The organism is Paenibacillus algorifonticola (assembly GCF_000971975.1).
Taxonomy (GTDB): domain Bacteria; phylum Bacillota; class Bacilli; order Paenibacillales; family Paenibacillaceae; genus Pristimantibacillus; species Pristimantibacillus algorifonticola.
In genome coordinates this window covers 1-226,736 of the sequence record NZ_LAQO01000011.1, presented here as the reverse complement: position 1 = coordinate 226,736, position 226,736 = coordinate 1, and the positions used below count along the sequence as shown (strand labels likewise).

At 48.9% G+C, this 226,736-nt stretch carries 244 protein-coding genes, 5 pseudogenes and 1 riboswitch; of the genes and pseudogenes, 33 read left to right on the top strand and 216 right to left on the bottom strand.

Annotation, left to right across the window (positions count from 1 at the left end; translation table 11 throughout):
* Positions 1-103 precede the first annotated feature (103 nt).
* The 27 genes from WH37_RS18560 to WH37_RS18430 all read right to left on the bottom strand — a co-directional run bounded on the left by WH37_RS18560 (position 104) and on the right by WH37_RS18430 (position 25,587).
* Complete coding sequence (locus WH37_RS18560) at positions 104-529, bottom strand: FtsX-like permease family protein (RefSeq protein ID WP_046232095.1); 426 nt, start codon at positions 527-529, stop codon at positions 104-106.
* Positions 510-1,642, bottom strand: a protein-coding gene (locus WH37_RS18555) for an IS3 family transposase (protein ID WP_197091382.1) whose coding sequence is annotated in 2 segments (ribosomal slippage) — positions 510-1,396 and positions 1,396-1,642 — 1,134 coding nt in all. Because the reading frame shifts where the segments join, the coding sequence is not laid out codon by codon here. The genes WH37_RS18560 and WH37_RS18555 overlap by 20 nt, the downstream gene beginning before the upstream one ends.
* Before the next feature lie 16 nt (positions 1,643-1,658).
* Positions 1,659-2,033 (bottom strand): IS200/IS605 family transposase, encoded by a 375-nt coding sequence (gene tnpA / locus WH37_RS34820; protein ID WP_231594276.1) that lies wholly within the window; start codon positions 2,031-2,033, stop codon positions 1,659-1,661.
* Between the two features lie 176 nt (positions 2,034-2,209).
* Positions 2,210-2,440 (bottom strand): hypothetical protein, encoded by a 231-nt coding sequence (locus WH37_RS18545; RefSeq protein ID WP_046232092.1) that lies wholly within the window; start codon positions 2,438-2,440, stop codon positions 2,210-2,212.
* A gap of 69 nt (positions 2,441-2,509) precedes the next feature.
* On the bottom strand, positions 2,510-3,919 hold the full coding sequence (locus WH37_RS18540; protein WP_052737057.1) for a hypothetical protein: 1,410 nt from the start codon (positions 3,917-3,919) through the stop codon (positions 2,510-2,512).
* 266 nt (positions 3,920-4,185) lie between these two features.
* Positions 4,186-5,061: a sugar phosphate isomerase/epimerase family protein gene (locus WH37_RS18535; RefSeq protein WP_046232090.1), complete on the bottom strand. Its 876-nt coding sequence runs from the start codon at positions 5,059-5,061 to the stop codon at positions 4,186-4,188.
* Between the two features lie 295 nt (positions 5,062-5,356).
* Positions 5,357-6,046, bottom strand: coding sequence for a DnaD domain-containing protein (locus WH37_RS18530; protein ID WP_082110881.1), 690 nt, complete (start codon positions 6,044-6,046; stop codon positions 5,357-5,359).
* 30 nt (positions 6,047-6,076) lie between these two features.
* Positions 6,077-7,300 carry an acetate/propionate family kinase gene (locus WH37_RS18525; RefSeq protein ID WP_046232089.1) on the bottom strand — a complete coding sequence of 408 codons (1,224 nt, stop codon included), beginning with the start codon at positions 7,298-7,300 and terminating at the stop codon, positions 6,077-6,079.
* On the bottom strand, positions 7,300-8,172 hold the full coding sequence (locus WH37_RS18520; RefSeq protein WP_046232088.1) for a 3-hydroxyacyl-CoA dehydrogenase family protein: 873 nt from the start codon (positions 8,170-8,172) through the stop codon (positions 7,300-7,302). Before WH37_RS18520 ends, WH37_RS18525 begins: the two co-directional genes overlap by 1 nt.
* 158 nt (positions 8,173-8,330) lie before the next feature.
* On the bottom strand, positions 8,331-9,827 hold the full coding sequence (locus WH37_RS18515; RefSeq protein ID WP_046232087.1) for an AAA family ATPase: 1,497 nt from the start codon (positions 9,825-9,827) through the stop codon (positions 8,331-8,333).
* Complete coding sequence (locus WH37_RS18510) at positions 9,820-10,362, bottom strand: hypothetical protein (RefSeq protein WP_046232086.1); 543 nt, start codon at positions 10,360-10,362, stop codon at positions 9,820-9,822. The genes WH37_RS18515 and WH37_RS18510 overlap by 8 nt, the downstream gene beginning before the upstream one ends.
* 146 nt (positions 10,363-10,508) lie before the next feature.
* On the bottom strand, positions 10,509-11,036 hold the full coding sequence (locus WH37_RS18505; RefSeq protein WP_046232085.1) for a hypothetical protein: 528 nt from the start codon (positions 11,034-11,036) through the stop codon (positions 10,509-10,511).
* Positions 11,036-12,337 carry an amidohydrolase gene (locus WH37_RS18500; protein ID WP_414811930.1) on the bottom strand — a complete coding sequence of 434 codons (1,302 nt, stop codon included), beginning with the start codon at positions 12,335-12,337 and terminating at the stop codon, positions 11,036-11,038. Before WH37_RS18500 ends, WH37_RS18505 begins: the two co-directional genes overlap by 1 nt.
* Positions 12,318-12,974, bottom strand: coding sequence for a redox-sensing transcriptional repressor Rex (locus WH37_RS18495; protein ID WP_046232083.1), 657 nt, complete (start codon positions 12,972-12,974; stop codon positions 12,318-12,320). The genes WH37_RS18500 and WH37_RS18495 overlap by 20 nt, the downstream gene beginning before the upstream one ends.
* The gene (gene dinG / locus WH37_RS18490) at positions 12,971-15,835 is read right to left on the bottom strand and encodes an ATP-dependent DNA helicase DinG (protein ID WP_046232082.1); all 2,865 of its coding nucleotides are present in this window, start codon (positions 15,833-15,835) and stop codon (positions 12,971-12,973) included. The genes WH37_RS18495 and dinG overlap by 4 nt, the downstream gene beginning before the upstream one ends.
* 18 nt (positions 15,836-15,853) lie before the next feature.
* Entirely contained in the window at positions 15,854-16,591 is a 738-nt protein-coding gene (locus tag WH37_RS18485; protein WP_052737056.1) for a tetratricopeptide repeat protein, read from the bottom strand.
* Positions 16,592-16,704: 113 nt separating this feature from the next.
* Positions 16,705-17,088, bottom strand: coding sequence for an aspartate 1-decarboxylase (gene panD / locus WH37_RS18480; protein ID WP_046232081.1), 384 nt, complete (start codon positions 17,086-17,088; stop codon positions 16,705-16,707).
* On the bottom strand, positions 17,081-17,971 hold the full coding sequence (gene panC, locus WH37_RS18475; RefSeq protein WP_046232080.1) for a pantoate--beta-alanine ligase: 891 nt from the start codon (positions 17,969-17,971) through the stop codon (positions 17,081-17,083). Before panC ends, panD begins: the two co-directional genes overlap by 8 nt.
* Positions 17,946-18,890 (bottom strand): 3-methyl-2-oxobutanoate hydroxymethyltransferase, encoded by a 945-nt coding sequence (gene panB, locus WH37_RS18470; protein ID WP_046232079.1) that lies wholly within the window; start codon positions 18,888-18,890, stop codon positions 17,946-17,948. The genes panC and panB overlap by 26 nt, the downstream gene beginning before the upstream one ends.
* 275 nt (positions 18,891-19,165) lie before the next feature.
* Positions 19,166-20,146, bottom strand: coding sequence for a biotin--[acetyl-CoA-carboxylase] ligase (locus WH37_RS18465; protein ID WP_046232078.1), 981 nt, complete (start codon positions 20,144-20,146; stop codon positions 19,166-19,168).
* Positions 20,136-21,419, bottom strand: coding sequence for a CCA tRNA nucleotidyltransferase (locus WH37_RS18460; protein WP_046232077.1), 1,284 nt, complete (start codon positions 21,417-21,419; stop codon positions 20,136-20,138). The genes WH37_RS18465 and WH37_RS18460 overlap by 11 nt, the downstream gene beginning before the upstream one ends.
* A gap of 19 nt (positions 21,420-21,438) precedes the next feature.
* Positions 21,439-22,599 carry an N-acetyl-alpha-D-glucosaminyl L-malate synthase BshA gene (gene bshA, locus WH37_RS18455; RefSeq protein WP_046232076.1) on the bottom strand — a complete coding sequence of 387 codons (1,161 nt, stop codon included), beginning with the start codon at positions 22,597-22,599 and terminating at the stop codon, positions 21,439-21,441.
* Positions 22,600-22,686: 87 nt separating this feature from the next.
* On the bottom strand, positions 22,687-23,385 hold the full coding sequence (gene bshB1, locus WH37_RS18450; protein WP_046232075.1) for a bacillithiol biosynthesis deacetylase BshB1: 699 nt from the start codon (positions 23,383-23,385) through the stop codon (positions 22,687-22,689).
* Entirely contained in the window at positions 23,382-23,801 is a 420-nt protein-coding gene (mgsA, locus tag WH37_RS18445) for a methylglyoxal synthase (RefSeq protein WP_046232074.1), read from the bottom strand. The genes bshB1 and mgsA overlap by 4 nt, the downstream gene beginning before the upstream one ends.
* A gap of 40 nt (positions 23,802-23,841) precedes the next feature.
* Positions 23,842-24,600 (bottom strand): 4-hydroxy-tetrahydrodipicolinate reductase, encoded by a 759-nt coding sequence (dapB, locus tag WH37_RS18440; protein WP_046232125.1) that lies wholly within the window; start codon positions 24,598-24,600, stop codon positions 23,842-23,844.
* A 49-nt stretch (positions 24,601-24,649) separates the two neighbouring features.
* Entirely contained in the window at positions 24,650-25,195 is a 546-nt protein-coding gene (locus tag WH37_RS18435) for a tetratricopeptide repeat protein (RefSeq protein ID WP_046232073.1), read from the bottom strand.
* Between the two features lie 56 nt (positions 25,196-25,251).
* Entirely contained in the window at positions 25,252-25,587 is a 336-nt protein-coding gene (locus WH37_RS18430; protein WP_046232072.1) for a nucleotide pyrophosphohydrolase, read from the bottom strand.
* A gap of 387 nt (positions 25,588-25,974) precedes the next feature.
* Here WH37_RS18430 and WH37_RS18425 point away from each other — a divergent pair, with 387 nt between their 5' ends.
* Entirely contained in the window at positions 25,975-26,844 is an 870-nt protein-coding gene (locus WH37_RS18425; RefSeq protein ID WP_046232071.1) for a YitT family protein, read from the top strand.
* 12 nt (positions 26,845-26,856) lie between these two features.
* On the opposite strand, the gene WH37_RS18420 is transcribed toward WH37_RS18425, so the two are convergent.
* From WH37_RS18420 to WH37_RS18365, 12 genes are all read right to left on the bottom strand, one after another.
* The gene (locus WH37_RS18420; RefSeq protein WP_046232070.1) at positions 26,857-27,729 is read right to left on the bottom strand and encodes a sporulation protein YpjB; all 873 of its coding nucleotides are present in this window, start codon (positions 27,727-27,729) and stop codon (positions 26,857-26,859) included.
* Positions 27,730-27,780: 51 nt separating this feature from the next.
* Positions 27,781-28,416 (bottom strand): DUF1405 domain-containing protein, encoded by a 636-nt coding sequence (locus WH37_RS18415; RefSeq protein WP_046232069.1) that lies wholly within the window; start codon positions 28,414-28,416, stop codon positions 27,781-27,783.
* 110 nt (positions 28,417-28,526) lie between these two features.
* Positions 28,527-29,405 carry a menaquinol-cytochrome c reductase cytochrome b/c subunit gene (locus WH37_RS18410; RefSeq protein ID WP_046232068.1) on the bottom strand — a complete coding sequence of 293 codons (879 nt, stop codon included), beginning with the start codon at positions 29,403-29,405 and terminating at the stop codon, positions 28,527-28,529.
* A 19-nt stretch (positions 29,406-29,424) separates the two neighbouring features.
* Entirely contained in the window at positions 29,425-30,096 is a 672-nt protein-coding gene (qcrB, locus tag WH37_RS18405) for a menaquinol-cytochrome c reductase cytochrome b subunit (protein WP_046232067.1), read from the bottom strand.
* A 16-nt stretch (positions 30,097-30,112) separates the two neighbouring features.
* Positions 30,113-30,646, bottom strand: a complete 534-nt coding sequence (locus WH37_RS18400; protein WP_046232066.1) for a Rieske (2Fe-2S) protein — start codon at positions 30,644-30,646, stop codon at positions 30,113-30,115.
* Positions 30,647-30,880: 234 nt separating this feature from the next.
* On the bottom strand, positions 30,881-31,303 hold the full coding sequence (locus tag WH37_RS18395) for a DUF2487 family protein (protein ID WP_046232065.1): 423 nt from the start codon (positions 31,301-31,303) through the stop codon (positions 30,881-30,883).
* Between the two features lie 259 nt (positions 31,304-31,562).
* Positions 31,563-31,742 carry an IDEAL domain-containing protein gene (locus WH37_RS18390; RefSeq protein ID WP_046232064.1) on the bottom strand — a complete coding sequence of 60 codons (180 nt, stop codon included), beginning with the start codon at positions 31,740-31,742 and terminating at the stop codon, positions 31,563-31,565.
* A gap of 22 nt (positions 31,743-31,764) precedes the next feature.
* A complete protein-coding gene (locus WH37_RS18385; RefSeq protein ID WP_046232063.1) occupies positions 31,765-32,271 on the bottom strand; it encodes a gamma carbonic anhydrase family protein in 507 nt (168 codons plus the stop codon).
* Positions 32,272-32,377: 106 nt separating this feature from the next.
* Entirely contained in the window at positions 32,378-33,613 is a 1,236-nt protein-coding gene (locus WH37_RS18380) for a hypothetical protein (protein WP_046232062.1), read from the bottom strand.
* Positions 33,614-33,886: 273 nt separating this feature from the next.
* Positions 33,887-34,483, bottom strand: a complete 597-nt coding sequence (locus tag WH37_RS18375; RefSeq protein ID WP_046232061.1) for a histidine phosphatase family protein — start codon at positions 34,481-34,483, stop codon at positions 33,887-33,889.
* Between the two features lie 82 nt (positions 34,484-34,565).
* The gene (locus WH37_RS18370) at positions 34,566-35,168 is read right to left on the bottom strand and encodes an anti-sigma factor (RefSeq protein ID WP_046232060.1); all 603 of its coding nucleotides are present in this window, start codon (positions 35,166-35,168) and stop codon (positions 34,566-34,568) included.
* Positions 35,165-35,761: an RNA polymerase sigma factor gene (locus tag WH37_RS18365; RefSeq protein WP_046232059.1), complete on the bottom strand. Its 597-nt coding sequence runs from the start codon at positions 35,759-35,761 to the stop codon at positions 35,165-35,167. Before WH37_RS18365 ends, WH37_RS18370 begins: the two co-directional genes overlap by 4 nt.
* A 551-nt stretch (positions 35,762-36,312) precedes the next feature.
* Here WH37_RS18365 and WH37_RS37100 point away from each other — a divergent pair.
* Entirely contained in the window at positions 36,313-37,149 is an 837-nt protein-coding gene (locus WH37_RS37100; protein ID WP_177218000.1) for a collagen-like protein, read from the top strand.
* A gap of 398 nt (positions 37,150-37,547) precedes the next feature.
* Here WH37_RS37100 and WH37_RS18345 read toward each other — a convergent pair whose 3' ends face one another.
* The 55 genes and pseudogenes from WH37_RS18345 to WH37_RS18080 all read right to left on the bottom strand — a co-directional run bounded on the left by WH37_RS18345 (position 37,548) and on the right by WH37_RS18080 (position 86,238).
* Positions 37,548-38,642, bottom strand: coding sequence for a prephenate dehydrogenase (locus WH37_RS18345; RefSeq protein WP_046232056.1), 1,095 nt, complete (start codon positions 38,640-38,642; stop codon positions 37,548-37,550).
* A gap of 4 nt (positions 38,643-38,646) precedes the next feature.
* The gene (gene hisC, locus WH37_RS18340) at positions 38,647-39,744 is read right to left on the bottom strand and encodes a histidinol-phosphate transaminase (protein ID WP_046232055.1); all 1,098 of its coding nucleotides are present in this window, start codon (positions 39,742-39,744) and stop codon (positions 38,647-38,649) included.
* 139 nt (positions 39,745-39,883) lie between these two features.
* Complete coding sequence (locus WH37_RS18335) at positions 39,884-40,645, bottom strand: ABC transporter ATP-binding protein (RefSeq protein WP_046232054.1); 762 nt, start codon at positions 40,643-40,645, stop codon at positions 39,884-39,886.
* A gap of 22 nt (positions 40,646-40,667) precedes the next feature.
* Positions 40,668-43,007, bottom strand: a complete 2,340-nt coding sequence (locus tag WH37_RS18330; RefSeq protein ID WP_046232053.1) for an ABC transporter permease — start codon at positions 43,005-43,007, stop codon at positions 40,668-40,670.
* Complete coding sequence (locus tag WH37_RS18325) at positions 42,967-44,271, bottom strand: MFS transporter (RefSeq protein WP_046232052.1); 1,305 nt, start codon at positions 44,269-44,271, stop codon at positions 42,967-42,969. Before WH37_RS18325 ends, WH37_RS18330 begins: the two co-directional genes overlap by 41 nt.
* Positions 44,272-44,452: 181 nt before the next feature.
* Entirely contained in the window at positions 44,453-45,088 is a 636-nt protein-coding gene (locus tag WH37_RS18320; RefSeq protein WP_046232051.1) for a TetR/AcrR family transcriptional regulator, read from the bottom strand.
* Positions 45,089-45,315: 227 nt separating this feature from the next.
* On the bottom strand, positions 45,316-46,122 hold the full coding sequence (gene trpA / locus WH37_RS18315) for a tryptophan synthase subunit alpha (RefSeq protein ID WP_046232050.1): 807 nt from the start codon (positions 46,120-46,122) through the stop codon (positions 45,316-45,318).
* Complete coding sequence (trpB, locus tag WH37_RS18310) at positions 46,109-47,314, bottom strand: tryptophan synthase subunit beta (protein WP_046232049.1); 1,206 nt, start codon at positions 47,312-47,314, stop codon at positions 46,109-46,111. The genes trpA and trpB overlap by 14 nt, the downstream gene beginning before the upstream one ends.
* Positions 47,311-48,045: a phosphoribosylanthranilate isomerase gene (locus WH37_RS18305; RefSeq protein ID WP_046232048.1), complete on the bottom strand. Its 735-nt coding sequence runs from the start codon at positions 48,043-48,045 to the stop codon at positions 47,311-47,313. The genes trpB and WH37_RS18305 overlap by 4 nt, the downstream gene beginning before the upstream one ends.
* A complete protein-coding gene (gene trpC, locus WH37_RS18300) occupies positions 48,045-48,839 on the bottom strand; it encodes an indole-3-glycerol phosphate synthase TrpC (RefSeq protein ID WP_046232047.1) in 795 nt (264 codons plus the stop codon). Before trpC ends, WH37_RS18305 begins: the two co-directional genes overlap by 1 nt.
* On the bottom strand, positions 48,826-49,881 hold the full coding sequence (gene trpD, locus WH37_RS18295; protein WP_046232046.1) for an anthranilate phosphoribosyltransferase: 1,056 nt from the start codon (positions 49,879-49,881) through the stop codon (positions 48,826-48,828). The genes trpC and trpD overlap by 14 nt, the downstream gene beginning before the upstream one ends.
* Positions 49,878-51,470, bottom strand: a complete 1,593-nt coding sequence (trpE, locus tag WH37_RS18290; protein ID WP_046232045.1) for an anthranilate synthase component I — start codon at positions 51,468-51,470, stop codon at positions 49,878-49,880. The genes trpD and trpE overlap by 4 nt, the downstream gene beginning before the upstream one ends.
* 405 nt (positions 51,471-51,875) lie before the next feature.
* Entirely contained in the window at positions 51,876-52,244 is a 369-nt protein-coding gene (aroH, locus tag WH37_RS18285; protein ID WP_046232044.1) for a chorismate mutase, read from the bottom strand.
* Position 52,245: 1 nt separating this feature from the next.
* Complete coding sequence (aroB, locus tag WH37_RS18280) at positions 52,246-53,343, bottom strand: 3-dehydroquinate synthase (protein WP_046232043.1); 1,098 nt, start codon at positions 53,341-53,343, stop codon at positions 52,246-52,248.
* Positions 53,344-53,346: 3 nt separating this feature from the next.
* Positions 53,347-54,516 (bottom strand): chorismate synthase, encoded by a 1,170-nt coding sequence (gene aroC / locus WH37_RS18275; RefSeq protein ID WP_046232042.1) that lies wholly within the window; start codon positions 54,514-54,516, stop codon positions 53,347-53,349.
* A 365-nt stretch (positions 54,517-54,881) separates the two neighbouring features.
* Complete coding sequence (locus tag WH37_RS35635; RefSeq protein WP_074904843.1) at positions 54,882-55,049, bottom strand: hypothetical protein; 168 nt, start codon at positions 55,047-55,049, stop codon at positions 54,882-54,884.
* Positions 55,050-55,115: 66 nt separating this feature from the next.
* Entirely contained in the window at positions 55,116-55,901 is a 786-nt protein-coding gene (locus tag WH37_RS18265; RefSeq protein WP_046232040.1) for a CheR family methyltransferase, read from the bottom strand.
* A 33-nt stretch (positions 55,902-55,934) separates the two neighbouring features.
* Entirely contained in the window at positions 55,935-56,378 is a 444-nt protein-coding gene (gene ndk / locus WH37_RS18260) for a nucleoside-diphosphate kinase (protein ID WP_046232039.1), read from the bottom strand.
* A gap of 27 nt (positions 56,379-56,405) precedes the next feature.
* Positions 56,406-57,380, bottom strand: a complete 975-nt coding sequence (hepT, locus tag WH37_RS18255; protein WP_046232038.1) for a heptaprenyl diphosphate synthase component II — start codon at positions 57,378-57,380, stop codon at positions 56,406-56,408.
* Positions 57,381-57,388: 8 nt separating this feature from the next.
* Positions 57,389-58,243, bottom strand: coding sequence for a menaquinone biosynthesis protein (locus WH37_RS18250; RefSeq protein WP_046232037.1), 855 nt, complete (start codon positions 58,241-58,243; stop codon positions 57,389-57,391).
* Positions 58,233-58,868, bottom strand: a complete 636-nt coding sequence (locus WH37_RS18245; RefSeq protein WP_046232036.1) for a UbiX family flavin prenyltransferase — start codon at positions 58,866-58,868, stop codon at positions 58,233-58,235. The genes WH37_RS18250 and WH37_RS18245 overlap by 11 nt, the downstream gene beginning before the upstream one ends.
* A complete protein-coding gene (locus tag WH37_RS18240; protein WP_046232035.1) occupies positions 58,862-59,737 on the bottom strand; it encodes a UbiA-like polyprenyltransferase in 876 nt (291 codons plus the stop codon). The genes WH37_RS18245 and WH37_RS18240 overlap by 7 nt, the downstream gene beginning before the upstream one ends.
* The gene (locus tag WH37_RS18235; protein WP_046232034.1) at positions 59,734-60,450 is read right to left on the bottom strand and encodes a demethylmenaquinone methyltransferase; all 717 of its coding nucleotides are present in this window, start codon (positions 60,448-60,450) and stop codon (positions 59,734-59,736) included. The genes WH37_RS18240 and WH37_RS18235 overlap by 4 nt, the downstream gene beginning before the upstream one ends.
* A 10-nt stretch (positions 60,451-60,460) precedes the next feature.
* Positions 60,461-61,330 carry a heptaprenyl diphosphate synthase component 1 gene (locus WH37_RS18230; protein WP_046232033.1) on the bottom strand — a complete coding sequence of 290 codons (870 nt, stop codon included), beginning with the start codon at positions 61,328-61,330 and terminating at the stop codon, positions 60,461-60,463.
* 142 nt (positions 61,331-61,472) lie between these two features.
* Entirely contained in the window at positions 61,473-62,096 is a 624-nt protein-coding gene (locus WH37_RS18225; protein ID WP_046232032.1) for a hypothetical protein, read from the bottom strand.
* A 301-nt stretch (positions 62,097-62,397) separates the two neighbouring features.
* Entirely contained in the window at positions 62,398-62,619 is a 222-nt protein-coding gene (mtrB, locus tag WH37_RS18220; RefSeq protein WP_046232031.1) for a trp RNA-binding attenuation protein MtrB, read from the bottom strand.
* Positions 62,620-62,746: 127 nt separating this feature from the next.
* Positions 62,747-63,058 (bottom strand): HU family DNA-binding protein, encoded by a 312-nt coding sequence (locus WH37_RS18215; RefSeq protein WP_074904845.1) that lies wholly within the window; start codon positions 63,056-63,058, stop codon positions 62,747-62,749.
* 147 nt (positions 63,059-63,205) lie between these two features.
* Positions 63,206-64,192 (bottom strand): ABC transporter permease, encoded by a 987-nt coding sequence (locus tag WH37_RS18210; protein WP_046232029.1) that lies wholly within the window; start codon positions 64,190-64,192, stop codon positions 63,206-63,208.
* Complete coding sequence (locus WH37_RS18205; protein WP_046232028.1) at positions 64,192-65,706, bottom strand: sugar ABC transporter ATP-binding protein; 1,515 nt, start codon at positions 65,704-65,706, stop codon at positions 64,192-64,194. Before WH37_RS18205 ends, WH37_RS18210 begins: the two co-directional genes overlap by 1 nt.
* 49 nt (positions 65,707-65,755) lie before the next feature.
* Entirely contained in the window at positions 65,756-66,880 is a 1,125-nt protein-coding gene (locus WH37_RS18200) for a sugar ABC transporter substrate-binding protein (RefSeq protein WP_046232027.1), read from the bottom strand.
* Positions 66,881-67,162: 282 nt separating this feature from the next.
* Positions 67,163-68,641, bottom strand: a complete 1,479-nt coding sequence (gene spoIVA, locus WH37_RS18195; protein ID WP_046232026.1) for a stage IV sporulation protein A — start codon at positions 68,639-68,641, stop codon at positions 67,163-67,165.
* 305 nt (positions 68,642-68,946) lie between these two features.
* The gene (locus tag WH37_RS18190) at positions 68,947-69,705 is read right to left on the bottom strand and encodes a hypothetical protein (protein ID WP_046232025.1); all 759 of its coding nucleotides are present in this window, start codon (positions 69,703-69,705) and stop codon (positions 68,947-68,949) included.
* A 28-nt stretch (positions 69,706-69,733) separates the two neighbouring features.
* Positions 69,734-70,078 carry a 2Fe-2S iron-sulfur cluster-binding protein gene (locus tag WH37_RS18185; protein ID WP_046232024.1) on the bottom strand — a complete coding sequence of 115 codons (345 nt, stop codon included), beginning with the start codon at positions 70,076-70,078 and terminating at the stop codon, positions 69,734-69,736.
* A complete protein-coding gene (locus tag WH37_RS18180; protein ID WP_052737055.1) occupies positions 70,075-70,692 on the bottom strand; it encodes a nucleotidyltransferase family protein in 618 nt (205 codons plus the stop codon). Before WH37_RS18180 ends, WH37_RS18185 begins: the two co-directional genes overlap by 4 nt.
* A 92-nt stretch (positions 70,693-70,784) precedes the next feature.
* Positions 70,785-71,081, bottom strand: coding sequence for a 2Fe-2S iron-sulfur cluster-binding protein (locus tag WH37_RS18175; protein WP_046232022.1), 297 nt, complete (start codon positions 71,079-71,081; stop codon positions 70,785-70,787).
* A 54-nt stretch (positions 71,082-71,135) separates the two neighbouring features.
* The gene (locus WH37_RS18170; protein WP_046232021.1) at positions 71,136-71,315 is read right to left on the bottom strand and encodes a DUF2768 family protein; all 180 of its coding nucleotides are present in this window, start codon (positions 71,313-71,315) and stop codon (positions 71,136-71,138) included.
* 236 nt (positions 71,316-71,551) lie between these two features.
* Positions 71,552-71,827, bottom strand: a complete 276-nt coding sequence (locus WH37_RS18165) for a stage VI sporulation protein F (RefSeq protein WP_046232020.1) — start codon at positions 71,825-71,827, stop codon at positions 71,552-71,554.
* 102 nt (positions 71,828-71,929) lie between these two features.
* A complete protein-coding gene (locus WH37_RS18160; protein ID WP_046232123.1) occupies positions 71,930-72,964 on the bottom strand; it encodes an NAD(P)H-dependent glycerol-3-phosphate dehydrogenase in 1,035 nt (344 codons plus the stop codon).
* Positions 72,965-72,971: 7 nt separating this feature from the next.
* A complete protein-coding gene (plsY, locus tag WH37_RS18155; protein ID WP_046232019.1) occupies positions 72,972-73,580 on the bottom strand; it encodes a glycerol-3-phosphate 1-O-acyltransferase PlsY in 609 nt (202 codons plus the stop codon).
* Positions 73,581-73,592: 12 nt separating this feature from the next.
* The gene (gene der / locus WH37_RS18150; RefSeq protein ID WP_046232018.1) at positions 73,593-74,915 is read right to left on the bottom strand and encodes a ribosome biogenesis GTPase Der; all 1,323 of its coding nucleotides are present in this window, start codon (positions 74,913-74,915) and stop codon (positions 73,593-73,595) included.
* A gap of 78 nt (positions 74,916-74,993) precedes the next feature.
* Positions 74,994-75,173: a capping complex subunit for YIEGIA gene (locus tag WH37_RS18145; RefSeq protein WP_046232017.1), complete on the bottom strand. Its 180-nt coding sequence runs from the start codon at positions 75,171-75,173 to the stop codon at positions 74,994-74,996.
* 2 nt (positions 75,174-75,175) lie between these two features.
* A complete protein-coding gene (locus WH37_RS18140) occupies positions 75,176-76,081 on the bottom strand; it encodes a YIEGIA family protein (protein WP_046232016.1) in 906 nt (301 codons plus the stop codon).
* Entirely contained in the window at positions 76,078-76,710 is a 633-nt protein-coding gene (locus WH37_RS18135; protein WP_074904847.1) for a YphA family membrane protein, read from the bottom strand. Before WH37_RS18135 ends, WH37_RS18140 begins: the two co-directional genes overlap by 4 nt.
* A 104-nt stretch (positions 76,711-76,814) precedes the next feature.
* Positions 76,815-78,179 carry an SMI1/KNR4 family protein gene (locus tag WH37_RS18130; protein WP_046232014.1) on the bottom strand — a complete coding sequence of 455 codons (1,365 nt, stop codon included), beginning with the start codon at positions 78,177-78,179 and terminating at the stop codon, positions 76,815-76,817.
* A 135-nt stretch (positions 78,180-78,314) separates the two neighbouring features.
* Complete coding sequence (gene rpsA, locus WH37_RS18125; RefSeq protein ID WP_046232013.1) at positions 78,315-79,544, bottom strand: 30S ribosomal protein S1; 1,230 nt, start codon at positions 79,542-79,544, stop codon at positions 78,315-78,317.
* 106 nt (positions 79,545-79,650) lie between these two features.
* A complete protein-coding gene (locus WH37_RS18120; RefSeq protein WP_046232012.1) occupies positions 79,651-80,229 on the bottom strand; it encodes a lysophospholipid acyltransferase family protein in 579 nt (192 codons plus the stop codon).
* A gap of 3 nt (positions 80,230-80,232) precedes the next feature.
* Positions 80,233-80,928: a (d)CMP kinase gene (gene cmk / locus WH37_RS18115; RefSeq protein ID WP_046232122.1), complete on the bottom strand. Its 696-nt coding sequence runs from the start codon at positions 80,926-80,928 to the stop codon at positions 80,233-80,235.
* A gap of 173 nt (positions 80,929-81,101) precedes the next feature.
* Complete coding sequence (locus WH37_RS18110) at positions 81,102-81,332, bottom strand: hypothetical protein (RefSeq protein ID WP_046232011.1); 231 nt, start codon at positions 81,330-81,332, stop codon at positions 81,102-81,104.
* Positions 81,333-81,391: 59 nt separating this feature from the next.
* On the bottom strand, positions 81,392-82,045 hold the full coding sequence (locus WH37_RS18105; RefSeq protein WP_046232010.1) for a flagellar brake protein: 654 nt from the start codon (positions 82,043-82,045) through the stop codon (positions 81,392-81,394).
* Positions 82,046-82,104: 59 nt separating this feature from the next.
* Positions 82,105-83,472 carry a germination protein YpeB gene (ypeB, locus tag WH37_RS18100; protein ID WP_046232009.1) on the bottom strand — a complete coding sequence of 456 codons (1,368 nt, stop codon included), beginning with the start codon at positions 83,470-83,472 and terminating at the stop codon, positions 82,105-82,107.
* Between the two features lie 74 nt (positions 83,473-83,546).
* Positions 83,547-83,705 (bottom strand): hypothetical protein, encoded by a 159-nt coding sequence (locus tag WH37_RS36055; protein WP_177218001.1) that lies wholly within the window; start codon positions 83,703-83,705, stop codon positions 83,547-83,549.
* Between the two features lie 55 nt (positions 83,706-83,760).
* A complete protein-coding gene (prsW, locus tag WH37_RS18095; protein WP_046232008.1) occupies positions 83,761-84,459 on the bottom strand; it encodes a glutamic-type intramembrane protease PrsW in 699 nt (232 codons plus the stop codon).
* 30 nt (positions 84,460-84,489) lie between these two features.
* A pseudogene (locus WH37_RS34815) lies at positions 84,490-84,992 on the bottom strand (Glu/Leu/Phe/Val dehydrogenase); the annotation flags it as partial.
* A 112-nt stretch (positions 84,993-85,104) separates the two neighbouring features.
* Positions 85,105-85,719 carry a genetic competence negative regulator gene (locus WH37_RS18085; RefSeq protein ID WP_046232007.1) on the bottom strand — a complete coding sequence of 205 codons (615 nt, stop codon included), beginning with the start codon at positions 85,717-85,719 and terminating at the stop codon, positions 85,105-85,107.
* A gap of 198 nt (positions 85,720-85,917) precedes the next feature.
* Positions 85,918-86,238, bottom strand: coding sequence for a hypothetical protein (locus WH37_RS18080; RefSeq protein ID WP_046232006.1), 321 nt, complete (start codon positions 86,236-86,238; stop codon positions 85,918-85,920).
* A gap of 194 nt (positions 86,239-86,432) precedes the next feature.
* Here WH37_RS18080 and WH37_RS18075 point away from each other — a divergent pair, with 194 nt between their 5' ends.
* Entirely contained in the window at positions 86,433-87,314 is an 882-nt protein-coding gene (locus WH37_RS18075; protein WP_046232005.1) for a polysaccharide deacetylase family protein, read from the top strand.
* 30 nt (positions 87,315-87,344) lie between these two features.
* On the opposite strand, the gene WH37_RS18070 is transcribed toward WH37_RS18075, so the two are convergent.
* Entirely contained in the window at positions 87,345-87,572 is a 228-nt protein-coding gene (locus WH37_RS18070) for a hypothetical protein (protein ID WP_046232004.1), read from the bottom strand.
* Positions 87,569-88,174, bottom strand: coding sequence for a CPBP family intramembrane glutamic endopeptidase (locus WH37_RS18065; RefSeq protein WP_046232003.1), 606 nt, complete (start codon positions 88,172-88,174; stop codon positions 87,569-87,571). The genes WH37_RS18070 and WH37_RS18065 overlap by 4 nt, the downstream gene beginning before the upstream one ends.
* A gap of 107 nt (positions 88,175-88,281) precedes the next feature.
* Between WH37_RS18065 and WH37_RS18060 the strand changes: the two genes are divergently transcribed.
* A complete protein-coding gene (locus tag WH37_RS18060; protein ID WP_046232002.1) occupies positions 88,282-89,199 on the top strand; it encodes a hypothetical protein in 918 nt (305 codons plus the stop codon).
* Between the two features lie 14 nt (positions 89,200-89,213).
* On the opposite strand, the gene WH37_RS18055 is transcribed toward WH37_RS18060, so the two are convergent.
* Positions 89,214-89,540: a rhodanese-like domain-containing protein gene (locus WH37_RS18055; protein WP_046232001.1), complete on the bottom strand. Its 327-nt coding sequence runs from the start codon at positions 89,538-89,540 to the stop codon at positions 89,214-89,216.
* 285 nt (positions 89,541-89,825) lie between these two features.
* On the opposite strand from WH37_RS18055, the gene serA reads away from it, so the two are divergent.
* The gene (gene serA, locus WH37_RS18050) at positions 89,826-91,415 is read left to right on the top strand and encodes a phosphoglycerate dehydrogenase (protein WP_046232000.1); all 1,590 of its coding nucleotides are present in this window, start codon (positions 89,826-89,828) and stop codon (positions 91,413-91,415) included.
* 95 nt (positions 91,416-91,510) lie between these two features.
* On the opposite strand, the gene WH37_RS18045 is transcribed toward serA, so the two are convergent.
* The 34 genes and pseudogenes from WH37_RS18045 to ald all read right to left on the bottom strand — a co-directional run bounded on the left by WH37_RS18045 (position 91,511) and on the right by ald (position 122,246).
* Positions 91,511-91,765: a hypothetical protein gene (locus WH37_RS18045; protein WP_046231999.1), complete on the bottom strand. Its 255-nt coding sequence runs from the start codon at positions 91,763-91,765 to the stop codon at positions 91,511-91,513.
* Between the two features lie 160 nt (positions 91,766-91,925).
* A pseudogene (locus tag WH37_RS35630) lies at positions 91,926-92,085 on the bottom strand (TetR/AcrR family transcriptional regulator); the annotation flags it as partial.
* 125 nt (positions 92,086-92,210) lie between these two features.
* A complete protein-coding gene (locus tag WH37_RS18040; RefSeq protein WP_046231998.1) occupies positions 92,211-93,677 on the bottom strand; it encodes an ATP-binding protein in 1,467 nt (488 codons plus the stop codon).
* Complete coding sequence (locus tag WH37_RS18035) at positions 93,677-94,393, bottom strand: response regulator transcription factor (protein ID WP_046231997.1); 717 nt, start codon at positions 94,391-94,393, stop codon at positions 93,677-93,679. Before WH37_RS18035 ends, WH37_RS18040 begins: the two co-directional genes overlap by 1 nt.
* Before the next feature lie 27 nt (positions 94,394-94,420).
* Positions 94,421-95,683, bottom strand: a complete 1,263-nt coding sequence (gene ccsA / locus WH37_RS18030) for a cytochrome c biogenesis protein CcsA (RefSeq protein ID WP_046231996.1) — start codon at positions 95,681-95,683, stop codon at positions 94,421-94,423.
* Positions 95,680-97,341: a cytochrome c biogenesis protein ResB gene (resB, locus tag WH37_RS18025; protein WP_231594275.1), complete on the bottom strand. Its 1,662-nt coding sequence runs from the start codon at positions 97,339-97,341 to the stop codon at positions 95,680-95,682. Before resB ends, ccsA begins: the two co-directional genes overlap by 4 nt.
* A gap of 12 nt (positions 97,342-97,353) precedes the next feature.
* A complete protein-coding gene (locus tag WH37_RS18020) occupies positions 97,354-97,887 on the bottom strand; it encodes a redoxin domain-containing protein (protein ID WP_046231995.1) in 534 nt (177 codons plus the stop codon).
* A 90-nt stretch (positions 97,888-97,977) separates the two neighbouring features.
* Entirely contained in the window at positions 97,978-98,721 is a 744-nt protein-coding gene (locus WH37_RS18015; RefSeq protein ID WP_046231994.1) for a pseudouridine synthase, read from the bottom strand.
* Between the two features lie 54 nt (positions 98,722-98,775).
* Entirely contained in the window at positions 98,776-99,309 is a 534-nt protein-coding gene (locus tag WH37_RS18010) for a spore maturation protein (RefSeq protein WP_046231993.1), read from the bottom strand.
* Entirely contained in the window at positions 99,302-99,970 is a 669-nt protein-coding gene (locus WH37_RS18005; RefSeq protein WP_046231992.1) for a nucleoside recognition domain-containing protein, read from the bottom strand. The genes WH37_RS18010 and WH37_RS18005 overlap by 8 nt, the downstream gene beginning before the upstream one ends.
* Before the next feature lie 100 nt (positions 99,971-100,070).
* The gene (locus tag WH37_RS18000) at positions 100,071-101,252 is read right to left on the bottom strand and encodes a D-alanyl-D-alanine carboxypeptidase family protein (RefSeq protein WP_046231991.1); all 1,182 of its coding nucleotides are present in this window, start codon (positions 101,250-101,252) and stop codon (positions 100,071-100,073) included.
* Positions 101,253-101,512: 260 nt separating this feature from the next.
* Positions 101,513-102,001, bottom strand: a complete 489-nt coding sequence (gene ytfJ, locus WH37_RS17995) for a GerW family sporulation protein (protein WP_046231990.1) — start codon at positions 101,999-102,001, stop codon at positions 101,513-101,515.
* Between the two features lie 192 nt (positions 102,002-102,193).
* Positions 102,194-102,880, bottom strand: a complete 687-nt coding sequence (locus tag WH37_RS17990) for a DUF2953 domain-containing protein (protein WP_046231989.1) — start codon at positions 102,878-102,880, stop codon at positions 102,194-102,196.
* A gap of 77 nt (positions 102,881-102,957) precedes the next feature.
* Positions 102,958-103,563: an SMC-Scp complex subunit ScpB gene (gene scpB, locus WH37_RS17985; RefSeq protein ID WP_046231988.1), complete on the bottom strand. Its 606-nt coding sequence runs from the start codon at positions 103,561-103,563 to the stop codon at positions 102,958-102,960.
* Complete coding sequence (locus WH37_RS17980) at positions 103,532-104,311, bottom strand: segregation and condensation protein A (protein WP_046231987.1); 780 nt, start codon at positions 104,309-104,311, stop codon at positions 103,532-103,534. The genes scpB and WH37_RS17980 overlap by 32 nt, the downstream gene beginning before the upstream one ends.
* 202 nt (positions 104,312-104,513) lie before the next feature.
* On the bottom strand, positions 104,514-104,984 hold the full coding sequence (gene ribH, locus WH37_RS17975; protein WP_046231986.1) for a 6,7-dimethyl-8-ribityllumazine synthase: 471 nt from the start codon (positions 104,982-104,984) through the stop codon (positions 104,514-104,516).
* A gap of 29 nt (positions 104,985-105,013) precedes the next feature.
* Positions 105,014-106,264, bottom strand: coding sequence for a bifunctional 3,4-dihydroxy-2-butanone-4-phosphate synthase/GTP cyclohydrolase II (locus WH37_RS17970; protein WP_143088543.1), 1,251 nt, complete (start codon positions 106,262-106,264; stop codon positions 105,014-105,016).
* 51 nt (positions 106,265-106,315) lie between these two features.
* Positions 106,316-107,005, bottom strand: a complete 690-nt coding sequence (ribE, locus tag WH37_RS17965; protein ID WP_046231985.1) for a riboflavin synthase — start codon at positions 107,003-107,005, stop codon at positions 106,316-106,318.
* A 15-nt stretch (positions 107,006-107,020) separates the two neighbouring features.
* Complete coding sequence (ribD, locus tag WH37_RS17960) at positions 107,021-108,127, bottom strand: bifunctional diaminohydroxyphosphoribosylaminopyrimidine deaminase/5-amino-6-(5-phosphoribosylamino)uracil reductase RibD (RefSeq protein ID WP_046231984.1); 1,107 nt, start codon at positions 108,125-108,127, stop codon at positions 107,021-107,023.
* Between the two features lie 154 nt (positions 108,128-108,281).
* Positions 108,282-108,491: riboswitch (FMN riboswitch) on the bottom strand.
* Between the two features lie 291 nt (positions 108,492-108,782).
* Positions 108,783-109,214, bottom strand: a complete 432-nt coding sequence (locus WH37_RS17955) for a peptidylprolyl isomerase (RefSeq protein ID WP_046231983.1) — start codon at positions 109,212-109,214, stop codon at positions 108,783-108,785.
* Positions 109,215-109,269: 55 nt separating this feature from the next.
* A complete protein-coding gene (lysA, locus tag WH37_RS17950; RefSeq protein ID WP_046231982.1) occupies positions 109,270-110,601 on the bottom strand; it encodes a diaminopimelate decarboxylase in 1,332 nt (443 codons plus the stop codon).
* Positions 110,602-110,717: 116 nt separating this feature from the next.
* Positions 110,718-112,616, bottom strand: coding sequence for a spore germination protein (locus WH37_RS17945; protein ID WP_231594274.1), 1,899 nt, complete (start codon positions 112,614-112,616; stop codon positions 110,718-110,720).
* Positions 112,617-112,660: 44 nt separating this feature from the next.
* Positions 112,661-113,089, bottom strand: coding sequence for a stage V sporulation protein AB (locus WH37_RS17940; protein WP_046231981.1), 429 nt, complete (start codon positions 113,087-113,089; stop codon positions 112,661-112,663).
* Positions 113,082-113,732 carry a stage V sporulation protein AA gene (locus WH37_RS17935; protein ID WP_099519897.1) on the bottom strand — a complete coding sequence of 217 codons (651 nt, stop codon included), beginning with the start codon at positions 113,730-113,732 and terminating at the stop codon, positions 113,082-113,084. Before WH37_RS17935 ends, WH37_RS17940 begins: the two co-directional genes overlap by 8 nt.
* Before the next feature lie 116 nt (positions 113,733-113,848).
* Entirely contained in the window at positions 113,849-114,604 is a 756-nt protein-coding gene (sigF, locus tag WH37_RS17930) for an RNA polymerase sporulation sigma factor SigF (protein ID WP_046231980.1), read from the bottom strand.
* Between the two features lie 19 nt (positions 114,605-114,623).
* Complete coding sequence (gene spoIIAB / locus WH37_RS17925) at positions 114,624-115,052, bottom strand: anti-sigma F factor (RefSeq protein ID WP_046232117.1); 429 nt, start codon at positions 115,050-115,052, stop codon at positions 114,624-114,626.
* A 14-nt stretch (positions 115,053-115,066) separates the two neighbouring features.
* Positions 115,067-115,420 carry an anti-sigma F factor antagonist gene (gene spoIIAA / locus WH37_RS17920; protein WP_046231979.1) on the bottom strand — a complete coding sequence of 118 codons (354 nt, stop codon included), beginning with the start codon at positions 115,418-115,420 and terminating at the stop codon, positions 115,067-115,069.
* A 170-nt stretch (positions 115,421-115,590) separates the two neighbouring features.
* Positions 115,591-116,805 carry a D-alanyl-D-alanine carboxypeptidase family protein gene (locus WH37_RS17915; protein ID WP_082110878.1) on the bottom strand — a complete coding sequence of 405 codons (1,215 nt, stop codon included), beginning with the start codon at positions 116,803-116,805 and terminating at the stop codon, positions 115,591-115,593.
* Between the two features lie 416 nt (positions 116,806-117,221).
* Complete coding sequence (locus WH37_RS34805; RefSeq protein WP_177218002.1) at positions 117,222-117,392, bottom strand: aspartyl-phosphate phosphatase Spo0E family protein; 171 nt, start codon at positions 117,390-117,392, stop codon at positions 117,222-117,224.
* Positions 117,393-117,557: 165 nt separating this feature from the next.
* Positions 117,558-118,382 (bottom strand): purine-nucleoside phosphorylase, encoded by an 825-nt coding sequence (locus WH37_RS17910; protein ID WP_046231978.1) that lies wholly within the window; start codon positions 118,380-118,382, stop codon positions 117,558-117,560.
* A gap of 40 nt (positions 118,383-118,422) precedes the next feature.
* Complete coding sequence (gene deoB / locus WH37_RS17905; protein WP_046231977.1) at positions 118,423-119,607, bottom strand: phosphopentomutase; 1,185 nt, start codon at positions 119,605-119,607, stop codon at positions 118,423-118,425.
* A gap of 134 nt (positions 119,608-119,741) precedes the next feature.
* The gene (gene xerD, locus WH37_RS17900) at positions 119,742-120,632 is read right to left on the bottom strand and encodes a site-specific tyrosine recombinase XerD (RefSeq protein WP_046232115.1); all 891 of its coding nucleotides are present in this window, start codon (positions 120,630-120,632) and stop codon (positions 119,742-119,744) included.
* Between the two features lie 106 nt (positions 120,633-120,738).
* Positions 120,739-120,972, bottom strand: coding sequence for a DUF4227 family protein (locus WH37_RS17895; protein ID WP_046231976.1), 234 nt, complete (start codon positions 120,970-120,972; stop codon positions 120,739-120,741).
* A 158-nt stretch (positions 120,973-121,130) separates the two neighbouring features.
* Positions 121,131-122,246: an alanine dehydrogenase gene (gene ald, locus WH37_RS17890; RefSeq protein ID WP_046231975.1), complete on the bottom strand. Its 1,116-nt coding sequence runs from the start codon at positions 122,244-122,246 to the stop codon at positions 121,131-121,133.
* Between the two features lie 192 nt (positions 122,247-122,438).
* On the opposite strand from ald, the gene WH37_RS17885 reads away from it, so the two are divergent.
* A complete protein-coding gene (locus WH37_RS17885) occupies positions 122,439-123,599 on the top strand; it encodes a S8 family peptidase (protein ID WP_046231974.1) in 1,161 nt (386 codons plus the stop codon).
* A gap of 97 nt (positions 123,600-123,696) precedes the next feature.
* On the opposite strand, the gene fur is transcribed toward WH37_RS17885, so the two are convergent.
* The 3 genes from fur to WH37_RS17870 form a co-directional block, all read right to left on the bottom strand.
* Complete coding sequence (gene fur, locus WH37_RS17880) at positions 123,697-124,164, bottom strand: ferric iron uptake transcriptional regulator (protein WP_046231973.1); 468 nt, start codon at positions 124,162-124,164, stop codon at positions 123,697-123,699.
* Between the two features lie 105 nt (positions 124,165-124,269).
* A complete protein-coding gene (gene spoIIM / locus WH37_RS17875) occupies positions 124,270-124,914 on the bottom strand; it encodes a stage II sporulation protein M (RefSeq protein WP_046231972.1) in 645 nt (214 codons plus the stop codon).
* A 90-nt stretch (positions 124,915-125,004) separates the two neighbouring features.
* A complete protein-coding gene (locus tag WH37_RS17870) occupies positions 125,005-125,568 on the bottom strand; it encodes an NUDIX domain-containing protein (RefSeq protein ID WP_046231971.1) in 564 nt (187 codons plus the stop codon).
* A 112-nt stretch (positions 125,569-125,680) separates the two neighbouring features.
* On the opposite strand from WH37_RS17870, the gene mciZ reads away from it, so the two are divergent.
* Positions 125,681-125,824, top strand: coding sequence for a Z-ring formation inhibitor MciZ (gene mciZ, locus WH37_RS34800; RefSeq protein WP_082110875.1), 144 nt, complete (start codon positions 125,681-125,683; stop codon positions 125,822-125,824).
* A 107-nt stretch (positions 125,825-125,931) separates the two neighbouring features.
* Here the strand turns inward: mciZ and WH37_RS17865 are convergent, their stop codons facing one another.
* Positions 125,932-127,059 (bottom strand): M20/M25/M40 family metallo-hydrolase, encoded by a 1,128-nt coding sequence (locus tag WH37_RS17865; RefSeq protein ID WP_046231970.1) that lies wholly within the window; start codon positions 127,057-127,059, stop codon positions 125,932-125,934.
* A gap of 48 nt (positions 127,060-127,107) precedes the next feature.
* On the opposite strand from WH37_RS17865, the gene prli42 reads away from it, so the two are divergent.
* On the top strand, positions 127,108-127,233 hold the full coding sequence (gene prli42, locus WH37_RS37455; protein ID WP_156182335.1) for a stressosome-associated protein Prli42: 126 nt from the start codon (positions 127,108-127,110) through the stop codon (positions 127,231-127,233).
* Here prli42 and lipB read toward each other — a convergent pair.
* The 5 genes from lipB to lpdA all read right to left on the bottom strand — a co-directional run bounded on the left by lipB (position 127,189) and on the right by lpdA (position 133,053).
* Positions 127,189-127,935 (bottom strand): lipoyl(octanoyl) transferase LipB, encoded by a 747-nt coding sequence (gene lipB / locus WH37_RS17860; RefSeq protein WP_046231969.1) that lies wholly within the window; start codon positions 127,933-127,935, stop codon positions 127,189-127,191. The two genes, prli42 and lipB, sit on opposite strands and share 45 nt — an antisense overlap.
* A gap of 17 nt (positions 127,936-127,952) precedes the next feature.
* Positions 127,953-129,299 carry a dihydrolipoamide acetyltransferase family protein gene (locus tag WH37_RS17855; RefSeq protein WP_046231968.1) on the bottom strand — a complete coding sequence of 449 codons (1,347 nt, stop codon included), beginning with the start codon at positions 129,297-129,299 and terminating at the stop codon, positions 127,953-127,955.
* A gap of 91 nt (positions 129,300-129,390) precedes the next feature.
* Complete coding sequence (locus WH37_RS17850) at positions 129,391-130,374, bottom strand: alpha-ketoacid dehydrogenase subunit beta (protein WP_046231967.1); 984 nt, start codon at positions 130,372-130,374, stop codon at positions 129,391-129,393.
* On the bottom strand, positions 130,374-131,408 hold the full coding sequence (locus WH37_RS17845) for a thiamine pyrophosphate-dependent dehydrogenase E1 component subunit alpha (RefSeq protein ID WP_046231966.1): 1,035 nt from the start codon (positions 131,406-131,408) through the stop codon (positions 130,374-130,376). Before WH37_RS17845 ends, WH37_RS17850 begins: the two co-directional genes overlap by 1 nt.
* 217 nt (positions 131,409-131,625) lie before the next feature.
* Positions 131,626-133,053, bottom strand: a complete 1,428-nt coding sequence (lpdA, locus tag WH37_RS17840) for a dihydrolipoyl dehydrogenase (protein WP_046231965.1) — start codon at positions 133,051-133,053, stop codon at positions 131,626-131,628.
* Between the two features lie 224 nt (positions 133,054-133,277).
* Here lpdA and WH37_RS17835 point away from each other — a divergent pair, with 224 nt between their 5' ends.
* Positions 133,278-133,571 carry a DUF2627 family protein gene (locus tag WH37_RS17835; RefSeq protein WP_046231964.1) on the top strand — a complete coding sequence of 98 codons (294 nt, stop codon included), beginning with the start codon at positions 133,278-133,280 and terminating at the stop codon, positions 133,569-133,571.
* Between the two features lie 377 nt (positions 133,572-133,948).
* Positions 133,949-134,647: a hypothetical protein gene (locus WH37_RS17830; protein ID WP_046231963.1), complete on the top strand. Its 699-nt coding sequence runs from the start codon at positions 133,949-133,951 to the stop codon at positions 134,645-134,647.
* Between the two features lie 146 nt (positions 134,648-134,793).
* Here WH37_RS17830 and WH37_RS17825 read toward each other — a convergent pair whose 3' ends face one another.
* A complete protein-coding gene (locus WH37_RS17825) occupies positions 134,794-136,560 on the bottom strand; it encodes a SulP family inorganic anion transporter (RefSeq protein ID WP_046231962.1) in 1,767 nt (588 codons plus the stop codon).
* Between the two features lie 175 nt (positions 136,561-136,735).
* Positions 136,736-137,065 carry an ArsR/SmtB family transcription factor gene (locus WH37_RS17820; RefSeq protein ID WP_046231961.1) on the bottom strand — a complete coding sequence of 110 codons (330 nt, stop codon included), beginning with the start codon at positions 137,063-137,065 and terminating at the stop codon, positions 136,736-136,738.
* Positions 137,066-137,240: 175 nt separating this feature from the next.
* Between WH37_RS17820 and WH37_RS33755 the strand changes: the two genes are divergently transcribed.
* Positions 137,241-137,894, top strand: coding sequence for a hypothetical protein (locus WH37_RS33755; protein ID WP_052737053.1), 654 nt, complete (start codon positions 137,241-137,243; stop codon positions 137,892-137,894).
* Positions 137,895-138,096: 202 nt separating this feature from the next.
* Here the strand turns inward: WH37_RS33755 and WH37_RS17810 are convergent, their stop codons facing one another.
* A complete protein-coding gene (locus tag WH37_RS17810; RefSeq protein WP_046231960.1) occupies positions 138,097-138,714 on the bottom strand; it encodes an immunity protein Imm33 domain-containing protein in 618 nt (205 codons plus the stop codon).
* A gap of 484 nt (positions 138,715-139,198) precedes the next feature.
* Between WH37_RS17810 and WH37_RS17805 the strand changes: the two genes are divergently transcribed.
* A complete protein-coding gene (locus WH37_RS17805) occupies positions 139,199-139,405 on the top strand; it encodes a response regulator (protein WP_052737052.1) in 207 nt (68 codons plus the stop codon).
* A gap of 179 nt (positions 139,406-139,584) precedes the next feature.
* On the opposite strand, the gene WH37_RS17800 is transcribed toward WH37_RS17805, so the two are convergent.
* On the bottom strand, positions 139,585-140,685 hold the full coding sequence (locus tag WH37_RS17800) for a glycosyltransferase (RefSeq protein ID WP_074904849.1): 1,101 nt from the start codon (positions 140,683-140,685) through the stop codon (positions 139,585-139,587).
* Between the two features lie 47 nt (positions 140,686-140,732).
* Positions 140,733-141,389 (bottom strand): annotated as a pseudogene (locus WH37_RS36520) (YheC/YheD family protein); the annotation flags it as partial.
* Positions 141,390-141,609: 220 nt separating this feature from the next.
* Here WH37_RS36520 and WH37_RS36515 point away from each other — a divergent pair.
* Entirely contained in the window at positions 141,610-142,059 is a 450-nt protein-coding gene (locus tag WH37_RS36515; protein ID WP_052737051.1) for a M14 family metallopeptidase, read from the top strand.
* On the opposite strand, the pseudogene WH37_RS36510 reads toward WH37_RS36515, so the two are convergent.
* The 33 genes and pseudogenes from WH37_RS36510 to WH37_RS17625 form a co-directional block, all read right to left on the bottom strand.
* Positions 142,005-142,598: pseudogene (locus WH37_RS36510) on the bottom strand (IS4 family transposase); the annotation flags it as partial. The gene WH37_RS36515 and the pseudogene WH37_RS36510 sit on opposite strands and share 55 nt — an antisense overlap.
* 443 nt (positions 142,599-143,041) lie before the next feature.
* Positions 143,042-143,854 carry a sporulation transcription factor Spo0A gene (gene spo0A, locus WH37_RS17780; protein WP_046231958.1) on the bottom strand — a complete coding sequence of 271 codons (813 nt, stop codon included), beginning with the start codon at positions 143,852-143,854 and terminating at the stop codon, positions 143,042-143,044.
* A gap of 259 nt (positions 143,855-144,113) precedes the next feature.
* Positions 144,114-145,445 (bottom strand): SpoIVB peptidase, encoded by a 1,332-nt coding sequence (spoIVB, locus tag WH37_RS17775; RefSeq protein ID WP_177218003.1) that lies wholly within the window; start codon positions 145,443-145,445, stop codon positions 144,114-144,116.
* A gap of 123 nt (positions 145,446-145,568) precedes the next feature.
* Positions 145,569-147,281 (bottom strand): DNA repair protein RecN, encoded by a 1,713-nt coding sequence (recN, locus tag WH37_RS17770; protein WP_046231956.1) that lies wholly within the window; start codon positions 147,279-147,281, stop codon positions 145,569-145,571.
* A gap of 27 nt (positions 147,282-147,308) precedes the next feature.
* Positions 147,309-147,761 carry a transcriptional regulator AhrC/ArgR gene (gene ahrC, locus WH37_RS17765; protein WP_046231955.1) on the bottom strand — a complete coding sequence of 151 codons (453 nt, stop codon included), beginning with the start codon at positions 147,759-147,761 and terminating at the stop codon, positions 147,309-147,311.
* A gap of 28 nt (positions 147,762-147,789) precedes the next feature.
* A complete protein-coding gene (locus tag WH37_RS17760; RefSeq protein WP_046231954.1) occupies positions 147,790-148,242 on the bottom strand; it encodes a hypothetical protein in 453 nt (150 codons plus the stop codon).
* 191 nt (positions 148,243-148,433) lie between these two features.
* Positions 148,434-149,264, bottom strand: a complete 831-nt coding sequence (locus tag WH37_RS17755; protein ID WP_046231953.1) for a TlyA family RNA methyltransferase — start codon at positions 149,262-149,264, stop codon at positions 148,434-148,436.
* A gap of 16 nt (positions 149,265-149,280) precedes the next feature.
* A complete protein-coding gene (dxs, locus tag WH37_RS17750) occupies positions 149,281-151,179 on the bottom strand; it encodes a 1-deoxy-D-xylulose-5-phosphate synthase (RefSeq protein ID WP_046231952.1) in 1,899 nt (632 codons plus the stop codon).
* Between the two features lie 115 nt (positions 151,180-151,294).
* Positions 151,295-152,209: a polyprenyl synthetase family protein gene (locus tag WH37_RS17745; RefSeq protein ID WP_046231951.1), complete on the bottom strand. Its 915-nt coding sequence runs from the start codon at positions 152,207-152,209 to the stop codon at positions 151,295-151,297.
* A gap of 3 nt (positions 152,210-152,212) precedes the next feature.
* The gene (xseB, locus tag WH37_RS17740; protein WP_074904853.1) at positions 152,213-152,467 is read right to left on the bottom strand and encodes an exodeoxyribonuclease VII small subunit; all 255 of its coding nucleotides are present in this window, start codon (positions 152,465-152,467) and stop codon (positions 152,213-152,215) included.
* Entirely contained in the window at positions 152,439-153,821 is a 1,383-nt protein-coding gene (xseA, locus tag WH37_RS17735; protein WP_046231950.1) for an exodeoxyribonuclease VII large subunit, read from the bottom strand. Before xseA ends, xseB begins: the two co-directional genes overlap by 29 nt.
* A gap of 4 nt (positions 153,822-153,825) precedes the next feature.
* Entirely contained in the window at positions 153,826-154,686 is an 861-nt protein-coding gene (gene folD, locus WH37_RS17730; RefSeq protein ID WP_046231949.1) for a bifunctional methylenetetrahydrofolate dehydrogenase/methenyltetrahydrofolate cyclohydrolase FolD, read from the bottom strand.
* A gap of 49 nt (positions 154,687-154,735) precedes the next feature.
* Positions 154,736-155,200: a transcription antitermination factor NusB gene (gene nusB / locus WH37_RS17725; RefSeq protein ID WP_046231948.1), complete on the bottom strand. Its 465-nt coding sequence runs from the start codon at positions 155,198-155,200 to the stop codon at positions 154,736-154,738.
* A 217-nt stretch (positions 155,201-155,417) separates the two neighbouring features.
* Entirely contained in the window at positions 155,418-155,648 is a 231-nt protein-coding gene (locus tag WH37_RS17720) for a DUF2273 domain-containing protein (protein WP_046231947.1), read from the bottom strand.
* 14 nt (positions 155,649-155,662) lie between these two features.
* Positions 155,663-156,220, bottom strand: a complete 558-nt coding sequence (gene amaP / locus WH37_RS17715; RefSeq protein ID WP_046231946.1) for an alkaline shock response membrane anchor protein AmaP — start codon at positions 156,218-156,220, stop codon at positions 155,663-155,665.
* 99 nt (positions 156,221-156,319) lie between these two features.
* Positions 156,320-156,727, bottom strand: coding sequence for an Asp23/Gls24 family envelope stress response protein (locus WH37_RS17710; RefSeq protein ID WP_046231945.1), 408 nt, complete (start codon positions 156,725-156,727; stop codon positions 156,320-156,322).
* A 109-nt stretch (positions 156,728-156,836) separates the two neighbouring features.
* Positions 156,837-158,222, bottom strand: coding sequence for an acetyl-CoA carboxylase biotin carboxylase subunit (gene accC / locus WH37_RS17705; RefSeq protein WP_046231944.1), 1,386 nt, complete (start codon positions 158,220-158,222; stop codon positions 156,837-156,839).
* A gap of 48 nt (positions 158,223-158,270) precedes the next feature.
* Complete coding sequence (accB, locus tag WH37_RS17700) at positions 158,271-158,771, bottom strand: acetyl-CoA carboxylase biotin carboxyl carrier protein (protein ID WP_046231943.1); 501 nt, start codon at positions 158,769-158,771, stop codon at positions 158,271-158,273.
* A gap of 309 nt (positions 158,772-159,080) precedes the next feature.
* Positions 159,081-159,686, bottom strand: coding sequence for an acetylglutamate kinase (locus WH37_RS17695; RefSeq protein ID WP_231594273.1), 606 nt, complete (start codon positions 159,684-159,686; stop codon positions 159,081-159,083).
* A 139-nt stretch (positions 159,687-159,825) separates the two neighbouring features.
* Positions 159,826-160,434, bottom strand: coding sequence for a SpoIIIAH-like family protein (locus WH37_RS33740; protein ID WP_052737048.1), 609 nt, complete (start codon positions 160,432-160,434; stop codon positions 159,826-159,828).
* Between the two features lie 35 nt (positions 160,435-160,469).
* The gene (gene spoIIIAG, locus WH37_RS17685) at positions 160,470-161,108 is read right to left on the bottom strand and encodes a stage III sporulation protein AG (protein WP_046231942.1); all 639 of its coding nucleotides are present in this window, start codon (positions 161,106-161,108) and stop codon (positions 160,470-160,472) included.
* 23 nt (positions 161,109-161,131) lie between these two features.
* Positions 161,132-161,914 carry a stage III sporulation protein AF gene (gene spoIIIAF, locus WH37_RS33735; RefSeq protein ID WP_052737047.1) on the bottom strand — a complete coding sequence of 261 codons (783 nt, stop codon included), beginning with the start codon at positions 161,912-161,914 and terminating at the stop codon, positions 161,132-161,134.
* Between the two features lie 31 nt (positions 161,915-161,945).
* Positions 161,946-163,298 (bottom strand): stage III sporulation protein AE, encoded by a 1,353-nt coding sequence (spoIIIAE, locus tag WH37_RS17675; protein WP_231594272.1) that lies wholly within the window; start codon positions 163,296-163,298, stop codon positions 161,946-161,948.
* The gene (spoIIIAD, locus tag WH37_RS17670) at positions 163,295-163,699 is read right to left on the bottom strand and encodes a stage III sporulation protein AD (RefSeq protein ID WP_046231941.1); all 405 of its coding nucleotides are present in this window, start codon (positions 163,697-163,699) and stop codon (positions 163,295-163,297) included. The genes spoIIIAE and spoIIIAD overlap by 4 nt, the downstream gene beginning before the upstream one ends.
* A gap of 36 nt (positions 163,700-163,735) precedes the next feature.
* On the bottom strand, positions 163,736-163,939 hold the full coding sequence (spoIIIAC, locus tag WH37_RS17665) for a stage III sporulation protein AC (protein WP_046231940.1): 204 nt from the start codon (positions 163,937-163,939) through the stop codon (positions 163,736-163,738).
* 15 nt (positions 163,940-163,954) lie between these two features.
* A complete protein-coding gene (spoIIIAB, locus tag WH37_RS17660; RefSeq protein ID WP_046231939.1) occupies positions 163,955-164,473 on the bottom strand; it encodes a stage III sporulation protein SpoIIIAB in 519 nt (172 codons plus the stop codon).
* A complete protein-coding gene (spoIIIAA, locus tag WH37_RS17655; RefSeq protein WP_046231938.1) occupies positions 164,467-165,522 on the bottom strand; it encodes a stage III sporulation protein AA in 1,056 nt (351 codons plus the stop codon). Before spoIIIAA ends, spoIIIAB begins: the two co-directional genes overlap by 7 nt.
* 399 nt (positions 165,523-165,921) lie before the next feature.
* Entirely contained in the window at positions 165,922-166,722 is an 801-nt protein-coding gene (locus tag WH37_RS17650; RefSeq protein WP_046231937.1) for a Cof-type HAD-IIB family hydrolase, read from the bottom strand.
* 26 nt (positions 166,723-166,748) lie between these two features.
* The gene (locus WH37_RS17645; RefSeq protein ID WP_046231936.1) at positions 166,749-167,783 is read right to left on the bottom strand and encodes an ABC transporter ATP-binding protein; all 1,035 of its coding nucleotides are present in this window, start codon (positions 167,781-167,783) and stop codon (positions 166,749-166,751) included.
* On the bottom strand, positions 167,780-169,543 hold the full coding sequence (locus WH37_RS17640) for an ABC transporter permease (protein ID WP_046231935.1): 1,764 nt from the start codon (positions 169,541-169,543) through the stop codon (positions 167,780-167,782). The genes WH37_RS17645 and WH37_RS17640 overlap by 4 nt, the downstream gene beginning before the upstream one ends.
* A 17-nt stretch (positions 169,544-169,560) precedes the next feature.
* A complete protein-coding gene (locus tag WH37_RS17635; RefSeq protein WP_414811878.1) occupies positions 169,561-170,604 on the bottom strand; it encodes an ABC transporter substrate-binding protein in 1,044 nt (347 codons plus the stop codon).
* An 83-nt stretch (positions 170,605-170,687) separates the two neighbouring features.
* Complete coding sequence (locus WH37_RS17630) at positions 170,688-171,563, bottom strand: Cof-type HAD-IIB family hydrolase (protein WP_046231934.1); 876 nt, start codon at positions 171,561-171,563, stop codon at positions 170,688-170,690.
* Positions 171,564-171,591: 28 nt separating this feature from the next.
* Positions 171,592-172,326, bottom strand: a complete 735-nt coding sequence (locus tag WH37_RS17625; RefSeq protein ID WP_046231933.1) for an MBL fold metallo-hydrolase — start codon at positions 172,324-172,326, stop codon at positions 171,592-171,594.
* Between the two features lie 222 nt (positions 172,327-172,548).
* Between WH37_RS17625 and WH37_RS17620 the strand changes: the two genes are divergently transcribed.
* Positions 172,549-173,511 carry a sugar-binding transcriptional regulator gene (locus WH37_RS17620; RefSeq protein ID WP_046231932.1) on the top strand — a complete coding sequence of 321 codons (963 nt, stop codon included), beginning with the start codon at positions 172,549-172,551 and terminating at the stop codon, positions 173,509-173,511.
* A gap of 37 nt (positions 173,512-173,548) precedes the next feature.
* Here the strand turns inward: WH37_RS17620 and WH37_RS17615 are convergent, their stop codons facing one another.
* On the bottom strand, positions 173,549-173,815 hold the full coding sequence (locus WH37_RS17615; RefSeq protein WP_046232106.1) for a YqhV family protein: 267 nt from the start codon (positions 173,813-173,815) through the stop codon (positions 173,549-173,551).
* 160 nt (positions 173,816-173,975) lie between these two features.
* On the opposite strand from WH37_RS17615, the gene WH37_RS17610 reads away from it, so the two are divergent.
* The gene (locus tag WH37_RS17610) at positions 173,976-174,692 is read left to right on the top strand and encodes a 2-phosphosulfolactate phosphatase (protein WP_046231931.1); all 717 of its coding nucleotides are present in this window, start codon (positions 173,976-173,978) and stop codon (positions 174,690-174,692) included.
* A gap of 114 nt (positions 174,693-174,806) precedes the next feature.
* Here the strand turns inward: WH37_RS17610 and WH37_RS17605 are convergent, their stop codons facing one another.
* From WH37_RS17605 to WH37_RS17580, 6 genes are all read right to left on the bottom strand, one after another.
* Positions 174,807-176,060, bottom strand: coding sequence for an aspartate kinase (locus WH37_RS17605; RefSeq protein WP_046231930.1), 1,254 nt, complete (start codon positions 176,058-176,060; stop codon positions 174,807-174,809).
* Between the two features lie 116 nt (positions 176,061-176,176).
* Entirely contained in the window at positions 176,177-177,010 is an 834-nt protein-coding gene (locus WH37_RS17600) for an amino acid ABC transporter substrate-binding protein (RefSeq protein WP_046231929.1), read from the bottom strand.
* Between the two features lie 189 nt (positions 177,011-177,199).
* Positions 177,200-177,757 (bottom strand): elongation factor P, encoded by a 558-nt coding sequence (gene efp, locus WH37_RS17595; RefSeq protein ID WP_046231928.1) that lies wholly within the window; start codon positions 177,755-177,757, stop codon positions 177,200-177,202.
* A 69-nt stretch (positions 177,758-177,826) separates the two neighbouring features.
* A complete protein-coding gene (locus tag WH37_RS17590) occupies positions 177,827-178,900 on the bottom strand; it encodes a M24 family metallopeptidase (RefSeq protein WP_046231927.1) in 1,074 nt (357 codons plus the stop codon).
* A gap of 25 nt (positions 178,901-178,925) precedes the next feature.
* A complete protein-coding gene (gene aroQ / locus WH37_RS17585; RefSeq protein WP_046231926.1) occupies positions 178,926-179,366 on the bottom strand; it encodes a type II 3-dehydroquinate dehydratase in 441 nt (146 codons plus the stop codon).
* A gap of 93 nt (positions 179,367-179,459) precedes the next feature.
* Positions 179,460-179,987: a YqhR family membrane protein gene (locus WH37_RS17580; RefSeq protein ID WP_082110874.1), complete on the bottom strand. Its 528-nt coding sequence runs from the start codon at positions 179,985-179,987 to the stop codon at positions 179,460-179,462.
* Between the two features lie 245 nt (positions 179,988-180,232).
* Between WH37_RS17580 and WH37_RS17575 the strand changes: the two genes are divergently transcribed.
* Together WH37_RS17575 and WH37_RS17570 are read left to right on the top strand one after the other, a co-directional pair.
* Complete coding sequence (locus WH37_RS17575; RefSeq protein ID WP_177218004.1) at positions 180,233-181,204, top strand: DUF1385 domain-containing protein; 972 nt, start codon at positions 180,233-180,235, stop codon at positions 181,202-181,204.
* 13 nt (positions 181,205-181,217) lie between these two features.
* Positions 181,218-181,523, top strand: coding sequence for a hypothetical protein (locus tag WH37_RS17570; protein ID WP_046231925.1), 306 nt, complete (start codon positions 181,218-181,220; stop codon positions 181,521-181,523).
* Positions 181,524-181,642: 119 nt separating this feature from the next.
* Here WH37_RS17570 and mntR read toward each other — a convergent pair whose 3' ends face one another.
* Positions 181,643-182,065 (bottom strand): transcriptional regulator MntR, encoded by a 423-nt coding sequence (mntR, locus tag WH37_RS17565; protein WP_046231924.1) that lies wholly within the window; start codon positions 182,063-182,065, stop codon positions 181,643-181,645.
* Between the two features lie 232 nt (positions 182,066-182,297).
* Between mntR and splB the strand changes: the two genes are divergently transcribed.
* On the top strand, positions 182,298-183,368 hold the full coding sequence (gene splB, locus WH37_RS17560; protein WP_046231923.1) for a spore photoproduct lyase: 1,071 nt from the start codon (positions 182,298-182,300) through the stop codon (positions 183,366-183,368).
* A 10-nt stretch (positions 183,369-183,378) separates the two neighbouring features.
* On the opposite strand, the gene WH37_RS17555 is transcribed toward splB, so the two are convergent.
* The 10 genes from WH37_RS17555 to WH37_RS17510 form a co-directional block, all read right to left on the bottom strand.
* Positions 183,379-184,098, bottom strand: coding sequence for a cytochrome c biogenesis CcdA family protein (locus tag WH37_RS17555; RefSeq protein ID WP_046231922.1), 720 nt, complete (start codon positions 184,096-184,098; stop codon positions 183,379-183,381).
* Between the two features lie 21 nt (positions 184,099-184,119).
* Complete coding sequence (locus WH37_RS17550) at positions 184,120-184,929, bottom strand: metal ABC transporter permease (RefSeq protein ID WP_046231921.1); 810 nt, start codon at positions 184,927-184,929, stop codon at positions 184,120-184,122.
* Entirely contained in the window at positions 184,913-185,749 is an 837-nt protein-coding gene (locus WH37_RS17545) for a metal ABC transporter ATP-binding protein (RefSeq protein ID WP_414811927.1), read from the bottom strand. Before WH37_RS17545 ends, WH37_RS17550 begins: the two co-directional genes overlap by 17 nt.
* Before the next feature lie 82 nt (positions 185,750-185,831).
* A complete protein-coding gene (locus WH37_RS17540) occupies positions 185,832-186,863 on the bottom strand; it encodes a metal ABC transporter solute-binding protein, Zn/Mn family (RefSeq protein ID WP_046231920.1) in 1,032 nt (343 codons plus the stop codon).
* A 255-nt stretch (positions 186,864-187,118) separates the two neighbouring features.
* Complete coding sequence (gene metG, locus WH37_RS17535) at positions 187,119-189,134, bottom strand: methionine--tRNA ligase (RefSeq protein WP_046231919.1); 2,016 nt, start codon at positions 189,132-189,134, stop codon at positions 187,119-187,121.
* Between the two features lie 12 nt (positions 189,135-189,146).
* Entirely contained in the window at positions 189,147-189,386 is a 240-nt protein-coding gene (locus tag WH37_RS17530; RefSeq protein ID WP_046231918.1) for a hypothetical protein, read from the bottom strand.
* A gap of 145 nt (positions 189,387-189,531) precedes the next feature.
* Positions 189,532-189,801, bottom strand: coding sequence for a membrane protein insertion efficiency factor YidD (yidD, locus tag WH37_RS17525; protein WP_046231917.1), 270 nt, complete (start codon positions 189,799-189,801; stop codon positions 189,532-189,534).
* A complete protein-coding gene (locus WH37_RS17520) occupies positions 189,801-190,262 on the bottom strand; it encodes a Fur family transcriptional regulator (RefSeq protein ID WP_046231916.1) in 462 nt (153 codons plus the stop codon). The genes yidD and WH37_RS17520 overlap by 1 nt, the downstream gene beginning before the upstream one ends.
* A gap of 92 nt (positions 190,263-190,354) precedes the next feature.
* Positions 190,355-190,579 (bottom strand): hypothetical protein, encoded by a 225-nt coding sequence (locus tag WH37_RS17515; protein ID WP_046231915.1) that lies wholly within the window; start codon positions 190,577-190,579, stop codon positions 190,355-190,357.
* 34 nt (positions 190,580-190,613) lie between these two features.
* Positions 190,614-190,814: a hypothetical protein gene (locus tag WH37_RS17510; protein ID WP_046231914.1), complete on the bottom strand. Its 201-nt coding sequence runs from the start codon at positions 190,812-190,814 to the stop codon at positions 190,614-190,616.
* A 335-nt stretch (positions 190,815-191,149) separates the two neighbouring features.
* Between WH37_RS17510 and WH37_RS17505 the strand changes: the two genes are divergently transcribed.
* Positions 191,150-191,845: a response regulator transcription factor gene (locus tag WH37_RS17505; RefSeq protein WP_046231913.1), complete on the top strand. Its 696-nt coding sequence runs from the start codon at positions 191,150-191,152 to the stop codon at positions 191,843-191,845.
* A complete protein-coding gene (locus tag WH37_RS17500) occupies positions 191,835-192,902 on the top strand; it encodes a sensor histidine kinase (protein WP_231594270.1) in 1,068 nt (355 codons plus the stop codon). The genes WH37_RS17505 and WH37_RS17500 overlap by 11 nt, the downstream gene beginning before the upstream one ends.
* A gap of 43 nt (positions 192,903-192,945) precedes the next feature.
* Here the strand turns inward: WH37_RS17500 and WH37_RS17495 are convergent, their stop codons facing one another.
* Entirely contained in the window at positions 192,946-193,527 is a 582-nt protein-coding gene (locus WH37_RS17495) for a class I SAM-dependent methyltransferase (protein ID WP_046231912.1), read from the bottom strand.
* A gap of 234 nt (positions 193,528-193,761) precedes the next feature.
* Between WH37_RS17495 and WH37_RS36505 the strand changes: the two genes are divergently transcribed.
* The 4 genes from WH37_RS36505 (at position 193,762) to WH37_RS17480 (ending at position 197,235) form a co-directional block, all read left to right on the top strand.
* Positions 193,762-194,001 (top strand): nucleotidyltransferase domain-containing protein, encoded by a 240-nt coding sequence (locus tag WH37_RS36505; protein ID WP_052737046.1) that lies wholly within the window; start codon positions 193,762-193,764, stop codon positions 193,999-194,001.
* Positions 194,002-194,034: 33 nt separating this feature from the next.
* Positions 194,035-194,448, top strand: a complete 414-nt coding sequence (locus WH37_RS36500) for a DUF4111 domain-containing protein (protein ID WP_052737045.1) — start codon at positions 194,035-194,037, stop codon at positions 194,446-194,448.
* Positions 194,449-195,161: 713 nt separating this feature from the next.
* Positions 195,162-195,848 (top strand): response regulator transcription factor, encoded by a 687-nt coding sequence (locus WH37_RS17485; protein ID WP_046231911.1) that lies wholly within the window; start codon positions 195,162-195,164, stop codon positions 195,846-195,848.
* Positions 195,832-197,235 carry a sensor histidine kinase gene (locus WH37_RS17480; RefSeq protein ID WP_046231910.1) on the top strand — a complete coding sequence of 468 codons (1,404 nt, stop codon included), beginning with the start codon at positions 195,832-195,834 and terminating at the stop codon, positions 197,233-197,235. The genes WH37_RS17485 and WH37_RS17480 overlap by 17 nt, the downstream gene beginning before the upstream one ends.
* Before the next feature lie 119 nt (positions 197,236-197,354).
* On the opposite strand, the gene WH37_RS17475 is transcribed toward WH37_RS17480, so the two are convergent.
* Positions 197,355-197,693 (bottom strand): winged helix-turn-helix transcriptional regulator, encoded by a 339-nt coding sequence (locus WH37_RS17475; protein WP_046231909.1) that lies wholly within the window; start codon positions 197,691-197,693, stop codon positions 197,355-197,357.
* A gap of 105 nt (positions 197,694-197,798) precedes the next feature.
* Here WH37_RS17475 and WH37_RS17470 point away from each other — a divergent pair, with 105 nt between their 5' ends.
* Complete coding sequence (locus WH37_RS17470; protein WP_046231908.1) at positions 197,799-198,713, top strand: arginase family protein; 915 nt, start codon at positions 197,799-197,801, stop codon at positions 198,711-198,713.
* Between the two features lie 746 nt (positions 198,714-199,459).
* Complete coding sequence (locus WH37_RS33720) at positions 199,460-200,203, top strand: hypothetical protein (protein ID WP_052737044.1); 744 nt, start codon at positions 199,460-199,462, stop codon at positions 200,201-200,203.
* A 132-nt stretch (positions 200,204-200,335) separates the two neighbouring features.
* Here the strand turns inward: WH37_RS33720 and WH37_RS17460 are convergent, their stop codons facing one another.
* From WH37_RS17460 to WH37_RS17430, 7 genes are all read right to left on the bottom strand, one after another.
* The gene (locus tag WH37_RS17460) at positions 200,336-201,118 is read right to left on the bottom strand and encodes an IucA/IucC family C-terminal-domain containing protein (RefSeq protein ID WP_082110873.1); all 783 of its coding nucleotides are present in this window, start codon (positions 201,116-201,118) and stop codon (positions 200,336-200,338) included.
* A gap of 1 nt (position 201,119) precedes the next feature.
* The gene (locus WH37_RS33715) at positions 201,120-203,075 is read right to left on the bottom strand and encodes an AraC family transcriptional regulator (RefSeq protein ID WP_052737042.1); all 1,956 of its coding nucleotides are present in this window, start codon (positions 203,073-203,075) and stop codon (positions 201,120-201,122) included.
* Between the two features lie 101 nt (positions 203,076-203,176).
* The gene (locus WH37_RS17450) at positions 203,177-205,090 is read right to left on the bottom strand and encodes an FtsX-like permease family protein (RefSeq protein ID WP_046231907.1); all 1,914 of its coding nucleotides are present in this window, start codon (positions 205,088-205,090) and stop codon (positions 203,177-203,179) included.
* Positions 205,077-205,862, bottom strand: a complete 786-nt coding sequence (locus WH37_RS17445; protein WP_046231906.1) for an ABC transporter ATP-binding protein — start codon at positions 205,860-205,862, stop codon at positions 205,077-205,079. Before WH37_RS17445 ends, WH37_RS17450 begins: the two co-directional genes overlap by 14 nt.
* Before the next feature lie 157 nt (positions 205,863-206,019).
* On the bottom strand, positions 206,020-207,042 hold the full coding sequence (locus WH37_RS17440; protein WP_046231905.1) for a sensor histidine kinase: 1,023 nt from the start codon (positions 207,040-207,042) through the stop codon (positions 206,020-206,022).
* A gap of 13 nt (positions 207,043-207,055) precedes the next feature.
* A complete protein-coding gene (locus WH37_RS17435) occupies positions 207,056-207,739 on the bottom strand; it encodes a response regulator transcription factor (protein ID WP_082110872.1) in 684 nt (227 codons plus the stop codon).
* A gap of 148 nt (positions 207,740-207,887) precedes the next feature.
* Positions 207,888-209,966 carry a serine hydrolase domain-containing protein gene (locus WH37_RS17430; RefSeq protein WP_052737041.1) on the bottom strand — a complete coding sequence of 693 codons (2,079 nt, stop codon included), beginning with the start codon at positions 209,964-209,966 and terminating at the stop codon, positions 207,888-207,890.
* Positions 209,967-210,256: 290 nt separating this feature from the next.
* Here WH37_RS17430 and WH37_RS17425 point away from each other — a divergent pair.
* Positions 210,257-210,530 (top strand): annotated as a pseudogene (locus WH37_RS17425) (winged helix-turn-helix transcriptional regulator).
* Positions 210,531-210,532: 2 nt separating this feature from the next.
* Here WH37_RS17425 and WH37_RS17420 read toward each other — a convergent pair.
* A complete protein-coding gene (locus WH37_RS17420; RefSeq protein WP_046231904.1) occupies positions 210,533-211,096 on the bottom strand; it encodes an NAD(P)H-dependent oxidoreductase in 564 nt (187 codons plus the stop codon).
* A 175-nt stretch (positions 211,097-211,271) separates the two neighbouring features.
* Here WH37_RS17420 and WH37_RS17415 point away from each other — a divergent pair, with 175 nt between their 5' ends.
* From WH37_RS17415 to WH37_RS17410, 3 genes are read left to right on the top strand one after another with little or no spacing between them, the layout of a single operon-like run.
* The gene (locus tag WH37_RS17415) at positions 211,272-212,012 is read left to right on the top strand and encodes a MerR family transcriptional regulator (protein ID WP_046231903.1); all 741 of its coding nucleotides are present in this window, start codon (positions 211,272-211,274) and stop codon (positions 212,010-212,012) included.
* 32 nt (positions 212,013-212,044) lie between these two features.
* The gene (locus WH37_RS37450; protein WP_414811926.1) at positions 212,045-212,248 is read left to right on the top strand and encodes a putative immunity protein; all 204 of its coding nucleotides are present in this window, start codon (positions 212,045-212,047) and stop codon (positions 212,246-212,248) included.
* Between the two features lie 32 nt (positions 212,249-212,280).
* Positions 212,281-213,153: an RCC1 domain-containing protein gene (locus WH37_RS17410; RefSeq protein ID WP_046231902.1), complete on the top strand. Its 873-nt coding sequence runs from the start codon at positions 212,281-212,283 to the stop codon at positions 213,151-213,153.
* A 189-nt stretch (positions 213,154-213,342) separates the two neighbouring features.
* Here the strand turns inward: WH37_RS17410 and WH37_RS17405 are convergent, their stop codons facing one another.
* From WH37_RS17405 to WH37_RS17360, 10 genes are all read right to left on the bottom strand, one after another.
* Complete coding sequence (locus WH37_RS17405; RefSeq protein ID WP_046231901.1) at positions 213,343-214,683, bottom strand: FAD-dependent oxidoreductase; 1,341 nt, start codon at positions 214,681-214,683, stop codon at positions 213,343-213,345.
* Between the two features lie 26 nt (positions 214,684-214,709).
* Positions 214,710-215,480: a carbohydrate ABC transporter permease gene (locus tag WH37_RS17400; protein WP_414811924.1), complete on the bottom strand. Its 771-nt coding sequence runs from the start codon at positions 215,478-215,480 to the stop codon at positions 214,710-214,712.
* Positions 215,481-215,547: 67 nt separating this feature from the next.
* Positions 215,548-216,462, bottom strand: a complete 915-nt coding sequence (locus tag WH37_RS17395; RefSeq protein ID WP_046231899.1) for a carbohydrate ABC transporter permease — start codon at positions 216,460-216,462, stop codon at positions 215,548-215,550.
* A 17-nt stretch (positions 216,463-216,479) separates the two neighbouring features.
* On the bottom strand, positions 216,480-217,172 hold the full coding sequence (locus WH37_RS17390; RefSeq protein ID WP_046231898.1) for a hypothetical protein: 693 nt from the start codon (positions 217,170-217,172) through the stop codon (positions 216,480-216,482).
* Between the two features lie 78 nt (positions 217,173-217,250).
* Positions 217,251-218,543 (bottom strand): ABC transporter substrate-binding protein, encoded by a 1,293-nt coding sequence (locus tag WH37_RS17385; RefSeq protein ID WP_046231897.1) that lies wholly within the window; start codon positions 218,541-218,543, stop codon positions 217,251-217,253.
* Between the two features lie 129 nt (positions 218,544-218,672).
* Positions 218,673-219,446, bottom strand: coding sequence for a response regulator transcription factor (locus WH37_RS17380; protein WP_046231896.1), 774 nt, complete (start codon positions 219,444-219,446; stop codon positions 218,673-218,675).
* A 19-nt stretch (positions 219,447-219,465) separates the two neighbouring features.
* Positions 219,466-221,271, bottom strand: coding sequence for a sensor histidine kinase (locus WH37_RS17375; RefSeq protein ID WP_046231895.1), 1,806 nt, complete (start codon positions 221,269-221,271; stop codon positions 219,466-219,468).
* Positions 221,272-221,445: 174 nt separating this feature from the next.
* Positions 221,446-221,895 carry a DoxX family protein gene (locus WH37_RS17370; protein ID WP_046231894.1) on the bottom strand — a complete coding sequence of 150 codons (450 nt, stop codon included), beginning with the start codon at positions 221,893-221,895 and terminating at the stop codon, positions 221,446-221,448.
* A 59-nt stretch (positions 221,896-221,954) separates the two neighbouring features.
* Positions 221,955-222,110, bottom strand: a complete 156-nt coding sequence (locus WH37_RS35620) for a hypothetical protein (protein WP_156182331.1) — start codon at positions 222,108-222,110, stop codon at positions 221,955-221,957.
* Positions 222,111-222,362: 252 nt separating this feature from the next.
* Positions 222,363-223,199 carry an AraC family transcriptional regulator gene (locus WH37_RS17360; protein WP_046231892.1) on the bottom strand — a complete coding sequence of 279 codons (837 nt, stop codon included), beginning with the start codon at positions 223,197-223,199 and terminating at the stop codon, positions 222,363-222,365.
* A 151-nt stretch (positions 223,200-223,350) separates the two neighbouring features.
* Between WH37_RS17360 and WH37_RS17355 the strand changes: the two genes are divergently transcribed.
* The 3 genes from WH37_RS17355 (at position 223,351) to WH37_RS17345 (ending at position 226,252) form a co-directional block, all read left to right on the top strand.
* Positions 223,351-224,487, top strand: coding sequence for a glycoside hydrolase family 88/105 protein (locus WH37_RS17355; protein ID WP_046231891.1), 1,137 nt, complete (start codon positions 223,351-223,353; stop codon positions 224,485-224,487).
* Positions 224,488-224,545: 58 nt separating this feature from the next.
* The gene (pdxR, locus tag WH37_RS17350; protein ID WP_231594269.1) at positions 224,546-225,721 is read left to right on the top strand and encodes a MocR-like pyridoxine biosynthesis transcription factor PdxR; all 1,176 of its coding nucleotides are present in this window, start codon (positions 224,546-224,548) and stop codon (positions 225,719-225,721) included.
* Between the two features lie 159 nt (positions 225,722-225,880).
* A complete protein-coding gene (locus WH37_RS17345; protein ID WP_046231890.1) occupies positions 225,881-226,252 on the top strand; it encodes an iron chaperone in 372 nt (123 codons plus the stop codon).
* Positions 226,253-226,736: the final 484 nt, after the last annotated feature.

The following is a 226,736-nucleotide window of genomic DNA, read 5'->3' as shown; positions in this document are numbered from 1 at the left end:
GATACTCGAGATGCCTGTCTTGCTGGTCCAATGGCGGAAAGATAGACGCTCAGCAACCCTAATAAACCAGCTGAGAATAAAATCGGCAAGGAAATGACCATCTTCATATCATTAAAAAACCTAACTCTAAAAAGCTGATGTTGTAAAACAAGAGCTTCATAAAAATGGTTCCTGTGAAGATACCAATTGGAATACCGATCAAGCTCAAAAGCATCGCTTCTTTAAACACAATTTTGCGAATTTGAGAAGGCGTAGCTCCAATGCACCGTAGAATACCAAATTGTGAAATCCGCTCTAGCACAGAAATATGGAATATATTATAAATAACCGCTATGGTGCAAATTATAATAATCGCGATGACAGCAGCGTAAGCCAGTATGAAGCTTTTATTCACCCCTTCATACGTGCTTTGGCCATACAGCTTTAGCAACTCATTATTATACTCAATTCTCAAATTATCAATACTGTATTCCCGATTCAGTTGCTTGGCAGAATCTTGCTCAACATCACTAACACGTAATGACGACAACAGCTTTTTTAAGGGCTGTAAGGCGATATTGAATAGGTGTCAGGTATCCCAAGGTTCCGTGAATTCGATGCTTGTTAAACCAGTTGACGTAATCGTATAGTTCCAGTTCCAGATGATGAAGGCTTTGGAAGCTCATCTGGTTGATGAACTCCGTTTTCATGACTTTATAGGTGGCTTCAGCCACCGCATTGTCATAGGGGCAACCCTTCATGCTGAGCGAACGGCCGATTTCAAAGGTCTTCAGAAGCTCGTCCATTTTTTCATTTTTAAATTCACTGCCTCGATCCGTATGGAACCACTGAATGTGACGGAGATCGCCCTCTACGGTAGCAAAGGCGCGGGAAACCAGAGCCGCATCCTTGTTTGGGCCCACACTATGACCGACGATTTCTCGATTGAACAAGTCAATCAGCACGCAAATGTAATGCCACTTGTTTTGGACCTTCACATACGTCAGATCACTCACAACGAAGCGCTTGGCTTCCGTCTGCTCGAACTCACGATTCAGAACATTCGCTGTCGTCGCTTCATTACAAGACGTTTTACGGGGATTATACGGAGCGATCGTGTAGGTGGAGACCAGCCCCTGCTCTTTCATGATTCGCCCAATACGACGTCTGGAGACGGCGATTCCTTGTTCATGGAGCTTGGCTTTGATCTTGTGTGTGCCGTAAGCTTTACGATTCTTGTAGAATATTTCGACAATCGCTACGGTTAGTTCATCCGCTGTCTTTTGATCCTTGGCTTCATAGTAGAATGTACTTTTTGCGATTTGCAGGACGTTGCACATTGCTGATACCGAGTATTTATCACGGTTATTCTGGATGATAGCTACTTTCGTCCCATGATCAGCGCGGCTTGCTTTAAAATGTCGTTCTCCATTTTTAAACGTTCGTTTTCTTTTCGTAAAGCAATCAGCTCATTTTCTTCTGACGAACGGTTGTCCTTCTCCTTGAAGGAACCCGTGGTCTTGACTTGCTTGATCCAGCGATCCAAAGCCGAGGCAGTGAGGCCATATTCCTCAACCAGATCCGCTCTGGATTTTCCGTTTTCATATAATAGCACCATTTGTTTCTTAAACTCTGCTGTAAACGTACGTCGTTGTTTTGGCATTGTAGAGATCCGCTCCTTAGCATGATAGGTTTATTCTACAAGCCCTCATTTTTATTGTCCAACTAAGTGTAGCCGATCCAGTAAGCAAGCAATAAGAGCGTGACCAAAAATACTCTTTCCAAAGCGATTTTCGGATGATTGGGAATTCCTTCTTGATAAGCCTAGAGGATGCACTCTTATAAGCATTCAAAAACTTGGAAATATCCGTATTCGGATGAGTTTTCATGAGGATGTGAACATGATCTCTGTCATGTTTCCATTCCTGCAAAGAGATGTTGTAATTCGGCTGAATGTATTCGAATATCTCTTTTAGACGTTCAGATATTTCAGCAGTAATTACCTTCCTGCGATACTTGATTACTAGAATCAAGTGATAATGGGGCAAGAACACTGAATGGTTATTTTAGTCTAATTTCACTGATTTCATAACCTTTTATAAAATACGACTGAATATTCTATAATGGTATCTTAATTTATAACAGTCAATGTTGATCAGACTGTTGCCATTCATCCCCCACTTTTAGAAGATGGGGGAATTCTGACAACTAACGGTTAAAATTCGATTCCTTAGAGGAATGGATTCCTTCTTAATTCAGATACCGACATGACTCGCCCTTTATTCTCCGTTTCATTCGTCATTGATTGAGTTTCTGATGAAGTGGAGGAACGATCGTCTTCCTCCTGCAGTACAATCTTGAATGTCCCCTTACCGGGAAGTAAGACTTGGCATAAAGAATTCTCTTTGTTCATGTTTGACAACTGCTCAATTAACTCTTCTGTCTTTTGAACTTCTATCATATGAATCACCTCTCCATGTAAGATCATGACCAAGTTTTAATACCTACATTATCCGTTGTCAAAGGGGCTCTACGGATATACCCCAACTGCGAATGGGCGAGCTCCAACCGGAACGGTAGCAATCACTGTATTAGTGTCTCCATCGATCACTGAAACGGTATTATCATCCTGGTTTGACACATAAATACGACTGGTTAATGGATTGACCCCTACTCCATTTGGATTAGTTCCGACCGGAATGGTAGCAATCAATGTATTGGTTAGTCCATCAATCACAGAAACATTATCAGTATCTCGATTTGCTACGTAGATAGCATTCGTAAATGTATTAACGCCTACTTCGGCTGGAGTAGTCCCAACAGGAACAGTAGCAATCACTGTATTGGTTAATCCATTGATTACAGAGACAGTGTTACTGGTGAAATTTGAAACATAAATACGGTTAGTATCTGGATTTACCCCAATTCTGAATGGATTAACTTGCACTGGAATAGTAGTAATCAATGTATTGGTTTCTCCATCAATTACAGAAACGGTATCAAAATTAAAATTGGCTACATAAATCAGGTTAGTTGATGGATTGGCACCTATCCCAGTTGATAAATTGAGACCCGGAATAATAATGGTATCTATAACTGTATTGGTCAATCCGCTAATTACCGTAACATCTTCAGTTAAGTCCAATGAATTAAAATTTGCCGTATAAATAGCATTAGTAGCTATATTGACCCCTACATCCCCTGCTTCATCCCCAGCTGGTACAGTAGCAATCACAGTGTTACTTTCTCCATCAATAACGGATACGTTGTCGCTGGCTCTGTTTGCTACATAAATACGTCCCGTTAATCGATCGACATCAACTCCCGCTGGATTAACCCCAACTGGAATGGTAGCGATCACTGCATTGGTTGCGCCATCAATCACAGAGACATCGTTACTGTTGAAATTGGCTACATAAATGCGATTGATTGATTGCGATCCTGCTGGTCCTGCTTCTCCTTGAGGCCCTGTAGATCCTGTAGGTCCTGTAGGTCCTGTAGGCCCTGTAGGTCCTGTAGGTCCTATTGGACCCGTTTCTCCCTTTGGTCCTGCTGGTCCAGCAGCGCCAATTGCTCCCGCAAGTCCTGCAAGTCCTTCGGGTCCAAGTGCGCCAATTGCACCTACAAGTAGTTCTGCTACTCCTTGGGGTCCAATTGCACCCGCAATTCCTTGGGGTCCAATTGCCCCAATTGCTCCTGCCAGTCCTGCAAGTCCTTGGGGTCCAAGTGCTCCTACAAGTCCTTCAGGTCCAGCTTCTGCAATTGCTCCTGCCAGTCCTTGAAGTAATTGCTGTCCTTCTAGCGGGGGACACACCCGTACTGCTTTTTTTATAACTTTTTTTCTAATAACTTGAAGACGACGTTTCTTTTTTTTTTCTTTTGGATGGCACACAATTACTGTTTTCTTTTTACACCGTTTTTTTCTAACCGGACAACTCAACAACGGCACCTCCCTAATAAGATTGTTCAGTGTACGTGAGTCGTTTATTTCAGGCATGGACTAATAGCCGACTATTGGCTAGACTATAAACTATTTTTAGTATATCGGGCCTTATGGTTGGGTAGTGTTATACCACAACCCCTACTGCCCGTTAGTTCAATAAATAAGAACGCTCCTGCGAGCATGTAGTTCTTAAATAAGTTACTGAGATTTATCTAAGCACTAAGAAAATACTTTAATTGCTTTGCACACTTAATTGCAGATCGTTAGCGGTAGCATTTAATAAACTCGACAGCTTTGCTGATATCGACCTCCGGCTGAATGCCGACCTCTCGCTCAATCGTCAAATAGCCCTTATACCCGATCGCTTGAATCATCTTAAAATAAGCATCAAAATCTACGCCGCCCTCGCCAAGCGGCAGCTCCGAAAAATCCGGGCCTTTGGATGCCATTTGTGCGATTTGCCTATGGTCCATTTTTTCATAGCCTAGCGCTCCATACACTTGCCGGGGGTCCACGATTCGGTGGCGCACGCCATCCTTCACATGCGTATGCACAACATAATCCCTCAGGATGTACAGCCCATTCACAGGATCATCCCCAGTGACCATGACCATATTCGCCGGATCAAAATTAACCGAAACGCCACGCGATCCTAGCGTATCCAGGAATGCCTTCAAATGCGCCGCTGTTTCCGGGCCTGTCTCAATCGCGAAATACGCCTGTTGACTAGTTGCATAATTCGCCAGTTCCTCGCAGGCCTGCTGCATGGACGCGTATACTTCGCTGTTCGGATCGTCCGGTACAATGCCAATATGGGTCGTGACAATGTTCGTTCCCAGCTCAACCGCTAAATCCAGAATGCGTTTGGATTTTTCGATTTTTAACGGATTGGCCCGTTTATCTTGAAATCCATGTCCACCTAAATCGCCGCATAACGCCGATATTTCAAGACCAAGCTGAGCAATTTCCTCCTTGAGCTGCTTGCGCTTGGTTCCTATCAGTACAGCAGGGTCCATCTCTCCATCTACTGCATATATTTGCACGCCCTCCGCTCCAACATCCTTTGCCAAACGCAGGCCTTCGCTTACGCCGACGCCGAAGCTATCGACGATTACTCCAATTTTATTTGTAAGCTGCATGCTTTACACAACTCCTTTAATTAAGCTCCCCCTTAAATTCGCTTTCCACTGTCGTTGTTCCTACCGTTTAATAAAAAAGGATGCAGTCGCACACATCCAGCGCACCGAGGCTGCTTTTACAATCCGGATTCCACTTGAACATATCGTGCTGAAAGCCTGCTGGAACACTTATAGCAAGCAACCGAAAAACCAAAAAAACAGCCGCCACCCTTTAAAGGATGACGGCCGTTGCTATAATTAAACCGTAATACTACTCATTGACTCACTGACTAAAATAACTAGGCTCGCCCTGCACCTATCCCCTGCCGCCGCGAAAACGCTGTGCATGGGCGCGGGCTTCATCCTCGTTCGTCACACGATTGCGGCTCCACTCAATTAAGATGCGGTCAATGTAGCGGAAGCTTAGCTTCCCAGCAAATACCGCTTCCTTAAGCGCAAAGCGAATAAGCTCTTCTGCATATTTATCCTCATCCATCCACCCGCTAATGGTCTCGCATTCGATTGGCGACAGCAGTCTGCCAAACTCCTGCTCAAAAATATTAAACAAATTGACCGGATTTGCTGTGCGCTGCACCGGCTGGCGCTGCGCCTTCTCCGCTTTTTTCGACTCGCGTTTTTCCAGAGCTGCCCATTCCGCTGCCTTAAGCAGCCAGCCGCTCCAGTTATATTGCTCGGATTGGATGCCTGTATGAGAGTCCAGGTGCTCGTCAATCGCTAGGAAGCCTTCTTTCATCAGCTTTCCCAGCTGCTCGACAATGCTGCGCTCGCTTGCGTCCATACGCTCCGCCAGCTCGTCTGGCGTCGGGAAGCCATTTCCCTCCGCATCACGAAATGCCATAAGCTGCAGCAGCAGCAGCAGCTCGCTATCCGTCAGCCCAAGCTGCCGATAAGAACGCAGCAGCAGGGCGGATATATGCACACCGCCCTCCTCCATTACAGCCGCCATACCGCGCGAGTAAGCTTTCCAGATGTCATCATTGCTCACTGCTTGCCCGCCTTTCCATGAAAACCTGCTTTAAACGTTTGTTTCTCCTGCAGCCTGTGCTTGTACCAGCGTATACGTATCGCGAGCAATCAATAGCTCTTCATTCGTAGGAACAACCAGTACCTTCACACGCGAAGCTTCTGTGGAAATAACCCGCGCTTCCTTGCTGCGCTTTGCATTTTTCTCTTCATCCAGCTCTATGCCAAGGAAGGTAATGCCGTCGCATACCGCTTTGCGCAGCGCCGAAGAGTTTTCGCCAACGCCGGCCGTAAACAGCAGTACGTCAATGCCGTTCATCGCAGCCGCATAAGCACCAATATATTTACGAACGCGATACGTGTACATATCAAAAGCAAGCTTCGCATTGCGGTCGCCTTCCTCCATTGCTTCCGTTACTTCGCGCATGTCGCTGCTGATGCCAGAAATCGCCAGCATGCCGCTATGCTTATTCAGCATGGAATTAACTTCGTTAAGCGTCAGCTCTTCTTTATTCATAACAAAAGGAACGATCGCCGGGTCAAGGTCGCCGCTGCGCGTACCCATCATTAAACCTTCAAGCGGCGTCATGCCCATGCTCGTATCAAATGATTTGCCGTCCAAAATCGCCGTACAGCTCGCGCCGTTACCAATATGCGCCGTAACCATTTTAAGCGACTTCAGTGGCTTTCCAAGCAGCTCTGCGCCTTGCTGGCTCACATATTGGTGCGATGTACCGTGGAAGCCGTAGCGGCGTACCTTGTGGCGACGGTACAGCACCTGTGGGATCGGGTATAGATAAGAAGTATTCGGCATCGACTGGTGGAACGCTGTATCGAATACAACAGCCTGTGGAACGCCCGGCATATTCGCTTCAACCGCCGTAATCCCCATCATATGGGCTGGATTATGCAGCGGCGCCAGATCAAACAAGCGGCGAATTTCAAGCTTAACTTCAGGTGTAACAAGCGTGGAGCTGTTGAATACTTCTCCGCCATGTACAACGCGGTGGCCGACCGCTTGAATTTCATCCATTGTCGCGACTGCGCCATATTCGGCATGAGTCAGCATGTCAATAACCTTTTTAACTGCCGTCACATGGTCCAAAATTTCGCTCACATCGCGCACTTCCGGCTTGTCTGCCGGTTCATGCGTCACGATGGAGGAATCCATGCCGATCCGCTCAACTCGGCCGCTTGCCAGCACCGATTCATCGCGCATGTCGTAAAGCTGATATTTCAGAGAAGAGCTTCCTGCATTAATAACGAGTACTTTCATTAGATCCGATCCCCATCCTTGTCATATTTGAAAAAGCCAACGCCAGTTTTAGCACCCAGTTGACCAGCACGCACCATTTTTTTCAAGACGATGGAAGGGCGGTATTTGAGCTCGCCATATTCACGGAACATCCGGTCAAGTGCAGCAAGCACCGAATCGAGACCGAAGCGGTCTGCCATCTCGAAAGGACCGTGCTGAAAGGAATAGCCGATACGCATCGCGCTGTCGATGTCTTCCGCAGAAGCGACGCCTTCCTCCAATACATGCAGAGCTTCATTTATGAACAGGCAAATAAGGCGGGATGTTACGAATCCTGGTGATTCAAATACCATGACGCCTTTTTTATGAATAATTTCTTCAACGAAATGTTTGGTGCTCGCAAAAGTATCTTCGCTCGTTTTAAGACCACGAACAATTTCCACCAAATCGATTTTCAATACCGGATAGATGAAATGAAGCCCGATAACCCGTTCCGGATGTGCAGATGCACTAGCCAGCTCCGTTAAGCTGAGTGTGGAAGTATTGCTCGCCAAAATAACATCAGCACCGCAAATGTCGTCTATTTGGCTAATGACAGCCTTCTTGCTTTCCAAATCCTCTGTAATCGTCTCAATAACCAGCTCGCATTCAGCCAGTGCATCATAAGACACGGTCATATGAATACGATTCATAATCAATTTCTTCTCGGCCTGTGTCAAAGCCCATTTCTCGATCTGTTTGTCCAGGCTAAGCTCAATCATTTGTTGGCCATATGTCAATCTTTCTTCCGAAATCTCGATTAAATGAACGTCCAGCCCTTTCGAGGCCAACATTTCGGCAATGCCCTGGCCCATTGTTCCTGCGCCAACTACGCCAACTTTTTTGATAGACATGATTCTCTCCTTGTCGTTTCCCTACACAATGTAAATGAGAAACATTCTCTTTATAGTTATGTTCAATGTTTATTATAACGGTTTTCTGAAAAAAAAGAAGACAGACATGTCGTCCGCCTTCAAATTGTAATAAATTGAGGATTATTCATGCTGAATTATTATGCGCTATGTGACAACTTCTTAAGCAATTCACGAAATTCAACGCCGCTGAGCGTTTCTTCACGAATAAGGACATCAAGTGCGTCCAGAAAAACTTGACGCTTCGTCGACAGCATCGCTATCGTCTTGCCCATTAATTCGTCAAGGATGGAGCGATTGATTTTCGCCCATGCATCAGGCGTCATCATTTCGGGATGAATAATGCCGAGCTCCGTTAAGCCCGATTCGACAAGTGTCCGAACAATGTTCATCGCCTGGTCAAAGTCGCCGCGCGACCCTGTGCTGCGATTGCCGTAGAAGATTTCCTCAGCCGCCGCTCCACCAAGCGCAATCATAATTTGCCCATTTAGAAAATCCCTTGTGTACAAATACCGGTCCTGCTCCGGATTATGACGAACGTAGCCTAGCGCCTGACCGCGCGGGGACAAGGCAACCTGAGACACGCTGCCAGGGCGGAGCAGCTCTGCTGAAATCGCATGGCCGAGCTCATGCAGCGCCACACGCTCGCGCTCCTCCTTCGTCGCCTCGCGATCCGTCTTCTCGCCCATCATGACCTTGTCAATGGCCATAGCCAGATGCTGCTCCTCAATGACCTCGCTTTGCTCCCGCATCGCATATATCGCGCCTTCGTTCATGACACTCTCAAGCTGCGCACCTGAGAAGCCGAACGACTCGGCAGCGACCTTCTCCAGCTCCACCGTATCGGCAAGTGGCTTGTTGGCCGCATGGATATTCAATATTTGATAGCGCGCTTTCTTGTCCGGCAGCTCTACGCCAATATGGCGGTCGAACCGTCCGGGCCTAAGCAGGGCGCTGTCAAGCATTTCCTTACGGTTCGTTGCCGCAATAATGAGCAGCCGCGGCGCTGTATCAGCATGAATGCCATCCATTTCCGTGAGCAGCTGATTGAGCGTTTGATCATATTCCCGATGCTGCCCGCCATCGCGCTTGCCGCCGATTACCTCGATTTCATCGATGAAAATCACGGCGCTTTCCTTGCCTGCCTTCTTCGCTTTCGTGCGGGCTTCCTTGAACAAATCGCGAATCCGGCCCGCCCCTACTCCGACGTACATCTCAACAAACTCACTGCCGGAGGCTGCCAAATAAATCGAGTCGGTATATTGCGCTGCTGCCTTCGCCATTAGCGTCTTCCCGGTTCCCGGCGGCCCCGTCAGCAAAATCCCCTTCAAGGGACGAATACCCAGCTTGCTTAATTCTTCATGCCGGACGAGAAAATCGAGCGCCTCGATCAGCTCCTGCTTCGCCCGCTCCTGTCCGCCGATTTGCTCAAAGGAAAAAGGCATGCTGTCCGAGACCTTTCTCCGCTTCGATCCTGAAGCATGCGCGAGCTTTCCTCTGCCGGTCGCTAAATAAACGACAGCAGCTGCGATGATTGCAAGCAGCACAAAAGGCATTAAATTCACATTCACAAATAAAAGAAACACAATCAAAACCGGAATAAAGCCAATTGCTATTTCGATGCCGTATTTACGCATAACTGGACACCTCCAGCTGCGCGGCTACGCGCGGAAGCACGATATACTTCGTAGCTGTACCATCTTTCAGCGTAATATAGATATTACTGTCATCGATATCGGTAATGGCCTCCACACCTGAATGTTCATCCGCCAAAGCTTTAAGCGTCTCGGGAATAGCGGAATAGTTTTTATGCTCCATCGCTTCAGCCACTTTGAATAAAGACGATGACCATAGCTGATCCAGCTTGGCATTCGAGCCTGTATTCGCAATATCGAGCTGAATGTCGCGGCTCTGGGCGACAGATTTGCTTTGCTTGACTATCGTTTCATATACATGCTTTAAATCCGCTCCGGCTGTAAGCGTCAGCGGGAAAGTAATACGGTCCGTATCCATAATAGGTGTTTCGGATGAAGCAATGCCTTCTATTTGATCAACCGCCTTGGCAAGCGGAGCTGCGAACGCAACCTGATGATAAATAAGCCAACCTCCAAACAAAACGAGGGCGGACGCAGCAGCTGTTAGCAAAATCGGCATAATCCTGAGTTTGAACATCGTAAAAATCCCCCTCTCAAAATGACGGTGATATACCACTCGTATATCAATTCCGATACACGAAAGTATATCACATCGCCTTTTGAATAAGGGGGTGTAATAATAGCCAGCAATTCCAACTGTTACAGCTAAGGCATCCGTTACAGCTAGGACGCCTTGTCACCTACTAAACTATATTTCTTCACGAACGTTCCATCGCGGAACGAATAATAAGCATAATAATATTTTGTAATCGTGTCCTTGCGGCTATAAAAAATTTCCCATACCGGCTCGCCGTTTAGCAGACCTGGCTGTATTCTTTTAATATCCGCATCGGGCTCGCTGCTCAGTAAAGCAGATTCCGCCTGCTCTTCTGTAATATGCTCAGTGGCTTTCACCGTCAGCACAGGAGCTTCCGCTGTCGTCAGAAATACGTACACCTCTTGTTCATCAGCGGTATTTCCTTTTACGACCCAGGAAATGCCATCCCACACCTGCTTCGTCATGCCCGTAACTTCCGTCAACTGTGCAGCTTCTACAGCATGCGCCTTGATCGGCGCTTCCTCAGCCCATAAATCCTTATGGACAGCACGGTAATAAATAATCGTAACGGTCATCAATGCGATAACGAAAATAACTGAAATAAAAACAGACCGTTTTACCGTCCAAAACGGCTTTCTCGTTCTCGCCCGCATTATGCCTTCAACAGCCTCTCGAAGCTCGCCTCAGCATCATGACGAATTTTCTCTTCATCGAGCAGTGTGCATTCGCCATCCCGTACAACCTGGCGCCCGTCTACCCATACATGCTTGACGTCGCGACCGGAGCCGGAATACACCAAATGGGACACAATATCCGTCTGTGGATAAAAATGCGGCTGTTCAATATCGATGGCGATGAAGTCAGCCTTCATGCCCACACGCAGACGGCCAATGGAATCCTCCTGCCATATGGAGCGAGCGCCGTATACGGTTCCCATGCGCAAAGCTTCAATAGCTGGTACAACCGTCGGATCTCCGGAAACACCTTTATGCAGCAGAGCCGCAAATTTGATTTCCTTGAACAAATCGAGATTGTTATTGCTCGCCGCGCTGTCCGTACCTAACGATACAGTTACGCCTGCGCGAAGCAAATCTGGAACGCGTGCAATGCCGCTTGCCAGCTTGAGGTTGCTGACCGGGTTATGAGATACAGCTACTTTGCGGTCAGCCAGCAGCGCAATTTCATCGTCATTTAAATGTACCGCATGAGCCACGAGTGCCGGGCGCGAGAAGAAACCTAAATTGTCGAGATGTTGAACGGGACGAACGCCATAATCGCGAACGTTTTGCTCTACTTCGGCAATCGATTCTGACATATGCGTATGCAGCGGCAAATCATAATCATGAGCTGCCTGCACAAATTTCTCAATATAATCTGGCGGGCATGTATAAGGCGCATGCGGCGAAATCATCGTCGTAATGCGGCCATCGGCCTTGCCGTTCCAATCGCGTGCGAAAGCAATCGCTTCCGCCAGCTTCGCTTGCTGCACATCCTCTGGACACAGGCCGATGACGCCGCGCGTCAGACAGCCGCGAATGCCTGCCTGTTCCACGACTTCAGCCAGCTGGTCCATGCGGTCATACATATCCACGAAAGCTGTCGTACCGGATTTCAGCATTTCTACGACGGCAAGCGCGCTGCCCGCACGAGTATCAATATCGATGTATTTGCCTTCCATAGGCCACATTTTTTGCTCCAGCCATACTTGCAGGTTCTGATCATCGGAATAGCCGCGCAGCAAACTCATTGCTGCATGCCCGTGCGTGTTTACTAGGCCCGGCATAAAAGCAAGCTTGCTGCCGTCCAGCTTTTGCACATCGGCTTGCAGCCCAGTTGGAGCTTCAGCTCCGATATATGTAATGCGATCATCGGTTACAACCATATGCCCTTGCAGCACATGCTCGCCATCCTCCATCGTTACAAAACGTCCATTTTCAATCCAAATTTGGCTCATTTTCGTCATCCCTTTCCCTCTCCAAGTAATACGCCAGACTTAGCAGCTCTTTCGTAAAATCAGCATGATGAATGCGAATTTCCTCTGGTACCTTCAATATCGCCGGGGCAAAATTAAGCAAGCCCTCGATGCCCGCATCAATAAATTGATTAGCAACGTTTTGCGCTTCAAAACCTGGAACGGTTATAATGCCGATTCGGATATTGTTTTCCTCAACCGTTTGTTTCAGCATATCCATCGGCATAACGGTCAAATTATTAATTTGCGAGCCGATTTTAGATGGATGCACATCAAACACCGCAATGATTTTCATATTGTCTTTGGAGTATTTATTATAATTGCACAGCGCATGGCCTAAATTACCCGCACCGACAAGCGCCACATTAATTGTCTGATCAAGCTTGAGTATTTGGCGAATTTTTTCAATTAAATACGTCACATCATAGCCAATGCCCTTGCGGCCAAAATCGCCGAAATACGCCAAGTCCTTGCGGATTTGCGCCGGATTTAAATCCAGCTTGACGCCAAGCTCCTGGGACGAAACGGTTTGCACCTCCCGGTTGTTCAGCTCGTTCAGCACTTGCAGGTAAATGGGGAGGCGTCTTACGACGGCCTCCGATATTTTCGTCTGCTTCACCCGTTCTCCTCCTCCTTCTCGGCACCAAGCCATTCTTTCATTCTCGGTACAATTTGCTCGATATGCATATGCTCAATTTTCGGACCAGGCAAGGAATACAGAAAATGCTTGCCATAATACGTTTCAATAACCCGCGTATCATAAATAATGACAATGCCTTTATCCTTCGCCGTTCGCACGAGCCTGCCAAATCCCTGCTTGAAGCGAATAACCGCTTGCGGGATCGACAGCTTCATAAATGGATTTTGCTTTTGGCGCTGCAGCAATTCCGACTTGGCCTCCAGCAGCGGATGATTTGGCGGTTGGAACGGCAATCTAACGATAGCAAGGCAGGTTAATGCTTCGCCTGGGATGTCAACGCCCTCCCAAAAGCTGCTAGTACCAAGCAGAACAGACTCTGGCTGCTGCAAAAACCGCCGCGTCAGCTTCGTACGATTGCCGCTGTCGATGCCTTGGCCCAGCACTTGAATGCTGGTGGCCGCAAGCGCCGCCTTAAGCGGATCGTATACCTGCTTGAGCATTCGGTAAGAGGTAAACAGCACTAGCATTCTGCCATTGGTTTGCTGCACCGCATCTGCCAATGATGAGACAAGCATCGAAATAAATGCAGGTTCACCCGCTGAGCCTTTAAGTACAGGGAAGTTGCGCGGAATGATAACGAGCGCCTGCTCCCGGTAATTAAACGGCGATGCCAGCTGCACGGTACGCAGCCTGCCCGCTTCTTCAAAACCGCCAAGTCCAAGCTGCTCTTCAGCGAACTGGAATGATTTTTGCACGGAAAGAGTGGCCGACGTTAAAACAATGCTGTCCTTCACATCGAATAAATACTGCTGAAGCTGGCTGCTCACATCAATGGGCACCGCATAAAGATGCAGCGAACGATGCTTGTAGGTCATATTGGCTTCCAGCCAGAATACGTCCGTCGTCTGATCCACTTTCATGAAGCTACGCAGATCATCCTTGACTCTAGTCAAATCGCGCAAAGCGCCATTCAAGTCCGTTACAAGCGCCTGTACCGCCAGCTCATCGATGCGATCTTTAATCTCCTCGGACATTTTCTCTGCTGTCTTCAGCACCCGAATGAGCTCCGTATGAATATTCGTCTCCTCGGCGAGCACTTCGGACCAGCCTTCCGGGAGGCTATCGCCTCGCAAACGATAAACGGATTGATTGTTTTCACCCGTCGCATCAGGAGATGCTTGAACGAAGCTGTACAGCATCTCAAACAGCTTTTCCCAATGCTCTTTCACTTCCGTGAATGTCGGGATAATCGTATCTATCGTTTCAAGCCAGCCTTGAACCCGCTCATCGCTTTCCTGCTGAAGATGTATGCGCAGGGATGGCAGCAGGCCGGAACGGCTGTCCTTAAACATCCGCGTAATCGCATTCGTTATCGAATAGTAGCCGAGCTGCATGCCCAAATGCTTGCTTGCTACTTCCTCCACATGATGCGCTTCATCGACAATCAAATGGCTGTAAGTCGGCAGCAGCCGATGATCCGCCTGAATGTCTGTAAACAGCATGGAGTGATTCGTAATGCACACATCCGCAATATTGGCTTCATGCTTCGCACGATGGTAATAACAACGTTTAAACCAAGGACAAGCCCGGTTCAGACAGGAATCTGCATCACTGGCAACGGTAGACCAGAAATCCGTCCCCTTGTTGCTGAAATTCAGTTCCTCCTGATCGCCTGTTTCCGTCTCGCCAAGCCAAACGACCATTTGCGAGGCCGTAATCGCATCGTCAACGGGGGACATCATATCCCTCGTATTTATTTTACTTTCAAACTTGCGCAGGCACAAATAATTCCCTCTTCCCTTGAATATGGAAGCCCGGAATTCTATCGGCAAAATCTGCTTAAGCAGCGGTACATCGCGGTGCCTGAGCTGCTCTTGCAAATTAATGGTATGCGTACTGACGACTATCTTCTCATCCTGACGGATACCATAATAGAGCGCGGGAATTAAATAGCCCAGAGACTTTCCTGTACCCGTTCCCGCTTCAATGAGCAAATGGCGTTTGCTGTCAAGCGAGTCAAACACTTCATGGAACATCGTCGTCTGCGCTTCGCGTTCTTCATAATTAGGAAATTGTTCAATAAAGCGCTGCTTGATTTCATCCAAATATTGCTCAAATGACATATCCTGCAAAGGCGAGGCTCCCTCTTCGCTGCGCGCGGGCTTTTCCTCTGTCCATTCTCTTGCCTTCAATGCAAACTGGTTGAAAAAATCATAGTCTGGAACACCCATTACTATGTTCTGTTCCACTTGCTTAAGCGTCAGCGTAATGAACCAGCTTAAATCGCTGCCATTGTCTACAAGCGAAGATAACCGCTGCAAAGTCAGCAGCGGCAAGCTCCGAAGCTTTTGTACAGATTTGGCGAATATAACGGCGGTCGCCATCGCATCGCTATCAGCGCGATGATGATGCTCATGCGTAATGCCGAACAGCTCAGAAACAGCACCCAGCTGGTAAGACGTAATCGATGGAAAAAGAATGCGCAGCAGCTCAATCGTATCGAGCCTGCGTCCGGCAAACGTATGATAACCGCTGCGATCGAGCGCCTGATTCAAAAATCCAGCGTCAAAATTGACATTATGCGCCACAAGCACCGCATCATCAAGCAGCGGAATCATGTCCATCAGCACGTCAGACAGCTCCGGCGCATCCGCCACCATCGCCTCGTCAATGCCGGTAAGCTGCGTAATAAACGGCGGTATTGCAATTGTCGGCTTTACAAACGAATTATACGTATGAATAACTTCAAGATCATCATCAAGGAGGACCAGCCCCACCTGTAAAATATCATCAGAGGCGCTGTGTCCGGTCGTTTCCAAATCAAGCACTGCATATTTCATAAAATAAATCCGATCCTCTCACAAGCAGCATAGCTCCGTGCTGCCGAACAATAATGACAACTGCTGCGGACGTTCCCGGCAGCTCTGCAAATTATTCAGCGGATCCTTAAAGCTTGGGTCCAGCTCATAGGCTTTAAGGAAAAATTGCTCTGCCTGCTCCAAGTTTAAATGAACCGCTTGAATGCACCCAAGGGCATTATAGCTTAAAGCGAGCCATTTCGGATAGTCCGTAAGTCCAATTAACAGTTGAAAATGACGCTGCGCCTCACTCCAATTTTGCAGATGCATGTTCGTCATAGCCAAAAACAGCCTTGCCAAATTGCATTCCGGCAGGTGGTTTACAGCAAGCTGGAACTGCTTTGCAGCATGGGAAAACATAAATAATTGATAATAACCTTGACCTTTGGATATGAGCTCCGCTTGCTCCACAGTCATGCCGGCTATAGGCTGCTGCGAAACGAATGGCTTTTCTGCTTGCTGCGGTGGCAAAGGCTGCACAGCCGCTGTTGCTTGGCCTTCATACTCCACTGCTGCTGTAAGCAGTGAAGCACTTGATTGCTCAGCTTCAACCTCTGTAAAACCGGCAAATTTTTCTTCAAAATCAATCCACTGCTCAATTAACGAATCGCTAATCTGCTTTAAAGCGTAAAGCTGCTCGTCATAATATTGCTTCTGTTCCTCCGCCGCCAGAGGGTAGGAATCAATAATGTTGTCGAGCATTTCGTTCATCGTCGCAAACATATGCTGGAACATCATGCATCCCGCCTTCACCAAAGAATTGAGGAGTGATAACCTCATTCTTTGTTAAGCGGGTGCTTTTCATACTTGGAACCAGCCTTTACATAAAGGAGGAACTGACTACAGCCTGCTTACAAAATCGTCGCATGAATTTCTTCAATCAATTGCGACACTGGACGGTTCGCCCCATCCAAAATAACGACGCGCGGCTTGTAATTTCTAGCCTCTTCCTCGGTCATCGATGCATAAGAAATAATGATGACCGTATCTCCCGGCTGTACGAGGCGGGCAGCTGCGCCGTTCAGGCAAATAACGCCAGAGCCTCTTTCCCCTTTTATAACGTACGTTTCTAAACGGGCACCATTATTATTGTTGACAATCTGTACTTTTTCATTGGCCCAAAGATCCGCCGCATCCATTAAATCCTCATCAATGGTAATGCTGCCGACGTAATTGAGGTTTGCCTCCGTTACCGTCGCGCGGTGCAGCTTTGATTTCATCATCGTTCTAAACATTGCCATTCACCTCCACAGGTTCAAACAGCTCATTATCAATTAAACGGGTCGCTCCGAATTTTACAGCTAAAGCCAAAATATAACGCTGCTGGGTCCTATGAAACGGTGCCTCAGCTTCAGGTGTCGCAAGCGCTGGATATTCGAGCACTTCGACATAATCGATGTTAGCAAGCGGCGCTTCGCTAATCGCAGCTCGCACTTTGTTCACAAGCGCTGCTGGCGTTAACGAGGCGTCTTTCATCCATTCCCGTGCCTTCGCAAGCGACGAAGACAAGACGACGGCCTGTGCCCGCTGCTCCGCATTCAAATATACATTGCGCGAGCTTAGAGCAAGGCCATCCGGCTCCCGCACAATCGGGCACGGCACGATCGTTACCGGAAAATTCAGATCATCGGTCATTTGCTGAATGACCGCGACTTGCTGGGCATCCTTCATGCCAAAGTATGCCCGGTCTGGCTGTACCAGATGAAACAGCTTGCTGACGACCGTTCCAACGCCGTCAAAATGACCCGGACGCGATGCGCCGCATAGGCGGTCTGTTACATCACTGACGAGCACTTTCGTCAGCACCTTGCGCGGATACATTTCGCTGACTGATGGCATAAACACTAGATCAACGCCGTTTTCAGCAGCGATGGACAGATCGCGCTGCTCATTGCGCGGATACGTTTCAAAATCCTCGTTCGGCCCAAATTGCAGCGGGTTGACGAAAATCGACAGCACAGTGATATCATTTTCTGCTGCTGCCTGCCGCATTAAACTGGCATGTCCTTCATGCAAATACCCCATCGTTGGCACAAAACCGATTCTTGGCTTGCTGCCTCCGCTCCACATCTTAGTTTGCTGCTCTTTTAGCTCATCTATGGTTCGGCACAAAATCACGCTGCTCAGTCCCCTCTCCAGCCTGCCGGCTTTCACCCGCACCATTTACACCATTTGCGTGCTCGCGGGTCTCTGAGCCGCCATAGAGATTGTCTACAGCGTCCTCAGATCTTTTACCGAACACATGCTCCTCCGCTGGAAATTCTCCGGATTTGACTTCACTTACAAAAGCTCCGATGGCATCGCGTATCGTCGAACCGATGTCCGCGTACACTTTAACCATTTTTTTCTTAATGACAGGCGATGAATATTGCAAAATATCGTGATACACAAGCACCTGTCCATTACATCCGCGGCCAGCCCCGATCCCAATCGTTGGAATCGACAGCTCCCGGCTAATACGATCCGCAATCGTCTCCGTTACAAGCTCCAGTACAATGGCGTAAGCGCCGGCCTGTTCAAGTGCCTTGGCATCCTGCAGCATTTGCTCAGCTTCCGCTTCATGTTTTCCTTGTACCTTGAAACCGCCATGCGTGTGGATCGATTGCGGCTTAAGGCCAATATGGCCCATCACCGGAATGCCCGCTTTGACAAGCGCTGCCACTTCGTCTGCAATTTCGACGCCGCCCTCAAGCTTAAGCGACTGGCCGCCGCCCTCCTGCATCATTCTGGCTGCATTGCGCAGCGTTGCTTCACGCCCAATGCCGTACGTCATGAAGGGCATATCCGTCACGATGAAGGTATTCCGCGCTCCGCGTGCCACCGCTTTCGTATGATAAATCATATCGTCTAAAGTGACCGGAAGCGTCGTATCGTAACCGAGCACCACATTGCCAAGCGAATCCCCTACAAGAATAATATCGACGCCAGCCTCCTCCGAAAGCATAGCCGACGGATAATCGTAAGCGGTCATGACGGTAAGCTTATTGCTTTCCTCTTTCATTTGCTGCAAGTTCGTTATCGTTAAACGTTTCCTCATCTTGGCCTCATCCCTTCTTCAATTCTGTTTTAGGATAAACACAAAAAAACCTTTTAGCCGTCGCTAAAAAGGTCCCCAAACGAAAAAGGAAACGTATACCACTTTATTGCTTCCTTCTGTCTCGGTCCTTTCGGCTCAGAGCAGACTGCCTTTACTACCAATAAATCCTTCTTGCAAATCCATGCCAAAGCTGGCATGAGGTTTAGCACAGTGCAGCTCCTTTCAGATACCGCCCGTTAACCCCATACTAGCAAAAATATGTCGATTCGTAAATATTACTTACTCCGAGGCTCGCCCATTTCTGCAGAAAAAATAAGCGCCTGACTGCCGTCCGGCTTTTCTACGATAAGCGCTCCGCTAGCATCAAGCCCCCTCGGCGTGCCTTCAACAACACCTTGCGGCGTAATGAGTGTAGCTGGCTTGTGAAGCGAAAGCGAAAGCGACTCCCAAAGCGTCACAATCGGGGCAAAGCCTTCATTTTGATAAAGCTCATACAGCTGCTCCCACTCCAGCAAAAAATCTGCGATTATCGCTTCGCGAACTTGCTTCTCGCCGCTTGCCAAACGCAGGGAGGTCGCTTTTTCCAAAAGCTCCTCTGGATAGTCGGCCTGCTGCAAATTAACGCTGATGCCGATTCCGGCAATTACATAGCGCAGCCGCTCATCCTCTGCGGCGGATTCGAGCAAAATGCCGCTAATTTTCTTGCCATCGATAAGCAGGTCATTGGGCCATTTGATGCCGATGTCGAGCTTCGTCAGACGCTTAAGGCTGCGGCAAAGCGCTACTGCCGTGAGCAGTGTGAGCTGCGGCGCAAAATAAATCGGCACCATCGGACGCATGACCATGCTCATCCATATGCCTTTGCCAAGAGGGGATATCCAGCCCCTGCCCATGCGGCCCCGCCCGCTCAGCTGCTGCTCAGCAACAACGAGCGTACCTTCCTCCGCTCCGGCTTCAGCTAGCGATTGCGCAATATTTTGCGTCGATTCCACCGATTCTAGCACCTGCAGCTTTTGGCCAAACCTTTTGGTTTTAAGTCCTGTCAGCAAGGCGGCTAGATCGAGCTTGTCCGGCATGGAAAGCAGACGATAACCGAGCCTGCGTGAAGCTTCAAATTCATATCCTTGTGACTCCAGCTTGCGTATTTGCTTCCATATTGCCGTACGGCTCACTTTCAGCTCGCGGCTAATATGCTCGCCCGATACATATTCGCCTTCACGTTCCGCAAACAAACGCAGCAGGTTTTCATGGCTCATCCGTCTCTTCCTTCCATCTGTCAACTTGTTTCAGCAGCTGTTCCTGCGAATTAGCCAGCTCTCCAAGCGCAACAAGCAGCAGCAGCCGTTTCAGCGTCTCACCCATCCAGGGCCCCGGTTTGCGATCCCAATAGGCCGCAAGCTGATTGCCGTTTATCGCCAGCTCCTTAAGCGAGGAAATATCCATTTGCGACAGCCAATGCTTCATCCGCGGTAAATCCGCTAAAAAAGGGTGCTCCCGCCCATTTGCCTCTGCAATATGCAGCCAGCTTGCTGCTGCCTCCCGTCCATACCGCAGCACTGCTTCAATCCAGCTTGTACGCAGCTTCTCTTCGGTCAGGCTTCGGTTTGCGATCAGCTCATGATGCAGGGATATGATCGCCATAATGATGCCGCTGCGGCTTCCTGACATGCGCAGCGCCTGCAGCGTTGCCTTTGCCTCCTCTGGCATAACGCCTGGCCTCGTCAGCAATGCGGCATAACGAATGTCCACGCTATCTAGCGCGGTCAAATAGTCGAGCTGAACACGCTCCGCCTTAGCTGCTTCAGCAAGCAAGACACGAGCTGCCGGCAAAGGCTCAAGCGTATAAGCGAGCAGGCCGCTTCCTGCAAGCAGCGATGCTGCATAATGCGGAGCGGGGCCGCCGATCATTTTATCAAGCTCGGCCTGCACACGCTCCATCGCTACGTAGCGCAGCAGCTCGCGATGCTTGAGCAGCGCCCGCCAAGTCCGGTACACGATGCGAAAGCTGAACTGCGAAGCGAAGCGGAGAGCACGCAGCATGCGAAGCGCATCCTCCTGAAACCTCGCTTCCGCATCGCCTACACAGCGCACCTGCTGCAACTGTATGTCGCTCATACCGCCATAAGGATCGTAATAATCGCCGTTTATGCGCATCGCCATCGCATTAATCGTCAAATCCCGCCGCAGCAAATCCTCCTTCAGCTCCGAAATAAAAGCCACGCTCTCCGGCCTGCGATGCTTCTCATATACCGATTCCTTGCGATATGTCGTCACCTCATACCCGGTTCTATCCTGCATCACCGTTACCGTCCCATGCTGCAGGCCGGTTGGAATACAATACGCAAATAAGGCAACTACCTGCTCCGGTGTCGCCGACGTCGCAATATCTACATCTTTAAGCGCGAGGCCCATAACGGTATCCCTCACGCAGCCCCCAACGAACACGGCTTCATGACCGTGCTCGTTCAAGGTTGCGAGAATGGGCAGCGCCTCTCGCATCGCTTCCGGAATCGAGGTGCAGCGCTCCATCTTCTCACCCTCTATCCTCTTATTCGCAAACGACCGCAGGAAGCTCAGCTTCCATGCCAAGCACGCGATAATAAATTTCCTCATATTCAGCCGTAATGCGATCATTACAAAAATCATGGCAGGCGCGGAAAATGCAAGCTTCCTTAAATTGCTGATGCAGTTTTTCGTCTGTGAGCAAACGAATCGCATTGGCGGCCATGCTGTTAACATCGCCTATTGGGCTAAGGAAGCCCGTTTCTCCATGCGTCACCAGCTCAGGAATACCGCCTGCAGTAGAGCCAATCGTCGGTACGCCGCAAGCCATTGCCTCTAGCGCTACAAGGCCGAAGCTTTCTTTTTCCGAAGGAAGAAGCAGCACATCGGCAAGCGATATGATTTGTGCCACATCCTCCTGCTTGCCCAGAAATACGACGCGCTCCTCCAGTCCCATTTCACGGATTTTACACTGGATTTTCGATAATTCCGGTCCTTCTCCAACTAGCAACAGCTTCGATGGTACTGTTTTTGCAACCTGCTGAAAAATTTCAATAACGTCAGATACCCGCTTTACAGGGCGGAAATTGGAAATATGCATTAATATTTTTTCATTCGGGCTGGCATAATCCAGTCGCAGCGAAGCGACATCCCGAGGATAATAAATGCGCTTGTCAACAAAATTATAAGTGAGATCAATCGGCTTCGTAATATCAAGCAGCTTTCTCGTCTCCTGAATCAAATCTTGGGAAACCGCCGTTACGGCATCACTTTTGTTAATGGCAAGCCTAATCAAATCCTTAAGCGACTCATCCTGTGCGAGCACCGTAATATCCGTTCCGTGCAGCGTTGTAACCGTCTTGAGCTCGTCGCCAATCATCTGCTTGGCGAGGTGGGCACAGACGGCGTGAGGAACCGCATAATGCACATGAAGCAAATCCAGCTTCTCCATCTTGGCCACCTGTGCCATCTTGCTTGCCAGCGATAAATCATAAGGCGGATAACGAAACACATAATAATCATTAACTTCAACTTCATGGAAAAAAATATTTTTATTAAAATGGCCTAGCCGGAACGGAATGCTGTGCGTTATAAAATGAATTTCATGTCCCCGCTCAGCAAGCAGCTTGCCGAGCTCAGTTGCAACGACACCAGAGCCGCCAAGCGTAGGATAACAGGTTATCCCGATTTTCAACTTACGTGCCATGTCCTGCTCACTCCTGCCGTCTCTATCTTTTATAATCAATTCTATTCTTAATGGTTTGTATATCTTCCAAAACTGTTGCCTGGCCCTCTAAAATAATTTCACCTCATGCGGCCGTTTTAAAGCAAACCCTTCCGCATACTGCCAGGAGCGGGCTTGACCGAGCAGCATATCTCTTGCTTCCACCCGTTCCACATAGCGGTCGGTGAGCGGCGTCGAAACGCGGTCTTCCAATTGGGAAACCGCTTGAAACTGCGAGCGGTAAGCAAGCAGCGATTGGCGCTTCGTTTCGTATTGCTCACTGACGTCTACGACGAGCGATACCTGCTCCATGTCATTTATGTAGTAATAAATCAGCTGTTCCACTTGGACAGGCGGCAGCTCCGGCATATATTTTCGCAGCTTGGCATTAAATACGGCTTCCTCGACCAGCTTGCTGCATGCAATATGATCAGGATGCCGATCAACCCAATACGGCGCAAACACGAGGCGCGGGCGGCTGCGGCGGATTTCCGCCACAATGCTGTCGATGTTGCTGCGGGTAAGCTCAAGGCCGCGATCCGGCAGCTGCAAATTGGTCCGTGAATAAAGACCAAGCACCGCAGCAGCGTCATCGGCTTCTCGCCTTCGCTGCTCTACGGTGCCATTCGAAGACATTTCCGCTTCGGTTAAGTCACAAATACCTACCAGCATGCCTGCCGTCGTATGTTTGGCAATGGTGCCGCCCATTCCGATTTCAGCATCATCTGCATGTGCGCCAAATACGAGAATATCTAACCGCTCACTCATAACGGCAATTCAGGCTTGTACTTATGAACAAGCTCTCTCCAGGCAAAATCCCCGCGTTCCAGCGCCTTGACAAGCAATTCGGCTGTCGCTACGTTCGTCGCAACCGGAATACCCTGCACATCGCAAAGGCGAAGCAGCGCAATAATATCAGGCTCATGCGGCTGCGCCATAAGCGGGTCACGCAAAAAGATAATCAAATCCATTTCATTTTGGGCGACAAGAGCGCCGATTTGCTGGTCGCCGCCGAGCGGTCCCGACATGAAGCGGTGGATGCTCAAGTTCGTTTGCTCCATAATTCTCGAACCGGTCGTCCCCGTTGAATAGAGCTCATGACCAACAAATACCTTCTCATAGGCAATAACAAAGTTGACGATCTCTTCTTTTTTTCGGTCATGCGCGATGAATGCAATTTTCATAGGTGTGGCCCCTCTTCCGCTGTCTAGTTCGATCCTTCTACTAATCCATCAAATGTTCGAAACCGTATATTAATCCGCTGTAATCCATCACTTTCTTGATCGCTACATTCACGCCTGGCATATAGCCCGCACGGTCATAGGAGTCATGACGAATTTTGAGCGATTGGCCATAACCGCCAAATACAACTTCCTGCTGAGCAAAGACGCCTGGGAGTCTCACACTATGTATACGGAAGCCATTGTAATAACCGCCTCTTGCTCCTTCAATCGTTTCCTTCTCGTTAGGATTGCCTTGACGCAGCTCTTGACGAGCCTCGGCAATGAGCTCTGCCGTTTTAATTGATGTGCCTGAGGGGGCATCGAGCTTGTGGTCGCCATGATATTCTATAATTTCAACATGCGGCAAATATTTTGATGCCTGTGCTGCAAACTTCATCATCAGAATAGCGCCAATCGAAAAGTTAGGCGCGATGAGCCCGCCAAGCTGCTTCTCGATACAACGCCCGTTGAGCTCTTCAATTTGCTCAGGTGTAAAACCCGTCGTTCCCATAATAGGACGAACGCCGTATTCAATCGCTGTTTTTGTATGTTCATAGGCTGCATGCGGAGCCGTAAAGTCTACCATAACATCGGCTTTTGCGCTGCTAAGCGCTTCTTCGATCGTTTTGCAAGCGATGACGCCGGTATTCGGCTTATTCGCAAAGCTTCCTGCATCTACAGCGCCTGCTGAAGGCGCGACGGCGGATACGAGCTCCAGCGCCTCATCCTCCAGCACCATTTTTACCACTTCACGGCCCATAAGACCGCCTGCTCCGATTACTGCTACTTTAATTGTATCCACTTATCCATCACCTGTTCCTTCGTCTATGTTGTCCGTTGATCCGGTAGCGCATCAAGCGCCGCCGGCGGCTCACATCAGCAAACAGCCTTCTGGCGGCTGAATGCCCCGGGTCAAGCCGAATCGCTTCCCTCGCATACACAGCAGCTTCAACCAGTTGCCCAAGCTCAGCGTACGTCATTGCGATCCAGTAAAAAGCGTCAAAGCACAGCGGATCAAGCTCCGCCGCCTGCTTTAGCATCGGCAGCGCCTCTTCCAATGCCGGCGGTTCTTGTGTCAGCAGCTGCTGCGCATACGAAAGCTGCAGCCTTGCTTCAATCGTCTGCAAATGATAAATATATTCCGGCTCATCCTCCACTAGCTCCAGCGCCCGGCGGGCATGTTCATAAGCTTTCGCCCATTTCCCGCTGCGCGCGCATGAAATAGCGCACTTATGATAATAACTGGCATTGTCAGGCTCTGCGGCAATCGCTTGCTCAAACCAGACAATAGCCTGTTCAAAATCGCTGGTCAAAATGAAAGCATACGCCTTTTTGATACAAGCATCCCCGTTCATTACCGCCCATCCTCCTTGTACACAGGTTGATGGTACAGCATATGTGAGAACAGGTATTACTGTTCAGCGTTTTTTAAAGTCCAGCGGTCTTTATCCCGTGTATTGAATTTGTCCATTACTTTATTATGTGCTTCCGTTAAATCAATATCGAGCGAATTGGCAAAGCAGGATAAAAGAAATAAAATATCACCAAGCTCCATTTCAATGGAGTTGTCGGCCTCATCCGCCTTTTTGCGTTTCTCGCCGTAGGAATGGTTCACCTCACGCGCAAGCTCGCCGACTTCCTCGCTCATTCTTGCCATCAGCGCCAGCGGACTGAAATAGCCTTCTTTAAATTGAGAAATATAATCATCCACTTCTTGCTGGATATCTGCCAACGTTTTTTGAGCCATACGTGAAATTCCCTTCTTTCAAGACTATCGTTTTCCACAACTATAGCAGTTGGAAGACAAGCCTAAAACTAATTGTTGTCAATAATTCATATGTTAACGCAAAGAGACGATGAAAACAATGTTTTTGAACGATGAAAATTGCGCTATACTACAGAATGGAAACCGCCATACGATCGTCATCGGCGTTTTCCGGCTGTCCCATGTAAAAGATTAATCGCAAGCAGTGGACACCGAAGCAAATAAGTGAAATAATGGCTTCTTTACGCTTATCATTCAAGCGTAAACGGCGATCGCCGTCCTTGACCGGCAAAGCTTCGTTTCGCGCTGAAATATAAGCCCGTTATAAAGGGAACTTATATGCTTATATTTTAAAAAAGGGGAATTCTAATGATGTTTCGTAAAGTGACCAAGCAATTACAAATTATTCTGCCTATTCTGCTAGGCACAGCCATATATGCTTTTGGGCTGCATTACTTCCTTATTCCGAACATGCTCATGGAGGGCGGTGTAACCGGCATAGCGGTCCTGCTCAATTATGCAGCCGGATGGCCGCTGTCCATTACGACGCTTGTCCTCAACATTCCGCTGTTTCTGCTTGGATGGAGGACGCTTGGCCGTACCGAAATGCTTTATACACTCGCTGGCATCGTATCGCTTTCCTTCTTCCTAGCCGTAATGGAGCAGCTTATTGCCAAAGGCTGGGTCGTTACGTTCCACACTTCAACCGATTACATACTTGCTGCTTTGTATGCGGGGGTTACGCTCGGCGCAGGGCTTGGCATCGTCTTTCGTTTCGGTGGAACGACTGGAGGCGTGGATATTATAGCCCGAATCGTCTCACGCCGCAAAACGCTGAGCATGGGGCAAATTATTCTCATTCTCGATATTGTCATTATCGGGGGATCGCTCTTTTTTATTCCAATCGAAAAAGTGCTGTATACGCTCGTAACGGTGTTTGTTGCCGCCAAGCTCATTGATTTCATTCAGGACGGCGCTTATGCCGCCAAATCCTTCTCGATTATTACAGACAAGGGTACCTCGATGGCACAGCGCATTACGATTGAGATGGAACGCGGCGTGACGCTGATGCCGGCAAAAGGCGCGTTTTCCGGTCAGCAAAAGGAAATCGTTTACTGCGTCGTTCAGCGGCAGGAGCTGCGCCGCCTCAAAGCGATCGTGCGCAGCGAAGATCCCCGTGCTTTCGTCATCATTAATGATGTCCACGATGTGCTGGGCGAAGGATTTAACGAGGAATAAAAGCCGCTCCCATCACGGGAGCGGCTTTATGCCGTAAGGCTGTTGCTTGTATTTACGCCAGCTCTTATAAGCAAGCACGGCCATAATAAAAGCGCCAAGCAGCAGCGTCCAGCTTACCGGATTAGCCGATGCGGGTGGTGCGAGCGCAGGCTCTTCCACAGATTGCGGCTTGTCCGTAAACAATCTGCTTACCGCTGCTCCAAGCTGCGTCAGTGCCTCGTCGACTCGACCTGCCTGCGCTTGGTCTCTAGGCCCAGCAGATAACAACACATTCGTATAGCGTATCCGCTCATGCAGCTCTGCTGTCCTCCCTTCCGGACGCAGCATAGAGGCGGGACCTTCAACGAGCGCCAAATGCGCGCTTAAGTTGTCCATCGCCGCCCTTGCAGCATCCGCCCGCTCCTCATATGGGCGCTTCCATGCTTTTCTCACCCGGCTTACATCTTCGAGCATAACACGCTCATATTGCATCCATAACCCGCTTGCCGGTCTAAGCATCGCATCCGCAGTTAGATGAATGCGAGCAGATGGCGCCATCCATTCTACAGGCTGCCTTTTGCTCAAAAGCTCGTCTGAGACAGCCTGAATGCTCTGCTGCAGCTTAGACCAGCCAGCTGGACGGCCTTCTATGCCTGTTTCCAGCTGCGGCAGCAGACGCTCCAGCTGCTGGACATATTTATAGCCAGCTTGGCGGTTGTCCGCATACGAAGCCGTATATAATGAATGAGCCGCTTCCTCGAAACGACGCATTAGTACTTCAGCATCGGCAGCTTGCACTTGTCTGGCGCCAAGCGGTTGTTCGCCCGCATAAGCCCATGTCGCGGAGACGGAGCCTAGCATCATCGCGATACATAATAGAATGGGTATTGCAATACGCGTTCTCATGGACATCCCCCCATAATCAAGCTTATGAGGGGATGTCCATCGTTATGCTTTTTATGCTTGTTTTCTTGCTCGAAGCGCCAGCCAGCCAACGATAAAGCTGAAGATGGTCAGGCCATATGTAAACAAGCGAACTTGCGGCAAATCATCCATCAGCTCATCAGCCAGCCACGGGAACACGCCGAAAGTATAATCAATCGTGTCATTCAGCAGCAGCCAGGCTGTGGCGATGACGACGGCCTTGAATCCCGCTTTCATAAAACGAGCATACAAAAGCACCTCTACAGCCATACCAAGATGAGAAAACACGAGCATACCATGCTGCCAATTCATTTCCCCGCCTTGCGCTCCGGTAGCCACAATCATCGATACCGCCCACAAGCCATATTTCACTGACGTTGCGACCGCAAGTCCTTCTATAATCATTCTAGTCACCTGAACGAATCTAGATGCCGATTCAGGCGGCGGGAACAGCAGGTAAAGCAGCGTAAGCGTGAAAAATAAACTCGCCGTCGGGCTGTCCGGCACAAATACAAGCAGCCAAGATGGAAAACGTTCATATGTATAAACCAATTGATTCCAATACCATATATAACCGTAAACAGTCCCTAAAAAATTAACGATATACAACAGCCACAATATCGTACGATTCATCCACAGCATGCGGCTCCATAACCATGACAATCCCATTATTTTCAGCCCCTATATTACCAGCCTTGTTGTACCGCCCGTACATTGTCCTAATAAGTTTGAAAAGAACCTGATTGCAATGAAGCAATCAGGTTCTTTCTGTTACTTTTTTATTCAGCTGCAGCTTTCTGTTTAGAAAGCCACGTTGCAATTTGATCAATCTGCTCAGCGCTCAGGCTGTCTTTGAAGGCAGGCATATTGCCGTTACCGTTCGTGACGGTCGCTACAATTTCTTCCTTGGACAAGACATCGCCAATACCACGCAGTGCAGGAATTTGCGGTGGATTACCCTTCATGTCTGCTGCATGGCAGGTTAGACATTTGGATTGCTCCATCAGCTTATGTGCTGGATCATCCGCTTCTACAATCGCAACGGCAGCGGTTTCAGGCTTCTTCGTCGTGCTAGGAGCCTCTTCACCTTTAGCCGCTGCTTCTCTTGCTTTCTCTTCACGAATGTGATGTTCAGGTATTGTATTGGTAATTTCCAGCTGGTGCTGGTAGTGATCCCAAGATATAACCGTCAAATACACCGTCGCGATCAATGACAAAATCATTAGCGAGGAAGCAATCGGACGGCGGTAAAATCTGCGCTCTTTGCCTGTATCCAGGAAAGGAGCAAGCAGCAAGCCGCCGAACATAACGCCAGGGACACCCATCGTACCGAGTACGATATAATCCTGTGATACATATGGATATTTCAAAAATTGATACAGGAACAAGAAATACCAGTCCGGCATCGGAATAAACGCTGCGTTTGTTGGGTCTGCCGGATAGCCAAGCGGAGCTGGCTCTGCAATCGTCCATACAAGAAAACCGACGAGTACGACGCAACCAACCATCCACTCTTTCAGCAGGAAGTTAGGAATAAACGCCTCTGACTTCCCTGGAAAAGACGTATAGTCCGGCGGAATATTCGGATGATTGTTTTTCTTCACCCGAGAATCGCCAACGAATACAACCTTTTCATCTGATTTGTGACCATGTGCCATCATAAAGTCCTCCCTTCGCTTAAAGTGGTCCCGAAATACCTTGTTTCCGAATCATCAGAAAGTGAGCCGCTAGCATAGCAAGCAATGCGCCAGGCAGGAAAAACACGTGAATCGCGAAGAAGCGAGTCAGCGTTTGAGCACCTACGATGTCGCCGCCATACAGGAACTGCCCGATGTAAGGTCCGATGTACGGAACGGATTCCGCGATTTGAACGCCGACCTTTGTTGCGAAGTAAGCTTTGTTATCCCATGGAAGAAGGTAGCCCGTGAAACCAAGGCCCAACATAATGAAGAAAATAAGCATACCCACTACCCAGTTCATTTCGCGCGGCGCTTTATAAGAGCCGGTGAAGAACACGCGCAGCGTATGTAAAAACATCATAACAATAACGAGACTCGCACCAAAGTGATGCATACCGCGAACGATGCCGCCGAATGCGACCTTGTGGTTCAAATAGTCAACGCTTGCATAAGCATTCAGAATGTCCGGAACATAATACATCGTCAAGAACATACCAGACAAAATTTGAATAACGGTAATAAAAAACGTCAGGCCGCCAAAGCAATAGACGAACGCCGAGAAATGATGCGCAGGGTTAACGTGCTCCGGCACTTCATGGTCCGCAACATCCCTCCACAACGGCGTAATGTCAAGACGTTCATCAATCCAATTGTATACACTTTTAAACATCTGATCATTCGCCTCCTTAGCCTACCCGTGAATTTGGCTTAACTGGACCCAAGTAAACAAATCCATTCTCAATCTTCACTTCGTATTCATCCAATGGATTTGGTGCAACGGTAATGTTCTTACCGTCTTTCGTATAACGCGCGTCGTGACACGGGCAGTCATACTCATCTTTACCCTTCGCATTCCAGGCGATTGTACAGCCCAGATGTTTGCAGATTGGTGAAAGCGCAAATATTTTGTTGTTTGCGTCTTTGGACACCCAAGCAGACAGCTCAGGATCACTGACGTACCATCCATCAACTTGGTGAATTTGGAACTTAAACTCTTGCGGATCTGTCGTAATTTTGCTCTCTTCTACTACTTTAACAAAGGTGCCTTCGGTTTTTTTCTCTAATAATGGGTCTACCGCAAAACGCACCATTGGAAGCACGGCTCCGCCCATCATAAATGCGGTTGTTCCACCGAGCGTATACGACAAAAACTGCCGTCTTGACATCTCTTTGCGTTGAAGCGGCTTATGTGCCGATTCTTGATGTTCGTGGTTACTCATCTTCTGTTCTACCCCCTTTGCCAACCATTTCTTGTGTTTTAGCCCATGGCAAAACACATGACGAACTAGGACATACTTATAATAGCCTAGGTGCTTAGGAGCGTCAAGAATATGGCTGATGATTTGACTACCTAATAAAATGTTGATTTTTAATTTGTAATTAATTTGTCACATTTAACCTTGCATGGCGTTTGTTTTCCCCAGAAAACTGTTCAATTATGCAAATTTGAAAAATCAGGTCGACTGGTTCGGATTCCACAGCAGCGACACTCTCCCCTTCACCTCGGCTACAGAGGGCAAAACTCCCATTTCATCTGGACCGAGCAGCAAATCGGCTTGAATAGTAGCCAAATCCAGCTTGTCCGATGCTGTCGCTACAATTATATATCGGAAGCCTGAGTCTCTAAGTGAAGCGCATACATCATTAATCATATCAGAGAAATTGTGGCTGCGTATATAATGTAATGCTGGATAAGTGACTACTCGCCCTTTAAAAGGAATTTCAATCAGATCCATAACATCACGCAGACGCTCCAAGGCAGCAGTCGCCTCATAAGGCTGCTCTTCGCCGCTCATGCCTGTGACAGGCAGCATACAAGTGTCCAAATAAGGACGCAGCTCGTCCCACTGTTCTTCTTGCACATCGCTAAATTTCATTGCTAAGATCTCCTTCCGCTTGCAGCTATAGCTGGCTTATCGCGGCTTGCAAAAGCCAACGAGCTTCCTTATTTATGTACCAAACCTTTGTCTATGTTAACGGTTTATTACCCATTTGCCAATGGGTCTTTCCCATCTAATTGCCGATTAATTTTGATGAACAGCAAAATAAGCTTCTACCTCAGCCCGCGAGCTTTATCGCCAGAGCCTATGATGGAAGCTTATTTCGCCCTTCATCCTTACTATCCACGTTATGCCTTCACTTCATTTCGTTCAATTCCTTAGCTAAGCGATAAAACGTATCCTCATCGCCAGCCACAAGCGACTGGTCAATTTCGCGGTAAATACGCTCCGCACGGAATTTTCGTACCGCTTCATCCAAGGCCATTTCTGCTGCAAGCGACAGCATCGCTTCGTACGTTACCTTCATTTTATCCATAGGATACACCTCCACACCGGCGTTAAGAGATCCTATATTCTTCGCCTTTCTTCACGTAGCTTTCCATCGTTCGTTTCATTCGCAGCAAATCGTCCTCCGTAAGCTCTCTAACGACTTTAGCAGGTGAACCAAGAGAAAGCGTATAGGGTGGTATCTTCTTATTCTCCGTAACAATCGAACCGGCTCCTACTAAAGCATATTCACCAAGCTGCGCGCCGTTAAGTACGATTGCCCCCATTCCAATTAATGTGCCTCTACCTATCGTACAGCCATGGATAATCGCCGCGTGCCCAATGGAAACTTCGTCTTCCAAAATGAGCGGTTGGTTCGTATTCACATGCCCGACAACCCCATCCTGTATATTGCAGCTATGTCCAATATGTATCGGCGCCAAATCTCCGCGAAGCACAGCGTTAAACCATACGGTGCTGCTGCGGCCAATTGTTACATCTCCAATCAGCTTCGCTCCTTCTCCGATATAAACACTAGAATGAATCGTTGGTCTTACTCCCAAATAAGGCAGCAGCATCTCATAAATTCCCCTCTCATTTGCAATGGAAAATCAGCATTCAGTTGCTATGCATCCGTTCCTTTACATTAGTGTGGGGTGATTCTATCAACTGCCGCGACCATTGTCAATACATGAACAATCGGTCCTGCTCTTCCAGGCTAATACCCATAATTACTGCTCTGCCCGCTTTCGTCGTTTTGATGACCATGCCGTGCAGCTCATGCTCTCCAAGGCGTATTAGACCTAGATGGACGAGCATGCTGAGTAATCTGTGCTGAAAAATCCGCTCCGCATCATCATAATAGAAAGGTTTAATGAGCGGTACGAGCACTTGGCTGAGCGATTGTGCCGTTACCCACTGATCGGACAGTCCGCCAATCCATTGTACAAGCGCTAAGATGTTCGGGATGGGCCCTTTATACTGCTTAAGCCAGCATTTGTACAGCAGCTGCAATTCATTTGCCGGAGCGCTGAGCAGCCTTTCCTGGCCACCTGAGGTAAGCCTGAGGCCAAGAGGCTCCTCCATGAAATAGTTCATTTGCATGCAGTAGTCATACAGCAGCGACATTCGATTCGGATAATGGTGAAAATATTTGCCGTAGCCGAATCGCCATTCTCCCTTGCCCGGCAGCTCCTCCTTGATCGAAAACAAATCAAGCAGTTGCAAGCTGAAGCGCTTGTATAAGGAACCATCAGCCGCCATCGTCACTTCGTTGTGATGGATGTAGAGCAGCAGCCCGCGAATATCGGCCTGCAGCAGCTCCTGCTCGTCGCGGTACACATGAGGCTCGTCCGTATACACTAGCTGTGCTGCAAATTTGCGCTTCAACGTTTCACGAAACCGCTGCTTCAAATCTTCCGGGACCTGAAACAAATAACGGTTCGGCCCGGTGAAGCCATTGAACAGCCAGCCCTGATGCTTGAATTTAACGATTATATCCCGTGGGCTGCTTTCCTTCATAACAGGCGTTTTTTTGGAACGGCGCTTCGGCTGCGCAGCCTTGGCTGACTTCTGATTAGAAGAGGATTTCTCTCCAGAAGCCTGCTGCTGTCCCTTCGTTTCCTTTTGGACAGCGCTCGCTGCCTCCGGGCCGTTAAACCTGCTCTGCTGCGCACGAGCCAGAAGCTCCTCCAGACTAAAAGCGTCTCTCGTCTCGAACAGCAGCGAGTTTAAAAAACGCAAATCCTCAATCGCCATGCTGCTGATTTGTTGCTCGAAAACATCATTTCTGCTTACAGCGCCGAGAATCGACTGAATCAATTCATTTTTGGAGTTGCTATTGCACTCGCATTGATAGACGGAGGCAATGCGGCTGAGCTGCCCGATATCTGCGCAGCCAAGCATATCCGATAAATTCATAGTCTCTCCTCCTTCGCGCTTAACTGCTGCTTAATGTACAGCTTTGCTTGCGCTCATGATTGTAGAGCAGCCTTTTTTTATTACCATTATGGGAAGAAACTCAGATTTTATAACCGTAGTTCCGGAAAAAATAGTTTTTATGCTCCTTTTTCGAAAAAAGCACGCAAAGGCGCAACCATAAAAAAACGCCATCCCTCTCGTAAGAGGAATGGCGTTGCCATCGTCTGAACCCAGCTGCTAAAACGATTAATAAAGCAGCTTTCCGTTATTAATTTAAACACCGACTTGATCGAGTTGTTGCAAATGCCGGCTGCAATTGTATAGCAAGGGCTCCCAAACACTTCCCTTGAACTGGAGTATGGAATAGGACATATTATCGAGAAACTGCTTATCAAGTCCCGAGCACAGCTCATCCAGCAGCTGCGCCAGAAAGCTTCCATGCGTGACGACAAGCAGGCGCCCCTGGGGATTGCTTTGCCGCCATTCCTCTACAAAAGAGCGCCCACGCACGCGCACAGTCTCGTCAGACTCCTGTCCAACTTCAGCATGGCGCCATTGCTCACCCCAGCGCGCTATTCGCTCCTGCTCTGTCGTTCCTTCTATATCGCCATAAAACCGCTCACGCAGCCGCTCATCCGGCGCAAGCAGCGGAATGTCCAGCTTATCCGCGATAATTCGGGCTGTCTCACGGGCACGCTGCAAATCACTGGCAATAACAGCATCCCACGGCGTCTGATCCTCGCTTAAACGATTAGCCAGCGCCACGGCTTGAGCGATTCCCCGCTCATTCAAGGGAATATCGGTCTGCCCTTGTATTTTCCCAAGCTTATTCCAATCCGTATTGCCGTGACGTACCAGACCTATTATCATCCCGCCAGCCTCCCTAGCTTAGTTGCAATCTATTACCGCAAGGTAACGCAAAACAAGGGGCCCCTGTCAAGGAGCCCTTACGCTAGCTGCGCGTTCTTGATAACCAGTTTAGCAAAAGCAGCGTCATGACCATGCCAAGCAGCGACAGCGCTACCCAATATTGCGGAAAAGCCGGAACGACCTTAAGCACGAAAGGATCGCTGATACTCGCAACCGGCACTTCATATTCAGCGCTAATGACGAGCCCGCTGCCCGAAGCATTAGCTGTGTCCATAAATCCAGTTAACTGGGCCAGTTGATCCGGACTTGTACTCGTTTCGTTGCCAACGACGAAAAATACGAGCGCACAAACGAACATCGCCATGCAGCCTGCCACAACAAGGGCTACATTGCGACGAAAGGAAGGAGAAAACTGATAGCTTTTGTGCGTAACCGGCATAAGCCAGGATTCCTCTGCATAAATGCGATCCATGACGCCGCGCGTCACATGATCCATTGGCGGCAGTTCTACGGAATCATCCTCGGCAATGCAACGAATCAGCTCCTCGCTCTCTTCCCACAAACGGAGCTGCTCCATGCAATGCTCACAATCAAGCAGATGGGCCTCCATCTCCTGCCGCTGCGGATCTTCCTCCGGCAGCTCCCAGCAAATATGGAGTTTGTGTTGAACGTCTTCGCATTTCATCGCGTTTTCATCCCTTCATATTCTTCCACTCCGAGAGCTTCGCCAAAATAAGGCTCCAATTGGACCTTCACACTGGCTCTGGCTCTGAATAACAAGGATTTCACAGAACTGACCGTCTGCCCTAAAATACTGGCAATTTCCTGGTAGTCCATCTGGTCATATTCTCTAAGGATAAGTGCGGACCGTTGTTTTTCAGGCAAATTATTAATGGCTTCGCGAACCATCGCCATTCGCTCATTGCGAAGCACGAGCTGCTCCGGACCTGCATCGGGGGCCGTAACCGGCACAATGCCCGATTCATCCAGAGATAAATTCGCAGCTTTCTGCTTGCGCAGCTCGCTAAGCACGGTATTGCGGGCAATCGTGTAAAGCCATGTGGAGAAAGAAGCATCCACCTCGCGAAACGAGTGCAGGCTGCGATAGGCTTTATAAAACGTTTCCGAGCATAAATCCTCTGCAAGCAGCTCAAGCTTCGCGCTTTTGAGCATATGAAAAATGAAAGATAATATTTTGCGCTGATAACGGCTCATTAGCTCTGAATAAAGCTCAATGTTGCCATCTTTAATTTCCCTTATTAATTGGGAATCAGTCATGACAGGCGAACCTCCCCACCTGTGAATTCATCTTCCCGGCCCTGTTATCATTAAATTGTACCGAGCCGGAAGCAAAAAGTTGCGGTATGTATATTAAAAATTACGAATCGCTAGTCTATCAACAATAAATTCGCGCCATATAATCAAAATCCTGCTTTATTCGACAAAAGGATAAAGAGTCCTTTTTTAGAAAAAGGAACTATCCTTATGTATTGTAACACAAGATGCCCGATCCGTCCTTGAAAACGCTGTAAAAGGATATGCTGGAAAATGGGATTTATGACGCCGCTCACCTATGTAAAAAATCCACTCGTCGATTCCGGAATAAATAAGCGGCCCAGCTTCCAGCAATATCGGTTCGCCTAATACAGATAGCATTGCCCCCATTATTAGCCCCTTGACAATCCACTCTATTACATATAGGGCTACCATCTATCGTTATTCGCCCTTTTTGCACAAAAATAGATAATAGTCTAGTAAACCTTGGGTTTTTGTCCTTCCCAAATTCCAGCTCAAACGTATTATATCTCAAATCCTAGGAGGTGTATTAATTGAGTTGTATTATTGATAAAAATAAGAAAAAGAAAAATTGTCACAAAAAAATCGTTGCAGTATGTAAACCTAAAAGAAAAAAGAATATTATTATAAAGAAAAAAGTTGTCAAAGTAGCCTGCCCAGCCCCTAAAGTTAAAGTTAATGTTACCCCTACACCTGGCCCACAAGGACCACAAGGGCCAGCTGGAGCTACTGGGCTGACGGGTCCACAAGGGCCAGCGGGGACTGCTGGGCTAACAGGACCTCAAGGGCCAACTGGAGCTACAGGATTAACAGGTCCTCAAGGGCCAGCTGGAGACACAGGACTAACTGGACCAACAGGACCAACAGGACTAACAGGACCAACAGGGCCAACAGGGCCTCAAGGACCCGCTGGCGGCATATCTTCCTTTGCATTCCTATGCAGCACGGAAGCACAAAATGTTGCAGCAGCAGCAGTGCCAGGAGGGCAAGGAGGTGCAGTAACCTTTAACGATATGCTTATTAGCGCAACGGCGCTTACGTTCTCTCCACCGAGCGATATTATCATTAACGAAAACGGCTTTTACAACATTAGCTGGGAAGTGTTCCCAACACCTGGAAACTCTGCGTTTGGTCTATTCTTCGATCCGGACGGAGCAGGCCCAACTGCTGCTGCACTTGTGCCTTGCAGCAACTACGGTACAGGAGCGGGCAACAATCCTTTCCAAGGTCAAGTCGTTGCTCAATTGACCGCTGGCGGCGTATTGACTTTAAATCGTATTGATAACATGGGCAATCTGGTATTGCAAAACGCCATCGGCGGCGGAACGTCAACCGTGAGCGCATCTATTGTCATTGAAAAACTAGCATAATTTTGCTTACTCTTTGGGGCTGTCACCAGAAGTCATTAGAAATGGCTGCTGGTCAGCCTTTTTTTAATTTATAGCCTTCTCTAATTTTTTTCATCGAACAAGCAATTAAGCTAGTAAGCTATTTTTGCATTACAACAAAAAAAGACCGCCATATAGGCGGTCCATGTTCATTTTCAGAACATAAGTTTTGGATAGGAGTGGAGAGAAACCATACTGTACTTTTATTATATGTATACGCTTCCAATATGTCAATAAGCGTTTTCATTTTTTCGAGATTTATTTTGAAAACGCTTATATCACTTCCAGCTAACGCTGTTTGCTTGGCAACTGCATATGTCCCTAAACAAAAATGCCCCGCAATAGCTCGAAAGCTGCTGTGGGGCCGAATAGCTATTCCTTTACTGATGAACCGCAAAGCCCGCATCCGCAAGCACGAGCTGAGCCTGATCCAAATCCTCCTGGGTGCGGAAGGACAGCCTGAGGATGCCTGGAACGTCCTCTCTGCTCTCAATAATATGGATGTTGCTCAAATTGATGCGCTCCTTGCCGAGGTCGCTGGCGATTTTACCGATAATGCCGGGATGATCGGGTACGTCTACATAACAATCATAAATCGAATGCAGCATGCCCTTGCGGCGCTCAGGCATCTTGCTGCGGAATTCGCCAGCTGTGCGGAACGCCTCCTCTATGCCTTCGCCATCTTCCCGCTCCAGCAGGTCTGCGAATGTCGCGATTTCTGCATTCCAGTCTTTCAGCAGCTTAAGCAGGACACTTTTGTTATTGACCAAAATGTCGCGCCATATGACCGGGTCGCCTGAGGCGATACGGGTAATGTCGCGGAAGCCCCCCGCTGCAAGCGAAGCATACAGCTGATCCTGCTCATTGTAGCCGCGGATCTGGTTGACCAGCGCAACTGCAATCATATGCGGCAGATGGCTGATCGCGCCCACGATTTCATCATGCGACTTTGCATCCACACTGACAATATGTGCTTTCGTCAGCGCAAGCAGTTCAATGAGCTTATCCAGTTGGCCCTGTGGAGTCGACGCGTCAGGCGTGAGGACGTAAAAAGCATTTTCGAACAAATGGGTCGATGCCGCCTCAACGCCGGAGCGCTCCGACCCTGCCATCGGATGGCCGCCAATAAACGATACGCCCGGCTGGCTCTCCAGCCTGCGTCCGCACAGTGCGACGGAAGCTTTCGTGCTGCCGACATCCGTTACAATACAGCCCGGCTTCAGCGGCAGCTGGCTCAACTCGTCCACATACTCCTCCAGCTTGCCTACAGGCACGCAAAGGAAAATAAAGTCAGCATCTACAGCCGCCTCCCGAACAGACGTCGTTGCGGAATCGACGACGCCACGATTGACATATTTCTCTGCGGAGGACGCCCGGTTTGAATAGCCGACAACCGTTACGTCCGGCTTGCCCTTGAAACAAAGGGCAAGCGATCCGCCAATTAATCCAACGCCAAATATCGCTATTTTCACCATAACCCTATGACTGCACCGCCACTTCCTGCAATACCTGCTCCAAAGCAGCTATAAATTGCTCATTTTGCTGCTTGGTGCCTACGCTGACCCGAATATAGGTCGGGTAATACGTCCAGCGGGAACGAATAATAAAGCCTTTGCGCAGCAGCGCATTAAATACTTCTGTGGAAGGACGCAATACATCGACCATAATGAAATTGCCGTGCGCCGGATAATAAGCAAGGCCAAGACGGTCAAACTGCGCAGCGAAATAAGCGATGCCCGCTGCATTTTGTTCAACAACATGCTGAATAAAAGCCTGATCGGACACTGCCGCTTTAGCCGCTGCCTGCGCGATTCTCGTTGTATTAAAGGGCTCACGCACCTGATTAATGAAGCGAAGCACATCCGGATCGCCAACGCCATAGCCAATACGAAGCGCCGCCAATCCATACACCTTAGAGAATGTTCGCAACACGATCAAGTTCCGGTAGCTGCTAAGCAGTTCAATGCCATTCGGAAATGCGGGATCAGTTACAAGCTCGCAATACGCCTCATCCAGCACAACGAGCACATGGCTCGGAACCTGCTGTAAAAAGGAAGTCAGCTCGTCCTTCGTTACAATCGTGCCGGTTGGATTGTTCGGATTGCAAATCCAGATGATTTTCGTACGCTCCGTTACCTTCGCCAGCATGGCAGGAAGATCATGCTTGCCATCTTTCAGCGGCACCTCGATGATGCGAGCGTTCTCAATTTCGGCGTTATGCTTATACTGCGGGAATGTCTCGTCCGCCATAATCGTTTCGTCTCCTGCAACGAGAAACGCACGAGCCAGCATTAAAATAATTTCACTAGAGCCTGTGCCGAAAATCAGCTGCTCCGGCTTTACGTTAAGATGGTTTGCAAGTGCTGCTGCAAGCTCAATGCTCGCGCCATCAGGATAAATATTCGTTTGGTTTAATTCCTCCATAATTGCCGCTTTAGCCTGCTCCGAACAACCATGTGGATTTTCATTGGAAGCCAGCTTCGTAACTTCAGTTAGCCCAAGCTCTCTCTTCACATCTTCAACCGGCTTGCCAGGCTGATAGACAGGGAGATGTAAAATATTATTTTTTGGCTGCATGCTGCCGACCACCTCTTCTTAATATATACATATTAATTGATATATTAATATCAATTGCATAAAGCTTATTGTCTCACATCTTGCCCCGCTTTAAAAGATGTTCTATTGCAATTGATGGCGCCCGCCCTAATAAAAAAATCTAAAACCCCATCTCGGCAAGCCAGGAGGATAGTTTTGCTTCCCGCACCTTCAATTCAGCCTGTCCCAGTTGACCGAGTACCCGCTCGCCCACGATGCGGCCATCCAGCATAAATAACACGCGCTGTGTTTTGGCAGCTACCTTCGCATCGTGGGTTACCAGCATGATCGTTGTCCCCGTATGATTCAATTCCGTTAAAATAGCCATGACCTCATCGCTCGCCTTAGAATTGAGCGCCCCCGTCGGCTCATCGCCAAACACAATATCCGGTTGGTTGATAAGCGCCCGGCAAATGGCTGCCCGCTGGAGCTGTCCACCGGATACTTCCGCCTTGTCAGCATTTGCAAGCCCCGCAATTCCTGTCCGCTGCATCAGTTCGCTGGCCCGCCTGTCAATAACAGCGCGACTCTCTCTTTTCGCCATATAAGCGGGTAAAATCATATTATCGAGCAGGCTGAGATTTTTCAAAAAACCGCTCTGTTGAAAAATAAATCCCATTTTGCTCAAGCGAAGCTGGGCCAACCGCTCTTCGGATAGACTGCCGATCTCTTGCCCTTGTATGGCAACGCTGCCGGACGTCATTTTATCCATCCCGCTAATCGTATACAGCAAGGTAGACTTGCCGCAGCCAGAAGGCCCCATTATAGATACGAACTCACCTGCCTGCAATTGCAGATTCACATTTTTCAGCACAGACTGTTCGTTATTTCTGCCTACGGAATAGCTTTTGTTTACGTTTTTCGCCTCTAACACGATGGTCATCACGATGCCCTCATTTCGAAAATTATTTAGCTGCGACAGCACTTTTTCCAGTCGCCGTTATGGTTAAGCTGCTGAATAGCGTCGTTATTAGCACTACAGCGAGGAGTATCAACGGAATAAGCATGTAGGCCACAAACGGATTAACGACAAACTCGACGCGGGCTGCGCCCATAAATGACATCAGCATGCTGACTACGCCCTGCCCAAGACTTCCCGCTGCTGCGGTACCTAACACGATCCCTGCCATTAATACCGCCAATGAGCGGATGATGTATTGCAGGCGGATATGTTTCAAGGAAAACCCTAGGCTTCGCATGATGACGATATCAGAAGCGTCTTTCACGATTAGCATGTTGAAAAATAAAGCGGTAATCAGCATCGCAATGGCGAGAGCTGCCGCTAAGGTCAGCGCCGTTATTTTTTGCAGCTGGCTTATGGTGGAGCCAAGAGTCTGTGATAAATAATCATCCATAAACGTCACCTTTGCCGGATGAAAGGCGGCCGCGTATTCAGCCCTTTTTTCGCCAATCGCAACTCCCGGCTTTACATCCAAGCTGACCATGTACCAAAGGACGGACTGTGCTTCATAAGGCAGCAGCGCTTTAGCTGTCTTGCCGCCATTGGTCACATCCTGATAAATGCCCGAAAGCTTCAGTACTCGTTCTTCCCCAGCAACGATGAGCGTCAGCGTGTCGCCGAGCTGTTTGCCGCGTTCCTTCGCATGTAGATAAGAAAGAGCAATCTCATCGTTTGTAGCAGGAGCAGCCCCGCTTAAATAAGCTAGGGGGAATAGCGAAAAATCGCCCGTTTGCACGCTCACCTTTTCATAGACGCCATCGTCGCTGCGCATCATATAAGAGCTCGTTACGAGCGGCGCATAGATTTCCACATCACTATCGTGTTGAATATAAGCGATCATATCGTTGTACCGCTGCGCTACGTCATCCGTTTGCCGCATATCAATTTGAATATCACTCCTCCCCGCTCCCATATAAGTCATAAAATCGGGTGATTTCATCGTATTCAAAAAATTCACAGGCACTATTATCAGGAAAAAACAAAGCGTGAATACGAAGCCCAGCAAGCCGAATGTTTTAAGCCGGACGAACACATCCTGAATGCCGACAAATATATTTACAGGGATAAACCGACTACGATGGAGCTTTAGCAGTCTTGTCATCCGCCCTTTGGCCGAAGTGCTGCCTGAGCGCAACGCTTCAACGGCTGATATTCGCTTAAATCTCCTCAAAACCAAGCGGCAGAACAACATGACTAATAGAAAAATACAGCCCGCCCCCAGCAAGGGGATGATGTAGCTTAGCGCATTTTTTTCAGCTGTGCCCATGTAAAGGCTCCGATTCGCCATGAAAGCCTGCTCTGCAAATAAGGACAGCAAAACCCCCGCCATACTCGCTGTCAGAGCGATCATCCGATATTTCATTAAATAAAGCTGGCGGATCTCGTCACTGGCTATACCAATCGCCTTCATAACACCAATTTCATAAACATCCTCCTCAAGCGCAGCGAGCATCGTGAACCGCAGGCAGAGAAACGCGATCACGATCATCAGCACGCTTGCTAAAAGAATGACAACGGCCGCAACGCCATCCGTCAGCGCATTCAATAGCCGAAACTGAGCGTATGTAATCGCGGTTCCTTGGTGCGGAAGGCCTGAAGCTAAGTATAGCTGTTCAAATTCGCTCGTTCGCTCCCCATCATGCAGCAGAAATTCGATCAAATATTCTTTTTCGTCAAAATGGCCCTTAAGCGTCTCCCAATCCGAATCGCTTACAACGATACGCTTTGAGCTGACAATGGACGGATTCATTTGCGCATCCCTAACAAAATCCGCTATCGTAAAGGTTTTGCTAAAGGAACCCTTCGCAAGCCGCACCGTATCCCCGAGCTCCAAGCTATGCTGCTGCATAAAATAAATCGGTACTGCTATTTCGCCCGGAAGCACATCCAGCCGCTTATTGTTCAAATCAAGTAAAAAATCGAATGCTTTGTTTTGCTTTACAAAGCTCATTTCCATGACGCTGCCATCCTCTGATTCGCCGCTGGGGCCAAAATAAACATGATCTGGTTCAATAGAAATCATCTCAACGGTTTGCTGTTCCTTCACCAGCTCACTACGGCTGGAAAAACCATCCATTTCCCGCTGGTCGATTTCCCCGGCATGCATCTGTACAAAATGAGGGACACCCGCTTTCTCAAACCAGTCATCCACCGAACGAAACAGCTCCAGCAGCATACTTGCACTGCTTGCTACTAGCAGCGAGGAAATCATAATAAACATAAATAAAATAGCGGTAATCAGCTTATTCCTTGCGATATCTTTTCTCCACATTTTCCCTAGCATCTTCCTGCCCCTCCTCTATTTGATTTTGATAAAACCTTTTTGTCACCCAAGCCATCAATAGCATTGCCCCGAACATGAGCAGCGCAGGGAAATAAACCTGCAAGCTAAACGTTTCAAACAGCTTACCGTAGACGATTTGCCCAACAGGAGCCGCAATCTGTGCGACCGCCATAATGATGGCCATCACCTTGCCGAGCAGGTCATTAGGTGTCTGCTTTTGCACCCGGGTTAGTACAAAAATCGAAATAATCGTCAGTGCCATCGCAATGGGAACAACACTTGCCAAAAATAGAACATAGGCTGGGTAACAGCCAAGCCCCAGCATCCATGGCGTTAGCGACATCGATAATGGCAATATCAATGCAGCAATGATGAGCAGCCACCGATACAATGTGCTCATTCGCATTTTTTTCGCAAAAATGCCAATCGTCAGTGCTCCCAAAATCGTGCTGCATTCCACAATGCCCATGCCAACTCCGTAAAGGGTATCGCTGCTTTGCATCGTAACCCGCAAAATAATTGGCCCGCCTACGACAAAAAACGGCGTTAAAATGAAATTGAGCAGCGCAGCTATTATCATCGCCTTTAAAATCGAGCGCTGCTGGGCTACGTAGGCAAACCCTACTTTCATATCTGCTGCAAGCGTTGCGACGATATTTCGCTTCTGCTCGCGTTGCACAAACGGGATTTTAATAAATAGCTGCATGACAGCTGACAGTAAAAAAGCGATACCGCTTCCGATAATTAACGTTTGCAGGCCAAGGACGCCATACAGGATTCCGCCAAGCACCGGGGCAGCCATTTGGGCAAGGGCGCCAATGCCATTCACCATTCCATTGGCCTGCTCAAGCCGGCTCTCCTGCACCAGCAGCGGGATACTCGCTTGCACGGCAGGCTGGTACATAGCACTGATCAGCGAAAGCAATACCATCACAATGCCAATAACAACAACCGTCGCATGGTCTGCCGCCAATAGGAGCATAAAGCCCAGTACAACCATGCAGCTTGCAAAATCGAATATAACGATTAAATGACGGCGGTTGAAGCGATCAGCAATGGCCCCGCCTATTGGCGACAGCAGCAGCGGAATGCTGGATAATGCATAGAGAGTGCCAAAAATATCCGCTCGCCCTGTAAGATCCAGCGCATAAAGCGATAGCCCAAAGCGCAGCAGAGCGCTGCCCAAAATCGAGATAATTTGTCCCAATAGGAGCAGCTGGAAGCTTCTGGCGAACAGCGCTTTTTTCGCTTGATTTTGTATCATCGACTAACTCCTCCTAAAAATATTTTATTTTATAGACTGACCGTCAGTCTATAATATTCAAAAAAATAAGCCAGCACACTAGCGTACCCAACAAATGAACAGGTATCGGAGAACTGGGTACGCTAACGGCTCCACCTTTAATGTGCAACTTGGACACAGCGCTAAAACGGGTTATTCCAGATTAGTCCGAGTTTGTCAGCATTTCAAAAATAAAATCAAAGCTGCCTTTTTTCGCTCCCAGCGTCGTTTCCATAACATGAATAAAAGCCTTCGCCTTCTGGATCATTTCCTCTGCCTGCCATTCGAATAAACCTTCATCGAACAGAAAAGTGGAAGAAACTATTAAAAATTCCACCGTCTCCTTCGGATATTCGGTTTGAAAAATACGCTCCTCTATGCCTTGCTCAATGACTGCTGTTAACACAGGCGTCAAGTGAATAATCGTCTGTACGAGGCTTTTCTGATGCATTTCGGCATTGCCGACCTGGTGGAATTGCTCCAGCAGCAGTTCCTTGCGGTCGCCATTCTTAGGCTTCTGAGCCATCAAAATTTGAAACAGCTTGACCAAGGTTGGCAGCTCCGAACTTGAGGCTATGCTTTTTGCAGAAGCAACATCCGCCGCCACAATCCGCATAATGATTGCATCCATAACTTCCTCTTTGGATTTAAAGTAATAATAAAACGTCCCCTTCGCAATGCCAATCTCCTGAAGGATGTCATTGATCGTCGTTTTATTGTAGCCCTTCGTATAAAACAGCATTTCTGCCGCATCTAAAATTTCATTTTTGCGTTCTTCCGGGTCTTTCAATATGCGCATCGTCTGCTTGTTCGCTCCTCTCTGTAGACCGTCGGTCGGTCTAGTGCTAGTATATGGCATTATTTGAGTATGATCAATCTTATTTTTTGAGAAGGGATCGGAAAACTTAGCCTGGCAGCAGTAGTGAACAACAACACAGAGCCCCATTATAAAAAAAAGAGGCGCAGAATACGCTCGTATTCTGCACCTCTTAAACTATGCCACCTGCTAAGAAGGTTAAGTATGCCCTAGCCTTTCAGCCCAGCAACAAACTCGCCGATCTGCTTCAAGCCCTCTGCGCGGGTATTCTCCACTTCAAGCAGCGGAATCGATTCTTCAATTTTGCGTACAATCGCACTGCCTACTACAACACCATCGCATTGCTTGGAGAAACGCTCCACTTGCTCGCGGCTCGAAATGCCGAAGCCAACTGCGATCGGCAGATCGGTCGCTTCCCGCACGGTAGCGAGGAAATCGTCGATGCCGCTGTGGAACTCGGCGCGTACGCCCGTTACGCCCAGCGAGGAAACGCAATAGACGAAGCCTTTCGCCTTTTGCGAAATACGTACGACCCGATCCTTGGAGGTCGGAGCGACAAGCGGAATGAGGTGAATGCCCGCGGCTTCCGCCAGCTGGCGGACCTCGGCATCCTCTTCAATCGGCAGATCGGGAATGATCAAACCGCTGATTTCTTTATTTTTCACCAGCTCCATAAATGCTTCCAGACCGAACTGAAGCACCGGATTGAAATAGGTGAACAGGATGAAAGGCAGCTTCACGCCAGCTTCGCGTGCCTGCGCTGCCGCTTCAATACAGTCGCGAAGCGTAATGCTGCTTTTCAAGGCGCGCTCGGATGCCCGTTGAATGACGGGACCATCAGCTAGCGGATCGGAATAAGGAACGCCAAGCTCGATCAGATCAGCGCCAGATTCCTCCAACTGCTTAATAATGGCCAGCGAGGTTTTAAGGTCAGGATCTCCCACCGTTAAAAAAGGGATCAGCGCGGTACGCTTTTCCTCACGTAGCTTTGCAAATACCGTATCAATGAGATTCATCGACTGCGCCTCCCAGCTTGCTCATAATCGTCTCTACATCTTTATCGCCGCGGCCGGACAGGCTGACGACAATAATTTGATCTTTATCAAGCGTTGGTGCCAGCTTGACCGTCTGGGCAATCGCATGCGCCGACTCCAGCGCTGGAATGATGCCTTCTGTACGCGACAGCAATTGCAGAGCTTCCATCGCCTCATCGTCCGTAATCGGGAAATATTCCGCGCGGCCCGAATCCTTCAAATACGAATGCTCAGGTCCAATGCCCGGATAGTCGAGACCGGCCGAAATCGAATGCGCAGGCAGCACTTGTCCGTTGTCATCCTGCAGCACATAGCTCAGCGAGCCTTGGAATACGCCATGACGGCCTTTCGTCATTGTAGCCGCATGCTCCTCCGTCTCTACTCCGCGTCCCGCCGCTTCTACGCCAATCAAACGCACATCCGCATCTTCAATGAACGGGTAAAAAATACCGATCGCATTGCTGCCGCCGCCAACCGCTGCTACTACATAATCCGGCAGACGCCCTTCTTCTGCCACAATTTGCTTGCGCGATTCGTCGCCGATAATCCGCTGAAAATCGCGGACGATCATCGGATATGGATGCGGCCCTGTCGCCGAACCCAAAATATAATACGTATCGTCTACATGGCTAACCCAGTAGCGGAGCGTTTCATTACAGGCATCCTTAAGTGTGCGCGTTCCCGACAGAACTGGCACGACTTCCGCTCCAAGCAGCTGCATGCGGAAAACGTTGAGCTGCTGGCGCTTCATATCTTCTTCACCCATAAATACTTTGCATTCCAGTCCAAGCAAAGCCGCAATCGTTGCCGAAGCAACGCCGTGCTGGCCTGCGCCCGTTTCGGCAATAATTTTCGTTTTGCCCATGCGCTTCGCCAGGACGCCCTGACCGATTGTGTTGTTGATTTTGTGGGCGCCCGTATGGTTCAAATCCTCGCGCTTCAAATAAATTTTAGCGCCGCCAAGCTGCTCGCTCAGGCGCTCTGCATAATAGAGCGATGTAGGTCTGCCCGAATATTTATGCAGCAGATTGCGGATTTCCTCTTGAAAGGATTCATCCTTGGAATAGTGGTTGTACGCTTCCTCCAGCTCAAGCAGGGCGTTCATCAACGTCTCGGGAACATAACGGCCGCCAAACTTGCCGAAACGACCATTTTCATCCGGTACTCGGTTCATCGTTGCATCACCTTTCTGACGAATAATCTAATTTTTTCGATATCTTTAACGCCGTCCGTCTCTACTCCACTGGACACATCAAGGCCACTGGGAGCATACGCAGCTAACAATTCATGTACATTGTCCGGGTTCAGACCGCCCGCTACATAAAGCGGCACATTCAGCTGCGCTGCCGCAGCTTGGTAGTCATCAATAACCTGCCAATTAAACGCTTTGCCCGTGCCGCCCCCGGCTGTATCGATCAGTATAGCATCGACTTTCCCGTCAAAAGGAGCGAGTCGGGCAGCCGCCTCATCCGCACCAGCATGAGCGCCCGTACCCTTGTCAGCTCCCGTGCCTGTGTCCTCCCCAGACTGAACAACCGCTTCATCACGTATAGAAAATACCTTCCACACCTTCACCGCAAATTGCTCACGCACCGCTTGGCAAAAAGCAGGCGTTTCGCTTCCATGCAGCTGTACCACATCGAGCGGAGCAATAGCCAGCGTCTCGCGCAGCTCTTCCAGCTCAGGATTGACGAATACGCCGACGGTTTGGGGCCGCTGCCCATCTGCCGCCTTCAAGCCGTGTACAGCCTTAATCAGCTCTGCTGCTTGCTCAGGCAGTACTTGACGCTTGCTAGCCGCAAATACAAATCCAATGTCATGAAACGGCAGCCCGTCCATTTGCTGAATCGTCGCCGCAGTCTTCAGGCCGCAAATTTTGATCCGGGGAGTCGTCTGCGTCTGCACTAGCGGCTCACCGGACCCATCAAATCTAGAATAGCCTGGCCAGCATCGGTCTGGCGCATGAAATGTTCGCCAATTAGAACCCCTTGCGCGCCAACACCTTGCAAATAATCCATATCCGCAGAGCCCGCAATGCCGCTTTCGCTAATAACGGTGACGCCCTTCGGCATGAGGCCGATCAGCTCCTCTGTCGTGCGCAGATCGGTTGCGAAGCTTTTCAGATCGCGATTATTTACGCCGATTAACGTCGCCTTGTTGACGTCAAGCACCACCTCCAGCTCCTCGCGGTTATGCACCTCAACGAGCACATCCATGCCAAGAGCAACGGCTGTATCGTGCAGCTCCGCCATTTGCTGCTTCGTCAATATCGCCGCAATGAGCAAAATCGCATCCGCACCAATGACTCTCGCCTCATACACCTGGCGGTAATCAATAATAAAGTCCTTGCGGAGCAGCGGAATGCTGACCGTATCCTTCACAAGGGTCAAAAACTCGTTTGCTCCTTGAAAATATTGCCGGTCCGTCAGCACGGAAATACAATCCGCGCCGGCCTGCTCATAAGCAGCCGCCAGCTCCGCCGGATGAAATTCAGGGCGAATCAGCCCCTTAGACGGCGAAGCCTTTTTCACTTCAGCAATCAAGCCGACCGCACGCTTGCGGCCCGCAGTCAGCGCCCGCTCGAAGCCTCGGCACGGAGCCAGCTCGGCAATCGTCCGCTCATATTCTGCTAATTGGAACGTGGAGGACAATGCTTCTACCTCTTCGCGTTTCGTTACTACGATTTTATCCAAAAACATGGGTCAGCTCTCCTGTCGTTTGAATCAGGCCCAGCAGCTTTTGCTCGGCCAATCCGGAATCAATCATGTCCGCCGCTATTTTAACGCCATCTGTCAAGCTTGCAGCAGCTCCCCCTACATAAATGCAAGCCCCTGCATTCGCAAGCACGATATCGCGATAGGCGCCGCACTGCTCGCCGCTGAATATGCCGCGAATAATCGCCGCATTGACCGCAGGATCTCCGCCCAGCACCTCGCTGATCGGATAGCGGGTCAAGCCTAGCTCCTCCGGCGTAATTTCATACGTGCGAACCTCGCCGCTTCGAAGCTCCGACACTCTAGTTGGTGCCGAAATGCTGATTTCGTCCAGCCCGTCATTGCTGCTGACGACCATCGCGCGCTTGACGCCAAGCTCTGCCAGCACCGAAGCAACGGTGTCCGTCTTCTTATAATCATATAAGCCGATTAGCTGCCGATCCGCCCCTGCCGGGTTTGTCAGCGGGCCCAGCATGTTAAAAATCGTCCGAATGCCCAGCTCGCGGCGCGGAACGGAAGCGTGACGCAGCGAAGGATGGTACAGCTGCGCGAACATGAAGCAGATGCCGACCTGCTTCAGACATTCCTCCGCCTGCTCAGGCGTCAGCGTAATTTGTACGCCTAATGCCTCCAGCACATCAGCGCTGCCCGCTTTGCCCGACATTGCGCGGTTGCCATGCTTGGCAACCCGAATGCCCGCTGCAGCCGCAATAATCGCCGACGACGTCGATATATTGAATTTATGAATGCCGGAGCCGCCTGTGCCGCACGTATCAAGCAGCCCTTCCTGCTCGGTCTGCACATGGCTCGAATGCGCCCGCATCGCCTGGGCAAAGCCTGTAATTTCGTCCTTCGTCTCGCCTTTCATGCGCAGCGCGGTTACGACGCCTGCAATTTGAACCGGCGTCGCTTCTCCGCTCATAATAATATCCATAACGGAGCGGGCTTCTTCCCGTGACAAATGCTCGCTGCCGATTAATTTAGTTAACGCGCTTTGCATCGTAATCGGTGTTAGGCTGTTTGTCATTGTACGAAACCCTCCCCTGCTTTAATGTAATAGTCGCTATTGATGGCATTGAAGTTCTGGTCGCACGCATCTCCAGGTTTGCCGAACAGCTGCTCAGCGGCCCGAATGGCCGTCAGCAGTGCTTTCGCTTTATTAACCGTTTCGGTATATTCGCTTTCCGGAACGGAATCCCAGACGATGCCTGCCCCGCTCTGCACGTAGGCTTTGCCATTTTTGAAAATGATCGTCCGAATCGTGATGCAGGTATCGAGCGTACCGCCGAAGCCTAAATAACCAATGGCTCCAGCGTAAGCGCCGCGAGCTTCATTTTCAAGCTCCGCAATAATTTCCATCGCCCGCAGCTTCGGTGCGCCGGATACGGTTCCGGCAGGGAGGCAGGAGAGGAACGCATCGTAAAAATCCTTGTCCTCCCGCAGCTTGCCCGTCACATTCGAAACGATATGCATGACGTGGGAATAACGCTCGATTTCCATGAAGGAATCGCATTTCACTGAGCCAAACTCGGATACACGGCCGATGTCGTTGCGGCCCAGATCGACGAGCATCAGATGCTCCGCGCGCTCCTTCTCATCCGCCAGCAGATCCTGCTCCAGCGCCAAATCCTCCTCCGGTGTTTTGCCGCGAGGGCGCGTTCCGGCGATTGGGCGGGTTTCCACCTTACTTCCATCTACTTTAACGAGCGCCTCCGGCGATGTGCCGACAATAACCTCTTCTCCCATTTTTAAATAATACATGTATGGCGAAGGGTTCATTGTGCGCAACACACGGTACACATGCAGCGGATCAACCTCCGTCTCAATGCTGAAGCGCTGGGACAGCACCACCTGAAAAATATCGCCCGCGCGAATGTACTCCTTCGCTTTGTCGACATTGGCGATGAACTGCTCCTTCGTCAAATTGGACTGCACATCGCCAACCTCGGGCATCGTCGGCACTCCAGCACCGATTGGCACGGGAATTTTCACCTGCTGCTGCAAGCGCTCTACCGTCGCTTCGATTTTGGCAACTGCTGCGTTATACGCTTCCTCGACGCCGTAGGACTGAACAATGCCCGTCTGCGTCGTCTCCTTCGGCACATGCACATTGCCGATAATTTGCAGCTGCTGCTTGAAGTGGTCGAAGACGATGACCTGGTCGCAGAACATAAACTGCAAATCGTTCATTTGCAAATCATCAATCCGGTGGGCTGGAAGCTTCTCATAATATTGCAGCAAATCGTAGCCGAAAAATCCGATAGCCCCGCCCGTGAACGGCGGAAGATGGGACATCGCCGGACTGCGATAATAACGAAGATGATCCTTCAGCAAGCTTAGCGGCTTATCGTCGAAGCTGATTTTTTCACCATTTTTCTCAAAAATCATTTCGCCGTTTTTGCCGTACAGCATCATAAACGGATCGGTTCCAATGAACGAATAACGCGCCCATTTCACGCCGCCCTCTACACTTTCAAGCAGAAATGCATGCTTTTCCTTGGCAAAATGCTGAAACAGCCGAATCGGCGTCTCCGTATCCGCCATCATATAACGAACGATCGGAATGAGATTGTATTCCTCAGAGAGCTTGACCACTTGCTGTAATTCACTATTCATCGTTACGTCCCCCTTCTCGCTATGTGTAGACACATTCAAAATAAAAAGCCCCTGCCAAGGCAGGGGCGTTGATTTAAGATGAGGACAAAAAAGTAAAGGCCAGCCAGAAAATAAACCTATAGCAGCATCTTGCACAAACGTACGTAAACGTAAACAGCTGTCGCCATCTGATAAGATGGATAGGCTCTTCTCACGATGAAATAGAATGCGATTATAAGCGCTAAACTTATACATCATCCATTTCATAATAACGTACTCTGCTCTATAGTCTTTATATTTGCAACTTGGCTATGCTCGTCTCTGCTCTGCTCATCTAATTTCAACTAAAACCTGCTCACTTGCAACTCAACTAGTCTCATTTACTTCATCCAATATACAACATCTTGTGCCTGATCGTCAATTAGATTAGGATTGCGTTAAATCTGGACGAAGCACCTGGGCTCCTCCCAAGTACACATGTTTAATCTCGGCTTGCGTTTTATCCGTATTTACGGTAACCATTAGCCTTATGCAGCGCGCAAGGCTTCCCTTGACTGGCACTTCCAGCGCGCACATGAGTGGAACAAGCTCCCAGCCGCTCATTTGGCGAATGGCCACAGCAGGAAAAGTATCATCCAAATCATTCGTCACCGTAATAAATACGCTGCAAATATCGTCAGGCTGAATGTTATTGTCTGCAACAATCGCATGCAGCATTTCAAGTGTTGCTTTTAAAATAGGCTCTTTCTCGTTTGTATCGACGGTAATTGCCCCGCGAATTCCCCTTACGCTCATTTTACCCGGCCTCCTGTTTCAATTCCTCCACGATTTCCCGAACCCATGACGCCGGTACATCCTTCTTGATTTCCACTTCGCCGATCGCCGTCGGCACCACGAAAATCATCGTGCTTTCGCTGAACTTTTTGTCATGCATCATCGCTTCCATAATCGCGTCCACGTCGAAGTGCTCAGGCAGCTTCACCGGAAGCCCGCATTTTGCAAGCACTCGCTTCGTTGTTGTATAGACGTCCTCAGGCGCTCCATAACGCAGGCCAAGCTTGGCCGAGCCAATCATGCCTATCGAAATCGCCTCGCCATGAAGCAGCTCGCCATAGCCGGCTACAGCCTCTAGCGCATGTCCAATCGTATGGCCCAAATTCAGAATCGCACGCAGGTCATTCTCACGCTCATCCTTGGACACGACAGCCGCTTTTACACTGCATCCCTTATACAAGGCATAGCCGAGTGCTTCTGGATCAAGCGCCAGCAGACGCTCGGAGTTTTCATCGCACCACTGCACGAAAGCGTCGTCCCAGATGAAGCCGTGTTTGACCACTTCTGACAACCCTGCACGAACATCGCGCGGCGGCAGCGTCTGAAGCGTGTTAAGATCATACAGCACCATTTCCGGTTGATGGAAAGCGCCGATAATATTTTTCGCCAGCGGGTGGTTGACTGCCACTTTGCCGCCAACGCTGCTGTCATGCGCCAAAATCGTCGTCGGAATTTGAATGAATTTCACACCGCGCATATAAGACGCCGCTACAAAACCGGCCAAATCGCCAACTACGCCGCCACCAAGGGCAACGATCGCCGACTTGCGGTCAAGCCCCGCTTTAAGCGCATGAGTGACCAAATCCTCCAGCACCGCCAAAGACTTCGAGCTTTCTCCTGAGGATACGATTGCCGTCGACGGCTGGAAGCCTGCTGCGCTGAGCGCGTTTGCAAGCGGCTCCAAATAATGAGGTGCCACTTTGTCATCGGAGATGATTAGAAGCGGCGATTTTTTGCTAATGCCATGCTTTTCGAAAAAAGAGGGAGCCTCCTGCAGGAGACCCTCCCCAATATAGATCGGATAAGAGCGCTCGCCTAAATCAACCGTCAGCTCTCTCATCCTTTAGTACCTGCCTATTTGCTCAAGGTATTGATTCAGGTTCGAGCGGATTTCCTCAATGGAATCGCCGCCGAACTTCTCAAGAAATGCTTTCGCTACTTCAAAAGCAACAACATGCTCCATAACAACGCTCGCAGCCGGAACTGCACAGCTGTCGGAACGTTCTACTTGCGCTGTGAACGGCTCTTTCGTGTCAATATCCACGCTGCGAAGCGGCTTGTAAAGCGTTGGAATCGGCTTCATAACGCCGCGGACGACAATTTGCTCGCCATTGGTCATACCGCCCTCGAATCCGCCTAGACGGTTCGTTGCACGTGTATAACCTTCCTCTGCTGTGTACAAAATCTCATCATGCACCTGCGAGCCGCGAAGCTTCGCTGCTTCAAAGCCGATACCAATTTCACAGCCCTTGAAGGCGTTAATCGATACAACGGCGCCAGCGATGCGCGCATCCAGCTTGCGATCCCATTGAACATGGCTTCCAAGCCCGATTGGCACGCCTTCAATAATGCACTCAACCACGCCGCCGATGGAATCTCCTTCGGCTTTGATTTGGTCGATGTAAGCGGTCATTTTTTCTTCCGTCTCTTTATCAACAACGCGTACAGGCGATTCTTCCGTAATACGAATGAGCTCATCCAGTGGCAATTGGTTCGCCGGCGCTTCAATTTCGCCAATTCGGATAACCTGTCCGCCCACTTTAATGCCGAATTCAGCAAGCAGCTGGCGTGCTACCGCGCCTACCGCTACACGTGCTGCTGTCTCACGGGCACTGGAGCGCTCCAGTACGTTGCGAAGATCCTTCAAATTATATTTCAAGCCGCCGTTCAAATCCGCATGTCCAGGACGCGGACGGTGTACCCGGCGCTTCTCTTCATCTCCGCCTTCAATCGGAGCGATATTCATAACGCTTGTCCAGTGCTTCCAGTCATTGTTCTCAACAATTAGCGCTACTGGAGCGCCAGTTGTTCGCCCATGACGAACGCCACCGACAATATTCGCCGTATCCTTCTCAATTTGCATGCGACGACCGCGGCCATGACCTTTCTGGCGACGGTGAAGCTGAAAATTAATTTCCTCAAAATCAATGGTTAAATTGCTAGGAAGACCCTCAATAATGGCGGTCAATTGGGGACCATGTGTTTCCCCCGCTGTCAAATAACGTAAACTCAACCTAAAGCTCCTCCTTCAACGCAAACAACCTAACATGGCTTGAGCGCTGCAAGCGTGCGCATTCAGCCGATTATTAGGCGCATGCTATCATCAGCTACCCTAAACATCTTTGCTCATTATAGTACAGCCTTGCGGGTTTGACAAGAAATGCGCACCGCCAATCCGCGTCCAATCGCCATTTTTATCTCAAGGTGAAACGGCTGCCGCCGTCCTTTGGCGGCGCGGCGCGTTTCAGTCCGAGACATATAGAGAAAGGAAGGAAAAATCATATCCTTTCCTATATGTCCAAAAAAAGCAGGATCAGAAGCCTGATATGGCACCTGATCCTGCTCTTTTTCAAACGACGACCCTCTATGGGCCTTCCCTTAGCTATTTACCGTACGCTTGCTCTGCGAATCCGCATAGTCGGAAGCGAGCTGCTGGGCTTTCAATAATCCAGACAATTGGCTGCTGTCCAGCCCCAAAATCTGCGCGCACTCCTGAATCGATATAATGCCAAGCTTATAGGCTTGAATCACTTTGCGTTTATCCATCTTTCGTTCCGCCTCCAAATGGTGTTGACTACCACTAGTATAGGAGAACCAGGATGACGATATACATTAATTGCTCGTTTTTCTGTAAAAGAACGTATCCGCCGTATCAAAACCATACTGGGCTGGCGAAAAAATCTGCTCCGTGCTGCCGACGAACAAAATGCCGCCCGGCTTCAAAGCTTTTGCAAACTTATGGTACAAAATGCGCTTCGCGTCCTCGGTAAAATAAATCATAACATTGCGGCACACAATGAGGTCGAATCCGCTGTCAAACGTATCATGCAGCATATTTTGCTGCTTGAACTGGATTGATTTTTTCAAATCGTTCGACACAGCAAAGGCCCCATGATCTGGAGCAAAATATTTTTGACGGAACGCTGGCGGCACGTCCTTAAGCGAACGCTCTAAATAAATGCCCTCCTGCGCCTTTTGAAGCACGATATTATCAAGATCCGTCGCCAAAATCGACGATTTGCCAATCGCACCAATCTCCGTCAAAATCATCGCCAGCGTATAAGGCTCCTCGCCCGTTGAACACGCGGCGCTCCAAATTTTCAGGCGGCTGCTGTTTTGCAGCATTTCTGGAAAAAACTGATTTTTCAGCACTTCCCACCGGTTCGGATTACGCCAAAACTCCGAGACGTTAATCGTCATCCGGTCGAGAAATTCATTCATCAAAGTACGGTCATTCTCCAGCTTTCTCCAGTATTCATCGAATGTCTGGAATCCGTGCTTCATGCGCAGCGTCGTGAGCCTGCGTTTCATTTGCGCTTCCTTGTATTGCGATAAATCAATGTTGGTCTTATCTCTCATCTTCTGGATAAACGTTGCAAAATCCCGATCGTCCGTCATTATGCCTTCAGCCTCCGTTTGTATTGCAACTGGCTAAACCCAGCGCTGCATCGTTTGTTCGTATTCCACAAGCTGTTCAGGAGTGAAGAAAATGGAAATTTCCCGTATGGCATTTTCGGGCGAATCGGAGCCATGAATCAAATTATAATTCGTATGTACAGCAAAATCAGAGCGAATCGTGCCTGGAAGCGCATCCACTGCGTTCGTCTTACCAATCAAAGCACGGGTTAGCGCAATGACGTTATCGCCTTGCCACACCATCGCAAACACGGGGCCAGAAGTAATAAACGCTAGAAGCGGCTCATAAAAAGGCTTGCCTTCATGCTCCTCGTAATGCTTTTGCGCCAGCTCGGTGCTTACGGTCATAAACTTGGCTGCAACCAATTGAAGCCCTTTACGCTCAAAGCGCGACATAATTTCTCCAATGAGGCCGCGTTGAACACCGTCAGGCTTAATCATCAAAAAAGTTCTTTCCACTTGTAGCAGCTCCTTTTCGCATCTTTATTAATAATTGCGTTTGCCGACAAAATGTGCGATATCGGATAAGTTCTTCTTCGCCGGAAGAGACGGCAATTCCTTCAAGGCAGCGAGTGCTTTCTCGACATACTTTGCAGCGAGCTGCTCAGCGACATGAATGCCTTTGCTATTTTTGATCAATTCAATCGCTTCTCGCGTATCCACATTGCCATTATGCTCGCGAATACGGGCAATTTCTACAAGCAGCCGCTCGCGGTTTGCTTCATCCTGCAAAGCCAAAATAACGGGCAGCGTAATGTTGCCCTGCCTAATGTCGGAGCCTGGCGGCTTGCCAATCTGTTTCTCGGTTCCGAACAAATCAAGCAAATCATCGCGAATTTGAAACGCCATGCCCACATTGTAGCCATATTCATAAAGCCGGTTCGCCGTCTCTCTGTCCGCATCTGCCGCTATAGCTCCAAGCTGGCAGCTTACTGCAATGAGCAATGCGGTTTTACGCCTAATGCGCAATAAATAATGACGAAGGGTTTGATCCGTATTGAAAAAATAACGGATTTGCTCCATTTCACCAATGCCCATTTGTACAATCGCTTTGGACAGCACCTGATGAATTTGCGGGTTGCCCAGTTCCGTGGCGATAACAAGTGCTCTTCCGAAAATATAATCTCCGGTATACATAGCAACCCGGTTGTCCCATTTGGCCTTTACCGTAGGCTGGCCGCGTCTGGTAGCCGCATCATCAATCACATCGTCATGGACAAGCGAGGCCATATGTATCAGTTCAAGAGGCACAGCGATTTTTTTCATGACCTCCAGATTGTAGCGCCCAAACTTGCCGGCAAGCAGCACAAAAACAGGACGCAGCCTTTTGCCGCCTGCCTTGAGCAGATGAAGGGATGCCTCGCTCAGCAGCTTATGCTCGAAAGTGACGCTGCGTTCAAGCTCCTTCTCTATTTGCGTTATATCGCCTTTTAATTTTGCGTACATATCTAATAGTTTCATTCTTTCACCTATTCGGCAGAATTGTCTTCGTAGAACGCCAGTTGAACCTCGTGGTCCAGCAGGCCTAATTGTGTGGCATAACGGAAATACAGCGCCAGTCCCTCGCGCAGCTTCTGTCCGAAATCATATTGCAGACATGTAAAATAGTCCAGCCAATACGCGCGTTCGCCGCCAAGCTCGTCGCAAGCCTTGTCCATGAGTGTGGTCAAGTCCGCAAGATTGTGGCGCTTAGTCGCAAGCATCGCCTGATGCAGATCATGAATTTCTCGAGGAAAGGCGGCTGCCGCCTCCTTATGAACCGCCACAACCGCAAAGGTCATGCCGAGGCCTGTCCAGCGATGCCATAGCTCGCCAAGATCGATGATGTGCAGCTCTTCACTTCTCCACGAAGCATGAATAGCCGGATCGCCAATGATGAGCGCCCCATCCGCATCCTCTAGCATCTGGTCAAGCACCGGCTCAGCAGGAATATATTCCGCGTCAAGATCGTAATAAAGCTTCATAAGGATTTTGAGCAAATTGACGGAAGTTGCTGAAGCGGTTGTTACCGCAATTCGCTGTGGACGCACTCGCTCAATCGGCTGCTTAAGGAACAGCATAACCGAATTAACCCGGCCCTCCGATCCTACGCATAGCTCCGGCAGCAGCAAATATTCCTTGCTGTTTAAGCCGTAAGCGAAAGACGAGACGGCCGAAGCCTGAAGCTCGCCTTCGCGCAGCTTGCGGTTCAGCTCCGCTGGAATGCGGGAGCACAGCCCTAGTTCAGAAGCGTCAAGACGCTGATCAAGACCTACAAATAGCGGCCATGCATTGGCATAATCAATTTCTCCGATCATCAGGGGCAAGCTGTCTTTAGTCAGCATCAGGCCCATCCCCCCATCTTGTAAACAAAGCATGTTCAATTCCCATGCAGTCTAATAATTTGCCAACCAGAAAATCAATCATGTCATCCATTGATTGCGGCTTATAATAAAAGGCCGGCATAGCTGGAACAATCGTTACACCCAGCTTTGCAAGCTTCAGCATGTTTTCCAGATGAATAGCATGCAGCGGTGTCTCACGAGGCAGCAGCAGCAGCTTGCGCCCTTCCTTAAGCATCACGTCCGCTGCCCTGGACAACAAATCATCGGAAATGCCGTGAGCTATGGAAGCGAGCGTACCCATGGAGCATGGCGCAACGACCATTCCCTGGACACGGAAAGAGCCGCTGGCAATGCTAGCCCCAATATCTGCATTCGGATGCAAAACAAGCCGCTTCGCCCGCACTGCCTCTGCAAAATGCAGCTCGACAGCAGCTTGTCTGCGGCTCGTCTCCCAGCCCAGCTCTTCCTTAAGCACTCTCCAGCCAGCCTCGGTTACAACGAGATGGACGTCAAAGCCCGTTCTGAGCAGTTCCTCTGCCAGCCGAATGCCGTAGATGGAGCCGCTCGCCCCAGTAATGCCGACAACCCATCTGCCTGCCGCGCCAGCAGATCCGCCCCCTACCATTTGTGCACTACCATCAAATCAATAATCGCAAACAAAAACAGAACGACGCTTAATGTGCCATTCATTCCGAAAAATGAAAGCTGAACGCGGGAAAGATCGTTTGGACGCACCAGCCAATGCTGATAGAACAGCATAACGATGGCAAGCAGCGTTCCAAGCAAATAAACCCAGCTCAAATCTGTCAAAATAAATAACGTGATAAAACCTACCGCCGTCACCATATGGAAACTGCGGGCAATCCACAGCGCCTTCGCTACGCCGAATCTAGCAGGAATGGAGTTCAAACCTTCCTTACGGTCAAACTCATAATCCTGCGTTGCATAGACGATATCGAAACCGGCAATCCACAGCGCAATCGTCACATAGAAAACCCATGCTGCCATGTTAAAGCCGCCCGTAACGGCTACCCAGCCGCCAAGCGGCGACAACCCGATCGTCAAGCCGAGAAAAACATGGCACAACCAAGTGAAACGCTTCGTATAAGAGTAGAGCACCAGCAATACGACAGCAATCGGGAGCAGCTTCATCGCCAGCGGAGCCAGATTAGCCGCGGCAATGAACAGCAGTACGAAGGATACAACCGTAAACAAAAGCACCTCCGCTGACTTCAGCAAGCCTGCCGGAATGGCTCGGTTGCTTGTGCGGGGGTTGCGCAGATCAATCGCCGCATCAATGAGGCGATTGAGGCACATCGCTGCGCTTCGGGCGCCTACCATCGCTAATGTAACCCAACCGATTTCCGCCCAAGAAGGAAGACGCTGCTCCATGACAACAGCGCCCAGAATCGCTCCCATAAAAGCGAAGGGAAGCGCAAATATCGTATGCTCAAATTTAATCATTTCAAGAATAATGCGTATTTTGCGAATCATGTTGGCTTCTTCTCCTTTATGCCTATATGCAGCGCAGCAATGCCTCCAGTCAGCGGGTAGCCTTTCACCTGCTCCAGCCCTGCTTCTTCAAACAGTGCGGACAGCTGCTTTAGGTCAGGAAAAAGCTTTAATGAATCCGGCAGCCATTTATATTCCTGGAATCGCTTGGCTACCAGCTTGCCGATCATAGGTAAAATCCGTTCAAAATATAAATAATATAAGGCCTTGAATGGCTGCCAGCCCGGCTTTGAAAGCTCCAGGCATACGACTTGCCCGCCTGGCTTCACGACACGGCGCATTTCCTTAAGCACCTGCAAATAATCGGGTACGTTGCGCAGGCCGAAACCAATCGTTACATAATCAAATGAATTATCCTCATAGGGCAATTGCATCGCATTGCCCTGCACGAGCGTAATTTGCTTGTCGAGTGACAGCTGCTTCACTTTCTGTTGGCCAACATTCAGCATATTTTGGCTGAAATCAAGTCCGCTAATGGCCCCGCTCTCGCTGGCCTGGGCTAGCGATATCGTCCAGTCGCAGGTGCCACAGCACAAGTCAAGCGCAGTCTGACCACGCTGTACATTCATTTTGCGCATAGTGAACTTCCGCCACGCCTTATGACGCCGAAAGCTTAGCAGGTCATTCATTAAATCATATTTGGGAGCAATGTTTTCAAATACAGCATGTACATGCCCCTTGGAGTTTGCATCCATTCGTCTAAGGTCACCTCGTCTCGTTGAGAGCGGGAGCAAAACCCGCAATCTTGTAAAGCACCGCATCCATAATGTGCTGCAGCTCCTGAATCAGCTTGTCTGATTCCAGCTTGCCCGCGATCATCCGGACATCTTCCACAGCCTGCTGCAGCAGCGCAGCAAGCTTGGCATGAATATTATATTTGTTAAACAAGCCGCTAATGAAACCAGCCTCAGTCTGCTGACCTTTCAGCATTTGAAGCTCTTCTGCCGTACCTACCTGCAGAACATGCCAGTAAGCCCAGCTCTGGTGAAAACGTGCAGGCACCTTGCAGCGCGCCAGCTCCTCCAGCACAATCTCGCAGCGGCTCAGAGCGTGGAGCAGCTCCGTCCAATAAAGGGCCGCTGCACCTTCCAGCAAATCTTGAAAGGCAAGAAACAATTCACTCTTCAGCTGCACCATGCTGCTAAAATAATCGTCAGCCTGAATGGCAGTCTGCTGCATACGTAAATAAAGAGTTATTTTCAGCCCGTTGACTTCGCATACCGCCTGACTGATCTTGGCTATCATTGTAATTTCGCCAGCTTGTGCAAGCAGTTGATAGAATCGTCCGCTGAAATAATCGCCGGCCAGCACCTTGAGCTGCCTTGAACGCATCTCGCGCTCCGAGCGGCTTCCATCCTCTACATCAATTTCATCATGCGTATCCAGCCCTAGCTGCACTAAAGACAGCACCAGCGCGAATAGCTCGGCCTTCTCGGCATAGGAGCGGGTTTCGCTAAGGAAAGCTTGAAGCAGGTGCAGACGCGAATCGGGAAAAGCAGGAAGCTGCGTATGGTTTTGAATCATGTCATAATCGACGTACTTTTTCGCTAATTGTGGTACACGATACGGTTTCATGGGGTAAGCCTCCGAACAGAGAAGCAGATATTGCCGCTCAATAATCTAAACTATTATAGCACAACTTTATGTAAGAAGCATATGAAGCTGCCCACAGGATTGGCAATTTTTCAAGCAGAAAGGCGGAGCAGGTCATTAATCTTTACTCCGCAGCAGGTCTGGTAGAATAAGTAGGCACCGGCCCATACCATTTCGTCCACTCCGATGTGTTGCTCATACGCAGCCTCTCCCGCCATATTTCGTCATGCAGCGGATCAGCGTTGCCAAGCTCCCCAAGGCTTGCGAGCCAGCTGTCTGTGCGACGAATGTCCGCAGCAAGCAGCAGCCGTGATTTTGTCGTACTGTCTGCAAGATCCGTTCGTTCTCCCCTTGCAACGCTTGCATTGCTTGGCAAAGCTGCCTCATCTGCCGGCACAGCATAACGGATCAGTACCCGGTTCACATTTTCCATCCTGGCAAAAGACAACCGCAGCAATTGCTCTACATCGCGAGTCCATTCTGCCGGCAGTCCTTTTCCCGCCTTCACTTTAAACTCCACTGTCAGCAGTGAATTCTCCCATTCCACCCGTAAAATAGGCGTAGCCAGCTGCAAGCCAATCATCATATCAACAAGATTGCTGTTCGTCAGCCTTGTTGCAGCAGATGGCCGAAATACAGCCACATCCGTGCCCGACTCTGACTTTCGCATATCCGGCAGCAGGGAAAGCCCCGCCATTACAGCAAGCACAAAAACCAGCGCCAGCAAATAAGGCCTTGCCATACGCATTATAACCGCCCCTTTCAAGCGTAAACGGCTTTGCCAACTTAGTGGCAAAAGCTCGTTTCGCGGAGAAATATAAGCCTTATGATGAGCAGCAAGCCTCATTCATCCTTATATTTCAAGCGTAAACGGCTTTGCCGTGATTTGATGGCAAAAGCCGTTTACGCCCTTTTATACCAAGTGTGTACGCACGTTTATGTCCTCATACCCATTGTACAAACATTTGGTCCCGCCTATGCCTGGAGCGGCTGTTTCCGCCATAAAAAAACTCCCGCCCTGCATCAAGGCAGAAGGGAGCGGCAGGTCGCTATTGGTCGGTCTCTATTTGGCCATGCTTCGTCATGATGACCGCTTTTCCCCGCACCTTAATGGCTGAAGTATGGTCTGTGAACTGCACGATCAGCACTTCGTTGCGATCCAGCTTTTCGGTGTGATGAAACTTCGTATCTTGTCCGCGGGTCAGCCCGATAACCTGTACCCCTTGATCCTTCGCCTTAATGACGATAAAATCGCTGTTTGTCGGCTCCATTTTCCATCCCCCTTGTCGTTCCTCTCTGATAGACAGGTCGTTTATAAGTGTCACACTTATAAACGCATATCTATTTAAAAAGCGCCCGAACGCTAACGTCCGGACGCCGATTTAACGAATGCTGCTGTTAGTTGGATACGAGATCCTTAAGCGATTTGCCTGGCTTGAAAGCCGGGATTTTGCTAGCCGGAATATCAATTTCCAAACCGGTTTGCGGATTGCGTCCTTTACGAGCTTGACGCTCGCGAACCTCGAAGTTGCCAAAGCCAACCAGTTGGACTTTGTCGCCGCCTTGAAGCGCATCAGAGATGGCATCAAATACAGCGTCAACTGCTTTAGTCGCATCTTTCTTGGACAGATCGGATAATTCAGCAACCTTGTTGATCAAATCCGTTTTATTCATTCGTTTCACCTCCCTATTAGGCAAATGAAGAGTCATCTTATCCCTCTTATTAACGGAATTACCTAAAAATATACATGCCATAGTTTTCTATGCATTTACCAAACCTATAGTAATACAGCCGTTTGGCAATTTCAAGTATTTCAGCGCGTTTCCGCATTTTTTCACGATTCTCATTAAAATAGGCTAGCCATTTCGGCGTTTGTTCAGATGAATGAACGTAACGGCGAGCGCCAAAACGAGCACGACACCTTTAACAATATCATTGGAATAATACTGCACCTTCATCATGGTCAAACCGTTGAGCAGCACCCCGATCAGCAGCGCGCCAAAAAAAGTACCGATCACATTCGGCTTGCCCGCGCCAAACACGGAATAACCTACGAATACGGCCGCTACGGCCTCCATCATCATAGGCGCTCCAGCGTCAATTTGCCCGGTTCCAACGCGTGCGGCAAACAATACCCCGCCAATCGCAGCGAACACCCCTGAAGCCACATATGCGGCTGTACGAATGCGGCGAACGCGGATGCCGGACAAGCGGGCTGCTTCTTCATTGCCGCCTGTCGTTTGCATTTGACGTCCCCATTTGCTGTATTTGAAAAACAGATGGACGACTATAACAGCAATGACCATCAAAATAACAGGTACCGGAATTTGGCCGATTTTGCCTTGTCCCAGCCATAGGAAGGAGCTGTTGAAAACGCCCGGCGCAGTCGAGCCGTCAGGCATCGGCATATTGTTGTAAATCGAGTAGCCCTTCGTATACGTTTTGTGAATGCCGGCTACAATGTACATCACAGCAAGCGTAGCGAGCAGATCCGGAATTCGGATGCGCACGATGAGCAGCGCGTTAAGCAGCCCTACCAAGGCGCCGATCGCGATCGCCACGATAAGTACAACGATAAGCGGCTGCTCAAACCACACCATCATAGCGGCGGTTACAACCGTTGTCAGCGACACTGTCGAGCCAACCGACAAGTCAAAGCCGTCTACCGTCAGCGAAAAGGTTACGCCAATCGCAACAAAGGTCACGATGGAAATCGAACGCAAAATATCAGAAAGATTGGCATAAGTGAAAAAATGCTCATCCCATAATGAGAAAAATAAAATGACAATTGCAATAACGATGAGCGAGCCATATTTAAATAAAAAGCTTGAAAACTTCTCCATTACACCGTTTCATCCTTTCCACCGCTGGCATATAGCATCAGCTTCTCCTGCGTCGCTTCACCGCGTCCAAACTGCTTGACGAGCTTCCCGTCGCACATAACCATAATCCGGTCGGCAATACCGATCGCCTCGGCAAATTCGCAAGTCAAATACACAATTGCTTTTCCTTGTGTTGCGAGCGTACCGATAATTTTGAAAATATCGCTTTTGGCGCCGATGTCCACACCTTTTGTCGGCTCATCAAACAAATACACGCTTGCGCCGGTAGGCAGCCATTTGCCAATGGACACCTTTTGCTGATTTCCGCCGCTTAGGTGCGCGACCTTCTGCTCCGGCGAGGAGGTTTTGACGCCAAGTCGCCCAATTACAGCTTCAGCATTATTCGTCTCACGTTTCCCTGACAAAAAGCCGAGCTTGGACAACGCGCTCAAAATCGGCAGACTGAGATTGTTTTTTACAGACTCCTCTACCAAAATCCCCTGCTTGCGGCGCTCCTCCGGTACAAGCACGAGTCCGCCTTTAAAAGCATCTGCTGGCGAAGCCAAATTGACGGCCTGTCCATTTACGCTTACCGTACCGCCATCCGCTTTGTCTGCACCGAACAGCAGCCTGGAAAGCTCCGTTTTCCCCGCTCCAACAAGGCCAACTATCGCGACGATTTCGCCACTCTTCACATCAAAGCTGACATCCTTAACCTGATGCCCAAGGTGGATGCCGGATACGTTCAGAAGCGGCTTCCCAATTGCCGCCTCAAGCTTCGGATACTCCTCCTCGAACACTCGTCCGAGCATGGCGTGGACGACGTCCTGCATCGTCATGGCCGCTGCAGCCTCGGTAACGATCCTCTCTCCATCACGCATAACGGTTACACGATCGCAAATTTGGAATACTTCCGGCAAGCGATGGGAAATGAATACGATGCCGATTCCTTCTGACTTAAGCTGGGCTATAACACGGAATAACCGCTCCGCTTCTTCTAAACTCAAAGGGGCGGTCGGTTCATCAAAAATGACATATTTGGCTTTCTCGGTCAGCAAGCGCGCAATTAATACGAGCTGTTTTTCCGCAAGCGTCAGCTCTCCAGCCTTCCTCCGAACGGGAATACGCGCACCTAAACGAGCCAGAGTTTCCTCTGCCTCCTTCTCCAGCTTGCCCCAGTTCAGCCACGCCTTGCTTCCTTTCGCCGAAATGCGATCCAGCATGACATTCTCCACTACGCTAAGCTGTGCAACCAGAGCGGTATCAACCTCCTGATAAACACAATGGATGCCCAATGACTTGGCATCCCCTGGCGAACTGATATGAACTTGCTGTCCATCGATTACAATGGTTCCTTCATCCTGGCTGTAGGCCCCTGATAAAATTTTCATCAGCGTGCTTTTGCCCGCGCCATTGGCGCCAAGCAGCGCATGAACCTCGCCGCTATGCAAGATAAAATCAACATTCCGGAGAGCGGGAATGCCGGAAAAAGCTTTCCGGATTCCCTTCATTTGCAATTGTTTGTTTGCACTCATCGTTTGCATCTCTCCATCCCTGCATGTGCATATTGCTTAGGGCAAGCCCTTATTTCAATGCTTCCAAATCTTTCATCCAATCCTCATAACCTTGTGTGCTGCTTCCCCAGCCTTCTACATACTCGGAAAGCTGCGTAGTGCTTACTTTCTCTTCTGGCAACTGATCACGGTGAACGTATACAGGTTGCAAGACAACGAGAGGCTCGTTTGCGTCGCCTTTAAATTCTTTGTAAAGAATACGAACTTGTACGCGGCCGATATCTTTAGGATCTACAGCTGCTGAAGCGACCCAAGGGCTCGTTTTGTCTTGAATCATTTGCAGATCCTCATCGCTCATGTCGATGCCGTATACTTTAATTTCTGTACGGCCAGCTTGCTGAATGGCACGGGAAGCGCCTTTAGCGAACTCATCCCAAGCCGCCCATACCGCTGTAATATCGCCTTTGTTCGGGTATTGGCGCAAAATCGCTTCCATCTGCGATTGTGTATCAAGTGCCGGGTTGTTGGCATTACCGAAAGCGGCAATTTCTTTAATGTCAGGATATTTCTCTTGGAACTGCTTGTAGGCCACTTGACGGCGCTCCATTGGCGCAAAGCCTGCTACCCAGACTTTAACGATATTTCCTTTGCTGCCAGCATCTTTAGCGAGCTGCTCAAGCGTAATTTCGGCCATTTTCTGGTCATCCTGCTGCAATACAGGCACGCCATCCACTTTCACGTCTGCATCGAATACGACTACAGAAATGCCTTGCTCTTTCGCTCTATTAATTCCCGCTTCGAGCGCCGCAGCTTGTCCATGGTCAATCAAAATGCCGTCAAAACCTTGGTTGATTGCTGCATCAAGGTTAGAGGACATTTTCGCCAAATCATTGTCGGATGCGAAAACCGTTACTTCTCCGCCAAATTTTTGGGCTTGCTCTTTCACCCCTTCTACATATTGGGACGAAAAGGTTCCTGTATTAAATTGCATAACGAGCGCAAGTTTTTTACCTTTTAAAGCTGCTAAATCGCTGCTTCCGCCAGCTGCATTGTCTGCTGCAGCTTCAGCTGATGCTGTCGGCGAGGCCGATGCTTCACCTGCAGGCGCATTGTTTTTTGCCGCTCCGCAAGCCGATATTACCAGCAGTACCGCAGCTAGAAAAATTGTTAATGAAAGCTTACCCCATTGTTTCATGTTCTTTCCCTCTCCCCATCTCATGTCTCTACCATCATCAGTATGTTGCTTCTGTGCAATCATATCATTTTATCCCACTATGTCAATCGGAATTTAATATATTATCGAAAAAAATCGATTGACGCAACAATTGTCATTATAGTAACGCTTTTCAAAAATTGCAACCTCAATTTAATAGCTTCAGCCGCCCGAGCACAAACCGCCGCAAATGCAGAACAGCCGTTGCTTGAAGACCTGATAGGCCCTTCAAGCAACGGCTGTTTTCAACTATGTTTGAATTCGTTACAAAATAATGGCGATCAGGCCACCGGAGCCCTCGTTAATAATGCGGCCCAGCGTTTCCTGCAGCTTGTAGCGCGCGTTGTCCGGCATCATGGCAATTTTGCCCTGAATGCCTTCTCTTACAAGGGAATGCAGCGAGCGGCCGAAAATGTCGGACTCCCAAATTTTGATTGGGTCGCTCTCGAAATCCTGCATCAAATATCGGACGAGCTCTTCGGTTTGCTTCTCCGAGCCAATAATCGGCGCAAATTCCGATTCCACATCGACGCGGATCATATGGATAGATGGAGCAGTCGCTTTCAGCCTTACGCCAAATCTAGAGCCTTGGCGAATGAGCTCCGGCTCCTCGAGCGCCATCTCGGCAAGCGTCGGAGCTGCAATGCCGTAGCCAGTCGCCTTGACCATTTCCAGCGCTTCGGCGAATCGGTCATATTCCCGCTTCGCATGGGAAAATTCCTGCATCAGCTGAAGCAAATGATCTTTTCCGCGAATTTCTACGCCGACCACTTCCATCAAGATCCGGTCATACAGCTCATCCGGCGCATACAGGTCAATTTCGGCTACGCCCTGCCCCATGTTCATGCCGCTGAGTCCTGCCCTTGCGATAAAGTCGTAATCCATAAACTGCGTTACGACCCGATCCACATCACGCAGACGGCGAATATCCTTCACCGTATCGCGTACCGAGTTTTCGTAGTTGCTGCGCAGCCAGTGATTTTCATTCAGCACCATAACCCAGCTTGGCAGATTCACGTTGACTTCATGAACAGGGAACTCGTAAAGCACTTCGCGCAGTACCGAAATAACTTCCTCTTCCCCCATCGTTGCTACGCTGAGCGTAATAACCGGAATATCATATTTCGTTTGAAGTTCGGAGCGCAGCTGCAGCGCTTCCTCGCTGCGCGGACGCGTCGAGTTAATAATCAGCACAAACGGCTTGCCTACTTCCTTCAGCTCGCTGATGACCCGCTCCTCGGCCTCTACATAGGAGCTGCGCGGGATTTCTGCGATAGAACCATCCGTCGTCACGACTACGCCTAATGTAGAATGCTCTTGAATGACTTTGCGCGTGCCGATTTCCGCTGCTTCCTGGAAAGGAATCGGATCATCGAACCACGGCGTTGTAATCATCCGCGGCCCATTTTCATCCTCATAGCCTTTCGCACCCTCCACCGCATAGCCGACGCAATCGACCAGCCGCATATTTACTTCCAGCCCTTCGGCTACTTTCAATTGCACTGCTTGGTTTGGCACGAATTTCGGCTCGGTTGTCATGATGGTTTTGCCCGCGGCGCTTTGCGGCAGCTCGTCTATGGCTCGTACACGATCAGCCTCACTCGTAATGTTAGGGAGCACCACCGTTTCCATGAACCGCTTGATGAACGTTGATTTGCCCGTACGGACAGCCCCTACTACACCGAGGTAAATATCCCCACCAGTACGTTCGGCTATGTCCTTGAAAATGTCTACTTTCTCCACTGAATATCCCCTCCCAATTGATTTCCCGGTTCGCCGCCTTCCACCGGACAAGAGGGCAGGCCAGCGACGCAACTCGTACAGCTTTTAGGACTAGTAATATCCTATTGTTCCAGCTCTCCGATTATGACGATTGTTATGAAATCTTTTAAAGCTTAAGTCACGTTCTTGCCCTTCCAAGATTGAGTTATATGAGAAATGCCGCTGCAGTATGCCAATACAGCAAAAAATCCTCCATACCGATTCTCGAAGAATCAAGCTTGGAGGATACCAAAATAAAAGCTTATTAAGATCAAATAATCACAGGTTTACGATACCGCCTGCGGCTGCCCGTCCACCCAATAATATACGGGAGCCTTTACTGGCACAAACACATCCCGCTCGACCAACAGCCCGCGCAGGTCGTAATCGGCAGCGAAGGACGTTTCGCCATCCTTCTGGATCGCCTGCATAATATCAGGGCCGTAATCCGCATAAACCTGGCCTTTCTCGTCCAGCATCGCCGCCATCGTCAGGCTGGAGTAGCTGCTGACAATCGTAGGCGCTTTTTTGCCAAGCAAATTGTAATCCACATAATAAAAGCCAGGATAAGCCTCGTCGCCCTTCGGAAGCTTGCCCGCATTAGCGGTGGAGTACGCCTGCACCCAGCTGGAAATATCGTTAATCTGCTGATAAATGCGCAAATCCATCAGCCGAACTTTAGGATCTGTTTCTTCATCCGTAATCAAAAAATAATAATTGCCGCCCTTCTCAAACGCCGCGGACGGAATATCACCCAAATACCCTTTTCCTTGCAGCGGAACGAAATCAAGGATGAATTTCTCATATAGCGGCGTTTCAGCCGTGCTATTCTTGATTGGCAATACACCTGTATCCGCCTTATACTCATCAATCGCGGCCTGCACATTGCGGACCGCCTCTTTCGGAGCGCCTTGATTTTGCGATAGGCGATCATTCGGATACATGCATCCGGTTAACACCAGCAGCGCGGCGGCGGTTGCCAGCAGCGCTGCCCTCCGCGCCCATAGCTGGCGGCTAATCGGATGCGCAAGCACAAAATTAAACATTTTAATACGTCCCCCTATCTTTGCAACCTTACCAAAGCTTATCATCTTCCTCGGTCTGCCTAGCCAGCTGCCGGAGCACCGCCGCTCGAAGTGGGTCCATCGGAATTTCAGCCTGCACCTTGCCCTTCACACGCGCTTGGCAAGAAAGCCTCATGCCATCATCCATGCCTGCAAGCTTTCGCCGCTCCACATCACCGATTGGCATCAGCTCGCTGCCCTGCTTTACTTCCATTTTGCACATAAAGCAGGCCGCTCTGCCATCGCAGCGCGTTCTTACCGCAATGCCCGCTTGTCTTGCCGCGTCCAGCAGCGTCGTGCCGGGGCGCACCTTGATTGTTTTGCCAGAAGGCAGAAACGTCACCTCGGCGCTCATATCAGCTGCCCTACTCGCTGCTCCGCTATCCAGCGGCGCACCTCTGCTTTCAGCGCCGCGCTCAGCTGATTACGGCTTTCCAGCTGCTCAAGCGCTGGTTTGTGGCGGGCTTCATCCTCACAATAAGCTTCAATGATCAGCTCATAACGATCTGGACGATCACGAAGCACATTAAACCATAGCTCATGAGCCAGCGGTACAACAGACACAGTGGCAACGGGAGCAGAGCCGCCTCTACCAACGGTTACTTGCTGAGCGTAAGGCAGCAGCAGAGAACGCACCTGCGTCTCATAACAGCTGTCATGTGCCCGCACAACAAATCCGCCTACAAGCTCAACGGGTACATCGTCAATGAGATAGTGGCTCAGCCTGGAACGGTAAATGCCCGTCTCATCCAATACAGGAATATCTGTGGAAAAAGGCTGCAGCAAGGCATGAAGACGATCGACGTCAGCCTCATCGGTGTATAAATCCAAGTCTCTAGGTTCGCTGGTCAGCACCGCACCTCTCAGCATAAGCCCTGCGCTGCCCCCTACTATCCAAGGTGCACCGCTTCCGGCTGTCAGCTGGGCAATGGAGGCCAGCGCTTGCTCGATTCGTCCTCTAATGCTCATCACTCGCACTTCCTTCATCAAAATAATGGCGATGCTCTCTCTATCAAACCACTCTGCCCGTTAAAGCAATAAATGAAGAGCGCGCATTGCTGCTAAAAATAAGGCTTGTTAACCGCTTTAATGGTCACATCGACAGACTTTACAATCGCCTGACAAGCAAGGCGATAGCCTTCCTCAAACTCTTCAGGGTCCATGCGATCCCATTCCTGGTCCGTTATTCCTTCAAGCCCGCTAGCTCCTTCGATCACTTGGCAGCGACAGCGGGCGCAGGTGCCACGCGTGCAGGAGAAAGCAAAATCCACATTATGCTTCATCGCTAAATCCAGCAGCGACAGCCCGTCCTCCGCTTCTACAATCGCCGTTTTCGTTCTCCCCGTAAGCTCAATCATAAACGCAACCGTCCCCTTCTCTATCTGGATGTATGTATGCCTTTCGTATAACCGTTAAATAATTGAAATGACTCCGCAAATAAAACCAATGAGCAGCAAAACAAAAGCAATCAGCGATAAAATAAATTTGACGATCCCCTTCGTTTTGATCCGGGCAAATGTAATGATAACCGCCGAAATGGCCATTAAGCCGATGCCGATCAGCGAAACCCACATTTTCATCATAGCATCCATAGTCGACTCTTCTCCCACTCTTCACCAATGTAATAAATGCAACCCATATTATATCATTGACTGCAAAAAAGGACAAAAGGCGCAAAATTGCCGCAGCGGAATCGCTCCGCTGCAGCAAAGCTTTGCGCTTTTGCCCAAATATAAGGATTTATAAGTTTTACGCCTATAACCCGGCTTCTATTTCTCCACGAAACGATGCTTTGCCCGTCATGGACGGCGATAGCCGTTTTCGCTTGTTACTTCTTGATCATCATTTTGACAAGCGATTCCATGCTGTTCATATTCATGCCGGTCGCCTTAACGGCTTTGACAATATCGTTTATGGTCGATTCCGCCACAGGCACCTTCGCCATCTCAGCCACTTGCTTGATCAGCTTGCGAAGTTCGGCTTCGTTCTGCATCGTCGAATCCGTTACACCGCTGGCAAGCTTCTTAACCGAGTTTTCGGAAATATTTTTGCCTGTTTTTTTATTAATTGCGCCAAGCACATCTTTTGAAATATTTTTACCCATGCACTTACCTCCCATCGCAATCGCAGTAGCTCGTTGATCTTAAGCTTCAGCTCCGATGGGATATCATATGAGCAGGGCAATCGTTTGGTGTAGGCGCCTGTCTTAGCCGATGCTTTCAATCTCATGGGTTTTTAGTCGGCCCATCAAATGCTCAACAGCTGCTTTTGGCGAGAACTCCTCGAACAGCACCTTGTACAATTGCGCGGTAATCGGCATTTCAACCTCATAGCGCTTCGCCAGCTCAAACGCGGCACGCGTCGTACGCACGCCTTCGACGACCATGCCCATCTTGGTGAGCACCTCGCCGAGCGGTGTGCCATTCGCCAGCATATGCCCCGCACGCCAGTTGCGACTGTGCTTGCTTGTACAAGTAACAACCAAATCGCCGACACCAGCAAGCCCAGCGAAGGTGAGCGGATTAGCGCCCATGGCCGCGCCCAGGCGTCCAATCTCTGCAAGCCCGCGCGTCAGCAGCGCCGCCTTGGCGTTATCGCCGAAGCCAAGTCCGTCTGATAAGCCAGCGCCGAGCGCGATAATATTTTTAATTGCGCCAGCTACTTCGACACCAACGACATCCGGATTCGTATAAACGCGAAAATCGGAGCTCATGAAAGCATCCTGTGCTTGCTCAGCTGCTTTCATGTCTGCCGAAGCGACAACAACGGTTGTAGGCTGGCGTTTAATGACTTCCTCCGCATGGCTCGGGCCAGACAGCACAACAATTTGCTCAGGCGCACGACCTAGCTCTTCGGAAAGCACCGTTGTCATCCGCTTAAGCGTATCGGCTTCAAACCCCTTCGTCGCATGGACGCAAAGCGTCTGAGCTGCAAGAAAAGGAGCGGCCTGCTTCGCCACTTCCCGCATGGCGCCGGATGGCGCAACGAACAGGGCAAGCTCCGCTCCGCTGAGCGCTTCCTGCAAGCTGACCGTTGCCTTAAGGCCCTCCGGAAGCATTACGCCTGGCAAATATTTAGCATTCATGCGGCTTTCATTGATGCTGCTAGCCTGCTCCGTATTACGCGTCCACAGCAGCACCTCATAGCCGTTACGAGCCAGAACGGAAGCAAGCGCTGTCCCCCAGCTTCCCGCTACAAGCACCGCAGCACGGCGCACTTGCTCGGTCTTTGCTTTTGCCATATTGGACTCACATTCCTTTCTTTGCGCCAAGCTTGTTCTCTGTCCCCTTCAGCAGCTTCACAATGTTCGCCTTGTGGCGGACAAACGCGAATACGCATAATACAAGGCTCGCGCAAAGCAGTGGCAAGGAGAAACTCAGCAAAGCAATAAAGATCGGCGTCAATGCTGCGAACAGCAAGGAACCAAGCGATACAAAGCGCGTAATGGCAATCGCAAGTATAGCGACGATCCCCGCAAGCAGCGCCGGCAGGAAAGCAAGCGTTGCAATGACACCAACGGTTGTCGCTATGCCTTTGCCGCCTTTAAAGCGGAACCAAATCGGCCAGTTGTGGCCTATTATGGCAGCAAGACCGCATAAAACAGGCGTCCAGCTTTCGGCGTCGCCCCCGCTGAGCCACTGGCCCAGCAGCACAGCGACTACCCCTTTTGCAATATCCAGCAAAAAGACCGTAATACCCGGCCCTTTACCGAGCACGCGAATCGTATTCGTCGCCCCGGCATTGCCGCTGCCATGCTCGCGAATGTCAATGCCTTTCAGCCATTTCGCAATGACGATGCTGAATGAAACGGAACCTAATAAATAACTGATAATAACTGCAATGGCTGAGTACAGCACGCCTCTTCTCCCCTAATCCTCGTCTGACTTACGACGTGTAAATAACCGTAGCGGCGTGCCTTCGAAATTAAACGCTGCCCGTATTTTATTTTCCAAATAACGCTCATATGAGAAATGCATCATCTCTGGCTCGTTGACGAAAATGACAATCGTTGGCGGTTTTGTCGCCACTTGTGTCACATAGTTGATTTTCAGACGTTTGCCTTTGTCCGTCGGCGGCGGGTTGTAAGCAACCGCATCCCCAACGATATCATTCAACAAATGCGTCTGGATACGCAAAGCATGCTGCTCCGAAACGTGATTCACAACAGGCAGAAGCTTGTGTAGACGGGACTTCGTAAGCGCGGACAAATAAACGATCGGCGCATACGACATAAACAGGAAGTGATCGCGAATCGTCTGTGAGAAAGCTTGCATCGTTTTCTCGTCCTTCTCGACGACATCCCATTTGTTGACGACAAAAATAGACGCTTTGCCCGCTTCATGCGCATAGCCTGCAATATGCTTGTCCTGCTCAATAATGCCTTCCTCTCCGTTAATCAGGATGAGGGCTACGTCTGCGCGTTCAATCGCTTTCATTGCACGCATAACGCTGTATTTTTCCGTGGATTCATACACTTTGCCGCGCTTGCGCATACCGGCTGTGTCGATCAGCACGTACTTCTGTCCATCGCGCTCGAAAGGCGTATCGATGGCATCGCGAGTTGTACCTGCTACATTGCTGACGATAACGCGTTCTTCGCCAAGCAGCGCATTAACAAGCGAGGATTTGCCTACGTTTGGACGTCCAATTAAGGCAACGCGAATAACGTCGTCCTCGTATTCGACATCTTCAATTTCAGGCAGCTTTGATACGGCAGCATCCAGCAAATCGCCAATGCCCATGCCGTGGGAGCCGGAAATGGCAATCGGTTCGCCAAAGCCCAAGCCATAAAACTCATAAACCTCGTCCATACGTCCCGCATTGTCCACCTTGTTAATAGCGAGTACGATAGGCTTGCGGGAGCGAAACAGCATTTGTCCCACTTCTTCATCTGAATGAGTAAGGCCCGCTTTCGCATCTGCCATAAAAATAATAACATCCGCTTCTTCAATTGCCAGCTCGGCTTGCATCCGAACCGATTTCATAATTTCATCTTCACCATCAATTTCAATGCCGCCTGTATCTACAATATTAAAGGCTATGCCATTCCATTCTCCGGTGCCGTACAGCCGATCCCTCGTAACCCCCGGCTTATCTTCTACAATTGCCAGCCTGTCGCCGACTATCCGATTAAATATGGTAGACTTACCCACATTCGGGCGCCCGACGATGGCGATAACAGGTCTTGCCATAGTTATCGATTCACTCCTTCAGTAATTCTCACGCTTACCATCATAGCAAAAAACAGCCGCCTTGGCTAACTTTTCATCTTAAAGATGATTAACGAGGATAATGACGCCATTTTTTAGATTATGGGCATTCGCATTTAAAATCTTCTCCAGCAGAAAAGCAGTCTGCTCCAGCTCCTGCTCGCTGCCTGCGAAAAAGATCGGTGCACCGCCTCCTGAGACATCCCGGTTGCTCGAAACGACTGCAACAATATTGGCCATTTTCAGCCCTCCTGCTTATTGACTTTTGCTTCTGTAGGCATACGTACAGCCGATTCGAGAATCGGCACGCGTCCGATCACCTTAAGCGCCTTCCTCTTGTCCTTGTCCTGAGGAAGCATAAATACGGCAAGCCTTCCGTCCTTCATATCGAGCTTCGCCATTGGAATTAAGGCCGGTTCGCCATCATCCCGGTAAACACCCAGTATCGTAGACAAATCGTACAAAATCGCCTGACGCTGGCCCAAATTACTAATGGTGACCTTGCTGTTCGCATTGAGAGGCGTCAATATAAAGCCCATTCCACGCTCGCGAATGATATCCTGATTTGACTTAAGCCCCACATTCATTATATAAATATCGCCGACGAGCAGATCCGGTCCATCCACACGCACCTCCGCTGTATCAGCCGAAATAATATGGGACAGCGTTTTGCCCGAACGAAAATGATGGACGATTAGCAGTGATATTCCTCCTGCCAGCAGGCCGACCCAGAGATTGACCATTACGGCGAAAAGACTAGTAAGCAGCGAGGACATAATCACTAGGTAATTGCGTCCTTCAAACACCATCGCGATGCCCTCTATATAAGTTGCTCCGCGGCTGACGAGCTCCAGGCTGTCGATTTTCGTCAGCGTCTCACGCTCCATTTTGCGAACATCCCGAAATTGCTGCGCCGCTAGTGATAAAAAGGTAATGGCCGTATAGTCTTTACTGTATAGCGCCGGAACGGCTACTGCGCCAAGCGCCGCCGCAATGACGCCTAACGAAATATGGATAATCCGACCGTGAGGATAAGTCGGATATTGGCGATAATCGGTTTTCAGCATCAGCAGCCTCGCTATAATGCCGAATGCCATTCCAAGCAATACGCCAAGCAATTGCTTATTCGCAATTAAAAAATGGCTCATTTCGGGGAGCTCCCTCCTTTATTTCTCCAACCTGCTCCTGCCACCTTGCTATAAGAAGCGCGAAGTAATTGGAAAACAATACTGATGATTCGCGCATAGGCAAAAGCGAGCCAAAAGCTGTCCCACCAAGCCAAGGAGCCAATGCGAGCCATGTAAATACCAGTTGATAACAGCCCGTTCGCTAATTCCGCCAGAACAGCGGCCAGCAGCAAAATGCCAAATTGATGGCCCGGCTTCATTGAAAATGCAGATACGAGCAAGCCACCGAGTAGACCCCCATCCGAAACAGGGTCGATCCAATAAAACACCGGATCAAGCCGATAAAGCTTCTGAATGCCGCCCAAAATAATACCAGTCAAGCAAGCACATAACAGCAGGTATCGTCTGGATTCGCCATCCGCACCTCTACGCAGGGTCCAGCAGACAGCGACTGCCGCAACCATAACGCTCGCATAAATCTCAATGGCCGTCCCATAAACGGTTACACGATAATGAAACGGCTGCGAAAATAGACATAAAACGGCAACGATTAGCTTCGAGCGCCCTGCTCCGACATATTCCGCCCAGCCAGTCATCATTAATATGAAAGCCATAATCATAATCCAGAACGACAAATATCCTTCGTTCACAGCCAAATCACCCCACGTGAAGCTATTATGCGCCAAAAAAAAGAGGCTATTCCTAATGATGAAACATCAGGAATAACCTCTTCTACAGCTCATGAATTCAAAGTTTATAATTTTTTTCTGAATAGCTTACCAACCTGTTTTAAAACTGAAGAAAACACCTTGTCGAGCTGCTCCTTGGAGTTATACGGAAACTCCTCAAGCCGTCTCTCAATATTAGATCGAATATAATCTTTGTCTGTCTCATGCTGCTTCAGTAGACGCTCATATATAGGCAGCAGTCTCGGATCTGTCACCCCAGCCAGCGCCTGTAATGTGATATGCTGTACCCTAACCGCCGGATCGTCAAGCAATGCCATAAAATCGGCAAGATAATCTGCTTTTATATCCGATTGCCCCGCCTGATATACAGCCTGCACGCGAATTTCTTCATTCGGATGCTTGAAAAAAGGCTGGAGCATGGGCAGTAATTCAACACCGCCTGCTTGCAGGATATAACAGATGAAGCGAAACGTTTCCTCATCTGATTCTTTTGGGAGCAGCGCAATTAAATGCTGATTAAAGCGCGGATCCCCTTTCGGCATATACCAATGAATACACTGTATGGCACGCAAACGATTTTCAGCATGGCTGCTGGTGAGCTCCTGCCTAATGAAAACTTCTGCCTCAGCAAAATTCATTTTAGCAAGCACCTGCATCGACAGGCTTCGCAAGGCTGTGGATGATCCCGCGAACTCGGTTATTAAAAAGTTAATCGTCTCCTGCGAAATCGCCTTCAACTTAAACATGCCATCCAAAGCCTCGATTTTCACACGTTCCTCCGCTGTAGATTGATACAATTCGATCAGTTGCTTATCATCTCCACCGCGTCGCATACCGAACCAGTCCGTCACATAACCGGCAATCACTTCATCCAGCCAGCGCTCATACCAGTCCAAAAAATGGGCTTCATAGGTCACGAACGGTTTTTGATAATCGAGATCAATATAAACCACTCTTCCACGGTGTTTGCCTGTAACGACCAGCATCATTTCGTATGTGCAGCCTTGCTCCCCAATATTGAGCAGTCCTTGAAACAGTTTTGCGCTTGCTTCTTCGTATTCTTCGTCGCTTATTACGCACTCACCGTTAATCCATGGATATTCGGTTTCCCATTGCTCCTTGGTCATCTCTGCTTGCAAAGGAAAAGGCTCAGCTATTCGGTCCAGATCAATAACCTGCTTCTTACCTAATGGATGAATACCATAATAGGGACCAGCACCGCCATTTCCGATATTCATTAAAAACGCTGAAAATTCCTCTGGTAAAATGACGCCATTCGCTTGCTCAAATTGTCGAATCTCATCGAGGCTAAGCAGACTGTTCATTGCATATTTATGGCTTTTCGCACCAAATAGCTGATGGTCAGCATCGGTCAGAGCTGCATCCTTCAGCTTTTGTTTAATGCGTTCCAATTGCTTATGTCTAGTCATCGTATCCCCCTATTAATGAGGTATGTAAAATTTAATCGCATGGAAAAAAGAGGATGAAAAGCCGAATAAAGAAATAATAAAAAAACAAAAGGCCAAGCAGCTGCCTGGCCTTTCGAAAAAATACCTGTAAACGAATTATTTCAATTTATTCAGTTTGTCGCCGAAACGCTCAGCCAGCGAGTAGCTCATGCTTTGGCTGTTCAAGCTAACATTAGGATTGTTCAGTTCCTCTTGTTTAGGAGCGCGCTCGCGTTGTTGTCTTTCTGGCTTTTGCGGTTGCTCAGGAGCTTCTTCTGTTTCCTTGATGCTCAGGCTAACGCGTTTTTCAGCAGGGTTGAAGTCAAGAACTTTCGCTTGAACTTCTTGCCCTTCTTGCAATACCTCGAAAGGAGTCGCAATATGACGGTGAGCGATTTGGGAAATGTGTACCAAACCTTCAACGCCTGGAGCAATTTCAACAAATGCGCCGAAAGTAACGAGGCGACGAACCGTACCTGTTACGATATCGCCAATGTTGAATTGGCTTCCAGCTGTTTCCCAAGGACCTGGTTGAGCAGCTTTCATGCTCAGGCTGATTTTACCAGCAGCCGGATCAACTTTAAGAACTTTAACCGTTACCGCTTGACCTTCAGCTACTACATCCTTAGGATGAGCAACGTGCTGCCATGAAAGCTCGGAAACGTGAACGAGACCGTCAACGCCGCCGATATCAATGAATGCACCAAACGGTGTCAAACGTTGAACTGTACCTTCAAGCTGCTCTCCTGGTTTAAGAGCCGCGATCAATTTTTGTTTGTTGCCTTCAAATTCTGCGTCCAATACTTCTTTCGCGGACAGAATAACTTTGCCGTTCTCTTGGTCGATTTCTTTCACTTTTACGCGAAGTGTGCGGCCTTTGTAGTCGCTGAAATCTTCTACAAAATGACGCTCAACCATCGAAGCCGGGATAAAGCCGCGTACGCCAACATCAGCGACAAGGCCGCCTTTTACAACGTCAGCTACGACAACTTCAAATACTTCGCCGCTCTCGAAACGAGCTTGAAGCGAATCCCAAGCGCGCTCGCCATCTACGCTTTTCTTCGAAAGAACAAGCTTTTCTTTCTCGTCATCAATGCTGATAACTTTAAGCTCAACTTCTTGGCCTACTTGTACGGCTTCGTTTGCATTATCCAATTGAACTGCAGACAGCTCGCGAATCGGGATAACACCGTCATATTTATATCCAAGGCTTACGTAAGCTTGGTTATCTTCGATTTTGACGATCGAACCTTTAACTGTATCCCCTTTTTTCAAGGATACGAAATTATCCATAGCCTCTTGATTTTCCGCTACTGCGGACTCTTGCACATTGGTTTCTTCTGACATTGAAATAACCTCCTCAATTCATCCAACAACTTTTCAACTTACAATTTTATTTAAATCCGCCAACGTTCTAAAGTAAAACATTAAGCAGCATTTAAAACAGCTATGTTTATTTGTTCGCTGCAATAAGGGCGCGAACGTCCATCATAATCGCATCAGTCAGACGGTCCAGCTTATCCGGTGAGGAATCATCAATAAATGCGGAAAGATCAACCGGCTTGCCATAATAAACCGTTACTTTGCGAAACAAGGAATAATTACCCACAATTGCTACAGGAATAACAACAGCATTGCTGCGAAGCGCAATCATTGCCGCTCCCTTCTTCGCTTCCCCGCCTTGATTGCGGCGAGAGCCTTCCGGGAAAATCCCCATTACATTGCCTTCTTTCAGCAGGGTGATTGCTGATTTGATCGCCTCTTTGCTCACGCCTCCGCGCTTAACTGGAAAAGCTCCAAATGCCCGAATGAGCGGCCCGAAGACCGGAATTTTAAATAATTCCGCTTTCGCCATATAATGGACTTTTCGTTTAACTTTGACACCGACCGTAGGCGGGTCAAAATTGCTGACATGATTGGCGCATAAAATGACAGGCCCGTCAGCAGGTATATTCTCAAGCCCTTTGGCTTCAAGACGGAATAGGCATATATAGAGCACACGGAGAAGAAATCGGAACAACAGGTATAACATAGTTTACTTCGCCCCCGCCAGTTTGGTTCTGCTTAATTTGACAATAGCCTGGGCGACCTCTTCGATCGGCATCGCCGTGCTGTCCAGCAGGATTGCATCTTCAGCGCGGACGAGCGGTGAAATCTCCCGCTGTTCATCCAGTTGGTCACGCTGCGAAATTTCTTCCGCAAGCTGTTCAAGCGTCACCGGCTGCTTGCCGGCCACCTCCTTGTACCTGCGAAGCGCACGCTCCTCAACGGATGCTGTTAAAAACACCTTCAACTCAGCGTTCGGAAGCACATGGGAACCAATATCCCTTCCATCCATGACAACACCTTTGTCCTCAGCCAGCCTGCGCTGCGCTGCGCCAAGAAATTGCCTAACCGCTTCATTCGCCGCATAATGAGACACATTAAGCGTCACATCGCGTGAACGAATTTGTTCGGTGACATTTTTTCCATTCAAAAAAACAGTCTGTCCATTGTCGCCAGCCTGCAGCTTAATGTCCAAATGTGTCACATGGTCAGCCAGCTTGCCAGCTTCCTGCGGCCCAATACCCGCCTGCTGCGAACTATAGGTCACGGCTCGATACATAGCACCTGTATCAATATAAATATATCCTAATTGTTCGGCAACTTTACGCGCTACTGTGCTTTTCCCTGCTCCAGCAGGTCCATCGATCGCAATGTTGATTCGCTCGCCGTCACCGTCTTGCTGCATCACTAAAAGTCAACCCCCCTTATGTCGAGATGGCTGGCTTGATACACCGTGACAGATGCGACGCTAACCTCTCAATAAAAAAGCAGGCTTTGCCTGCGGACGTGAAAATTATACCACACTATACGAACGGATGCAAAAACACCATCCACCCCGCTCCTAGATGTTTGAACGCATTATGAAGAAACCTGTCCTTGCAGACGGGTTCCTTCCATACGTTCAACTCCCGACAGCAAGTGTCTGACCGTGCTGCTTTGCAGCGCCGTTTGCGCAAGCAAACAGGCTATAAGCAGCGCCGCGGCCGCGATGCCGAGCCATTTTCCTATTTTATCAAACCGAACTGAAAAAGACGGGCAAGGAGCTTGTCCCTCCTGCCGTTTCCGGTTTTGCCCAGACACGCGAGCCATACAATCATTCCCTTCTATCCCTGTTAAAGGATAGCATGCCTAGAGGGTGCTTTTACTATTCAGCGGTTGCGGAATTCCAGCTGTCGTTCAAAGCAGAAGCGAATAATCCGCTGACGGTCTGTATCATTAATGCCGGCAAATTTAATCATCGCCTGATTGCGCCCCGTTTCAAGCTGTACAACCCTCACAATTTCCGCATTGAATGATGCGTGTTCAATGGAACCATTTTTATAAGGAATAAGCAGCCAGCACTCCAGCACCTGACCACGGGAAATCGTCCATTTCCCATCGCAAATGAACGAAATTCCGCCGCCGCCAACATCATCTGTAAGTGCCACGAAGCGGACCTGATCCGGCATTTTCACTGCAATTTCAAGCTCTGCAGCTACCCGCAGGAAATTGCGCCGCTGCACCTTTGTAATCTGATCAAGCTCTGGCCTCCGGATTTTGACCAGCTTAACGACATCTTCCCGGAAACCAAGAACATGGGAATTAAAGAAATGCTTGATTCCGTCCTCCGATACAAAATAGACCGAAAGCTCGTCGCCCAAAAACATCCTTTTCATTCTGCCATTTTGGCTATTTATCGGGTTCTCAATCAAAAAACCTTCATCCAGTACCTCGGCAATACGCGCCTTATACTCGATGGCAGCTTCTGCTTCATCAGAAGAAGCAATTTGGAAAAATAACATTTGATTAATTTTCGGCAACAAGTTGGCTCCCCCCTATAATGCTGTCATTATAACACGACATATAGAGAGGAGCCATAAGGTTATTTACCGGAACTTGCCACTTTGTCAAGCGAAGACATAACTTCAATCGCTTCTTCCAAGCCGTTGTCTGCATTAATGTAAATTCGGTAGTCGCTATCATTGATCCGGCCCGTATATTCATAGCATAACACTTCGTTGCCGTCATCGTTTTTGATCAGCGCCATCTGCTCTTTTGAGACTTTCATTTCCGGGTTCAGCGCCTTGCGGGCATCTGCTTTGGAAATGCCTGCCTTAGGCAGCGTACGCTTATGATGCTCGAACACATATTCATTCGCTTGCAGCGCCGCTATATCTCCGTTATCAAGCGCAACTTTGACCGTCAGCTTGTCTGGATAAATCAGCACATCGTCCTGGTTGCCGACGAAGCTGAACGTTCCTGCATTATCATACGCGTCATAGCTTACCGCCTTCATGCCGTCAAATCCATGCTCTTTCAAAAATTTTTCAGCCGCAGCCCGCGCTTGATCGATGCCTAGCTGCTTCTCTCCAATATCACGAGGGTCCATATAAGCGATAAGCTGACCGCCCTTTTGCGAAAAATCCATATGGATCGCTCTGCCCGACTTATGCTCGGACAATACTGCGGAATACGAAGCATATTCCGTGCCTTTGCCATTTTCCTCGACGCGAATGTCCTTGCCCTCGCCCTTTTTGCCGGCAAACTTGGCGGCACGCTGCTTAATTTCATCTGCCGTTACAGCTTTACCGCTCAGCATGCTGATCGGACGCTTCTCGTACATGCTGGAAACCGAAGGGCCCCAGTTAATTTCCGGATAATCGCTCACCTTTTTATCGACACCCTTGAAGCCGTCCACAATCGTCTGATCGCCCTTAGCCTGCTGAGCCGCCAATGACAGCTCGACATCCATCCAGCGCAAATGATTCGAGAGCACTTTTTCCTGCATGCCTTGCAAATCCTTTGAAATATCCTTTGAGTTGGCATACAGCGTTTTGAGGGTTTTGAATTCATCCTCAGACAGCGGCTGCTTCGTCAAATCGCGAACGGAAGTTTTATAGGCAAAATTGGCGATGCGCGACAAAAATTCCTCCGCCTCGTTAAATGGAAGCATCGAAAGCGGCAGCTGGTTGATTTCGTTCTGCGCCTCGCTTGTTAGCCGCCATACGTTAACGAGCCCTTTTCGATGATACGCTTGTGATGTGGAATTGACTGCTAGCGTATTGCCAAGCTGCTGATGCAGCTTATCCACATGGTAAGTTAAATCATGGAACGCCCGTTGATACTGATTTTCCGCCTTCATCAATACAGCGTTTTTCTCCTGATGCTCCTGATAGCCCCAATAGAGCGAACCTACCAGCAAAATAGCCGCAATCGGAAACAATACCGCGCTTATCCGTTTATAAACCATACAAAAAGCTCCTTTCTTGTGCAAACCTGGTGTTAGTTTGGTTTGCTGAAAGGAGCTTTATGCATTCAATTTGTTTAAAAAGTATGTTCTTCAATATCAAGATCGTCGATGTTGTTGCAAATGCATTGCTTGAAACCAGTATCTATGCCGCTGCTTTCGCGCTTGCCGCGCAAAACGAACTTCTCGCCACATACATTGCAGCGAATGGTCACTTTCACTCTAACTGCTTCCATCCCTACCTCCAGCTTATCGAAAAATTTCCTCTAGCTTTCAGTATGGACGGCTGCTTTACAATTTAACCTCTTCATCCCGCTTCAAAAAACGAAACGGCGAGCGCGAGTTGGCCCGCTGCATTTTTCGGAGCCCAACGACCCATAGCACGGCCATGAACGGAATAATGAACCAGATCCAGCTGGAACGCAGCGTGATCATGATCCAGTCATAGCTGCCGTGCAGCATAATGGGCAGCAGAAACGATACAGCGATATAATTTCTACGCTTTTTGCCATTGCTCTCGAACTTGGCTTTGCCTACATAATAGCCCATCATAATACCGAAGAGGGCATGCCCCGATACAGGAAGCAGCGCTCTCACAACAAGCGAGCCGAACGATGCGGGAGCCAGAAAGGCATACATCACATTTTCGAGTGTCGCAAATCCGAGCGAGATGGAGCCGGCGTAAACAATGCCGTCGTAAGGCTCGTCAAACTCCGTATGATTGTAAATAAAATGATAAAGAACGAACCATTTCATAAATTCCTCTACACTGGCCGATTGCACAAAGGAAAATACGATTGGATGATCGCCCCACCACAGCTGCAGGCCGCGCTGAACAACCATAATCGGCAGCACAATCAGCACGCCCAGCAAAAACATCCGGACGACCATATGAATAGGCTCCGTATCGTATTTGTCCTTTAAATATAAATAAGTCAGCAGCGCTATTCCTGGTGCCACCGCTGCCGTCAAGACAGAAATCCACATCATCGTCGCTCTTCACCCCCCATGCTGCGCCTGCTATACCCACCCCCGATAACGGGAGGCTTCCGCCATTTTGCGGATTCCCGCCATATAGGCAGCGAGCCGCATATCCACTTTGCGGTTTTGGTGGATTTCGTATACTTGCGCAAAACTGCGTATCATTATTTTTTCAAGCTTCAATATTCAATTGCTGCTGGTACAAGCACATCACAGGGCAGCTCAAGCAGCATGCTGTTCGTAATCGTTGAAGAAATCAAACGTATCACATTACCGAACGAATCCCGCTTGTCCAACAAATCAGGGATGTCCAGTCCTACTTCATTATACAACGCTCCGGACACATCGGATATACTTATTACGCGAGCTCCAGCTTCATGCATGAATTTAGCAAGAAAGCTGCCGCATTGCCGAACCCTTGAATAACGATGCGCGCATTATGTAAAGGGATGTTTTTTCAGCCTGAGTGCTTCCTGAATCATCACGGCAACACCCCCGCGCCGCCGCAGTTCCCTGCCTCTGGAGCCGCCTAGCACAAGCGGCGGACACTATATTCCAGCAATTGTACGGATAAATAAAAAGAAGAAGAGCATCAGCAGGCTTGACGCTCCTGCAGATGCTCCATTCATTGCGCCCTCTTCGCTTAAGCATGGCCTAGTTGAAAAAATGAGTGCATATTTCTTTCACAGCCTCGGAAGGCATGATTACTTTCCCGTACTCCTCCAGCATCGCATAAGTGACCGATGTGGCTTCCCCGTATTCCGCCAGCAGGGCGATAACGGCATTATGGCGGGACGTTTCAATCAAAGCCGGTTCCAGCGCCAGTATATATTTATTATTGTAAGCATACAGGCGCCCATCTTCTGTCAGGGCAGCGGCTTGCAGCTGTCTGCAAACCTGTATAACATCCTCGAAATCGCGAAAGGAATACATGACGATATCGCTTTGCTCAAGCGTCACTTCCATTTCGTAAATTTCGTCATCTGCGTCATCATCATCGGACGTTCTCTCTTCCGAGCTTCCGTTCATTTTGCCGCGAGTGACAATCACGACCATACCTTGGGCCGGCAGGGCAAACACTTCGACCGCTAACGGTCCACTGGCATCGAATCCAAGTTCACTGTATGCTTGATCCATCATTTCACTGAATAGTTCGTGCACCTTTGGAATTTCGCGCCACATGTCGTCCTTCTGGATCCCTCGTTCCAGCAGGTCGTCGAACGTCAGAAATATTTTTATCTTGTCCTGACTAAGTCGTTCGATCTTCATGACAGGATCCTCCTCTGCAGCATCTGTTGTAACAGCGTATGAAATTTACAAGAAGATGTGACCAAATTGGTCAAATCAAACTATGTAACTACTTTATCATGTTCAAACTCGGATTGCACCTAAAATAGGCAAAAAGAATCGTTCGAAGCTGCACTTTTTCAGTGCCTCGTTCAAACGATTCCTTCCCGAAACTGTTGGTTAATGTGTCTTGTTCGACGATTCCGCCATGATCTCCTCGGCTTGCTGTTTCAGCTCCGGATCACTGTTCATCATTGCCTCAATCTGAACCCAGCCGTCGCCGAATTTTCCGGCGGTATCGTCTGTACGCTTTGGGGCCGTATTTACGGCCTTTTGCATCCATTTGTCGTTCCACAAGGACATCGCCTTGTGGCTAATCGTGGAGCAGGCGCTCGCCAGCACGCCCGCTGCGAGTGCAGCTGTACCCGGACGCTTGCGGGCAACAAAGAGAGCAGCGGCTGCCCCGGCGAGCCCTCCGAGAAGAAATCCTCTTAGCCTCATAGTAGCACAAAACCTCCTTGATTTAGGGCCCGAAAAATCCCTATTCAATATTCGATTTCACCCTATAGTGTGGCTTGCCTGACTGTATTTATCCTGCTTAATAAAGGAAATCCCGCGGCTTACAAAACACAGCATTATTGATTATGCTACAATAATACCCACTGATAACTACACCATATAAATGGAGGTTCATTATGTTTAAAAGAATGACCGCATCGCTCGCTGTTTTTCTAGGAGCCGCTTTAGTTGCTGCCGCTTGCAGCCAGCAAAGCGTCCCCTCAGGCAGCAACCAGCCGCAGGAAAGTGAGGCGGCACTGGAAAGCCAAGCGGCAGAGCAACTGCAAACCGCTTCGCCAGCCCTTCAGCAGGAGGAGCCCACAGCCTCGCCCAATACAGAAGCCGAAGTAACGCCTTCGCCAAGCGAAGCACCAGCAGCCAAGCTGTACAAAATGGACAGCGTATACCGCTTCAAGCCGCTGGATGAAGGGGCGACGGACAAAGTCGTGCTGCTGACCTTTGATGATGGGCCGCACAACAAGGAGGTGCTTACCAGCCTGCTCGATACGCTCGACAAGCATAAAGCGAAAGCGATCTTTTTCGTAAACGGCTACCGGGTTAAAGCAAACCCTGATTTGCTGACGCTCATTCACGAGCGCGGACAGACGATCGGCAACCACTCTTGGGACCATATCAATTTGAAAAAAGAATCCGCCGCCAAAGTGGAGCAGCAGGTTGCTGATGTCCAGGATACCGTCAAGGAGTTGACTGGCGAAGCGCCAAAGTTTTTCCGTCCGCCTTATGGGTCTGGCAACGATAGCGTCAAAGAAATCGTCAAAAACCACGGCATGCTGTACATGACGTGGTCCAACGGTTCGCTCGATTGGGAACAGAAATCTCCAGGAGATCCTGACAAAGTCGTCGCGAGTGTGCTGGAACAGCTCCATCCTGGCGCCAACATTTTAATGCATGAGCTGGCCTGGACAGCTGAAGCGCTTGACAAGCTGCTGACGCAGCTTGAAGACAAGGGCTATGGCTTCATTGATCCGGCTGCGATTGATACGAAACAGTCGAATTAGAAGCGTGGGACAGCAAAGCGCTCCAGCAGCTTAATTCGTATATTTCAATCCATACCAGAACAGCGCGCCGACCAAGCTTAGAAAGAGGAAAAACAATACATTATAATACCATCTCGTTACTTTGCTTGCGCCTGAAGGGAACTTTTTCCGTCTTGGGGGAAGGATCTCCCTTCCCTCTTCATTGATTCGGGGAGCTTCCATTTTCTCGGGCGACGGCCCTTTGCGCGATGTTTTCCCGAATTTTTGTACCCTGCTCATAATTGCCCTTTCGGTTCCCTCCTGAATCTTATAATAAAGCCCATAATCATATCTATCGCAAAGTGAGCAAGAATTGGGGCCCACAAGCTGCCAGTTTGGATATAAATCCATCCTAAGCCGTAGCTAATGGAAAACACAAGTCCAGTTGGAATCCAATGCTTTAAATACCGGACATGAATCGCTGCAAAAATAATGCTTGTCCAATACGGCCCGAACGCGTGCTGCAAAGCACCTCTGAAAAGCAGCTCTTCACATACCGAGACGACAAACGACAATACGATAATATGCCAAATCGGGCGTTCACGGAAAATCCGGTCATTTACGCCGCCATCATCGGCTGCTTCATCAGGGACAAAGCGGGAAATAGACAAATCTACAAGCAGTACAACCGCCGCCAAACCTAGTCCAAACCACACGACATTAAGCTCTTTCGGAAAATGAAATAAATGAATTATGCTTTGACGCTGAAATAAAACCCATATCAAGCCGATAATAAAAGTAAGTGCTTGCGTCATGTACAAATTAATGAGCAGCATGCGATCGTCAAGCTCGTCAACGGTCACCTTGCGCACTCGTATTTTACGGATGTCGAATTTTTTCATAACTTCCCGCCCGTCCTGGAGGTTCGTATTTTTGAAGTAAATTCACCTGTACGCACAGGCTGCAAAAGAGAGCAATAATGAATACATACATAAAAGGGAGTTTTGTTATGGAAAAGCAGCTAACCCGTTCCGCCATGTTTTACAGCATAGGTTTTATTTTCATGCTGGTTTGCGCAGTCGGCGCATTTTTCTACGGTGTACAGTACGGCAGTGAGCAGACCAAAACCAGCTACGAAATGAAACAGTTAAACAGTGAGGCCAAATCCAAGTCGACTCCGTATCAGCAGCAGGATCTCGTCTCCTACTATCATACTGTATTTCTGCCCTACCGTGAATTCCAAAACGAATGGTTCAGCGCCTTGAAAAAACTGGAGCAGGATGATTCAGCCGATGGCAACGCCATATTTAAAGATTTGTCCAAGCTAGCCAAGAAAAAAGCAGGCGAGGTCGCTTCCTTCAATATGCAGCAATCGCCGCTGCTCGGTGAAGCACAGGCGAGCGTCATTAAAAGCCTTGAATTGTTTGAGCAAACGTCAAACAAAGCAGCGAACAAAGCGAAGACGCTCAATTCTGCGAAGCTCGTCGCAGCTGTTAATGATGATTCCATTTACCAAGCAGCCGTGAAGCAAACCCTTTCCTCGCAGCAATCGTATTACAGTGCGATGATGAAATGGGCGGCTACCGTGAACAGTGATATTCCTAACGAATACAAGTTCCCGAATATTTTGGAAATCAGCAAATGGAACAAGCTGCCCCTTATTGTGAAAAACAAATTGATGGCCGACCATTTGTTGTCGCATAAGCAATTAACGAACTACTATCCACAGGATCTGGTTATCCGGATCGATGAATTTATTAAGACGGGGCAAGCGAGCAAAATGAAAATCCGCTCCATCGCTGCCATTGCTGAGCTGCTGATGAATACAGCCGCTGTGCGTAGCGGTGACTACAGCAACGGTTCAGAGCAAATGTACAGCAAGGAAGTGCTGCCGCTGCTGCCTTTCTTCACCACCAACGCATCTTAACCGACCGGCTGCTGCTAGTCGTATTGAAACCCTTGAAGCAGGGCTATGGCCGCCATTCCTCCCGTCACATTGAGGAGGCTGCCGTAGCCCTGCTTTTCTAAATATCCGCATACATTAGCACTGCGCACGCCATGTGCACATACGATATAAAGCGGCTTGTCATCCGCTATTTGTCCCAAGTGATGAGGGATCGTATTCATCGGAATATGCGTGGACTGCTCCAAATGATAATAATCCCATTCAAACGACTCGCGAACGTCAATGACTTGCCCTGCCTCTATATGTCCTTTCTCCAACAGCTGCAAAAAAACATCCGCTTCGATCTCTTCCCAATTGCTCATCTCTCGTCTCTCCCCTTTATCTATTTAAACAGGCAATGCATGAATCATATCAAAAAATTTCACATTTGATCAAGTTTGAGGATTGCAATTGTCCATGTTAATGCTTTAAAATGATAAAGGCTATCCTTTCTGTCATTCGACATGATTCGAGGCGCCGTTTGACTATAAGAAACTCTCGCCTCGCATGCGTATGTGTGCAAGGGCGGTTTTTATTTTAGTATCACACCTGATGTAGCTTACGAAATGATTTTTACATTCGCAAAAATTTTAGGGGGCAATCTACTTATGTTTAAAGTGCTAGTATCCGATCCTATCAGCGATCTGGGCATCCAACAGCTTGTAGACGCGGAAGATATCATTGTCGATAAAAAACCAGGTTTAAGCGAAGACGAGCTCGTCGCCATTATTGGCGAATACGACGCTCTGCTCGTTCGCAGCCAAACGCGTGTAACAGCACGCATTATGGAAGCCGGCAAGCTTCTGAAAGTTGTTGGACGCGCAGGCGTTGGCGTAGACAACATTGACCTGGACGCTGCAACCCAGCGCGGAATTATCGTTATTAACGCTCCTGACGGCAATACGATTACAACTTGCGAGCACACTTTCGCCATGATGATGGCCGTTGCCCGCCATATTCCTCAAGCTTACATGAAAACGGTCAATGGCGTTTGGGATCGCAAATCCTTCCTTGGCGTAGAGCTTCGCAACAAAGTGCTGGGCGTTCTTGGCATGGGCCGTATCGGCAGCGAAGTTGCAAAACGTGCGAAAGCTTTCGGCATGGACATTCTCGGCTACGATCCGTTTATGACGGAAGAGCGTGCAGAGAAGCTTGGCATTAAGCTTGCATCGGTGGAAGAAATTGTCCGTAACGCAGATTTTATGACTGTTCACACACCGCTTACACCTGAGACTCATCATATGATTGGCAAAGACCAATTTGCTGTTATGAAGCCTGGCATGCGTATCGTAAACTGCGCTCGCGGCGGAATCATTGATGAAATTGCTCTGGTTGAAGCGATTGATAAAGGCATCGTTGCTGGAGCGGCATTCGACGTATTTGAAGTTGAGCCTCCAGCTAAGGACCACCCGTTCCTGAAACATCCGAAAATCATCGTTACGCCTCACCTTGGCGCATCGACAGTAGAAGCGCAAGAAAATGTTGCGATTGACGTTTCGGAGCAAGTGCTGCACATTTTGCGCGATGAGCCGTTCAGCAATGCCGTCAACATGCCGCCAATTCCAGCTGGCCTGCAAAGCAAGCTTCAGCCTTATTTCATTCTTGGAGAGAAGCTGGGCAGCTTTATTTCCCAAATGACAGACGGTGCGGTACAGGAAATCGTTGTTGGCTACTCGGGTGATCTTGCAGAAGTAGATACACAGCCACTGACTCGCTACGTTGTCAAAGGCATTCTGTCCCACCACCTTGGCACAGAGCAAGTGAATGTCGTCAACTCAATGCACCTTGCGAAAGAGCGCGATGTTAACATTGTCGTTCAAAAATCGCATATTGCAAAAGACTTTACGAATCTCGTAACCGTATCGCTGCGCACGAAGAAGGAAGAACGTACCGTTGCCGGCACACTGCTCACAGGTTATGGCCCGCGTATCGTTCAAATTGACAATTTCCCTGTCGATGTTACGCCTGAAGGCAACCTGATCCTGATCTCGCATAACGATAAGCCTGGTATTATCGGCCGCGTAGGTACGTTGCTTGGAACGAATGACGTGAACATTGCAACGATGCAGGTTGGTCGTCAGCTAGAGGGCGGCTCCGCGATCATGGTATTGCGTGTTGACAAAGGAACACCGAAAGAGGTTCTGGAGCAGCTTACGAACTTGACCGAGCTGAACACTGCAAAAGAAATCAAAATCTAATACGGACTTCTGTCCATGCAAAAAGCCCCGAAGTGGTCATTGATGACCATTCCGGGGCTTTTGTTTGCCATTATGCCTGCACTGTCCTGCCCTGCTTATACCTTCTTATTGTCCAAACGCTTCACATAATCAGAAGCGGGCACCGAGGCATGTTCCGTAATGCGAGATACTTCCGCCGAGACTTCCGCATATTCTCCTGCCTCAATCGCAGCAAACATGCTCAGCATAACCTGCAGCATCTCCTTAGGAAGGCCTGCCCCTGACAGCAGGCTGCTGTACTCCTCCGGATCGGCTTCTAGCGCCTTAAATTCCTTGCCTTGCTCTTGCAATAAGCAACGCCGCGATATCAATGAGATTGACCGCCTGAGGCCCTGTCAATTCATAGGACTTATTGTTGTGCCCTTCCTCAAGCAGTACAGGCGCTGCTCAGCTTAGAATGATAGTCGCATACGGCGAGTATCCGCTGGCGCAGCTGCACTTCGAGCGGCTGATCTGCCTCTGGCTTACGTTAAAGGAGGCACGATTGACTGTCGCACGGTCGGATATATCACGAACGCTGATCACATCAAAATCCTTTTCACCTAGCAAGGAAATAAGTGCATCAAGGAGCAGCTGCCGTCTGCCGTGTCCGGATTACTCTAGGATCTTTTGAATTGGTTTTTATTGTCACACCTTGCTCCTTTAACGTTTATTTCTTTGACAACTATATTCAATATATTCGAATGTTTCACGAGCAACAAGATTTAATGCTTCTTTTCAACAAAAAATAGCGCTCCTATCGGAGCGCCTTGACAGCTAATGCTTTGTTTCGACAGGCAGCAGCAGCGTAAAGGTCGTTCCTTTGCCGAGTATGCTATCTACTTCGATTTGCCCATTATGCTGGGTTATGATGTTTTTGACGATCGCAAGACCGAGCCCTGTTCCTACAGAGGAACCGCGCTTGCGCGATTTGTCCGCTTTGTAAAACCTTTCGAAGATATACGGCAAATCCTCGCTAGGAATGCCTTGTCCCTCATCTTTAATTTGCATTTGAATATAGTGGGTCTGGTTAATCGTCATGGGGCTTGCCGCAATAGTCACGGACTTGCCCAGCGGCGTATGCCGCAGCGCATTATCAAGCAAATTTGTCAGCACCTGCTCAAGCCGGTCTTCATCCGCCCCTAGCAGCAGCAAAGGCATATCAGGCAATTCTGTCTTGAACATGACTTCCCGTTCCTTGGCGAATACCTGGAACTTACGATGCACACGCCTTATAATTTGCAGCAAGTCAACCTGCCGCAAATTCAGCTCCACATGCCCGGCTTCCATGCGCGCCATATCCAGAAAATCATTGACCAGTCTGCCCATACGCAGCGATTCATCATAAATAACCTGCACAAGCTCCTTGCGCTCCTCTGGAGAAGCAACAATATCATCAAGCAGCGCTTCGCTGTAGCCTTGCATCATCGAAAGCGGCGTTCTAATCTCATGTGAAACATTCGCCACAAAGTCACGCCGCAGCTTCTCCAGCTTATGCTCCTCCGTCACGTTCCGAATGACCGCGACCGCTCCGCGGGCAACGCCATCACGCAGCAGTGGGGCCATGACGACCGACCACATGCTGTTGTGCACGTATACTTTATTGGAAACGTCGCGGCCTTCGTCCATGACCTTCTCGAATATATCAAGCAGCGGTCCAGGAACAGAAGAGTATGGCTTTGTGCTATCGTAAAAAGCATCGCCCCACTCCTGATCCAGATCAGCCCAGCGGTTAATAAGCAGATGCCCCGGCGGATTTGTCAAAATAATTTCGCCCTCAGCATCAAACGTAATGACCCCGTCCCCCATACTGCGCAAAATGCTCGACAAATGCTCCTTCTCATGATTAAGATCATGAATCAGCTTGTCCACCTGCTCAGTCATATGGTTGAACGTATTCGCCAGCTCGCCAATTTCATCATTAGAGCGAATCTTCACCCGCATCTGATAATTTCCTTGCGATATCGAATCCGCAGCCTCCTTCAGTTCCAACAGCGGCTGCTGAATTTTACGCGATAGAAAAAAAGCAAAAAAGGTTGACATCAGAAAACCGATAACCGCAACGATGATGAACAGCAGCATCACTTCATGGCTGGCATCTTTTTCAAACAAATACCCAATATACGGAACAAGAAATACGCCAAGCGTCAGCAGCACGACAGCCACGAGCAAAATAATCGTCACCCACAGCTTGCCAACGACGCTATGCCACAACAGAAAAGGAGAGTACTTCCTCCAGTTCATTACTTTGGCACCTCAAGCTTGTAGCCGACGCCCCATACCGTCGTAATCATTGCCGCTGCATCGCCCGACACCTTGTTCAGCTTCTCGCGCAGGCGCTTGACATGCGTATCAACGGTTCGGAGATCACCGAAAAACTCATAGTTCCATACATCCTTAAGCAGTTCCTCACGGGAAAAAACTTTATCCGGTGAAACAGCCAAATAGTGCAACAGTTCATATTCCTTTGGCGTCAAGCTCACTTCCTGACCTGCCGCTGTTACGCGGTGGGCATCATGCTCAATGACCAAATGCGGGAATACGATATTGTTGCTGGAATTGACTTCCTTCGTCAAAAAGGCAGTGGCCGAGGAGCGGCGCAAAATCGCCTTCACCCGATAAATCACTTCGCGCGGGCTAAATGGCTTGACGACGTAATCGTCAGCTCCAACTTCAAACCCTTGCACGCGATTCATTTCCTCGCCTTTCGCAGTCAGCATGATGACAGGCGTCGCTTTCACTTGACGGAGACGGGAGCACATTTCCACGCCGTCAATGCCTGGAAGCATAACGTCGAGCAAAATAAGCGCATAATCCGTAGCCGTAGCCATTTGCAGCGCGGATTCTCCATCTTCCGCTTCATCAATGACGTAGCCTTCCTTTTCCAAATACATTTTGAGCAAACGGCGAATCCGTTCTTCATCGTCAACAACCAAAATTCGGCTGGCGAAATTGGACATATTCACTAACCCCTTTCCCAATCGCGATTAATTCGTTCCCGCGTATGAATGAAGGCCCGCTATTACCAGATTTACGCCAACCAGCGTAAACAGAATAACGACGAAGCCAATGACCGCGAGCCAGGAGGACCGCAGGCCCTGCCAACCGCGCGACAATCTGAAATGCAAATAAGCACTGTAGTAAAGCCAGGAAATAAGCGCCCAAACTTCCTTCGGGTCCCATCCCCAAAACCGCCCCCATGCAATATTGGCCCAAATCATTGCAAAGATGAGCGCGCCCAGCGTAAAAATCGGAAAGCCAATCGCAATGGCGCGGTAGCTGATTTCATCCAGATCATCCGGGTCAACGCCCTCCATGACCGGATGAATAACCGCACCAAGCGGCTTGCGGAATACAAGGCGGAGCAAGCCATACAAAATCGTTCCGGCAATAATCGACCAAATGACCGTATTGAGCTTGCGGCCCGCATTAACGCCGTTCATCCAAGATGGTGCCTCGAGCTTTGTATCTGTCATGCCAAGGAAGCTGTCCGCATGTACGACCTCGCTGTTATAAGGCTTCACAATCGGAGGCAGTGTGTAATCAACCGTCTCGACTTTAGAAGACTCAATCCCTTTGGCGTCAACTGTCGACATCTCTTGCGAGAACTGCGCTTCATAACCAGCGGCGCGGAAACCAAATACCGCAACCAGAAAACCAATAATAATAATGATCGTATATAACGAGAACTCTACCCAAAAACGCGATCTCCGTGCTTCCTTCGTCTCGCTATTAAAATCAACAACCCGCAGCAAATACATAAGTCCGGCAGCAAAGCCGACGGCAAAAAAGGCTTCACCAAGCGCAGCTGTCGTAACATGTACTTTAAGCCATATCGAGTTAAGCGCTGGAATAAGCGGCTGAACCTCCTGTGGAAATACCGAAGCATAAGCTACGATAATAACGGTTAGCGGCAGGGAGAACATCCCCAGCAGCGCTTTACGATAAATCGCATATATAATCGTAAAAGCAATCATAATCGCCATGCCGAGGAAGGTCATAAATTCGTACATATTACTCGTTGGAATTTGACCGCTTCCTGCCCATCTTGTGAAGAAGAAGGTCAGATGGGCGGCCAGCCCCAAGCTTGAGGTGATAAACGCAATGCGTCCCCAGCGCTTCTCATGCTGAAACGGATCGCGGTTGCTCCACTTTTTTCCCGCAATCGCAATGACATAAAATAAAAAGGCAAAGCAATACAGAAAAAAAGCGGCTATAAAAGCATCACTGCTCAAATCAACTAAACTCACGCGTTATTCCCTCCGTTATCTAGCGACTTTGGATCTACGGTCACGCCAATCTTTTGAAGCGCTCCCGCCACATCCGCACGCATGCCGTACCAGTTTTTATTCGTGTGCGCGCCAAGCGAAAGCTGGCCGTCGTCTATGCGCAGCCAAATTCTGCGATGCTGCCAGTATGAACCCATCAATAGACCGATCATCGAGATAGCAGCACCTACCCAGACAAAGTTCAGCGCCTTGTCCACACGAACATTAAGCGAGGTAGAAGCTTCTGAGAAGTTGACATTTTGCATCCCATCGACCTTGATCTCAACTTTGCTTGCTAAAGCGCCATTAATTTGATCTTGCCCGAACTTCTCCTTGTCCTTCTGCATCGGAAAATACATATAAGGCTGTCCCGCTTCAGGGAGTCCCGGTCCAGTAATCAGAAAGACGAATGCTGGCGCATTCGGTTCACGCCCAAGCGTCGTCGGTTCGCCGTTCTCGCCAACTGCGAAATCCATGTAATTGGCGATCAGCCGCATTTTGTAAGGGCCGAGCTCATAATTCAGCGCCGCATCCTTCATCGTCAGCTCGAAAGGCCCGTATTGCTCGCCCGTCTCTTTATTGATCAGCATAGGCTTGACGCTAATCAGCTTGGGCGTCAGGTCGAAGTCAAACTGATACAGCTTCAAACCTTTGTATTTCAGCGGGCTGTTGACGATAATATCATGCCTCGCTACTTCCTCAAGCACCGGCGTCTCACCAGCCTCGCAGCCGCTTGAACATGTATAAAGCACAGCCGCCGTTTCATAAAGCTTCGCCCTAGCTTGTCCCTTCAGCTCCGGCGGAAGCTCATCATCCGTATAAAAATCAACGGTAAACTTTTCATTTTTGACATAATAGTTGGTGCCTTCAATCGGTACGGTCGCTCCGTCAGCGATGGTAATATAGCTGTCCATTTGCCAGCCTGGCAAGCTGCGGGCGAGTATCGAGAGCAGAAACAAAATAAGGCCGATATGATTAATATAAGGTCCCCATCTACTAAATCGGTTTTTCTCCGCAAGCAGCGCTGAGCCGTCCATATGAACGCGGTAGCGCTTCCGCTTTAGCTGAGCCGCAAACTGCTCCACCCATGCTTCGGCAGGCTCGTCCACTTTTGCGGAATAAACCGTCTTCTGCCGATTGATGAACTGGAGATGCTTGCGAATTTGCTGCTTGCTTAGCGCCCTATAAAGCGGCAAAATCCGGTCCAGGCTGCAAATGACGAGTGACGTCCCGATCATTACAAGCAGCGTAATGAACCACCACGACTCGTAAGTATGCGACAACCCCAGCATCTGATAAATTTTCCCCGGGGTGCCATATGTGCTTTCATAATAAGCCGCAATATCAAAATTGTTAATAAACGTGTTTTCCTGCGGGTAGATCGTTCCGAGAGTAGCGCCGAGAAACGTCAGCACAATCAAATAAATCGCAATTTTGACGGAAGAAAAAAAGCTCCAAATCCGGTCGATCAGATTTTGGTTTTTTTTCTGCGACCGCCGGGCAATGCCGTCATAACGCATTTCCAGCGGCTCATTTTGCTGCTGGTCCTCCATAAGCGGCTTGCCGCAGCTTTCGCACAGCACAGTTCCAACCGCGTTCTGATGCCCGCATTCACACTTGGTGTTATGTATAGATAACACGGAAGAAACCTCCTAATACGTTAACAGCTTCGCAATACGCTCATCAATATATTCCTCTGTCATTCCACCAACTGTAATATCCATAATAGTGCCATCCGGCTTAACGAAAAAAGTAGTCGGATATGACCTTAGTCCGTACTTACGCTCCGTCTTCCGGTCAACATCGCGCAATATCGGATAGTTCAGCTCAAACTGATGGACAAAATTGTTAACGGTGAGTGTATCCTCACTCAAATTAATAGCCAGAATTTCGAGGCCATCATTTTGCCATTTGGCAAATTGACGTTCGAATTCCGGCATTTCTTTCACGCATGGCGGGCAAAACGTTCCCCAGAAATTAACGACAATCGCTTTACCCTTATAATCGGACAGCTGATGCACGTTGCCCTGCAAATCTACAAGCTTAAACTCCGGCGGTGTGCCTCCCACCTTCGGAACGCCCCCGCTTTCGCCCGAAGCGAACAAAGTTGTTCCAATCGCATACCCTCCGATAATGAGCACGGCTGTCAATATGACGATTTGCATGATTTTGCGTGACGATTTCATAGGGCTTTCATCACCTGCATTTCGGTTAGTGTGTCAACATAGATAGTTTCATTATAACGAAAAGCTGGCGGCAATTGCCGCTGCCGCCGTCTACTTTTTATGAACTTTATGTGACTTGCGGGCAGCTTCGCGCAGCTCCTTCACTTCTACAGGCGTCAGATGGCGGAATTGCCCCCTTGCCAAATTATGCAAGCCCAGCTCGCCGAACTTCACCCTTCTCAAGCGAACAACAGGATGATTAATTGCTTCGAACATCCTTCTAACTTGACGATTGCGGCCTTCATAGATCGTAATACGGACGGTCGATGTATTTTCTTCCGTATTAACGTCCTGGTATTCCACCTCAGCAGGAGCGGTCATGCCGTCTTCAAGCTTAACGCCCTTTTTCAATTGGTCCAGCAGCGTTCCGTGAGGCACGCCCTTTACTGTCGCATAATAGGTTTTCGGTACATGATGGCTCGGATGCGTCAGAAGATTGGCGAACTCGCCGTCATTCGTCAGCAGCAGCAGCCCTTCCGTATCATAATCCAAACGGCCAACCGGATAGACGCGCTCCCTGATGCCCGGCAAATAGTCGGAGACGATTTTGCGGCCTTGTGGATCGCTCGCGCTCGTAATAACGCCCTTCGGCTTATTCAGCATCACATACACTTTTTTCTCATTTCGGATCGGCTTGCCATTCACGAGAATGACATCTACAGCAGGGTCCGCTTTCACACCAAGCTCGGTCACTTTCTCGCCATTGACTTCAACCACTCCGGCCAAAATCATTTCCTCGCATTTTCTTCGGGATGCGATGCCCGCTTGCGCTAATATTTTCTGTAAACGTTCCAATACTTTCACCTCAAACTTTATCATAACGATATGAAGCGCAAAGCACAAGCGCTGTTAACCGAATATGTACATGCAAATGAAAATTGCTGCTAAAAAACCGATCAGATCGGAAAACAAGCCCACTTTAAGCGCATATTTGGTTTTCCGGATTCCGATTGCGCCAAAATAAACGGTCAGCACATAAAGCGTCGTATCCGTACTTCCTTGAATGGTAGAAGCAATCCGGCCAATCATGGAATCAGGACCATATGTATGAATTAAGTCTGCGGTAAAAGCAAGCGACCCTGCCCCAGTCAACGGCCTGAGCACCGCAAGCGGCAATACCTCGCTCGGTATGCTGAGCCAATCGAACAACGGTCGAACGACGCCAATCATAAAATCCATCGCGCCCGAAGCACGAAACATGCTGATCGCTACCATCATCCCGACGAGATGAGGAATAATTGCAATTGCTGTGCCGAAGCCATCCTTGGCCCCTTCAGTGAACGTCTCATAGACCGGAACTTTGCGAAAAGCCGCATAAAGCGGAATAAATACGATAATAGCAGGTATCAGCCATGCCGATGCTCTTGTAAAAGCTTCAAGCAACTCCGCCACCTCCCCCCGAAGCTGCCGCTGCTCCCGGCTTGGCCGCTGGGGCAAGATGCTGGGACGGGCCTTTGATGATAGGCGGCTTCTGCCTGCTGCGGTACCAGCGATCAGCCGCTATCGCTGCTGCGGTAGCAATAAACGTTGCGGCGAGCGTCGTACCGACGATTTCCGCCGGATTCGCCGAGCCATAATTCATGCGAATCGCAATTAATGTAGTAGGAATCAGCGTAATGCTGGATGTATTTAACGCGAGCAGCGTGCACATGGCTGGAGTTGCGACAGCCGGATCTGGGTTCAGCTTTTGCAGCTCCTGCATCGCCTTAATGCCCATCGGCGTTGCCGCGTTGCCTAATCCGAAGAGGTTGGCGCTGAGATTGCTCATAATATAGCCGAGTGCCGGGTGGTTTTTGGGCACATCCGGAAATAGGAAGCGAACGATGGGGCCGAGCAGCTGTGCCATTTTTTTCAACAGCCCGGCATCCTCCGCTATTCGCATCATCCCCAGCCAGAACACCATTATGCTGATCAGCCCGAAGCTGATTGTCACGCCGGCTTGCGCTCCCGTGAATGCTGCTCCGGCTACTGCATCGATTTTGCCATTAAAAGCGCCGACGACGACGCTGATGACAATTAAAAACAGCCAAATAAAGTTAACCATGCTTCCCGCCTCCCCAAGCAGTCAAGCGTAAACGGCGGCTACCTGAACAATCATGAAGCAGCCGTTTCAAATTATAATAAAATTGCTAATATTCGGGCTTTTATAATTTAAATAAAGCCCGAATGGCCTCGCCAGCCGCCGCCAAATAATTTTCTTTCCCGAGTCCATCGTTGATAAAAGCATCCGCCTCGATTTTCTTGCGCTCCGGAAGCGAAAGTCTGCTGCTTCCCGTATCATAGATCGGAACGGCGCCTATTTTCGCCCCGTTCATATACCATTCCAGCGTTCCTCTTTCGCCTAACGCATAGCGCGTCGTTGCTGCATTTACAACGACAAGTCGTGAGGTCAACTGACCTTTTTCCTCTTCCGTTAATGGGTAGCTGAAGCTTTGCCCTACAGTGTAAGGATAGCCGGTGAGAGCCTGCCCTTTGCCCGCAATTTGGGCTAGCGGATAATGCTCAAAGCCCCAATCAAGCATATGGCGATGATCCGCCCAATCGTCGCCATCGCTTAGCGTGACAGCTGCAAGCTGCTGACCGCCACGGGTAGCAGAACTGACAAGGCAGCGCAGCGCCTGCTTCGTATAGCCGGTTTTCACACCGTCTGCTCCTTCATACATTTGGAGCATTTTATTTTTGTTCACCCACTTGTACTGCCACTGCTCATGCGGGTTTGGAACCTGCTTGACGGGTGTGCTGACAATTTTGGCGAACACGGGATTACGCAGCGCATAAGCTGTCAGCTTAGCAAGATCGTTAGCCGAGGAATAATGCCCCTTCTCATCAAGGCCATGCGGGTTTTTAAATTGGGAATTTGTCATTCCGAGAAAAGCTGCCTTTTCATTCATCAGCACAACGAAGCCTTCCTCAGAACCGCCGACATGTTCAGCAATTGCGGTTGCTGCATCATTTCCTGATCGCAGCATAAGGCCATACAGCATGTCCTGCAATTTCATTTCTTCATTGAGCTGCAAATAAATCGAGGAGCCTTCCTTGCCTACCGCACGCTTGCCTGTCTTGACGTTGCCTGACAAGTTTCCATGCTCTATCGCTACGATTGCGGTCATAATTTTGGTTAAGCTGGCTATAAGCATCGGCTTGTCGCCATCCTCGCTGTACAGCAATCTGCCCGAGGTTACATCAATCAGCGCCGATGCTGACGCGTGTGTACTTAGCGGTTCTGGTTCAGCCGCGTAGCCTGGCGCTGGCAGGCTTGTCCCTGTCAAACAGATTGCCAAACCTAACAAGAGCAATATTCGAGCTATTTTCACGATGCTAATCATCTTTCGCGGCCCCTTTCTGATCGGTTATTCTGCTCAACAAAGATGAACGCTTGCTTTTCCACAGACCTTTCAAGCCTTTTAAAGTCTTTATACACTATATGCTTGTCTCGGCAAAATAAGACTGTAAAGTGCAGCCGGCTTACGCCATCCTTGACGGACTAGTGTTTGTTTCTCGTAAAAATATAAAAATGATTATCTAAGCTTAGCTTATGATTTTTTATGCTTTAAACGAAAAACTGCCCTTGCGGGCAGCTCTGGCCTTAAATAATGGTTGGGTCAGTTGTGCTCATATAGCCTGAATTCATATTGGTGCCTGTAAATTGGCCCGTGCCACTGGACGTGCTTCGCATCATGGACTGCACCTTGTCAAATACATACGGTGTGGATTCAATGATCCGCTCCAATAGATGCGTGTTATTGTCGAGCGGCACGATTTTGACGCCTTGGGTGCCGACAACGAGGAAGGCAATTGGTGTGATCGATACGCCGCCGCCGCTTCCTCCGCCGAATGGCGCAGCTACCGCAGCATTGTGGCTGTCATCGGCACTATTGGAAGTGGAAGAACTATCGCCGCTGAACCGCATATCACTGCCCCCGGCAACAAATCCAAATCCAACCTTGCTAATCGGCATGATAATGCTGCCGTCTGGCGTCTGCACAGGGTCGCCAACTATTGTGTTTACATCGACCATTTCCTTAATATTTTCCATTGCTGTCTGCATAAGACCTTGTATTGGATGCTCTTGCACGACATCTCCTCCTAGTTGTACAAATCAATTTAACGCAGGCTACGCTAATAATGTTTCCCGCAGCCCCACATTGTATGTAAGCACAGTACGACGAAAACTTATACTTTGCTTCTATTGAAAAAAAGCAAAACCACGCTCTTCGTTAAGGAGGCAGCTTTGCTTACTTGCGAATATTTCGTTTGTGCTCATTCATTATTTAAACAAAATATGGTGCCACACCTGAATGCCGTGAGAGCCTTTTTTGAGCCTCATCAGCAAGGCTAGACCTGATTTCACCGCATGGAACATGCTCAGCTTGGCTGTACAGTGCCATTCCGTTTGAAAATAAGTCCCTTGGTACACGGGCTGCACTTGAAGCACCGGGTCGGCTTTCAGTAAAACAAACTGTGATATGACGCCCAGCATCGTCGTTTTAATCGACCATACTGCCCCTGTCGTCATCGCGGTCCACATCGCGTCTCCAACGCCTACCGATGTCGACCATTTCCATTCGGTCAATTGCACCTTTTTCAGCAATTGCTTGACCCACCCTTTCAAATTATCAGTTACTTCCAATGCCTGTCGCATCTTTTCAACAAACCGTTGTACATTTTCGGCGTCAATTTTCCCCTGCTGCTCTTTGGAATGCTGCACGCCCGCCTGGTTGCTGCTAATTTGCTGATGCAGCTGAATCGTGGCCCCCTGCCATTTCAATTGCGGGATCTTCACCTTATAGTGCAGCAGCCCATACAGCCCCACAATTCGCACATCGATATGGTCAAGCTCGCCCTTTCTTTTCAGCTTTCCATATACGCGCACCGGCGAAGCAAGGGCAAGAAGCAATAAGAACAAAAAAAAGAGACCTGCCGCCGTCATCAAGCCGTAAAGGTTTTCGGGCATATTGCTTCCTCCGTTTTCCTATTATGGGTTGAATATAGTATGACCCGGCGATCAAATCTCATTCTCTGCAAGCGTGATTAATTCGGCGGAATCTCGTCAATCGTCATTTGCCGCTCGCCGATGCGTTCAAACAGCATTTGCGTCTGCTCCTCAAGTGCATCTTCGACATCGATATGCTTCGGTTCTGGCAAAGCTTTAATGCTGGACAAGCCGAAATAATCGAGGAAGGCTTTGGTCGTGCCATACAAAATAGGACGTCCAATCGCTTCCGCGCGGCCAACCTCTTCAATTAAATCTTTGGAAACGAGCGATTGAATCGCTCTATCGGTTTTGACACCGCGAATTTCCTCGATATCAATCCGGGTAATCGGCTGGCGGTAAGCAACGATTGATAATGTTTCCAGCGCTGCTTGCGACAGCTGCGAACGTGTTGGCGTATAGGCCATCCGCTCAAAATAAGCTGCATGATCAGGATGCGTCGTCAACCTATATGCACCAGCAACTTCCGTTACCTGAACCCCCCGCTCCTCCCGGGCCAAATCCCGGTGCAGCTCATACACCAAATCGGCAGCAAGCTCGGCATCAAACTGCATAATATCAGCAATTTGCCGCTTGGTTAGTCCTTCATCTCCTGCCATGAACAGCAAGCCCTCAATAATCGACTTCAACTTCTGATAATCCACTGTCCTCCGCATCCCCTCTCCAATGAATCACGATATCATCAAACAGCTGATGCTGAAAACAACGAATATGCTTCATCTTCATCAACTCCAAAATCGCCAAAAAGGTCACGACGATTTCATGCTTATCCATATTTTCGCGAATCAGCTTTGAAAACTGCACCGTCTCATACTGCCGCAGCACCAGGGCGATATCGCGAATCCGATCCTTCACGGAAATTTCATCCCGCTGCACGGTCGCCACAAATTGGCGCCTCGCTGCCTTTTTGAGCGCACGCTGAAAAGCTGCTACCAGATCAGATACATGCAGCCCCTCGAGCGGGTTAATGTCCTGCTCCTGCAAAAAGGGGGTCATGTCCTCCGGCTCACGCGAAAAAACGAGGCTCCGCTGCGTTTCCTTCTCGCGCAGCTGCTCGGCAATTTGCTTGAATTTGCGGTATTCAACGAGCTTCTGAATGAGCTCATCGCGAGGATCAAGACCATCATCCGGCCAGTCCTCGTATTCTTCCTCAAACACGGGCGGCTTCGGCAGCAGCTGCCTGCTCTTGATGGACAGCAGCGTAGCCGCCATCACCAAAAACTCGCTGGTCACCTCAAGCTCCATCTCCGTCATTGCATTCAAATAATCCATATACTGATCTGTAATCTCGCTGATCGATACCTCATGAATATCGATTTCTGCTTTATCAATCAAATGCAGCAGCAAATCCAGAGGCCCTTCAAAAGATTCCAGCTTGTAAAGCACTGACACTGCCATTTCCTCCCGACTAATCAACCGATAAAATCGCTGCGCCACCCGTAAGCGTATACGGAGTGATGCCATCCATTGGCGATATCACCCTGTTACGCAGAAAAATAGAAGCCCATCTATAGAGAACCAATTATAACTGCTTCTATATTCAAACAAAAGGCCTCTTCTCAGAGGCCCTTCCCGCGAGCTGCAAGCCTTAAGCTTAATTATGCAGCAATTTTGTCAAATTAGCCATCTCTATTGCACTAGCAGCAGCTTCATACCCTTTATTTCCAGCTTTTGTTCCCGCGCGCTCAATCGCTTGCTCAATGGAATCAACCGTCAATACGCCAAAAATCGTCGGCACGCCCGTTTTCAAGCCAACAGCCGCTACCCCTTTTGCCGCCTCGTTGCATACATAGTCAAAATGCGGTGTTGATCCCCGAATAACGGCGCCAAGCGTAATAACCGCATCGTATTTGCCGCTCTCTGCCATTTTTTGCGCGATAAGCGGAATTTCAAAAGCTCCTGGTACCCAAGCAACCTCTACCTCGTTATCCAAAGCGCCATGGCGTTTAAACGCATCAAGCGCTCCACTCAGCAGCTTGCTGGCAATAAATTCATTAAACCTTCCAACAACGATTCCATAACGCAAGCCTTCCGATACTAAATGTCCCTCATATACATGTGGCATAATAAAATTCCTCCCAATTGGTTTTAATATTACTGCTGTTCCTGATTTTGATCCTGAAAATCAAACATATGGCCGAGCTTCGCCTGCTTTGTCCGCAAATAACGGTCATTGTCCTTATTTGATTCCATTTGAATCGGCACACGCTCGGTTACTTCAAGGCCATAGCCCTCCAGCCCTTTAATTTTGCGAGGGTTATTGGTAAGCAGGCGCATTTTACGAATGCCGAGATCCCGCAAAATTTGTGCACCAATGCCGTAGTCGCGCAAGTCAGCCGCAAACCCAAGCTGCAAGTTGGCATCGACCGTATCCAGCCCCTGCTCCTGAAGCACATAAGCTTTCAGCTTATTAATCAGGCCGATTCCGCGTCCTTCCTGGCGCATATAGAGCAGCACGCCATTGCCCGCTTCCTCAATCTGCGTCAGCGCCGCTGCAAGCTGGGGACCGCAGTCACAACGATGCGAATGGAACACATCACCTGTCAAGCATTCCGAGTGCACGCGCACGAGCAGCGGGATTTCCGGATTAATCTCACCTTTTACAAACGCGACATGCTCCTTGCCGTCTACATCATTCGTAAAACCAATCGCTTTGAAATCGCCGAAATCCGTTGGCATATTAACCTCAACGACACGCTCAACGAGCTTTTCCTTCGCATTGCGGTATACAATCAGCTCCTGGATCGTAATAAGCTTGAGGTCATGCTCATGCTTAAACGCCACAAGATCCGGCAATCTTGCCATCGTCCCATCTTCATTGATGACCTCGCAAATGACCGCTGCAGGCTCCGAGCCGCACATCAGAGCCAGATCAATTCCCGCCTCCGTGTGGCCTGCCCGTCTGAGCACACCGCCATCTTTCGCGATTAGCGGAAAAATGTGACCCGGCTTGCGGAAATCCGCCGCCTTCGTATTCGGGTCAATGAGCGACTTGACCGTCTCGGAGCGCTCATGCGCAGAGATGCCAGTCGTTGTGGAAATATGGTCAACGGAAACGGTAAACGCCGTTCCATGAAAATCCGTATTGCGCTCTACCATCGGCGGCAGCTCGAGCTGCTCCGCCCGCTCTGCAGTTATCGGAACGCATACAAGCCCACGCGCCTTCGTAATCATAAAATTGATGACTTCAGGCGTCGCCATTGAGGCCAGCGCAATGAGGTCTCCCTCATTTTCACGATCCTCATCATCTACAACGATAACGGGCTTGCCAAGCAGCAAATCCTCAAGCGCTTCCTCAATCGTATTAAACAATGACTTCTCCAAAGGCTGATCCAGCTGTCCCATAAAGCTTCCCTCCCTGATCGTTCACCACTTCAAATATCATCTATATCAATATCACATAAAGCCATTTTCACTTAAAAAAGCAGCGCTTAGCTTAGCTCCGCCAGCCTTGCCAGCTTTGCCGCCGGAATTCGCTCCAGCATCGCGAGCTGGCTTGAAATGCAGCAAATGCTCCACATATTTCCCAATCATATCGCATTCGATATTAACAGAATCGCCTATGCGCTTATCCAGCAAAGCCGTTTCGCCAAGCGTATGCGGAATGACGGATACCGAGAAGCCTGAATCATTCGTCCCGACAACCGTAAGGCTGATGCCATCTATTGCGATTGAACCTTTAGGAATGACATATTTCAGCGTCGCCGCATCATTCAGCTTAATGCTGAATATAACGGCATTGGCGTCGGTTTCCCTTTTCGCAATAACGCCTGTACCGTCAATATGCCCCTGCACCATATGACCGCCAAAGCGCCCGCCAGCCAGCATGGCACGCTCCAGATTGACCTGCTCACCGGGCTTTAGCTGGTGAAGATTGGAGCGCCGGTACGTTTCTGGCATAACATCGGCATCAAAGGTGCTGCCCGTAAAGGAGATGACCGTTAGACAAACACCGTTTACCGCTATGCTGTCACCCAGTGCCACACCTTCGAGGACGCGGGAAGCGGCAATCGTCACCACCATGGCCTCGCCCTGCTTGACCACCCGCTTCAGCTTGCCGACTTCTTCAATCAGACCCGTAAACACGGCTAACCCTCCTCTCTAAACATGACGGTAGACCGGGTAACCGCTTATGCAAATATCGGCTCCCGCTTGTTCCACCTGCGTGCGCTCCAGCTCAATAGCCTGGGCCATTTTTTCGAAGCCTTCAAAATCAAAGGTGCCAGGAGCTGCTGCCCCGCCGATGATTTTGGGTGCCATATAAAGCATGATTTTATCGATGAGTCCTGCTGTCAGCATTGCGCCATTGAGCTTGCCGCCGCCTTCCAGCAAAATCGAACCGATTTCCAGCTCTCCAAGCTTTCTCATCGCTTCCGGCAAATCAACCTGCTCTCCACTGCCTGCCCGAATGAGCTCGACGCCAGCAGTCAGCAGCTCCTGCGCCTTGGCGTCATCCGCCTGCTCAGTCGCAATGACGATCGTTCTAGCGGTCCGATCCGTCACCACGTGCGCAGTGAGCGGCAGCTTCAAGCTGCTGTCGATCACTATACGCACTGGATGAAGCGCCGGAACGTCCGCTCTCGTCGTTAGCTGCGGATCATCGGCAAGCACGGTACCGATACCAACCATGATGCCCATATGCTGATGGCGCAGCGTGTGCACCTGCTCCCTTGCTGCACTGCCCGTTACCCATCTGCTATCGCCGGTGCGGGAAGCGATTTTGCCGTCGAGCGTGCTCGCTGTCTTAAGGGTGACAAACGGCAGCTTCGTCGTAATGTATTTGTTGAATTTCTCATTCATTTGGTTGGAACGTTCTCCCAAAAGCCCCACTTCAACCTCAATGCCGCATTCTCTAAGCCGCTCTATGCCCCGGCCAGCTACCTGCGGGTTCGGATCGGTCGTAGCAACGACTACCCGTGCCACCTTGGCATCGATGAGCCGCTCGCAGCAAGGCGGCGTCTTGCCAAAATGGCTGCAAGGCTCCAGCGTCACATAAGCGGTAGCACCTTCCGCTTCTTCTCCCGCCATTTGCAGAGCATGCACCTCAGCATGCCCGGTTCCTCGCTTGAGATGCGTGCCAATGCCGATTATTCGGCCGTCCTTTACAACGACGCAGCCGACGATGGGATTAATATCCGTCTGCCCCGCCGCCTTCTCTGCCATATCCAGCGCCAAGCTCATATAATAGCTGTCATTCAAAATATCCATGAACGCAAAAAACCTCCATTAGCAACATAGCCAACGGAGATGAGAGTTTACCTTAGAGACCCGCTTTCAAGTACACAAATAATCGATTTTAACAGACCTAAGTGCCCAGCGAAAAAAAGTGCAAGCAAATAAGCATGAAATCACGCCTTGAAAGTGTCTCCTTCTCCCATCCAGACTGTACTGTCGGTCCCGGAATTGCACCAGGTCAGCCGTATACAATCAGCTCATGCGATCACACGCTCTGAATTCATTGTACACGGGTCACGGACTGACAGGCAGCAGCTAGTCGCTTCATCGTTCAAAGCGCTTAGACAGCCTCCTGATCACCGCCGGTTGGGATTTTCACCCGACCCCGAAGGAAAGTCACTGTATTATTTTTTTAAAATACTAGGGAATGTAAAAGTTTCACTCTTATTCTCCCGCCTATATTTCACCGCGAAACAAGCTTTTGCCACCAGAGGACGGCTTCAGCCGTTTACGCTTGAGTCACTTACTTTTAAAATGTAACTCTGATGAAATGTTACCACCGCAAAATTGAAAAAGCAAGATATTTCGATTTTGATTCTCAATTAGTAGCTATGCCATGCAATCCTTTTATAAAAAAGCCGCCCGTTTTTCCGACGAATCGAAAAAACAAGCGGCCTTCCCGCAACGATTAAACCGTTACGATTTCAACTTTTTCCATTTTTTCGCCAGTACGGAATGTATCAACATGCTCCATACCTTTAGCTACTTTACCAAATACAGTGTGTCCGCCGTCCAGATGCGGCTGTGGAGCATAGCCGATGTAGAATTGGCTTCCGCCTGTGTTGCGGCCAGCATGTGCCATTGCAAGTGTACCGCGCTCATGCTTGTTCGGGTTGATCTCACAGTTGATCGTGTAGCCAGGGCCGCCAGTGCCATTACCCGTTGGGCAGCCGCCTTGAGCAACGAAGCCCGGGATTACACGGTGGAAAGTCAAACCATTATAAAAACCATCGTTTGCAAGCTTCTCAAAGTTTGCAACTGTGTTGGGCGCATCTTGATCAAAAAGGTCAATAATAACCTCTGCTCCGTTTGCCATTGTAATTTTCGCTTGTTTTGCCATCTATTAAACACTACCTTTCTATGTCCGAATAAGACTACGTTACCAAATTTAACCCTTATTTCGCAAGGGCTGTTTTGAGAAGTCTTGCCGGAAGCAAGTCATTGCCGACAATATTGTCCAAAGATTCACGCTGAACGACGAGATCAGACTCGCCATCTTTGACAAATACGACAGCTGGACGTCGGAAACGGTTATAGTTGCTCGCCATCGAATAATTATAAGCGCCAGTGCAAAATACTGCAAGCAGATCGCCGCTGTTTGCTTTCGGCAATTCCAGATCAATAATGAGCTTGTCGCCGCTTTCGCAAGCTTTGCCCGCTACGGTTACGGTCTCTTCATTCGCTTCGTTCGCACGATTCGCAAGCACCGCTTCATAAACGGATTGATAAAGCGCCGGACGCGGGTTATCCATCATACCGCCATCTACAGCGATATATTTACGCACGCCTGGAATTTCTTTGCTTGTTCCGACTGTATAAAGCGTTGTGCCTGCATCGCCAACGATGCTGCGGCCCGGCTCAACCCAAATTTCAGGAAGCGGGAAATCCGCTGCCGTAAAGCTGGAAATGAGCGTATCCGTAATTGCTGCAACGTATTGACCAACTGGAAGCGGGGAATCTCCGTCTACATAACGGATGCCGAAGCCGCCGCCAAGGTTGATCACCTGGAACGTCAAGCCAAGGTCTTGGCGAATTGCAATCGCAAACGCCGACATTTTCTCAACAGCCATCTGGAAGCCGTCTACTTCGAAAATTTGCGAGCCGATGTGGGAATGGACACCAAGCACATCCAGATTGGATAGCTCCATCGCTTCTTTAATCGCCTGCTTAGCCGCGCCATTCGTCAAGTCGAAGCCGAACTTAGAATCCTGTTGGCCGGTGGAAATATAGTCATGCGTATGCGCCTCAACACCCGGCGTAATCCGCAGCAAAATTTTAACCGTCAAGCCTTTGTCCTTCGCCAGCGCATTAAGCACTTTCAGCTCAGTAGAATTGTCTACTACGAAGCAGCCGATGCCTGCATCCAGCGCCATGTTGATTTCATCAGGCGATTTATTATTGCCGTGGAAGTGGATACGCGCTGCTGGGAAGCCCGCTTTCAGCGCCGTGTGCAGCTCTCCGTCGGAAACGACGTCAAGCGACAGATTTTCCTGCTCGGCAAGCGCACACATCGCCATTGTGCTGAATGCTTTGCTTGCATAGGCCACTTGAAATTTCAGGCCGGATTTTTGAAAAGCTGTCACATATTCATTCGCGCGTTGACGCACAAGCGCCTCATCGACAATATATAGCGGCGTACCATATTCTTTCGCCAGCTCCGTTACATCGCAGCCGCCGATTTCCAAATGCCCCTGGGCATTAACTTTGCTCGTTCCATGCAAGTACATTGTTATTATTCCTCCATACGTGAATAGATTCGATTTGCACCAATAGCAACAGTATATCGCAATCTACCCGCAAGCGTAATGGATAATTTAACAAGTCATTTGCATTATTTACGGCTTTACTCCGTTTCAGGCATTTTATCGAGCTGCTGAGGCCGCAGCAGATTGGGCCGCCTGCGATTTTGCAGCAAGGGCGTCCGGAAAATAATATTCATCATCGCCCGGAAGTCGAATGGAATGAACGGCCACATGTAGGGGCGGTTGAACGACCGCTCCATGCACAAAAACAGCAATATAACCGTCGTCCCAACAATGAAGCCCGGAACCTTGAAGGCAGCTACAAGCGTAATGAGCACAAGCCTGACAATGCGATTTGCCAGCCCCAGCTCGTAGCTCGGCGTCGCAAACATGCCAATAGCCGCAACCGACATGTACAAAATGACCTCGTTGACGAAAATGCCCGTCTGGACCGCAATATCGCCAATAAGAATAGCGGATACGAGCGACATCGCCGTTGCCAGCGAAGTTGGCGTATGCACCGAGGCGAGACGCAGCAGATCGACGCCGACCTCTGCCAGCAAAAACTGCACGAGCAGCGGCAGCTTGCCGGTTTTCGAAGGCCCTAGAAATTCGAGCGCTTGCGGCTTCAGCTCGGGATGGATAACGAACAGCAGCCAAAGCGGCAGTAAAAAAAGCGAAGCGAATATGCCAATAAACCGGACCCAGCGCAAGTAAGTACCTATAAACGGCGTCTGGCGATTTTCCTCAGCATGCTGCATAAGATCGAAATACGTCGTCGGCAAAATCATGACGCTGGGCGACGTATCCACGAAGACGACAACGGCCCCTTCAAGCAAATGAGAGGCTACGACATCTGGACGCTCAGAATAACGGACAAGCGGGAACGGGCTCCAGCCCCGTTTAACGGTCGCTTCCTCGAGCTGCTTGTCGGCGAGCGGAATGCCGTCAACCTTGACCATCGATATTTTTTCCTTAATGGATTTAAGCAATTCCTTGTCTACCAAATCATTAATGTAGGCGATACATACATCCGTCTGCGTTCGCTCGCCGATCTGCACCAGCTCATACCGCAGCTGCGGGTCACGCAGCCTTCGTCTGACCAGCGATACATTCATCATCAAAGTTTCAACGAAGCCATCGCGACTGCCCCTGACGACCCGCTCCAAACTTGGCTCGTCCGGCGAGCGAGCCGGGAAGTTTTTGGCGTCAATGAGCAGCGCAGTCGCTTCCTTGTCAATGAACAGCGCCGTTCCACCGGAGAGAATGCCCGTCAGCAGCTTGTTCCAATCCTGTTCCGACTTGACTTGGGAGGCTGGCACATACATATCGAGAAAGGCATGCAGAGCATCGGTTGATAAATCGTCCGGCTGCAAGTAGGTCAGCCGCTTAAGTACCTCTGTTTGCAGCGAATCCTTTGCCAAACCGTTCATAAAAACGAAGGCGACCCGCCGCTCGCCGAAGGTCATTTCCCGAACGACAACATCAAAGCTGCTGCCGTAGCCAAGCTCATTTTTCAGCCGCTCCAATACGTCATCCAAATCCGAAGGAATCCGCTCCTCGCGACCATCCTGCCCCTGCTCTTTGCCTGACGACTTCCCTCGTCCTTGCTTTTGCCGATGCTCCTGCCTACTCCCTTGTTCTTGTCCCCGTTCTCGCTGTTCTTCACTCCTGCCGTATTGGCCACCGTAATGACTGCCTTGCGTTTTGGGACGGGCATGAAGCGGCTGATCGTGACCGTACTGCCCTTCTTCCCTATTTTGCTGGTGGTCGATTTTCACCTCCTCATGCTGCTTCTGCTTTCCCCCTCCATCTAACTGCTTGGCGTGAACGAACTCTTTCACCTGCCGCCAGCCTCGTTTGCTTTTCCCGGAAGAATGATTGTCTGCGTTCGCGTCTGCTTCGGTATCCGGCTCATTACCCAGCTTCAACATGTTAGGAATACTCCCCTGCCTGTAATCTTGCCCAGGTTCATTGCGTTGCTCCTGATCCTTATCCATCTTCTTCCCTCACCTCAGTTCTCCAGCATGGCCCTGCTAATTCCCTACCATTGATACCAAAGCCAATCCAGCAGCGATCCCAGCGTCTTGCCAAGCACCATCGCCATCACAAGGCCAACTAAATAGTCCGACAGATGAATGCGTTTGGCGAGTATGGGGAAAACATTCAGCACTTCCGTAAGCGCCGCCGCAAGCAATCCAACGAAAATCCCATTCAGCAGTCCAGCAGCCATCTGTGACGTAATGCCTGCAAGCGAAAGCTTCCAATCGAAAAAATCTGCGAATGTCCAATAGACCGCACCGCTTATGACTGCCGTTTCAAACCAAATGGACAGGCTGTAGGCATAAGCGATTTGCGCCAGTCTCGGAATAATATCCAGCACAGTTAGCAGCGCCACCAGTCCGCTGCCTACCGCAAGCCCTCCCGATAAGCCCAGCAGTACAATAAACGCATGAAGCGGCCAATCAAGCATCGTCCTCACTCCGAGCGGTTTGGCGATCATTTTTTTTACGCATCTCGTCGGCGATAACATAAGCGTTCACGTTTTCCTGGTAGGTGAACAGCTCTACCTCCAGCGGGTTCGGCTCTTCATTGAACCTTTTACGGAACAGATGGTTGAAGAACAGCACCATGCCAAGCCCAATGCCGAAGGAATAGGGAATTTGAAACCAAAGCGGATGCTCGTTATGCTCTCCGGTAATCAGCTCGACAATCCGAATATGAACCTCCTTCATGCTGACGTCGGTATGGAAGTTCATAATAGCCAGCCCCGCACCGAAAAAAAGCAGCAGCCATGAAAAAATCAGCAGCGGAATACGCGGCTTGGGCGGCTTATCCGCAATCATGACCAGCACCTGCGGATCGCCATAAGCTTCAATAGACAGGCCCGGCTCCAGCTCGCGCAGCCGACTGACAATTTGCAGCAGGTCGATGACGACGCGGTTGCCATCCGGCTTGCTGTGACGATATAGAACGAGCTGACCCAGGCGCCGTTCCTGCTCCTCGGACTCGCCAAGCAGCCTCGCCGCCTGCCCAAGCGTCACTTCTTTCTCGGGACGTATCCCAATTCGCTTGCGCAAACGCAAATAGAGAGGCTGCCGCTGCATCGTATCCATCCATCATCAGTCCTTTATCTGTTGTACTTGGGCTCGTTTCCCTTTTAGTATGAGAAAAACAGGAATCAGATAGTCACCGAGCAGCAGGTAAAAACAAGAAAAAAAGATCAAACCGCTTATAAGGCGATTTGATCTTTGATGGACTGCAATATTTTTTTCTCCAGACGCGACACCTGCACTTGTGAAATGCCTAGGCGGCTCGCTACTTCCGACTGCGTCTTGTCCCGGTAATAACGCAAATACACGATGAGCCGCTCCCGCTCGCTAAGGCCTTCAATTGCCTCGGTCAGCGCAAGCTTGTCGAACCAGCGCTCCTGTGAATCATCGGCAATCTGGTCCATCAGCGTAATTGGATCGCCGTCATTTTCAAATACCGTCTCATGAATCGAGGTTGGCGGCTTATTCGCTTCCTGCGCAAATACGACATCCTCCGGCGTAATGCCCAGCCGCTCCGCTACTTCACTAATAGTTGGCAGCCGTCCCAGCACCTTGGACAGTTCGTCTTTCATTTTGCGCACCTTATTGGCCGTTTCCTTGAGCGAGCGGCTAACTTTAAGCGTACCGTCATCGCGCAAAAATCGCTGGATTTCACCGATAATCATCGGCACGGCATAGGTGGAAAATTTCACATCATAGGAAAGGTCGAATTTGTCAACCGACTTAAGCAGGCCGATACAGCCGATCTGAAACAGATCGTCAGGCTCATAGCCCCGGTTGATGAAACGCTGCACTACTGACCATACCAAACGAATATTGCATCCTACAAGCGTGTCCCTTGCCAACGTGTCGCCAGACTGGCTTAACGCAATAAGCCGCTTTACTTCCGCATCATCCAAATACGGCTGAGCCGTTTGTTTCAACCCGGAATCCATGAGGTTCAACCCCTATGCGCTAGTTGTATAGCGCTTTTTTCGATTCAATTCGTTTCAGCATGCTGACGCGTGTACCGCCGCCAAGCTCGCTGACAACCTCGAATCGGTCCATAAAATTTTCCATGATCGTAAAGCCCATGCCCGAGCGCTCAAGCTCCGGCTTGGAAGTGTAAAGCGGCTGGCGAGCCAAGTCCAAATCTTCAATACCGCGTCCATGGTCAATAACCGTCAAGGAGACCGCATCCCCTTCAATATAACCCTCTATCGTCACTTTTCTGGCTGTGTCGCTGTCATAGCCGTGAATAATTGCATTGGTTACCGCTTCCGAGATTGCTGTCTTTAAATCATTCAGCTCCCCAAGCGTCGGATCGAGCTGGGAGACGAAGGCTGACACCGCTACGCGGGCAAAAGCCTCGTTCTCTGAGCGGGCGCTGAAGGTTAACGTCATTTCATTGCGTCCGTTCACGATACCACCTCCAGACTTGAAATCGCCATCCGTTCATTATCATGAATCTCCAAAATTTTAAATAAGCCCGACATTTCAAAAAGCCGGTGAACGCTTGGACTAACGTCGCATACAACCATTTTTCCGCCTCTTGCCTTCACCTGCTTATACCTGCCCAGAATGACGCCAAGCCCCGAGCTGTCCATGAATTGCAAATCCTTCAAGCTGAGAATGATGTGGTCGCTGCTTCCGCGTAAAATCGCATCCTCCATCTTGACCTTGACGACATCGGCTGTATGGTGATCCAGCTCTCCCCGCAGACGTACAATAAGCACATTGCGATAATGCTCCAATTCAGCTTGCAAATTCATAATTGCTGTTCATCTCCTTTAAGCTGTGCATTTGGATAGAACTAGCATTTCTCCAGCGGGGCATACGTTTCCTGCACGGCGACAAAACTAGAAGCAGAGCCCTAAGAGGTGACAAAATATGCAGCTTAAGCTCGCTATTTTCCGGCAAAACATTGCTGTGCTAATCCGGTTTAGGCGAACAATCCGCCAAACGAGCGCTTCAGCATTTTCCACCAGCCAGCCCGTTCAATCGTCTGCGGCGCATCAACCGGGAATTCCTTCAGCAGCTTGTCTCCCTGATACACGAGCAGCTTGCCGATCGGCGCACCAATCGCAATAGGCGCTTTAAGCGAGCCGTCGATTTTCAGCTCATAGCGAATATCGTTCGTGTTTGCCCCTTTTTTGAGCAGTACGCTGTAGGCATGGGGAGCGACCAGCTCGAGCTCGGACACCACGCCCTTCTCCACATGCACCTTGCCCATTGCATCGCCTTCTTTAAAAATCGGATGCGTCATATATTGGGCAAACGCATAATCAAACATTTGCGATACTTCCGTGTTGCGCGTCTTCGTATTCGGCTCGCCCATCACGACCGCAATGACGCGAAGCCCATCCCGTCTTGCCGTTGCGGACAGACAAAACTTAGCTTCATTCGTAAATCCGGTTTTCAGGCCGTCTGCGCCGCTATAGAACCGCACAAGCTTATTCGTGTTGACGAGCCAGAATGGCTTCTCTGACGTTTTGCGCAAATAATCCTGATACATTCCGGTATACTTCGTAATATCCGTATGCTTGAGCAGCTCACGCGACATAACCGCAATGTCATGGGCCGACGAATAATGATCCTTTGAAGGCAGGCCGTTGCAATTGGCAAAATGGGTTTCCTTCAGCCCAAGCTGCTTCGCCTTCTCGTTCATCATCGCCACGAATTGCTCCTCGGTGCCTCCCAGCTTCTCCGCCATCGCAACAGAAGCATCGTTGCCGGAAGCAAGCGCAATCCCTTTAATCATGTCATCGACGGTCATTTCCTCTCCGGGCTCCAGAAAAATTTGCGAACCACCCATTGAAGACGCATATTCGCTCGTCTGCACCTTGTCGGTCAGCTTGAGCTTGCCGTCAGCCAGCGCTTCCATAATAAGCAGCATCGTCATAATTTTAGTGATGCTTGCCGGAGGCAGCTGATCATGGCTGTTTTTCTCATAAATAATCGTTCCACTGTCCGCGTCCATAAGAATGGCAGAAAGGGCCGATGGCGCCAAATGAGGCTCCGCGCTTTTTGACTGTTCCTCAACTGGTAGCGATGGAAGCGAAGGTGCCTCAGCTGCTTCTTCGGCGAATACAGCGGTTGGCAAAGAGATGGCTAGCGCAAGGATGCATAAGCACAGTTTATTCCGTAGTTTTTTCACGAACAGATTCCCTCCTATGAAGCTGCGGCAGGCCCGGATTTCGTAAAAATTTTCGGTTCACGGGAAGTCGCCGCAATTCGGCTATATTTAAATATAAGAATTTATAAGTTTCACACTTATAAATGGGCTTATATTTCACCTACGAAACGGAAGCTTTGCCGCCAAAGGACGGCTTCAGCCGTTTACGCTTGTCTTCCACAGTGTCGCCTGTTTTTATGTAAATTATTCCAAAATGCTTATATTCACAAAAAAAACCGCCCCCGCAGAAGCTTTCGCTTCCGCAAGAACGGTTTTTCGATTTTTTTCTACGTCATCACTTGCCTTTTAAATATAATTGCCCCTTTTTGTTACGACAGTCGCCCTCGCTAATCTTCATAAGGCAGTTCTCATCATGCGTTTCTTGCCACTTGCTCTGTTTATTTATGGCTGGAAACGGTCCTTCGTTCTTCCTGCGCACGCACGATTAAAACATCCAGCGATTGACTTAGCCGCAGTACCTCCCGGTTCAGAAAAGTTTGCTTGATGAGCGCCGTTTCAACCATTTTATCGCGCAACTTCTCCATCTCCAAGAGCAATTGCTTGTCCATTTCACTCCACTCCATTTTTCTATAATTACGGACATTATACGACGACGGCGTTTTAAAATACTGTCACAATGAGTCGAGCCAAATATTACAATTGTGTTACAAGTTTGCGGACAAAATAACACTAATATTTTGCCTTTTTAATCTACTTTAACGATAAACTGTTCTTTAAATGAGCGGAACCAAACCTTTTACGAGGTCTAAAAATTGAGATTTCACGCGCTCTGCCGTGTCCATAACCTCTTCGTGGTTAAGCGGTTGATCCAGAATTCCCGCCGCCATATTCGTAATACAAGAAATGCCAAGAACTTCAATTCCCGCATGTCTTGCGGTAATGACTTCCGCAACGGTCGACATTCCGACAGCATCTGCCCCCAAAACGCGCAGCATGCGTATTTCCGCAGGCGTTTCATACGTCGGTCCGAGAAGTCCTGCGTATACCCCTTCAGCTAGCGCAAGACCTTGACTTGCCGCAAGTTCACGGGCAATGCCGCGCAGACGCTTGCTGTAAGCTTCCGACATATCAGGGAAACGAACGCCCAGCTCGTTATCATTAGGGCCAATAAGCGGGTTTTTGCCTGTCATGTTCAGGTGGTCAGAAATCAGCATCAGATTGCCGGATTCAAAAGCAAGGTTTACGCCGCCAGCTGCATTAGTCACAAGCAGCGTCGATACGCCAAGCGCCTTCATTACGCGCACTGGAAATGCCGTCAGCTCAGGCCCGTAGCCTTCATACATATGGAAGCGTCCCCGCATCAATAGTACTGGCCGGCCTGACAGGGTGCCAATAAGCAGCTCTCCTGCATGGCCTTCCACTGTGGACACTGGGAAATGCGGAATATCGTGGTACGCAATCGTCACTGGATTTTCCAAATGATCGCCTAGAACACCAAGACCGGAGCCCATAATAAGGCCAACCTCTGGCTTCAAGTCTGTACGACCGGCAATGTAAGATGCCGCTTCTTTAATTTGTGCTGCTGTAATTACGTTCATAGTGATATCCTCCAAGACGTTAGTCGTTTAGTTAGTTTGATTAAGCTTCAAGCAAATCGAGAAAGCTTGTACCGTTCGGCGGAGCCTGTACGTTAAAGTTGTCAGCAATCGTTGCTCCTAGATCGGAGAAGGTTGCTCGTGTTGCGAGCTGCCCAGGCTGCTTGAATGCCGGGCTGTATAGCAGCAGCGGTACGTACTCCCGCGTGTGATCCGTTCCCGGATGAACGGGATCATTGCCGTGATCTGCAGTAATGACTAGCAAATCGCGCGATCCAATTGTTTGCGTAAGCTCAGGCAAAGCGCGGTCAAACTCTTCTAGTGCGGCAGCGTAGCCTTCTGGATCTCTGCGATGCCCATACAAGGAATCGAAATCAACGAGGTTCGTAAACAGCAGCCCCTTGAAGGGCTCCTTCAAAGCAGCAATCGTACGGGCGATGCCATCAGCATTGCTCTTCGTCGGCGTAGAGGCATTAATGCCCTCCCCATCAAAAATATCATTGATTTTACCGATGGAAATCGTGTCGAGTCCTCCATCCTGAAGCGCATTAAGCACCGTAGGCTCCGGCGGCTTGACGGCGTAATCATGGCGGTTAGGCGTACGCTTGAACGCGCCTGGCTTCCCTTCATACGGCCTGGCAATGACCCGGCCTACCGTATAACGCTCATCCATCGTCAGCTCGCGCGCAATTTCGCACGCGCGGTACAGCTCATCGAGCGGGATGATGCCTTCATGCGCTGCAATTTGAAAAACGCTGTCAGCAGAAGTGTAGACGATCCATGCTCCCGTCTCCATTTGCTCAGCGCCCAGCTCATCCAAAATTTCCGTACCGCTTGCCGGCTTGTTTCCGATTACCTTGCGTCCTGTGCGCTCCTCAAATAAAGTGATCAGCTCATCTGGGAAGCCGTCCGGAAATGTCTGAAATGGAACCGTCAGCTTCAGCCCCATCAGCTCCCAATGCCCGGTCATCGTATCCTTGCCAACCGATACCTCCTGCATTTTTCCATAGTATGCGCTGGGCGGGCCATCTGCTGGCTTCCAATCGCCGAGTGGCGCAATTCGGTCAAGACCAAGCTGGCGCAAATTCGGCAGGCTTGTCCCCTGTACTCTTTCTACAATATGCCCAAGCGTGTGCGACCCAAGGTCACCGAACGCCTCCGCATCCGGCTGTTCGCCAATTCCAACGCTGTCGAGCACAATAACGGCAATACGATCAAATTTACTCATGTAGTCCCAACCTTTCTAGTGTTAGATCTGGTGAAAAACAATGTGCTTATGTGAAAGGTTTGACTTTCCACCAAAATTCGGTGCGCATCCGCGCTACCTGACCAAGTCTAAGCATCCGCCGACTTCGCTATCTTTCAAGCGCGTGGATGCGCGCTGTTGTATACGTCTTTCATTTTCACCTTTGTTAGCTTGGAATATTTCTGGGTTGTGGCAACGTCAGCGTGGCCAAGCAGCGCTTGAACGGTACGCACATCAGCGCCGTTTTCGAGTAAATGGGCAGCGAATGAATGGCGCAGCGTATGCGGCGTAATATCTGCTTCAATGCCAGCCTCTTTCGCATACTTCTTGACTGTCTTCCAGAAGCCCTGCCGCGTCATACGCGTTCCCAGATGATTTAAAAACAGCGCGTCCTCCTGCTTGCTCTGCCGCAGCAGCCCTACTCGCCCATGCTCCAAATAATCATTCAGTGCTTCCGCAGCTTTTCTCCCAAATGGAACAATCCGCTCCTTCCGGTTGCTGCCTACACACTGGATAAAGCCGAGCTGCCGGTTGACGCTGGGCACATCCAGTGAAATGAGCTCCGAAACGCGCATGCCTGTCGCATACAGCAGCTCCAGCATCGCCTTGTCCCGCTTTCCTGCTGTCGTTACGCTTTGCGGCGTATCCAGCAGCAGACTCGTATGCTCCATCGATAAAATCTGCGGCGGCTTGGTTTCCTGCTTCGGTGATTCAATATAGATGGAGGGATCGCGATCTATGAAACCCTCAAGCAGCAAATAATGAAAAAAAGCGCGTATCGACACGATATGCCGCGATAAAGTAGACGGCTTGCGCCCATCTTCCTTCAATTGCAGCAAATAATGTGCCAAATGATGCTTTTGAATGGCCGCTGCTTCCTCGATTCCCTGGCTTTCCATATAATCCATTAGATTGAGCAAATCCCGCCCGTACGACTCCAGTGTATTTTTCGACAAGGAGCGTTCCACGCTTAAAAAACGAATAAAAGAGTTCACCAAAGATTTCATCTTGTTTCCTTTCATGCTTCCAGCCTTTGCACGCCGATAACGCGTACTTCGGTATTTCCACACCAAGGATCATAAATCCTGCTTGGCGAGCTTTTTAACCGCCCCGCTATTCGCCGTACCAATAGAAAAATCGGAGCCTATCCGCTATATTACCATTATCCCACTCATATGTACTATGCCAAATGACCTTTACGGCCTCACCTTGCGGAACTTCATAAGGATTGCTTGGCGACACGACATCAACAAGCCAATCATAGCCGCCAGTGGCAACTACGAACAAGCCGATGAACAGCAGCATAAATACGAAACGGCTGAACCATTTGCGTGCAGACAATACCATTTGCCTCTCGCCCCTCTCTATACATGAAGGCAGGTTTGTCCTGCCCACTTTACCATATGATGAGAGAGAGGCTTATATGCGGAAGAGCGTGTTGTGTGTTTCGACCTGCGACGGTTCACGCCAATTCAAAAGCAGCTTTCGCCTTAACCACCATATGCTCACGCCAGCAGCGTTTGAATCGGTGTAAATGGCAGGTTTAGTGCCGTGGCAACCTGCTCATAGGTCAATTTGCCGCTATGCGTATTGACGCCTTTCTGTAGAGGCTCGCTGAGCTTTATCGCCGCCAGTCCGTCATTTGCGAGCAGCAGCGCATACGGCATGGTGACATTCGTCAGCGCAAAGGTCGAGGTGCGCGGTACAGCACCCGGGATGTTCGCTACCGCATAATGGATGACGCCATGCTTGACGTAAATCGGGTCCTTATGCGTAGTGGCTCGGTCAACCGTCGCAATGGAGCCGCCTTGGTCTACGGCGACATCGACGATGACTGCGCCTTTCTTCATCGTTTTGACCATATCCTCCGTCACCAGATGCGGCGCTTTCGCCCCCGGAATAAGCACGGCGCCAATGAGCAGATCCGCCTTTGCCACCGCCTCAGCAATATGATACGAGCTCGACATTATGGTCTGGATACGGCCGCCGAATACATCATCAAGGTAACGCATTCGATCAAGGCTGCGCTCAAGCAGCACGACGGTTGCTCCCATGCCTAGCGCAACCTTGGCGGCATTCGTTCCGACGATGCCTCCCCCGATAATGACGACCTCGCCCGGTGCGACCCCAGGCACACCGCCCAGCAGGACGCCTCGTCCCCCGTTAAACGCCTCCAGAAACTGAGCGCCAACTTGTACCGCCATTCGCCCTGCAACCTCGCTCATCGGCGTCAGCAGCGGCAGGCTCCCATTCTGAAGCTGAATTGTTTCATAAGCAATAGCGGTTACCTCGCTGTCCATTAACGCTTTCGCCAGCTCCGGCGCAGCCGCAAGGTGCAAATACGTGAACAAAAGCTGTCCTTTGCGGAAATAGCGATATTCCTCTGGGAGAGGCTCCTTTACTTTCATAATCATTTCTGCGCGTTCCCATATTCCAGCAGCCGAGTCTACAATTACGGCACCTTCGCTTGTATAGTCGCCATCCTGAAAGCCGCTGCCATCACCTGCTCCTGTCTGTACAAGCACTTGATGTCCCGCCGCTTTAAGCATTGTGACGCCTGCTGGCGTCAATGCCACCCGGTATTCACTCGTTTTTATTTCCTTGGGAACGCCAATGATCATGAAAAAACCTCCTAAAGAAAATAATGGGGATATAGCCATATTGTACGTCAACTACTTGTCCTAAGCGATACATTTTCCAACTGCTGCAAAAAATATGTACATGAGGACGAATACCCAGTCCACATCTGCCACTCCTCCATACACTACACAAGTAGTCTCATGTCTGCCTATTACATGGAGGAGGAGCCCCTTATGCCTCGATTGGATAATTTGATCGCTTCCTGTTCTGCCTATAAACCTTCTAAACATACAGAACGACAGCTCATTAGCTTTACTACGCACAGCTCCTATAAACGCTGCTTGCGCTTGCTCGAATCGCGTGGCATTCAGCCATTCAAGACGATGTCCGGCTGCAAAATGATCGGCTTTCTGCTTGACCGGCGCAGCTCGTGGAAAAATATTATCCGTCATCCTGAGGTCAAGCTGATGGAGCGGGATGTTAGAATCCGCAAGCATGATGCCACTCCCCGTATGACAGCCCGTACAATCAGACCGAATCTTCCCATTATAAAAACAACCGTGGACGCTAATAAGGTACCTTGGAATATGAAACGAGTACAGGCACCGCTTGCCTGGAAGCGCACACTTGGCTATCCTGTCAAGCTTGCCATTATTGATACAGGCATTGCCAAGCATCCCGATCTGCGTATAGCAGGCGGAGTCAATACGATGGGGGGCATAAGCTATTACGATGATAATGGTCATGGTACGCATGTTGCGGGCATCGCCGCAGGCAGAGGCTTAAAAGGACTATATGGCGTAGCTCCTAATGTAAAGCTGTATGCCGTGAAGGCCTTGGACCGTTACGGTTCAGGCTACGTGTCAGACATCGTAGATGCCATCGAATGGTGCATTCGCAACAAAATGAACGTCATTAATATGAGCTTTGGCATCGTCAGCGGCCAGCATAGCGATTTGCTGCGCCAGGCGATCAAGCGTGCGGCAAAGCAGGGAATCGTCATTACAGCCTCAGCCGGCAACGAGGGGCCAAATACGACGACGATCGACGAGCCAGCTTCCTTTCCGGAAACGATCGCAGTCGCCGCTACCAATCGACTCAACCAGATAGCCGATTACAGCAATCGGGGTATGGGCATTGATGTTGCCGCACCAGGAACAGACATCGTCTCTACATGGCTAAACGGCAAATATGCCATCATGTCAGGAACGAGCATGTCCTCTCCCCATGTGGCTGGCGGTGCTGCTTTATTGCTCTCCGTAAGGCCGAAGCTGAGCTCCGCCCGTGTAACGACTGTTTTCCGCAAATGGGCCGTACCTTTAAAAGGTTATTTGCCCACTGCCCAAGGCTCCGGCCTGCTGCGGCTCAGGCGCATTCGCAATCTAAGCTCCTGATACAGCTAGCTGCCGCTATACGGCCTGATCAGCCTTTCCATCCATATATAACGCCAAAACGGCTTCGCCGTCCAGAAGCACTGGGCAGCAAAGCCGTTTATGATTCATCTTTTTTCGCATTCGCATTCTTCTCATTGCATTTACGACAAATGCCCTGGAAGTCCAAACGATGGTCGAGAACCGAAAAACCGAATTCCTCTTCCAATCGCTCCTCAAGTGGCAGCAGCCAATCGTCCTTGATCTCATCCATCGATCCGCATTGCACACAAATAAGATGATGATGATGATGCTTGCTGCTGTCCGTTCTCAGATCATATCTGGCAACCCCGTCGCCAAAATTAAGCTTCTCCACTACATGCATTTCGCTTAATAGCTCAAGTGTCCGATACACCGTTGCAAGGCCAATTTCTGGTGCCTTGTCCTTCACAAGCATGAACACATCTTCTGCGCTCAAGTGATCTTCCTCATTCTCAAGCAATACACGTACTGTTGCTTCACGCTGCGGGGTTAATTTGTAGCCCTGCGACTGCAACTGTTGTTTAATCTTATCAATCCGGGCTTCCATGATTTCCCCCCTACCACACATGTCTGCGCCAACATCAGAAAACGTTTGCTTTCATTATAGAGTCAAACCCTTGTGAAAGTCAAACATTTTGGCATGGAATGGGCATCAGATTGCCGCAGCAGAAGCGTCTAAAATCGGCGCTGCCCAGCTCATTAACAGTGGAGACACGTAAGCTTCAAGCAAAGCGGCACCGATTAAAACCAGAAGCATCATCATCGCTGTCGTCGTAAAGGCCAGCATTTGCGGGGCAAGCGTGCCATTTTGCCGCATCAGCCTATTTTTCACCACATACATCGAAAAAGAAAGCGCCGAAGCACTCGCCATCAAAATGGCCGGCACAATGATTAAATTGGGCGGCGCAACCGAGACGAGCGAAAACAGCACGCCCTTCCATGAATATTGCGTAATGAGCGTACCAAGTGCAAAGCCGACGAGCACGCCTTTAAGAAAATCCATGGCCAGCACCAGCGGTATGCCGACAACCGTAATCCCAAGGAACCACAGCACCAGCAGCCATTTTCCATGAAAAAAAACGCGCTCCCAAAACATAGCCGCCCTATCCATTGCCGCCCCGCCATGCATGAGCTGCACATACTGGCCCATGTCCGAAGCCAAATCCTGCTGCTGCTCAAAGGTCAGCGCATTCACCATCAACCCGCCAAAAATAACGCCCACGACAAACAGCACGGCCACAAACACATACAGCGTCAGCTGGCTCCCTGCGGGCCCCTTCCCCATTCGCGAACGCATAGCCTTCCCCCTCTTGTCCCATGTGATAAAGTGTATGTTCCTTTAAGTCCACCTATGACGGGAGAGAAGGCGCTTATATGCTTCTTCTTGCTAAACGGGCAGCTTGCCTGTCAGCAAATACAGCTTCCATACGTAGACGGCCATAATCGTCTTGGCATCACTGATGCGGCCTTCGGAGATGAAGGCTTCCGCTTCCGCTAGCGTAATCGCCATCACTTCCAAAAACTCATCCTCATCCGTCTGCTGCTTGCCAGAAACGATCTGATCCGTGAAATAAACATAAAGCTTCTCATCCGCAAAACCCGGCGACGTATAAAAAGCGCTCACAAGCTGCAGCGTTTCCGCTTTGTAGCCAGTCTCCTCCTCCAGCTCGCGCCTCGCTGCCTCGAGTGGATCTTCACCAGCATCCAGCTTGCCTGCCGGGAGCTCGATCTGAAATTTCTCAAGCGGCTTGCGGTATTGCTCAACGACGAGCAGCTTGCCATTTAATAGGGCGATGACAGCCGCAGCGCCCGGATGCTTGACGATTTCCCTTGTCGCCGTACTGCCATCCGGCAAGGCGACTGTATCTACCTGGAGCGAAATGATTTTTCCAGAAAAAATCGGTTCGGTGTGGGTTGTTTCTTCTTTCCAGCGATTAATTTCCTGATTCATGAATGAATGTTCCCCTTCGTGTGTAAGAATATGGTAACGTGCATAACTTGTCCGATATCCGCATACCTATCCTTATCCAAAAATTTTTGATAGAGAAGGAGCTTAGGTAACGATGAAAACCTATACAAGCGTCAGCCATCTTCGCCTTGTCGGCAAAGCATGGGAGATTCGCCATCAACTGCGCCTTATGTCCTGCAAGGCAGCGAGCGGAGCTTCTGAGCCGTTAGCAAGCTTTTTGACACGGACCAGCTCATAAAATTATTGCACTATGAACGAATGGAAAACAAGCGATACGCCCGGGAAAATGATCTTTTCCCGACCTATCGCTTGTTTGGTTTCTCTGCTACTCTGTTGCAGCGCCTATTAGGCTTTTGCGGCCTGCTTCATAATCTCAACGACCAATTCCGTCGTTTTGACTAGATCGGCTACTTTAATTTGTTCCTGCGTCGTATGGATATGCTCGTAGCCAACAGCCAAATTAACCGTCGGCACGCCGAGTCCGTTGAACACATTGGCATCGCTGCCCCCGCCGGAGTGGAACGTTTTTGGCGTCAAACCAATCGCCTTAATTGCGGTTTGTGCAAGCTGCACAACGGCATCACTCTCATCGTACGAATAAGACGGGTAAATGACCTCGCTGTTGAAAACGCCTTTGGCGCCAAACTCCGCAGCTGCACTTTCTACCGCTTCGCGCATAGCGTCCAGCTGAGCATCCAGCTTATGCTGAACAATACTGCGCGCTTCCGCATTTAGCTTCACATAGTCAACTACGATATTCGTAGCGCCGCCGCCTTCAAAAGAGCCAATATTAGCTGTCGTTTCCTTATCGATGCGGCCGAGCGGCATTCTTGAAATCGCTTTTCCCGCCACTTGGATCGCGCTGATTCCCGCTTCCGGGTTAACACCAGCATGAGCCGACTTGCCATGAAACTCAATCGTTACTCTCGCCTGTGTTGGGGCAGCAACCGCAATTTCGCCTACCGAGCCATTCGAATCGAGCGCGTACCCAAACTTCGCTTTCAGCTTGGACGCATCCAGCGCGCGAGCTCCGAGCAATCCCGACTCCTCGCCTACTGTAATAACAAATTGAATGGGGCCATGCGGAATCGATTGTTCCTTAAGAACGCGAATCGCTTCAAACATCGCTGCAAGACCCGCTTTGTCATCCGCTCCAAGAATCGTAGTGCCATCACTGCGTATGTACCCATCGGCATCAATTTGTGGCTTAATGCCTACACCAGGCGTTACCGTATCCATATGGGAGGTAAAAAAGATAGTCGGAGCGTTTTCCACACCGGATGCTTCAAGAAAGGCAAATAGATTATTGGCACCATGACCTGTTTTGGCTGCCGCATCATCCTCTTCCAGCGAAAGTCCCAGCTCCCCGAATTTCTTTTTTAGCTCAACGCTTATGAGCTGCTCCTGCTTCGTTTCACTATCAATTTTCACCAATTGTACAAATTCATCTACTAACCGTTGCTCATTAATCATTAACGTTTCCTCCGTTCGTCATTTTCGACTATAATAGGGCTTATAGAAATGTTTAGAAAGGAGATCTGCCTTGTGAATCCTTCCAAGTATGTTCGAGTTGTTGCCATCGTTGTTATTGCCGCCATGCTGTTATCTAGCTTGGTAGCCGGCATCGGCATGCTGTTCTCTTATTAGAACAGCATCCGGCGCAAAACCAAATACATCGCAGAAATGCGGCAGCAGCTGCTGCGCCGCTTCACTTACCGACAGCTCGCGGCCCGTCAGCGTATTAAATGAAGTGACTCCGAACTGTTCAATGCCGCAAGGCACGATTCCGCTAAAGCCACTCTCCGCAATGCCCGCTTCTATATTCAGCGCAAATCCATGACTCGTCACAAATCCGCCGCGCCTCCGCGCCCGATTAAATTTCACACCGATAGCCGCAATTTTCTCATCCCCTACCCACACTCCGGTGTACTCGGGCTTTCTGCCTGATTCAATACCGTATTCCTTCAGCCAATTGATGATGACTTGTTCGACGTTGCGCAAATAAGCATGCAGATCGAGGCCGACCGCATCCAGATAAAGCAGCGGATAGCCGACAAGCTGGCCAGGCCCATGATACGTAATATCCCCACCGCGATCAATTTCAAATACAGAAATGCCCCGCTCTGCAAGCTCCTTCTCATCCAGCAGCAAATGCTCGGGATGGCGGTCTGAACCAAGCGTATAGGTCGGCGGATGTTGAAGAAGGAGAAGCGTCTCTGGACGCTCCTCCTGATCAACTTGCTTCACCATTGATTTTTGCAGCTCCCATGCCTCCGCATAGCCAAGCATGGAAATATAACGGGCCTCAAGCGGTTTCTTCCCACTAGGTACATGAGTAGAGTCAGTCATAGCGGCGTCCCTCATTTCTAATACAATTTCGTATCGTTGTTGAAGCTCTCCAGGTTTTCCTTCACCTTCTGCATAAAACGACCGCAAATAATACCATCCAAAATGCGATGATCCAGCGACAAGCAGAGGTTTGCCATTGAGCGGATTGCGAGCATGTCATTGATAACGACCGGACGCTTCACAATCGATTCGAACGTCATAATGGCCGCTTGCGGATAATTAATGATCGGATGTGTAATAATTGAGCCGAAGGAGCCGGTGTTGTTGACGGTAAATGTACCGCCCTGCATATCAGCAAGTGTTAAGCGTCCTTCGCGTCCACGGCGAGCCAAGTCGTCAATTTCCTTCGCCAGGCCGGCGATCGTTTTGTGATCGGCGTTTTTGATGACCGGAGTCGAAACTGACTCCTCGGTGCCTACCGCAAGCGAAATGTTAATGTCGCGCTTCACGATGATTTTGTCAACTGCCCACATGGAGTTCATAATCGGGAATTCTTTAATCGCATTGACGACGGCTTTTAAGACGAAAGCGAGATAGGTCAAATTAATGCCCTCGCGCTTCATGAATTCGTCCTTCATCTTGTTGCGCAGCACGACGAGATTCGTTACATCAACCTCAATCATCATCCAGCCATGTGGAATTTCAGTGACGCTCTGTTTCATATTCCGTGCAATTGCGCCGCGAATCGGCGTAACCTCAATGTAATCCTCGCCCCGTCCAGGCGCCCCGGAAGCTGGAGAATCATATTGTTGAATCGTTGGCAAGCGAGGTGTTTCTGTCAAATGCAAGCCCGATGAACGAACCTGCTCATTAATCGGTTCTCGGCCGGCTTGCGGACTTGCTTTGCCAGCAGAACTGCCTGCCGCACCGCCCGATTCGACAAAAGTAAGGACATCCTTACGGGTAATACGGCCCCCAAGGCCAGTCCCCGGAACATCACTCAAGCGAATATTGTGCTCGGCTGCCAGCTTCTGGACAGCTGGAGAGAAACGATTGCGCATCGACATATCTCCTTCCGCCTCCTTTGCACCGCCTTGCAGAGCTGCAGACAAGCCCGAGTCTTGTCCTGCTGCGTTATACTCGGATGGCGCCCCGCCAGCAGCCTGCGATTCTGCTGCGCCTTCCGTTTCGATTAGGCAAACAGGCGTCCCAACTGGAACCGTTTCCCCGTTGCCAACCAAAATTTTAACCATCGTACCCGATACCGTAGAAGGCAGCTCCGCGCTAACCTTATCCGTAATGAGCTCGCAAATGGGCTCATACATGTCAATATGGTCGCCAGGCTGCTTAAGCCACTTATCGATCGTTGCCGATACGAGCGATTCCGCCAGCTGCGGAATAACAATCTCCGTCACCGATTTCATCAATTATCCATCTCCCTAAAGGCTATAACTACATGGACTGGCTTTCGTCCAAATTAACGCATTGCGGCGAAATGTCTCCTTCGGGCAAGCTTTAATACAAAGCCAAATTGCGCATAGCCTCTTTCACTTTTTCTTTATTCAGCAGGAAAAACTTCTCGCCAGGCGGATTAATGGGCATCGCCGGAACGTCCGGGCCGCACAAACGCATAATAGGAGCGTCCAGTTCATACAGCAGCTGTTCTGCAATAATGGCCGACACTTCGGCGCCAACGCCGCCCGTCTTGTTATCCTCGTGAATAATTAAAACCTTGCCCGTCTTGCGAACGGACTCCAAAATAGCCTCTTGATCAAGCGGCTGAAGCGTACGCAAATCAAGAATATGAGTGCTGATGCCTTCCTGGGCAAGCTCCTGCGCTGCCTGTTCAACGAACAGCAGCGGCATGCTATAGCTGATGACGGTAATATCATCGCCTTCACGCAATACATTCGCTTTGCCAATCGGCACGATATAATCGTCATCCGGTACTTCGCCCGTAATCAGCTTGTAGCATTTTTTGTTTTCAAAAAAGAGAACCGGGTCTGGGTCGCGCACAGCCGCCTTAAGCAGCCCTTTGGCATCGTAAGCTCGATACGGCGCTACAATTTTCAAGCCAGGCGTTCCGAAAAACACCGATTCCGGACACTGGGAATGATACAGCCCGCCAAAAACCCCGCCGCCAATTGGGGCGCGAATCACAATCGGGCAGCTCCAGTCATTGTTGGAGCGGTAACGAATTTTAGCCGCTTCGCTGATGATTTGATTCGTTGCCGGAAACATGAAATCCGAATATTGCATTTCCGCAATTGGCTTCATCCCGTACATGGCTGCACCAATAGCTACACCAGCAATAGCCGATTCTGCAAGGGGCGTATCCATGACGCGCTGCTCACCGAACTGGTCAATTAAACCTTTCGTCGTCGTAAAGACGCCGCCCTTGACGCCAACATCCTCGCCAAGCACGAACACGTCCTCATCACGCTCCAGCTCTTCCTTCATGCCAAGCCTAATGGCTTCAATATATTCGATAACTGCCACTAAATGTCCCCTCCTTGCCCAGCATCTCCTGCATACACATGCGCGAGCACCGATTCCGGCGATGGGAATGCCGCCTTGTCGCCGTATTCAGTCGCCTCATCGATTTGCTTCTTAATGCCGGCAAGCAGCTCGGCATCCTTCTCCTCGGTAAGGAGACCGCATTCGATCAAATACTGCCTATATTTCGGAAGTCCATCCTTCGCACGGTTTTCATCGACTTCTTCCTTCGTCCGATAAGCAAGATCATTATCCGAAGTCGAATGCGGAGATAAGCGATAGACCATTGCCTCAATAAGCGTTGGCCCCTCGCCAGCAATCGCGCGCTCGCGCGCCTCCTTCACGGTACGGAACACTTCCAGCGCATCATTGCCGTCAATTTGCACGCCAGTGAAGCCATAGCCAAGCGCCCGATCCGCAACGCGGCCTGCAAGCTGCTTGTGAACGGGAACAGAGATGGCATATTGATTATTTTCACACATAAAAATGACCGGAAGCTTATGAACGCCAGCAAAATTGCAGCCTTCATGGAAATCGCCCTGATTGCTTGAGCCTTCTCCAAAGGTTACGAAGCTTACCAGCTTCTGCTTCTTCATCTTCGCAGCCAATGCAATGCCTACTGCATGCGGAACCTGGGTCGTTACAGGACTTGAGCCTGTGACAATACGCAGTCTTTTGCTGCCAAAATGCCCTGGCATCTGCCTGCCGCCGCTATTCGGATCTTCCGCCTTCGCAAATACGGACAGCATCAGTTCTTTCACCGTCATACCGACGGACAACACAAAACCGTAATCCCGATAATAAGGCAAGTAATAATCGACTGTGCGATCAAGAGCAAATGCCGCAGCGACCTGTGCGACCTCTTGACCCACACCCGATACGTGGAAGTTGATTTTTCCTGCCCGCTGCAGCAGCAAATTGCGCTCATCAAACTTGCGCGCCAGCTGCATCATGGCATACATTTCGACAGCTTGCTCATCCGTTAAACCAACTGCGGCATGACGGGATTGCTGCTCAATTGAACCGGATTTCCCCATGAGAATTCGGCCTCCTTTAAAAATGCAAGAGTGTTTAAGCTACGCGCTTATACTCGGCTTATACTTCACTGCGAAACGAGCTTTTGCCGCCTAAGTACGAGGGCTGCCGTTTACGCCTGCCTAAAATTAAAACCAGGTACTAATACTTGATATTACCCATTATAACCTCTTTTTACGGAAAAAGAAAACCCATGCTTTAAGCAAGCATGGGCAGCTGCTACATCGCAGTCGCCTTTCCGTCTATCGCAAGCATGGCCTCACCCAGCGCTTCAGACAGCGTCGGATGTGGATGAATCAATTGCCCGACTTCCCAAGGCGTTGCATTGAGAAATCCAGCAAGCGCAGCTTCCGAAATAAGATCGGTCGCATGCGGGCCTATCATATGAACGCCCAATATGTCGCCTGTCGCCCGGTCGGCTATCACTTTCACGAAGCCGTCCGCATCTCCAAGCACGAGCGCTTTGGCAATGGCCTGAAACGGAATTTTACTCGTCTTAATGTCATGGCCTTTCGTTCTCGCGCCATCCTCCGTCAATCCGTAGGAGGCAATTTCCGGACGCGAGTATACACAGCGGGTTATAAGATGAGGCTCTATCGCTGCATGACGTTGGCCGCCAATATGCTCCACCGCCGCAATTCCTTCATGTGCTGCTGCATGCGCAAGCTGAACTCCACCGATGCAATCGCCGATCGCATAAATATGCGGCTCATTCGTCTGGCCAAATTCATTGATTTGAATAAAGCCGTCCTTCGTGCGAATATCGGTATTTTCTAGCCCGATTCCTTCCACATTTGCTTGACGGCCTACAGCCAGCAGCAGCTTGCTTGCACTTAGCAGCACATCGCCATCCGCAGTCGTAGCAGATATGGAAACTTCCCCGTTTCCTACACTTAGCTCAGTCGTGTTCAACTGCACACTTGTCAATACACGAACGCCGCGACGCTTGAGCAACCGCGTAAGCTCAGCCGACACCTCGGAATCCTCGCCTGGCAGCAGCCGGGCCCCCGCTTCAACAAGCGTCACCTGCACGCCAAAGTCCTGCATCATCGATGCCCATTCTACGCCGATTACGCCGCCGCCTACGATCAGAATGGAAGCCGGAAGCTCTTCTAATGCAAGCGCGTCATCGCTTGTAAGAATATACTCGCTATCCGGCGTTAAGCCAGGCAAAGAGCGTGGTCTAGAGCCTGTTGCAATGATCAGGTTTTTGGAAACGACCTGCTCCATTTCTCCATCAGCGAGCTCAACAGCGAGCGATCCGCTGCGAGGCGAGAAGATCGATGGCCCAATGACACGCCCTCTGCCTTTAATAATTTGAATGTTATGTTTTTTCATTAAATATTGCAGCCCTTTATGAAGCTGTTCCACCGTCTGTTCCTTGCGGCTCTGCACTTTATCAAATTGCAGCGAGATCGACCCTTCAGCTACTGCAATGCCATAGGCATCGGACTCCAGCAAAGTGGCGTATACTTCCGCGCTTCTAAGCAGCGATTTGCTAGGAATACAACCTTTATGCAGGCATGTTCCGCCAAGGTTGTCCGCTTCGACGATCGCTACGCTTTTCCCCATCTGGGCCGCGCGGATTGCCGCCGTATAACCTCCCGGACCGCCGCCCAGCACAGCTACATCAACTTCTATCGCCATCTATTTTAACCTCCACCTGTATTCCATATGTATGCTATCAAATGATGTACTTGATTGGTCACCATGTCCGCTATATTATGAGCGTCGTTTGTTTGCATCATTATTATTGTAACCTTTTTAGCGGCGGTTTTCATCGTAAACTTTTCGGAAATAGACACTTTTCACTGAAAAGGGTATCATAATAGCACAAGCCCATCTCACTATCATTAAGGAGTTATTCAATTATGAAGCTAGTCACAGCAAGGCTGATTGCTATTTTGCTGCTTGTCATTCCGGGCATACTTGCCTGTATCGGATTTTTGAAAATGAAAAATGCTGTCTACAACTATTTTGTTTCCTTCGGCTATGATGACATTCAACCTAACTTTGAATGGCTGCCCTTCCTGCTGGGTCTGCTACTGTTTGCAGTTGGTGTCGGCTTTATCGGCGGCTGGACTTTTTTCCGCGACCGCAAGCGCAACTATGTTGCTCCCCGTTTCCGTCCAAAGCGTCCCAAGCCGCCAAAGCCAACCGCTTAGTCACTTAAACGCTGGAATATCGCTGCTTTACATCAAGCTCCTGCCAGAACGCCACATTTCATCATGTTCCGGCGGGAGCTTTTGCTTTTTTTTCTAAGATTATAGTTATCGCCCGCACCACAATATGTAAGCTGTAACGAAGCGGGTATCCAGATTGTAAAAATCTATAAAAATTTTTCGTTTTTCAGAAATATATATTATTTTCGTTTCCATTATTTCCGATATAACGATTAGGCAATCATCATAATGAATAAAAGGGGGGGCTTGCCATTTCTGCTATATCGTCTGCATCATCAGCTTCACGTTCAAAATCTGCTGCTTCTTCGAGGGAAGGCGCCACATCCGCTTCGCCACGCGAAAAAGAAATTCAGGCGCTCATGAAGCAAAAAGCTAGATTAAACGAAGAAATGCAATCCGTCAAAACAAATGAAAAGCTCGACACGAAGCTGAAAATGGAACGCGTAAAAGCGTTAACCGCTTCTATTTCCCAAATTGACGCACAAATTTCACAGATTCACTCAGAAGAAATTCAGGAAAAAACCAAAATTGGCGCCTCAAAGGACGACCAGCCTAAAAAAAGCACTTCGGACAATCCTGAGAAAAATATGGACCAGGCTGTCAAAAACAGCATGACCTATGATCATCTCGGCAAGCTCGCCGGCGTTCGGGAAAAATTGCAGGGCTCCAACGTCACAATGGAAAGCGGCATCCGTTTCGATCGTATGGTCATTGAATCAAACCCCCATAACGACGCTGGAAAATCCGCTATGCTGGAAAATGCCGAGCAAACCGTCTTTAAGCTCAAACGTGAAATAATGACCAAAACCACTCGGCAAATCCATGCGGTGGATCAAAAAATGAATGAACTTGTTAACGATTTGAATACGACGGATGACAGCTCTTCAGAGAGTGACCCGAAGTCCGTTGGCGGTACAGGGCTCGCAGGTTCAGTAGCAAATAGTGACAAGGTAAGAGAACACAACAGCAGGCAAACAGAGGAAGATCCCCAGGTTTCTGCTCAGAAAGCGAAAGTACAGTCATCCGCAGCAATGCAATCCATCGATATTCGGGTATAACGATAGACCGCCTTATAAGTTCATGAGGTTCATGCATAATCCCGCTCTTTTATTGGTTCGCTGAAACCAGTAAAAGAGCGTTTTTTTATGATATGACATCCCCACCCTTCTCTTTCTGTAACAATGGGCTCTAGTTATTTAATTTCTTAAATGAATTTATTATTGCCATTTTTTTCTAAACTAAGACTTGTATCGTATTGAGTTTCTGTATTGGATAGCGCGGTACATTCGCGGAATACAAAATGCTTACAGCCTAAGCATTTGTTCGAATCCAGATGGATCAATGCATAGCTGATTGCTTCACCAGTATGAGCAAAGAAGTGATTAGTACCGATTCGCTCATGTAGGCCTGTTTTTTTCAACACCTGCAGCGGCTGTGGTTGGGTTCCTGACAGCAGTACCATTCCTCCTCGTTTCTGGAATGCCTTTACTAAAGCAGTCAGATTAGCTTCTCCTGTCGTATCCATCAATGGCACTTTCCCTAGACGCAGCAGCAAAATTTTTGCTCTCTGTTGACCCGTATCCATAATCTCCAAGTCAAATTTATGCGCAGCCCCAAAAAACAAAGGCCCGTCAATCGTATATATACTGATTTGGGGACAATCATGTCCTTCGTATACCATATTTGCCCTGACTTTTTCATGTTTATGGTTCGGGTCAGGCAGCACCTTCTCGACCGTTAATGATTGGCTCATACGTTTCACAAATAAAAGGAAAGCCATCAATAAGCCAACTTCTACTGCCGTTGTTAGATTCGTAAATACAGTTAGAATAAAAGTTATTACAAGCAAGAGTGAATCACTCGTTTTCGTTTTCAAAACATGAATAAATGCGTGTCGTTCACTCATGTTCCACGCAACTACCATTAAGATAGGAGCCATGCTGGCAAGCGGGATATGGGACGCATAGGGCGCAAATAGTATAAGCACCAGAAAGACGACGATGCCGTGGACGATACCAGAAATCGGCGAGGCCGCTCCGCTTTTAATATTAGTAGCTGTGCGTGCAATCGCTCCTGTAGCCGGTATTCCACCAAACAGCGGAGTGATCATATTGGCAATTCCCTGTCCGATAAGCTCGCGATTGCTATTATGACGACTTCCCGTCATGCCATCGGCAACAACAGCAGATAACAGCGATTCAATCCCCCCCAGCATAGCAATAATAAAAGCTGGTTGAAGCATATTCACTATTCGTTCCCAGGTCATGTCGGGAATACGAAAAGCAGGCAGTGTGCTCGGAATCGTTCCATAGGCAGAACCTATAGTCGCCACCTCTCCGTTAAAAAATAAAGCTGCGACGACGCTCGAGACAACGATCCCCAGCAGTGCCCCAGGTAACTTCGGCATAAATCTCGGTGCCAGCAGGATGATCACCAAACAAATCCCGGCTGTCAGCAGGCTGTAGCTATTTACAGTTGAAGCATGAAACCCAAGTTCTTTCATATTGGACAAAAAATCCTCATGCTTCTCGACCCCATTCAAACCCAAAAAGTTAGCGATTTGTCCACTGAAGATGATCACGGCAATCCCTGCGGTAAACCCAATTGTCACAGGTCGTGGTATAAATGTAATCAACGACCCCAGCTTAAAAAGGCCCATCACAATAAGCATAATTCCGGCCAGGAAACCGGCAATCAATAAATTTTCGTACCCATATTGCATGACAATAGCGAAAAGAATAGGAATAAAAGCACCCGTTGGGCCCCCAATTTGAAATTTTGAACCTCCAAAAGTCGAGATGAGGATGCCCGCTACAATGGTCGTATATATGCCATATTCAGGCCTGACTCCTGAAGCAATAGCAAACGCCATTCCCAGTGGAATGGCGATAATACCAACAATGAGGCCCGAGACCATATCCTTGCGAAACGCAGATAAATGATATCCATCAAATCTCCCTCTCCCCTTCATTTGCCATAACCTTCTTTTCTTCATATATTTGATTATTTGAATATAAAGAAAAGATACTCCTGTACTTCCTCTATGTCAAACACAAAAATAAGTCGAGTTTTCGAATAAGTCGTTATAAAAAGCAAAAAAACAAGGTTTTCCTAAGTCTTGCTCACGGATTCCCTTGTTTTTTCTATTATGGCTCTTTACGAATATCTTCCAGTAAGGAAATGGCATCGACGAGATGATTGTCAAAAATCTGTTTCGTTACCGACAATAAGTCCTTAATCAATGGATCACGCAAGGAGTAAATGACGGAGGTGCCTTCTTTTACACTATGGACAACGTTTTTATTGCGTAAAACAGCCAACTGCTGCGATACCGCGGAACCTTCCGATCCTAAAATGCTTTGCAGCTCATTTACGTTCTTTTCCCCTTCGCTTAACACTTCAAGGATACGAATCCGCATCGGATGAGCCAATGCTTTAAAAAAGTCAGCTTTAAATTGTTGAATGTGCTGATTCATAAACTGCTCCTTATGATTAAACTTTTGAATATATGAATATCATAGCACATATCCAGAAATGATTGAAAAAGATCTGTACGCTTGTTGATTATTTTTATAGCGCGTATAATACTCCTTATATTCATACTTTTGAATATTTGATTTTAAATAATTACGCAGAAAGGAAAGGATGCGAATGCCAGGATTTACGATCGATCACCCATCAGGAAAAAATTCGCTAATCCTTGATGAAGCACCGCAAAATATAAGCAGGAAAATGGTCATTGACCTAGGAATGGCCTCCTTGCAATCCATAGGGTCAGAGCATATTTGTAAGGTTTGCATTTCAAATAGCGGTTCCTGCTGTAGTGGCTGCCGCCATCTTTCAGATCGTGTCGGATGCCAGCTTCGCAATACCAGCTGTACCGCATGGTTATGTGGGTTTATTAAATATGTGCTTTATGAAACGGGATATTTGCAGGAATGGAACGATTTTTGGGAGCAAGTGCCTGGACAGGACTTCCGTGAAGATTACACGCCCGACACATTTCTCATTCAGAAAAACTTAAGAATTCCAAGCATGAGAAGTTTAAGCGAGGCCCTTGCTGCTGATTTGCAGGAGTTGGCTCAAACCCACATCGCTATCGGTTTTATTTTAACCTTGCGGGAGAAGCTGGATAAAAACATAGATCAATTCATGTATTATAATAATGAGCCTGGGAAACAAGCCCGCATCAGAAAAAGAATCGAATTTTTATCACTTCCGTTTGATCGCTTTCATCTAGCCTTACATGATTTTATGGAGAAGCGCGGCGCTCTGACTGATGAAAAAGACGGATTATCAAGCTAAGTGCGACAACTTAACCTTGAAAGAGCTGGGTAAGCAGCATCCCAGATTCTCTAGTTAATCAAATTCGATTTAACTGAGATGGGAGCAGCTCATGCTGGGTTCTATTGAATAATATGTTTGTTGTATGGCAACTTACGTTTTGTACGAACTCACATGGGCTGTTTTTGTAATCGGAGCTATGATTAATTATACAATTTGTGAATCATCCCCAATCATAATCAATCATTTTATTAAACTTGCCCGTCTCGGTATCTCGTTCATACGCGGAAAAAGGCTCATCTTCCACGAATGCTAAAAAAGAATCGTCGATATTAAGGGCCACTCCAAGTGATACGACTTGATAGTTATCGAGGTCCCCGTTGTATCCTTCAGGTTCATATCCACTAAAAAAGATCCACCCTAAATGATTCTCTTCATTCGGCTCATCTTTCAGCATGAGATTGAAGCTTCTTTTTTCTAGAACATCTCGGGTCATTACGATTTTCGTATCCAAATAATAATCCCATTTGCTCGCTTCTGGATCTTCCAGCTTCGTATCGCATATATGTTCATAAGTAAATTGAATTTCTTGTCCATAGCTTAGTTCGGTTATGTAAGAAGGTATATTTCTGAGCAAACCCTTGAAGATGACCTCATTACGCTCCACAATTTCAACCCACATTCTTTCGCCGATAAATTGTTCGTGCTCCTCATCGGACAAAAAGATCAATTTTACAAGATCCCCGACCTGCAACAGCTTTAACATTGGAGGGCTAGGCAAATAAAAAGTATAAGGCGCTTCTTTGTTTCGATCATATACGCTATCAAGCGTCCAAGTCATGAATATTCCACCTTATTCATTCGTAGTATTTAGCAGCCGTATGCCCATAATGCCATTATAACAATGGTTTAATTGTGCGACTACAAGCGAGAAATTTTTTGAAAAATAAAATACCGTTTGTTATTGGACTATCACAATCCAATAACAAACGGTATAGGCAATTCGCTATTGGTCGGTTTCGACTTGCTGATGTTAATCGTATAGCCGAAGATAAATGAAATCGAATCAATGTTGCCGAAGCCCTGTGCATCAAGAGTTTTGAGGGAGTGAAGTCATTATTTGGGACTTACTTCTTTAATGATAGACAACCTACCAAAACCAAATATTTATCGGGTTCCAGTAGGATTAATTACGGGCAAAATCGCCTAAGAACAAGTTAAGCGATTTTCGTAGTAATGTCAAATCCCTTCATTGCATTTCTTATTACTTGATATACTTTGTCTTATATGTAAGGTCACTGTAATGTCAGGAGGATCAGCTTAGATTGGGAAAAGTGATGCTTGTTGATGACGCGGCGTTTCTAAGACAGATGCTTAAAGATATTATCTCAAATTTGGGACATGATGTGTTTGAAGCCGTTAATGGCAAAGATACTGTAGACCCAACAGCCACCGTCATCATGTGTTCAGCAATGGGGCAACAACATATGGTGATCGACGCGATTCAAGCGGGAGCAAAGACTTTATTGTAATACCATTCAACAAAGATAGGGTGTCGGAATTCGATGGGTCAATTTGTCGCTGTAGAATAAAATAAAGAAACCGTCCAACAACACGCCGTTGAACGGTTCCGCTATGTGAAAAGAAGTCGCGGAGGGTAATCCACGAGTTCGACAATACATCGTATTCGGAACGGGTTGGATTCGTGACGTTATTTCATATACGCTTGAATAAGCTGAGAACCAACTTTTTGTATTGAAAATCTGTCCTTCACTGTTTTCGCACCAAATTCACCTAATAATCGAGCCCTACGGGGTCTACTTAATATGCTATTGACATCTTCCGATAGCTTTTTAACAGTGATAGATACAATAGCTCCATGATCTCCAAAGTGAACTCGAATTATTTCGTTTATATTCTTAGGCTCTACTACACCGCAGTATCCCGCAACTCCTGTCGCGATAACTGGTCTTGCACACGCCATGGCTTCAAGTGCAACACGCCCTGTCCCCACAATGACATCTGCTGCATAATAAGCATGTTGTATGTCTGATAAGGGAGGACGAATATATATTGCTCGTCTACCAAGACGGCGGTTAGCTTTGGCAGCAAGTTCTACGAGTTTTGATCTCGTCACGGAAGAACCAGGGCCAAATAAAACAGCTACAAAATTAAGGTTATTTTTTGCAACAATCTCTGATGCCAAGATCACTTTTTTTGCTATGGGCAATTTGTCAGATGAGAATCTTCCAGCATAAACAAGAATCTGGGCAGATAGTGGTAAAGTAAGTGCTTTTCTCCACTTTTTTTTATTAGATATCGAATTGAATGTTAGAGTATCGATCCCATTAGGTATCATTAGGATTTTATTGGAAGAAATTTTCATGTGTCTAACCAACCAGTTTGATAAATTTGGCGAAACAGCAATGAGATGTTTTGCCACTTTTGACGTAGCTAACAAAGCAGATTGTTTATGATAAGTACCATGCACAGTAGCAATCAATGGTATTTTATATTGTCGATGCAAAATTGCTGCATATCGAAATGACATTGAATCATGGGCGTGTAAAAGCCCGTACCTTCCTTTGGAAATTATCAAGGATAATAAGGATATTCGTTCTACTAACGATTCTTTTTTTGGGGATAGAAGGTGAACAGTAATCCCTGCTTTTTTAAACGAATTTAAAAGTGGCCCTCCCATAGTAACAACGCCAATTCGAAACCCTTTTGATATTAAATATCGGGAAACAGAATGAATGTATTTTTCGGTTCCTCCAGTATTTAACTGCGAAACGAACATTAAAATATTCACATTTTCACCAACCTCACTTATCGACTCTAACAGTGGAGATCAATAACTTACTGACGACCATACGCTTTTTGATACCTACAAATTTTCTGATAGATGCTCTTATCTTTCAACGTTTTGAATCCATAGATTGCCGGTTGAGGGCTAGCTTCTAGAATCCATGGGTGTAAATTACGGTCTATGCCGACATCTAAGCCTAATTCCTTAATTCATGGGAACGTCTTATTTAACTGTCGTGCTGCTCGATACCCAAAACTTTTCAACCGTTTGGTCTATTCAGTAACATCGGTTATGTGCTTTTTTAGCAGTACATCAATTGGTTTGGAGTTACCGCCCTGGCAAACGTTAGTTACAATCTTTTTCGGATGGCCTAATCGACCGATCACACCTGTCGTTTCCCATTTGCCTTTTGGGTTTTTCTGCACCATAATCCTAAGGTCAAAAAGTCGGTTGTTGTGCCGCAGTAAATGGATTCCATGTTGAATGACATATTTTTCGCTTTTCGTTTTCTTATGGATGGAATTAGTCATACTATTAATGGAGTTGAACGTCCTTGTGACAGTATTTAGTTGGTATTTATAAGAACCTTGCCCTAGCATTTCCACACGTATGATGCCCTTGCCACCAGTTCCCCTATTTGGCTTGACATAGACCATTTTGTACTTATTCAACATCGTCAATAGCATGGACTCGTTGTATAACTTTGTTTCAGGAACGTTACCACTAAGTTCCTCATTGTTTTGTAACGATTTGCTTACATTCTTTTTTAGTTATAAGTCCAACCATATTCAGCCGACCCCTTTTACATAATGAGTATCCGTATCAAAGTATGTGCCTTTACTAAAGGCTGCTTGTGCTAATGTCCGTAGCATAGGGGCTGATTGGTGTGTACATTAGTCACTATATCTGAGGAGGTGACTTCTGCAAATGCAAATATCGACTCATCAACTAGCAAAAGGCACTAAGTTCGAAACGCCATATTACATTATCAAAGGTAACTCCGTGGGAAATACAGTCATGATAACGGCGGGGGTACAAGGAGACGAAACGGCAAACATCCTAGCGGCAAAAAAACTGTTGGATTTACTACAGAAGGACATTCTCCACATCGAAAACGGAATGTTGATTATCGTTCCAATCGTTAATCAGATCGCCTATAAACGGCGTATCAGGGATATTCCCGATTTGAATCGGACATTCCTGCGTAAACCCAATCAAGCAGCGAGTCACCCACTTTCGGCCGCATTATTTCAGTTAACGAAGCAATTCAATCCTGAGTGGTATATTGATCTACATGAAGCTAGAGGCATTTTTCGGTCCGTGTCCAGCTTCACCAGCACGAGCAAACAGCATGCGATGAGTGCGATCCAAATCTGATTGGTAACGGCCTGTTCACTCGTCCTATAAAGATGCTTAATCTGCAAGTGCTGCTTCATCCACTTGAAAAAGGTCTCGATTGCCCAGCGGCTACGGTACATCTCACTAATTTCATCACACGTCAAGTCGAAGCGGTTGGTTACCAGAAAGAGCAGGTTCCCTTGCGAGTCTTCGGTCTGAACCATTCGCAGAGCATGCTTCATCTTCTTCTTCTGCTGCTGGGAGCCGATTCGGACGAGGCAATCGGCCGATACCAAACTGCCTGCGGGCACATCCATCTCCTCCAGAGGCTCGAGGTGCGTATTGCTCTTCAGGCGGGTCACGAAGAAAATCTCGACCCGGCAGTAGCGGTCAAATACGGCGTAGTCGATGTAGCCACCCTTCTTGATTTCTTCTGCCGTCAAAATTTTCTTGACCTTCCGCTGAACCTTTGGGTTCTCTACGCTTTCGACTGGATTCTTCGGTATCTCGCGTTCGACCTCGTAAAGATAATTGAAAAACACTTTGATGTTGCGAACGTAATTTGCAATGGTTGTCATTGACACTTCTTTTTTTGTAGTCGGTGCGATTCTCTGGGTGGTTTTTGTCTTTTGACTCAGCATTGTTTACGACTGCGCACTTGCTCCTCTCACGAACATACTTGATGTATTGTCGAACATGACCCGACTGAACTTTTTTAACATCTTCATCTGGAATTGTTCAAGCAAGTACTTTCCGAACAGCTTTAACGTCTGCTCATAACTTGCCAAGGTTTTACGCGAAAGGTTTTTGGATGAACAGTAAAGCATGAAATTATCCAGTTGAAAGTCAAAATCGATCATAAGAAATACCACTTATTTATTGGTTTCGAAGAACCAATAAATAAGTGGTATCAGTTGGTTTGCTATTCAAAAGTTTATCGGCTCAAATTACCCATTTTCGGATATTTATAGCCATCCCTGTTTTTGACATTGACACCCTCAAACCCTTGATACAACAGCAATTAACTCACCTTATGCTCAATCCGCAGCTTGTCAGCAACCATCGCTATAAACTCACTATTGGTTGGTTTTGACTTGCTGATATTGATCGTATAACCAAACAAGTGCGAGATGCTGTCGATGTTGCCGCGCGTCCAAGCGACTTCAATGGCATGGCGAATTGCTCGTTCGACGCGGGATGGTGTCGTTTTGAATTTTTCCGCGATTGCTGGATATAACGTTTTTGTAATCGCGCCCAAAATTTCGATATTGTTATACACCATTGTGATGGCTTCGCGCAAATACTGGTAGCCCTTAATATGGGCTGGCACACCAATTTCATGAATGATGCTTGTAATGTTGGCATCTAGATTTTTGCCTTTAGCAAGCGGAACGACATTCGATTTCACTGTTGATGAACTCGAATTGTAGGAAGTTGATGCCGAGTACGAAGAGTTCCCAAACAGCTGGCGAATCCGGTTGGCCAAAATATCCATATCAAATGGCTTAAGAATATAATAAGAAGCACCCAATTGAACTGCTTTTTGTGTAATGTTTTCTTGACCGAAAGCGGTCAACATAATGATTTTAGGCATTGGAGAAATGTTCATTTCCCGCAAGCGTTCCAATACGCCAAGTCCGTCCAAATGAGGCATAATAATATCGAGAATGAGTACATCCGGTATTTTACGGGATTCTTCCAAGTGCCGCAGCACTTCTTCACCGTTATACGCTACGCCGCTCACATTCATATCACTTTGATCGGATATGTATTCCGATAACAAATTAGTAAATTCTCTGTTGTCATCTGCCAACAATACATCAATTTTTTGCAAGATATTATCCTCCCTCAAATGATAATCCAATTTTCACTTTTGAACCTTTCCCTAGTTGTCTTGAGTAACATTTTCGACACGCCGATATAAATTCCTTCTGTCGAAAATTATTTTTCTTTATTTTTTTTCGCAATACCGTTATAATGATTATTTATTTACAATTAGTGCTTTGTTTCGCTGAGTTTCGACAAAAGTAGGTCCCCATAAAAATAAAACAACCGCCTGCAGCATATAAGCTCCCTGCCGCTGGCGGTTGTTTTTATGCTGCTGTTTGACTGCTTTGCTGCAACGTAGATTTTAATAGCACCCCTGCATCTTGAAGCATCCATTCAATGAAACATCCATAACCCGATGTGGGATCATTTACGAACACATGGGTCACAGCTCCAACAAGCTTGCCATTTTGAATGATGGGACTGCCTGACATGCCTTGTACAATGCCGCCAGTTTTATCAAGCAGACGCTTGTCCGTTATTTTAATAACCATTCCTTTAGTTGCCGGACTGTTCTGCTTCATGACATGAGCAATTTCAATATCAAATTTCTCAACCTTTTGGCCGTTTACTACGGTATAAATTTGAGCTGAACCTTCAGCTACCTCTTCAGCAAAAGCAACCGGCATAGCGCTGCTGTTATAGCTGTGGGTAGGGTTTTCATTCATTTTGCCAAAAATGCCAAATGGCGTGTTACGTTCCACATTGCCCAGCACTTTACTTTCCTTCACAAAATGGGCCCTTTTTTCGCCTGGCTCGCCATTTTGGCTTTTGTTAATCGACGTTACGCTGGATTGAAGGATTTGACCATCGCCAACTTCAATAGCTGTTTGCGTGTCCATATCAGTGATAACATGTCCAAGCGCCCCGTAAACGCCCTGATCAGGAGCATAAAACGTCAGTGTGCCTACACCAGCAGCGGAGTCGCGTATATATAGCCCTAGCCGCCATGTTCGATCCTCAGCATCATAAGAAGGATTCAAAACGGTTTTGCCTAAATGCCCGCTACGCTTATAAACAATATCAAGCGCTTTCCTGTTGATCCCTGCCTGATCAACGAGTTCTGCTACTTTCCTTACTTCGGTAACCTGTTGCCCATTGATCTTGACAATCAAATCGCCTAGACGCAATCCTGCGAGTTCACCTGGAGATTGCTTGCTGCCATTCTGACTAGTCACTTGATGATGACCGACGACTAAAATTCCGGCTGATTTCACCTTGACCCCAATGGTTTGACCACCGGGGATGACCTTTAAATCAGGCACAACATTGACTTTCACCGTCTTGAAAGGAATTTTACCGAATAATTTCACTTTCATCCTCGTCTCGCCGCTTTGCTGCGAATGTAAGGATAGCGGTTCGTTCAAATTGACTGATAAAGACTGGGTTGATGAGCCATTCACTTGAAGCATACGCGGGTCAACCGTAACTTGAGCATGAACAGGAACTCCATATTGTAATCGTTTCGATTGGCCTGTGAACAAACGCAGTTCATTCGGGATTGAGGCTAAGTGCTGAAACGGTGTGGAGAAGCCTATCATGCAAATCAAAATCACGAGAACCAGACCGAACCATCTCTTCCTTTTGCTGGAGTTCAATGATTTCACGCTCCCTGTAATTCCATCGCATGACGATAAAGGTTTAATCGCCATTGGCGTACCTTTAAGTTACCCCTCCTCCACCGTTTTATGACCACAAAAAACTTCCCTGAATGCCCTCCATTAGGCTCCTTTCTGCCGCAATGCCAAATCAAGCATTTCTTGTGCGTGATGTCTGGTTTTCTCGGTCACTTCCACACCGCCCAGCATACGCGCCAGCTCCTCTATCCGGGTATTGCTCATAATTTCCTTAATCGAGGTCGCTGTACGTTGATTAACGACCTGCTTGCGTATTTCGTAATGATGATCCGCCATACAAGCTACCTGCGGTAAATGCGTGATGGAAAAAATTTGGCAGCGACGCGACAGCTGGGACAGCTTCTCAGCAATCGCCTGTGCGGCACGACCGCTAACTCCAGTATCCACCTCATCAAAGACAAGCACCGGAATTTGATCATGCTCGGCAAAAATCGCTTTCAAAGCCAGCATAACCCGCGACATTTCACCACCTGATGCAATTTTATTCAATGGTTTAAGCGGCTCTCCAGGGTTGGGTGCCAGCATAAACACAGCTTCGTCACAGCCATTGCTATTAAGCACAACATTGGCTTCCTTTTGATCATGCTGCTTGATTCTGTCCATTTGTACAGAAAAAATCGTATTAGGCATTTGCAATTGACGCAGCTCACGCTCGATGGATTCGGCCAATCGTGTTGAAGCATGATTGCGCAGCTTCGACAGCTCCTCAGCCAATTCAAGTGCAGACTGATACAACGTTGCTTCACGATTACGCAGCTTTTCTAAATAATCGTCGCGGTTTTCGATCTTGTCGCGTTCCAAGACGATGCTTTTATAATAAACGAGAATATCTTCAATGCTCTCGCCATATTTGCGTTTCAAACCATGAATCAGGTCGAGACGATCTTCAATAGTCGCAAGCTGCTCCGGATCTGATTCAATGGTATCTCTGTAATCCCTAAGTTGAAAAGCGGCATCCTCCGCTTGATAATAAGCTGATTGGAGCTGTTCAAGCAACGGTCCGACAATATTGGGATCGTACGTCTGGATATCCGATAGCTTAATAATCGCTTTGTTTAACGAATCCAGGCCAGCACCGCCATATAATAAAGAATAAGCTTCTGCTACATTGTCCATCCGTTTGCTGGCAAATTGCAGCTTGCGTTTTTCTTCAGCCAAGCTTTCATCTTCCCCAACTTTGAGCTGGGCATTTGAAATTTCTTCGATTTGAAAACGGTACAAATCCAGCATTTGCACATTATGGCGCGCTGAATCCTCAAGCTCGCGCAGCGCCGATCTTGCCTGCTGCAGCTCTTTATATACCGCTTTATAAGTCTGCTTGCGTTCAATCAACAAGTCGCCTGCGAACATGTCAAGCCACTCCAGATGCTTCTCTGTACGCAGCAAAGATTGATGCTCATGCTGACCATGAATATTAACTAAGCATTCTCCAATTTCACGAAGCATCGTCATGGTGACCAGTTGTCCATTCACTCGGCTGCTGCTTTTTCCTTGGGAAGTGAGTTCACGCCGAATGACAAGCATTTCGTCATGTGATGCCTCTACTCCTAGTCTCTCCAGCACATGCCATACAGGATGCATCCGCGGCAAATCAAACATCGCATCCATTTCCGCCTTTTGACAGCCAAACCTGACCATATCTGCGGAACCCCGTCCTCCAACAATTAAGCTAAGCGCGTCAATAATGATGGATTTACCCGCTCCCGTCTCCCCCGTCAACACATGAAAGCCATGGTGGAACGAAACCGTCACCTGCTCAACTACAGCTAAATTTCGAATGGACAGCTCTCGCAACATAAACTGATGCCTCCTAAAATTGGTGTGTTAGTTCAATAGCTCCAGCAACCTTTCTACAACTTCGTTGCTTTGAGCTTTCGTGCGGCAAATAATCAAAATCGTATCATCTCCGCAAATGGTTCCCATTACTTCCTGCCACTCCATATTGTCCAGCAGCGCACAAATCGTATTGGCCGTGCCCGGTAAACACTTCATTACGACAAGATTGTCTGTGAAATCGATGTTCACGAAGTGATCGAGCAGTGCCCGCTTGAGCTTATGAATCGGATTGATCCGTTGTTTCTCCTGCGGCAACGAATATCTGTATCTGCCATCCTCTGCTGGAACCTTAATGAGCATAAGCTCCTTAATATCACGTGATACTGTAGCTTGCGTTACCTGCAGTCCGGTATTGCGAAGTGCTTCGACAAGCTCCTCCTGTGTCTCCACAACCTGATTCGTAATAATTTCCTTGATTTTAAATTGACGTATCCCTTTCATAAATAAAGCGCCTCCCAAACATGCTATTCTACAACTGAAAAACAACTTTTCTAATGGAGCGTTCCTTCACATTAATAAACAGGATGCCTTGGCATTTCGGCAGCAACAACGCGTACACAAGCAGCCTGTCCCTTATTCCGCTTCCCGTCCAATCCATCGGCATACGATCCCTTGCAGTCTTCACGATGTATAACTCACCGTCAAGTTCTGCAATATAATCAATATACAAGCGGCTGTCCAGCTCATGACCATCCAAGTCGATCTGAATGGGGATCCGGTGCTTGCCTGATACGACGTGATAACCATTCTGCTCAAGAAACAGAACGTTCTCATCATTCGGATCAAGCGGGACACCCTTACCGAGCTTCAAGCGGTTAAAGGAGGCTGGCTCATGCAGCCAGCGATGAAACAATCGAAACAACCACAAGATTAACAAGGCGGAGGCAACTAGCATAATTAACCAGTCACCGTATTTGTCCATATGCGACCCTCCATCCAAAACATCCTTATATATAATGGTTCGTGATGAAGGAGGCATATTCCTGTCAATGTTTATAAAGCGAACGCATGTTTGGTTGAGTCCAGTGTATCAAAAAAGACCCAACTCTGTAAAGCAAAAAATAGGGGAACACCCGATCGCCTTAGCGATGCAGGCATTCCCCTCGCAGCTTGCTACTGTTTCTCAGCGGAAAAGGTACCGCTCGCCTGCTTGACGAGCTCCATAATTGCCGCATCATCGGGAACCTGCTGATTAGGCTGGTTATCCCAAATCCAGTAAGCCAAAAATTCAATATTGCCCTCTCCGCCTGTAATAGGTGAAAAGGAAAGATCACGCAGCGTATAACCCATCTCAGCAGCTGCCTGCGTTACATTGTGCAGCACCTCTGCATGTACCTTGGAATCCCTTATAACACCTGATTTCCCTACTTTATCGCGCCCTGCCTCAAATTGCGGCTTGATTAACGCCATCACGCCTGACCCCGGATCAATCAATCCCGCTAGCGCTGGCAAAATGAGCTTCAATGAGATGAAAGAGACATCAATGGTGGCAAAAGTAGGCTTGGGCCCGAGCAGCTCTTCAGGCTTCATATAACGGAAGTTAACGCGCTCCATGACGTTCACACGTGAATCTTGGCGAAGTGACCAATCCAGCTGATTATAGCCGACGTCAATGGCGTAGACGTATTCCGCTCCATTTTGCAAAGCACAATCTGTAAAACCGCCTGTCGAAGCACCAATGTCCAGCATCGTACGTCCAGCGAGATCCAGCTCAAAAGCACGAATCGCCTTCTCCAGCTTTAAGCCCCCACGACTGACATAGGCGTGAATAGCCCCTTTAACTTTAATATCCGCCGTGCGGGCAACTTTCATTCCGCTCTTGTCGATCGGTTCATTATCCACCAGAACTAGGCCCGCCATTAGCGCTTTCTTCGCCTTCTCCCTGCTTTCATAAAAACCGCGCTCGACAAGCAGCACATCTATTCGTTCTTTCGGTGTCGTCATTCTTTTACCTAGCCTTCTAATGCTGTCCGGTTACGCGCATTTTACTGCGAGGATGCATGTTTTTAAGCTCAGCCGCTACCCGTTCACCTGTCAGGCCAACTTCAGCGCGCTGCTCTTTAATGGAACCATGTTCAATAAACTGGTCCGGAATACCAACGATTCGGATCGGCAGGCCATAAATGCCGCGCAGTGAATAAAATTCAAGAATCGCGCTTCCCAAACCGCCAAGCGCTGCGCCTTCTTCCAGCACGATCATGTTTTTGCCTTCACTAGCTAGCGACAACAGCATTTGCTCATCCAGCGGCTTAATAAAGCGGGCATTTACAATGCGAACATTCATACCGTCTCGTTTTAACAGATCAGCCGCATCTTCCGCCACTTGCAGCATCGGGCCAATCGCAACAATGACAGCTGAATCGCCTTCACGCACCGTTTCCCATGAACCAATTGGCAGAGGCAGCAGCTCAGCATCGAGCGGTACTCCAAGCCCATTGATACGAGGATAACGAACCGCAATCGGACCATCATTATAATCAACCGCCGTCTTCATCATCCGGCGAAGCTCATTTTCATCCTTAGGCATCATAATGACGAGATTCGGCACATGTCGCAGAAACGGAATATCATACACGCCATGATGGGTTTCCCCATCGGGACCCACAAAGCCCGCACGGTCGATAGCAAAAATAACGTTCAGGTTTTGGCGGCAAATATCATGCACAACCTGATCATAAGCTCTTTGCAGGAAGGTGGAATACACGGCAAATACCGGCTTCATTCCTTCGATCGCAAGTGCCGCAGACATCGTCGCCGCGTGCTGCTCGGCAATTCCGACATCGATCATACGTCCTGGAAAACGCGCTGCGAATTCCATTAGGCCTGATCCACCCGGCATAGCAGGCGTAACTGCTACAATGCGCTCATCCTTCTCGGCCAGCTCAATCAGTACATCGCCAAATACTTGCGTATACATCGGCGAGCCAACTGCCTTGACGACCTGACCTGATTCGATTTTGTATGGGGAGATGCCATGCCATTTATGAGAATCGGCTTCCGCTGGTGAATATCCTTTCCCCTTAACCGTCACCACATGCACAAGAACAGGTCCTGGCACGGAATCTGCCTGGCGGAAAATATCCAAAAGCTGCTCCATATCATGGCCGTCAACCGGTCCCAAATAAGTAAGACCAAATTGCTCAAAAAGAATGCCGGTTACCAGCAAATATTTCAGGCTGTCTTTAAACTTCTCCGCCGTCTTGGCCAGCTTCCCACCCACAGCAGGTATCTTATTCAGAAAATGCTGCAGCTCTTCCTTCGCCTTCTGATAATGGCGATCAGAACGGATTTTGCCCAAGTATTGATGCATCGCACCAACATTTGGCGCAATGGACATCTCATTGTCGTTCAGTACCACAATCATTTTTTTCTTCTCATGACCGATATGATTAAGCGCCTCGAAGGCCATCCCGCCAGTTAAAGCACCGTCGCCAATGACGGCAATAACCCGATTGTCTTCGCCTTTAAAATCTCGCGCCATCGCCATACCGATTGCTGCAGACAGCGATGTGCTGCTATGTCCGGCTTCCCAAACATCGTGCACGCTCTCGTCGCGTTTCACAAACCCGCACATGCCTTTATATTGACGCAGCGAATCGAAGCGATCCATGCGCCCTGTTAAAATTTTATGCACATAAGATTGATGACCTACATCAAATACAAATTTGTCATTTGGGCTGTCAAATAAATAATGAAGAACGAGCGTTAGCTCCACAACTCCAAGATTGGATGCAAGGTGACCACCCGTAACGGAAAGCTTCTCAATCAGAAACTGGCGTACTTCGCTTGCAAGCTGCTCCAGCTCTTTCTTGGATAACCCTTTTAAATCCTGAGGCCCGTTTATATGTTCAAGCAGCACAGTACTTCCTCGCTTTCACGAACAGCAGCCTTCACTGTTCAATAGACGTCAAAATATTTAAGCTATTATAACATAGGCTTTGTTTTTTTCCCAATCATCGTGGCATTTGAGCGGATTAATGATCCCTCTGCACCAGATAATCGGCTATTTGCAGCAGCCTGTCAGGTGCTGCAAGTCCCGCAGTCAGCACAGCTGATTTCGCATCCTGAGTCAAACGCTCTACTTGAGCCTTGCTCTCCTCAAGCCCCAGCAAAAAAGGATACGTTACTTTTTGTTGTTCGACATCGCTGTTCGTCTTTTTGCCAAGCTTGGTCTCATCGCCAATCAAATCTAGAATGTCATCTTGAATTTGAAAAGCTAGCCCAATATTGCGGCCATACTGCTCTAACAGCTTGATTTGCTCTTCCGTTGCTCCACCAATACGTGCACCAGCTGTAACAGAGAACACAACCAGATCACCGGTTTTGTGCAAATGAATATATTCAAGCTCCGCAAGCGACGTGATGCCCTGCTCACCCAGCATATCTGCTACTTGCCCGCCTACCATGCCTCTAGCTCCGGCAAGCATCGCCAAATCTTCCACGATATCGAGTGCAACCTGCGCACTGACACCGCCAGCTTTCGCCGCTTTAGGAATTAAATGAAACGCATGGGTCAGCAGCGCGTCACCAGCCAAAATCGCCATCGCCTCTCCGTACACCTTATGGTTCGTCAGCTTGCCGCGGCGATAATCATCATCATCCATCGCTGGCAAATCATCATGGATTAAGGAATACGTATGTATGCATTCAATTGCGCAAGCAACCGGCAAAGCTTTGGTCACCGTATCTTCATCACCGCTAATAGCCTCTGCTACAGCGAGCACAAGAGCGGGTCGCAAGCGTTTTCCACCCGCTTCTAGAGAATACATCATGGATTCACGGAGCTTATCCGGAACCTGCCACTGCGCAGGCAGTACTTCGGTCAGCGCCTGCTCTACGATGGCGGCGCATTGCGCCAAATATGATTTTACTAAAACAGTGTCGCTCAAGCGTTATTCTCCTTTGTCTTCGCTCGGTGGAGCAAACGTTTTTTTCTGAAAGCCCTGCTCTGTTTCAATGAGCGTCTCGATCTTCTGCTCCACCTGCTCCAGCTTGCCGCTGCACAGCTTAGACAGACGCATGCCCTCCTGAAATAGATCAATCGCTGTCTCCAGCGGAACGTCGCCATTTTCAAGCTTTTCTACAATCGTGTCAAGCTGTTCCATCGCCTGTTCAAAGCTAAGCTCGGTTGCTTCTTTTTTTGCCACTGCTGCCCTCTCCTTCCAACGACGATACCTCGCAGGTCATTTGCCCATCGGCTAGTTTAACCTTTACGGTATCCCCTGCCTTTACATCTGCTACTGACTTGACCAAGCGCTGCTCCGACTCTTCATAAACTAACCCGTATCCCCTTGCCATTACCTTAAGCGGACTAAGCGCATCAAGCTGGCGTATGGAGCTATGAAGCTTAAGCTGCTTCTCCTGCAGCGTTTGCTGGATGATCTGTTCCAGCCGTTTCGAGGTTCCTTTGAGCCTGCTTGCGGCAAACTGCACGCGCTGCCCTGGATGATGCCCGGCAAGCGTCGCTTGCAAACGCTCCAGCCTGCTTCGTCCGCGTCCCGCTGCCTTAAGCGTCCGCTGGCGCAAGCGTTCCTCCAGCAAATCAAGGCGCTGCGCCTGCTCCAGCAAATATTTGCGTGGATAAAGGAAAAAAGGCGAACGGCGCACACGGGCAAGCTGCTCCTTGCGGCTGCGAATAAGCTGGCGCAGTGATTGCTCCAGCTGCTGGCGCTGCCTGCTTAAATGCTTCTCGAGCTCGGCTGCATGTGGCACAGCCAGCTCGGCTGCTGCCGTAGGCGTCGCCGCCCGCAAATCTGCTACGAAATCAGCTATCGTGTAATCGGTCTCATGGCCGACGGCGCTGATGATTGGAATAGCGGATGCGGCTATGCTGCGCGCTACCTGCTCCTCATTAAACGCCCAAAGCTCTTCAAGCGAGCCGCCGCCGCGTCCTACAATTAATACGTCGATTTCGCCAAAACGGTTCATTGCTTCTATCGCATGTGAAATGGAAGGCGCTGCTTGCGCTCCTTGCACCAGAACCGGATAAACATAAATACGCGCAGCGGGATAGCGGCGCTGCAGCGTAATCATCATATCGCGAACCGCTGCTCCTGTTGGCGAAGTGATCAGTCCGATCGCCCCAGGAAAGCGCGGAATCGGGCGCTTGCGCTCAGCGGCAAACAGCCCTTCTTCCTCCAGCTTGCTTTTTAACTGCTCGAAAGCGAGATACAAGCTTCCAATACCATCTGGCTGCATCGCAGCCACATAAAACTGATAGTTGCCATCCCGCTCATAGACAGAAATGTTTCCGCGCGCCATCACTTTAGCACCTTCACGAGGAATAAAAGGCAGCCGCTGGTTATGCGAAGCAAACATGACGCATTTCAGCCGACTGTCTTTATCCTTAAGCGTAAAATACATATGGCCGCTGGAATGATGCGTAAAATTAGATATCTCTCCGCGCAGCCACACATCGCCAAGCACAGCGTCCGAGTCCATTTTCATCCGGATATATCGGTTAATGTCCTTTATCGAATAAACCCGCGGCTGTTCTGTCATCGGCTTACTCTCCGATTCCGTTTGCGCGTTTGGCTGCCTTAATGGTGTTCTGGATCAGCATCGTAATCGTCATCGGACCAACGCCGCCTGGCACAGGTGTAATATAACCAGCTGTCTCCAAGCAATCCTCGTAATCCACATCGCCCGCCAGCTTGCCATCAGGCAAACGATTAATGCCAACATCAATAACGACTGCGCCTGGCTTCACGAACTTGCTGTCAATCGCTTTCGCTTTGCCGATGGCTACGACAAGAATGTCCGCCTGCTTTGCGATCTCTTCCATATTCGCTGTTTTGGAATGGCAGATCGTCACCGTAGCATGCTCTCTAAGCAGCAGCATTGCGACAGGCTTGCCGACAATATTGCTTCGTCCAATGACAACTGCATGCTTGCCTGCAATATCAACGCCGCTGCGTTTAATCAGTTCAATAACGCCCGCTGGCGTACATGGCAGCAAGCTATCATCGCCTATTACCAAATTACCCACACTTTCAGGATGGAAACCGTCTACGTCCTTTTCCACACGAATCGCATCAATAACGGCCTTCTCGTTAATATGTTTAGGCAGCGGCAGCTGCACCAAAATGCCATTAATTGTATCCTGCTTATTAAGCTTGGCGATTAGCGCCAAAACTTCCTCTTCCGATGCCGACTCGGCCAAACGGTGAACCTCGGAATATAACCCAAGCTGCTGGCAGGCCTTTTCCTTGGAACCAACGTATACTTTGGAAGCGGGATCTTCACCAACCAATACAACTGCAAGACCCGGAACAACACCCTTTTCTTTAAGCGAAGCCGTATCTGCCCCAATTTCCTCACGAATAAGATCCGAAATCTGTTTGCCTAAAATGATATGTGCGCTCATTATGTGTCGCTCCCCTTCTTGCCGACCGGCCTTTCGCGCCGGCGGTTTCCTAGTTTGTATGATCAGGCTCGGCTTTCAACTGCTCAAGTCCGCTAATCAGCTTCCCTAACACGCCATTTACGAACTTGCCAGACTCTTCCGTGCCGAAATGCTTAGCCAGTTCAATTGCCTCATTTATAACCGCTTTCGGCGGTACATCGTTGCTAAATACCATCTCGAAGCAAGCCAGTCGCAAAACCTGACGGTCTACCCGAGACAGCCGGTCAACCTGCCATCCGGTCAAATGATCCTGCAGCATGTCGTCAATCGCCGCTTTACGCTCCGCGACGCCCATGACGAGCTGTCTTACAAAATCATCATCCGTATTGCCAATATCTCCAGGCTCCGCGCCGATCTCATTGGCGGAATGCGCCTCTTCAAGAAGCATGTCCACCGCTTCGTCAGCCGTGACCTCATTCATTTCCATTTGGTACAAACTTGATACTGCAATTTCTCTCGCTAATCTACGTTTCATGGGACCTCCACAGCAGTTGCACTGCTTACTGAAATTTATTATTGCTAGCGCAAACGGATAGCGCCGTCCTTGACTGGCACAGCTTCGTTCCGCAGAGAATTCTAAGCTGAATAAAGTGAAACTTATCAATTCTTAGAATTTCAAAAAAACCTATGATCTCCTCCCTGCCTCGAACAACCGGCAATCCGGCTTCCGGAGAACGGAGGAGACCACAGGTTTATCTAAACGGGCGAAATCTTTCCATTAAAACACTCCACACTTGCTGCCATGGAGCGGTCGGATCCTGCCGCAAATCTTTCTTCTTGCCTATCCAATAACCAACTGAAATAAGCAGCATAAAAAACAGCATATCCCAAAAACCTGCAAACAAGTACACAAAGCTGAAAAAGAGTCCTGCTGCTGCGCCAATTGTCCGCTTTCCGTAATGAACCCAAAATTCCCTCCACATCCGCTAGCCCACCTCTATTCCACGCGACTCTTGTACATGCCTGTCTGAATGACATTCGCCACGAATACCGTCACATTAGAAACCGGTATGCCTGTAATATCCTCAATATGGCTTTTGACAGCAAGCTGAATCTCTTCCGTGATCGTTGGGATAGAGCTTTCTCCATCAACAAACACGCGAAGCACAATGTCAAGGCCAGAGTCGGAAGTACGAATGCGCGCACGCAAATCTTTAACCCCGCGACGCTTGGAAGCCGCTTTAAGGGCTAAATTTTCAATCGTTTCAATGGAAATGCGAATGTCGCCAAAATCTGTCCGTTGATCAATTGAAGGCGGAGCGGAAGAACCGCGATGCAAGGAAACAATAAAAAATCTCAAGCTGAGCAAAAACAATACAATCCCGGCAACCATAACGGAAATCTGGATCGACGGCTGCTCAAAAATACGGTCTAAAGCCGTAAGCACCGCTCTCTTCGAAATCCAATTAAAGCCTATACATGCGATCAAAATGGAAGCGGCACCGATTACGATGCTATAAATAAACAATAGCAACTTGTCCACAATTCTAAACAATGCAAATGCCTCCTCCGGGCAAACCGAATGAAAACCCCCTTGCGCCGAGCGGCATGCCGATCACGAGGGGGTTATAGTTAATTCTCTTCCATGCAGTTATTACTTGACGCGCAGCAGTTGGTCTTCCTCTACCGGCTTCTCAGCAGCTTTGAAATGAACATCGTGAATATGTACGTTCACTTCAATAACATGAAGACCCGTCATCGTTTCAATCGAACGTTTCACATTGCGCTGAATTTCCGAAGCGATTTCTGGAATGCGGTTGCCGTATTCCACAATAATGGATACATCAATCGCCGCCTCACGCTGTCCAACATCAACTTTAACGCCTTTAGACAAATTTTTACGGCCAAGCATCTCTGCGATTCCGCCTGCGAAACCGCCGCTCATGCCAGCTACACCAGGCACCTCAACTGTAGCCAGTCCAGCAATGACTTCAATAACCTCGGGTGCGATCTGAATAACGCCAATGTCCGTTTTCTCATACTCCGTTGCTGTTGTACTCATGATAGCTTTACACCTCCCTAAAGTTGCGCGTCCCGCCCTGCATCGAACGGGTAAAGCTTCCGCATCTTATTTCTATACTATATCATTCGCCATGAAATATGACAAACCATTACAGATTGTCCGCAGCTTTTGCCACAGCCTGCTCTGGATGGAAAACATCATAATCCTCGAGGAACTTGATATCAAAATTTCCTTCAATAAACTTAGGATGCTCCAGCAGTTTTTGATGGAAAGGAATCGTTGTTTTTATGCCTTCAATCGCGAATTCAGACAAAGCTCGCTTCATACGGGCAATCGCTTCCTCACGCGTTCTTCCCCAAACGATCAACTTGGCAATCATGGAGTCATAATGCGGTGAAATCGTATAGCCCGGATAAACCGCGCTGTCGACCCGCACACCTGTACCGCCTGGAGCGAGATAGAACGGAATGTGTCCAGGAGACGGCATAAAATTACGCTCGGAATCCTCGGCGTTAATCCGGCATTCTATCGACCAGCCATTAATCGCAAGATCTTCTTGCTTGAAGGAAAGAGGATTGCCTTCCGCTACGGAAATCATCTCTTTAATCAGATCGACATTCGTTATCATTTCTGTAACGGGATGCTCAACCTGAATACGAGTATTCATTTCCATAAAATAAAACTGGCCGTCTGGCCCAAGCAAAAACTCAAGCGTTCCTGCACCTGAATATTGAACAGTAAGCGCTGCGCGAACAGCCGCTTGCCCCATCGCTTCACGAAGCTCAGGCGACAGAACTGGACAAGGCGCCTCCTCGACCAATTTCTGGCGACGACGCTGAACGGAGCAATCGCGTTCAAAAAGATGTACAGCGTTGCCATGCTTGTCCGCCATAATTTGAACTTCGACATGCTTCATGCCTGTCAAATATTTTTCCAAATATACGCCCGCATTGCCGAAAGCTTTCTGCGCTTCCTGCTGCGCCGTCGTAATTTGCTGAACGAGCATTTCCTCGCTGTCAGCAATCCGGATGCCTTTGCCGCCTCCGCCTGCTGTCGCTTTAATGATGACCGGATAGCCGATTTGACGAGCGACTTCAACCGCTTCTTCCATCGTCTCAATCAGGCCCTCAGAGCCTGGAATAACCGGAACGTTCGCTTGCTGCATCGTTTGCTTAGCTACCGCCTTGTCACCCATTTTGCTTATCGCTTCAGGTGAAGGACCGATAAACGTAATGTTGCAGGATTCGCAGAGCTCCGCGAAATTCGCATTTTCAGCAAGGAAGCCATAGCCTGGGTGAATCGCATCGCATTCCGTAATGGTAGCTACGCTCATCAGGTTCGTTAAATTCAAATAGCTGTCCTTCGACAGAGTAGGCCCAATACAATAAGCTTCATCTGCAAGGCGCACATGCAGCGAATCGCGATCCGCCTCCGAATAAACGGCTACGCTTGCAATGCCTAGTTCGCGGCAAGCCCGAATAATACGCACGGCGATTTCGCCGCGGTTGGCAATAAGAATTTTTTGGAAATTCACATTGTTACTCCTTTCAAATGGCTAGTTCTCCCAGAAGGAGCAATGCTGTTATTCCGGTTTCACCAGAAATAGCGGCTGCCCGTATTCCACCAATTGGCCGTTCGTGACAAGTACTTCGACGATTTCGCCGCGCACTTCCGCTTCCAGCTCGTTCATTAGCTTCATCGCTTCCAAAATGCAAACGACGCTTTTCTCCGATACGCGATCGCCTGGTTTTACGAATACCGCAGCATCAGGGCTTGGCGAGCTGTAAAACGTACCAACCATTGGGGAAGTAATTTGGTGCAAATTCTCACTTGCAGCGCGCGCTGCAGGCGTCTCAGATGCTGTAGACTGCGAAGCTGGCTCAATAGCAGGTGCTTGTGTGTAAACGGGAGCAGGCTGCTGTGAATATGTATGCGTTAGCGGGGCTGCTTGCACATTGACGACTTCCGTTTTCCCCGGCTTGCGAATCAGCAGGCGAGTCCCTTCGTTTTCGATTTCCAGCTCATGAACGGAGGTTTGATCGACCAGCTTGATCAATTCTTTAATCTCGCTCAATTTGAACATGAATGTTTCACTCCTTAAAGTTTTGCGGTAGCAAAACCGCTTCGTAAGCATTCGCCTAGTTTTGCGGTAGCAAAACCGCTTCGTAAGCATTTGCTTCGTTTTGCGGTAGCAAAACCGCATAGTAAGCTTAGCTTGCATTGTTCACTTTTATTAATTGGCACAATAACGTTTAACATTATATCATAAACGCTCAGGAACACGAATTATTTTTTACAAATGCATAAAATCACCTTTAAACAGCTGCCTGTCCCTAAAAAAAAACGGCAGCCCAGGCGATAAAAATAAAGCCCGAACTCCCGCTATTTTCGATTAAATGGAAAACAAAGACGGAAACTGCTGGATAATTCCGTTCGTCATTACGTCAGCCATTCCCATTGCCTGCGGTTCGATTTGGTCATTCAGGGCGACGTTTTGCTCATAGTTTTTAGCGAGTCGAGCCGCCACTTCGTCGGTAAGCAGCCTAAGATGCTCATCAAGCATCCTTTTCCACTCCTCTTTGGACCAATAAGGATTTATCCGGCTCAGGAAGTCGGCAATGGCTTCGGCGTTCATATACCAACGTCTTTGGGCATCCGCTGCCGCTGAGCTATTGCCAGCCTGGAGCGCTTTGACGAGCTCGGCTGCAATTACAAGATGCTCCCGCAGCAATTCGGCAAACCTGGCCGCAATGGCCCTTCCATAAAAAGGCTCAAGTGCCGCTGCAAAGTCGGTTGAGTTCCTTAGCAGCCTGGCAGTCGTTGCTTGTTCGTCGGCAAGACGGTCAACAATGCTGTTCACCGTCAATCTTGTCCAGTACACATGCTGCACCCACAATGCCCGGAGTTTGCGGTTCAATTCCATGCTGGATGATGACCAGCATACAGGATGATGCGTTTTAGCCATTTGATGGGGATGAGCGGGATAATAGCGATACATAACGTGTCGTTAGCTCCTTTTTTACTTTTGTATATTATATAGGCGCAGCGCTATTAACGTGCAACATTGTGCACAGAAAAAAATCCCGGAAACGCCAGCTTAGCTGACGTCCGGGATTTCATGCTCTGGCAAGGCTTAATTAAGGTACAAATTGCACCGATACCTGATCTGCATTGATTTCCATTTTTTTCATAACGAGATCAACAATATCCGCTGCTTGATTTTTCTCCAGCTTCTCGCTGGCTACGACGACTTTGTAAACGTTGTTTTCTTCGTCCACAATAGCAGATTCATAGTTTTGCATCAGTTGCTCTTCCAGCTCTGTCAGCTTAACATTTTTTTCTTCGAGCAAGGAAAGCTGTTTTGCCGCTTCAGTGGATTTCTCTTTATCTACCTGTGTATTTGCGATATCCGCCATCAGCTTATCCAGCTCCTCGTTATTTTCCTGCGTCCGCTTCTCCTGAATATCGGCGAACACGCTCGTTGCCGGGCTCCCTTGCTCATACTGCTCCAGCACCTCTTTATCAGCCTCGCTCACCCCATTGTCCGCACCTTGCTGCACCTCATCCACGACAATGCCGCTGCCCGCAGCCTCCGTCGCTCCCTGCCCCACCGTCTGCTCCAACTGCGAGTTGTCTGTCAGCAATTCCGGCGAGCTTGCGTCCTGCGTAAACAAGTAATAGGCGGACAGTACCACCATCAAGCTGAGCATCGATACGAGCCAAATCGTTTGTCTTTTCGTGTTCATGTGAACACCCTCCTCAAAATGGTATAAAAGCTGGACTACTGCTTCCTCGGTGCAACAGAAATGCGGGATGCCGCGACATTCACGCCTTTTTCGACCGCATCTATAATTAAACGCCTGACGGTTACGTTTTCCGCACCCTTGGCTACGATAAGAACGCCGCGAATGCGTGGATTGATCGTCTTTTTGATGATCGGCTTCTGATCGCCGGACACCTCGACAAGCACTACCTCGCCATCCTTGTTAATCGTCGTAATATGCCGTTTGCCCCCGTTTTTGTCATTCTCGTCTGTAACCGACTGCGTCTCTTTCTCATTGCGTTCAACGACGATTTCCTCCGTTGAATCAATGGTGACCAGAACATCCACATCGCCAACACCAACGATTTTCTCCAAAATTTCCTTAAGCCTCGCCTCCAGCGGCTGCTCTACCGCTTCGAAAGCGGCTCCTTCCTGCGAGCCTGGGCTGGTCCAGGCCGTATCGTCCACCGGCTGCAGATTTTGTCCTTGCCCCTGTACGGAAGGCTCAACCTCATTATAGGTGAGAAAAGAATTAATCAGCATCAGCAGCGCTCCAATACAGCCGATAATGAGCAGGAGGCGCAGCATTTGTACTCGCTTCGGTCCCCCAGGGCCTCCGCCCGCCATCGCTTCCAGCTTCTCCAGCCACTTCGCCACCTGTCATTATCGCTCCTTTCGCTTCACTTTTCTCCGCGAATGCTTGCCGGCTGGCGAACGATGATGGCCTCAGGCGATAGTCCCCAGCCCTCGGTGAGCACAGCTCTGGTCTGCTTATCGAGCTCTGCGTTCACGGGCTGCCATAACTGTTCATCAGAATCACTCTGTTCTCCTGAAGAATTATACTGCCCAGTCTCCGCCACCTCAGGCACCATAACCTCCACACTTACCGGCTCAACGGCTTCGATCTGTCTATTACCCTCCTGCCCATCCTGCGTCGAATTCACATCCGAAGCTGTAGGAGACCCTCTCGGCGGAGCCGCCTCTTCTTCAGGAAGCATCTGAGGAAACGTGACTGTCACCGTATCCATATCGACCATCTCTACATCCCCTTCCTTGATCCATTTCAGTTTGACTTCAACCGAGCTTGCCGTCTGACCCGTGTAGCGAACGATTGCGGTTTCCATCGCTTTGGAGAGCGTACTGCCGGTAAGGTTAGCCGCCTGCTGCTGCTGCTTGTGTTTAAGATCCTCAGCCTGACGCTGAATGTCGGCAAGCGTTGGCATTTTCACCTGCCGCTGCGCCGTGCTCATCTCCCATTGCTGGATGCCTGCACTCAGCCCTGCCGTTATGTCGCCTTGCAGCAGGCGAAGCAGCGGAGACAGCAGCGTCAGCAGAACGAGCAAGCCGATAACGAGTCTGGTATAGCGCAGCATCGCCTTGTTGGGCAGCAGCAGCTCGGTGCATACAGCGAGCATAATGACGGCGATGATGTCATGCAGCCAATCGCCCAGCCAAGCTACCATGCGATTCGCCCCCTTTTTTCAAGCATCCGGTTTACCGGACCATCATTGCTGCGTTTCCTGCTGTCAGCACGATCGTGACGGCGAGGAAAAACATCAAGCTGACAGCGGCCAGCGCGGCAAACACATAAATCAGCGTCTTGCCAATCGTTTGCAGACAGACCACAATCGGCGAATCGCCCAGCGGCTGCATGACAGCGGCGCATACATTGTAAATTAGCGCCAGCGTCAAAATTTTGATCGCGGGAAAAGCACTGATAAACAGCAGCATAATGACGCCTGCAAGTCCGATTGCATTTTTCGCCAGCATGGAAGCCGATATGACGGTATCCGCCGCATCCGAGAACATGCGCCCGACCACAGGAACGAAGTTGCCAGTGACGAACTTGGCCGTTCGCATCGTTACACCATCCGTTACCGCTCCCGTCGCTCCCTGTACAGAAACGACACCGAGGAAAATCGTAACTAGTGCGCCCAGAATGGTAATGCTGATGCTGCGCAGCAGATTGGCAAGCTGGGTCACCTTAAAGCGCTCGGTCATGGCGCTGACGATGTGCAAAATAGCCGAGAAAAACAACAATGGGAATACCAGCGTATAGACAAGCGTGCCCACGACATGAATCATAAAAATAATAAGCGGATGCAGCACCGACACCGTCATGACATTGCCCATCGATGCAAGCAGCGCAAGCAGCAGCGGAAGCATCGCCAGCATGAACTGGATCATGTTTTCGATCGCTTCCTTGGCATAGCCGATCGCTACATTAAAGCTGTTGACCGTGATGATAAGGATGACCATGAAGGTAATGGAATAAGCTACCTTGCTGACTGCATTGCGCTCGAAAGCGTTTTGCAGCGTTTCCAGCATCATGCTGAAGACGGTGAGTGTAACGATTGTGACCAGCAGCTTGCCATTGTACAGCACCTCATGCAGAAAATAAGACAGCAGCCCTTTCAGCACCGTTTCCAGCTTGAGTCCTTCTCCACCCGGCAGCAGCATTTGGGCAAAGCTCGGCAGCTTCTGCTCAGGGAAAAACCCGCCATATTCGTTCTTGAGCTGATTCCAGTATTTCTCCACCGCATCCGTATCCATATCGTTCAGCCCGGTGCCGGTCAGCTGCCCCAATGCGGCTTGCGCCTGAGCCTGCTGGGACGGCTGTGTTTGCATAGGCTGCGTTTGCTGACTTTGCGAAGTCTGCTGCGACGACGTCGGCTGTGAAGCTGGCTGCTGAGAAGACGGCTGCTCCGACTGCCCGGCTGACGTTGACGCCCCTTGTGCTGCGGCCTCTGAGCTTGGAACAAGCAGCAAAAAGTACAAAACAGCGGCAAATAGCGTGAACCAAACGGCGTTCGACGGATAGGAGCTGCCAGCAAGCTTTATCCTCAACTAGCTCCTCCTCCTGTCGGCAGCAGGTTGATGACCGTTTCGATAATGACGCTGATGATCGGCACCGCCATGACGAGAATTAATATTTTTCCAGCGAATTCGATTTTCGACGCGATGCTCTCCTGACCGGCATCCCTGACAATTTGGGCGCCGAATTCAGCGATGTAGGCGATGCCGATTATTTTCAGCACCGTCTTCAAATAAATAGAAGGAATGCCGGAGCGATTCGCTAAATCAGAAAGCACCGCGATGACGGAATCGATTTTGCCAAGCAGGAACAGAAAAATAAAGAGGCCGGTAAATGCCGCAAGCAGGAAAGCGAACAGCGGCTTTTGCTCTCGAACGACAAGGATGAGGACTGTTGCGATCAGTCCAAGACCGACGATTTGAATGATTTCCACTTCGCTTCACCTACTTGCGGCTTCTCTTCAAGCTGGCTACTGGAACAGAAAAATCGTTTTAATTTCCTGAAACAGCTCGTTCAGCATACGCACTACCATAAACAACACGACAACAAAGCCGATTAATGTCACCCAATGCGCCATATCTTCCTTCCCCATCTGCTTAAGCACCGTATGAATCATCGCAATGATAATCCCGATACCGGCTATTTGGAAAATGGCGCTCACATCCATATTCATTTCCGCGGCACCCCATTAAACCATCAAAATAACGAGCAGCACGGCGATTAAAACGCCGAGGCTTTTCCACATCGTCTCATACCTCGCCTGATCCTCCCGCGCCGAATCTTCCTCCGCCTTCAGTTGAATGAGTGCCAGCTTCAAATGCTTAAGCTGATCTTCACGGTCGCTGATACCGAGCGTCGAGCCAAGACGGATCAACACCGCCTGCTCGTTACTCCGCATTGCCGTTGCTCCCCAAATCTCTCGAACTGCCCGTTCCCAGCTTTCGCGAAAGGATAGTCCTTCGTCGCTCGCAAGCCCTTCCGAGGCAAGTGCCAGCATCCGGTTTAATGGAGCCGGTACAAAAGCTGATGTTCGGGTTAGCGCCTCCGGCAGCGGGGTATGCCCGTAGCCAATTTCCGTTTCGAGCCTCTGCAGCGCATGAGCGGTCTGGCGAAGCTGACGGGGCCTTGCGGCAAAACGCGCCGCCTGCTGGAAGCCAAGCATCGTTCCGGCGAATAAAATCAGCAGCGCGCCGAACAGCTTCAGCACATGGCATCGCCCCGCATCAGCCCGGAAAACAAGGGCGCAGCATCTTCGGCTAATCGCGGCACTACTGCTGTAGGCTCTCGTGCCGCCCAACCTCTTACGCAAGCTTCCGCCGTAAGCACCCGGTGCATAATGCCCGAAGGCGTTCGGCGGAGCTCGACAATAAGGGAGAAAGCTCCTTCTTCCAGCAGCGAGCGCAATACAGGCCGCCCTCTAGCATCCTCGGCATCATACGCATGAGCTGTCGCTATGACGCTGACTCCGGCATGGCTGGCTTCCCGAATCGCCTCGCCATCCTCGGGTCGTCCAATCTCATCAGCAATAATGACATCCGGCGACATCGAGCGCAGCAACATCATCATTCCTTCCGCCTTGGGACAAGCATCCATGACGTCGGAGCGCGGGCCAATATCAAAGGTCGGAATGCCGCGCACACAAGCGGCTAATTCCGAGCGCTCGTCCACAATTGCAACTTTCCTGCCTGGCCAGCTTGCAGCGTCTCCACCACCCCATAGACCATAACTAACGGATCTTGCAATATCACGAACGAGCGTCGTTTTGCCCTGCTGAGGCGGGGCGAGCACAAGCGTGGAACGGACGGTTTTACGCGAGCGGTCGAGCAGCTTGGGCATGAGCGGAGCAGCTGAGCCGGGCACCTCTCTGGCTATCCGGATATTAAAGGCGCCAATTTCACGAATGCCGCGTACGCTTCCGTTATCGAGAATGGTACGCCCAGCCAGTCCAACCCGGTGCCCGCCCGCGACGGTAATGAAGCCTCGGCGCAGCTCTTCCTCCATCGCATACAAGGAATAATTGGTCATCCGCTCCAGCAGCTTGCGGCAAAGGTCGGCAGTAGGCTTGTACGCTCCGCCTGCTTGCGTTAAAAGCGTGCCATCATTTGCAGCGAAACGCGATTGACCGCCCATACCAATTTCCAGCGGACGCCCTTCACGAATCCGTATCTCTTCCAGCTGCTCCTGAACTTGCGCAGGGAGCCGTTCCAATATCGCTTTCAGCTCTAGCGGCAGCAAATGCGTAATGCGGCTAAGCATGCGTTCATCACTCCCGGATGTTTGTCCTTAGTCCTTTAATATGTATGCTTGGCCAGCTAAAATATGTCCATCTGCATGCAAATTACTAGATTAGAATTTGTTTATGTCCTTTCAATAGCTCAAGCGCTCTTCAAATAGAAAAAGCCGTTAGCTGACCCAACTTCATTGGGGCTAACGGCTCTTTCTATATAATGTACAAATCCATATATGGCTGAATATCTGTATGATTTACTATACGATTATGTCAACTGAGTAGTCAAGGTCGTACCCTCACAAAAACTGGTAGAATCGCCGAGTCCGCTGATGATCATTATGCTTCTGCTTGAGCATCTGTTTTCGCATGAGGCGCATTACGCTGAAATTATACAGTAAAAAATGTTGCTTTAACGAATACAGCCGCTATGCCCCCAGCCTCTTCCGTGAAAGCAAGCCGACTAGCTCCAGACCATAGGCGATGCCATCATCATCTACATCCTTCGTGACATACTTCGCAATCTGCTTCACTTCATCCGGGGCGTTGCCCATCGCCACGCTCTGTCCGATATACTGGAGCATCTCCAGGTCATTCAACTGGTCTCCAAAAGCATAAGCCTCTTCCGGAGCAGCGCCGAGCTTTTGCAGCAATTGTGAAATGCCTTGCGCCTTGGAGCCTCCTCCTGGAAGCACGTCCGCAGAATAAGCATGCCAACGAACAAAATGCAGCTGCGGAAATTTGTTTTTGTAGCCGTCATCCTCTTTTTGCTTGTCGAACAGCATCATCTGATAGATGTCCCGTTCACGATAGAACACAGGATCATATGGCGGACTGTCGTAATTGAGTGCAGAGAAGCAAGTCTGCACATAGGGATGCTGCTCGCTGCTTGCTGCCATAGTTGCTGCATCCAAATACACAAGCGGCGTCCTGTACTGCCTGGCATATTCGCTAAGCTGCTCCATATCCGCCCGCCGAAAAGGATTGCTGAATATAACCTCTCCCTCATGAACCACATATTGCCCATTAAAGCTAACATAGGTTTGAATGCCCAGCTCCTGCCGAAGCGCCTCCAGCATAAAAGGGGAACGTCCCGATGCCAACGCGACCAGATGCCCTTCCTCCTGAAGCGCCTTGATGGCATGCTTGGCGGAAGGAACGAGCCTCTTATTCCGACCAAGCAGTGTTCCGTCAATGTCAAAAAATATAATGCTGCGCTTGTTTGGCATCCAGCACACCTCTTTTCCTCCGTTTACTAGACAGGCAGCGCCAGCGTCACATGCTCATTCATCCGAAATGCGCGCGGAGAAATTACTTCCCACTGCTCCTTATCTGCACGAATATCATAATGAAATTCCTTGCCCTGGAACTGCACATTGACTACCTCACCTTTAATTCCTTCCTCCAGCGCGTCTCCAAGCACGAACTGATCAGGTCTGACCGGATAAGCACCTGTCTGCTTAAAATGGGTGCTGACCTCGCCGCCATACCATTTAAGCTCTGAAGCAGCAGCCCTCGGTATAAAATGATTCTGCTCCCAGCGTCCCTGTACAAGATTTGCTTTGGATACAAACTTGGCTACAAATTCCGTATTTGGTCGCAAATAAATATCCTGCGGCGTTCCCGCCTGCTCAATCTCGCCATCCTTCATTACTATAATGCGGTCTGCCATGGCGAGCGCTTCGCCCTGATCGTGGGTCACATATACAATGGCTGTGCCAGTCTGCCTATGAACGCTCTGAATTTCGCGCCGCATGTCCATGCGCAGCATCGCATCGAGACTGCTAAGCGGCTCATCCATAAGCAGAAGCGAGGGCGACGGTGCAATTGCTCTTGCAATCGCTACACGCTGCTTCTGTCCGCCAGACAATTCATGCGGCATGCGCGCAGCAAGCTTGGACAATCCGACCATTGCGAGCACCCGCTCCACATGCTCCTGCTCATTGTCACGAATATGCGCTGGCGTCTCTCTATGTGAACGAATCGGGAAACGGACATGCTCCGCTACATTCATATGCGGCCACAGTGCAAACGCCTGAAACACCATGCCGATCCGGCGCCTCTCTGGCGGAATCGCAAAGCTGCTGCTGGCAACAAGCTTGCCATTCATCTGAATTTCACCGCCGCTCGGCTGCTCAAAGCCAGCCAGCATGCGCAGCAGCGTCGTTTTGCCGCAGCCCGACGGACCCAGAATGGCTGTAAACTCTCCCGAGGCCAGCGTCAAATTGAGTGCTTTCAACGCTTGAAAGCTGCCGAAGGACTTGGTCACCTCTTTAATCGCGATACTCATTTATTCGCACCTCCTAATCCTTTGCGGGACAACCATTTTTGCAGCAGCAGCACCGAAGTCCCGCCAACTGCAATCAATAACACAATCAAGCTGGAAAGCGCGGTTGAATACAGCGTATTGCCCGCCTGCTCAAAGCTGAATATGGTAACGCCGATCGTCTGGGAGCCAGAGGAATACAGCAGGGCGGACACGGTAAGCTCGGTCAGCGCGGTAAGAAACACGAGCAGCCCGCCGCTTACGATACCCGGCAGCAGCATCGGCAGAAGAATCGTTTTCCACTTGCGCCACATTCCTGCTCCCGCTATTCGCGCCGCCTCCTCCATAGACGGATCAATTTGCATAAAGGCGGTCATGCTCGCACGAATTTGCAAGATCAGAAAGCGGCAAATATAGGCGATGTACAAAATATATATCGTGCCATAAATGCCACCATTTACACCGGGAAGCGGCTGCATCCAGACGAGGATCATCGAAAGAGCAAACACGATGCCCGGCAGCGTGTAAGGCAAGGCAATCGCAAGCTCAGCCGCCTTCGACAAGGCCGATGGCTTGCGCACGCGAATATAGGCGAAAATCGAGCCGACTACCATGCAGATGATCAACGTTACGACGGACAGCAGCACGCTATTTTGAATCGACTGCCACACCTTCGCATTTTCGAACAAAATATACCGATAATTGTCCAGCGTGAGGTTCGAAGGAATTAAGCCAAGCCCATACGCCCGCTTGAACGACAACGATATCATCGCAAGCAGCGGTACAGCCGTAATAAATAGCAGCAGGGCCCACAGGCCTCCGCCTACCCATTTCCGGCGCGAGCCAAGCAAGTAGCGGGGCGAATAATCCGGCATCGTCGTCTCGGATGTTTTGCTTTTGCGCAGCATCAGCCATTGCAGCATAGTTCCGATAACAGCGACAATGCCGAGAATAACAGATAAGGAAGCGCCGCGCGCGAAGGCCGCTGGACCAAAGCCGATAATTTCTTCATAGATGAGCGTACTTAGCACCGTTATATTGGCAGGCGTACCGAGAAAAGCCGGAATGCCAAAGTTGTCGAGCGAAGCGAGGAAGACGAGCAAGCCGCCTGCCGCGAGACCGGGCATAGCCAGTGGAAATGTAATACGGCGAAATGTCTTCAGCCGACCAGCTCCTCCGGCACGGGATGCCCATTCCAGATCACGGGGGATTTTACGCAAAACATCGACGGTAAAGAGATAAACGAGCGGAAAATGATGAATGCCCATGACGAAAATAATACCGCTGTAGCTATACATGCTCCAAGGCTCGCCAGGTATGCCCAGCCCCTTCAGCAGCTCAGCAAGCATCCCCTGACTGCCCATAAAGGCAGACCACGATAGCGTCAGCACGTAAGAAGGCAAAATAAAGCAGAGAAGGATAATAAGATGCAGCAGCTTTTTATACTTGAGATCGGTATAGGCCATCAGCCAAGCGACCGTCATCCCAAGCACGACAGACAGCAGCGTGGAGCCGGTTACGATAATAAAGGTGTTCCATAAAGCCGACCAGAAGCGCGGCTGATTCAGCAGCTCATTGTAAATCGACAGCGTCAGGCCTGCTTCTCCTGCCACGCTTAAATGCACGAGCCTCGCAATCGGCCAGACAAACAACAGGAGGACTGCAACGGCGCCCAGCAAGGCCGCTATTTTTCCTATTACAACGGATAGAGGCAGACGGACAGCGCCTGCCCGTCTCCTTCCGCTGCGTGCTATGCCATGTTGAACCTTTGAAACCTCTTCCATAGCCTGCTACCCCCGCATTATTGTCCGAAAAGCTTCGTGAACTGCTGCTTGTCGGCTTCCCGTTCTGCTGTTAATGTCTTAATGTCACCTGACAAAATCGTCATGTCGCCAATCGCCTTCAAGCCTTCCGGAGCGGCTACTCCTTTACGAATCGGCGTATAGCCAATTTCCGCGGCCAGCTTCTGACCATCCTCGGAAAGCACGTAATCGACGAAAGCTTTCGCAGCTGCTTCATTTTTCGTATTGTTCATAATCGCAATCGGCTCTGTAATAATCGGAACGCCCTCTTGCGGATAATTAAGCTCAATTGGTGAGCCCTTCGCTTTCTCACGGGCAACCATGTAATCAACAACTACCCCATAGGATTGCTCGCCGCTTGCTACCGCTTTGAGAACAGCACCATTGCCTTTAATGACCGTCATCGCATTATCCTTTAAGCCTTGGAAGAAATCCCAGCCAAAGCCGTCCGTTCGCGTAAACACACCGACATTATAAGCGGCTGCACCGGAATACAACGGACTTGGCATAATGCTCTGCCCTTTGCTCGCTGCATCTGTCAGTACATGCCAGGACGTTGGAGCTGCCGATACCTTCGATGTATTGTGAGCAAGAATGGTAGCGATAACCTTCGTACCGCTGTACATGCCGTCTGGATCTACCAAATCTGCAGGAATTTCACTCAGCTCAGGCGATTTGTAAGAGAGCAGCAAATCCTGCTGCTTCAGCCCTTCGAAAGTTACGGAATCCGCAAGCAACAGCACATCTGCCTGAACGGCTCCCGCCGTTTTTTCCGCCTGCAGCTTCGTCACGACTTCCTCCGTGCCTGAACGGAACACTTCAACCTGCACATCCGGATATTGGCCATTAAAGCCAGCAGTCAGCTTTGCGACATCATCTTCTGGCTGGGACGTATAAAAGGACAGCTTACCCGTCACCGTGCTGCCAGCCGAGCCTTGCGTATTGCCCGCAGCGTTCGTGGAATTTTCTGCCGAGCCGCAGCCGCCCATAATTAAAGCTAAAGCCAAAGATGAGAACACAAAACCTTTTTTCCAATTTTTCACGGATGATCGCTCCTTATGTCGGTTGAGTTTAGCTATTGTTTAGGTTTAACTATCGCTTAAATCTAGTTACTGATTAGGTATAGTTATGGATTAGGTGAGGTTAGCAAATAATCGCGAATCGCTTGCGCAACTCCATTCTCAGAGTTAGCTGCGGTTGTGCATGCTGCAATTCGCTTGATGTGATCTGCTGCATTGCCCATTGCAATTCCAAGGCCCGCCCACCGGAGCATGTCCGTATCATTGTCATAATCCCCGATGGCCGCTACTTGCTCTGGCGCAATGTTTTGCTCCGCGCATAATTGTGCCAGCGCCGAGCGCTTGCTAACACCGGCCGCGTTAATATCGAAACGCCGGCTTCCCGTACGAGTCAATGTAAAAGCACCCCATGTCGCAAGCTCGGCGTAAAGCTGTTCGAGCTGCTCGCTGTCATCGCAAATGACCGTCGCTTTATAAAGCGGCTCCATCGCTCCGATAGCAAAGCTGCTTAGCCTCCCGACCGGAATGACCTTAATCAGCTCCGAAGCTTTTTGGTAGCCAGCATCCAGATCGGTTAAAGGCCGCCCCTCCTTCACGACCACATTGGCAAGCGGCCAGCTCCGGTTAAGCTCCGTCAATTCCTTTACGTACAGTCGGTTATACCCATAAAAATGAATGTACATGTCCCGCTGCTCCGTCAGCATCGCTACGCTTGAAGCATGCTCGGGCCGAAGCGGCGTGCCTGACAGCAGCTCTCCGGTCTCTGGATCAAGAAGCACAGAGCCATTAAGCCCGATCAGTGGACAGCTTGCTGCAATTTCCTTTCCATGCATCCAGACCGAGGCTGGGAAACGCCCCGAGGCAATCGTCAGCGTTACGCCGCTCTCTTGCAGTTCCATTAACGCCTTGCGAACGCCGGGCGTAATTTGCTTGTTTTTATCAAGCAGCGTGCCATCCATATCCATCGCAAAAAGTTTATACATGTTTGTCCATCATCCTATCGTCCATGGGCTATACGACATACATCGCGGACATTTGCGGCAATGCGACTGGCCCGCCGAATGCTTCGCTTGCTGCCCTGCGCATAAATTCAAAATCACCGTCGCCAGGCAGATGAACGAGCACCAGCTGTTTGACATTGGCTTTTTCGGCAATGCTGCCAGCCTCTGCCGCATTCATATGGCCGTGTCCCGTCGTATGCCTGCTCCCTTCGCAAATCGTAGCCTCGCATAACAAAATATCCGCATCCTTGGCAATCGAAATCAACGATTCGCAATAGGAAGTGTCGCCCGAGTAAACAAGCACCTTGCCTTGATAAGTGATTTTCACCGCGTAGCAAGGAATCGTATGCTTGACCGGAACGAATTCAATGTTCGCACCAGCCAGCTGAATACTCGCCAGTGAATCAATCCGCTTCACGATGGTATGCTCACTGTACAGATTTTCCAGCATATTAGCTGGCTCTGCAGGCGCATAAATCGCCAGCTTGTCATCCATCCGTCCATTGCGCCGTGCTCCCGCAGCAGCATATTGCAAAATCCCGATATCTGCCATGTGATCAAAGTGCAGGTGGGATAAAATAACGCCTGATAAGTGCTCGACTGTTGTATGTGCAGCAAGCCGGCTCATAACCCCGCTGCCGCAATCCAGTAAAATCTGCCCTTCATCTGTGCTGACCAGATACCCCGCCGTAGCACCTCCAGCTGGAGGGTAGCCACCCCAGTATCCTAAAATTTTCACATCCATGCTTTCACCTCTACAAAGTCCGATAGCCAACGTTGTTTACATATGTTCTGAACAATTACAATTGTAATAACCGTATGTTAGCCAAGTGTTATCGAAAAATAAAGAAAGCGTAAAGAAGCGGTTATTCACCTTTACAAGCGCTTCGTTCTATTGACTCTACCCCTCATTCATCCTTATAGTGAGTGATAGATTAGTAGAATCCAGTTAAAAGGAAGGTTATGCATGTTCAATGGGGAAGATAAAAAAACACTCATTAAAATAAGCAAGCTCTATTATTACGATTCCTGGACACAGGAGAAAATTGCGGAGAAATTCGGCGTATCGAGGCCTTTCATCTCCAAAGCGCTGCAAAAAGCCCGCGATGAGGGCATCGTAGAAATTATTGTGCATGATGATCCCGCGCAAACGTCGGAGCTGGAGAAGGAGCTCGAGGAGCTTTTTCAGCTGGAGGAGGTGCTTGTTGTCCCGACACGCAATTTAAATCAGGAGCGGGTGACAAGTGCAATCGGAAGAGCGGCGGCTCATTTTGCCTTGAAATTCATTTCCAATGGCGACCGGATCGGCATTTCCTGGGGAAATACGCTGTATCATATGGTAAGGGAATTTCCGCTAGAGAAAAAAGAGGATGTCAAAATCATTCCACTCGTCGGCGGAACGGGCAGCACGCGCAATGAAATGCATTCCAACCAGCTGGCTTACGAGCTGTCCAAGAAGCTTGGTGTCGAATGCGATTCCCTCTACGCCCCAGCTATGGTGGAAACCGAGGAGCTTAAAGAGCAGCTTATTGCGCTGCCTAATATATCTTCCGTACTGAAAGCAGGCAGCACGATTAATTTGGCGCTCGTGGGCATCGGCAATCCTTTATCCATGTCCACGATGGAGCGGCTCGGCTATTTGAATGAAACGGTGCTGCAGGAGCTGCAAGCCTTACAGGTCGTAGCTGATATCAATTCATGTTTTATTAGGCGGGACGGGGCTGTTAGCGAGCATCCCATCAACCAGAAGGTCATCGGCATGAGCCTAGAGCAGCTAAAGCGCATTAGGCATGTCATCGGCATGGCCTTTGGTCTGCACAAAATCGACAGCATCCTAGCTGCACTAAAGGGCGGCTATGTCAATAAGCTTGTCACCGACGAGGCGACAGCAAGCAGCATGATTGAACGCATGAAGCTAGCCATGCCCTAACACAATAACAAGCAGCCATTCGGTCAGCGAATGGCTGCTATTTTTTTAATATACCGATCATTAAGCAGACGATTCCTATTGTCACCCAAACGAACTTCCCATAAGATAGCTTATCGGAAAGGCCGACTAGGCCGATTGTCGTCGTCGCAATCAGAATGAGCGGTCCTACGAGCGCGAGTGAGGAATTGACGATTAAAGCTTTGTCAATCTGGTTCAGCCGCAGCATAATTAGCGCAGCACATATTTCCAACGTTCCCGATGTAAGCCGCAAAGAAGCCATCGCGAGTACGATTTTATTCAGCATAATAAGTCCATCTCCCAACTTGTCCAGCCTCATTTCTATAGCTTATGCGCTTCGCCACCCGTTTCATGCTCATTTGTCGAAGGGACACACGCCCAGTGGCGGATGCATATATTACTCGCATAGGATCACAGGAGAAACGCTATGAAAGGCGGCTATTGACATGCAGATTCAGGTCATTTCAAGCGTGAATGAAGCCAGTTCAACACGCTTTCACCATAAAACCGCTATCATCGTCGATGTACTGCGGGCGGGCAGCACCATCGTTACGGCACTCGCTGCGGGCGCGGCTGCCATCATTCCCGTCGAAACCGTGATGGAAGCTAAAGCGGCGCAGCAGCCTGGGGATCTGCTTGGCGGCGAACGCTTTTGCCGAAAAATAGCTGGCTTTGACCTCGGCAACTCCCCAAGCGAATATGATCATGCTGCGGTGAGCAATCGCCGTATCATTTTAACGACGACGAACGGTACGCGAGCCTTGCAGAAGGCTGCCCGTGCAGATTACGTCTTAACGGCTGCGCTGCTCAATGCCACAGCGAGCGCTCAAGCAGCCGCTGCACTCAGGCGAGACATTGTCATCCTTTGTGCCGGTTATAATGATGAATTTGCAGCCGAGGACGGCTTTTGCGCCGGCCTGCTGCTGGATCGCCTTCAGCTGGCCGGGCCAGCTCCTGTAGAGCTTGACGACTTCGGCCTCGCGATGCTGGCTTTCTATCGAAACCGCAGCTCATACGCGCTGGAAACGCTCGCCTCAGGCGTCACCGGCAAACGGCTCGCCAAGATTGGCCTGCAGCGAGACATTGAAGCATGCGCGCCCATTGATTTGTATAAAGAAGTGCCTCAGCTGCTCGGTGGTATGCTAACCCGTATGCCCATTTAAGCGGTAAATATAAATAAACATAAAAAAAGGCCAGGGATCCTCTCCCCTGGCCTTTCCTTATGCTGCCGTTTTCCTTTACGTTTACGGCTGCTTCCCTCTAAAAAGACTCCTGCCTTAGCGGCGATCCTGTGGTCCGCCAACAAAAGCCTGCTCCGCTGTATCCAGACCATATGCCGTATGCAGCGCACGCACAACGTCCTGAAGCGGCTCTGCATCAATGACACAGGAAAGTCTGATTTCCGAAGTGCTTACCATCTTGATGCTGATGCCGAGACCCGAAATCGCAGCGAACATCGTTGCAGCTACGCCAGGGTTGCTGACCATGCCAGCGCCGACAATCGATACTTTTACAAGGTTTTCTTCGGAAGTCACTTTGTTGTACGGAAGCTCTCCGTGCAGATTTTCAATGACAGCAACCGCTTTGTCTTTATCATCGAGCGAAAGCGTGAAGGAGAAGTCGGCTGTGCCGTCCTGTACGCCGCTTTGCACAATAATGTCTACATCCACGCCATTGTTTGCAAGCGCGCCAAATACTGTCGCGAGCACGCCTGGCAAATCCGGAACGCCCAGAATGCTAATTCTAGCTACATTTTTATCGAATGCAATACCGCGAACGACAGCGCCTTGTTCCATCGTTACTTCCTCCTTTACACTTGTACCTTCGTTGTAGGTAAAGCTTGAACGAACGACCAGCTTTACATTGTAATGCTTCGCGTATTCAACCGCGCGCGGATGAAGCACAGCAGCTCCCAGATGGGCAAGCTCCAGCATTTCATCATACGAAATTTCATCCAGCTTGCGAGCGCATTTAACAACGCGCGGATCGGTCGAATAAATACCATCCACATCGGTGTAAATTTCGCACACATCCGCTTTAACCGCAGCTGCCAGTGCAACTGCCGTTGTGTCGGAGCCGCCGCGTCCCAGCGTCGTAATGTCGCCATCCTCGGACATGCCCTGAAAACCGGCTACGATAACAATATGGCCAGCATCCAGCTCCTTGATCATGCGATCCGTACGAATATCTGTAATTTTCGCCTTGCTGTGAACAGCATCCGTACGAATTCCTGCCTGCCAGCCTGTCAACGAAACAGCGTGGTGTCCCAGTTGGTGAATCGTCATGGACAAAAGCGCTACCGATATTTGCTCGCCTGTTGTAAGCAGCATATCCATCTCGCGCGCTGGCGGATTTGGATTAAGCAGCTTCGACTGGTCGATCAGATCATCCGTTGTATCCCCCATTGCTGATACGACAACAACAACACGGTTTCCCGCCTGCCTATTTTCAATAATTCGTTTTGCTACCCGTTGCATCCGCTCCGGTGTTCCCACCGAGCTTCCGCCAAACTTCATCACTATCAACGACAAAGCTGACTCACTCCCAACCTTGACATATACATGCAAGTCAATATTATAGCACAACCGTAACGCATCTGGGTATATCCCATCACAAAAATACAAGCAATCTTCACAGCTTCAGCAAGCTATCTGGAAACGTCGGTATCGAAATATTTTGTTGAAATTTCCAAATAAGTACCGTCCTTTTTCATATCCGCAAGCGCTTGATTGACGGCTAGAATAAGCTCATCATGCCCTTTCGTAAACAAAGCGCCGCTTGCCGTTGCCTCCGACATTTCATCAACAATTTTGAGCGGCACCTCTGGCTGACGATGCTTCAAATCCAAATACGTTAATCCATCATTTACCGTAGCATCCACTTCACCGGACAGCAGCAAAGAAATCGCCTCATAAAAGCCTTGGGACGGCACAATTTCCGCACCATTCCGCTGTGCAATATCAAGCAGATTGCTTGTCAGCGACTGCGCCGCCTTTTTCCCGTATAAGTCAGAAAGCTTCTTAATGTCCGTGTTATCCTGCTTCACAATCAGCACAATGTGGGAGTAAATATATGGATCAGAAAAACTATATTGCTCAAGCCGATCCTCCCGAATGCTGACTTGATTAAAAATAACATCAAATTGCTTCGCATCAAGCCCAGCAAAAATTTCATCCCACGGCGTTTCGACAAATTCAGCTTCTACACCGATACGCTTGCTGATTTCCTCAGCTATCTCTACATCGAATCCGACAAGCTTGCCGTTTTCGTCATGATAAGTAAAAGGGGCATACGTTCCTTCCGTCCCAATACGCAGCTTGCCGCTCGCTTTAACAGCCTCCAAGGAGTTTTGTCCGCCAGATGCCGCCTCCCCCGGACTTGCAACCGGCTTAATCGTTTCATTCCTCTCCGGCTGCGTGCCACATGCCACCAGCACAAACCAACAGGCCAGCAGCAGAAAAACAAAGCTTGTTCTTGCCATTCATTCTACTCCTCTACGTCATCTCTAGATGTATACGCTTAACTATTATATTGAATGTTACAATAGCAAGCCTTTATCCATCAATGCTTTTTACGAGAAAAATGAGAAGTTCATGTGAAGTTAGGCCCATACATGAAAAAAAGCTGCTCCAAGGGCTTATCTCTCCCCTGAAACAGCTTATGGCATCTCCTATGCGCGGGAGATGTATTTGCCTTCGCGAGTATCGATCAACAGCACATCGTCCTCATTAATGAACAATGGAACTTGTACGTTGTGTCCCGTTTGAAGCTTCGCATTTTTAGTTGCGCCGGTTGCCGTGTTGCCTTTAATGCCTGGCTCCGTCTCAATGACTTTCAGCTCAACGCTGTTCGGCATTTGAATACCGATGATTTCGCCTTGGTAGCTCGAAATGTTTACCGTCATGTTCTCGATCAAGAAGTTGATTTCCCATTTCAGCTGCGATTCATTCAGTTCGAACTGATCGTAAGTTTCGTTGTCCATGAACGTGTACTCGGAACCGGAGTTGTACAAGTATTGAACAGCACGGTTTTCGATAATCGCACGAGCAAGCGATTCGCCTGCACGGAATGTTTTTTCAACAACGTTGCCGTTGCGGAGGTTTTTCAGCTTGGAGCGCACGAATGCCGCGCCTTTGCCTGGCTTAACGTGCTGGAAATCGGTTACGGAGAAAATGTCTCCATCTACTTCAATTGTCAATCCTGTTTTAAAATCATTTACTGAAATCACTGCTGATTACCTCCTGGGATTAGAAAAATAGCAAGCTTGATCGTGCTCATTTACCGCTGTTACCACAAATTAGCCTAAAGTGAGAAACTCCTTAGTGGATGCGGTTAATATTTTAATACCGGTGTCCGTAATTACGATGTCATCCTCAATCCGTACTCCGCCGAAACCGGGGAGATAGATGCCAGGCTCAACCGTTACCGTCATACCGGGGGTTAAAATCGTTTCGCTAAGCTTGGACAAACGCGGAGCCTCGTGAACTTCCATACCGAGTCCGTGTCCGGTACCGTGACCGAACTTGTCGCCATAGCCATATTTCGTGATGACATCACGCGTCAATGCGTCCGCAACACGACCTGTCATGCCCGGACGGATATGGGCAAGGGCATTCAGCTGCGCTTCCAGCACAATGTCATAAATTTCGCGATGCTTGTCCGTTGGCGTACCAACGACAACCGTACGCGTAATATCAGAGCAGTATCCTTTCAGATAAGCGCCGAAATCCAGCTTCACGAATTCATTGTTGCCAATGATTCGCTCGCTTGCCTTGCCATGCGGCAATGCCGAGCGCTCCCCGGACGCTACAATCGTCTCAAACGAGGACGAATGCGCACCGTGGCTGCGCATGAAAATTTCCATCTCCAGTGCAATATCGCTTTCCTTCACGCCAGGCTGAAGCAGCTTCTGGATATGCGTGAACGTCGCATCCGCAAGATCGGCAGCCTCCTGCATCACTTGCAGCTCCGACTCGTCCTTGATCATCCGCAAGCCTTCAACAAGCCCAGCTACCGGATGAAGGGCGATATCGCCAAGCACAGCCGTCCAATCAGCGAATTCGCCATAAACGACGTGTTCCTGCTCAAAGCCCAGCTTGCTGATTTTTCTCGCTTTCAACAGCTCTTTCACCGTTTCCATCGCTTTAGGCGCATGTTCAACGATTTCATAGCCAATCGCCTGCTCAGGAGCCTGCGTCATATAGCGGAAATCGGTCAGCAAAATGCTGTCGCTTAACGTAATGAGGACCATACCAGAGGAGCCTGTAAATCCGCTTATATAACGGCGATTGTATTCGCTGTTAATAAGAATAGCTTCCAGACCCAGCTCCGTAAGGACGCTGCGCAAGCGATTCACTCTTTCCTTTGACATTTATGTTCATCCCCTTTCCGTTTATTTAAGAAATTTTCAGCTTACGAACAAGCGCCGCAAGGCCAAGCTCATAGCTCTGTGGACCGAAACCGGCAATTTGCCCGACCGCTACAGGTGCAATAACCGACACGTGACGGAATGCCTCGCGCGTATGTATGTTGGACAAATGCACCTCAACTACAGGAAGAGCTACCGTACTTAACGCATCGCGCAGCGCATAGCTGTAATGCGTAAGCGCTCCGGGATTAATAAGTATGCCATCCTCTGCGCCATAGGCGCTATGTATCCGATCAATAAGCGCGCCCTCATGGTTGGATTGAAAAAAATCCAGCTGTACATTTTGACCCTTAGCCTGCTCAAGCAAATTAGCCTCAATATCAGCAAGCGTAGCCGATCCATAAATTCCTGGCTCCCGAACACCAAGCATATTCAGATTCGGGCCATTAAGCACCAGAATTTTGAGCATTTGCACACCTCCCTAACGGACAAATCAATGCTAAAGACAAAGATCAATTGCCATTTTACCACATATGCCTGCCGCTTGAGAAGGGACAACTATTCAGCTTGCTTGTACAGGCTCTCGGGAAGCCTCGTCCGTAAATTCAAAAGCAATGGTGAAGCCGATAAAAACACCCCATAGCAAAAAGACACAAAGCTCGGCGCTGAGCGTATTCCAGCCTGTTTTCCACACCGATCGGGTCACATGGAGCAGCGGCCCTGCAGCAAGAAAAACGATCGCCCACCAGGCGAGCCCATAGAACATACCAGGCCATGGACCTTTGAGCTTGCGGAATAGCAGTCCGTATAGCAGCGCAGCAATCATTGAAAAAACAATGTAACTTCCAATGCCCACCACAAGGCCCCAGCCCGACTTCAAAAAGGAGGAGCGGAAAAACGGGTCCGCCATAATGCCTGGCAGCTCTAGCGTAAATTTCATTTCATAAAAAAACCAACGTAAAATGCCCCAAATCAGCCCGGCAAAAAAGCCAGTCGATAAGCAATACGTCCAAATATTCGTATGATGCTTTCCTTCATATGGATTGCCGTCTTCTCCGGCGGTCCGTTTATTTTGCTTATTTTCTGCCATCGTTTTAATCGCCTCCAGCTCGATATTGCCCTTCACTTCTTACCTAAAGAAGCCATGATTTAGTATGTGAAAAAAAGCATAGAAGTAACCGCCCCGCTTGGCAGCTGTTTCTTGATTGCTCGCGCAGCGCAAACGTTGGCAATTGCCGCACCGATCAAGTACAATAGAACTATTCGCAAGAAAATGAAGCAAATTGATTCGTCACCTGATCGGGACGATACACTTTTAAGGAAGGTGACCAACACTTGTCGCAAAAATCAAAAAGCATCTATGGAGGACAAGCTGTCATTGAAGGCGTCATGTTTGCAGGAAGCCATGTCAATGTTACAGCTGTTCGCCGCAAAAATGACGAAATCATCTTTTATGAGGTTCCGCGGACGACGCAGCGCTGGATACAGCAGTTGAAAAAAATTCCGATTGTACGCGGAGTTGTCGGCATAATAGATTCCAGCGCCAAAGGCTCGCAGCACTTGAACTTTTCCATGGAAAACTACGCGGAGGATGAGGCGAAGGAAGAAGCCGCCAAAAATCCCGAAGCACAGCCGAAGCCTGAAAAGGAGCAAAAATCCGGTTTCAGCCTCAGCATGATAGTCGGTGTTGCCGTAGCAGGCGTCCTGTCGTTTATTTTCGGCAAGCTGATTTTCACCGCAGCTCCCGCTGCGCTGGAAGAACTATTATTCAGCAATGTATTTGAGAGCAAAATCGGTCATAACCTATTAGAAGGACTTATCAAAATCATTTTACTGCTTGCTTATTTGTACCTGATGTCGCTTACGCCGATTATCAAAAGACTGTTTCAATATCATGGCGCCGAGCATAAAGTAATTAGCGCTTATGAAGCTGGCGAGAAGCTTACGATTAGCAATGTGCAAAAATACAGCCGCTTGCACTATCGCTGCGGCAGCAGCTTTATTATTTTCACCGTCATTGTTGGCGTTATTATTTATTCGCTGCCTTTCTTTACTTGGGATTCCATCTGGGAAAGAATTTATATTCGTATTTTGCTGCTTCCTCTTGTTCTCGGTATTTCTTATGAGGTGCTGCGCATTACAAATGCGATGCGTGACATTCCCGTGCTGCGCTATCTCGGTTACCCGGGCTTGTGGCTGCAATTGCTGACAACGAAGGAGCCGAAGGACGATCAGGTTGCCGTATCTATCGCTTCCTTCAACCGGATGCGCGAGCTTGATCAACAAATGACCAATATTAAAGCGTAAGGGCGGAATGATTATGGCATACAGGCCTAAAAAATGGAGCGTGCCGGCAATTATTATTATGTCTTTGCTTGGCATCGGAATTATTTATGGCGTTTTGACCGATATGCGTTCATTCCTTATTCCTATTATCGTATTCGGGCTTATTTATGTGCTTTACAAGTTCCCGCCTGACCGCTGGAGAAGCCGTTCCGGCTCTGCTTCGCCTCAGGTGCGCCCAGGCAACCGCTCACAGCCTGCCAAACGCCCGAAATCGCAGCGTACGCCGTTCCGCGTTATCGAAGGCGGCAAGGAAGATGACGATCTGCCGAAGTATCATTAAGCCACTCTAGTCGGCGATAGCAGCTGGCAAATAACAAAAAAGCGTGACCTCCATTTCACGGGGGTCACGCTTTTTTTGGGTACCTGCATCATCTTGCGTTTCACTTCATATTTGCGTAATCACTCATTATCGAGCTCGGCGCGAACCGCTTTAAGATCGTCTAATCGGGAGGGATCACGTTCAAAGAAAGCGACGAGCGTCTCAATGCAGGTGATCGAATCCCAGCTTAAATGATGCTCAATTCCTTCGACATCCTGATAAATATTCTCATCCTGAACGCCGATAATGGTCAAAAATGATTCCAGCAGATGGTGGCGCTCCACAAGCCGCTTGCCCATCTTCTTCCCTTTTGTCGTTAATACAAGACCACGATATTTCTCATAAATTAAATAGTTATCTTTATCGAGCTTCTGGATCATCTTCGTCACTGACGAAGGGTGAACCTCCAGCCCTTCCGCAATATCCGACACTCTCGCGTAACCTTTTTCGTCTATGAGCTTATAAATTCGTTCCAAGTAGTCTTCCATGCTCGGTGTCGGCATTGAAGAACCCCCTAACCCAACTTCTTTCACCTTGTTTCCTCGGCGTTACTCTAGTATCATACACTGTTTTGAAACCTGTCTGCAACCTTAAGGACAATTCGGAGCGAGCAATAATTTATGGCATTAGCGATAGCGTCATTTCTTGCAACTCCCAGTTTGAAGCCCTTTCCCTTGTCGCACATTATAATTTAGCTTCTTATTTTGAAGCATCAAAGCAATGGAGGTGCAGCTCATGGCTTCAACCGTAGAGGAGCGTCCGAAAGCAGCGCTGAAAAGCTTATCCTTCGTTCCCGAGCTCGTATATTTTGAGCCGGATGCGCTCAATTATCCGAAAGGCAAGCGCATTTATGACTGGGTACAAAAGGAAGGCATTCCTTTCCGCATGACAAGCTCGCATAACCGGATTACCAATTTGCCCGGTGAAACCGAGCTTGAGAAATACCGGATTGCCAAACGTACGCTCGTTGTGGGCATTCGTAAAACGTTAACTTTCGATACGTCCAAGCCATCAGCGGAATATGCCATTCCCATTGCGACCGGCTGCATGGCGCATTGCCATTATTGCTATTTGCAGACGACGCTTGGCGCAAAGCCCTATATTCGCATTTATGTTAACATCGATGATATTATTGGCGCGGCCAAGCAATACATCGACGAGCGAGCACCGGAGATTACCCGCTTCGAGGCGGCCTGTACGTCCGATCCCATCGGGCTAGAGCCGATTACAGGCAGCCTGCGTGAGCTCATTGAATTTATGGCAGAGCAGCCCCTCGGCAGACTACGCTTCGTCACTAAATTCCATCATGTCGACTCCCTACTGGATGCTAAGCATAATGGCCATACTCGCATTCGCTTCAGCGTCAACAGCAAATACGTGATCAAAAATTTCGAGCCGGCCACCTCGCGCTTTGAGCAGCGGATTGAAGCCGCAGCCAAAGTGGCTAAAGCCGGTTATCCGCTCGGCTTTATCATTGCGCCGATCATCTGGCATGATGGCTGGGAGGAGGGCTACGCAGAGCTGCTCGCATCGCTTGCAGAGGCGCTGCCTGAGGAAGCGATGCAAGCCGATCTAACCTTTGAGCTCATCCAGCACCGCTTTACGAAAACAGCGAAAAACGTTATCGTGCGCCGCTATCCGCGCACAAAGCTGGAAATGGACATAGAGAAGCGCAAATACAAATGGGGCCGATGGGGACAAGGAAAATACGTCTATCCTACTGAACAAGCAGATGCGCTCCGATTGTTCATATCAGAGCGCATCTTTGAGCATTTTCCACAAGCGAAAATTGAATATTTCACTTAAGGCATACTGTTTAAAACTTCAGCCAATCCGGCGTAATGAGGTTAAGCCACGACGTAATTTGCGTCATTTGATCGGTGAAAAGCATAATGCCAAGCAAAATCATAATCGCTCCGCCGACCTTCATCACCGTATTCGTATATTTCAGCAGCCATCTCGCAGAGCCTAGGAAAAAGGCCAACACGAAAAAAGGAATGGCAAAACCTAGCGCATACGCCGTCGTCAGCTTAAACCAGGTATTCGGCTCGGATGCCGCCAAAGCCAGAATGGCCGTTAAGGCAGGACCTGTGCAAGGCGACCACCCGGCCGAAAATCCAATACCAAAAATAAATGAGCCCAAATAGCCCGTTTTTTTCGAAGGATCGAAAGGCAGCTTGCGCGTCTTCATCAGCAATTGCGGCTGAAAAACGCCGATCAGGAACAGCCCCATCAGTACAATCAAAATCGCCGATAATTTGCGGATTAGCGGCTCATATTCGCTGAATGTTTCCGCGAACACATTCGTACCGTAGCCAAGCGTGTAATACACCGTACAGAAGCCGATAATGAAAAACAGCGTATGCAGCATCGTGCGGGAGCGCATATGCTTGCTTGTATGCTCATTATTTTTGAGGTCGCTGACGGAAATACCGGTTATGTAAGATAAATAAGATGGATACAAGGGCAAGCAGCATGGAGAAATGAAGGAGGCAAAGCCCGCCCCCAATGCGAGCCAAATATTAATATCGTTCACCGTACAGCACCTCGATTTTGATTAACTCCCTGTTCTAATTCCCCGCTTGAACAGCAGTAAGCCCAGCAAAATAACGATCAGCAGAAGCACAATTGTGCCGCCAGGAGCCAAATTCCAAATCCCTGCAATCATCAAGCCGCAAATAACGGCAATTTCACCAATAATGACGACGGTAATAATGCTCTGCCGAAAGCTGCGCGCAATAATAAGGCTGCAGGCCGCTGGAATCGTCAGCAGCGCAGACACAAGCAGTGCTCCAACGATTTTGATGGAAGCACTAATGACAAGTGCGGTTAGCACGCTAATCATAACATTATAAAAACGGACCGGCAACCCGCTCACAGCTGCTGCATCCTCATCAAAAGTGAGCAAAAACAGCTCCTTCACCTGCAGCCTGATGGCTACAAGAACAACAACCGTTACCACTGCAATCGTAATTAAATCGATGTTGCTCAGCGTGTAAATGCTGCCAAATAAATAGCCGGTGACATTGACATTAAAGCCCTTGCCCATCGTGAACAGAATCGAAGCCAGCGCAACGCCGCCCGACATAATAATCGCAATCGACAGCTCGGCATATGATTTATAAGCTTTCCTTAGCTTTTCGATCGCAAACGACGCTGCAACAGCGAATACCAAGCCTACCGCAACCGGATACACTCCAATCAAGAAGCCAAGCGCAACGCCCGCAATGGATACATGCGACAGCGTATCGCCAATCATGGACAAACGGCGCAGCACGAGAAAAATGCCCATAAGCGGCGCCGTCACTCCGATAAGCAAGCCGCCAATCAGCGCCCTTTGAAAAAATTCGCTAGTAACGATCTCCAACCTGAACAACCTCTTCTCTACTATCCATTTCCTGACGAAGCCCGCGCAGGCTGTGAGTCAGATCATCTTGCGCGCAATTTTGCAAATCATGCGAATGCTTTTTATAAAATTTCAGCTTTCCGCTTTGCGCTGCCTGATGCAGCCCCAAATAAGTGCGGATCATCTCCATATCATGGGACACCATCAGAAAGGTAATGTTATGATGCTGGTGCATATGCTTGATCATATGGAAAAAGCTTTCCTGCGTCTCCGCGTCGATCCCTACCGTAGGCTCATCCAAAATAAGCAGCGACGGATTGTTAATGAGCGCCCGCGCCAGAAAAGCCCGCTGCTGCTGACCACCGGATAGCTGGCCGATCCGCTTGTCCGCCAAATCCTCAATTTTCATTGCATGCAGGGCATCATCTGCCTTTAAGTGATCGCTCTTCGTAATGCGGCGAAACAGCTTATTGCGGCCGTAAAGGCCGGATAGCACCACTTCACGAACCGTAGCTGGAAAAAGCGGATTAAACGCATTTTTCTGCGGCACATAACCGATTTTTTCCCATGCCTTAAACTGGCCTACAGGCTCGCCGAACAAACGAATGACGCCGCTCTCCGGCCTCAGCAAGCCGACGATCATTTTGAGCAGCGTCGTTTTTCCCGCGCCGTTCGAGCCAATCAGCCCGATAAAATCACGCTCGCGAACGCTCAGATTAAGCCCAGTAATGACGCGCTGCTGCTGGTACGAGAAGGTAACGCCCTCCAGCGATATAATATCCTGATGGCAGTCTCCTGCTGGGCCAGGCAGCACGTCCGTTTCTGGCAGCATCTCTGTCATTTGTTGCATCCTGTTAACCTCCCTTGCTCTTTACTATATTGCTATACTTCCCTGATTATATCATTTATAAAGCGCCGTTTAACTATTTCAGTGCTTTCAAGAGATTTTGCAAATTCGCTTCCATCAGCGTAATGTAGGTATCGCCGTTTTTCTCCTGCTCAGGCGTCAGCCCTTCTACCGGATTGAGCATCAAGGTGTCGACCTTCGCTTCGCTCGCCAATGTATCCGCAAGCGCCGGAGATACAAGCTCCTCGAAGAAAATATAGCGAATGCCTTTTTCCTTCACATATTTGGCGATGTTCAGCAAATCCTGCGCTCTAGGCTCTGCATCAGCCGATAATCCCATTATAGCCGTTTGCGTCAAGCCATAGTCGCGGGCCAAATAACCAAACGCCTGATGGGATACCACAATATCCTTCATCGTCGTCTTGGACAGCTCCTGCTCGAACTTCGCATCGAGTGCTGCAAGCTTGCTATGCAGCGCTTCATAATTCGCCTCATATTCGGTTTTGTGGGCGCTGTCCACTTGAATGAGGCTGTTTTTCACATTTTCAGCCATAATGATTGCCGATTTCGGACTCACCCAAGTATGCGGATCGACATCCAGGGCGTGCTCATGATCATGCTCGTCCGCAGCTGCGCCTTCTGCCTCATCGCCATGCTCTTCATGATCCGCATGCTCCTCAGCCGTTTCAGCGCTGTGGTCATGCTCTTCTTCTGGATTGCCTTGAATCAGCTCTACGCCCTTGCTCATTTCGGCCGTAATGATCGTCTGATCATTAGGCAATCCTTTCAAAAAGCTGTCCGTCCAGCCTTCCAGTCCTGCACCATTGTACAGAAACAGCTGCGCTTTGGAAGCAGTGCTCAGATCCTGGCTTTTCGGCGTCCAATCATGCGGCTCCACTCCTGCCGGGATCAGGTTGACAACATTGACATATTCACCGCCAATTTCTGAGGCGAAATAATAGAGCGGATAAAAACTAGTCACGACATTCGTCTTGCCTTCTACGATGGAAGAATTCGAATTACTGCCGCATGCGGACAGCACAAGTACAACAGACATCAATAAAGCGGCCATAGCCGTTAATTTCTTGCTTGAAAATAAATTTTTCATTTCGCAAATGCTCCATTTCTGTGAAAACCGTTTTCTTTTAGTAATCGTTATGATTACGTTCAGATTATACGAGTGCTTGGCATCACTGTCAACTGCTATTCGTAGGTTCCCGGTCTCTTCTGAGCAGATCGCCAAGCGAGTATGGCAGTTGTGTGTCTATTCCGCCCCCGCTTCCCTCATATGGTAAAAAGAGAACCGCAACGGATTAGCTCCGTACGGTTCTCTCCTATACTGCTTGCTTTACTGCATTTCCTTTTATTTCACAATGGCGCCGTTCGGCATATCGTCCGGCACTGTAGCCAGCGTTAGCTGGTCGCCGTGCGACGCAGCAAGAATCATCCCCTGCGACAGCTCTCCGCGAAGCTTCACCGGCTTCAGGTTCGTAACGCAAATCACTTTGCGGCCGACAATCGACTCCGGCGTATAAAATTTCGCAATGCCCGATACGACTTGGCGCTGCTCATAACCGAGATCGAGCTGCAGCTTCAGCAGCTTGTCGGCTTTCTTCACAGGCTCGGCAGCGATGACTTGCGCCACTCGCAGCTCTACCTTGGCGAAATCGTCGATGCCGATTTCTTCCTTGCTCTCCACCGGAGCCGCGTCTGCTGCGGCTCCTTCCGCTCCAGCGCCAGCCGCTTGCTGCGCGGCTTCCGGCTGCGCTTCCGCTTTAGCTGTCCCGCCGCCCATCTCGGCTGCGATAAAAGCAACCTCATCCGCCGTCTCCAGGCGCGGGAACAGCGGGCTGTCCTTCTGCACCCGCGTACCTGCCGGCAGCTGTCCGAACGAGCGCATGCTCTCCCACGACGTCAGCTCGCCCGGCTGAATGCCCAGCTGCTTCCAAAGCTCGCGCGGCGCGTGCGTCAGGAACGGCTGGAGCATAATCGATGTGATGCGCAGCGCTTCCGCCAAATGCTGCATAACCGAAGCGAGCTCCGCGCGCTTGCCTTCATCCTTCGCCAGCGTCCACGGCTGCGTCTCATCAATATATTTGTTCGTCCGGCTGACGAACTGCCAGATCGCTGCGAGTGCAACGGAAAACTCCATGTTTTCCATAGCAGCTTCCACAGAAGCAATCGTATCCTGCGCCAGCACTTCAAGCGAAGCGTCGAATGGCGTTATTTGTCCGGCGTAAACTGGAATCTCGCCGTCAAAATATTTATCAATCATCGCAACGGTACGATTAAGTAAATTGCCAAGGTCATTTGCAAGATCAAAGTTAATGCGCTCGACGAAGTTTTCCGGCGTAAATGTGCCATCCGCGCCGAAAGGCACCTCGCGCAGCAAATAATAGCGGACTGCATCGAGGCCATAACGGTCGATGAGCATTACCGGGTCCACGACATTGCCTTTAGACTTCGACATTTTACCATCCTTCATGAGCAGCCAGCCATGGGCAAATACCTTTTTCGGAATCGGCAGGTTGAGCGCCATGAGCATAATCGGCCAATAGATCGTATGGAAGCGAACGATTTCCTTGCCCACGAGATGGACATCCGCCGGCCAGAAGCGCTCATATTTGGCCACAGCTTCCGGATCATCGCTGCCATAGCCAAGCGCTGTAATATAGTTGGACAACGCATCAATCCACACATAAATGACATGCTTTGGATCGCCTGGCACTTTAATGCCCCAATCGAAGGTCGTACGGGATACCGCAAGGTCCTCCAATCCCGGCTTGATGAAATTGTTGATCATTTCATTTTTGCGGGATTCCGGCTGAATAAAATGAGGGTTCTCCTCATAAAGCTTAAGCAGGCGATCCGCATATTTGCTCATCCGGAAAAAATAGCTCTCTTCCTTTACCAGCTCCACCGGACGTCCGCAATCCGGACAATTGCCATTTTCAAGCTGGCGCTCAAGGAAAAAGGATTCGCACGGCGTACAGTACCAGCCTTCATACGTGCCCTTATAAATATCGTCCTGCTTCAGCAGCTGATCGAAAATTTTCTCAACGACCTTCTTATGGCGCTCCTGCGTCGTGCGAATGAAATCATCGTTGGAAATTTCCAGCTTCGCCCACAAGCTTTTAATGCCGACAACGATATCATCGACAAATTGCTGAGGTGTCTTGCCCTGCTCCTGTGCCTTACGCTCGATTTTCTGCCCATGCTCATCGGTTCCTGTCAAAAACCAGACGTCGTAGCCGCGCAGCCGCTTGTATCTTGCCATTGCGTCACCCGCCACGGTCGTATACGCATGTCCAATGTGCAGCTTGTCGCTCGGATAATAAATCGGTGTAGTCAAATAAAACGTTTTGTTGTCATTCGCCATTTCAGCAGCCTCCTAAATTTCGATTAAAAAACACATAAAAAACGCAAAAAACTCCCGTCCAACATGGGACGAGAGTATAAAACTCACGTGGTACCACCCAAATTCCCCTTGCACATTCTCCTGATTCACAGAAAAAGATGCAATGGCTTCGTGTGCCGCCGATTGAAGGCGGACAATACCGTTAACGCCGGTCAAACGCTGCCCTCTTACCCGCTCCCGACTGGTCAAGCCCAGCCATCTCGCGCTGCTCAAAGACAGATCCTCCAGGACCATATTCCAACTTCGCCCGTACCGGCTCGCACCTTATTGCCCGGCTCTCTGCGACGCAGCTTCCATTGTACTTATCCACTCATCAGACTCATATATGACAAAATATACCGAACCGCCAGCCCTTCTGTCAAGTAGGCTTCTCCCCATCGCTCTGTTTCCCGCCCCTTACGGGAGGAACCGGGTCGTAACCGCCAGCGTGAAACGGATGACAGCGGCTAATCCGCCGAGCCGCAAGCCATGAGCCCCTAAGCACGCCATGCTTCTCAATGGCTTCCAACGCATAGGCGGAGCATGTTGGAGCAAAGCGGCAGGAAGGCGGCAAATGCGGTGAAATCGCTTTGCGGTAAAAATGAATCGGCGCCTGAAATACACGTCTGGCAACAGGTCTTTTTTCCATTAGCTTTGAGCCGCTGCTGCTTCTTCCTGGTCACAGTCTTTACAATAACCGAATACTTCAAACTTGTGCTTGACGATTCGGAAGTCAGCGGGCGCAGTCGTCTGTTCCATTGGGCAGCACATAATCGGGTACGTTTTGCCGCAGTTCAGACAAATCATATGATGGTGATGGTCATGCTCGCGGCAATGGAGCTTGAACTTGACGCCCTCCTCAAACACCACCTGCTCCAGTACGCCCAGTTCCTCCATTACGCGCAAGTTGCGGTATACCGTATCAAAGCTAAGTCCGGAATAGGACTTGCCCATGTATTCATAAACGTCCTTAGGGGCCAAGTAGCCCGGCGATTCTGCGAATAGCTTGGCAAGCGTCTTGCGCTGGTCGGTGATGCGCAGGCCTTGGCTCGACATGATTCTCACAATATCTTCAATCGTATGCGTATGTGAATGTGCATGTGTACTCATGCGACAAACCTCCTACTTCTGAAATTCTCTTTCTCCCAATAATGCCGAAAAAAAAGACTCTCGTCAATGAGAGCCTTCCTGCCGCTGCTATTTTAACCGTTCAACCGCATATTAATGAGGAAGCTGGCGACCATTGCGACAAACAAAATCAGGCTTATCATTCCGAACGCCAGCCGTCTCATGTGCGCCTTGCGAAGCTTGTCCCCGTTGCCCGGCTCCAGCTTGGCGAGCGTATAGGAGCGCTGCATAAATAGAAATAAAATTAATGAGGTCACAAAAAACATATTTACAATAAACCATACCGCTGTCCAAAACATGCTGAAGGCCCCCTCTAACCGCAAAATCCCTGGGCTACAGGAACCATCGATTTAATATCCACATAAATACAACGAAGCTGACAACTGCCCCACCGATGCATATCCAGCCGGAACGGAACCGCTGCCCGAACATACGTAAAATGCCAAAGCTCAGCAATCCGAAAATGAGCAGCAAAAAAACGACGCCCAAAATAAATAACGCTGGCGATACATTGCTGACATCTACTAAACTCACGCGATACACTCCCCCATAACATTTCTATCTAGCATTATAAGGGATTTGCCCTGCATAAAGCCAGTGCTAACGATAAGCGTACCGCCACTTTCCTGCCATAAGTAACGAATTTGTCACGATTGCTTGAACTTGCCGACTGAATGCCTTAGAAAATGGCCGGACTTACTGAAGATAATCTTCAGAATAACTTCAGAATTACCTTATTAAAATCCAAAGAGATATCGTCTATACTTACGGAATACGCTTGCTGTGGATCGCTCTCACACCGACGGCAGCCGTAGTCCTCATCCAATTATTTCTGCCAAATCAGAAAGCGATTTAAAGGAGATAGCTTCATGAAAATGACCATTTTAGTAGCTGAAGATGAACAGGAAATTCGCGACGTCATTCACATTTATTTGCGGAATGAAGGCTACCTTGTGCGGGAAGCGGAGGACGGGACGCAGGCTTTGAAAATGGTTCAGCAGGAGAATATTGATCTGATTATTCTCGATATTATGATGCCTCATTTGGATGGCATTCAAGCTTGCCTCAAAATCCGTGAAATATCGAATGTTCCTATTATTATGCTCTCTGCTAAAGGGGAGGATTTAGATAAAATTATGGGTCTTTCCACAGGCGCAGACGATTATGTAACGAAACCATTTAACCCTCTTGAGCTGATTGCTCGGGTAAAAGCCCAAATCAGGCGGCAGCATTTCACTTCCAGAAAGCCCGCCATAAATGACTCTGAAATAGCTATGGATGATTTGGTCATTAATCGAGACCAGCATAGCGTTGTCGTGCGCGGCCATGAAAAATCGTTAACCCCTATTGAATTTTCCATTCTGGAATTATTAGCGATGCACCGGGGGCAAGTTTTTAACGTCGATAAAATCTATCAAAGCGTGTGGAAGGAACATACCGCGTTTTATTCAGAAAATACAGTGATGGTTCATATACGCAACATCCGCGAGAAAATCGAGGTCAATCCTAGAGAGCCGCAATATATTAAAACGGTCTGGGGAGTGGGATACAAAATTGAAAAATAAGCTATGGACTTATTTATACGGTAAAAAAAGCATTCGCGTCCAGATGCTTTGGGCTTTTATTTTCAGCCTTATACTTGCTACTTTATTCAGCACGATCTATTCCATGCAGCGACCCCAATCAGGTTTTATTTATAAATTTTTGCCTTTAGGCATTTTTGTGCTCTCTTTTTGGTTCAGCTTCTTATTAATGACCCGCCGTACGATCCGTTATTTCAAGACCATTACCGATGGCCTCAAAGCAATGTCCTTCGGTAATTTAAGCTACCGGATTCCATTATCCAGCCAGGATGAATTAGGGCATGTAGCACAAAATATCAATCATATGGCGGAACAATTGCAAAGCAAGCTGGAGCGGGAGCGACAGCTGGAAAAATCCAAAATGGAACTGATCACCTCCGTTTCGCATGACTTGCGAACACCGCTGACCAGCATTATCGGCTATCTGGATTTATTGAAAACCCACTCCTTCCAAGATGTTCAGGAGCAAGAAAGGTATATCGATAATGCTTATAACAAAACCCAGCAGTTGAAAAAGCTAATTGACGATTTATTCGAATATACGCGGCTTAGCGACCCGGATGTCCATTTATCTTTTCAGGAAATCGATTTCAACAGATTATTGGCGCAGCTTGTTACTGAATTTGAACCTGTAGCTCAGGAACAGAACATTTTAATAAAAAAAGCTTTGCCTGCTGCACCTGTCATTGCTCTTATGGATACTGGAAAAATGGTCAGAGCGATCGACAATTTATTAATGAATGCCTTGAAATTTTCCGTGAAGCCCGGAGAAATCACCGTACAGCTTTTTGTTCAAGAAGGACGAATTACTTTAAGCGTTGAGAATGTGGGCCAACCGATTACGAAGGAGCAGGAGGATCAATTGTTTGAGCGTTTTTATAAAATGGAGCCCTCCCGCAACCATGCCCATATGCCTGCGGGATTTGGCCTTGGTCTATCGATTGCTAAACATATCGTCGAGCTGCACAATGGACGAATCTGGCTTAACCATCATCAGGGGCATTATGCGTTTTGCGCCGAATTTAAGCGCCCACAGTAGCGGCTTTGAGTTCCCCAGCTTGCTCTTCATAATGTCTCGCCTATTACCGCACCTCCTTTTTACGGCAAACATATACAAATGCGGGAGGCACGTTTAAGGGCACGAATGTAATTTTTTCAATTTCAAAATGCTCTTTAAGCTGCGATCTCATCTGCAAGGAATATTGAAAAGCAATGAATAGACCGTCATCTTTAAGGGATACGAGAATTTGCTCCATCAGCTTGTCTCGCATCGTTTGCGGGAAATTGGAAAATGGCAGTCCGCTAATAATGCAGTCCAACTGCTTGATCGCTTCAGTATGTAGCGATGCCTGGAGATAGCTGCTGTCCTCATAGCTTGAAAATTCGGGATAATGCTCCTGCAATTGTTCACGCATATAAGGATCTTTTTCAAAAAGGATAACCTTAGTGGCCTTCTTTTTGGCTGCTTGAATGTATTTGGTTATCGCACCAGTTCCGGCTCCCAGCTCCGCAACACTCGTTGCTTCGTTCCAGGGAACTGACTCCAGCATTTTTTTCGCGAGAAATTTTGAGCTTGGCGTTACACTGCCGATTTGTCTGGGCGAGCGCAAAAATTTATTTAGAAAAAGCAGTTTCCCCTGTTTCCAACTGTTTACATTTATCATCATCGTATCCCCCTTTATTTCACTGTCCTTATGCTATCCAAAAAATCTGAATATAAAGTAAGGGGGAAATTAAAGGAATTCTGAAGATTCAATAGCGGAAACTTTGCCTTCCACCATGCTCAACCTATTTTCAACCGCGCCGTTCCATTCGTTTTGCTGCTCATAAATTGACAGCTAAAATGAGAACACATACCATTTATGGATCCTATGTTTATTTAGAAGGGGGGGGTTCCATTGGACACTGCGTATTATTTAGATAGAGCGGTAGCGTTGTTTAATGAGGAAATGGGCGACAATTTGGTCGGTATTTATTTACATGGTTCTTTGGCAATGGGATGCTTTAACACGCATAAAAGTGATATTGATTTATTAATCGTCGCACAAGAAGCATTGTCGACTGAAACGAATAAGCGTATTGCAAAAAAGCTTCTAAAGCTCCACGAAAGCATGCCTAATGATCGTGGAATTGAATGAAGCATTATTCTGGAAGCTTACCTGAAGCAATTTGTGTATCCGACGCCCTTTGAATTCCATTATTCTGATTTTCATCGAGGGATTGCTTTATACGGCAAAGCCATTCGTGAAGTTTTCCAGCCCATTGACGAGCGATTTTATATGAAGTCGATCCTCTATGATGTTCAACATGCGTCAACGGATATTATTGAAACACCTATGTACATATCCTTAAATCTATGCCGGGTTCTATTCTATCTAAGAGAAGGTGCAGTATCTTCTAAAAAAGAAGGCGGAGACTGGGGAATGCAGGCATTGCCTTCCGAGTATCGACCGATTATTCAGCACTGTCTGAATGAATATAGCGGAAGCGAAGATAGCACTGCATTAAATCGTGAAAAGTTAACGGACTTTGCCGACTATATGCTAAGCGAAATAAATAAAATCAATCGAATAGCAATGGATTAGGGTGTGTATGCAAAGGTAAGCGAGCCCGCTTCGAACGTATTCCCTCTCCTACCGGGAATGTCCCCCCTTATGAATGTGAACCTACGTACCGAAAGGCGGCTTTATCTTCTTCGTATCAAGGGTTTACTCCCTGTACAAAGCTAGTCTTGGCGGACACAGGAGCCGCTATTTCAACAGTATTATGGGTTATTGCACAGGCTGCGGACACAGGAGCCGCTAATATGCTGCAGATGGCCATTTTGACGGGAGAATGCGGGCGATAACGGATCTCCTGTCCGCTTACGGCCTGAAATCGGATCAAAAGCCAGAATAGCGGAACCTCAGTCCTCACAAAATGGTGTAAGTCCCACGCTGCGTGGCCCCAGCAACAATCACAGGCTGCGGGTCCCCAGCCTTGAATCGGCAAATGAGATTGCCCTTGAATAGACGCTAAGAAAGGAGCAGCAGACCGACTCCGGTTTGCATACACATCCTAGACGGGATTCAAAACGGTATTTCAGAAGCTTTTATCTGAAATGCCGTTTTTCACAATTACGCGTTTGTGTGAGCCATTGTGCTGCGTCCCCTTGCCCTCCCCCGACATCCCCCTGACTCAATAAACGTTTAAAATATTCCTCGGCATCAAGCGCAGCGTATAGTCATTCTCTAGCTCACACGGTATACTTTTTTTCAGAGGTGACTGTATGTTAGACCGCCGCATCGGAGGATTTCTTATGAATACGATTATGATTGTGGAAGACGAGGACGCCATCTCACGAGTGCTCGCAGCCTATATACGCAAGGCGGGATTCGATTGCAGCATCTATCGAAACGGCCGGGAAGCTATTGAAGCTTTTGATGCAGCAACGCCTACACTCGTTATTCTCGACGTCATGCTGCCGGGCATGAATGGCTGGGAGATTTTGAACCATATACGCTACAAAAGCGCTTGTCCCGTCATTATGCTGACGGCCAGAGGCGATGTCAGCGACCGGATTCTCGGACTTAACGAAGGCGCGGACGATTATATGACGAAGCCGTTTGAGCCAGAAGAGGTTGTCGCCCGCATCCATGCGGTGCTCAGACGGCCGCCCCGCTCACTCGTCAGCTCGGAACAAGTCACTTTTGGGAGCATTCGCATCGATTTTAAATCACACACGGTTTACTTGAACGGCGCAAGCCTTTCGATCACTCCCCGTGATCTGTCGCTGCTCATGTTCCTCGCTGAGCATCCGAACCAGATTTTTTACCGCGAGCAGTTAATCGATAAAGTATGGGGCATGGATTATGAGGGCAGCGACCGCGCGGTAGATTTGGCCATCAAGCGTTTGCGCAAGCTGCTGCTTCATTGGCCGCCAGAAGAAGGAGAAATCCGCACCCTGCGGGGGACGGGGTATATGCTTTATGCCAACACCCAATAATCGTCGCCAAACGCTGCTCAGCCGCTGGACGTTTCGTTACGTGCTCACCTTATTCATTGGGCTGCTTGCCATCGGATTGGTATCGATCTTCTGGATTCGCCAGGAAACGCTGCATGAGCGGAAGCAAAATCTCAAAGCATTTGCCCAAGTAGCCTCGCAGTATGTGAGCCAAGAAAGGGGAAAAATCGTCATTCCGGGCCATTTCTATGAATGGATCGACCGCACCCAGCGCCGTTACTCGCTGCCAGGACAATTTTCGTTGCGCGTATTTGATCATAGCGGGACGGCTATTTTTGTCAAACAGGCCCCCAGAGATGTTGCTCCGGGTGTACCTCCACTCTCCAATGAGCTGAGCGTCGCCATATCGGAAGATCAATATACGCTAACTACTCCAATATGGGGCAAAAGCAAGGAGGAGGTCATCGGATCGGTTGTCATTTCCTACTTCTATAAGGAGTTAGTGCATGTTAATCAGAACTATGGCCTAATTGCTTCCCTTCTCCTTGGCTCAGGCTTGCTGGGCTGGCTAATCATCTTCTTTCTGTCGCGAAATTTAAGAAGGCCGATTAAGCAGCTCGCCGAAGCGTTGAATCAGATGGAGGCTGGCAATTATCAGGTAGTCGTTCCCAATCATGTGAAGGAAAAGGAAATACACGATCTGCTGGTGTCATTCCAGACGATGGCTGCACGCCTCGGTACATTGGAGGAGCTGCGGACGGAGCTGCTTGCAGGCGTGACGCATGAGCTGAAAACACCGATTTCCTCCATTCATGGCCTTATTCATGCCGTTCGCGATCAAGTGGTTGCGGAGGAGGAAGCTGAGGAATTTCTGGACATCTCCTTGCAGCAGACACGCCGGCTTCAGCATATGGTCACCGACCTGCTGGATTTCAATGCCTTCGCTTCCGGCAAAATCAGCGTCCGACAGGACACGCTTGTTCTCAGCAAGCTAGTTGAAGAAATTGTGTACCAATGGGGACTGCTTGATCCTGTAGAGGGGCTCGACCTATCAGCCGATATTCCGAGCGAAGTTTTCCTAGGTGTCGGGGACGCCAGCCGCATTCAGCAAATTATTGTGAATTTGCTGAACAATAGCAGACAAGCGCTGCAAGGCCAAGGCCGCATCCATGTATCCTTATCGCAATCATCAGCCAGCAGCTATGAAATTATCGTTCAGGATAACGGTCCCGGCATACCGGATGAGGAGCAGAAAAATATTTTTGAGCGATACTTTCGCGGTGAGCGTAAAAAGCTTTCTGTCGGCGGCCTCGGCCTCGGTCTAACCTACAGCCGAATGCTCGCCATGGCCATGGGAGGCCAGCTGAATTTGAAGCAAAGCACACCGCAGGGAACGACATTCCAGTTATTGCTCCCTAAGCAGCCGTAACCGTTCGATTGGCCGTTTCGGGGCGTCTTAATGACCTAATCAGGTCAGCCAGCAGCGACTGGCTGGCCTTTTTTCTTTGCCGTCTTTTGGCTAGCTTCGTAAGCGTCAAATAGTCCACACTAACTTTTGTTTTTTTCTCCCCACTCACATAACTGTTCCAAAACGGGTAATAGCGTTTCCGCTTTATCTGTGAGACTGTATTCGACTTTAGGCGGAACCTGAGGATACTCTTTCCGATTCACCAAACCATCCGCTTCCAATTCTTTAAGGTGTGAACTCAATGTTTTATAAGTAATAGCTCCTATCTGTCTTTTCAGATCATTAAAGCGAACCGGTTGGTTTTCTGCCAGGAGATAAATAATAACCATTTTCCATTTACCACCAATAACTGACACTGTATAACCAAAAGGTGTATCTTGAATATTTTTAACTTTACCTTTATATTCAGCCATACTCATATTTACACTATCCTTCCGGGTAGTACCTATCAATAAAGTGCGTACTACGTTTTAATTTGCGTTCAGTTTATACTAACCTTACTTTGAAGTAAAGGAGAGAAAAACATGACTAAAAAAACAATACGCCTGTTAATGCCACAATGGCAAGGAGGCGATAATCCTAACTACTCTTTTGGAGCCGAACTGCTTGCTTGGCTTGCTCCGGAAAATGATCAACCCCTTATTCATGTTCCAGTGCAAGCGTATGATGGAACTCCACTTGAAAACGAGAACGGTATAAATGGGAGAAAACAGCTGCTTGAACAATTAGAGGCTGCTCAGCATATCATTAAGGCTCATAAGCCAGATCGCATTATCATGTTTGGTGGCGACTGCTTAGTCGAGCAAGCCCCATTTGCCTATTTAAACGAAAGATATGGTGGGGAACTAGGCTTAATTTGGATCGATGCTCACAGTGATTTAGTTAGATATGTGGGCTATGATAACGGACATACATTACCGCTCGGAAATCTGTTGGGAGAAGGAGATGAGGAGTTCGCAAAACATGTAAAAATCCCTCTAAAGCCTGAAAATGTCTTTATCGCGGGATTAGCAACTCCTACAGAACAAGAAATAGAAGTGATTACAGAAGCATTTCAAAGACTAGGTATAGCTCCTGCCGAACAAGACACAGAAGTGATTCAAAGACTAGGTATTAAAACGGCAGGAACAGAAGAGTTATTAAGCAGCACGGAAGCTATAAAAGAGTGGATTAAGGAAAGCGGCATTAAGCACTTAGCTATTCACCTTGATTTAGATGTGCTTGATCCAAAGGCATTTCGTTCTTTATTGTTCGCGAACCCTGAAGCACCTTATACTTATTCTCCTGCGGGAACCATGCAAATGCCGCAACTGCTTAATCTGATTAAAGAACTATCTGAAGAAACGGATGTAGTTGGATTAGGTATAACAGAACATATGCCGTGGGATGCGATTAACTTGAAGAAGCTGCTTGGAGAAATACCTATTTTTAATAAGTAAAGTCATCATCGGAATTATATTAGAACAATGATCTGCTTAATCATAAAATACACTCTCGCACTTTATGTTTGCGAGGGTGTATTTTGATGTGGCAGCAAATGCAAAAAAATACTTAAACTCCTCTGGTTCATGCTTTGTAGTTTTATTAATTATTGATCGCCTCCCCAAGTTTGCTCTTCGGCAATGTGCGGGATCGCTTGAGGCTAATCTCATCTGACGATTCAAGGCTTAAGGAACCGCAGCATGCGATTGTGGCTGAGACCCTGCAGCTCGGGACGCTCCCTCCTTTTTTTGGAGGACTGAGGTTCCGCTATTCTGGCTTTTTATACGATTTCAGGCCGTAAGCGGACAGGAGATCCGTTATCGCCCGCATTCTCACGTCAAAATGGCCATCTGCAGCATATTAGCGGCTCCTGTGTCCGCAGCCTGTGCCATAACTCATAATTCTGTTGAAATAACGGCTGCTGTGTCCACCAAGTCTTTCTTTGTGCAGGAAGCAAACCCCTGAAACGAAGAGCATGAAGCTGCCTTTCGGTACGTAGGTTCACATTCATAAGAGGTGACATTCCGGGTCGTAGCGGGAATACGTTTGACGCTGGCTTCTATCAGGATCAGGATCTGGCTCGCTTACGTTTGCATACACACCCTAGTTTCCACCCCCATTCTCTCTCAACATCTTCCTGACACATAGCTATATTAATCTAGAGCTAGAACAACATCCCCCCATTTGAGAGGAGCTTCCCCCTATGAAAGCCAAAAAAACGATCGTCACACTGCTGATCCTGATTGCGGTGAGTGCAGGTGCCGTTCAATTGACCACGGCCAACAGTAGTAATGCCCACTCCAACAATAAGCCCAACGAAGCAGCAGCCCCAGCCCGAGTCCATGAGAAAAAAAATCCGGACAAAAAGCCCCCCTCCTCTCCGGTTTCTGCAAATCCTAAGCCATCCGCTAATGCGGGCACTGGATCAGGAACGAGCACCAGCATAACCGATCAGAACGGTTATACGATTTCGCTCACAGGCGGTTATGACACGGATTCCGTGGACCATGGCAGACCCGTAGTACTCATTGCTGCCGCGCTCGGCGTACCTACCGAAGTATTCAGGGAAGCTTTCAGCGGTGTAACTCCTGCGGGCGCTGGAAGCGATGGCCCTACCTCTGAGCAAGCACAATCCAACAAAGCAGCTCTGCTAAAAGTGCTTGCTCCCTATGGCATTAGCAACGACCGTCTGGATGAAGTATCGAACTACTACCGCTACAACGGCAGCAAAGGCGAGGTTTGGACTCGTACGGCTGCGACCGCTACAACCTTATTAACGAACGGTAAAGTGACCGGAATCAAAATCACAAATGCAGGTGCAGGCTACTCCTCCGCTCCCACGATAACCATCACGGGACCCACTGGCACCTTCTCCGCCACAGCTACCGTTTCCTATACAACGGATTTTAAAACAAACGGCAGTCTTACTGCGATTAAGTTAAACTAACAAAGCTGAAAAAGCTGCTATCGGAACAATACCGATAGCAGCTTTTCTGCTGAAACTTATTATCGTATCCATAGATGCACGCTTGAATCTTCAACGATTGAATTTACAATCGTCTGGCCTCCCTCCCTTTTGTCAATGACAGTTAAGAGGCTTCGGACAAGCTCTGCAGTATTCGGAGGACATTTCGTAATAAAAGCAGCAGGTTTGACGAATAGAGGCCAACATTTCTCCGGCAATGCCTGCATGGCTGGGTTTTATAAACTTCGCAAGCGGGTTGCGGCGTTCACCAAATATGCTCGCTGGTGCAGTCTCTGTCATAAACATGAAATCGTCATGAAGACGCTGTATAACCGATGAATCGCTCTCTTCTTCCAAACCATCCTCATACAGCGGAACCATTCGGACAAACGCATTTTCCCACAAAATCGCCATTGGAACTTTGCCGGCCACGGATAAAGAACGGAATAAGGGAGAAAGATGCTCCGCAAATAGCTGACGCATCATCTGATCCCGCCATTCCAGCCGTTTTCCCGCCTCTGGCTCTGTCATTTCCAGTCCATCAAAGCTCAAATTAGGAAACTTGGAGCCGCTCACCCTACTTTCGCTTTCGTCAGGCGAAGCCAGTCGGCAGTTATCTAACGTTAACGGCAAGCCTTTGTCATATACCGTCATCGCATACAAGACAGGTGCAACGAATAGAAAAGCATATCGCTTCGCGAGCATCGATGCTGCTACTCTTCTCGATGGCGCGCCTATTTCAGTTGCTAGTTGATCCAGATAGGACTCGCATTTCTCTCGTTCTAGCAAATCTCTTGATAAAATGGAGAGAGTACCAGGGGAATCCTTTTTTTCAGGCGTAAACTTGAACCTGGCTTCAAGCTCTTTCCACTGTGCAGGTGAAAGATTAACCGGCATGTTATCGCGTTCCAAGGAAAATTTCTGCAGCTCTGTCCACAATCATATTAATCGCGATAGGCCCATAATAAGCAATCCAAATGTTCGAATCCACTTCATATACTTGATTGTTTTTCACGGCTTCAACACTTTTCCAAGTTTCAGTCTGCTGGAACTCCTCAACAACCTCCTTAAACATGTCGTCATGCACGAGGAAATAATGGTCTGCCCCTACTTCTGGAAAAGCTTCAAACGAAATTTGATAAGCCGTATCCTTCTCATCCAGCACCTGCTGTGGGGCGGACAAGCCTAGATCGTTATATAAAATGTCCCCTGTGCGATGGCTCGGTGTATGAATGCGAATGCCTTCATCACGTGGACGAATGAGCGCAACGGTCTGGTCTCCAAGCTTGGCCTTAAGCTCTTCCTTCAGCTTAGCTGTTTTCTCGTTATAGGCATCCAGGACAGCACTCGCTTCTTCCGATTTCCCTGTAATTTTGCCGAAGGTCGTTAATGTATCGCGCCAATTTTCATCAAAATCGAGCATGATGGTAGGCGCAATTTTCGACAAGCTATCGTATACTTTTTCCTGGAACTCCGTACAAATGATTAAATCCGGTTCCATCGCAGCAATAGCTTCCAAATTCGGCTCATCCCTCGTACCGAGCAATTTAACATCCGTCAGCTTCTCGGATAAATACTCAGGGAAATCGGTTTTATCTGCCGCAGCTTTCACACTGCCCGCTGGCTGCTCGCTTAACGTCACCAGTTGGTCCACAAATTTAGTATCAAGCACCGCAATTTTCGTAGGATGCTGCTCCAGCGTTAGTTCTCCCTTTGCATGCTTTATAACGACCGGATAAGCTTGTTGTGCCGTTTGCGCAGTATTGGTATTCGATGAAACGGTACTAGTTGGGCTGGCTCCCCCTGTATTGTTCCCCGAACCGTTGCCGGGCGCAGTTGCACATGCACTCAACAATAATATTAAACTCAACATCAAACTGACCGCTAAAATAGACCCCTTGCTCCTATTCATTCCTAAAACTCCCCCGTTAATATGTTGATAATGATTATCACGCTCATTATTATAGGAGAGATTAGGACGAGATCCAATGGAATATCCCGACACATAGGATGAACTTATGCGACGGTTTTGCCTAAAATACAGAGGGGACACGCCACAATGCTTCTTAAAAGCCCGGCTAAAATAATAACTATCCCCATAGCCTACCGATTCGGCGATTACCTTTAGCGGTAAATTCGTATTCAATAACATCGCTTGCGCATGGTCCATACGAATCCGGATTAAATATTCCAGCGGTCCAATGCCCAGCTTCGCCTTAAATAATCGCTGCAGCTGCCTTTCGCTGCAATGAAGGGTATTCGCTAAATCTTGGAGGCTGATGGGCTCCGCATAACGCTCCTCCATAAAACGAATCGTCTGGCTTACGTAGTTTGGCTGAGCCATCGGTGTTCCCTCAAGAGCATAAAGCTGCAGCAGGAGATCATACACCAATTGGTGAAAAATAGCTCGCACATGGAATTTCTCCAATTGGGCATCAAGCAGCCAATAGGTGTGCATTTGCTCTATTTTCGCAAGGACACCGAGGGGATAGTTAGGAGCGAAGCCATATTGCATTTGGAATGGATTGTTGTCCCTATACACATTTAGCAGCTCTTTGCGGCTGGGCACAGCGAGAATGGCTTTATAAAAAATCATATAATAATCGAATGGTTCAGCGACGTGGTTAATGTCGACCGTTGCGCCTTTTCCGGCGTGGCACACATAACAGCGATCGACGATATGCTCGGTACCGTCAATGAGAAGCCGAGCCTCTCCAGCAACAGCTACTAAGAAGGCACTCGCCGGCAAACGGAAGCCTTGCACACTGTCACTCACTCGCAGCATAGACCGACGAACATCAAGTACCCGTATAGCCGCATGATTCCATAAGGGCAATTGTTCCTGCAACTTCATTATGTTCACCTTCCATGTCTATTTACAGCTTCCAACTCTTTCATTATAGTAATAATCATTCTCATTATCAAAGTGTTTTTAAGCTGTCACCAGCTTAACGGCTACAGCGCCAGCCTAACTATTCGGCGATAATAACCAACGGCAAGCACCGCGAACACGAAATAAATGACCGTATACATCGCCATGGCAGCAGCTGCCGGAAATGTAATATCTGACAACGTCAATGCGGAGGCTGCTTTTACGGCGACAATGGAATGGACAAGTCCGATCGCGAGCGGAATCGTGAACACAAACAGCTGTTTACGGATAATACCCCCCATTATCTCTTGTTCCCCGAATCCAAGTTGGCGCAAAATCGTATAGCTCTTCCTCTCCTGCTCCGCCTCTGTCATCTGCTTAAAGTATAAAATGCTGCCTGTCGCCATCAGGAATATAAGCCCTAGAAAGCCTGCTATAAAAATGATAAGCCCGAATTTTTGAAGCGACTCTTTATAGTAAGTGTCAAAGTCTGGCCTGTTCTCGTCTGCCTTTACATATTTTGCATAGAATCCAGATGCTACTGCGCGCTCGTTCTTAGAAGCAATTTGGTACGTATCTATCTGAATGGTTGCCTGATTAGTAGAGGAGGGTATCTGCTCACGAATAGCATGCAGCGTCGCCTCAGGTACGGCCAGCTGACCGCCGTTTACGTTGTAGTTCATCGCATAACGATCTATGCCTTTGATCACCTTAATAGTGAGGGGAACCCCGCTTGCTTCAAGATTAACCGCTTGTGGAAAAAGTACGGTATCCGGCTCCTTGCTTAACGCATTCCTCTGTCCTTTAAACCAAACGGCCTCGCCTTGCTTGGGCAGTTCAATATCGGCGCCGCTCGCCTGCAGTTGTTCTGCTGCGAGCAGCAAGAGGCTGCGTTCTCCTTCCTTGCCATTGCCAAAAGCACCTGTCAGCCGAATAGCCTCAACCGATTGATGAATAAATGTAAATTCTGCCTGCTCCAGCTCCGTACGAAATGACCTTGCATCCTGCCCATTATTTTCAAAAATAAAATCGTAAGGCAGCATCCCACGGGCCTCACTTTCTGCTGAGTAGTACAGCGAATAAGCGATTGCCACCATTGTTAGAGTCATCGCTGACAAAACCGTTATGAGCGTGAGTGAGCTTGCATTTGCTTTCATTCGATGCATGACCGGAGCCAGTGACAAGCTGTTTTTCAGTCCAAGCTGTCCGTTCTTGCTCCTTCGAACCCAGTAAAGCAGCCAGCCGATCGTGACACGAAACAGCAGGTAGGTTCCGAGTATGGTCGAGGCGAGAATAACCAGCATTTGCAAAAACAGCTCCTGACCAGGAAGCTTGCTTGATAGCATATAGCCCGCCCCGATCAGCACTATACTAAGCAGCCCCATCATAGCGGAGAGAACCGCTTTTGGCTGTTTGGGATGCTCCCCCTGCCGATCGGCCTTGAACAGCCCGAGAAGCGTAGTGCAATAAACTTTAAACACGATTTGTATCCATGTAAGGCCAATGAGCACGGCAAACACAATAGCGGTTTGAATAGCCGCTGAATTGGAGAAAGAGAGGGTTATGACACTTTCGATACCGATTAGTTTCATCAGAATAAGTACAAAAAGCCGCGACGCGAGCGCACCAGCGCCGATCCCAAGGAGGAGCGCCCCTATTCCAAGGAGCATATTCTCGGCAACGAGCAGCAGCAGCACCCCTCTGCGCGTCAAACCTACCAGCTGATATAGCCCGATTTCCCTGCTTCGGCGCCCCAGAAAAATGCTGTTCGCTTGCAGCATGAATATGACCACAATGGCCAGCAGCAGCATCCCTGAAACTTTAAACAACGAAGCGAATTGAACATCTCCGAATGTCGCTGCCATGATGGAAGTATCGTGCTGCAAGCTAGCAAATACAAAATAAAGGGCCGTACTTGAAATAAGCGCAAAAAAATAGAGATAATAATGTTTCATATTTTTACGCATGCTGCGGATGACCAGTTCAAACAGTGTCAACGTGGTCACCCCCGAGCACAGCCTGCACATTCATAATATCTTTGAAAAAAGCTTGCCGAGTTTTGCTTCCTCGGTATACTTCAGAATACAGCATTCCGTCTTTCAAAAACACGACCCGGGTGCAATAGCTTGAGGCTACCGGATCATGCGTAACCATCATAATCGTAATGCTGCGCTGCCGATTAAGCTCCTCCATCTTTCCCAATAGCGAGGAGGCTGCCTTCGAATCCAGTGCGCCTGTCGGCTCATCTGCAAATACAATAGAAGGCTCGTGGATTAATGCGCGTGCCGCAGACGTCCGCTGCCGTTGGCCACCGGAAATTTCATGCGGATATTTATGAGCAATTTCCAAAATACCGAGATCTGCAGCAATCGTCTGGAATGCTTCCTCAGCCGCTTTTTTCTTCAACTTGCCAAGCGATACAGGCAGCAGAATGTTCTCTTTTACAGTTAACGTATCCAGCAAATTATAATCCTGAAAAATAAAACCAAGCTTCTTGCGCCGGAAGATAGACAGTTCAGCATTTTTCATATTTGAGATGTCTGCATCTTCGACGAATATTTTCCCTTCCGTCACTTTATCAATGGTTGACAGCACATTAATCAACGTGGACTTCCCTGATCCAGACGGCCCCATAATGCCAACAAATTCCCCTTCCACGACACGTAGATCGATACCTTTAAGCACCTGCTGAACATTGCCTCTGACACCAAATGATTTACGGACCTGCTGCGCATGCAGCACGGTTTTTGGCAAATTGTTATGCTTCATCTCCATAGCCTCCTACTCTGATCTAACATTCATTTTAGAGAAAAAGGCCACACCCGTCGCTCGCATCAGATGACAAGCAGGAGGTTCTGCGTGACACTATTGTCATATGGAGTCGGTTTGTTCCGATTGCTAGCTGCAGCTGTCCATTTTACGACCGTCATGCCCGAATTGCTTCGAACGCATTGCTTATAGGGAAGGTCATCTCCATCGCTGTTCCTGCGTGCAGTCCAGACTGTACGTTCAGGTCAACCCCGATTTTGAGCGCAACCGTCCGTGCTAAATAAAGCCCCAGTCCGGTTGCCGCATTTTGCAGCCTTCCATTCCCCCCAGTAAATCCTTTATCAAAAATACGCGGCAAGTCATGGGCGGCAATGCCTGGTCCCTCATCCTTGATCGTGATCCTCACATGTCCTTCAGGCGCAACTGTCGTCGACAGAAGTATCATACCGCCCTTCGGGCTATATTTGACCGCATTCGTCAGTAATTGCCTAATAACAAAGCGGCACCATTTGCGGTCCGTCCTGACGATTGCCTCTTCCCCTTCAAACATGACGGCTATATTTTTCTCTACACACCAAGAGGCCAGCTCCCGTACTTCCAGAGCGGCAAGCTGCTGAATCCCGGCCTGTTCCAGCACGTAATCCGCCTCGAGCGTAGGCAGCCGTGAAATGTACAACTGCTGGTCAATGAGCAGATGAATGCGCAGCCATTCCGATTCTATTTTTCGCAGCACCTGGCTGCTCCTATCGGCATCTATCGTCAATTTCATGGCGGTCAGCGGCGCTTTCACTTCGTGCACCCAAGCCGCCGTATAATCCTGCTCCACCGTATGGGCCGCATAGCTATCCGCAAGCTTGTCCGAATACCAGTGGTCGGCCGCTCGCAAAAGTTGATTCGTTGCTTCTTCATCATAAAAATTAGCGGGCGGCAGCGTTTCGATCCAGTCCTCCTCTATTTCTTCAGCTGTGCTTGCCAGTGCGCGCGCGTAGGCTGTTTCTTTTCGAAAGCGCCACCCTAAAAAAACTAGCATAGCCAAAATTAGCAGGGTATTCATATACAGCATCGAGGCAGCTTGAATAGCAATGCCATTGTCAAGCCAGATTAGCAAATCCACGAACAACAAAGAAAGCAGGTAGAACGCAATCCAGCTTTTTCTGTCATATAAATAACGGAGCAACAAGTCACTTCCCCCCTCATAACGTGGCGGCCATATAGCCCAGCCCTTTCTTGGTTACAATGGCTTCTTCCAGCTGGAAAACCGCCAGTTTTTGGCGCAGCCGGGTTATATTCGCTGTCAGCGTATTGTCGTTGACAAATTGTTCATCATCCCACAGCTTGCGAATGAGATCGTGGCGGGATATAACCGTATCCTTCGCCTGGACGAGCACAACGAGGATAAAAAATTCATTTTTCGTTAAAAGCACATCCTGTCCGTTTTTACGGATCAGGCCACGCTTCATATCAATAATAGAGCCGTTCCATTCGATCAGATCGGCCGCTGCCTCTCCGTAAGCATAGGTTCTACGAAAAATCGCCTGAATTTGGGCCATCAGCACGTCCATATGAAACGGCTTTTGAATATAATCATCCGCCCCCATGTTCATCGCCATTACCATATCTAAAGGATGATCACGCGAGGACAAAAACAGAATAGGCACTTTCGACACCGCCCGAATTTCCCGGCACCAGTGAAAGCCATCATACATCGGGAGCTGGATATCGATAATAACCAGCTGAGGCTGCACTTTAATAAAAGTGTGCATCACATCATCAAACCGCTCTGGGCTAGTGACTTGAAACGACCACAGCTCCAGCCTCTCCTTCAACGATTGAAAAATGGCATCATCATCTTCAATAAGCAATATTTTCAAATCCACTAGAGCCAAATCCCTTCCCCCGATTGTTGCGCAGCCTTGATGAGCCCTGCCATCCTAGCTCCGCTTCCTACATCATACCATTACAGGTTTCCACACAAAAAGGGGCGGCAAATAATTGCCCCCCCAATAATAACCTTACTGCGTAGCTTTATGACGGAAGCAGCATCGTGAACAGCAGCGCTGCCAGCTCCTGCTTGTTTAATGCCCGCCGCGAGCCGTAATCAATCATCCCGTCCGCTTCGGTCACCTCCGGCCCATACAGCTGCCATTTCACTATAGAGCTAACGGCATCAATCGCCCATTTCGATGTGCCGGGCGCGAGCGCCGCAGTAGAATCCTGCGTCCTGATTCCCGTCATCGTCAGCAAGCGATAAACGATCGCTGCCGCTTCTTCTCGAAGGATAGGCCGGTCCGGCTCAAACAAGCCGTTCCCGCTCCCATTCAGCATGCCCGCCTCGACGGCGGCTTGGATAGCTTTGCGATACGGTGAATGCTCGATGTCCTTAAAGGAGGACGGGTTCGAGGATTCAGGAATGCTCCATATCGCATTAAAAGCATGGATGAAGGCGCCTCGGGTGACCGCTTGCTCCGGTTGAAACGGCTTAGACAAATCATCTGTCAAAAGACCAAGCGATTTCAATCCCAGAATGTAGCTGGCATATGGATGACCAATCGATACGTCAGGGAAGCCTTCCTGATGCTCCGGTATTTTAGCGGCATAGCTGAAAAGGTTAGCATATTTCAGATAGCTGATTTTGCCGTCTGCCTCCTCCTTGAATGCAAGCGGGTTACCCTGCTCATCCACAAACAGCAAATCATCGACCTGCTTCAATTGTTGGCGGCTAGAAATATCGCTCACGGTAAGAGTGCCGTCGCCCGTCGCTTCGACCTTCGTTAGCAGCTTGATGCGCAAATCCGAATACAAGCCTTCAAACTTGGCGAGAGCCTTCGCAGGCTGCGGCTTAAAGCCCGCAGGTCCATATCTCGTTGGGTGACCCGCGTAATAGTGATCCATAAATGCGGCAAACAGATCATTTCGCAAATCCTGATTCGAATTATAGGATACGAAAACACCGGTTTTGCGATCTGGCAGCAGCCAGAGGAGCGAGCTGAAGCCAAGTATATCGCCGCCCTTGGAGATGACAGCTTCACCGTTCGTATGGGACGGAGCCACAGGCGATTCAAAGCCGTATGTCATATCCGGAAAATCCGGATCAATGGCGATGTGATAGGTCGACATAGCCTTCACCGATTCGGGCGACAAAATAATTGTGCCGTCGGCCGCCCGGCCATCGTTCAGGAAGGCTTTCATAAACAGCGCCATATCGGCGGCTGTCGATAGCATGCTGCCCTCCGGCCACTCGCTCGGTGAAAAATCGTACACCGGAATAGCGCCTCCCGCCGCATCGTAAGAAGTGACGAGCCGTTCAGCTAAATCCTTAGTGAGGCTAAAATGGCTTGAGGTCATGCCAAGCGGTTCGAACAGATGCTTTTGCATATAGCTCCCGAAAGGCTCTCCGCTTACCTGCTGGACGATGTAGCCTTGCAGCCTCGATGCAAAATTATCGTACATATAAGAGGTTCCCGGCTGGCGAACGACTGGCGGGAATACAGCAAAGATGCTCTCCTTAAGTGAAATCGGCTTTTGGGCGGGATCCAACAAATAACTGGCATCTGTAGGCTCGCGCACTTCAAAACCCGTCGTATGCGTCAACAGATTCTCGATGGTAACCGGTGTACCATAGGGGTTGGTTACTTTGTAACCATCCAGGTATTTTTCAATATTATCTTGAAGCGAAATTTTCCCTTGATCGACAAGCTGCATAACGGCAGCCGCCGTGAACACTTTGGAGATCGAGGCGATTCGGAAGGTGGACCCGCTTGCCTCAATAGGCGACTTGGACGTCAGGTCGTTTACACCGTAGCCTTTGGATACGAGCACTTTTCCGCCTTGTACGACGGAGATTACAGCAGCCCCGGCTTTTTGCTTAATCGCATCCTGGTCAAAAAAAGCATCAAAAAAGGCCTCGACCTCCTTCGCATCACGCGGGCCGCTCGTAAAATGGCTTGGAGCGGCGCTGCTGAGCGAGGCATTCGGTTTGACGGAGACAGACAAATCGGATTCTGACCGCTGCGCGTTTGCGCTTGCTTCACCTGCAAAAGTCAGCGTCAGAAGTGCCGCCAAAATACAGGATGTGATACGGGTTCGTTTCTTATTGTGGATCAACTAAATCCTCTCCTTGCTTACCCTAATTTTGGAGCTGGCTCCATCCAATCGACAAAGCCGCTCCAACATCTTCATTGTAGAGTTTACAGCCAGCACTGTCGTTCGATTTAGATGATAAACGGGAGAGGAATGGTTACATTTTTGTCATAATAGGCTTGATCAGTCCTATACCAGATATAGCAGAGTTTTATAGCTATGCTGCCTTTACATCCTTTCAATAACAACGCATACTAAACGATAGTAAAGTATATTTATTTTTATCACATACTATCTTAAGGAGAGTTTCATTTATGCTTGAAACCTGCGTTCCGACTGGCGTGGAACTTAAAAACACCTACTTTGGATATACGTTATCCTTAATAGGCGGCAAATATAAAATGATCATTATGTATTGGCTGTCTGAAAATAAGGTTATGCGGCATAATGAGTTGAAGCGAAGTATCGGCACCATTTCTTTTATATACTTTATCTGAACGCGGCCTGTCTCTCCTTCCTTTGTTGAATATGATGTGCGAGTGGGGAGAGAAAAACAGCTTGCCAGCTCTGGAGGCTGAAAAGCGATAGGGTTACAGGTTGCCAACAAAATTCAAATAAGCTAATGCGTTTTTTTCTAATTTGCTTGCAGATGTTTCCATCGCTGCACCAGGTTCATTTTCACCAGGCTCCGATTCTGTGCCATAAAAGGCAAAAAACGAACGATAATCGGCATTGCAATATAGGAAGGTCGTTTCAAAAGGGGCTAATAATTGTTCAAGTGTATAGCGATATCTTCCCTCTTCCCTATAATCTTCTTTTTTTATTCCTGCGGATACAGCTAGCGCCACTTTACGATTTTTAAATTTGTCCCCACCTTTGGAACCATAGGCCCATCCATATGGTAAAACCTCATCCAACCGTTTTTTAAGAAGAGGCGGACAATTAAACCAATAAATAGGGAACTGAAAAACAAGATGGCCGTGTGCTTCAACTAACTGTTGTTCTTTTTCCACGTCTATGTTTCCATCAGGGTAAGCGTTATGCAATTCGTGTATCGTATACTTTTCCGGATATTTCGCAAGCTCTTCTGTCCATCGCTTATTTATGACAGATGTTTCTATGCTGGGGTGCGTTACAATAACGAGTGTTTTCAATGACTGATCCTCCTGAAGTGTGATTGGCTTCTTGCGTATAAAGCGCACACTGCAAATATGTAAGTATGCACTTATAGTACAGGCAAACCATTTTCACAAACCCTCCACTGTCGCACCAAGGTTTTTCCCGCATGCTATAATGGGTTATGCAATTAGGTACAAGAGGTGATGGTCAATGCGAACCTACCGTACTTCTGAAATCGCCGGAATCATAGGAATTCATCCGAACACGGTTATGCTCTACGAGAAATGGGGCTACCTTCCACCCGTTGAAAGAACGAAAAATGGCTACAGGGTCTACACCGATACCCATCTGGAACAGATGAAGCTGGTAAGAATGGCCTTAAGAACCGAACCAATGAAATGGGTTATGAAGTTTGAAATTCAAACGATCATAAGAAGTGCTGCCCAGGGGGATCTGGGAAAGGCTTTGGAGCTGGCGAGGGAGTATTTGGCGCATATACAGAATGAAAAGAATAATGAGCTTCAAGTTATGAAGGCCATCCAGGAAATCGTAAGAAGTGATTCAAGGCAAGACAAGAATGTTTCATTTAATAGGAATAAAACAGCCAACCTGCTTGGCGTGTCCGTAAACGTCATCATCAACTGGGAGAGATATGGACTTCTTGAAGTACCTCGAAGCATGAATGGCTATCGGGTTTATGGGGAGGATGAAAGAAAGCAGCTTAGGATCATTAAGGCATTTAGGCAGGAAAACTACAGCACGCAGTGTATTGGCAAGATGCTGAAAAAACTGGAAACCATCAAGAAGAGAATGGAGAGGAACGTATCAGGAGAAAAGGAGGATTCGGATGACGAGCCGTTGTCTTCCCTTACTGAGGCTGAACAACATGCGAAGGAGTTAATGGGTTATCTTGGTGAGTTAATGAGGAATCGAACAGACATGGGAAGGTAAGAGGCTAGACAAGTAGCCTTTATGATACACCGATTAGCCCGCGGGGAAAAAGACCCATAAAGGTAAAAGTCCTTAGAGTCATGGGACAAGTTGCTGCTACTCCTCATGTGAGAAGACATGCATTGATAGCTTCAGACTATGCAATAACGTTAATCAATGTCATGTATCCTAAAAATCTGGAGGAAGTAAGAAAAGAACGAAACCTCCATATTGATTTCTTGAGGAGCGTTTATTGAATTGATGTAGTTTTTAAAAAGGGGGAAACCATGTGCAAATCGTTCCGGCGTTAAAGGTGAAACGGTGGCCCAAAGATACCATAGCGGCGGGTTATCGTCATACCGTCGGTCTTAAATCGGACGGCACGGTGACGGCTGTGGGTAATAATAAATATGGCCAATGTGATGTAAGCAGCTGGCGTGAAATGGTGGCGGTTGCGGCGGGTAATGCTCATACGGGTAATGCTCATACAATCGGTCTTAAATCGGACGGCACGGTGGCGGCTGTGGGTTGGAATAAGTATGACCAATGCGATGTAAGCGGCTGGCGTGATATGGTGACGGTTGCGGCGGGTTGGCGTCGTACCGTCGGGCTTAAATCGGATGGCACGGTGGTAGCTGTGGGTCGAAATAATGAAGGCCAATGCAATGTAAGCGGCTGGCGTGATATAGTGTCGGTTGCGGCGGGTGACTGGCATACCGTCGGGCTTAAATCGGACGGCACGGTGACGATTGTAGGTAATAATCGGTATGGCCAATGCAATGTAAGCGGCTGGCGCGACATAGTGGCGGCAGCCGCGGGTTACCTTCATACCGTCGGTCTTAAATCGGACGGCACGGTGGTGGCTGTAGGTCGAAATAATGAAGGCCAATGCAATGTAAGCGGCTGGCGCGGTATTGTGGCGATAGCGGCGGGTAGTTATCATACCATCGGCCTTAAATCGGACGGGACTGTGGCGGCTGTCGGTTGGAATGAGCATGGCCAATGCAATATAAGTGGCTGGCGCGATATGGTGGCGGTTGCGGCGGGTTGCGCTCATACCGTCGGTCTTAAATCGGACGGCACGGTGGTGGCTGTGGGTCGAAATAATGAAGGCCAATGCGATGTAAGCGGCTGGCGCGGCATCCAACTACCCGGCAATTAGTTTTCAATCCACTCCGCTGGGTCTGGCAGACTTGCCCAGCAATTTCCCCGACTTTGGTGTTTACCTCGTCGAACATTCCGGTGAAATGGTCAAAGCCAGAGCGGATCTCAAATATTAATGTAAGATTTCACCACCAGTTGTCCGTCAGCAACGAGGCGCCCTCTCTCTTGCTTCTATTGGTCTGCAGGCTTATATAGCCGCATGCGCTTTTCGCAGCTCTTCCTGCAATCTGGCAATAGGTACATGAACCGGCTCAACCTCAGTCAATACCGCTAAAGCTGCCACTGTTCCAGCCGCCTGTCCGGTTGCCATACAGCTAGGGGTCAGGCGAGTTGTCGCGAGTGCCTCGTGTGAAGTCGAGATGCATCTCCCCGCCGCGAGCAAGTTGGGCACATTATGCGAGAGCAGGCAGCGAAGCGGAATGTCATACGCGCCATCACCTGAGATGAAAGCAGCTGTTACCCCTTTTCCGGATGGGTCATGGATATCGATGGGGTAGCCACTGCGTGCTATAACATCGCTGTGCTTCCGCCCCTCTATCACATCTTCCTTCGTCAGTGAATAATGGCCGACAATCCGCCGCGATTCCCGTATGCCAATTTGCGGAGCAACTGCCGAAATGGAAGCCCGCTCAAAACCGGGCACATCGCGCTGCAGAAACTCCGCCACCATCAACACCTGCCGGCGCCCCTCCTGTTCAGCAAATGTCAAATCCTCAGCACTGGTCGCATCCAGTCCCTGCACTCGTGTACAGTTAATCAATACCTCATCCTCAGCTGGCCCCGTAAAAAACAGTACCTGATCGCGGTTAATTGGCAAATTCGCCTTCTTCCAATGGGAATAGAATCCGCTCACACCGGTCAGCGGCAGACCCGGCAGCTCTGCAAAAGGCGTTTTTTTATAAAAGTCCTCCGGGTAGTTCATCATATATTGCTTTACTTTATCCAAATTAACACCGCGCATCCTGAACTTCATCGTCATCGGCTGGACCTGATGATCCTGGGCACGCCCATGCAGTGTTTCTGCCCCGGATAGGTAAGCGACGTCCGCATCACCGCTCGTATCAACAAATACTTTGGCACAGACTTCCGTTCTGCCAGACTTATTTGTTACATGTACAGCCTCAATAACGCCTTCCCTCACCACAGCCTCGTCCACAATGCTGTGTAGCAGCAATTTGACGCCAGCCTCGCGCAGCATATCTGCCGCAACCACCTGATAAATTTCCGGATGATAAGGCGTCAGCGTATGAACGAAGCCCACCGTATCCCTAAGATGGCCCGGCGAGCCTCCGCGCTCCTGCAGCCGATCTACAATTTCCTGTGCGATGCCTTTGATGACCTGCTCGCCGCTATTGGTATGGAACGTCATCCATGGATATACCATTGCTGCCGTAGACATGCCGCCAACAAAACCGTAACGTTCGATCAGCACGGTTCTCACACCTTGCCTGGCTGCGGCAATGGACGCTGCTATTCCTGCTGGCCCCCCGCCAACAACGACAACATCTGCTTCTATTCTATTATTCATTTTATTCTTCCTTTCGATGCTGCCTCTTATTCCTTCAAGCCAGTCATGGCTACCCCTTCAATAAAACGCCGCTGTGCCAGAAAAAAAACGATTAACAGCGGTACCGTTGCCATTACGGTCGCACTCATCAGATAATGCCAGGATGTGCCGACCTCATCCGTAAATAGCGACAGACCTAGCGGAAGGGTCATTAAATCACGCGAATTAATGAAGATAAGCGGGTCAAAAAACTCATTCCACACCGTTACGAATGTGAAAATCGTCAAGGTCGCCAGGCCAGGCTTGGCAATCGGCAGCATAATTTGCGCATAAATTCGGAATCGGTTACAGCCGTCTATCATCGCTGCTTCTTCCAACTCCGTCGGCACCGTGATGAAAAACTGCCGCATAACAAAAATTCCGAACACTCCACCCGCCCCGAAGATCGGCAGCAGTATAAGTGGCAAATGCGTATCAATCCAATTAAGCTCACGCATGAACAGAAACAACGGAATCGCCGTTACCTCATGCGGAATCATCATCGCGCTGAGCAAAACCAGAAACACGATATTTCGGCCCTTGAACGGTATTTTTGCAAACGCATAGCCGGCCAATGAGGCGAAAAACACGGTGCCTAGCACAACTATAAACGCAATATATACACTATTGAAGTAAAAGCGTTGGAACGGGATCAGCTGAAAGACATCAACATAGTTTTGCAGCCGGAATGCAGTCGGGATCAGCTTCGGCGGATAGGTGAAGATATCCTGCGGTTCCTTGAAGGAGGTAGACAGCATCCACAGAAATGGTACGAGCATAATAAGCGAGATGAAGCTTAAAATGCTATAAACGCCCAGCAGCGCCAGCGGCTTGCGAATGCCTGCATCAGGTGTCGCTTTCATTGAACACCCACCTTTTTCTAAGCTGCCATTGCAGCAGAGTCAACACAAGCACCACGAAGAACAGAATGAACGCCAGAGCTGATGCATATCCCATCTGAAACAATTTGAATGCTTTTTCCCATATATAATACACCAGAACCTTCGTACTGCCGCTAGGTCCTCCTTGTGTCATGACATAAATTTGGCCAAATACCTTGAGAGAACCGATTATGGTCATAACGACGGTCAGAAACACGGTAGGCGTTATCATAGGCAGCGTTACATTAAAAAAGCTTTTGGCCTTGCCCGCACCATCCAGCATCGCGGCTTCATACAATGAGCGTGGCACCTGCTGAATGGCAGCAATAAAGAGCACCATGTTCAAGCCCACATTTTTCAGAACGCTGGTTACAATAACCGATGGCATTGCCAGCTTCTCGTCGTACAGCCACGCCGGTCCTTTAATATCCAGCAGCAGTAACACCTGATTAATAAGCCCCGAATCCGTTGCGAACATATATTTCCAGACAATGGACCATACGATAAGAGATGTCATGACCGGTACAAATATCGCTGTTCGGAACAGCCCGATCCCCTTGAAGCTTTTGGATAAAAGCAGTGCTAGCAGCAGTGCCAGCACAATATTAAACGGAACAAGGCCCACTGTAAAATAAATGGTATTCCCAAATACTTTCCAAAATAAATAATCTGTCGCAATATTCCAATAATTATTAAGCCCGATAAAGTGGTGCTCGCCAAGCAGCGGCCAGTCCATCAAGCTCATATAGAGCGCCTGCGCCATCGGAAACAGCAGCAGTAAGGTAAAACCGAGTACCATTGGAGAAACAAACAGCCAGCCCGCAATTTGCGCCTCCCGGACAAGCGGCCCTCTTCTTCGTTTTTTGCCCACTTCCTTCATTAAGGTAACACCGCCTTCTAGCTCAATCTGTCCATTGCATTACGGAACTCGCTTACCGTTCTCCGCAGCTGGTCCTCCGTCTTCCCGACAACAATGGCACCCAGCATAACCGCACTAACACCAGCATTGCGCAGCACCGCTACATCGCCGGGTACAAGCCGCCGCTGTGAAGGAATAACAACCGGAAGCCCCGAATGCTCTACCAAATAGCGATATTTCATCACATCTGCAAAGCTGAGTGGTGTCCCATATTCGCTTCCCGGCACAACCGAAGCTTCCAGAGCGGTAAAGCCGAACCGCCCTGCGGTCTGGACAAGAGTGAGATCATAATGTTCATTGATTGCAAACGTACGGTCAAGACCTTGCTCCTCCAACATAAACGAAGGAAGATGATGTGCATAAATAGAATAAAAATCAAAGCCCAGAGGAGCCAGTCTTTCCATGTCCTGTCTGGATACACCTTCAAGGCTGCCACCCGGCACAACACCGAATGGCCCGTCAAATTTTTCCCGAATGCTGCGGAATACCGCCTCGTATTCGTCGAGTGAACCAAAGTGCGTGCCGCTTGCACGATGGCCCACATTGACATGCACTTTCAGTGCGTCAGCGCCCTCATCCAGCGCAGCTTGAGCCAGCGCCGCATCATTGGCGGGCAGGCTGATGAACAAGGATAGCTTATGCTTGTTGAACCTCTCCTTTAATTTCCCCATTTCAGTCCACTCCCTTGAACTTTTATTTGTGGAGCGAGGCGGCCCGTCAGACGGGCCGTCCACCCCTTATACGGCTGCTTATTTCAGAATAGCGTCAACTTCCGTTTGCATTTTTGCCAAGTTTTCCTGCGTGCTCCCCGATCTGCCGAACAGGCGGTCGAAGCCTTGCAGAACGGCGTTGTCGATGTCCTGCCAGCGAATATGCCCCGGAAGCATGCGGGCCTTCGGCATTTCGTCGATAACAGCCTGAATAATATGCTCTACTGGAGGGTTGTTCGGCTGATTCAAGAACACATCCGAATGAAGCACTGAGGTGCGTGGCGGGACAAAGTACGTCGCTGTCGCCTCCATACCGGTCTGGCTAGCGAAATATTTCAGAAGCTGCTTCGCTTCCTCAGGGTGCTCACTGTCCTTGAACAGCGTGTAGCCTGCCTGTCCAAGCATCGGCACACTGCCCAGCGTGCCGGACGGCATTGGCGCTATGCTCCACTCGAAGTTCGTAATCTCTCTTGCTTTCGATACATAGCTATAATTGTCAAAGAACATCCCAACGTTGCCCGCATCAAAGCTGACCTGCTCGCCAGCCTTCGGATGAGACTGGTCGGTGAACATCATGCGGCCCAGCATATCGAACGTTTCCAAGCCGTACTGGTCATTCCAGGTGAAGGCAGTTAAATCTGTGTTGAACGGTCCGCTGCCATTGGACCAAGAATAGGAGGACAAAATCGCCCATGTTTTCCAGTCGCGGAAAAAGTTCGCGCCATAGATGCGGTTTTTTGCATCGCTGCTTGAGATCGCCTTGGCGGATTGCTCGAATTGTTCCCATGTCCATTTGCCTTCTGAGGCGAGCATATTTGGGTCTATTAATTTCGCTTGATCAAACAGCGTCTTGTTATAAAACATAACCACAGGTGGCGTCGAGAAAGGCAAGCCCAGCAGCTGCTCGCCGTCGCGGAAAAGATCAAGGGTGCTTGGAATGTAGTCGTCCAGCTTGAAATCCGCGTCATTTTTAAATTCGGAAACATCCGCCAATATACCGTTTGCCTTGAACTGCGGAATCATCCGCTCAGATACCCATGCGATGTCCGGCAGCGTTCTGCCGGCTGCCAGCACTGAAATTTTCTGCTGATACTCGGCGAACGGCACGGATTCCATCACAACCTGAATACCCGGGTTCTCCTGTTTGAAGCCATCAATGAGCTTGCTGTAAACATCCATATGCCCCTGATTGCCCCACATTAAATACTTTAATTCGATGTCCTCCTTCTGCTGCGTGCCGCTGTTTACAATGTTGCCAGAGTTCGTGCTGCTGCAGCCGACAGCTATTACAATCAGTAAAATGGTCATGAGAGCCAGGCTCGCTTTTTTCATATAATCCCCCTTAGCAGTCATTAGTTTGTATTTCCTAATCAAGTATAGCGGTGGATATTACCATCCTTAAACCATGTAAATTACAGAAATGGTGCGTTTTATTCATATGTTTCGTTATCATTTCTGACCTTAAATGTTGGAGTCGCTAAATTGATCGCGATATTCGCCTGCTGTCTGCCCTGTCTGCTGCTTGAATACAAGCATGAAATGCTTCGGGCTTTGATGTCCAGACAGCCGTGCCACATCATAGATTTTCAGCTGCGTATGCTTGAGCAGCCACTTCGCCCTTTCAATGCGCACCTCCAATACATATTCCGAATAATTGACCCCCGTCTCATTCTTGAACAACTGGCTCAAATACGCTGCATTCAGGCTCACCTGGGATGCGACGGTTTGCAAGCGCAAATCACCATCGATATGCAGTTTTACATACTCCCTGACATCGCGAATAATTTTCCGCGTATCCCCACCACTCTCCATCTGTTCCTGATCTGCGGCTGCTAGCAGCGAAGAAGAAACACCGTACTTTCGATCCAGAAGCAGCTTAGCCTTACTCATCGCAGCTACAAGCTCGTGCCGTTCAACCGGCTTCAGCAAATATTTAAATACGCCATATTCAATCGCCTTTTGCGCATATTCAAACTCCCCGTAGCCGCTCAAAATAATAACAACCAGCTCCGGATACATTTGTTTCACCTTTCCCATCATCACCAGCCCGTCCATCTCTCTCATCCTGATGTCGGTGATCATGACATCGGGCAAATCACACTTCAAATAAGCAATTGCCTCACTGCCGTTCGCAGCCTCCCCCGTCACCTCAAACGAATGTACCGACTGATGGATCAGTTCCCGCAAGCCATGGCGTATAACCATTTCATCCTCTACGAGTAAAACCTTATACATCCTGCCCAGCCCCTGTCTCTTAAAGTGGGATCGTAATCGTAACCGCCAAGCCCTGTCCCGGGCTGCCATCCACCGTAAGGCTACTGCCCTTGTCATACATAAGCACGATGCGTTGGAATATATTGTTCAGCCCCAATTTATCCTGATCGCTGAGCTGCAACGACTGATTGGCCGGCTGCTTGCATATCGCCTCGTTCAGCTTCTCAATTTCCGTCTCACCCATTCCTTTGCCGTTGTCACGCACCGTAATAAGCAGTTCATCCTCGAAACGCAGGGCAGAAATCCAGATGGTGCCCCCCTCTTCTCGGCCATCTATGCCATGATAGACTGCGTTCTCAACCAGCGGCTGCAAAATAAGCTTCGGCATGAGGCAGTCCTTCACCCCATCTTCAATTTCGTACAGTACCTGCAGCTTCCCGCCATATCGGATCTGTTGAATGCGCACGTAGGAATCTACAAAATGGATCTCCTCCCGAAGTTGAATCTGTCTGTCCACCTTATCGATGGTGTATCGAAGCAGTTTGCCGAGGGCGGTCACCATATCAGACACCTCGGCATGCTTACGCTGAATGGCCATCATATTAATCGACTCCAGCGTATTATAAATAAAATGCGGATTAATTTGGCTCTGGAGAGCAGACAACTCCGCTTCCTTCTCCCGCATGCCGAGCACAAATACCTCGTGGAACAGACGATTGATTTCCTCCATCATTTTGTTGAAGCCGCGTCCAAGCTGACCGAACTCATCATTGCTTAGCATCGTTACTCGCCTATTGAAATTCCCCTGCTCGGCTCTGGACATCGCTTGCTTCAGCTCAATGAGCGGCCTTGTAATACGATAGGACAGCAGCACGGACAGCACCGTGACAATTCCGACGCAAAAGACAGCAAACCATAGCGTAAAAGTCATCATTTCACGCGACTCCTTCTGAATAACGGCGAGCGGTGTCAAGCTGATAACAGACAACCCTGTATAGGAAGAATGATGCTGCACGAACAAATAGTCGCGGCTGCCTAGCTTTTTCTTTTGCCTGTTCCTCAGTTCCTGCAGCTGACCATCCTTTAACAACTCGCCATAGGCCGAAACGCCGCCCTCCTCCACCCGCTCGAATATTAATCGCTGCCGGTCATCGACAATTAAAAGGCTCGCCTCCTGCTCAAAATTCAGGTTCGATAAAATTTGGCCGAACGCCTCCACCTTGACGTCAATAATAATGTAGCCTAACCGCGCAAGCGTTTTAGGCTCCCGAATAATTCTGGCCACTGATATATAAGGCTCTGAGCTTGGGCTGCTGTAATAGGACGGTTCATGAGGCGGGATGATTATCCATTCCCCATCTGATTGATTAAGATCCGAAAACCATGTATCCCGCCTGCTGTCCCATACCGCATCGGCCGACATCGCATCTACGTTCGAGAATAAAATGCCGCTGTTGCTGATTAAATGAATGCCGCGAATTTCAGGGCGGTTGTATGCTTGCCCGGATGTATACAGCTTCATTTTCAAATAATCGTCAGATAGCGCCCATGTTCCCGAGCCCATCGGCCCGTTGTATTTCGCCAGAATGGACAACACCATCTGGTCATACAATGGCATAAGCGATAATCGTTCCAGATCTTTCAGCAGACGGTCAAGATTGGCGTTAATCTGCTGAACAATGTCGATGGTAAATTGCTCCGTCTTGTGATTAACCGTCGTTGAGAAATGACGGTACGTCACTATTCCCTGCAGGCTTAAAGGAAGTAAAATAAGCACGGTGAATAGGAGCAGCAGCTTGGTACGCAAATTGCTTTCACCTAGATGACCCTTGAACCACTGATGCAAGATTGTCTACCCCCTCTCGCGAAATGATATGTCCTCATTATCTTATTTGAAGTTTATAAACAAAAAAACCACGCCTGTTAGACATGGTAATTAGTCATGGTATAGTTGCTTGCTTTTGGGGCGAACTGTTGACCTGATTGCTGTCAGCCATTCATTTTCCAGTGCTGGTCAAGCTCACTGCCCGAATAACGGGGAGGCTAGCAGGATCGCTGCAATAAAGACAAGCTGCAGCACGGCGCGGAACGGAAGCTTTGGCACAGGCCTGCCGCCGATCGTCATTTTTTCGCGAGCCGCATATATATTGGCCGGGAACATGGCGATGAGCATCAACGTCAAGCCTATAGAAGCAGCTAGTGAAAAAGCGGGCAGGCATACACCGATTGCTCCGGCAATTTCCAGCCATCCGGTTACAGTCACGATCCATTCTTTTTTTGGAAAAGCAGGCGGAACCATACGTATGAGATCATTTCTCCGTTTGCCCCAATGAGCGGAAGCGGACAGCAGAAACATAACCGCTACCGCTCCCTGCAAGGATGTATGCCAATCATCGAAATAGGATATACCCAGCAAGCCAACGATTCGGAATAACAAAAAAGATGCGACAAGGGCTATAAATGGCGCCATTATGACTCCTCCATATCAACTAAAAGCTTTTTGCAATCATGAGATAAAGCCTATGAAAATCATTGTTTCTTCAGGATGCCAGCCATAAAGTCCGATATCTCTTTCGCTGCAAGTGAGACTGATGATAAGGGAAAGGACGCCCGGACACGCAGCCCGAACGACAGCAGAACGAACAATTCTGCCGTAATATCTGGATTCACTGTCTCTACAATCACCCCATGCTCCTGCCCAGCAAATACAGAAGAACTTTGTTCGTCACTTCATCACTGTCTTCCAACCCCGCAAGGTTTTTGGAGATGATATGCATCGGTCCTACGAACGATTTATCTGTAGTTTTTGCAACTTCGGCGATAAAATGCTCATTGATAGCTTCGAGCCGATCCTGAAGCACTTCGATTATATAAACCGACCATCGGTTTGTAAATAGAGAAAATGAGCTAGTTCATAAATTAGCGTATTTCCTCAAATCACCTTCCTTTTCTATAAAATAATGGTTTATTTCCAGTCGTTGACTTGAATACTCTGCCAAAATGCGTCACGCTTCCGAAGCCTACCTTCTTGGCAATCAGGTTGACCTTCATCGACGACTGCTCCAAAAGCTTTTTCGCCTCCTTGATCCTGACGCTGTTCAAATACTCTACGAACGTAAAGCCCGTTGCTTCTTTAAAAAAACGGCTTAAATAATAGGGGCTGACATAAAATTTTTCTGCTAGCGGATGAAGCGACAGCTCCTGCATATAATGGCTGTTGATATAGCGGACAACCTCCGAAATTCTTTCATGCATAGGGCTTGGCGATTCTAGAGGCTCTATGCTGTTTTGTCTAATATGCCGGCAGCAAACGAGAAGCAGCTGTAGAACCAAAGTCTGCGCATACATCTCGAAGCCAGCCTTTTTATCCTGAATCTCCTCGATGATACGATTGGAAAGCGCTCCGATGGAGAGCCTGTCCTGCAAAGAGCATTTAATGATGATGTACTCCTGCTCAAACAGTGGCTGCAAAGTGTCCATATAGGAACCATTAGCCGAAGCCATGTTATGCTCATGAATATTAATAATGAGCCGCTCATGCTGGGGCGTTTCCGTATTGGTGGTCCGATGCAAAATATTTGGAGAGATGATGATTACATCCCCTTCGTTGATCACCATCGTCCTGTCCTTAATAAAAAATTCCCGTTTACCCGACATCAAATAAAAAATTTCGTACGTACTGTGAAAATGGCTGGTTGGCATATGGTGACTTAGCGCCTTCCGGTGGGATACCAAAAAAGTCCCATCACTATTTTCAAATTGAAAATCTCCCATCCAAAGCTCCACCTCTCATCTCCGTATGTCATTTTATTATACGCCTCTGCTTATTTCCTGCAAGATATAAGAAGAATGAAGGCATTTTCGCAAAAAATGTACATTTTCCTCTGTTAAAATAGGCTTAATACAAGAAGGAGGAATGAAGCAAATGAATACTTCAGATTCCCATGTTAAGACCGAAAACATATGGCAAGAGACACTTTCCCCCATTCAATGGGCAGAGAAGGCCTGCGAAGCGTTAATGTCCAAATTTGAGCCGGAATTGCTTCCGCCGGACCGGTTCCACTATCATCAGGGCGTGTTTCTGTCGGGTATGGAGAAATGCTGGCAGCAAACGAAGAAGGACAAATACAATGATTATATTAAACGGTGGGTAGATAGCCAGATTCTCGCCGATGGCAGCATTAAGAAGCACAAGCCCGATGAACTGGATGATATTCAGCCTGGTGTTCTTCTCTTTAGATTGTATGAGCAAACGGGCGACGAACGGTATAAGAAAGCTTTATACACCCTTGTTCCCCTATTAAAATCATGGAAAACGAATCCTTCGGGCGGCTTTTGGCACAAGGAGCATTACCCGAATCAAATGTGGCTGGACGGGTTATATATGGCGGGCCCGATTGCCGTCCAGTTTGGCCAAACCTTCGGCGAAAGCGACTATTTTGATCGAATGACCTTCCAAGCGCTTTTGATGGCAAAACACACCAAGGATCCGAAAACCGGCTTGCTGTATCACGGGTGGGATGAAACGAAGGAAGCAGCTTGGGCTGACCCTGTTACAGGGCTAGCTCCAGAGTTCTGGGGCCGAGCGATCGGCTGGTACCCGGTCGCCTTGCTGGAAATGTTCGAATACCTTCCCGAGAATCATAAAGATAAAGCAGCATTAGTCGCTATTCTACAAGACCTGCTCATCGCGCTGACTAACTTCCAAGATGAGGCGACTGGTTTATGGTATCAGGTTGTAGACAAGCAAGACCAGCCGGATAATTGGCTGGAAAATTCCTGTACAGCGCTGTTCGTTCATGCCATTGCCAAAGCGGTGCGATTCGGCTATCTGGATGCCAAGTATATGCAATATGCTTGGAAGGGCTATCAGGGTGTTATTGATACGCTGAAGCTTGATGAGAACGGCAACGTCATCATCGGCCAGATCTGCATCGGTACAGGGATTGGCGACTACGCCCACTATATCGCCCGTCCTACCAGCGAAAATGATCTGCACGGCGCAGGCGCTTTTATCCTCATGTGTGTGGAAATGAGTCTGGCGGAAAAGATTGGTCAATAATACAAAAAAGCTGGAGCCTCTTTATGGGCTTCAGCTTTTTGATGGTTGAAAATCATTTATGCTCCCGAGGCAGCGGAAACGACCTCTTGGTCTGTTCCGTCTGGTTATGGTTAATGGCCTACAGGATAGCTCCGCGATCCGATACGATTTTCGCTATGGCGATGTTGATGCTGAGCATTTTCCGTTTGCCACTTGGCGAAAGCTGTCCAATCTAAGCATGCAGTTGGACCAACGGGATTTGATTGCCTATGGCGATCCTCTCGGCGAACCTGGACTTCGAGTAGAAATCGCCAATTATTTGTACAGCTCTAGGGGAGTAAATTGTTCACCTGATCAAATCATGATTGGAGCTGGCGTTCAATATTTGCTCGGCGTGTTATCCCGCTTAATAGGCGGGGCGAACAACGGCATGGCGATGGAAGAGCCGGGGTATGACGGGGTTCGGACGATTTTTTCGCATCATGGTTTTCATATCTACCCCATTCCTTTGGAAACGGATGGGCTAAATATACGTAAGCTTTATGAAAGCAAATCCCGCATCGTGTATATTACTCCGTCCCACCAGTTTCCCTATGGAATGGTCATGCCGCTCCCCAAGAGAATGCAATTGCTGAAATGGGCAACCGACCAGAATGGGATCATTATCGAGGACGATTACGATAGCGAGTTCAGATATGTCGGCAAACCGATCCCTTCCCTGCAGAGCCTCGATACCCATCATCGCACGGTTTACTTAGGGACATTTTCAAAATGCCTGCTCCCTTCCCTGCGTATTGCCTATATGGTTCTGCCTCAGGAGCTAATAGAGCTGCATGGTAAACAAGACTACCGATTATACGACCAAACGGTATCACGTTTTCACCAGAAAACGTTGGAGCTGTTTATGAAAAATGGACATTGGGAGGCGCACATTCGCCGGATGCGCAATGTATACAAGGAGAAGCAATTCACGCTGATTTCAAGGATTCAGCAGTTGATGGGCTCTCAAGTAACCATAATCGGTCAAGATGCCGGACTTCACATTTTATTGCGTATACATAATGGAATGGATGAACAAAAGCTGATTGCTACTGCAGAGGAGGAAGGCATCAGAGTCTACCCTGTATCTCCCTTTTGGGCACAACAAGCTGAAGCTGAGAAATCCATGGTGCAGATCGGATTCGGCGGTTTGAGCAAGGAGGATATAACAGAGGGAGTTCGTGCGCTGCATCGTGCTTGGTTTGGGATAGGTTAAACCGCGTGAATGCAAAAGTGTAAAATGGACAAAATATGGTGAAGCTGCAGCTCTGGAAAGTGGAGCCTTGCATTGTATACTTAGTCTAAATTTGTATATCCCTTTTGTTGTTTGTGAGGAGCTACAACATTACAGGGATATTTGCCAGGAGGGAACTACGTGGAAGTTTTTGCAGAGTATTTAGCTCAGATAGATAACCCGAAGCATCGAGCTCGAACGGAAGAGGTTTTGGCTTGGGTAGCCACGAAATTTCCAGATTTAATGCCAAAAATCGCTTGGAATCAGCCTATGTTTACCGATCACGACACATTCATTATTGGCTTTAGCATAGCTAGGCAGCATTTGGCTGTGGCCCCTGAAAAGGTAGGCATTACTCATTTTTCTGATGCAATTGTGCAGGCTGGCTATGATCACACCAGTCAGTTGGTACGTATCAAATGGGATAGTCCGGTTGATTTCTCATTACTTGAGAAAATAATCGATTTTAATATTTTGGATAAGGCAGACTGTTCCACTTTTTGGCGGAAATAAAAATAGGATAGCCCTTCATACGGCTTCGTCCCAGACGGATCGATAGGTGAGCGGAGCTCCGTTAATTTCACAATGCGATCCCTGCTGAAATAAATGAGCGGTTAATTTCTGTGACCCCATGTTCCTTCTATAAATGACCATCCCACCCGCTCCCCGTCAAAAGCCTTAGTCAGGCTTGATATCCGATGACTTCCGATCTAACTTGGATAATTCACCGTCTTTGTGTGCAATTGTTTCATTCACTTTTATCTACCCCAAAAACGCACACGTGCACACTTCAAATTAGGAGTGTGCACGTGTGCGTTTAAATGCTTGGTGAAGCCTAGGGGATGTCCGAATCCCGCGCAGACCCCTTGATAAATCTTTATGCTGGTATTCATTACTTTTGGAGTAATGAAATACCCAATGTTAGGACTCCTGTAGAGCGTTAATTTTGCGTTTTGCATAAAAACGAGCGCCTCCAGTAAGATGGGGTAGTCACGGG

Coding starts and splice junctions, on each gene's coding strand:
- spoIIIAF (WP_052737047.1), bottom strand. CDS start 161,914: ATGGTAGCTTGGCTGGGCGATTGGCTGCATGACATCATCGCCGTCATT.
- WH37_RS17600 (WP_046231929.1), bottom strand. CDS start 177,010: ATGGCAAGAACAAGCTTTGTTTTTCTGCTGCTGGCCTGTTGGTTTGTG.
- WH37_RS18205 (WP_046232028.1), bottom strand. CDS start 65,706: ATGAGTGCAAACAAACAATTGCAAATGAAGGGAATCCGGAAAGCTTTT.
- folD (WP_046231949.1), bottom strand. CDS start 154,686: ATGAGCGCACATATCATTTTAGGCAAACAGATTTCGGATCTTATTCGT.
- xerD (WP_046232115.1), bottom strand. CDS start 120,632: ATGAAATCTTTGGTGAACTCTTTTATTCGTTTTTTAAGCGTGGAACGC.
- lysA (WP_046231982.1), bottom strand. CDS start 110,601: ATGTACTTGCATGGAACGAGCAAAGTTAATGCCCAGGGGCATTTGGAA.
- WH37_RS33720 (WP_052737044.1), top strand. CDS start 199,460: ATGAAAGCCAAAAAAACGATCGTCACACTGCTGATCCTGATTGCGGTG.
- WH37_RS17355 (WP_046231891.1), top strand. CDS start 223,351: ATGAATACTTCAGATTCCCATGTTAAGACCGAAAACATATGGCAAGAG.
- WH37_RS18465 (WP_046232078.1), bottom strand. CDS start 20,146: ATGAGCCATGAAAACCTGCTGCGTTTGTTTGCGGAACGTGAAGGCGAA.
- WH37_RS33740 (WP_052737048.1), bottom strand. CDS start 160,434: ATGAACACGAAAAGACAAACGATTTGGCTCGTATCGATGCTCAGCTTG.
- WH37_RS18240 (WP_046232035.1), bottom strand. CDS start 59,737: ATGATTCGCAAAATACGCATTATTCTTGAAATGATTAAATTTGAGCAT.
- rpsA (WP_046232013.1), bottom strand. CDS start 79,544: ATGTCAGAAGAAACCAATGTGCAAGAGTCCGCAGTAGCGGAAAATCAA.
- WH37_RS18425 (WP_046232071.1), top strand. CDS start 25,975: ATGATGTTTCGTAAAGTGACCAAGCAATTACAAATTATTCTGCCTATT.
- bshB1 (WP_046232075.1), bottom strand. CDS start 23,385: ATGAGTGAGCGGTTAGATATTCTCGTATTTGGCGCACATGCAGATGAT.
- WH37_RS18005 (WP_046231992.1), bottom strand. CDS start 99,970: ATGGTTAACTTTATTTGGCTGTTTTTAATTGTCATCAGCGTCGTCGTC.
- WH37_RS17445 (WP_046231906.1), bottom strand. CDS start 205,862: ATGAAGCATAACAATTTGCCAAAAACCGTGCTGCATGCGCAGCAGGTC.
- WH37_RS18330 (WP_046232053.1), bottom strand. CDS start 43,007: ATGCTAGGGAAAATGTGGAGAAAAGATATCGCAAGGAATAAGCTGATT.
- WH37_RS18165 (WP_046232020.1), bottom strand. CDS start 71,827: ATGGGTAAAAATATTTCAAAAGATGTGCTTGGCGCAATTAATAAAAAA.
- panD (WP_046232081.1), bottom strand. CDS start 17,088: ATGTTTAGAACGATGATGAAATCAAAGCTGCACCGCGCGACGGTAACG.
- WH37_RS17640 (WP_046231935.1), bottom strand. CDS start 169,543: ATGGAAGAGGTTTCAAAGGTTCAACATGGCATAGCACGCAGCGGAAGG.
- WH37_RS18190 (WP_046232025.1), bottom strand. CDS start 69,705: ATGTTTAATTTTGTGCTTGCGCATCCGATTAGCCGCCAGCTATGGGCG.
- WH37_RS18510 (WP_046232086.1), bottom strand. CDS start 10,362: ATGTTCAAACTCAGGATTATGCCGATTTTGCTAACAGCTGCTGCGTCC.
- WH37_RS35635 (WP_074904843.1), bottom strand. CDS start 55,049: ATGGATAAACGCAAAGTGATTCAAGCCTATAAGCTTGGCATTATATCG.
- trpA (WP_046232050.1), bottom strand. CDS start 46,122: ATGAATCTCATTGATACGGTATTTGCAAAGCTACGTGAGGAAAAGCGT.
- aroB (WP_046232043.1), bottom strand. CDS start 53,343: ATGAGAGAGCTGACGGTTGATTTAGGCGAGCGCTCTTATCCGATCTAT.
- mciZ (WP_082110875.1), top strand. CDS start 125,681: ATGAAAACCTATACAAGCGTCAGCCATCTTCGCCTTGTCGGCAAAGCA.
- WH37_RS17695 (WP_231594273.1), bottom strand. CDS start 159,686: ATGTATCGCTATTATCCCGCTCATCCCCATCAAATGGCTAAAACGCAT.
- WH37_RS18245 (WP_046232036.1), bottom strand. CDS start 58,868: ATGGTAGGGGGCGGATCTGCTGGCGCGGCAGGCAGATGGGTTGTCGGC.
- WH37_RS17580 (WP_082110874.1), bottom strand. CDS start 179,987: ATGGCAGAAAATAAGCAAAATAAACGGACCGCCGGAGAAGACGGCAAT.
- WH37_RS17810 (WP_046231960.1), bottom strand. CDS start 138,714: ATGACTTGGACGCTTGATAGCGTATATGATCGAAACAAAGAAGCGCCT.
- WH37_RS18185 (WP_046232024.1), bottom strand. CDS start 70,078: ATGAGCGCCGAGGTGACGTTTCTGCCTTCTGGCAAAACAATCAAGGTG.
- trpC (WP_046232047.1), bottom strand. CDS start 48,839: ATGTTTTTGGATAAAATCGTAGTAACGAAACGCGAAGAGGTAGAAGCA.
- deoB (WP_046231977.1), bottom strand. CDS start 119,607: ATGAGTAAATTTGATCGTATTGCCGTTATTGTGCTCGACAGCGTTGGA.
- xseA (WP_046231950.1), bottom strand. CDS start 153,821: ATGACAGAACAGCCGCGGGTTTATTCGATAAAGGACATTAACCGATAT.
- WH37_RS17945 (WP_231594274.1), bottom strand. CDS start 112,616: ATGGATAAGGATCAGGAGCAACGCAATGAACCTGGGCAAGATTACAGG.
- WH37_RS18110 (WP_046232011.1), bottom strand. CDS start 81,332: ATGGCTCGCGTGTCTGGGCAAAACCGGAAACGGCAGGAGGGACAAGCT.
- WH37_RS18215 (WP_074904845.1), bottom strand. CDS start 63,058: ATGACTCTTCATTTGCCTAATAGGGAGGTGAAACGAATGAATAAAACG.
- cmk (WP_046232122.1), bottom strand. CDS start 80,928: ATGCAGCAAGACGGTGACGGCGAGCGAATCAACATTGCGATCGATGGA.
- WH37_RS17615 (WP_046232106.1), bottom strand. CDS start 173,815: ATGCTGAATAAAATCGTACTCGCGATGGCTTCTTTGCGGCTTACATCG.
- accB (WP_046231943.1), bottom strand. CDS start 158,771: ATGTTCAAATTGAGCGAGATTAAAGAATTGATCAAGCTGGTCGATCAA.
- WH37_RS17990 (WP_046231989.1), bottom strand. CDS start 102,880: ATGCCCGAAAACCTTTACGGCTTGATGACGGCGGCAGGTCTCTTTTTT.
- spoIIAB (WP_046232117.1), bottom strand. CDS start 115,052: ATGACGTTAACCTTCAGCGCCCGCTCAGAGAACGAGGCTTTTGCCCGC.
- WH37_RS18040 (WP_046231998.1), bottom strand. CDS start 93,677: ATGAACTGGAGGAAGTACTCTCCTTTTCTGTTGTGGCATAGCGTCGTT.
- trpD (WP_046232046.1), bottom strand. CDS start 49,881: ATGACAAACAGCCTAACACCGATTACGATGCAAAGCGCGTTAACTAAA.
- WH37_RS17380 (WP_046231896.1), bottom strand. CDS start 219,446: ATGTATAAGGTTTTACTCGTAGAGGATGAAATGGTTATACGCCATGGC.
- WH37_RS17955 (WP_046231983.1), bottom strand. CDS start 109,214: ATGGCAAAACAAGCGAAAATTACAATGGCAAACGGAGCAGAGGTTATT.
- WH37_RS17760 (WP_046231954.1), bottom strand. CDS start 148,242: ATGGACAAATACGGTGACTGGTTAATTATGCTAGTTGCCTCCGCCTTG.
- WH37_RS17495 (WP_046231912.1), bottom strand. CDS start 193,527: ATGATAAATGTAAACAGTTGGAAACAGGGGAAACTGCTTTTTCTAAAT.
- WH37_RS17845 (WP_046231966.1), bottom strand. CDS start 131,408: ATGGGGAAATCCGGTTCAATTGAGCAGCAATCCCGTCATGCCGCAGTT.
- WH37_RS17590 (WP_046231927.1), bottom strand. CDS start 178,900: ATGTCAAAGGAAAGAGTGAATCGCTTGCGCAGCGTCCTTACGGAGCTG.
- WH37_RS18515 (WP_046232087.1), bottom strand. CDS start 9,827: ATGCGTAAATACGGCATCGAAATAGCAATTGGCTTTATTCCGGTTTTG.
- WH37_RS17970 (WP_143088543.1), bottom strand. CDS start 106,264: ATGGGACAGCTGGATCAGCCTTTGGAGAAGTCATTGTTTAATACGATT.
- WH37_RS18060 (WP_046232002.1), top strand. CDS start 88,282: ATGGAAAAGCAGCTAACCCGTTCCGCCATGTTTTACAGCATAGGTTTT.
- trpE (WP_046232045.1), bottom strand. CDS start 51,470: ATGAATAGTGAATTACAGCAAGTGGTCAAGCTCTCTGAGGAATACAAT.
- WH37_RS18170 (WP_046232021.1), bottom strand. CDS start 71,315: ATGGATGCTATGATGAAAATGTGGGTTTCGCTGATCGGCATCGGCTTA.
- mtrB (WP_046232031.1), bottom strand. CDS start 62,619: ATGGAGCCGACAAACAGCGATTTTATCGTCATTAAGGCGAAGGATCAA.
- fur (WP_046231973.1), bottom strand. CDS start 124,164: ATGGAAGCCCGGATTGATAAGATTAAACAACAGTTGCAGTCGCAGGGC.
- WH37_RS17360 (WP_046231892.1), bottom strand. CDS start 223,199: ATGGGAGATTTTCAATTTGAAAATAGTGATGGGACTTTTTTGGTATCC.
- WH37_RS18385 (WP_046232063.1), bottom strand. CDS start 32,271: ATGCTGCTGCCTTATTTGGGAGTAAGACCAACGATTCATTCTAGTGTT.
- WH37_RS17480 (WP_046231910.1), top strand. CDS start 195,832: ATGCCAACACCCAATAATCGTCGCCAAACGCTGCTCAGCCGCTGGACG.
- prsW (WP_046232008.1), bottom strand. CDS start 84,459: ATGATGTGGATTTCTGTCTTGACGGCAGCGGTGGCACCAGGAATAGCG.
- WH37_RS18320 (WP_046232051.1), bottom strand. CDS start 45,088: ATGCGCATATTGAAAGACCCGGAAGAACGCAAAAATGAAATTTTAGAT.
- WH37_RS17855 (WP_046231968.1), bottom strand. CDS start 129,299: ATGAAATCGGTGACGGAGATTGTTATTCCGCAGCTGGCGGAATCGCTC.
- WH37_RS18145 (WP_046232017.1), bottom strand. CDS start 75,173: ATGGCCAATATTGTTGCAGTCGTTTCGAGCAACCGGGATGTCTCAGGA.
- WH37_RS18390 (WP_046232064.1), bottom strand. CDS start 31,742: ATGGATAAAATGAAGGTAACGTACGAAGCGATGCTGTCGCTTGCAGCA.
- WH37_RS17870 (WP_046231971.1), bottom strand. CDS start 125,568: ATGAATCAGGAAATTAATCGCTGGAAAGAAGAAACAACCCACACCGAA.
- WH37_RS18500 (WP_414811930.1), bottom strand. CDS start 12,337: ATGAGCCAAATTTGGATTGAAAATGGACGTTTTGTAACGATGGAGGAT.
- WH37_RS18410 (WP_046232068.1), bottom strand. CDS start 29,405: ATGGCACATGGTCACAAATCAGATGAAAAGGTTGTATTCGTTGGCGAT.
- WH37_RS18365 (WP_046232059.1), bottom strand. CDS start 35,761: ATGACTGATTCCCAATTAATAAGGGAAATTAAAGATGGCAACATTGAG.
- WH37_RS18420 (WP_046232070.1), bottom strand. CDS start 27,729: ATGAGAACGCGTATTGCAATACCCATTCTATTATGTATCGCGATGATG.
- WH37_RS18395 (WP_046232065.1), bottom strand. CDS start 31,303: ATGAAATTTAGCGATGTGCAAGAAGAACAGTGGGACGAGCTGCGTCCT.
- aroH (WP_046232044.1), bottom strand. CDS start 52,244: ATGAGCGTAAGGGGAATTCGCGGGGCAATTACCGTCGATACAAACGAG.
- WH37_RS18080 (WP_046232006.1), bottom strand. CDS start 86,238: ATGAGGCTAAGAGGATTTCTTCTCGGAGGGCTCGCCGGGGCAGCCGCT.
- dinG (WP_046232082.1), bottom strand. CDS start 15,835: ATGAAATATGCAGTGCTTGATTTGGAAACGACCGGACACAGCGCCTCT.
- serA (WP_046232000.1), top strand. CDS start 89,826: ATGTTTAAAGTGCTAGTATCCGATCCTATCAGCGATCTGGGCATCCAA.
- WH37_RS18535 (WP_046232090.1), bottom strand. CDS start 5,061: ATGCAGCTTACAAATAAAATTGGAGTAATCGTCGATAGCTTCGGCGTC.
- WH37_RS17505 (WP_046231913.1), top strand. CDS start 191,150: ATGAAAATGACCATTTTAGTAGCTGAAGATGAACAGGAAATTCGCGAC.
- WH37_RS18130 (WP_046232014.1), bottom strand. CDS start 78,179: ATGACTAGACATAAGCAATTGGAACGCATTAAACAAAAGCTGAAGGAT.
- WH37_RS17820 (WP_046231961.1), bottom strand. CDS start 137,065: ATGAATCAGCACATTCAACAATTTAAAGCTGACTTTTTTAAAGCATTG.
- WH37_RS17865 (WP_046231970.1), bottom strand. CDS start 127,059: ATGATTAATGAGCAACGGTTAGTAGATGAATTTGTACAATTGGTGAAA.
- pdxR (WP_231594269.1), top strand. CDS start 224,546: ATGCTCCCGAGGCAGCGGAAACGACCTCTTGGTCTGTTCCGTCTGGTT.
- splB (WP_046231923.1), top strand. CDS start 182,298: ATGGCTTCAACCGTAGAGGAGCGTCCGAAAGCAGCGCTGAAAAGCTTA.
- WH37_RS17570 (WP_046231925.1), top strand. CDS start 181,218: ATGGCATACAGGCCTAAAAAATGGAGCGTGCCGGCAATTATTATTATG.
- WH37_RS17520 (WP_046231916.1), bottom strand. CDS start 190,262: ATGAGTACACATGCACATTCACATACGCATACGATTGAAGATATTGTG.
- WH37_RS18265 (WP_046232040.1), bottom strand. CDS start 55,901: ATGACGGACGATCGGGATTTTGCAACGTTTATCCAGAAGATGAGAGAT.
- WH37_RS18140 (WP_046232016.1), bottom strand. CDS start 76,081: ATGAGCCATTTTTTAATTGCGAATAAGCAATTGCTTGGCGTATTGCTT.
- ribH (WP_046231986.1), bottom strand. CDS start 104,984: ATGCCACATGTATATGAGGGACATTTAGTATCGGAAGGCTTGCGTTAT.
- WH37_RS17415 (WP_046231903.1), top strand. CDS start 211,272: ATGCGAACCTACCGTACTTCTGAAATCGCCGGAATCATAGGAATTCAT.
- WH37_RS18485 (WP_052737056.1), bottom strand. CDS start 16,591: ATGATGTTCCAGCATATGTTTGCGACGATGAACGAAATGCTCGACAAC.
- WH37_RS17830 (WP_046231963.1), top strand. CDS start 133,949: ATGAAGCAAAAAGCTAGATTAAACGAAGAAATGCAATCCGTCAAAACA.
- WH37_RS17650 (WP_046231937.1), bottom strand. CDS start 166,722: ATGCCAAACAAGCGCAGCATTATATTTTTTGACATTGACGGAACACTG.
- metG (WP_046231919.1), bottom strand. CDS start 189,134: ATGGCGAATGACAACAAAACGTTTTATTTGACTACACCGATTTATTAT.
- WH37_RS17645 (WP_046231936.1), bottom strand. CDS start 167,783: ATGAGTATCGCGATTAAAGAGGTGACCAAGTCCTTCGGCAGCTTTCAA.
- qcrB (WP_046232067.1), bottom strand. CDS start 30,096: ATGTTTAAAAGTGTATACAATTGGATTGATGAACGTCTTGACATTACG.
- yidD (WP_046231917.1), bottom strand. CDS start 189,801: ATGGAAAAAAGACCTGTTGCCAGACGTGTATTTCAGGCGCCGATTCAT.
- der (WP_046232018.1), bottom strand. CDS start 74,915: ATGGCAAGACCTGTTATCGCCATCGTCGGGCGCCCGAATGTGGGTAAG.
- WH37_RS18120 (WP_046232012.1), bottom strand. CDS start 80,229: ATGTTATACCTGTTGTTCCGATTTCTTCTCCGTGTGCTCTATATATGC.
- ribD (WP_046231984.1), bottom strand. CDS start 108,127: ATGGATATTTTGAATGACAGCTATTATATGAGCTTGGCGCTGGATATG.
- WH37_RS17895 (WP_046231976.1), bottom strand. CDS start 120,972: ATGGTATTGTCTGCACGCAAATGGTTCAGCCGTTTCGTATTTATGCTG.
- WH37_RS17940 (WP_046231981.1), bottom strand. CDS start 113,089: ATGCTTGATTGGCCGCTTCATGCGTTTATTGTACTGCTGGGCTTATCG.
- WH37_RS17610 (WP_046231931.1), top strand. CDS start 173,976: ATGCAGATTCAGGTCATTTCAAGCGTGAATGAAGCCAGTTCAACACGC.
- WH37_RS18235 (WP_046232034.1), bottom strand. CDS start 60,450: ATGGATGCAAACTCCAAGGGGCATGTACATGCTGTATTTGAAAACATT.
- dapB (WP_046232125.1), bottom strand. CDS start 24,600: ATGGGCCGTGAAGTGGTAAAAATGGTGCTGGAGGATGAGGCGCTGGAG.
- WH37_RS17910 (WP_046231978.1), bottom strand. CDS start 118,382: ATGAACGTAATTACAGCAGCACAAATTAAAGAAGCGGCATCTTACATT.
- spoIIAA (WP_046231979.1), bottom strand. CDS start 115,420: ATGAATTTGCAAGCTGAATTGGAGCATTATCGCAATGTGCTTATTGTA.
- WH37_RS17545 (WP_414811927.1), bottom strand. CDS start 185,749: ATGACAGAGATGCTGCCAGAAACGGACGTGCTGCCTGGCCCAGCAGGA.
- WH37_RS18160 (WP_046232123.1), bottom strand. CDS start 72,964: ATGGCAAAAGCAAAGACCGAGCAAGTGCGCCGTGCTGCGGTGCTTGTA.
- WH37_RS18200 (WP_046232027.1), bottom strand. CDS start 66,880: ATGAAACAATGGGGTAAGCTTTCATTAACAATTTTTCTAGCTGCGGTA.
- spoIIM (WP_046231972.1), bottom strand. CDS start 124,914: ATGCGTTCGCGAATGGGGAAGGGGCCCGCAGGGAGCCAGCTGACGCTG.
- WH37_RS17460 (WP_082110873.1), bottom strand. CDS start 201,118: ATGCCGGTTAATCTTTCACCTGCACAGTGGAAAGAGCTTGAAGCCAGG.
- WH37_RS34805 (WP_177218002.1), bottom strand. CDS start 117,392: ATGGACAAGCAATTGCTCTTGGAGATGGAGAAGTTGCGCGATAAAATG.
- WH37_RS33715 (WP_052737042.1), bottom strand. CDS start 203,075: ATGAAGTTGCAGGAACAATTGCCCTTATGGAATCATGCGGCTATACGG.
- WH37_RS18525 (WP_046232089.1), bottom strand. CDS start 7,300: ATGAAAGTACTCGTTATTAATGCAGGAAGCTCTTCTCTGAAATATCAG.
- WH37_RS17385 (WP_046231897.1), bottom strand. CDS start 218,543: ATGAAAAAAGCGAGCCTGGCTCTCATGACCATTTTACTGATTGTAATA.
- WH37_RS17620 (WP_046231932.1), top strand. CDS start 172,549: ATGTTCAATGGGGAAGATAAAAAAACACTCATTAAAATAAGCAAGCTC.
- WH37_RS17485 (WP_046231911.1), top strand. CDS start 195,162: ATGAATACGATTATGATTGTGGAAGACGAGGACGCCATCTCACGAGTG.
- WH37_RS17515 (WP_046231915.1), bottom strand. CDS start 190,579: ATGTTTTGGACAGCGGTATGGTTTATTGTAAATATGTTTTTTGTGACC.
- WH37_RS18250 (WP_046232037.1), bottom strand. CDS start 58,243: ATGCTGACTAAAGACAGCTTGCCCCTGATGATCGGAGAAATTGATTAT.
- WH37_RS18460 (WP_046232077.1), bottom strand. CDS start 21,419: ATGGAGCGCTGCACCTCGATTCCGGAAGCGATGCGAGAGGCGCTGCCC.
- WH37_RS18085 (WP_046232007.1), bottom strand. CDS start 85,719: ATGAAGATCGAACGACTTAGTCAGGACAAGATAAAAATATTTCTGACG.
- WH37_RS17720 (WP_046231947.1), bottom strand. CDS start 155,648: ATGTGGAGGGAATTTTGGGTTCATTACGGAAAGCGGACAATTGGCGCA.
- hisC (WP_046232055.1), bottom strand. CDS start 39,744: ATGCAGCCAAAAAATAATATTTTACATCTCCCTGTCTATCAGCCTGGC.
- WH37_RS17710 (WP_046231945.1), bottom strand. CDS start 156,727: ATGAGTACAACAGCAACGGAGTATGAGAAAACGGACATTGGCGTTATT.
- WH37_RS18035 (WP_046231997.1), bottom strand. CDS start 94,393: ATGTCCAATTTCGCCAGCCGAATTTTGGTTGTTGACGATGAAGAACGG.
- WH37_RS18075 (WP_046232005.1), top strand. CDS start 86,433: ATGTTTAAAAGAATGACCGCATCGCTCGCTGTTTTTCTAGGAGCCGCT.
- WH37_RS17885 (WP_046231974.1), top strand. CDS start 122,439: ATGCCTCGATTGGATAATTTGATCGCTTCCTGTTCTGCCTATAAACCT.
- WH37_RS17390 (WP_046231898.1), bottom strand. CDS start 217,172: ATGGGGAAATTAAAGGAGAGGTTCAACAAGCATAAGCTATCCTTGTTC.
- WH37_RS18175 (WP_046232022.1), bottom strand. CDS start 71,081: ATGATTGAGCTTACGGGGAGAACGAAAACGGCGATTGTAGAAGCGGAG.
- WH37_RS36515 (WP_052737051.1), top strand. CDS start 141,610: ATGCAAATATCGACTCATCAACTAGCAAAAGGCACTAAGTTCGAAACG.
- WH37_RS17755 (WP_046231953.1), bottom strand. CDS start 149,264: ATGACGACACCGAAAGAACGAATAGATGTGCTGCTTGTCGAGCGCGGT.
- ypeB (WP_046232009.1), bottom strand. CDS start 83,472: ATGGTTTATAAACGGATAAGCGCGGTATTGTTTCCGATTGCGGCTATT.
- trpB (WP_046232049.1), bottom strand. CDS start 47,314: ATGAACCGAGTACCGGATGAAAATGGTCGTTTCGGCAAGTTTGGCGGC.
- WH37_RS18065 (WP_046232003.1), bottom strand. CDS start 88,174: ATGAAAAAATTCGACATCCGTAAAATACGAGTGCGCAAGGTGACCGTT.
- spoIIIAA (WP_046231938.1), bottom strand. CDS start 165,522: ATGCTTAGCCGCATTACGCATTTGCTGCCGCTAGAGCTGAAAGCGATA.
- WH37_RS18370 (WP_046232060.1), bottom strand. CDS start 35,168: ATGAAATGCGAAGACGTTCAACACAAACTCCATATTTGCTGGGAGCTG.
- WH37_RS17370 (WP_046231894.1), bottom strand. CDS start 221,895: ATGGCGCCATTTATAGCCCTTGTCGCATCTTTTTTGTTATTCCGAATC.
- recN (WP_046231956.1), bottom strand. CDS start 147,281: ATGTTGCGAGAGCTGTCCATTCGAAATTTAGCTGTAGTTGAGCAGGTG.
- WH37_RS18400 (WP_046232066.1), bottom strand. CDS start 30,646: ATGAGTAACCACGAACATCAAGAATCGGCACATAAGCCGCTTCAACGC.
- WH37_RS18070 (WP_046232004.1), bottom strand. CDS start 87,572: ATGAGCAGGGTACAAAAATTCGGGAAAACATCGCGCAAAGGGCCGTCG.
- bshA (WP_046232076.1), bottom strand. CDS start 22,599: ATGGCACGTAAGTTGAAAATCGGGATAACCTGTTATCCTACGCTTGGC.
- prli42 (WP_156182335.1), top strand. CDS start 127,108: ATGTTTAGAAAGGAGATCTGCCTTGTGAATCCTTCCAAGTATGTTCGA.
- lipB (WP_046231969.1), bottom strand. CDS start 127,935: ATGACTGACTCTACTCATGTACCTAGTGGGAAGAAACCGCTTGAGGCC.
- WH37_RS17935 (WP_099519897.1), bottom strand. CDS start 113,732: ATGGATACGATGCAGCGGCAGCCTCTCTATTTGCGTTTGCGCAAGCGA.
- WH37_RS18335 (WP_046232054.1), bottom strand. CDS start 40,645: ATGACCATCGTGTTAGAGGCGAAAAACGTAAACAAAAGCTATTCCGTA.
- WH37_RS18230 (WP_046232033.1), bottom strand. CDS start 61,330: ATGAAACCGTATCGTGTACCACAATTAGCGAAAAAGTACGTCGATTAT.
- WH37_RS18545 (WP_046232092.1), bottom strand. CDS start 2,440: ATGATAGAAGTTCAAAAGACAGAAGAGTTAATTGAGCAGTTGTCAAAC.
- WH37_RS17625 (WP_046231933.1), bottom strand. CDS start 172,326: ATGGATGTGAAAATTTTAGGATACTGGGGTGGCTACCCTCCAGCTGGA.
- mgsA (WP_046232074.1), bottom strand. CDS start 23,801: ATGAAAATTGCATTCATCGCGCATGACCGAAAAAAAGAAGAGATCGTC.
- WH37_RS17405 (WP_046231901.1), bottom strand. CDS start 214,683: ATGAATAATAGAATAGAAGCAGATGTTGTCGTTGTTGGCGGGGGGCCA.
- ald (WP_046231975.1), bottom strand. CDS start 122,246: ATGATCATTGGCGTTCCCAAGGAAATAAAAACGAGTGAATACCGGGTG.
- mntR (WP_046231924.1), bottom strand. CDS start 182,065: ATGCCGACACCGAGCATGGAAGACTACTTGGAACGAATTTATAAGCTC.
- WH37_RS18505 (WP_046232085.1), bottom strand. CDS start 11,036: ATGCGGGCGAGAACGAGAAAGCCGTTTTGGACGGTAAAACGGTCTGTT.
- WH37_RS18435 (WP_046232073.1), bottom strand. CDS start 25,195: ATGAACGGGGATGCTTGTATCAAAAAGGCGTATGCTTTCATTTTGACC.
- WH37_RS17825 (WP_046231962.1), bottom strand. CDS start 136,560: ATGAAGGGGAGAGGGAGATTTGATGGATATCATTTATCTGCGTTTCGC.
- WH37_RS18415 (WP_046232069.1), bottom strand. CDS start 28,416: ATGGGATTGTCATGGTTATGGAGCCGCATGCTGTGGATGAATCGTACG.
- hepT (WP_046232038.1), bottom strand. CDS start 57,380: ATGAAACTATTAGATATGTACGCAAAATTAAAAGGCGATATAACGCAA.
- WH37_RS18000 (WP_046231991.1), bottom strand. CDS start 101,252: ATGATTAGCATCGTGAAAATAGCTCGAATATTGCTCTTGTTAGGTTTG.
- WH37_RS18345 (WP_046232056.1), bottom strand. CDS start 38,642: ATGGTGAAAATAGCGATATTTGGCGTTGGATTAATTGGCGGATCGCTT.
- WH37_RS17630 (WP_046231934.1), bottom strand. CDS start 171,563: ATGTATAAACTTTTTGCGATGGATATGGATGGCACGCTGCTTGATAAA.
- WH37_RS18180 (WP_052737055.1), bottom strand. CDS start 70,692: ATGAGCATTAGAGGACGAATCGAGCAAGCGCTGGCCTCCATTGCCCAG.
- WH37_RS17540 (WP_046231920.1), bottom strand. CDS start 186,863: ATGAAAAATTTATTTTCAAGCAAGAAATTAACGGCTATGGCCGCTTTA.
- WH37_RS17400 (WP_414811924.1), bottom strand. CDS start 215,480: ATGCTCGTACCATTTCTGTGGATGCTGTCTACCTCCTTCAAGGAACCG.
- spoIIIAC (WP_046231940.1), bottom strand. CDS start 163,939: ATGAATATGGATGTGAGCGCCATTTTCCAAATAGCCGGTATCGGGATT.
- WH37_RS17395 (WP_046231899.1), bottom strand. CDS start 216,462: ATGAAGGAAGTGGGCAAAAAACGAAGAAGAGGGCCGCTTGTCCGGGAG.
- WH37_RS18020 (WP_046231995.1), bottom strand. CDS start 97,887: ATGAAATCGTCACGCAAAATCATGCAAATCGTCATATTGACAGCCGTG.
- WH37_RS18520 (WP_046232088.1), bottom strand. CDS start 8,172: ATGTCTATCAAAAAAGTTGGCGTAGTTGGCGCAGGAACAATGGGCCAG.
- WH37_RS17470 (WP_046231908.1), top strand. CDS start 197,799: ATGACTAAAAAAACAATACGCCTGTTAATGCCACAATGGCAAGGAGGC.
- panB (WP_046232079.1), bottom strand. CDS start 18,890: ATGAGGAAACGTTTAACGATAACGAACTTGCAGCAAATGAAAGAGGAA.
- WH37_RS18055 (WP_046232001.1), bottom strand. CDS start 89,540: ATGAGCAATTGGGAAGAGATCGAAGCGGATGTTTTTTTGCAGCTGTTG.
- WH37_RS18380 (WP_046232062.1), bottom strand. CDS start 33,613: ATGAATTTATCGGATATGCTTGGCTGCGCAGATATCGGGCAGCTCAGC.
- WH37_RS17835 (WP_046231964.1), top strand. CDS start 133,278: ATGAAGCTAGTCACAGCAAGGCTGATTGCTATTTTGCTGCTTGTCATT.
- WH37_RS33755 (WP_052737053.1), top strand. CDS start 137,241: ATGCCAGGATTTACGATCGATCACCCATCAGGAAAAAATTCGCTAATC.
- WH37_RS17475 (WP_046231909.1), bottom strand. CDS start 197,693: ATGAGTATGGCTGAATATAAAGGTAAAGTTAAAAATATTCAAGATACA.
- nusB (WP_046231948.1), bottom strand. CDS start 155,200: ATGAAACGTAGATTAGCGAGAGAAATTGCAGTATCAAGTTTGTACCAA.
- ahrC (WP_046231955.1), bottom strand. CDS start 147,761: ATGAAAGGGATACGTCAATTTAAAATCAAGGAAATTATTACGAATCAG.
- WH37_RS18225 (WP_046232032.1), bottom strand. CDS start 62,096: ATGCGTATGGCAAGGCCTTATTTGCTGGCGCTGGTTTTTGTGCTTGCT.
- WH37_RS36055 (WP_177218001.1), bottom strand. CDS start 83,705: ATGGAAGCAGTTAGAGTGAAAGTGACCATTCGCTGCAATGTATGTGGC.
- lpdA (WP_046231965.1), bottom strand. CDS start 133,053: ATGGCGATAGAAGTTGATGTAGCTGTGCTGGGCGGCGGTCCGGGAGGT.
- WH37_RS18375 (WP_046232061.1), bottom strand. CDS start 34,483: ATGATAATAGGTCTGGTACGTCACGGCAATACGGATTGGAATAAGCTT.
- WH37_RS18210 (WP_046232029.1), bottom strand. CDS start 64,192: ATGGAGAAGTTTTCAAGCTTTTTATTTAAATATGGCTCGCTCATCGTT.
- aroQ (WP_046231926.1), bottom strand. CDS start 179,366: ATGCTCAAAATTCTGGTGCTTAATGGCCCGAATCTGAATATGCTTGGT.
- sigF (WP_046231980.1), bottom strand. CDS start 114,604: ATGGATTCCGGGTTGAAACAAACGGCTCAGCCGTATTTGGATGATGCG.
- WH37_RS18430 (WP_046232072.1), bottom strand. CDS start 25,587: ATGGCTCAAAAAACGTTGGCAGATATCCAGCAAGAAGTGGATGATTAT.
- WH37_RS18325 (WP_046232052.1), bottom strand. CDS start 44,271: ATGATACAAAATCAAGCGAAAAAAGCGCTGTTCGCCAGAAGCTTCCAG.